The 226,302-nt window shown below is 66.0% G+C and carries 201 protein-coding genes, 2 tRNA genes and 5 pseudogenes (2 of these 208 cut by a window edge); 81 read left to right on the forward strand and 127 right to left on the reverse strand.

Going from position 1 to position 226,302, the window contains the following annotated elements; all coding sequences use genetic code 11:
* From RMR04_RS04505 to RMR04_RS04530, 6 genes and pseudogenes are all read right to left on the reverse strand, one after another.
* On the reverse strand, positions 1-12,692 hold the 5' portion of the coding sequence (locus RMR04_RS04505; protein ID WP_311913202.1) for a tandem-95 repeat protein. It extends 2,209 nt beyond the left edge of the window; 12,692 of the gene's 14,901 nt are visible here — the first part of the coding sequence; the start codon lies at positions 12,690-12,692; the stop codon falls past the left edge of the window.
* A 684-nt stretch (positions 12,693-13,376) separates the two neighbouring features.
* Positions 13,377-14,077, reverse strand: a pseudogene (locus RMR04_RS04510) (ABC transporter ATP-binding protein).
* Positions 14,064-14,852 (reverse strand): ABC transporter ATP-binding protein, encoded by a 789-nt coding sequence (locus RMR04_RS04515; RefSeq protein ID WP_311913203.1) that lies wholly within the window; start codon positions 14,850-14,852, stop codon positions 14,064-14,066. The pseudogene RMR04_RS04510 and the gene RMR04_RS04515 overlap by 14 nt, the downstream one beginning before the upstream one ends.
* Positions 14,849-15,796 (reverse strand): branched-chain amino acid ABC transporter permease, encoded by a 948-nt coding sequence (locus tag RMR04_RS04520; protein WP_311913204.1) that lies wholly within the window; start codon positions 15,794-15,796, stop codon positions 14,849-14,851. Before RMR04_RS04520 ends, RMR04_RS04515 begins: the two co-directional genes overlap by 4 nt.
* Positions 15,796-16,668 carry a branched-chain amino acid ABC transporter permease gene (locus RMR04_RS04525; RefSeq protein WP_311913205.1) on the reverse strand — a complete coding sequence of 291 codons (873 nt, stop codon included), beginning with the start codon at positions 16,666-16,668 and terminating at the stop codon, positions 15,796-15,798. Before RMR04_RS04525 ends, RMR04_RS04520 begins: the two co-directional genes overlap by 1 nt.
* 187 nt (positions 16,669-16,855) lie before the next feature.
* On the reverse strand, positions 16,856-18,031 hold the full coding sequence (locus RMR04_RS04530; RefSeq protein ID WP_311913207.1) for an ABC transporter substrate-binding protein: 1,176 nt from the start codon (positions 18,029-18,031) through the stop codon (positions 16,856-16,858).
* Positions 18,032-18,327: 296 nt separating this feature from the next.
* Here RMR04_RS04530 and RMR04_RS04535 point away from each other — a divergent pair, with 296 nt between their 5' ends.
* From RMR04_RS04535 to paaE, 7 genes are all read left to right on the forward strand, one after another.
* Complete coding sequence (locus RMR04_RS04535) at positions 18,328-18,987, forward strand: TetR/AcrR family transcriptional regulator (RefSeq protein WP_311913208.1); 660 nt, start codon at positions 18,328-18,330, stop codon at positions 18,985-18,987.
* A gap of 56 nt (positions 18,988-19,043) precedes the next feature.
* A complete protein-coding gene (gene paaX / locus RMR04_RS04540) occupies positions 19,044-19,913 on the forward strand; it encodes a phenylacetic acid degradation operon negative regulatory protein PaaX (RefSeq protein ID WP_311913209.1) in 870 nt (289 codons plus the stop codon).
* Positions 19,914-20,032: 119 nt separating this feature from the next.
* Entirely contained in the window at positions 20,033-21,022 is a 990-nt protein-coding gene (paaA, locus tag RMR04_RS04545; protein WP_311913210.1) for a 1,2-phenylacetyl-CoA epoxidase subunit PaaA, read from the forward strand.
* A gap of 77 nt (positions 21,023-21,099) precedes the next feature.
* Positions 21,100-21,387 (forward strand): 1,2-phenylacetyl-CoA epoxidase subunit PaaB, encoded by a 288-nt coding sequence (gene paaB, locus RMR04_RS04550; protein WP_311913212.1) that lies wholly within the window; start codon positions 21,100-21,102, stop codon positions 21,385-21,387.
* Positions 21,388-21,397: 10 nt separating this feature from the next.
* Entirely contained in the window at positions 21,398-22,174 is a 777-nt protein-coding gene (gene paaC, locus RMR04_RS04555; protein ID WP_311913214.1) for a 1,2-phenylacetyl-CoA epoxidase subunit PaaC, read from the forward strand.
* A gap of 29 nt (positions 22,175-22,203) precedes the next feature.
* Positions 22,204-22,707 carry a 1,2-phenylacetyl-CoA epoxidase subunit PaaD gene (gene paaD / locus RMR04_RS04560; RefSeq protein WP_311916050.1) on the forward strand — a complete coding sequence of 168 codons (504 nt, stop codon included), beginning with the start codon at positions 22,204-22,206 and terminating at the stop codon, positions 22,705-22,707.
* A 10-nt stretch (positions 22,708-22,717) separates the two neighbouring features.
* Entirely contained in the window at positions 22,718-23,803 is a 1,086-nt protein-coding gene (gene paaE, locus RMR04_RS04565) for a 1,2-phenylacetyl-CoA epoxidase subunit PaaE (RefSeq protein ID WP_311913216.1), read from the forward strand.
* Positions 23,804-24,005: 202 nt separating this feature from the next.
* Here the strand turns inward: paaE and paaK are convergent, their stop codons facing one another.
* From paaK to paaG, 3 genes are read right to left on the reverse strand one after another with little or no spacing between them, the layout of a single operon-like run.
* Entirely contained in the window at positions 24,006-25,334 is a 1,329-nt protein-coding gene (gene paaK / locus RMR04_RS04570; protein WP_311913218.1) for a phenylacetate--CoA ligase PaaK, read from the reverse strand.
* A 24-nt stretch (positions 25,335-25,358) separates the two neighbouring features.
* Positions 25,359-25,775, reverse strand: coding sequence for a hydroxyphenylacetyl-CoA thioesterase PaaI (gene paaI, locus RMR04_RS04575; RefSeq protein WP_311916051.1), 417 nt, complete (start codon positions 25,773-25,775; stop codon positions 25,359-25,361).
* Between the two features lie 56 nt (positions 25,776-25,831).
* A complete protein-coding gene (paaG, locus tag RMR04_RS04580) occupies positions 25,832-26,653 on the reverse strand; it encodes a 2-(1,2-epoxy-1,2-dihydrophenyl)acetyl-CoA isomerase PaaG (RefSeq protein WP_311913219.1) in 822 nt (273 codons plus the stop codon).
* Between the two features lie 131 nt (positions 26,654-26,784).
* Between paaG and paaZ the strand changes: the two genes are divergently transcribed.
* On the forward strand, positions 26,785-28,824 hold the full coding sequence (gene paaZ, locus RMR04_RS04585; RefSeq protein ID WP_311913221.1) for a phenylacetic acid degradation bifunctional protein PaaZ: 2,040 nt from the start codon (positions 26,785-26,787) through the stop codon (positions 28,822-28,824).
* Between the two features lie 222 nt (positions 28,825-29,046).
* Here the strand turns inward: paaZ and RMR04_RS04590 are convergent, their stop codons facing one another.
* Complete coding sequence (locus tag RMR04_RS04590; RefSeq protein ID WP_311913222.1) at positions 29,047-29,805, reverse strand: alpha/beta fold hydrolase; 759 nt, start codon at positions 29,803-29,805, stop codon at positions 29,047-29,049.
* A gap of 136 nt (positions 29,806-29,941) precedes the next feature.
* On the opposite strand from RMR04_RS04590, the gene RMR04_RS04595 reads away from it, so the two are divergent.
* From RMR04_RS04595 to RMR04_RS04605, 3 genes are all read left to right on the forward strand, one after another.
* Entirely contained in the window at positions 29,942-30,421 is a 480-nt protein-coding gene (locus RMR04_RS04595; protein ID WP_311913223.1) for a MarR family winged helix-turn-helix transcriptional regulator, read from the forward strand.
* 173 nt (positions 30,422-30,594) lie between these two features.
* The gene (locus tag RMR04_RS04600; protein ID WP_311913224.1) at positions 30,595-32,169 is read left to right on the forward strand and encodes an ABC transporter substrate-binding protein; all 1,575 of its coding nucleotides are present in this window, start codon (positions 30,595-30,597) and stop codon (positions 32,167-32,169) included.
* Between the two features lie 31 nt (positions 32,170-32,200).
* Positions 32,201-34,525, forward strand: a complete 2,325-nt coding sequence (locus tag RMR04_RS04605) for a penicillin acylase family protein (protein ID WP_311913225.1) — start codon at positions 32,201-32,203, stop codon at positions 34,523-34,525.
* Between the two features lie 9 nt (positions 34,526-34,534).
* On the opposite strand, the gene RMR04_RS04610 is transcribed toward RMR04_RS04605, so the two are convergent.
* Genes RMR04_RS04610 through otnK form a run of 3 tightly spaced genes read right to left on the reverse strand, consistent with a single transcriptional unit; the run spans position 34,535 to position 37,245 of the window.
* A complete protein-coding gene (locus RMR04_RS04610; protein ID WP_311913226.1) occupies positions 34,535-35,284 on the reverse strand; it encodes an SDR family NAD(P)-dependent oxidoreductase in 750 nt (249 codons plus the stop codon).
* A gap of 33 nt (positions 35,285-35,317) precedes the next feature.
* Positions 35,318-35,977, reverse strand: coding sequence for a class II aldolase/adducin family protein (locus RMR04_RS04615; protein WP_311913228.1), 660 nt, complete (start codon positions 35,975-35,977; stop codon positions 35,318-35,320).
* Positions 35,974-37,245, reverse strand: a complete 1,272-nt coding sequence (otnK, locus tag RMR04_RS04620) for a 3-oxo-tetronate kinase (protein WP_311913229.1) — start codon at positions 37,243-37,245, stop codon at positions 35,974-35,976. The genes RMR04_RS04615 and otnK overlap by 4 nt, the downstream gene beginning before the upstream one ends.
* A gap of 155 nt (positions 37,246-37,400) precedes the next feature.
* Here otnK and RMR04_RS04625 point away from each other — a divergent pair, with 155 nt between their 5' ends.
* Genes RMR04_RS04625 through RMR04_RS04635 form a run of 3 tightly spaced genes read left to right on the forward strand, consistent with a single transcriptional unit; the run spans position 37,401 to position 39,258 of the window.
* Positions 37,401-38,264, forward strand: coding sequence for a transketolase (locus RMR04_RS04625; RefSeq protein ID WP_311913230.1), 864 nt, complete (start codon positions 37,401-37,403; stop codon positions 38,262-38,264).
* Complete coding sequence (locus tag RMR04_RS04630) at positions 38,261-38,911, forward strand: transketolase family protein (RefSeq protein WP_311913232.1); 651 nt, start codon at positions 38,261-38,263, stop codon at positions 38,909-38,911. Before RMR04_RS04625 ends, RMR04_RS04630 begins: the two co-directional genes overlap by 4 nt.
* On the forward strand, positions 38,908-39,258 hold the full coding sequence (locus tag RMR04_RS04635; protein ID WP_311913233.1) for a transketolase C-terminal domain-containing protein: 351 nt from the start codon (positions 38,908-38,910) through the stop codon (positions 39,256-39,258). The genes RMR04_RS04630 and RMR04_RS04635 overlap by 4 nt, the downstream gene beginning before the upstream one ends.
* Here the strand turns inward: RMR04_RS04635 and RMR04_RS04640 are convergent.
* Entirely contained in the window at positions 39,225-39,983 is a 759-nt protein-coding gene (locus tag RMR04_RS04640; RefSeq protein ID WP_311913234.1) for a GntR family transcriptional regulator, read from the reverse strand. The genes RMR04_RS04635 and RMR04_RS04640 overlap by 34 nt on opposite strands.
* 178 nt (positions 39,984-40,161) lie before the next feature.
* On the opposite strand from RMR04_RS04640, the gene RMR04_RS04645 reads away from it, so the two are divergent.
* The 6 genes from RMR04_RS04645 to RMR04_RS04670 all read left to right on the forward strand — a co-directional run bounded on the left by RMR04_RS04645 (position 40,162) and on the right by RMR04_RS04670 (position 46,779).
* A complete protein-coding gene (locus RMR04_RS04645) occupies positions 40,162-41,268 on the forward strand; it encodes an ABC transporter ATP-binding protein (protein ID WP_410492198.1) in 1,107 nt (368 codons plus the stop codon).
* Complete coding sequence (locus RMR04_RS04650; RefSeq protein WP_311913236.1) at positions 41,265-42,134, forward strand: ABC transporter permease; 870 nt, start codon at positions 41,265-41,267, stop codon at positions 42,132-42,134. Before RMR04_RS04645 ends, RMR04_RS04650 begins: the two co-directional genes overlap by 4 nt.
* On the forward strand, positions 42,131-42,961 hold the full coding sequence (locus RMR04_RS04655) for an ABC transporter permease (protein WP_311913237.1): 831 nt from the start codon (positions 42,131-42,133) through the stop codon (positions 42,959-42,961). Before RMR04_RS04650 ends, RMR04_RS04655 begins: the two co-directional genes overlap by 4 nt.
* A 46-nt stretch (positions 42,962-43,007) precedes the next feature.
* Positions 43,008-44,114, forward strand: a complete 1,107-nt coding sequence (locus RMR04_RS04660) for an extracellular solute-binding protein (RefSeq protein ID WP_311913238.1) — start codon at positions 43,008-43,010, stop codon at positions 44,112-44,114.
* 70 nt (positions 44,115-44,184) lie between these two features.
* A complete protein-coding gene (locus RMR04_RS04665; RefSeq protein ID WP_311913239.1) occupies positions 44,185-44,511 on the forward strand; it encodes a N,N-dimethylformamidase alpha subunit family protein in 327 nt (108 codons plus the stop codon).
* 15 nt (positions 44,512-44,526) lie between these two features.
* Positions 44,527-46,779 carry a N,N-dimethylformamidase beta subunit family domain-containing protein gene (locus tag RMR04_RS04670; RefSeq protein ID WP_311913240.1) on the forward strand — a complete coding sequence of 751 codons (2,253 nt, stop codon included), beginning with the start codon at positions 44,527-44,529 and terminating at the stop codon, positions 46,777-46,779.
* A 50-nt stretch (positions 46,780-46,829) separates the two neighbouring features.
* Here RMR04_RS04670 and RMR04_RS04675 read toward each other — a convergent pair whose 3' ends face one another.
* Together RMR04_RS04675 and RMR04_RS04680 are read right to left on the reverse strand one after the other, a co-directional pair.
* Complete coding sequence (locus RMR04_RS04675; RefSeq protein WP_311913241.1) at positions 46,830-47,624, reverse strand: shikimate dehydrogenase family protein; 795 nt, start codon at positions 47,622-47,624, stop codon at positions 46,830-46,832.
* A 61-nt stretch (positions 47,625-47,685) separates the two neighbouring features.
* Positions 47,686-48,927 carry an aminotransferase class III-fold pyridoxal phosphate-dependent enzyme gene (locus RMR04_RS04680; RefSeq protein WP_311913242.1) on the reverse strand — a complete coding sequence of 414 codons (1,242 nt, stop codon included), beginning with the start codon at positions 48,925-48,927 and terminating at the stop codon, positions 47,686-47,688.
* 219 nt (positions 48,928-49,146) lie between these two features.
* On the opposite strand from RMR04_RS04680, the gene RMR04_RS04685 reads away from it, so the two are divergent.
* From RMR04_RS04685 to RMR04_RS04695, 3 genes are all read left to right on the forward strand, one after another.
* Positions 49,147-50,739 (forward strand): ABC transporter substrate-binding protein, encoded by a 1,593-nt coding sequence (locus RMR04_RS04685; protein WP_311913244.1) that lies wholly within the window; start codon positions 49,147-49,149, stop codon positions 50,737-50,739.
* 21 nt (positions 50,740-50,760) lie between these two features.
* Positions 50,761-51,777, forward strand: a complete 1,017-nt coding sequence (locus tag RMR04_RS04690; protein ID WP_311913245.1) for an ABC transporter permease — start codon at positions 50,761-50,763, stop codon at positions 51,775-51,777.
* A gap of 101 nt (positions 51,778-51,878) precedes the next feature.
* A complete protein-coding gene (locus RMR04_RS04695) occupies positions 51,879-52,658 on the forward strand; it encodes an ABC transporter permease (RefSeq protein ID WP_311916053.1) in 780 nt (259 codons plus the stop codon).
* Positions 52,659-52,910: 252 nt separating this feature from the next.
* Here RMR04_RS04695 and RMR04_RS04700 read toward each other — a convergent pair.
* The 14 genes and pseudogenes from RMR04_RS04700 to RMR04_RS04765 all read right to left on the reverse strand — a co-directional run.
* Positions 52,911-53,057: pseudogene (locus tag RMR04_RS04700) on the reverse strand (IS3 family transposase); the annotation flags it as partial.
* Positions 53,058-53,103: 46 nt separating this feature from the next.
* Positions 53,104-54,138, reverse strand: a complete 1,035-nt coding sequence (locus RMR04_RS04705; protein ID WP_311913247.1) for a Gfo/Idh/MocA family protein — start codon at positions 54,136-54,138, stop codon at positions 53,104-53,106.
* Positions 54,135-55,022: a sugar phosphate isomerase/epimerase family protein gene (locus tag RMR04_RS04710; protein ID WP_311913248.1), complete on the reverse strand. Its 888-nt coding sequence runs from the start codon at positions 55,020-55,022 to the stop codon at positions 54,135-54,137. Before RMR04_RS04710 ends, RMR04_RS04705 begins: the two co-directional genes overlap by 4 nt.
* Positions 55,019-55,855: a carbohydrate ABC transporter permease gene (locus tag RMR04_RS04715; protein WP_311913249.1), complete on the reverse strand. Its 837-nt coding sequence runs from the start codon at positions 55,853-55,855 to the stop codon at positions 55,019-55,021. Before RMR04_RS04715 ends, RMR04_RS04710 begins: the two co-directional genes overlap by 4 nt.
* Complete coding sequence (locus tag RMR04_RS04720) at positions 55,852-56,709, reverse strand: carbohydrate ABC transporter permease (RefSeq protein WP_311913250.1); 858 nt, start codon at positions 56,707-56,709, stop codon at positions 55,852-55,854. The genes RMR04_RS04715 and RMR04_RS04720 overlap by 4 nt, the downstream gene beginning before the upstream one ends.
* Before the next feature lie 118 nt (positions 56,710-56,827).
* On the reverse strand, positions 56,828-58,060 hold the full coding sequence (locus RMR04_RS04725; RefSeq protein WP_311913251.1) for an ABC transporter substrate-binding protein: 1,233 nt from the start codon (positions 58,058-58,060) through the stop codon (positions 56,828-56,830).
* Positions 58,033-59,019, reverse strand: a complete 987-nt coding sequence (locus RMR04_RS04730; RefSeq protein WP_311913252.1) for an alpha/beta hydrolase — start codon at positions 59,017-59,019, stop codon at positions 58,033-58,035. The genes RMR04_RS04725 and RMR04_RS04730 overlap by 28 nt, the downstream gene beginning before the upstream one ends.
* The gene (locus tag RMR04_RS04735) at positions 59,019-59,597 is read right to left on the reverse strand and encodes a GntR family transcriptional regulator (protein WP_311913253.1); all 579 of its coding nucleotides are present in this window, start codon (positions 59,595-59,597) and stop codon (positions 59,019-59,021) included. The genes RMR04_RS04730 and RMR04_RS04735 overlap by 1 nt, the downstream gene beginning before the upstream one ends.
* Positions 59,598-60,064: 467 nt before the next feature.
* A tRNA-Arg gene (locus RMR04_RS04740) sits at positions 60,065-60,141 on the reverse strand.
* Between the two features lie 194 nt (positions 60,142-60,335).
* Positions 60,336-61,268 carry a 3,5-dioxohexanoate:acetyl-CoA acetone transferase gene (locus RMR04_RS04745; protein WP_311913254.1) on the reverse strand — a complete coding sequence of 311 codons (933 nt, stop codon included), beginning with the start codon at positions 61,266-61,268 and terminating at the stop codon, positions 60,336-60,338.
* A gap of 177 nt (positions 61,269-61,445) precedes the next feature.
* A complete protein-coding gene (locus RMR04_RS04750; protein WP_311913255.1) occupies positions 61,446-62,387 on the reverse strand; it encodes a 3-hydroxyacyl-CoA dehydrogenase in 942 nt (313 codons plus the stop codon).
* Between the two features lie 175 nt (positions 62,388-62,562).
* Positions 62,563-65,088, reverse strand: a complete 2,526-nt coding sequence (locus RMR04_RS04755) for a branched-chain amino acid ABC transporter ATP-binding protein/permease (protein ID WP_311913256.1) — start codon at positions 65,086-65,088, stop codon at positions 62,563-62,565.
* Positions 65,089-65,096: 8 nt separating this feature from the next.
* Complete coding sequence (locus tag RMR04_RS04760) at positions 65,097-65,972, reverse strand: branched-chain amino acid ABC transporter permease (RefSeq protein WP_311913257.1); 876 nt, start codon at positions 65,970-65,972, stop codon at positions 65,097-65,099.
* Between the two features lie 179 nt (positions 65,973-66,151).
* Positions 66,152-67,417, reverse strand: coding sequence for an ABC transporter substrate-binding protein (locus RMR04_RS04765; protein ID WP_311913258.1), 1,266 nt, complete (start codon positions 67,415-67,417; stop codon positions 66,152-66,154).
* Between the two features lie 118 nt (positions 67,418-67,535).
* Here RMR04_RS04765 and RMR04_RS04770 point away from each other — a divergent pair, with 118 nt between their 5' ends.
* Together RMR04_RS04770 and RMR04_RS04775 are read left to right on the forward strand one after the other, a co-directional pair.
* Positions 67,536-68,315, forward strand: coding sequence for a GntR family transcriptional regulator (locus RMR04_RS04770; protein ID WP_311913259.1), 780 nt, complete (start codon positions 67,536-67,538; stop codon positions 68,313-68,315).
* A gap of 52 nt (positions 68,316-68,367) precedes the next feature.
* A complete protein-coding gene (locus RMR04_RS04775; RefSeq protein WP_311913260.1) occupies positions 68,368-69,144 on the forward strand; it encodes an SDR family oxidoreductase in 777 nt (258 codons plus the stop codon).
* Between the two features lie 193 nt (positions 69,145-69,337).
* On the opposite strand, the gene hisE is transcribed toward RMR04_RS04775, so the two are convergent.
* From hisE to proB, 10 genes are all read right to left on the reverse strand, one after another.
* Entirely contained in the window at positions 69,338-69,688 is a 351-nt protein-coding gene (hisE, locus tag RMR04_RS04780; RefSeq protein WP_311913261.1) for a phosphoribosyl-ATP diphosphatase, read from the reverse strand.
* Positions 69,689-69,916: 228 nt separating this feature from the next.
* Positions 69,917-70,426, reverse strand: coding sequence for an RNA pyrophosphohydrolase (locus RMR04_RS04785; RefSeq protein ID WP_311913263.1), 510 nt, complete (start codon positions 70,424-70,426; stop codon positions 69,917-69,919).
* Positions 70,423-71,637, reverse strand: a complete 1,215-nt coding sequence (locus tag RMR04_RS04790; RefSeq protein ID WP_311913264.1) for a divergent polysaccharide deacetylase family protein — start codon at positions 71,635-71,637, stop codon at positions 70,423-70,425. Before RMR04_RS04790 ends, RMR04_RS04785 begins: the two co-directional genes overlap by 4 nt.
* A 171-nt stretch (positions 71,638-71,808) precedes the next feature.
* Complete coding sequence (locus tag RMR04_RS04795) at positions 71,809-73,152, reverse strand: S41 family peptidase (RefSeq protein ID WP_311913265.1); 1,344 nt, start codon at positions 73,150-73,152, stop codon at positions 71,809-71,811.
* Entirely contained in the window at positions 73,152-74,516 is a 1,365-nt protein-coding gene (locus RMR04_RS04800) for a murein hydrolase activator EnvC family protein (RefSeq protein ID WP_311913266.1), read from the reverse strand. Before RMR04_RS04800 ends, RMR04_RS04795 begins: the two co-directional genes overlap by 1 nt.
* A gap of 59 nt (positions 74,517-74,575) precedes the next feature.
* Positions 74,576-75,055, reverse strand: coding sequence for a 23S rRNA (pseudouridine(1915)-N(3))-methyltransferase RlmH (rlmH, locus tag RMR04_RS04805; protein WP_311913267.1), 480 nt, complete (start codon positions 75,053-75,055; stop codon positions 74,576-74,578).
* Between the two features lie 19 nt (positions 75,056-75,074).
* Positions 75,075-75,374: a ribosome silencing factor gene (gene rsfS / locus RMR04_RS04810; RefSeq protein WP_069694060.1), complete on the reverse strand. Its 300-nt coding sequence runs from the start codon at positions 75,372-75,374 to the stop codon at positions 75,075-75,077.
* Positions 75,375-75,555: 181 nt separating this feature from the next.
* Entirely contained in the window at positions 75,556-76,185 is a 630-nt protein-coding gene (locus RMR04_RS04815) for a nicotinate-nucleotide adenylyltransferase (RefSeq protein ID WP_311913268.1), read from the reverse strand.
* The gene (locus tag RMR04_RS04820) at positions 76,182-77,423 is read right to left on the reverse strand and encodes a glutamate-5-semialdehyde dehydrogenase (RefSeq protein WP_410492314.1); all 1,242 of its coding nucleotides are present in this window, start codon (positions 77,421-77,423) and stop codon (positions 76,182-76,184) included. Before RMR04_RS04820 ends, RMR04_RS04815 begins: the two co-directional genes overlap by 4 nt.
* 100 nt (positions 77,424-77,523) lie before the next feature.
* On the reverse strand, positions 77,524-78,648 hold the full coding sequence (gene proB, locus RMR04_RS04825; protein ID WP_311913271.1) for a glutamate 5-kinase: 1,125 nt from the start codon (positions 78,646-78,648) through the stop codon (positions 77,524-77,526).
* Positions 78,649-78,973: 325 nt separating this feature from the next.
* Here proB and RMR04_RS04830 point away from each other — a divergent pair, with 325 nt between their 5' ends.
* The 5 genes from RMR04_RS04830 (at position 78,974) to RMR04_RS04850 (ending at position 81,694) form a co-directional block, all read left to right on the forward strand.
* The gene (locus tag RMR04_RS04830) at positions 78,974-79,183 is read left to right on the forward strand and encodes a cold-shock protein (RefSeq protein WP_068179468.1); all 210 of its coding nucleotides are present in this window, start codon (positions 78,974-78,976) and stop codon (positions 79,181-79,183) included.
* 156 nt (positions 79,184-79,339) lie between these two features.
* Entirely contained in the window at positions 79,340-79,603 is a 264-nt protein-coding gene (rpsU, locus tag RMR04_RS04835) for a 30S ribosomal protein S21 (RefSeq protein ID WP_069693190.1), read from the forward strand.
* 86 nt (positions 79,604-79,689) lie between these two features.
* Positions 79,690-80,067: a DUF6481 family protein gene (locus RMR04_RS04840; RefSeq protein WP_311913273.1), complete on the forward strand. Its 378-nt coding sequence runs from the start codon at positions 79,690-79,692 to the stop codon at positions 80,065-80,067.
* 460 nt (positions 80,068-80,527) lie between these two features.
* Positions 80,528-80,839 carry a hypothetical protein gene (locus RMR04_RS04845; RefSeq protein WP_311913274.1) on the forward strand — a complete coding sequence of 104 codons (312 nt, stop codon included), beginning with the start codon at positions 80,528-80,530 and terminating at the stop codon, positions 80,837-80,839.
* Between the two features lie 297 nt (positions 80,840-81,136).
* The gene (locus tag RMR04_RS04850; RefSeq protein ID WP_410492199.1) at positions 81,137-81,694 is read left to right on the forward strand and encodes a fasciclin domain-containing protein; all 558 of its coding nucleotides are present in this window, start codon (positions 81,137-81,139) and stop codon (positions 81,692-81,694) included.
* 158 nt (positions 81,695-81,852) lie between these two features.
* Here RMR04_RS04850 and RMR04_RS04855 read toward each other — a convergent pair whose 3' ends face one another.
* From RMR04_RS04855 to RMR04_RS04870, 4 genes and pseudogenes are all read right to left on the reverse strand, one after another.
* Positions 81,853-82,584, reverse strand: coding sequence for a DUF1028 domain-containing protein (locus RMR04_RS04855; RefSeq protein WP_311913275.1), 732 nt, complete (start codon positions 82,582-82,584; stop codon positions 81,853-81,855).
* A 200-nt stretch (positions 82,585-82,784) separates the two neighbouring features.
* Positions 82,785-83,195 (reverse strand): DUF1801 domain-containing protein, encoded by a 411-nt coding sequence (locus RMR04_RS04860; protein WP_311913276.1) that lies wholly within the window; start codon positions 83,193-83,195, stop codon positions 82,785-82,787.
* A 27-nt stretch (positions 83,196-83,222) separates the two neighbouring features.
* A pseudogene (gene hisC, locus RMR04_RS04865) lies at positions 83,223-84,297 on the reverse strand (histidinol-phosphate transaminase).
* A gap of 55 nt (positions 84,298-84,352) precedes the next feature.
* Positions 84,353-84,967, reverse strand: a complete 615-nt coding sequence (locus RMR04_RS04870) for a TetR/AcrR family transcriptional regulator (protein WP_311913277.1) — start codon at positions 84,965-84,967, stop codon at positions 84,353-84,355.
* Positions 84,968-85,072: 105 nt separating this feature from the next.
* On the opposite strand from RMR04_RS04870, the gene RMR04_RS04875 reads away from it, so the two are divergent.
* The 6 genes from RMR04_RS04875 (at position 85,073) to RMR04_RS04900 (ending at position 90,356) form a co-directional block, all read left to right on the forward strand.
* On the forward strand, positions 85,073-85,759 hold the full coding sequence (locus RMR04_RS04875) for a saccharopine dehydrogenase NADP-binding domain-containing protein (protein ID WP_311913278.1): 687 nt from the start codon (positions 85,073-85,075) through the stop codon (positions 85,757-85,759).
* Entirely contained in the window at positions 85,726-86,100 is a 375-nt protein-coding gene (locus RMR04_RS04880) for a saccharopine dehydrogenase family protein (protein ID WP_311913279.1), read from the forward strand. Before RMR04_RS04875 ends, RMR04_RS04880 begins: the two co-directional genes overlap by 34 nt.
* Positions 86,101-86,372: 272 nt before the next feature.
* Entirely contained in the window at positions 86,373-86,951 is a 579-nt protein-coding gene (locus RMR04_RS04885; protein ID WP_311913280.1) for a sigma-70 family RNA polymerase sigma factor, read from the forward strand.
* A 156-nt stretch (positions 86,952-87,107) separates the two neighbouring features.
* On the forward strand, positions 87,108-87,791 hold the full coding sequence (locus tag RMR04_RS04890; RefSeq protein ID WP_311913282.1) for a hypothetical protein: 684 nt from the start codon (positions 87,108-87,110) through the stop codon (positions 87,789-87,791).
* A gap of 65 nt (positions 87,792-87,856) precedes the next feature.
* Positions 87,857-89,761, forward strand: a complete 1,905-nt coding sequence (locus RMR04_RS04895) for a S8 family serine peptidase (protein WP_311913284.1) — start codon at positions 87,857-87,859, stop codon at positions 89,759-89,761.
* 301 nt (positions 89,762-90,062) lie between these two features.
* Complete coding sequence (locus tag RMR04_RS04900) at positions 90,063-90,356, forward strand: hypothetical protein (protein WP_311913285.1); 294 nt, start codon at positions 90,063-90,065, stop codon at positions 90,354-90,356.
* A gap of 82 nt (positions 90,357-90,438) precedes the next feature.
* Here RMR04_RS04900 and RMR04_RS04905 read toward each other — a convergent pair whose 3' ends face one another.
* The 3 genes from RMR04_RS04905 to RMR04_RS04915 form a co-directional block, all read right to left on the reverse strand.
* The gene (locus tag RMR04_RS04905) at positions 90,439-90,996 is read right to left on the reverse strand and encodes a chloramphenicol phosphotransferase CPT family protein (protein WP_311913286.1); all 558 of its coding nucleotides are present in this window, start codon (positions 90,994-90,996) and stop codon (positions 90,439-90,441) included.
* A gap of 39 nt (positions 90,997-91,035) precedes the next feature.
* Positions 91,036-91,656, reverse strand: a complete 621-nt coding sequence (locus RMR04_RS04910; protein ID WP_311913287.1) for a hypothetical protein — start codon at positions 91,654-91,656, stop codon at positions 91,036-91,038.
* A gap of 212 nt (positions 91,657-91,868) precedes the next feature.
* On the reverse strand, positions 91,869-92,534 hold the full coding sequence (locus tag RMR04_RS04915) for an aspartate/glutamate racemase family protein (protein WP_311913288.1): 666 nt from the start codon (positions 92,532-92,534) through the stop codon (positions 91,869-91,871).
* An 85-nt stretch (positions 92,535-92,619) separates the two neighbouring features.
* Between RMR04_RS04915 and RMR04_RS04920 the strand changes: the two genes are divergently transcribed.
* Positions 92,620-93,195: a GNAT family N-acetyltransferase gene (locus RMR04_RS04920; RefSeq protein WP_311913289.1), complete on the forward strand. Its 576-nt coding sequence runs from the start codon at positions 92,620-92,622 to the stop codon at positions 93,193-93,195.
* Between the two features lie 40 nt (positions 93,196-93,235).
* On the opposite strand, the gene RMR04_RS04925 is transcribed toward RMR04_RS04920, so the two are convergent.
* Positions 93,236-93,772, reverse strand: coding sequence for a P-loop NTPase family protein (locus RMR04_RS04925; protein ID WP_311913291.1), 537 nt, complete (start codon positions 93,770-93,772; stop codon positions 93,236-93,238).
* Positions 93,773-93,933: 161 nt separating this feature from the next.
* Between RMR04_RS04925 and RMR04_RS04930 the strand changes: the two genes are divergently transcribed.
* Both RMR04_RS04930 and RMR04_RS04935 read left to right on the forward strand, forming a co-directional pair.
* Positions 93,934-95,088 (forward strand): glycosyltransferase family 4 protein, encoded by a 1,155-nt coding sequence (locus RMR04_RS04930; RefSeq protein ID WP_311913292.1) that lies wholly within the window; start codon positions 93,934-93,936, stop codon positions 95,086-95,088.
* Positions 95,085-95,747, forward strand: a complete 663-nt coding sequence (locus RMR04_RS04935) for a class I SAM-dependent methyltransferase (RefSeq protein ID WP_311913293.1) — start codon at positions 95,085-95,087, stop codon at positions 95,745-95,747. Before RMR04_RS04930 ends, RMR04_RS04935 begins: the two co-directional genes overlap by 4 nt.
* Positions 95,748-95,936: 189 nt before the next feature.
* On the opposite strand, the gene RMR04_RS04940 is transcribed toward RMR04_RS04935, so the two are convergent.
* Entirely contained in the window at positions 95,937-96,557 is a 621-nt protein-coding gene (locus RMR04_RS04940; protein ID WP_311916056.1) for a transferase hexapeptide repeat family protein, read from the reverse strand.
* Between RMR04_RS04940 and phnN the strand changes: the two genes are divergently transcribed.
* Entirely contained in the window at positions 96,556-97,179 is a 624-nt protein-coding gene (gene phnN / locus RMR04_RS04945) for a phosphonate metabolism protein/1,5-bisphosphokinase (PRPP-forming) PhnN (RefSeq protein ID WP_311913294.1), read from the forward strand. The genes RMR04_RS04940 and phnN overlap by 2 nt on opposite strands.
* Positions 97,180-97,349: 170 nt before the next feature.
* Here the strand turns inward: phnN and RMR04_RS04950 are convergent, their stop codons facing one another.
* Genes RMR04_RS04950 through phnG form a run of 8 tightly spaced genes read right to left on the reverse strand, consistent with a single transcriptional unit; the run spans position 97,350 to position 104,005 of the window.
* Positions 97,350-98,045: a DUF1045 domain-containing protein gene (locus tag RMR04_RS04950; protein ID WP_311913296.1), complete on the reverse strand. Its 696-nt coding sequence runs from the start codon at positions 98,043-98,045 to the stop codon at positions 97,350-97,352.
* On the reverse strand, positions 98,042-99,181 hold the full coding sequence (locus RMR04_RS04955) for an alpha-D-ribose 1-methylphosphonate 5-triphosphate diphosphatase (protein ID WP_311913297.1): 1,140 nt from the start codon (positions 99,179-99,181) through the stop codon (positions 98,042-98,044). Before RMR04_RS04955 ends, RMR04_RS04950 begins: the two co-directional genes overlap by 4 nt.
* The gene (phnL, locus tag RMR04_RS04960; protein ID WP_311913298.1) at positions 99,181-99,879 is read right to left on the reverse strand and encodes a phosphonate C-P lyase system protein PhnL; all 699 of its coding nucleotides are present in this window, start codon (positions 99,877-99,879) and stop codon (positions 99,181-99,183) included. Before phnL ends, RMR04_RS04955 begins: the two co-directional genes overlap by 1 nt.
* Positions 99,880-99,929: 50 nt before the next feature.
* The gene (gene phnK, locus RMR04_RS04965; protein ID WP_311913299.1) at positions 99,930-100,736 is read right to left on the reverse strand and encodes a phosphonate C-P lyase system protein PhnK; all 807 of its coding nucleotides are present in this window, start codon (positions 100,734-100,736) and stop codon (positions 99,930-99,932) included.
* Positions 100,733-101,659, reverse strand: a complete 927-nt coding sequence (locus RMR04_RS04970; protein ID WP_311913300.1) for an alpha-D-ribose 1-methylphosphonate 5-phosphate C-P-lyase PhnJ — start codon at positions 101,657-101,659, stop codon at positions 100,733-100,735. The genes phnK and RMR04_RS04970 overlap by 4 nt, the downstream gene beginning before the upstream one ends.
* Complete coding sequence (locus RMR04_RS04975; protein WP_311913301.1) at positions 101,656-102,939, reverse strand: carbon-phosphorus lyase complex subunit; 1,284 nt, start codon at positions 102,937-102,939, stop codon at positions 101,656-101,658. Before RMR04_RS04975 ends, RMR04_RS04970 begins: the two co-directional genes overlap by 4 nt.
* Entirely contained in the window at positions 102,939-103,541 is a 603-nt protein-coding gene (phnH, locus tag RMR04_RS04980; RefSeq protein ID WP_311913302.1) for a phosphonate C-P lyase system protein PhnH, read from the reverse strand. The genes RMR04_RS04975 and phnH overlap by 1 nt, the downstream gene beginning before the upstream one ends.
* Complete coding sequence (gene phnG, locus RMR04_RS04985; protein WP_311913303.1) at positions 103,541-104,005, reverse strand: phosphonate C-P lyase system protein PhnG; 465 nt, start codon at positions 104,003-104,005, stop codon at positions 103,541-103,543. The genes phnH and phnG overlap by 1 nt, the downstream gene beginning before the upstream one ends.
* Before the next feature lie 88 nt (positions 104,006-104,093).
* Between phnG and phnF the strand changes: the two genes are divergently transcribed.
* A complete protein-coding gene (gene phnF / locus RMR04_RS04990) occupies positions 104,094-104,849 on the forward strand; it encodes a phosphonate metabolism transcriptional regulator PhnF (protein WP_311913304.1) in 756 nt (251 codons plus the stop codon).
* Between the two features lie 273 nt (positions 104,850-105,122).
* On the opposite strand, the gene phnE (RMR04_RS04995) is transcribed toward phnF, so the two are convergent.
* From phnE (RMR04_RS04995) to RMR04_RS05030, 8 genes are all read right to left on the reverse strand, one after another.
* Positions 105,123-105,977 (reverse strand): phosphonate ABC transporter, permease protein PhnE, encoded by an 855-nt coding sequence (phnE, locus tag RMR04_RS04995; protein ID WP_311913305.1) that lies wholly within the window; start codon positions 105,975-105,977, stop codon positions 105,123-105,125.
* Positions 105,974-106,855 (reverse strand): phosphonate ABC transporter, permease protein PhnE, encoded by an 882-nt coding sequence (gene phnE / locus RMR04_RS05000; protein ID WP_311913306.1) that lies wholly within the window; start codon positions 106,853-106,855, stop codon positions 105,974-105,976. The genes phnE (RMR04_RS04995) and phnE (RMR04_RS05000) overlap by 4 nt, the downstream gene beginning before the upstream one ends.
* A 110-nt stretch (positions 106,856-106,965) precedes the next feature.
* Complete coding sequence (phnD, locus tag RMR04_RS05005; protein WP_311913307.1) at positions 106,966-107,883, reverse strand: phosphonate ABC transporter substrate-binding protein; 918 nt, start codon at positions 107,881-107,883, stop codon at positions 106,966-106,968.
* 67 nt (positions 107,884-107,950) lie between these two features.
* Complete coding sequence (phnC, locus tag RMR04_RS05010; protein ID WP_311913308.1) at positions 107,951-108,769, reverse strand: phosphonate ABC transporter ATP-binding protein; 819 nt, start codon at positions 108,767-108,769, stop codon at positions 107,951-107,953.
* Positions 108,770-108,915: 146 nt separating this feature from the next.
* Positions 108,916-109,101: a type II toxin-antitoxin system RelE/ParE family toxin gene (locus RMR04_RS05015; protein ID WP_311913310.1), complete on the reverse strand. Its 186-nt coding sequence runs from the start codon at positions 109,099-109,101 to the stop codon at positions 108,916-108,918.
* A gap of 324 nt (positions 109,102-109,425) precedes the next feature.
* Positions 109,426-109,692: a type II toxin-antitoxin system ParD family antitoxin gene (locus RMR04_RS05020; protein WP_311913311.1), complete on the reverse strand. Its 267-nt coding sequence runs from the start codon at positions 109,690-109,692 to the stop codon at positions 109,426-109,428.
* A 75-nt stretch (positions 109,693-109,767) separates the two neighbouring features.
* Complete coding sequence (locus tag RMR04_RS05025) at positions 109,768-110,238, reverse strand: nuclear transport factor 2 family protein (protein ID WP_311913312.1); 471 nt, start codon at positions 110,236-110,238, stop codon at positions 109,768-109,770.
* A 76-nt stretch (positions 110,239-110,314) separates the two neighbouring features.
* A complete protein-coding gene (locus RMR04_RS05030; protein WP_311913314.1) occupies positions 110,315-110,938 on the reverse strand; it encodes a TetR/AcrR family transcriptional regulator in 624 nt (207 codons plus the stop codon).
* 135 nt (positions 110,939-111,073) lie between these two features.
* On the opposite strand from RMR04_RS05030, the gene RMR04_RS05035 reads away from it, so the two are divergent.
* Both RMR04_RS05035 and RMR04_RS05040 read left to right on the forward strand, forming a co-directional pair.
* Complete coding sequence (locus tag RMR04_RS05035) at positions 111,074-112,189, forward strand: efflux RND transporter periplasmic adaptor subunit (RefSeq protein WP_311913315.1); 1,116 nt, start codon at positions 111,074-111,076, stop codon at positions 112,187-112,189.
* Positions 112,186-115,263: an efflux RND transporter permease subunit gene (locus RMR04_RS05040; protein ID WP_311913317.1), complete on the forward strand. Its 3,078-nt coding sequence runs from the start codon at positions 112,186-112,188 to the stop codon at positions 115,261-115,263. The genes RMR04_RS05035 and RMR04_RS05040 overlap by 4 nt, the downstream gene beginning before the upstream one ends.
* 104 nt (positions 115,264-115,367) lie before the next feature.
* Here RMR04_RS05040 and pbpC read toward each other — a convergent pair whose 3' ends face one another.
* Entirely contained in the window at positions 115,368-117,707 is a 2,340-nt protein-coding gene (gene pbpC / locus RMR04_RS05045) for a penicillin-binding protein 1C (RefSeq protein ID WP_410492200.1), read from the reverse strand.
* A gap of 7 nt (positions 117,708-117,714) precedes the next feature.
* The gene (locus RMR04_RS05050) at positions 117,715-122,967 is read right to left on the reverse strand and encodes an alpha-2-macroglobulin (RefSeq protein WP_311913318.1); all 5,253 of its coding nucleotides are present in this window, start codon (positions 122,965-122,967) and stop codon (positions 117,715-117,717) included.
* A gap of 248 nt (positions 122,968-123,215) precedes the next feature.
* On the opposite strand from RMR04_RS05050, the gene RMR04_RS05055 reads away from it, so the two are divergent.
* On the forward strand, positions 123,216-124,655 hold the full coding sequence (locus tag RMR04_RS05055; protein ID WP_311913319.1) for a S1 family peptidase: 1,440 nt from the start codon (positions 123,216-123,218) through the stop codon (positions 124,653-124,655).
* A 126-nt stretch (positions 124,656-124,781) separates the two neighbouring features.
* On the opposite strand, the gene RMR04_RS05060 is transcribed toward RMR04_RS05055, so the two are convergent.
* The 10 genes from RMR04_RS05060 to RMR04_RS05105 all read right to left on the reverse strand — a co-directional run bounded on the left by RMR04_RS05060 (position 124,782) and on the right by RMR04_RS05105 (position 133,656).
* A complete protein-coding gene (locus RMR04_RS05060; protein WP_311913320.1) occupies positions 124,782-125,987 on the reverse strand; it encodes a CaiB/BaiF CoA transferase family protein in 1,206 nt (401 codons plus the stop codon).
* A 1-nt stretch (position 125,988) separates the two neighbouring features.
* Entirely contained in the window at positions 125,989-126,453 is a 465-nt protein-coding gene (locus RMR04_RS05065) for a GNAT family N-acetyltransferase (RefSeq protein WP_311913321.1), read from the reverse strand.
* Between the two features lie 56 nt (positions 126,454-126,509).
* Positions 126,510-127,340, reverse strand: coding sequence for an IclR family transcriptional regulator (locus RMR04_RS05070; protein ID WP_311913322.1), 831 nt, complete (start codon positions 127,338-127,340; stop codon positions 126,510-126,512).
* Between the two features lie 6 nt (positions 127,341-127,346).
* Positions 127,347-128,105 carry an enoyl-CoA hydratase-related protein gene (locus RMR04_RS05075; protein ID WP_311913323.1) on the reverse strand — a complete coding sequence of 253 codons (759 nt, stop codon included), beginning with the start codon at positions 128,103-128,105 and terminating at the stop codon, positions 127,347-127,349.
* 14 nt (positions 128,106-128,119) lie between these two features.
* Complete coding sequence (locus RMR04_RS05080) at positions 128,120-129,076, reverse strand: NAD(P)H-dependent flavin oxidoreductase (RefSeq protein WP_311913324.1); 957 nt, start codon at positions 129,074-129,076, stop codon at positions 128,120-128,122.
* A gap of 11 nt (positions 129,077-129,087) precedes the next feature.
* A complete protein-coding gene (locus tag RMR04_RS05085) occupies positions 129,088-129,804 on the reverse strand; it encodes an ABC transporter ATP-binding protein (protein ID WP_311913325.1) in 717 nt (238 codons plus the stop codon).
* Positions 129,797-130,510 (reverse strand): ABC transporter ATP-binding protein, encoded by a 714-nt coding sequence (locus RMR04_RS05090; protein ID WP_311913327.1) that lies wholly within the window; start codon positions 130,508-130,510, stop codon positions 129,797-129,799. The genes RMR04_RS05085 and RMR04_RS05090 overlap by 8 nt, the downstream gene beginning before the upstream one ends.
* Entirely contained in the window at positions 130,497-131,450 is a 954-nt protein-coding gene (locus RMR04_RS05095; protein WP_311913329.1) for a branched-chain amino acid ABC transporter permease, read from the reverse strand. Before RMR04_RS05095 ends, RMR04_RS05090 begins: the two co-directional genes overlap by 14 nt.
* A gap of 11 nt (positions 131,451-131,461) precedes the next feature.
* Complete coding sequence (locus tag RMR04_RS05100; RefSeq protein WP_311913330.1) at positions 131,462-132,334, reverse strand: branched-chain amino acid ABC transporter permease; 873 nt, start codon at positions 132,332-132,334, stop codon at positions 131,462-131,464.
* A 155-nt stretch (positions 132,335-132,489) separates the two neighbouring features.
* Positions 132,490-133,656 (reverse strand): ABC transporter substrate-binding protein, encoded by a 1,167-nt coding sequence (locus RMR04_RS05105; RefSeq protein ID WP_311913331.1) that lies wholly within the window; start codon positions 133,654-133,656, stop codon positions 132,490-132,492.
* Between the two features lie 263 nt (positions 133,657-133,919).
* Between RMR04_RS05105 and RMR04_RS05110 the strand changes: the two genes are divergently transcribed.
* From RMR04_RS05110 to RMR04_RS05140, 7 genes are all read left to right on the forward strand, one after another.
* A complete protein-coding gene (locus RMR04_RS05110) occupies positions 133,920-136,001 on the forward strand; it encodes a 3-hydroxyacyl-CoA dehydrogenase NAD-binding domain-containing protein (RefSeq protein ID WP_311913332.1) in 2,082 nt (693 codons plus the stop codon).
* A complete protein-coding gene (locus RMR04_RS05115; protein WP_311913334.1) occupies positions 135,998-137,695 on the forward strand; it encodes an AMP-binding protein in 1,698 nt (565 codons plus the stop codon). The genes RMR04_RS05110 and RMR04_RS05115 overlap by 4 nt, the downstream gene beginning before the upstream one ends.
* A gap of 14 nt (positions 137,696-137,709) precedes the next feature.
* Positions 137,710-138,894, forward strand: a complete 1,185-nt coding sequence (locus tag RMR04_RS05120; RefSeq protein WP_311913335.1) for an acetyl-CoA C-acyltransferase — start codon at positions 137,710-137,712, stop codon at positions 138,892-138,894.
* A 173-nt stretch (positions 138,895-139,067) separates the two neighbouring features.
* A complete protein-coding gene (gene pimC / locus RMR04_RS05125; RefSeq protein WP_311913336.1) occupies positions 139,068-140,267 on the forward strand; it encodes a pimeloyl-CoA dehydrogenase large subunit in 1,200 nt (399 codons plus the stop codon).
* A 170-nt stretch (positions 140,268-140,437) separates the two neighbouring features.
* Entirely contained in the window at positions 140,438-141,586 is a 1,149-nt protein-coding gene (locus tag RMR04_RS05130; protein ID WP_311913338.1) for an acyl-CoA dehydrogenase family protein, read from the forward strand.
* Positions 141,583-142,371 (forward strand): 2-keto-4-pentenoate hydratase, encoded by a 789-nt coding sequence (locus tag RMR04_RS05135; RefSeq protein ID WP_311913339.1) that lies wholly within the window; start codon positions 141,583-141,585, stop codon positions 142,369-142,371. The genes RMR04_RS05130 and RMR04_RS05135 overlap by 4 nt, the downstream gene beginning before the upstream one ends.
* A 98-nt stretch (positions 142,372-142,469) precedes the next feature.
* Entirely contained in the window at positions 142,470-143,453 is a 984-nt protein-coding gene (locus tag RMR04_RS05140; RefSeq protein WP_311913340.1) for a DUF808 domain-containing protein, read from the forward strand.
* Positions 143,454-143,471: 18 nt separating this feature from the next.
* Here the strand turns inward: RMR04_RS05140 and RMR04_RS05145 are convergent, their stop codons facing one another.
* Positions 143,472-144,155, reverse strand: coding sequence for a nitroreductase (locus RMR04_RS05145; RefSeq protein WP_311913341.1), 684 nt, complete (start codon positions 144,153-144,155; stop codon positions 143,472-143,474).
* 117 nt (positions 144,156-144,272) lie between these two features.
* A complete protein-coding gene (locus tag RMR04_RS05150; RefSeq protein WP_311913342.1) occupies positions 144,273-145,982 on the reverse strand; it encodes a lysine--tRNA ligase in 1,710 nt (569 codons plus the stop codon).
* Between the two features lie 167 nt (positions 145,983-146,149).
* On the opposite strand from RMR04_RS05150, the gene RMR04_RS05155 reads away from it, so the two are divergent.
* The gene (locus tag RMR04_RS05155) at positions 146,150-147,325 is read left to right on the forward strand and encodes an amidohydrolase (protein ID WP_311913344.1); all 1,176 of its coding nucleotides are present in this window, start codon (positions 146,150-146,152) and stop codon (positions 147,323-147,325) included.
* Here RMR04_RS05155 and RMR04_RS05160 read toward each other — a convergent pair.
* Positions 147,312-147,914, reverse strand: coding sequence for an NADPH-dependent F420 reductase (locus tag RMR04_RS05160; RefSeq protein ID WP_311913345.1), 603 nt, complete (start codon positions 147,912-147,914; stop codon positions 147,312-147,314). The two genes, RMR04_RS05155 and RMR04_RS05160, sit on opposite strands and share 14 nt — an antisense overlap.
* A 126-nt stretch (positions 147,915-148,040) precedes the next feature.
* On the opposite strand from RMR04_RS05160, the gene RMR04_RS05165 reads away from it, so the two are divergent.
* Positions 148,041-148,970 (forward strand): LysR family transcriptional regulator, encoded by a 930-nt coding sequence (locus RMR04_RS05165; protein ID WP_311913346.1) that lies wholly within the window; start codon positions 148,041-148,043, stop codon positions 148,968-148,970.
* A gap of 6 nt (positions 148,971-148,976) precedes the next feature.
* Here the strand turns inward: RMR04_RS05165 and RMR04_RS05170 are convergent, their stop codons facing one another.
* The 9 genes from RMR04_RS05170 to uxaC form a co-directional block, all read right to left on the reverse strand.
* Positions 148,977-149,810, reverse strand: a complete 834-nt coding sequence (locus RMR04_RS05170; RefSeq protein WP_311913347.1) for a transporter substrate-binding domain-containing protein — start codon at positions 149,808-149,810, stop codon at positions 148,977-148,979.
* A 203-nt stretch (positions 149,811-150,013) separates the two neighbouring features.
* A complete protein-coding gene (locus RMR04_RS05175; protein WP_311913348.1) occupies positions 150,014-151,486 on the reverse strand; it encodes a mannitol dehydrogenase family protein in 1,473 nt (490 codons plus the stop codon).
* A complete protein-coding gene (locus tag RMR04_RS05180; protein WP_311913350.1) occupies positions 151,483-152,763 on the reverse strand; it encodes a TRAP transporter large permease in 1,281 nt (426 codons plus the stop codon). The genes RMR04_RS05175 and RMR04_RS05180 overlap by 4 nt, the downstream gene beginning before the upstream one ends.
* Positions 152,764-152,766: 3 nt before the next feature.
* Positions 152,767-153,297 (reverse strand): TRAP transporter small permease, encoded by a 531-nt coding sequence (locus RMR04_RS05185; RefSeq protein WP_311913352.1) that lies wholly within the window; start codon positions 153,295-153,297, stop codon positions 152,767-152,769.
* A 182-nt stretch (positions 153,298-153,479) separates the two neighbouring features.
* Positions 153,480-154,463 (reverse strand): TRAP transporter substrate-binding protein, encoded by a 984-nt coding sequence (locus RMR04_RS05190; RefSeq protein WP_311913353.1) that lies wholly within the window; start codon positions 154,461-154,463, stop codon positions 153,480-153,482.
* A 94-nt stretch (positions 154,464-154,557) separates the two neighbouring features.
* Complete coding sequence (locus RMR04_RS05195) at positions 154,558-154,899, reverse strand: cupin domain-containing protein (protein ID WP_311913354.1); 342 nt, start codon at positions 154,897-154,899, stop codon at positions 154,558-154,560.
* Positions 154,896-155,660, reverse strand: coding sequence for a 2-dehydro-3-deoxy-D-gluconate 5-dehydrogenase KduD (gene kduD, locus RMR04_RS05200; RefSeq protein ID WP_311913356.1), 765 nt, complete (start codon positions 155,658-155,660; stop codon positions 154,896-154,898). Before kduD ends, RMR04_RS05195 begins: the two co-directional genes overlap by 4 nt.
* Entirely contained in the window at positions 155,660-156,511 is an 852-nt protein-coding gene (gene kduI / locus RMR04_RS05205; RefSeq protein WP_410492201.1) for a 5-dehydro-4-deoxy-D-glucuronate isomerase, read from the reverse strand. Before kduI ends, kduD begins: the two co-directional genes overlap by 1 nt.
* Positions 156,508-157,911, reverse strand: coding sequence for a glucuronate isomerase (gene uxaC / locus RMR04_RS05210; RefSeq protein WP_311913358.1), 1,404 nt, complete (start codon positions 157,909-157,911; stop codon positions 156,508-156,510). Before uxaC ends, kduI begins: the two co-directional genes overlap by 4 nt.
* 171 nt (positions 157,912-158,082) lie before the next feature.
* On the opposite strand from uxaC, the gene RMR04_RS05215 reads away from it, so the two are divergent.
* Both RMR04_RS05215 and RMR04_RS05220 read left to right on the forward strand, forming a co-directional pair.
* On the forward strand, positions 158,083-158,826 hold the full coding sequence (locus tag RMR04_RS05215) for a GntR family transcriptional regulator (protein ID WP_311913360.1): 744 nt from the start codon (positions 158,083-158,085) through the stop codon (positions 158,824-158,826).
* 218 nt (positions 158,827-159,044) lie between these two features.
* Positions 159,045-160,427, forward strand: a complete 1,383-nt coding sequence (locus tag RMR04_RS05220) for an amidase (RefSeq protein ID WP_311913361.1) — start codon at positions 159,045-159,047, stop codon at positions 160,425-160,427.
* 256 nt (positions 160,428-160,683) lie between these two features.
* Here the strand turns inward: RMR04_RS05220 and RMR04_RS05225 are convergent, their stop codons facing one another.
* The 12 genes from RMR04_RS05225 to RMR04_RS05280 all read right to left on the reverse strand — a co-directional run bounded on the left by RMR04_RS05225 (position 160,684) and on the right by RMR04_RS05280 (position 174,549).
* Positions 160,684-162,084, reverse strand: a complete 1,401-nt coding sequence (locus RMR04_RS05225; RefSeq protein WP_311913362.1) for an FAD-dependent oxidoreductase — start codon at positions 162,082-162,084, stop codon at positions 160,684-160,686.
* Positions 162,081-162,695 (reverse strand): cysteine hydrolase family protein, encoded by a 615-nt coding sequence (locus RMR04_RS05230; protein WP_311913363.1) that lies wholly within the window; start codon positions 162,693-162,695, stop codon positions 162,081-162,083. Before RMR04_RS05230 ends, RMR04_RS05225 begins: the two co-directional genes overlap by 4 nt.
* Before the next feature lie 3 nt (positions 162,696-162,698).
* Entirely contained in the window at positions 162,699-164,927 is a 2,229-nt protein-coding gene (locus RMR04_RS05235) for a hydantoinase/oxoprolinase family protein (protein ID WP_311913364.1), read from the reverse strand.
* Positions 164,924-166,618, reverse strand: coding sequence for a hydantoinase B/oxoprolinase family protein (locus RMR04_RS05240; RefSeq protein ID WP_311913365.1), 1,695 nt, complete (start codon positions 166,616-166,618; stop codon positions 164,924-164,926). The genes RMR04_RS05235 and RMR04_RS05240 overlap by 4 nt, the downstream gene beginning before the upstream one ends.
* Positions 166,615-167,517, reverse strand: coding sequence for an isocitrate lyase/PEP mutase family protein (locus RMR04_RS05245; RefSeq protein WP_311913366.1), 903 nt, complete (start codon positions 167,515-167,517; stop codon positions 166,615-166,617). The genes RMR04_RS05240 and RMR04_RS05245 overlap by 4 nt, the downstream gene beginning before the upstream one ends.
* Positions 167,514-168,956 carry an MmgE/PrpD family protein gene (locus RMR04_RS05250; RefSeq protein ID WP_311913368.1) on the reverse strand — a complete coding sequence of 481 codons (1,443 nt, stop codon included), beginning with the start codon at positions 168,954-168,956 and terminating at the stop codon, positions 167,514-167,516. Before RMR04_RS05250 ends, RMR04_RS05245 begins: the two co-directional genes overlap by 4 nt.
* Positions 168,957-168,963: 7 nt before the next feature.
* A complete protein-coding gene (locus tag RMR04_RS05255) occupies positions 168,964-169,665 on the reverse strand; it encodes an ABC transporter ATP-binding protein (RefSeq protein ID WP_311913370.1) in 702 nt (233 codons plus the stop codon).
* On the reverse strand, positions 169,658-170,413 hold the full coding sequence (locus RMR04_RS05260; protein WP_311913371.1) for an ABC transporter ATP-binding protein: 756 nt from the start codon (positions 170,411-170,413) through the stop codon (positions 169,658-169,660). The genes RMR04_RS05255 and RMR04_RS05260 overlap by 8 nt, the downstream gene beginning before the upstream one ends.
* Positions 170,413-171,438, reverse strand: a complete 1,026-nt coding sequence (locus RMR04_RS05265) for a branched-chain amino acid ABC transporter permease (RefSeq protein ID WP_311913374.1) — start codon at positions 171,436-171,438, stop codon at positions 170,413-170,415. The genes RMR04_RS05260 and RMR04_RS05265 overlap by 1 nt, the downstream gene beginning before the upstream one ends.
* On the reverse strand, positions 171,435-172,307 hold the full coding sequence (locus tag RMR04_RS05270; RefSeq protein ID WP_311913376.1) for a branched-chain amino acid ABC transporter permease: 873 nt from the start codon (positions 172,305-172,307) through the stop codon (positions 171,435-171,437). The genes RMR04_RS05265 and RMR04_RS05270 overlap by 4 nt, the downstream gene beginning before the upstream one ends.
* 179 nt (positions 172,308-172,486) lie before the next feature.
* Positions 172,487-173,707, reverse strand: coding sequence for an ABC transporter substrate-binding protein (locus RMR04_RS05275; RefSeq protein ID WP_311913378.1), 1,221 nt, complete (start codon positions 173,705-173,707; stop codon positions 172,487-172,489).
* 68 nt (positions 173,708-173,775) lie between these two features.
* Positions 173,776-174,549, reverse strand: a complete 774-nt coding sequence (locus RMR04_RS05280; RefSeq protein WP_311913380.1) for a GntR family transcriptional regulator — start codon at positions 174,547-174,549, stop codon at positions 173,776-173,778.
* A gap of 126 nt (positions 174,550-174,675) precedes the next feature.
* On the opposite strand from RMR04_RS05280, the gene leuC reads away from it, so the two are divergent.
* Positions 174,676-176,133, forward strand: coding sequence for a 3-isopropylmalate dehydratase large subunit (gene leuC / locus RMR04_RS05285; RefSeq protein ID WP_311913381.1), 1,458 nt, complete (start codon positions 174,676-174,678; stop codon positions 176,131-176,133).
* Positions 176,130-176,750, forward strand: coding sequence for a 3-isopropylmalate dehydratase small subunit (gene leuD / locus RMR04_RS05290; RefSeq protein WP_311913383.1), 621 nt, complete (start codon positions 176,130-176,132; stop codon positions 176,748-176,750). The genes leuC and leuD overlap by 4 nt, the downstream gene beginning before the upstream one ends.
* 28 nt (positions 176,751-176,778) lie before the next feature.
* Here the strand turns inward: leuD and RMR04_RS05295 are convergent, their stop codons facing one another.
* Positions 176,779-177,339 (reverse strand): DUF4337 domain-containing protein, encoded by a 561-nt coding sequence (locus tag RMR04_RS05295; protein WP_311913384.1) that lies wholly within the window; start codon positions 177,337-177,339, stop codon positions 176,779-176,781.
* A 224-nt stretch (positions 177,340-177,563) separates the two neighbouring features.
* A complete protein-coding gene (locus RMR04_RS05300) occupies positions 177,564-178,490 on the reverse strand; it encodes a tyrosine recombinase XerC (protein ID WP_311913385.1) in 927 nt (308 codons plus the stop codon).
* Between the two features lie 159 nt (positions 178,491-178,649).
* Between RMR04_RS05300 and RMR04_RS05305 the strand changes: the two genes are divergently transcribed.
* Positions 178,650-180,836: a primosomal protein N' gene (locus RMR04_RS05305; protein ID WP_311913386.1), complete on the forward strand. Its 2,187-nt coding sequence runs from the start codon at positions 178,650-178,652 to the stop codon at positions 180,834-180,836.
* A gap of 20 nt (positions 180,837-180,856) precedes the next feature.
* Here RMR04_RS05305 and RMR04_RS05310 read toward each other — a convergent pair whose 3' ends face one another.
* Both RMR04_RS05310 and RMR04_RS05315 read right to left on the reverse strand, forming a co-directional pair.
* Positions 180,857-181,192 (reverse strand): hypothetical protein, encoded by a 336-nt coding sequence (locus tag RMR04_RS05310; protein ID WP_311913387.1) that lies wholly within the window; start codon positions 181,190-181,192, stop codon positions 180,857-180,859.
* 115 nt (positions 181,193-181,307) lie between these two features.
* Entirely contained in the window at positions 181,308-181,748 is a 441-nt protein-coding gene (locus RMR04_RS05315; RefSeq protein WP_311913388.1) for a hypothetical protein, read from the reverse strand.
* Positions 181,749-182,167: 419 nt separating this feature from the next.
* Between RMR04_RS05315 and RMR04_RS05320 the strand changes: the two genes are divergently transcribed.
* From RMR04_RS05320 to RMR04_RS05340, 5 genes are all read left to right on the forward strand, one after another.
* Positions 182,168-182,740: a F0F1 ATP synthase subunit delta gene (locus RMR04_RS05320; protein WP_311913389.1), complete on the forward strand. Its 573-nt coding sequence runs from the start codon at positions 182,168-182,170 to the stop codon at positions 182,738-182,740.
* Entirely contained in the window at positions 182,740-184,269 is a 1,530-nt protein-coding gene (gene atpA, locus RMR04_RS05325; protein WP_092167804.1) for a F0F1 ATP synthase subunit alpha, read from the forward strand. The genes RMR04_RS05320 and atpA overlap by 1 nt, the downstream gene beginning before the upstream one ends.
* Positions 184,270-184,313: 44 nt before the next feature.
* Positions 184,314-185,183, forward strand: a complete 870-nt coding sequence (locus RMR04_RS05330; RefSeq protein ID WP_311913390.1) for a F0F1 ATP synthase subunit gamma — start codon at positions 184,314-184,316, stop codon at positions 185,181-185,183.
* 61 nt (positions 185,184-185,244) lie between these two features.
* Positions 185,245-186,711, forward strand: a complete 1,467-nt coding sequence (gene atpD / locus RMR04_RS05335) for a F0F1 ATP synthase subunit beta (RefSeq protein WP_311913391.1) — start codon at positions 185,245-185,247, stop codon at positions 186,709-186,711.
* A gap of 106 nt (positions 186,712-186,817) precedes the next feature.
* Positions 186,818-187,231, forward strand: a complete 414-nt coding sequence (locus tag RMR04_RS05340) for a F0F1 ATP synthase subunit epsilon (RefSeq protein ID WP_311913392.1) — start codon at positions 186,818-186,820, stop codon at positions 187,229-187,231.
* A gap of 52 nt (positions 187,232-187,283) precedes the next feature.
* On the opposite strand, the gene RMR04_RS05345 is transcribed toward RMR04_RS05340, so the two are convergent.
* From RMR04_RS05345 to RMR04_RS05355, 3 genes are all read right to left on the reverse strand, one after another.
* Positions 187,284-187,667 (reverse strand): VOC family protein, encoded by a 384-nt coding sequence (locus tag RMR04_RS05345; RefSeq protein ID WP_311913393.1) that lies wholly within the window; start codon positions 187,665-187,667, stop codon positions 187,284-187,286.
* 130 nt (positions 187,668-187,797) lie between these two features.
* Positions 187,798-188,310 carry an RNA pyrophosphohydrolase gene (locus tag RMR04_RS05350; protein WP_311913394.1) on the reverse strand — a complete coding sequence of 171 codons (513 nt, stop codon included), beginning with the start codon at positions 188,308-188,310 and terminating at the stop codon, positions 187,798-187,800.
* 51 nt (positions 188,311-188,361) lie between these two features.
* On the reverse strand, positions 188,362-188,667 hold the full coding sequence (locus RMR04_RS05355) for an ArsR/SmtB family transcription factor (RefSeq protein ID WP_311913395.1): 306 nt from the start codon (positions 188,665-188,667) through the stop codon (positions 188,362-188,364).
* Positions 188,668-188,760: 93 nt separating this feature from the next.
* Between RMR04_RS05355 and RMR04_RS05360 the strand changes: the two genes are divergently transcribed.
* Positions 188,761-189,861, forward strand: coding sequence for an NADH:flavin oxidoreductase/NADH oxidase (locus RMR04_RS05360; RefSeq protein ID WP_311913397.1), 1,101 nt, complete (start codon positions 188,761-188,763; stop codon positions 189,859-189,861).
* Between the two features lie 40 nt (positions 189,862-189,901).
* Here RMR04_RS05360 and putA read toward each other — a convergent pair whose 3' ends face one another.
* Entirely contained in the window at positions 189,902-193,021 is a 3,120-nt protein-coding gene (putA, locus tag RMR04_RS05365) for a bifunctional proline dehydrogenase/L-glutamate gamma-semialdehyde dehydrogenase PutA (RefSeq protein ID WP_311913399.1), read from the reverse strand.
* A 131-nt stretch (positions 193,022-193,152) separates the two neighbouring features.
* Between putA and RMR04_RS05370 the strand changes: the two genes are divergently transcribed.
* Positions 193,153-193,608, forward strand: a complete 456-nt coding sequence (locus RMR04_RS05370; protein WP_311913401.1) for an Lrp/AsnC ligand binding domain-containing protein — start codon at positions 193,153-193,155, stop codon at positions 193,606-193,608.
* A 58-nt stretch (positions 193,609-193,666) separates the two neighbouring features.
* Here the strand turns inward: RMR04_RS05370 and RMR04_RS05375 are convergent, their stop codons facing one another.
* A complete protein-coding gene (locus RMR04_RS05375; protein ID WP_311913403.1) occupies positions 193,667-193,879 on the reverse strand; it encodes a hypothetical protein in 213 nt (70 codons plus the stop codon).
* Between the two features lie 24 nt (positions 193,880-193,903).
* Between RMR04_RS05375 and RMR04_RS05380 the strand changes: the two genes are divergently transcribed.
* Together RMR04_RS05380 and RMR04_RS05385 are read left to right on the forward strand one after the other, a co-directional pair.
* Positions 193,904-194,968: an ABC transporter substrate-binding protein gene (locus RMR04_RS05380; protein ID WP_311913404.1), complete on the forward strand. Its 1,065-nt coding sequence runs from the start codon at positions 193,904-193,906 to the stop codon at positions 194,966-194,968.
* A 102-nt stretch (positions 194,969-195,070) separates the two neighbouring features.
* Positions 195,071-196,687, forward strand: a complete 1,617-nt coding sequence (locus RMR04_RS05385) for an acyl-CoA synthetase (RefSeq protein WP_311916059.1) — start codon at positions 195,071-195,073, stop codon at positions 196,685-196,687.
* On the opposite strand, the gene RMR04_RS05390 is transcribed toward RMR04_RS05385, so the two are convergent.
* The 4 genes from RMR04_RS05390 to RMR04_RS05405 all read right to left on the reverse strand — a co-directional run bounded on the left by RMR04_RS05390 (position 196,656) and on the right by RMR04_RS05405 (position 201,619).
* Positions 196,656-197,798, reverse strand: a complete 1,143-nt coding sequence (locus tag RMR04_RS05390; RefSeq protein ID WP_311913406.1) for a GNAT family N-acetyltransferase — start codon at positions 197,796-197,798, stop codon at positions 196,656-196,658. The two genes, RMR04_RS05385 and RMR04_RS05390, sit on opposite strands and share 32 nt — an antisense overlap.
* A 124-nt stretch (positions 197,799-197,922) precedes the next feature.
* Entirely contained in the window at positions 197,923-199,074 is a 1,152-nt protein-coding gene (locus RMR04_RS05395) for a CobW family GTP-binding protein (RefSeq protein WP_311913408.1), read from the reverse strand.
* 18 nt (positions 199,075-199,092) lie between these two features.
* Positions 199,093-199,995, reverse strand: coding sequence for a DMT family transporter (locus RMR04_RS05400; protein WP_311913410.1), 903 nt, complete (start codon positions 199,993-199,995; stop codon positions 199,093-199,095).
* A gap of 10 nt (positions 199,996-200,005) precedes the next feature.
* Positions 200,006-201,619 carry a serine hydrolase gene (locus RMR04_RS05405; RefSeq protein WP_311913412.1) on the reverse strand — a complete coding sequence of 538 codons (1,614 nt, stop codon included), beginning with the start codon at positions 201,617-201,619 and terminating at the stop codon, positions 200,006-200,008.
* Positions 201,620-201,806: 187 nt separating this feature from the next.
* On the opposite strand from RMR04_RS05405, the gene RMR04_RS05410 reads away from it, so the two are divergent.
* The 4 genes from RMR04_RS05410 (at position 201,807) to RMR04_RS05425 (ending at position 205,683) form a co-directional block, all read left to right on the forward strand.
* A complete protein-coding gene (locus RMR04_RS05410) occupies positions 201,807-202,712 on the forward strand; it encodes a DMT family transporter (protein WP_311913414.1) in 906 nt (301 codons plus the stop codon).
* 269 nt (positions 202,713-202,981) lie between these two features.
* A complete protein-coding gene (locus tag RMR04_RS05415; protein ID WP_311913416.1) occupies positions 202,982-204,151 on the forward strand; it encodes an acetyl-CoA acetyltransferase in 1,170 nt (389 codons plus the stop codon).
* A 25-nt stretch (positions 204,152-204,176) separates the two neighbouring features.
* Positions 204,177-205,370, forward strand: coding sequence for an MFS transporter (locus tag RMR04_RS05420; protein WP_311913418.1), 1,194 nt, complete (start codon positions 204,177-204,179; stop codon positions 205,368-205,370).
* A gap of 79 nt (positions 205,371-205,449) precedes the next feature.
* A complete protein-coding gene (locus RMR04_RS05425; RefSeq protein WP_311913420.1) occupies positions 205,450-205,683 on the forward strand; it encodes an AbrB/MazE/SpoVT family DNA-binding domain-containing protein in 234 nt (77 codons plus the stop codon).
* 89 nt (positions 205,684-205,772) lie between these two features.
* Here RMR04_RS05425 and RMR04_RS05430 read toward each other — a convergent pair whose 3' ends face one another.
* Positions 205,773-206,045 carry a BolA family protein gene (locus RMR04_RS05430; protein WP_410492202.1) on the reverse strand — a complete coding sequence of 91 codons (273 nt, stop codon included), beginning with the start codon at positions 206,043-206,045 and terminating at the stop codon, positions 205,773-205,775.
* 97 nt (positions 206,046-206,142) lie between these two features.
* On the opposite strand from RMR04_RS05430, the gene RMR04_RS05435 reads away from it, so the two are divergent.
* Positions 206,143-206,757, forward strand: a complete 615-nt coding sequence (locus RMR04_RS05435) for a J domain-containing protein (protein ID WP_311913422.1) — start codon at positions 206,143-206,145, stop codon at positions 206,755-206,757.
* 141 nt (positions 206,758-206,898) lie between these two features.
* On the opposite strand, the gene RMR04_RS05440 is transcribed toward RMR04_RS05435, so the two are convergent.
* The 5 genes and pseudogenes from RMR04_RS05440 to RMR04_RS05460 all read right to left on the reverse strand — a co-directional run bounded on the left by RMR04_RS05440 (position 206,899) and on the right by RMR04_RS05460 (position 212,149).
* On the reverse strand, positions 206,899-208,905 hold the full coding sequence (locus RMR04_RS05440; protein WP_311913423.1) for a methylmalonyl-CoA mutase family protein: 2,007 nt from the start codon (positions 208,903-208,905) through the stop codon (positions 206,899-206,901).
* A 535-nt stretch (positions 208,906-209,440) separates the two neighbouring features.
* Positions 209,441-209,792 (reverse strand): annotated as a pseudogene (locus RMR04_RS32065) (cell wall hydrolase); the annotation flags it as partial.
* 630 nt (positions 209,793-210,422) lie between these two features.
* Complete coding sequence (locus RMR04_RS05450; RefSeq protein ID WP_311913426.1) at positions 210,423-210,908, reverse strand: DUF1178 family protein; 486 nt, start codon at positions 210,906-210,908, stop codon at positions 210,423-210,425.
* 115 nt (positions 210,909-211,023) lie between these two features.
* Complete coding sequence (grxC, locus tag RMR04_RS05455; RefSeq protein ID WP_311913428.1) at positions 211,024-211,281, reverse strand: glutaredoxin 3; 258 nt, start codon at positions 211,279-211,281, stop codon at positions 211,024-211,026.
* Positions 211,282-211,387: 106 nt separating this feature from the next.
* A complete protein-coding gene (locus RMR04_RS05460) occupies positions 211,388-212,149 on the reverse strand; it encodes a ComF family protein (protein WP_311913430.1) in 762 nt (253 codons plus the stop codon).
* Positions 212,150-212,381: 232 nt separating this feature from the next.
* Between RMR04_RS05460 and RMR04_RS05465 the strand changes: the two genes are divergently transcribed.
* From RMR04_RS05465 to RMR04_RS05475, 4 genes and pseudogenes are all read left to right on the forward strand, one after another.
* Entirely contained in the window at positions 212,382-213,491 is a 1,110-nt protein-coding gene (locus RMR04_RS05465) for an alkene reductase (protein WP_311913431.1), read from the forward strand.
* A gap of 131 nt (positions 213,492-213,622) precedes the next feature.
* Positions 213,623-213,697, forward strand: a tRNA-Glu gene (locus tag RMR04_RS05470).
* A gap of 74 nt (positions 213,698-213,771) precedes the next feature.
* A pseudogene (locus RMR04_RS32070) lies at positions 213,772-213,927 on the forward strand (DUF6538 domain-containing protein); the annotation flags it as partial.
* A 180-nt stretch (positions 213,928-214,107) separates the two neighbouring features.
* Positions 214,108-215,025, forward strand: a complete 918-nt coding sequence (locus RMR04_RS05475) for a tyrosine-type recombinase/integrase (protein WP_311913433.1) — start codon at positions 214,108-214,110, stop codon at positions 215,023-215,025.
* A gap of 526 nt (positions 215,026-215,551) precedes the next feature.
* Here the strand turns inward: RMR04_RS05475 and RMR04_RS05480 are convergent.
* Positions 215,552-215,971, reverse strand: a complete 420-nt coding sequence (locus tag RMR04_RS05480) for a hypothetical protein (RefSeq protein WP_311913435.1) — start codon at positions 215,969-215,971, stop codon at positions 215,552-215,554.
* Positions 215,972-216,686: 715 nt separating this feature from the next.
* On the opposite strand from RMR04_RS05480, the gene RMR04_RS05485 reads away from it, so the two are divergent.
* The 5 genes from RMR04_RS05485 (at position 216,687) to RMR04_RS05505 (ending at position 219,821) form a co-directional block, all read left to right on the forward strand.
* A complete protein-coding gene (locus RMR04_RS05485; protein WP_311913436.1) occupies positions 216,687-217,448 on the forward strand; it encodes an HAD family hydrolase in 762 nt (253 codons plus the stop codon).
* Positions 217,449-217,759: 311 nt separating this feature from the next.
* Positions 217,760-218,020, forward strand: coding sequence for a hypothetical protein (locus RMR04_RS05490; protein ID WP_311913437.1), 261 nt, complete (start codon positions 217,760-217,762; stop codon positions 218,018-218,020).
* 27 nt (positions 218,021-218,047) lie between these two features.
* Positions 218,048-218,275, forward strand: a complete 228-nt coding sequence (locus tag RMR04_RS05495; protein ID WP_311913438.1) for a hypothetical protein — start codon at positions 218,048-218,050, stop codon at positions 218,273-218,275.
* 180 nt (positions 218,276-218,455) lie between these two features.
* Positions 218,456-218,608, forward strand: coding sequence for a DUF4113 domain-containing protein (locus RMR04_RS05500; RefSeq protein ID WP_311916061.1), 153 nt, complete (start codon positions 218,456-218,458; stop codon positions 218,606-218,608).
* A complete protein-coding gene (locus RMR04_RS05505; RefSeq protein ID WP_311913439.1) occupies positions 218,568-219,821 on the forward strand; it encodes a hypothetical protein in 1,254 nt (417 codons plus the stop codon). Before RMR04_RS05500 ends, RMR04_RS05505 begins: the two co-directional genes overlap by 41 nt.
* Positions 219,822-219,886: 65 nt before the next feature.
* On the opposite strand, the gene RMR04_RS05510 is transcribed toward RMR04_RS05505, so the two are convergent.
* The 6 genes from RMR04_RS05510 to RMR04_RS05535 form a co-directional block, all read right to left on the reverse strand.
* On the reverse strand, positions 219,887-223,480 hold the full coding sequence (locus tag RMR04_RS05510; protein ID WP_311913440.1) for a hypothetical protein: 3,594 nt from the start codon (positions 223,478-223,480) through the stop codon (positions 219,887-219,889).
* 10 nt (positions 223,481-223,490) lie between these two features.
* Positions 223,491-223,817, reverse strand: a complete 327-nt coding sequence (locus RMR04_RS05515) for a hypothetical protein (RefSeq protein WP_311913441.1) — start codon at positions 223,815-223,817, stop codon at positions 223,491-223,493.
* Between the two features lie 155 nt (positions 223,818-223,972).
* Positions 223,973-224,494, reverse strand: coding sequence for a hypothetical protein (locus RMR04_RS05520; protein WP_311913442.1), 522 nt, complete (start codon positions 224,492-224,494; stop codon positions 223,973-223,975).
* Between the two features lie 87 nt (positions 224,495-224,581).
* Positions 224,582-225,163: a hypothetical protein gene (locus tag RMR04_RS05525; protein ID WP_311913443.1), complete on the reverse strand. Its 582-nt coding sequence runs from the start codon at positions 225,161-225,163 to the stop codon at positions 224,582-224,584.
* 94 nt (positions 225,164-225,257) lie between these two features.
* A complete protein-coding gene (locus tag RMR04_RS05530; protein WP_311913444.1) occupies positions 225,258-225,761 on the reverse strand; it encodes a ribonuclease H family protein in 504 nt (167 codons plus the stop codon).
* On the reverse strand, positions 225,758-226,302 hold the 3' portion of the coding sequence (locus tag RMR04_RS05535; RefSeq protein WP_311913445.1) for a hypothetical protein. The gene runs 325 nt beyond the window's last position; the window shows 545 of its 870 coding nt (coding positions 326-870); its start codon lies off the right edge, out of view; its stop codon occupies positions 225,758-225,760. Before RMR04_RS05535 ends, RMR04_RS05530 begins: the two co-directional genes overlap by 4 nt.

Consider the following 226,302-nt stretch of genomic DNA (forward strand, 5'->3'; position numbering starts at 1 on the left):
AGCACGCCATGGGCCGGGCCGGTATCGAGCACTGCGGTCAGCGCGCCGCCATTGACGTCGCTGTCGTTGGCGAGCACGCCATTGGCGGCCGAGACGATCAGGATCGTGTCTTCATTGGTCACGGCCGTATCGCTGCCGGCGACCGGCGCTGCGTCCGTCACCGCAATGGTGAAGCTCTGCTGCGTGAACGATCCGCTCGGATCCGAAGCCTTGATCGTGATCGAGTAGCTGCCGCCGCTGCTCTCGAAATCGACCTTCGAGGCATCCGCGATCGTGACGACGCCGGTCGCCCCGTCGATCGCAAAGCGACCACCGGCATTGTCCGACAGGGAATAGGTGACCGTGCCGCCATTCACGTCGGTGGAGGCCGCGGTCACGCCGACAAGCGTTCCGCTCGCCGCGCCTTCCAGGACGGTGTTCGCCGTGGCGTTGCCGTCCACCGGCTGCGAGGGCGCGACGTCGGTCAGGTTGATCGTGAAGCTCTGCGTGGTGAAGGCTCCGCTGGGATCGGCTGCCTGCACGATGATCTGATGCGAGGTTGCCGTCTCGAAATCGAGCAATGCCCCGTTGGCGACCGTGACGACGCCGGTCGCGCCATCGATGGCGAAGCGGCCGCCGGCATTATCCGTCAGCGAATAGGTCACCGTGCCGCCGTTGATGTCGCTCGATGCGATCGACAATCCGGCAACGACCGTGCCGTTCGCCGCGCCTTCCGCCACCGTATTGGCCGTGGCGTCGCCATCGGCCGGCTGCGAGGGCGCGATATCGGTCACGCCGATGGTGAAGCTCTGCGTCGTGAAGGCTCCGCTTGGATCGGTCGCCTGCACGACGATCTTGTGCGAAATCGCCGTCTCGAAATCGAGCAGCGCCGCGTTCGCGACCGTGACGACACCCGTCGCGCCATCGATGGCGAAGCGGCCGCCGGCGTTATCCGTCAGCGAATAGGTCACCGTGCCGCCATTGACGTCGCTCGATGCGATCGACAATCCCGCAACCACGGTTCCGTTGGCGGCACCTTCCGCCACCGTATTGGCGGCGGCATTGCCGTCCGCCGGCTGCGAAGGCGCCGCATCGGTCACGGCGATCGTGAAGTTCTGCGTCGCGAATGCGCCGCTCGGATCGGCCGCCCGCACGGTGATCTGATGCGAGGTCGTGGTCTCGAAGTCCAGGAGAGCGCTGTTATTGACGGTGACGACGCCCGTCGCCGCGTCGATCGCAAAGCGTCCGCCAGCGTCATCCGTCAGCGAATAGGTCACCGTGCCGCCATTGATGTCGCTGGAGGCAGCGGTGATGCCGACCGGGGTTCCGTTCGCCGCACCCTCGACGACCGTATTCGCGCCGCCATTGCCGTCGACTGGCTGGGATGGCGCGACATCGGTCACGTTGACGATGAAATCGGAGGTGGTCGATCCGCCCTTGCCGTCGCTCGCCTGCACCGTGATCGCGGTGGTGTGGGTGGGGTTGCTTTCATAGTCGATCTTGGTGCCGTCCAGCACCGAGATCACACCGGTGACGGGATCGATCTGGTAGGCGACCGAGCCGCGGCCGACGATCGAATAGGTGATCGTGTCGCCACTATCGGCGTCGGTGGATTTTGCCGTCACACCGATCGTGGTCCCCGCCGCCGCTCCTTCCGCGACCGTGTTGATGGCTCCATTGGTGTCCGTCGGTGCGCTTGGCGGCGTGTTCCTGGTGATCGTGATGTGGGAGACCGCGCTGGATGCCGGGGTCGGGCCGGTATGCCCCTGGTCGTCGAGGATCACGGCCACATCGACGGCGCTGTTGGAGGGCGAGGTGAAAGTCAGGCCGCCGCTGGCGATGAACGCATTCAGGTCCGTGAGCGATCCGACCAGCTGGATCGTGCCGGTGGCCGAACCGGTAATCGTAACGCCTGAACCGGACGACGCCGCGAAGGTGCCGCTGGCGGAGCTGAAGGTCGCCTTTTCCTGACCGCCACTGGCGTCGGGATCGTTGAAGCTGACGCCGAAGATGGTGACAGGCACGCTGGGCAGGCCCGGCAGCGTCACTGGGGCCGTGATCGTCGGCGCGTCGTTGACGGCCGTGATATTGACGGTGGTCGCGGCCGCAGCGCTGTCGACAGTGGTGTCGTCGGTGACGACCCAGTTGATCGTCCGCGAAGCCTGCGTGCCGCCGACCGTCGGGTCGTCATTCCCCGTATTGGCGAAGGTTATCCGAGACAAGACGGTTTGGTAGTTTGTCTTTGTATCGAGGCCCGTCAGCACCAGCACGCCGTTGCCATAGCTGGCGATCGTGATCTGGGTGCCGGTGGTGTCGGTGTTCAGCACGTCGCCTGCGACGAAATTCGCGATGGTGACGGTCGCGCTGGTCAGGTTCAGGCTGTCGGCATCGGAGATGGTGACACCGCTATCCAGATAGATCGGCGCCGCCTGCTCGGTATAGCCCACCGTATTGCCGGCCGTGACGACCGGCGCGTCGTCCACCGGCGTGACATGAACGGTCTGGGTGGCGCTGTCCGTCAGCCCGCCGCCGCCGACATTGCCGCCATCGTTGAACGTCAGGGCAATGACGCGGTCAGTCGATCCGGGACTGTCAGACGCGCTCAGGAAGCCGAATGCGGCGGCAAGCCGGTTGATCTCGGCGGGCGTCGCGAACGCGGTCAGCCCCGTCACCGAGACCGTCGTCGTTCCAAGGCCGGTGATCACGCCGATGGTATTGCCGCCATCGCTTAGGACCGTGCCCGCGACGGTAAATCCGGAGCCGGCGAGCAGGACGATCTGGTCTCCGGCCGCGCTTCCCGAGGTAATGGCAAGCGTCAGGCCGCCGCCGGCGAAATTGGCCGGGCTGTCGGGATCGGTGATCGTCTCGCCGACGAATAGCGGCGTCGCCGCCGCGTTCTCGGTGTAGGAGACATCGCCCGGCGCGTGCGGCGACAAGACCGGCGCGTCGTTCACCGGCGTCACCGTGATGGTCACGGTCGCGACCGCCGGGACATTGCCACGATCATCGCTGACCCGGTAGGTGAAGCTGTCGGTGCCGTAGAAATCCGTGTCTGGCGTATAGGTGAAGGATCCGTCGGCGGCGAGAACCACCGCGCCATGAGCCGCGCTGCTGACCAGCGTCGCGCCGGTGATCTGGGCGAGGGGGTCGACATCGCTGTCATTGGCAAGCACGCCGGGCCCGGCGACGCTGAGAACCGTCTCTTCGGAGGTGGTGTAGGAATCATTGCCCGCCGATATCGGGCTGGTCGCGACGTTGATCGTGACGGTCGCGACATTGGACTGCAGCGCCCCGTCGCTTGCCCGGTAGGTGAAGTAATCGGCCCCGGAGAAGCCGAGATTCGGCGTATAGGTGAAGGTACCGTCCGGATTGAAGGTCAAGGCGCCATGGGCGGGGCCGCTGACGACGGCCGCTGTCAGCGCGGCATGGCTGGTATCGACATCGCTGTCGTTGCCCAGGACGCTTGCCCCGGTGACGACGGCGCCCTGGGTGCCGGAATAGGTGTCGCCGACCGCAACCGGCGCATCGTTGACCACTGTGATGTTGATCGTGGCGCTGGCCGTGCCGGATTTGGCGCCGCCCGATCCGGCATTGCCGCCGTCATTGACCGCGAGCGTCAGCGTCGTGCTGGCGCTCGGGGTGTCGCTCGCATTGGTATAGCTGAGCGTGCTGGTCGCATCGGTTCTGAGCAAGGCGTTGATCTGCGCCAGCGTGCCCTTGATCGTCACCGACGAGGTTCCGGTTCCGCTGACGCTGGCGCCGCTCGATCCGGCCGTCACAGCGAGCGTGCCCTCGCCGACAGACAGGGTCACGGTCTCGATCGCGCTGCCGCCATCGACGTCGCCAACTGTCAGGCCCTTGGTCTTGAGATTGAGCGTGGTCTGCTCGGTGGCGCTGAAGGGCGAGCCCGGAATCGTCGCGGTCGGGGCGTCGTTCACGGCGGCGATGAAGATCGTTGCCGTATCGATCGCCGTCAGGTTGCCGCTATCCTTCACCGAGAAGGTCAGCGTCGTGTGGCTGGCCGGCGTATCCAGATTGTCGATATAGCTGACCGTGCTGGAGGCGTCGGTGTTCAGCAGGGCATTGATCTGTGCCAGCGTGCCGGTGATGGTCACCGTCGCGGTGCCGCTATTGGTGACGGTCGCGCCGCTGCCGCCCGCGGTGATGGTGAGCACGCCTTCGCCGACCGAGAGCGTCGCCGTCTCGATCGTGTTGCCGCCATCGACATCGGCGGCGGACAGGCCGGTGTTCTTCAGCGACAGCGCCGTCTGCTCGGTCGCGTTATAGCTGGTGAGCGCGATCGCATCGGTCGGCGCCTGATTGCCGGATACGACGAACACCCCGGTCGGATAGTCGTAAGGCGAGGCCGCCGTGCCGAAATCCCCGCTCGGATCGCCGCCTGGCTGCAGCCCCAGCGCGATCGACGAAGCATAGGTCAGCGTCTTGCCGTCGGCGCTTACCGTATAGGCTTCGACCTTCTGGCTGACATAGTTCGTGAACAGGAACTGGTTCGTCGTGGTGCTGAACGTCATGCGGTCGAGGCTGGCGCTATTGGCTCCGCCGGAAATCGTAACGAGCGAAGGCGCCGCGCCGCCATTGGCGCTGAACTCATACATTTTCTGGCCGGTGGGGGAGCCGTTCACGACCGGGGACACAAACGTATAGATGTTGTTGTTATTCGGATCATAGGTGAGGTCGTAGGCGAAAGTGCCGGTATAGGTATGGTAGTCGAACACCGGCAGCCAGTTCGCTGGCGTCAGCGCCGTGACCGCATGCGTTGCAAGGTTCAGCGAATAATATTGGAACGTGCCGGTCCAGGTGGTGTAGGTCACCGCCTCGAAATAGAGCATGCCGTTGACCGGTTGCTGCGCCATGTATCCGGTCTGGGTGCCGGTCCTGGTATCGGTATAGGTCGGATCATAGGTGAGCACCGCGGTCTTGTTGCTGAGCGCGCCGGTCGTCGTGTTGTAGGTGAAGCTGAAGATGCCGTTATTCGCCGCCAGGCCCGTCGCCTCGTAATTGGCGTTCTGGGAGATGTAGAGCGTATGGGTGGCTGCATCGATCGCCACGTCCATAATGGCAGCGCCATTGCGCCAATCGCCGTCCGGGTTGGTGTAGACCAGCACCGGCGCGGCTGAACTGTTGAGATGCCCGACGAAAATGCTGCCGCTGTCGTTCGTGCCTGAGGCCGTGGCTTTGATGAAATAGAGGCCGCTTGCCACATCGACGACGATGTTCGACGGGTTCGTGATCGGCGATGGCAGCGCGTTGACGAGCCCGGTATCCTGGAAAATCGTTGCGAGGTTGGTACCGTCCAGATTGACGGATTTGATGCTCGTATCCGCGACGATGCGCTGCGCATTGGCGGCGTTGCCGGAGTTCGTGTTTCCGTTTCCGGTCGTCGAGACGTAGATCTGATCGGAGGATGGCGTTCCCGATACGATCGCCGTCACCGAGAGGGTGACGGTCGTGACCGAGGACTGGGCCGAGCCGTCGCTCGCCCTATAGGTGAAGGAATCGGTGCCAGTATAGCCGGTCGTCGGCGTGTAGACGAAGGAGCCGTTGGCGTTGAGCGTCAGCGAGCCATGCGCAACACTGGCGACGAGCGCCGCGGTCAGCGTGCTGCCCTCGGCGTCGCTATCGTTGGAGAGCACGCCGCCGGCTGCGGGGGCGGTCAGGGCCGTATTGAGGCTGGTGGTGTAGCTATCGGCGACCGCGACCGGCGCAGTGTTGACGCCGGTGATGCTGATCGTCGCATTGGCGCTTGCGATCAGAGCGCCGCCGCCGCTATTGCCGCCATCGTTGATCGACAGCGTCAGCACCGTATTCGCGCTCGGGTTCACCGTGTTGTCGATATAGGAGACCGTGCTCGTCGCGTCGGAGGCCAGCAGCGCGTTGATCTGCGCCAACGTGCCGGTGATGGTGACCGTCGAGGTGCCGCTATTGGTGACCGTCGCGCCGCTGCCGCCCGCGGTGACGGTCAGCACGCCTTCGCCGACCGACAAGGTCACGGTTTCGATGCCGCTATTGCCATCTATATCGCTGACCGCAAGCCCGCTATTCTTCAGGTTGAGGCTGGATCCCTCCGTTGCGCTGTAGCTCGGCAGGATGGTCGCGACCGGCGCGTCGTTGACCGGCGTGAGGGTTATCACCGCCGTATCGGTGGCGGTCCTGGCGCCGCCGGAACCGGTATTGCCGCCATCGTTGATCGCCAGGGTCAGCGTCGCGCTCGCCGCAGGGTTGCGGTTGGTGTCGATGTAGCTGACCGTGCTGCTGCCGTCCGAGGACAGCAGCGCGTTGATCTGCGCCAGCGTGCCGGTGATCGTCACGGAGGACGTGCCGCTATTGGTGACTGTCGCGCCGCTGCCGCCGGCAGTGACGGTGAGCGTTCCTTCCGTCACCGACAGGGTCACGGTTTCGATGCCAGTGCCGCCGTCGATGTCGCTGACCGAGAGGCCGGTGGTCTTCAGATTGAGCACGCTCCGCTCGGTGGCGGCATAGGTCGCGGGCGTGATCGTCGCGACCGGCGCGTCGTTGACCGCCGCGATGTCGATGGTCGATGTCGCGGATGCGGAGAGATCGCCGCCGCCGGTGCTGCCATTGTCGTGGACCGTCAGGGTCAGCGTCGTCGAGGCGCTCGGCGTGTCGGTGTTGTCGTTGTAGAGGACCGTGCCGGTGCTGGTGTTCAAGAGCGCGTTGATCTGCGCGATCGTGCCGGAGAAGCTGACCGAGCCGGTGCCGTTGCCGGAGATGCCGGTGACGCCGCTATTGCCGGCGGTGATCGTGATGATGCCTTCGCCGACCGACAGCGTCGCGGTCTCGATGCCGCTATTGCCGTCGACATCGCTGACGGAGAGGCCGGTATTGCGCAGGCTAAGATTGACCTGTTCGGTCGCGGCGTAATGCGCGCCCGGGCTGGTAGTGACAGGCGCGTCATTGGTCGGCGTGATGGTGATGGTCGCGGTATCGCTGCCCGTCAGCGCGCCGCCCGTGCCGGTATTGCCCTGATCGTTGACCAGCAAGGTCAGCGTCGTGCTGGCGGCCGGATTATCGGCGTTGTCGATATAGGACAGATCGCTGGTGCCACCGATGCCAAGCAAGGCGTTGAGCTGCGCCAGCGTGCCGTCGACGATGACCGAGGAGGAGCCATTGCCGGAGACGATGGTGACGCCGCTATCGCCGGCGGTGACGGTGAGCGTGCCTTCGCCGACCGTCAGCGTGATCCGCCCGACGCCGCCGGCGCCGTCGATATCGCTGACCGCAAGCCCGGTTCCCTTGAGCGTCAGGGGCAGCTGTTCGGTGGCTGCATAGGTCGTGGGCGTGATCGTCGCGACCGGCGCGTCGTTCACCGCCGCGATGTCGATGGTTGATGTCGCGGATGCGGAGAGATCGCCGCCTCCGGTGCTGCCATTGTCGTGGATCGTCAGGGTCAGCGTCGTCGAGGCGCTCGGCGTGTCGGTGTTGTCGTTGTAGAGGATCGTGCCGGTGCTGGTGTTCAAGAGCGCGTTGATTTGCGCGATCGTGCCGGAGAAGCTGACCGAGCCGGTGCCGTTGCCGGAGATGCCAGTGATGCCGCTATTGCCGGCGGTGATGGTGATGTTGCCTTCGCCGACCGACAGCGTCGCGGTCTCGACGCCATTATTGCCGTCGACATCGCTGACCGAGAGACCGGTGTTGCGCAGGCTGAGATTGACCTGCTCGGTCGCAGCGTAATGCGCGCCAGGGCTGGTAGCGACAGGCCCGTCATTGGTCGGCGTGAGATGAATCGTCGAGGTCGCGGCGATGCTGGCATGGTTCGCGGTCTGTCCGTCATCCACGACGACGGAGATGCTGCGGTCGGTGACGTTGGGGTTCGACGAGGTATCGGAATAGGCCACGGCCTGCAGCGCGGCCTGCCATTGCGCGAAGCTCGCGCCGGCGGCCGAAGTCAGGGTCAGCGCGCCTCCTGTGAAAGTGCCGGCGACGATGTCGCCGGTATTGGCATTGGCGGTGAAGGCGAGCAGGTCCTCGCCCGCCTGGACATTCGTGATCGTGATCGTGGCGGATTTCAGCAGCGTGGTGTCGGGATCGGTGATGGAGACATTGGCCCCCACGATCGCGACCGACGGGCTCTTTTCGGTGAAGCTCGCGCTGGTGCCGGTGCCGGCGGCCGTGCTGTCGAGATCGATCACGGGCGGAAGATTCTGGATCAGCCCGATATCGAGCGTGTTGTTGGTGTCGTTGCCGGTGCCCGCGGTCGGCTCGTTGTTATAGGAGAGCGTGATCGCCTTGGTGGTGACCGCGCCGCCCGTGATCGGCTGGCCGTCATTGTCGTTGTCGACATTGCCGTTGGGATCGGTGGCGACGCTGGACGATGCGGTGTTGTAAGTCGCAAGCGCGTGGCCGGCGGTGAAATTGCTGGCGTCGACCTGGACGATGTAATCGCCTGGTGCGAGACCGTTGAAGGCATAGAGCCCGCCGCCCGCGGTTGTCGTCGTCGCGATCGTGGTGTCGCCGGCGTCGAGGATGCCGTTATGATTGGTGTCGTCGAACAGGCTGAGCGTCACGCCGTTGATGCCACTGTCGCCCGCATCGAAGACGCCATTGTTGTTGGCGTCGGTGTAGACGAGATTGCCGAGCGAGAGCGAATCCAGCGTCGTCGTCACCGTGTTGGTGCCGACGTTCGAGAAGCCGGTCCCGGACACGGTGCCGGTGTTCACGGGATTGACGATGAGCCTGTCGCTCTGCGCATCGACCGTGGACTGGTAGGTGATGGTGACCGACTTGCCGCTCGGCAAGGCTCCGATGGCGATCGGGCCGAGCAGGAAATCCACCGAGGCGATCGCGCCTGGCGTGGCGCCATCGGCTTCGCCCGCTATCGGCGCACGGCGCTCGCCGGGAACCAGGTAGCCATACATCAGGCTGTCGCGACTGGCCGCGCCATAGCTGTCACTGAGGCCAAGTTCATGACCGAGCTCGTGCTCGACGGTGGTCAGGAGATCGATCTTGCCGGCCGGCGCGAGGTTCGGGTTGGTCTGCTCGCGTGTCGCGCTCAACAGATTGGGGAATTCGGCGCTGTCGCCCGGCGTCGTATCGACGAACCAGCCGACACCGGCGGCGTTGTCGTCGAGGGTGACATGGCCGTTGCTCGCCTGTCCTAGCGTGACGCCGCCGAGATCGGCGATGGAGAAGCTGACGCTGTGCAGATAGGCGATCTGTTCGGCTGTGAGGCCGGTGGCCTCCCATGCCGCGATGGCGGCGGCGACGGTGGAGTCGAGTTGGGCTTGAGTCAGCGGGCCGTCGGCTGCCGGTGTGGATGTCGCACCGGTATCGGCGGGCGCGGATGTGTCGGGCGTCGTCGTATCCGCAGGCGCAGCCTGCACCCCGCCCGGGGCGGCGAGCAGGGGCAATGGATTGGTTGTCGGTAGCGGCGCTGCGCCTTGACCGAACAGCACTGTGCCACTGATGCTGAATTTGGTCGGATCGGTGGAGTTGTTGGCGTTATCCAGCTCCGTCGCCGTATTGCCGGCTGTCGCTACGTTCTGAGTTAGCTTTACTGTACCAAACGACTCCTTGATTCGAACGAATTGTCCGTTACCGGCTTGTCCGGCTATATTAGAGAAGTGATTGTTGGAAATATTGGCAAAGATCGTCGGGAATGGCCCTGCCCCGGGCGGGTTGGCGATATCTGTTACTTGATTGTCCTGAATGGTGATGGCGCGGCTGCCATTAATATGCTGGATTGTGTTATTGGTGATGGTGATATCGGTTTCGCCGCCGCCGGTGGCCAGGCCACCGAGGCCGACATTGACGCTGATGCCCGGCGCGGTGGCGATCTGCGAGATCGTGTTGCCGTCGATCAGATACTTCCCGTTGATGGCGCCTTCATTCTGAATGCTGATACCATTACCAACCGTGGATCCAGAATTTGTAACGGCGTCATTGCCGATAATGTTGTTCTTGATGGTTCCGTTGACCGTCCGATTGAACGGAGCATTGCCATTGTCGAAGTGATTGATGGCGGTAGACCGCTGCCCGATGAATGTATTGTTCTCGATATCGAAGATCAGCGAAGTCGCTGCCGGATCAGTGGAGACATCGACGCCCGCATTGTTGTTGGTGAACGTGGCATTCGAGACGTTCACGGTCATGCTGGTGCCGCCGGAATTGGCGAAGATGCCCGTGCCGGTGATGACGTGCGTGGCGTCTGACACGGTATTGCCGGTGAAGCTGCCGCCGCTGACGGTCAGGCCCATCACCGACGTGCCGAGGCCGAGGAAGTTGACGAGATTGCCATGCGGAGAGGTGGCGTTGCCATTGATCGCGAGGCCGTTGGCGGAAATCGTATTGTTGATCAACTGCAGGTTGGTCAGCGTACCGCTACTGTTGCTGATCTGAATTTCGAACTCTTCGTTGTTGCTAATCGTCGAGTTGCTGATGGAGGTCGCGTGCGCGCCGTTTGAAGCGGTGCCTGTGAGCTGCGTGAGGTTGATGCCTGACTCGTCGGTCGCGGCGTTGTCGCCGTTGCCAGTAATCGTGAGATGATCGAGCACGAGGCCGTTGACGTTCGAGCCGCCGATGCCGTCGCCTAAATTGTTGGTGATGTTCATGTAGGCGAGATTGACGTCTTGGGTATTTGTCAGGTTCACGCCGTCGCCGGTCGACCCGTTGATGATGCCTCCGCTGCCGGTGGTTCCGGTTCCGGTTACCGCGAGATGGCCGCTTGTGCCGGTGGTATTGAGGATGATGCCGGCACCAGCGCCGGCGCCCGACGAAATGCTCTGGAACGTCAGGTCGGCGGCACCGATCGTGACATGATCGACGCTGAGCGCCGTGCCGCTCGTGCTCGACAGAAAATTCGTGCCCGTGGCCGTCACCGTGCCGCTGGTCGAGAGACCAAGCGCCGTGCCGGCGCCGGTGGTCACGCTGACGTCCTTGAGCGTCAGGGTGCCGACGGCGCTGCCGGTGATGCCGTTGCCGGAACCGGATTCGGTGATGTTGATGCCGCTGATGGTGTTGTTGGCGTTCAGCGTGACCGCCGTGCCCGACGATACCGAGAACGTCGCATTGCTGGTCGAAGCGCCGACTGCGTGGCCGTTGACGCTGGTGAGGCTTGAGCCGTCGCCCAGCAGTTGCTCGCCGCTGGCGAGCGTGATGCCGCTGGCCGCAGAATAGGTCGAACCGCTATTGGTGACGAAGATGGTGTCGTTGCTCGGGCTGAAGCCCGCCGCGGCCGTCACCGCCAAGCCCACCGTCTGGTAAGCGTGGCCGAAGCTGCCGTCGCCGCCGGCGGCGGCCGCACTGTCGACATACCAGACCGGGTCGGTCACCGTCAGCGTCACCGTACCGGTGACGTTGCTGTTGAGCCCTTGCGCGTCGTGGGCGGTGTACTGGAAGGTCGCGGTGCCGCTGTAACCCGTGGTCGGCGTATAAGTGAAGGAGCCGTCGGCATTCAGCGACACCGTGCCATGCGTGTTGGCGTTGGTGATGACGTTGATCGCGGTCAGGCCGGAATGTGCGCCATCGGGGTCGATATCGTTGGCGAGCACGCCCTGGGCCGCGCTGAAGCTGATCGGCGTGTTGCCGACGATGCCGCCATAGGCGTCGTCGAAGGCGATCGGGGTGATCGTGGTCGTGCCGGCGACGGGCGTCAGGCCGTTGGTGGTCTCGCTCAGCGAAACGCCGGTGGCGTCGGTGCCGTTATTGGTGATCGTGACCGTGGTCGTGACCGTATCGCCCGGGTCGATCTGGCCGTCGCCGTCCAGATCCGTCGACAGCACCGTGGTCTGGTTGGCGCTGATCGTCGGCAACAGATCGTGGTAGTTTTCCAACGCGGCAGCGGTGAAGGCAACTTGCGCCTGGATCGGGCCGGTGCTGGCGTCGAGCGTCCAGCTGCCGCCGAGCGCGGCGTCGCCGACATCATGCGTGGAGGCGGCGATATCGGCGCCGCCGGTATAGCGGGAGAGGTCGGCGATGAACTGCGCGCCGGCGCCCTGCGCCACGTCGCAGGCATAGAGCAGGATGTCGCCGCCGGGCGCGAGCGACGCGCCGATGCCGGCCAGAGCGCTCGCATGCGAGGCGAGGCTCGCTTCCGTCAGGTCGATCGAGCCCAGATGCAGGTCGCCGGAGCCGCCATGGCTGACGATCTGGATCGAGGACAGGTCATGGAAATTATTCGCCGCGATGATGTCGGCGATCTGCTGCACGCCGTCCTTCTCGGCATCGAGCACGAAGACCTTGTCGCCCGGCTTCACGCCGTCGATCAGCGTCTGGATATCGGGGACCTTGGAATCGATGAAGACGAGATCGTGGACCGCGCCGCCGGCGGGTGCGGCGGTGCTGCTGGCATCGAGCGAGGACGAGGTGGTCTTCGCCGTTTCCGAGACGGTCTGGGGAGGCGGGGAAGGCGTCTGCACGTTCGGCGGCGTCGCGGCCGGCTGATCCTGCGACGACGGCGCGGATGAGGATGATGCAGGCTCCGGATTGCCGGAATTGCTCACCGCATGATGCTGCTGATGGCGCTCTGCCGCCGTGATCGCAGCGTGGTCACTGCTGGCGTTAGGATCATGATGCGCGCCGGCTGCGCCGACGGTCGCGGCAGCGGCGGCGTCGTACATCATGCGCGGCTCCAGCGCCATGATGCCGATCGAGCGGCGACGTTTACGAGGAGGGCCGGAATCCGAAGGCGTTTGCACGCGTTTGCGTCCAAACCAGCCAGACTTGACGTCGGACATCCATGCCTCCTGTCCGACGGCGACAAGAGCCTTGGCGGCAGGGAGCTACCAGCAGGCTGCAGGACGAACTGAGCCATCGGACGCTCGCCTATCGTTAAGGTATCATTAAATTTTTGAGCGCACAATTTTTGGTTTACGCTTGGTTAATGCTCGCAGGGGCCAGTAATCGCCGGCTGCAACCTGTCTCGACCGCCAGGTCCGCGGCGCCTTAATCCTTTGCCGACTGATCATTCGGCGCCTGGCGTTTTCGGCCGTGCGAATACCGATGGGCGCTGGGCTTGGCCGGAGAGGCGGGATCGAGCTGCCCGGCGGACCACTCGTCCCGCGGCGTCAGGACATCGGAGTGCTCATGCGCAGGCATCCTGCAAACGGGAAACCTGCGTGCTTGCGGATGACGATGCGCTGCGGGCCAGCGAGGGAACTCAGCCGGGGCGATGGTCGCTGCCGAGCTCGGCAGTGGCACCGGCCCCTGCCGACCGGGGCGATGGAGACCCCTTGCACGGCCGCTATCCCCACGAGCTCGTGATGGAGCGCTTCTGGGCTGCGATGGTGGGCAGGAAGACGTCCTGGGCTCTCGCGCACTCCTCCGGGCAATCCGACGGTGTCCCGATATCACGTTCAAATCAGGCCATCGCACGGATCCGCCGAGGCTTCGACGGCAGCATTCCTGATAGGAAACTCCGGTCAAAGCCCGAGATACGCGGCCCGCATCTTGGGATCGGCCAGCAATGACTGGGCAGCGCCTTGATGAACCATTTTGCCGGTCTCCAGCACATAGCCGCGATCGGCGATGGCCAGGGCTGCCGAGGCATTCTGCTCGACCAGGAGGATCGTCATTCCCTGATCCCGCAGCGAGACGACGGCATTCAGGATCTGGTCGACCAGCAGCGGCGCGAGGCCCAGCGACGGCTCGTCGAGCAGAAGCAGCTTCGGCGCGGCCATCAGGGCGCGAGCGATCGCGAGCATCTGCTGCTGCCCCCCGACAGGCTCATCGCCGGTATGGCGCGCTTCTCCCTAAGGATCGGGAACATTGCATAGGCCTGGGCGAGCCGCTCAGTGAGGCCGGCATCCTGTCTGCGGAAGGCGCCCAGGCGCAGATTGTCCTCGACGCTGAGCGGGCCGAAGACCTGTCGCCCCTCGGGCGACTGCGCGATGCCGAGCCCGACACGGGTGTGGGCGGGCATGCGCTCGATCGGCCGCCCCTCGAACAGGATGCGCCCTCCCGTCAGCGGCTGCACGCCGGAGATCGTCCGCAGCAGCGTCGTCTTGCCGGCGCCGTTCGAGCCGACCAGCGCGACGATCTCGCCCTGCGCCACGGTCAGGCTGACCTCATGCAAAACCGCGATTCGGCCATAGGCCGAGGACAAGCCCTCAACCGTGAGCACGATCGGCCTCCCTGCTGCCGTGATCGCCGAGATAGGCCGCGATCACGGCCGGATCGTCGCGGATCGTGCGCGGCGTCCCTTCCGCGAGCGGGCGGCCCTGCGCCAGGACCAGGATCCGGTCGGAAATCTTCATCACCAGCTTCATGTCATGCTCGATCAGGACGACGGCCGTGCCTGACCGGGCGATCTCGACGATCAGCGCATCGATCGCCTCGGTCTCGATGGCGTTGCAGCCGGCCGCCGGCTCGTCGAGCAGGAGCACCTTCGGCTCGGCGGCGAGCGCACGCGCGATCTCCAGGCGCTTGAGCGCGCCATAGGGCAGCGAGCCGGCATTGGCGTCGGCGTGGGCGGCAAGGCCGACACGCTCCAGCAAGGCGAGGGCGGCGTCGCGGGTCAGGCGGTTCTGCCTGGTGACATTGGGCAGGCCGAGAAGGTCCGACAGGAACGACGAGCGCTCAGTGAGATGGCGGCCGACCATGACGTTCTCGATCGTCGTCATCCGGAAAAAGATCTGCAGGTTCTGGAAGGTTCGCGCCATGCCGCGTCGCACCAGGAGATGCGGGGACAGTCCGATCATCGATTGCCCATCGAGCCGCACATCGCCCCTTTGCGGGCGGTAGATTCCCGTGACGACGTTGAACAAGGTGGTCTTGCCGGCGCCATTGGGGCCGATGATGGAAAACACCTCGCCCGGCGAGACTGAAAAGCCGACGCCATCCACGGCGACGACGCCGCCGAAGCTGATGCCGAGGTCGGAGACGCTGAGCAGGCTCATGACAGTCGCTCCGCAAGCCAGTTGCGCAGCGACGGCACGATCCCGGTCGGCAGCACGATCATGAAGACCATGATCAGCAGGCCCAGTACGGCCTGCTCGTATTCCTGCAAGGAGGTCAGCACTTGGGGCAGAACGATCAGGAACGCCGCACCGACGACCGCGCCGAGAACGGAACCGAGACCGCCGATGATCACCATCGCGACGAACTCGACCGAATGCATGAAGCTCGCGGCATCGGGCGTGATCAGGCCGTTCATGCAGGCAAGCAATCCACCGGCGATGGCAGCATAGATGGCCGCAGTCACGAAGGCGGCGAGCTTCTTGGCCGCGACATCGACACCTGCGCCCGCTGCCGCGACCTCACTGTCGTGCACGGCGCGCAGCGCCCGGCCGGACGGGCTGTCGGCGATGTTGAGCGCAATCCAGGCTCCGACGAGCAGCACGCCGGCGCTGACCCAGTACCACTGCATGGCGCCAGCGATGCGCCAGCCGAACACCGTGAGACGCGCCACCGCCATGCCGTCAGGTCCGCCCGTGACCGCGCTCTCGCTCTGGAAGATCAGCGCCAGGATGAGGCCGAAGCCGAGCGTCGCGATGGCGAGGTAATAGCCCTTCAGCCGCAGGATCGGGCGTCCGACGACATAGGCGATGACGCCCGACAATGCCGCAGCCAGAACCAGCGACAGCAGCGGCGAGAGGCCGAGATGGGTCGGGCCGATCGCCACGCCATAGGCGCCGATGCCGAGAAAGCCGGCATGACCGAGGCTGACCTGCCCGGCATAGCCCATCAGGATCGTCAGCCCGAGCGCGGCCAGCGCGAAAATCCAGACCAGCGCCGCCACGCGCAGATAGAAGGCCGAGGGGGCGATCAGCGGCACGATCGCCATCACCAGCGCCAAGACAGCGAGCGTCGCCCAGCGCGACTGCAATGCGCTCTTGAGCATCAGACGCGCTCCACGCTGCCGCCGCCGAACAGGCCGCGCGGCATGAAGAACAGCACCAGAAGGATGGCGAGGAAGGCGACGCCATCCTTATAGGTCGAGCTGATATAGCCTGCTCCAAAGGCTTCCATCAGGCCGATCAGGACGCCGCCGACCACGGCGCCGAGCGGATGGCCCATGCCGCCCACCATCGCCGCCGCAAAGCCCTTCAAGGCGAACAAGGTGCCGATATCGTAGCGCGTCAGCGTGATCGGCGTGACGAGGACGCCGGCGATCGCGCCGATGGCGGCGGAGACGCCGAAGGCGAGCGCGAGGATGACCTTGACGTTGATCCCGACCAGACGCGCCGCCAGGCGGTTGGCGGCGGTGGCGAGCACTGCCTTGCCGAGCAGGGTCCGTTCCAGGAAGAGATAGAGGGCGACAAACAGCACGATCGCGCCACCGACGACCCAGAGGCTCTGCGGCAGGATGGTCGCGCCGCCCAAAGCGATCGGGTCCGAGCCGGTGAAGGCGGGCAGCGAATGGAACTGCTTGTCGAAGACGATCTGGGCGACGCCCTTGATGAAGATAGAGGCGCCGATCGTGATCATGATCAGCGCGACCGGCGAGGCGCCGCGCGCCGGCTCGATCGCCAGGCGGTGCAGCAGCAATCCGACTGCCACCGCCGCCAGGATCGCGATGAAGGCGGCGAGCGGAAGGGACAGGCCAACTGCGGCCAGAAACACCGTGCCCATGCCGCCGATCATGACGAAGTCGCCCTGGGCGAAATTGATCACGTCGGAGGCGTTGTAGATCAACGTGAAGCCGAGTGCGACGAGGGCGTAGACCGCGCCGACCGTCAGGCCTGAGAAGAGCAGTTGCAGGAACTCGGCCATGGCGTCTCGCACATGATCTGGAGCGTTTTCAAGCGAAGTGGAATCCGGTTCGCATGAAGAAAACGCGTTAAAACAATGCGCTAGAGCTATTGAGCGATCCAGTTGGATCGGAAATTGCCCTAGCGCTGGGGCTGAATGCCGGGGCTATGCCCCGGCCGGGGACAGGGTTGACCAGGTCGGCTGCGCCTCAGCGCGCGCCGACCTCGACCCAGCCGCCGTTCCTGACTTCCAGCATCCGGAAGGACTCGGTGCCCAGTCCGAGATGGTCGGTCGCCGACATCGTGTAGATTCCGGTGACGCCGACATAGCCCTTGGTGGCTTCCAGCGCGTCGCGGATCTTCTGCGGGTCGGTGCCTTTGGCCTTCTGGATCGCCTCGACCACGAGTTGAATCCCGTCGAAGGCATAGCCGCCGAAGGTGGAGACGGGCTGGCCGACGGCCTTCTCGTAGGATGTCTTGTAGGCGGTCACCACCGCCTTCTGCTTGTCGGCATCAGCGAGCTTGTCGGCGACGAGCAGGGCAGGCGCCGGCAGCCTTATGCCTTCAGCGGCGGGGCCGGCGAGATCGATGAAGCTCTTCGAGGCGACGCCATGGCTCTGGTAGAGCGGCAGCCCGATGCTGAGCTGGCCGTAATTGCGCGTCACGATCGCCGGGCCCTGGCCGAAGCCGGGATTGACCACTGCCTGGAGTCCGGCGGTGTTCTTGATCTTGTTGAGCTGCGGCGTCATGTCGGAATCGGTCGCGCCATAGCTCTCATCGGCCACGATCGTGATGCCGTAATCCTTCACGACCCGCAGGCACTGGGCGCGCATCGACTTGCCGAAGCCGTCGGTGCCCGAGATCATGCCGATCTTGGTCAGGCTGCGCGCCTTCATGTCCTCGAAGATCTTTTCGCAGGCGGTCTTGTCGGTATGCGGCGTCTTGAACACGAAGCTGCGCACGGGCTCGATGATCTCGATCGCGCCGGCGACGGAGACGAACGGCACCTTGGCATCCTCGAAGACCGGGATCATCGCCATGGTCGTACCCGTCGTGGAACCGCCGACCATGGCGACGACCTTGTCGTCCTCGATCAGCCGCGTCGCGAAGGTGCGCGCCTTGTTGGCGTCGCCGCCATCGTCATAGAGCACGAGCTCGACCTGCCTGCCGAGCACGCCGCCCTTCTTGTTCAGCTCCTCGACATAGATCTTGAGGGTCTTCGCCTCCGGGTCGCCAAGGAAGGCGGCGGGGCCGCTTGCGGAAAGGACGGCGCCGATCTTGATCGGATCGGCGGCAAGAGCCGGCAGCGACAGCAAGGTTGTGACAGCAAGGGCTTGCAGCGCGGACGCGCGCAAGGACTGCCGTCCGAAGGCGGATTTCGTCATGGGGCGTTCCTCCAAGAAGGCCTGAGCTGGATCAAGCGCGGCGGTTGGCCCGCCGTTTTATTCCCATCGACATCGTAGCTGATGCCGATACGGTAGCAAGCTAAAATTAACCGGCCGATTGGTCAATCTTAAAAGCGAGATTTGAGCGTATCATTGATCGACCAGTCGGACAGTCTTTGATATCCAGAGACGACGGGACCGATTATGCAAGCTGGAAAGCGCAAGGCGGGACCCTCGGTATTGAGTCCGGCGAACAGGGCTGCGCTGGAAGCGACGACACAGGAACACGACACGCAATGGCTCGCACCCGCGCACAAGACTACGACGCCAAGCGGCAAACGATCCTGCAGCGCGCGGCTGAGCTCTTCGCCCAGTACGGCTATTCGGGAACCTCGATCACGATGATCGCGGAAGCTTGCGGGGCCTCCAAGGCGCTGCTTTACCATTATTACCCCGACAAGGTCGCGGTGCTGTTCGACATCCTGTTCGACCATCTCAACGATCTGGTCGCCGTCGTCGAGGACGCGGCTCGTTCGGCGAAAGATCCCCAGGAGCGCCTCTACGCCCTGTCTGCCGCCCTGCTGGAAGCTTATCGCGACGCGGACGCCCAGCATCAGGTGCAGATCGCCAATCTCAAATTCCTGAGCGACGATCGGCAGGAGACGCTGCGCGCTCTTGAGCGCCAGCTCGTGGCGATCTTCGCCGACACGATTGCCGAGACGGTCCCGGAGGTGGGGCAGGGGCCTCTGCTCAAGCCGCTGACCATGTCCCTTTTCGGCATGCTGAACTGGCACTATCTCTGGTTCCGCGAGGGCAAGGGCCTGTCGCGCCAGCAATACGCGTTGATGGCCTCGCAGCTCGTCACCGCCGGAGCTGCGGTTGCGGCAGAGGCCGTGGCGCCCACCACCGCCAGACCGCTTCGGCGTCAAGCTGCATCCGCCAAGCGTGGGGCGTGATGCAGCTTATCTGTCCTGCCGCTTGCGGTTGCGGCGCCGGGCGCTACTGATCGCCGATGTCCCGCGCCACCCTCGACCCGATCCTCGACCATCTTCGCGGCGAGCCGTCGCGGACCTGGTCGATCATCATCACCATCTATGGCGATGCGATCGTGCCGCGTGGCGGCTCGGTTTGGCTCGGGACCTTGCTTGCGTTCTTCCGGGCGATGGGCTTGTCCGATGGGCTTGTCCGTACGGCGATGTCCCGGTTGGCGAGCGATGGCTGGCTGGAGCGCATCAAGGTCGGCCGCAACAGCTTCTACCGATTGGCCGATAAGGGGCGCGACACCTTCCGGCTCGCGTCGGAGCAGATCTACACGCTGCATTCGCTGCCTTGGCCGGGGCGTTTCGACATGGTGCTGCTCGATGGCGGCGCTGATCGCGAGGCCACGAAGGCGGCGATGGAGAGCGCAGGCTTCGGAACCGCCTCGCCCGGCCTGTGGCTTGCGCCAGCCGGCGCCGCGTTGCCGGAACTGGTAAACGGCGCGCTGCGCTTCGAAGGGAGCGGCGACCTCTCGACCAATCGAGCGCTTGCGGCGAGGAGTTGGCCTCTCGATACCATCGCCGAAGCCTATCGCCGTTTCCAGGCGGCGTTCGAGCCGCTTGCGGCCGGCCTCGAGGGCGGCGTTCGCCTGTCCGATCTCGATGCGCTCGTCGCCCGCATCCTGCTGATTCACGAATACCGCCGGGTCGTGTTGCGCGACCCCGTCCTGCCCGCCGATATCCTGCCGGAGGACTGGCCAGGCGCATCGGCACGCAGCCTGTGCGCCGCGATCTACCGCCAGGTGCTGCCTGGCTCGGAACGCTGGCTCGACCAGAACGCCAGCAATGAAAGCGGCGAGCCGCTGCCGCGCTCGAGCGAGATCGAGAGCCGATTCACGACTTAACCTCAGGCCCTCGCTGCGCGGTCGCAGGCCTCATCGTGCGATAATATGTTACAGAAAATTGTTGACGTGACTTTTTCTGTTACATATAAATTGGACCAACGAGAAAAGAGGAGGAGCGCATGTATACGCAGGCCCTCAACACCAATCCCGATTCCGGCGAACGCCAGCTCGAGGATGCCGGCCTCGCGGCCCGGTTCCAGGCCAGGGTCGATGCCGAGGAGCGGATCGAGGCGAACGACTGGATGCCGGCGGCCTATCGCCGGACCTTGACCCGCCAGATCTCGCAGCACGCCCATTCCGAGATCGTCGGCATGCTGCCGGAGGGCAATTGGCTGACGCGGGCGCCGTCGCTGCGCCGCAAGGCCGCCCTTCTGGCGAAAGTCCAGGACGAGTGCGGCCACGGCCTCTATCTCTATGCTGCCGCCGAGACGCTCGGCGCATCGCGCGAGGAACTCGTCGACCAGCTTCTGAGCGGCAAGGCCAAGTACTCGTCGATCTTCAACTATCCGACGCTGACCTGGGCCGATATCGGGGCGATCGGATGGCTCGTCGACGGCGCGGCGATCATGAACCAGATCCCGCTCTGCCGCTGCTCCTATGGCCCTTACGCACGCGCCATGATCCGGGTCTGCAAGGAGGAATCCTTCCACCAGCGCCAAGGCTACGAGATCATGCTGACGCTGTCGCGCGGTACGTCCGAGCAGAAGGACATGGCGCAGGACGCACTGAACCGCTGGTGGTGGCCCTGCCTGATGATGTTCGGGCCGCCCGATGCCGCCAGCCTGCACTCCGACACCTCGACGCTGTGGAAGATCAAGCGCTTTTCCAATGACGAGCTGCGCCAGAAATTCGTCGACGCCACCGTGCCCCAGGCGCGGATTCTCGGGCTTTCGCTGCCCGACCCCGAGCTTCGCTTGGATGAGGAGACCGGGCACTGGCGCTATGGCGAGATCGACTGGGACGAGTTCAAGCAGGTGATCGCCGGCAACGGCCCGTGCAATCGGGAACGGCTGGCGGCGCGACGCAAGGCCCATGACGAAGGCGAGTGGGTGCGCGAGGCGGCGCTCGCTTACGCGCAGAAGCAGCGCGGCAAGGCGCTCGCCGCCTGAGCGAGCGCCGCCGGTGGGCTGAGGCAAACACAACAGACAGCGCGCCGGCAAAGGCAGCGCGGCAAGGGAGATGACGCATGGCCGGGCCGATGATGCCGCTCTGGGAGGTCTTCATCCGCAGCCGTAACGGGCTCGCGCACAAGCATGTCGGCTCGCTTCATGCCGCAGACGCCAAGCTGGCGCTCCAGGCGGCGCGCGACGTCTATACGCGCCGCGGCGAAGGGCTTTCGATCTGGGTCGTGCCGTCGACCGCGATCATCGCCTCGGACCCGAGCGATTCCGGCATGATGTTCGAACCGGCGGAGACGAAGATCTACCGGCATCCGACCTTCTACGAAGTGCCCGACGATGTCGGGCATATGTGAGGACATCGCCATGCCCGTCGCATCGATCTCCGTCTCCGACACGCCGCTGCTGCGCTACACCCTGCGGCGCGCCGACGACGCCCTGATCCTGGGCCATCGCCTCTCGGAATGGTGCGGCCACGCGCCGATGATGGAAGAGGACATGGCGCTGGCCAATATGGGCCTCGACCTGATCGGCCAGGCCCGCTCGCTCTACGCCCATGCGGCCAAGGTCGAAGCCGCCGGCCGCGACGAGGATGCCTATGCCTATCTGCGCGACGTGCGCGGCTACGGCAATCTTCTCCTGGTCGAGCAGCCCAATGGCGATTTCGCCCAGACCATGCTGCGCCAGTTCCTCTACGCAGCCTTCATCGATCCGTGGTGGCGCGCCATGATGGCCAGCACTGATCCGACGCTGGCCGCGATCGCCGCCAAGGCCGAGAAGGAGACCGCCTACCATCTGCGGCACGCCTCGGAATGGGTGGTGCGGCTGGGCGACGGCACGCCCGAGAGCCATAGGCGGGCGCAGGCCGCGCTCGATGCGCTCTGGCCCTTCACCGGGGAGATGTTCGAGGTCGATCCGGTCGAGCGGGAGCTGATTGCCGAAGGCATCGCGGTCGATCCCGAGAGCCTGCGCGCCGGTTGGCGCGAGACCGTCGCCAGCGTGCTGGCCCAGGCGACGCTTGCCGTGCCGCAAAACGACTGGATGCAGAAGGGCGGGCGCAACGGCCATCATACCGAGCATCTCGGCCATCTCCTGAGCGAGCTGCAATATCTGCAGCGCGCCTTCCCCGGTGCCGTCTGGTGAACGCCGTCGCGCGCGATCGCGATGCGGCTATGCTCAACGAGAACCGGCTCGACGAGGCTCGGCTCGACGAGGTCCGGCGGATCGCCGGCGCCGTCGTCGATCCGGAAATTCCGGTGCTGTCGATTGCTGATCTCGGCGTACTGCGCGAGGTGCGCCTCAATGACGGCAGGGTCGAGGTCCTGATCACGCCGACCTATTCGGGTTGCCCGGCGATGACGATGATCGCGCTGGAGATCGAGCTCGCGCTGGAGCAAGCCGGCCTCGGGCCCGCCACGGTCACGACAGTGCTGTCGCCGGCCTGGACCACCGATTGGATGAGTGAGGACGGCAGGCGCAAACTATTGGAATATGGCGTCGCGCCTCCTGCCAGAAGCGCCGGACGACGGGCGCTTTTCGGTACGGAAGAGGTCGCCTGCCCGCAATGCGGCTCGCTCGATACATCCCGGCTCGCCGAATTCGGCTCGACCTCATGCAAGGCGCTCTGGCGCTGCAATGCCTGCCGAGAGCCTTTCGACTATTTCCGCTGCCATTAGTAGGGGCGCCATGTCCACCGCCACACCCCGCTTCCATCGCCTGGCCGTCCGCGACGTGAAGCGCGAGACGCAGGACGCCGTCTCGATTGCCTTCGCGGTGCCCGAGGATCTTGCCGCCGATTATCATTTCGCACCCGGCCAGTATCTGACCCTGCGCGCGACGATCGAAGGCGAGGACACGCGCCGCTCCTACTCGATCTGCTCGGGTCCGCAAGACGGCGAACTCAGGATCGCGGTCAAGCAGGTCGATAACGGCCTGTTCTCGACCTGGATCAACGGCAATATCGCGATCGGCGACGCGGTCGATGTGATGACGCCGACTGGCCGCTTCGGCCTCGAACGCGATCCGGGCGATGGGCGCATCCATGTCGGTTTCGCGGCGGGGTCGGGCATCACGCCGATCCTGTCGATCATCCGCGGCGTGCTCCAGCGCGAGCCGACGAGCCGTTTCTTCCTGTTCTACGGCAACCGCTCGACCGAGGACATTCTGTTCCGGGCGAGCCTGGAGGAGATGAAGGATCGCTTCCTTGGGCGGCTTGCGATCTTTCACGTGCTGTCGCGCGAGGAGCAGGATCTGCCGATCCTGAACGGACGCCTCGATGGCGAGAAGGCGCGGCTCCTGCTGCGCAGCATCGTCCCGGCGGCGGCGGTCGACCATGTCTTCATCTGTGGCCCGACCGCGATGAGCGAGGATCTGGAAGCGACCCTCCAGGAGATCGGCATTGCCGGGGACGCCATCCATGTCGAGCGCTTCGTCTCGGCGCTCGGCGGCCGGCCTCGGCCGAAACCCGTCATCGTCGAGGCGAGCGCTCCGCCCGCCCATCTCGGGGCGATGATCGTCGATGGCAAGCGCCGCGAAATCCCGATCGCCGCGGGCGAAGCCATCCTCGACGCGGCCTTGCGCGCCGGCATGGACCTGCCCTTCGCCTGCAAGGGCGGCATGTGCTCGACCTGCCGGGCCAAGCTCGTCGAGGGCGAGGCGCAGATGGCGGTGAACTACTCGCTGGAGCCATGGGAGCTCAAGGCCGGGTTCATCCTGACCTGCCAGGCTCATCCGACCAGCGCGCGGGTGGTGGTGGATTTCGATCAGGTTTGAAGTGCTGCGCTCGCAATGACGGGAACGGCTAGAGCCCAATGATCTTGCTCGGAAACGCGGCGTCATCCTGGACAAGCGGCGAAGCCGCGCAGATCCGGGATCCATCATAGGGATCGGCGCCGCTTTATGATGGATCCCGGGACGAAGCTCTGCTTCGCCCAGGATGACGCCGTGGTTCCGACCGAACTCATCAGACCCAGCTCTACCCCTTCGGGCGCTTGTCGATCACACGCTTGGCCTTGCCGGCGGAGCGCTCCAGCGTTCCGGGAGGCTGGATCACCACCCGTGTGGTGATGCCGATCGTGTCCTTGATCCGCGTCACCAGCCGCTCGGCCTGAACGCTCAGCCCGGCGCTATCCCACATCCCCTCACGAGCCTCGGCCAGCACCGTCATTTCGTCCATGCGGCCCTCGCGCGTCAGCTCGATCAGGAAATGGCCGGCGCACCAGTCGGTGGCGAGCAGCGCTTCCTCGATCTGGGTCGGGAAGACGTTGACGCCGCGCAGGATCATCATGTCGTCGCAGCGTCCGGTCACCTTCTCCATGCGCCGCATGCCGGGCCGGGCCGTGCCCGGCAGAAGCCGGGTCAGGTCGCGGGTGCGATAGCGGATGATCGGGAAGGCTTCCTTGCTGAGCGAGGTGAAGACCAGTTCGCCCGGTTCGCCGTCGGGCAGCACTGCGCCCGTCTCGGGATCGATCACCTCGGGCAGGAAGTGATCTTCCCAGATGTGCAGACCATCCTTGGTCTCGACGCATTCCTGGGCGACGCCGGGGCCGATCACCTCCGACAGGCCATAGATGTCGGTGGCGTCCATGGCGAAGGCCTGCTCGATCTCCTCGCGCATCGCATTGGTCCAGGGTTCGGCTCCGAAGACGCCGAAACGCATCGAACTCGCGCGCGGATCGAGCCCCGCCTTGGCGAAGCCGTCCAGGATGGCGAGCATGTAGCTCGGCGTCACCATGATCACCTCGGGCTTGAAATCCGTGATGAGCTGGACCTGGCGCTCGGTCATGCCGCCCGACATCGGTACGACGGTGCAGCCGAGCCGCTCGGCGCCGTAATGGGCCCCCAACCCGCCGGTGAACAGGCCGTAGCCATAAGCGACATGCACCATCATGCCCGGGCGCGCGCCGGCGGCGCGCAGCGAGCGCGCCATGACATTGGCCCACATGTCGATATCGGCCAGCGTGTAGCCGACCACGATCGGCCTGCCGGTGGTGCCAGACGAGCCGTGGATGCGGGCGAGTTTCTCGCGCGGCACCGCGAAAAGCCCGAAGGGATAATTGTCGCGCAGATCCTGCTTCACCGTGAAGGGAAACTTGGCGAGGTCCGAGAGCTGGCGGAAATCGGAGGGGTGGACGCCGGCCGCATCGAAGGACCGGCGATAATGCGGCACGTTCTCGTAGGCATGCCGCAGCGACCATGCCAGGCGCTCACGCTGGAGCGCCATGATCTCGTCGCGAGAGGCGCGCTCCGCCGTATCGAGCCCGTCCTTCACCGCACCGTCATACGCCATTGCATGAAGCGCCATGGTCGCCGTCTCCTTCCCTCAAGCTTATGATCGGATCGCGCTCTGCGGCGCGTTGGCGGCAGGCTCGATGAACGAGCCGCCGATGGTGCGGGAATGCCCGCGGAACTCGGCGATCGTCTCGCCGTCGCTGCTGACACGGACATCATAGATGCCGGAGCGACCGCTGCGCGAGACTTCACGGGCAGAGGCGACCAGACGGTTTCCGGCCTTGCCTGGCCGGACATAAGAGATGCTGCAATGGGCGGCGACGGTGGTCTCGCCATAGGAGTTGCAGGCGAAGGCAAAGGCACTGTCGGCGAGCGTGAAGATGAAGCCGCCATGGGCCGTGCCGTGGCCGTTGGTCATCTCGGGCGAGATCGACATCGCCAGCACGGCCTCGCCCGGTCCGGTCGAGACAATCTCCATCCCCAGCGCCTGGCTCGCCTTATCGCTGGCCCACATCACCTGGGCGGCGCGACGCGCGATCTCGTCGGGCGAGAGAGCGGCGAGAGGCGCGCTCACGAGTCGCGCCCGGAAAAACGCGGCGGCCGCTTCTCCATGAAGGCGCTCACCCCCTCGCGATAATCCGGCGTGCGGCCGGCCTTGCGCTGGAAATCACGCTCAAGGTCGAGCTGCTCGTCCAGGCTATTCTCTTGCGCGGCATCGAGCGCCTGCTTGATCAGGCTGAGCCCCTGCGTCGGCTGCGTCGCGAGATGCGCGGTCAACCGTTCGGCCTCTTCCTGCAGGGTCGCGTCCTCGACGGTTTTCCAGATCAGGCCCCAGGCTTCGGCGGTCTCGGCCGGGAGAGGTTCCGCCAGCATGGCAAGCCCGCGCGCCCGCGCCGGGCCGACCAGCCGAGGCAGGAAGAAGGTTCCGCCCGAATCCGGCACGAGGCCGACCTTGACGAAGGACTGGATGAATTTTGCCGAGCGGGCGGCCAGCACGATATCGCAGGCGAATGCGATATTGGCACCAGCGCCGGCGGCGACGCCGTTGACGGCGCAGACCACCGGCTTGCGCAAAGCGCGCAGCCGCCGCACCAGCGGGTTGTAGAAGGCTTCGATCGTCGCGCCGAGATCATGCGGTCCATCGCCGCCGAGACGGTCGCTCAGATCCTGCCCGGTGCAGAAGCCGCGACCGGTGCCGGTGAGCAGAACCGCGCGGCAGCGCTCGTCGGCGCCGGCCTCGTCGAGGGCCGCGGCCAAGGCCTGGTGCATGGCTTCGTTGAAGGAATTCAACCGCTCCGGGCGGTTCAACGTCAGCTTGGTCCAGCCGTCGCGCTGGTCGACGAGAAGCACGGGCTCCAAGTCTGTCGTCGGCAAGCCTGTCTTCGGCTGCATCTTTAATCCTCCCTGGGTCGGGCTCTTCAGAGCCTCTTGAATTAACCGGCCGATCGGTTAATCTTTCACGCAAGGAGCTCGCTTGTCAACCTGCGAACGCAAGGCTCCGCTGACCGGGAGGACACAAAGCCATGACCGCGATCCTGCAAAGCTATGCGCTCGACCAATGGTTCGAGGCATCCTCCGGTCTCATCGATATTCCCAGCGCAATCGATGGCCGGGTTGTCGCGCGCGCTTCCAGTGCCGGGCTCGATTTCGCCGCGGTGGTTGCGCATGCACGCGACGTCGGCGGACCGGCTCTGCGGGCGCTGAATTTTCATCAGCGAGCCGATCTGCTCAAGGCGCTGGCGACCTATCTCAACACGCATAAGGAGCCGCTTTACGCTCTGGCTGCCGAGACCGGCGCGACCAAGCGCGACAACCTGATCGATATCGACGGCGGTATCGGCACGCTGTTCGCCTATGCCTCGCGCGGGCGGCGGGATCTGCCGAGCGAGCGTTTCGTCGTGGAGGGTGCGAGCGAGGCGCTGTCCAAGGGCGGGAGCTTCGTCGGCCTTCATGTGCTGACCCCGCTCCAGGGCGTCGCCGTCCACGTCAACGCCTTCAACTTCCCGTGCTGGGGCATGCTGGAGAAGCTCGCGCCCGCCTTGATCGCCGGCGTTCCCGTCATCACCAAGCCTGCGACGGCGACAGCCTATGTCACCGAAGCCGTCATCCGGCTGATCGTCGAGTCCGGCATTCTGCCTGCGGGTGCGCTGCAGTTCATTTGTGGCGCGACCGGCGACCTGCTCGACCATCTCACGGGGCAGGATGTGCTCTCCTTCACCGGCTCGCTCGGCACCTCGGAGAAGCTGCGCAACCACCCGGCCGTCTCGCGCAATGCCGTACGCTTCATCGCCGAGCGCGATTCCCTCAACGCCGCGGTGCTCGGCCCGGACGCTGGTCCCGGCACGCCCGAATTCGATCTCTTCGTGAAGGAGGTCGTCCGTGAAATGACGGTGAAGGCAGGCCAGAAATGCACGGCGATCCGCCGCATCTTCGTTCCGCGCGAGCTGGAGACAGCCGTCGGCGAGGCGCTGACCGCCCAGCTCGCCGCGATCAAGCTCGGCGATCCGCGCCTCGATGAGGTCCGCATGGGGCCATTGGTGAGTCTGGCCCAGCGCGAAGACGTCCGCGCGAAAGTGGCTGAGATCGCAGGAGAGGCTGAGATCCTGTGCGGCGATCCGGCAGGCGGCGAGGTGATCGGCGGCGATATCGCGACGGGCGCCTTCATGCAGCCGGTGCTGCTGCGTTGCGCCAAACCGCGCGAAGCCCGCCATGCGCACACGACGGAAGCCTTCGGCCCGGTTGCGACCTTGATGGGCTATGACAGCCTGAATGAGGCCGTCGCGCTGGTGGCGATGGGCGAGGGCAGCCTGGTGGCATCGGTCTTCACCTATGACCAGGCGGTGGCTGAGGCGCTGATCTTCGGCATGGCCTCCTATCATGGCCGCCTGCTCGTGCTCGACCGCGACTGCGCCAAGGAATCGACCGGCCACGGTTCGCCGCTGCCATACCTGCTCCATGGCGGTCCCGGTCGCGCTGGCGGCGGCGAGGAGCTCGGCGGCCTGCGCGGCGTGTTCCACTATATGCAGCGCACGGCCTTGCAGGGCTCGCCCGGGCGCCTCTCGCTGCTGACGGGCAATTGGATCAAGGGCGCTCCGGCGCCCGTCGCGGCAACCCACCCCTTCAAGCTGGACTTCGATGCCCTTACCGTCGGCGATACGGTCGAGACCGGTGCGCGCGCGATCACGCTCGATGACATCGAGCATTTCGCCCATTTCAGCGGCGACACCTTCTATGCGCATATGGACGAAGAGGCGGCCAAGGCGAATCCGTTCTTCCCGGGCCGCGTCGCCCATGGCTATCTGATCCTCGCCTTTGCCGCAGGGCTTTTCGTCGATCCGGCGCCCGGACCGCTGCTGGCCAATTACGGCCTCGACAACCTGCGCTTCCTCAAGCCGGTCTCGCCGGGCGACACGATCCGCGTCCGCCTCACGGTCAAGCAGAAGCAGGCGGCGCGGAAGCCGGAATATGGCGAGGTGCGCTGGGACGCCGAGGTCTTCAACCAGGATGGCGAGACTGTCGCGCGTTACGAGCTGTTGACGATGAGCGCGCGCGCCGCGGCGTAGTCGAAGCCGTCACCGCCTGTGCCGTTGCAGGTTATGGCTGGCCGGTCGGATCGTTTGAGGCAGGGCTGAAGCGGCGCTTTCATTGCCGCTGAGCAGAGCGACGATGGACGCCGCGCCTCTCTCGAAATAGCCGCGTAGGCTGATGAGCAAAAGGGCGGGCCCTTTTGAGGCCCGCCCTGCATTGTCGATGACGACGAATTCGTTGGATCGTCTTGGCTCAGCTCACTTGGCGTTTGCGGCCTTTTCGATGATCTCGGCGACGACGCCGGGCTTCGAGACGTAGACGGCATGGCTCCCCTTGGTCTCGACCACGGTCGCTCCGGCGCGCTTGGCCATCTGGCGCTGGGCGGGCGGCGGGATCATGTGGTCGTCGGTGGCGACCAGGTAGAAGCTCGGCTTGACCTTCCAGGCCGGGTTGGTGACCGCGCCGGTCAGCGCGGCCACGGCCCAGGGCACCTGCGAGTCGGCCATGAAGGCGGCCGTCTTGGCATCGACATCCGCCGCGAAGGCGGCTGCGAACTTGGCCTTGTCGAGGGCCAGGAAGCCGTCGACCGGCGGCAGGATCGGCGGGACGGAAGCGCCCGGAGGCGGGTTGGCGATCAGCGAGGCGACGGACTCGCCCTGATCCGGCGCGAAGGCTGCGATATAGACCACCGCCTTGACCTTCTCGTCGGTACCGGCCTCGCTGACGACGACACCGCCATAGGAGTGGCCGACGAGCACGACCGGCCCGTCCTGCTGGGCGATCGCCCGCTTGGTGAAGGCGACGTCATCAGCGAGAGAGGTGGTCGGGTTCTGGACGATGGTGACGTTGTAGCCCTTTGTCTTCAGCTGGTTGTAGACGCCCTGCCAGCCGGAGCCGTCGACGAAGCCGCCATGGACGAGGACGACGTTCTTGACGGCAGGGGCGGCCTGGACGGTGGTGCCGGCGACGACGGCGGAGAGGGCAAGCGCGGCGGCGGAGATCAGGGTCTTGGTCATGACAGTGGTTCCTTTCCTGTATCTGCGATAATCATTATCGCGATAATCAGTCCCATACCGACCCGCTCCGAGCTTGTAAAGCGATTTCTTTATCGCGATATTCTTTTTCGCGAAGACGCCATTCCCGAGGACCCCGATGACCGACGCCCCGACCCTGCCGCTCGACGGCCAGCTCTGTTTTTCGATCTATTCCGCCTCGCTGGCGATCCAGCGCGTCTATAAGCCGATGCTGGACGGGCTCGGCGTGACCTACACCCAGTATCTCGTGCTGAGCGCGCTCTGGGAGAGGGACGGGCTGACGATCGGGGCGATCGGCGAGCGGCTGGCGCTGGAACCGAGCACGATCACGCCGGCGGTCAAGCGGCTCGAGGCGGCAGGCTTTCTTACGCGCCGGCGCAGCAGCATCGACGAGCGTCTGGTCGAGGTGCATCTCACTGAGAAGGGCGTGAGCCTGCATCCCAAGACGGGTTGCCTGACCGATGCGCTGCTGCGCCATTCCGGCTTCGACATCCCTGGGATGATCGCACTCAACAAGCTGGTCCAAACTCTGCGGCAGGGCATGCGTGAGGCGACCGCCGGGCAGTCGGAAGCGGCGAGGGGAGATGCTGCAGATTGAAGCGGGGCCGCTGATGCGTGGCGCTGTTCGAGCCTCTCATGCGCGCCTGCGGGGATAGCAGGAACGGCGTGCCACCTGGCACAGCCGCGCCGGCAAAGCTTGACACCGCGATCTCGATATATCGTATATTCGCATTGTACCTTTCACGCGGTCTCACAGCTAAAGGGGAAGCCATGTTGCGACAGGAACTGAGCAAGCGTGGTGTTCTCGTGGGCGGCGCGGCGGCGCTGGCGAGCCTCGTCGTTCCGACAGTCTCCCAGGCGGCACCGAAATCGATGATCGCCGTACTCGAATCCGAGGTCGTGATCCTCGATCCGCATGCCACGACGGCGGCGATCACACGCACCTTCGCCTATCATGTCTTCGACACGCTGTTCTCGATGGACATGGCGGGAACGATCCACCCCCAGATGGTGGACACGTTCGAGACCGCGCCTGACGGCCTGAGCTGGCGGTTCAAGCTGCGCGACGGCCTCTCCTGGCATGACGGCGCGCCTGTCAAGGCCTCGGACTGCGTCGCCTCGCTCAAGCGCTGGGCCCGCGGCGATGCGCTCGGCAAGATGCTCATGGCCGCTGTGACCGGGATCGAGGCGGTGGATGAGCGCAGCTTCAGGATCGTGCTGCGCGAGGCCTTCCCGCTGATGCTCGACGTGCTGGGCAAGCCCAATGCCCCCGTGCCGGCGATGATGCCCGAGCGCATCCTCCCGCCCGGGGACGAGCGTATCAAGGAGATCATCGGGTCGGGGCCCTTCAAGTTCAAGGCCAGCGCCTGGCGGCCGGGCGACCGCGCCGTTCTGGAGCGCTTCGAGCAGTACAAGCCGCGCGCCGAGAAGCCCGATTTCCTGGCCGGTGCGAAGGTGGTCAAAGTCGACGAGGTGGTCTTGCGCGTCATGCCCGACGACGCGACGGCGACGACCGCGCTGATCGCCGGCGAAATCGACTACATGCAGTATCTGCCCTTCGACTGGCTCGACAAGCTCGAGAAGGCGCCGAACGTGAACATCATGGCTCTGACCGGCCTCGACATGTTTCAGGGCAATTTCCGTCTCAATCACGCGACCGGTCCCTTCGCCGACCGGGCGGTCCGCGAGGTGCTCTGGAAGCTGGTCGACCAAGGCGAGGTCCTGCAGGCCATCGGCATCCCCGATCGCTATCTGGTCAAGAACTGCCCGTCCTTCTTCATGTGCGACGCGCCTCTCAGCAGCACCGAGGGCGCAGCCACCGCCAGGCTTGCGATCGAGGAGGCCCGCGCCGCCCTCAAGAAGACCGCCTACAAGGGCGAGCCGGTCGTCTTCCTGTCGGTTGCGGGCTCGATCTCGCAGACGGCCGGGACGGTGCTGGCCGACAACATGCGCAAGGCCGGCTTCACCGTCGATGAGCAGGTGATGGACTGGGGCACGGTTCTCGCACGCCGGGCCAAGAAGGAAGGCTGGGGCATCTTCCCGGTCTATGCCAATGGCATCGACATGATGTCGCCGCTGACGCATTTCTACATCGGCAACAACTGCGCGAACTATGCCGGCTGGAGCTGCGACGCGGTAATCAGCGAGAAGCTCGCAGCCTATGCCAGGGCGCCCGACCCCGCCATGCGCAAGCGCATCGCGGCCGAGATCCAGGTCGAGGCCTACAAGGACACGCCCTCGGTGATGTGGGGCCAGTTCAGCCGGCCGGCCGGCTACCGCTCGCGCGTCAAGTCGATCGTGCAGTCCAGCTTCCCGATGTTCTGGCAGCTCACGCTCGACGCCTGAACTGCCACAACGCGCCTGACGAGAGATCTCCATGACGACTGATGCCGATCGCGACGCCCTTGCGGCGGCCCTGCCGCCGCTGTCGGGTTCCTTGTCCCTGCCCGGCCTGGAGGCGCGTGTTTCCGTCCGGCGCGATGCCTGGGGCATCCCGCACATCAAGGCGGTGGGCGAGGCGGATGCCTATCGGGCGCTCGGCTTCGTCCATGCGCAGGACCGCCTCTTCCAGATGGAGCTGACGCGCCGCAAGGCGCTGGGGCGTGCCGCCGAATGGCTCGGAGCCGAGGCGGCCGAGGCCGACATCCTGGTGCGGCGGTTGGGTATGGAACAGGCTTGCCGGCGCGATTACGACGCGCTGGCCGGCGACGCGAAGGCGATGCTGCAGGCCTATGCGGCCGGTGTGAACGCGTTCCTGGAGTCCGGCGCGCCGGTCCCTTGCGAATACACGCTGCTGGGCGCAACGCCCGAGACCTGGGAGCCCTGGCACAGCATCGCAGTGATGCGGCGGCTCGGCCTGCTGATGGGCTCGATCTGGTTCAAGCTCTGGCGGATGCTGGCGCTGCCGATCGTGGGCGCGCAGAACGCGCTGAAGCTGCGCTATGACGATGGCGGGCGCGATTTGCTCTGCATTCCCCCCGGTGCCCAGGCCGACCGCTTCGAAGCCGATCTGGCGGCGCTGGCGCCGACAGTCGATCACCTGCTCAAGGCCATGGGCGGCGATGCCTCGGATGCGGCCGGAGGCGGCAGCAATAACTGGGCGGTCGGCCCGGAACGGACGGCGACGGGGCGGCCCATTCTCGCGGGCGATCCCCATCGCGTCTTCGAGATCCCCGGCATGTATGCGCAGCACCATCTCGCCTGCGACCGCTTCGACATGATCGGCCTCACCGTGCCGGGCGTGCCGGGCTTCCCGCATTTCGCCCATAATGGCAGCGTCGCCTATTGCGTCACCCATGCCTTCATGGACATCCACGACCTCTATCTCGAGCAGTTCACTGACGAGGGCAGAATGGTGCGCTTCGGCGAGGGCTTCGAGCCCGTCAGCCACCGGCGCGACCGCATCGCCGTCAGGGGCGGGGCCGACCGGGAGTTCGAGATATTCGAGACGCGCCATGGTCCCGTGATAGCGGGCGATCCGCGCGAGGGCGTCGGCTTGTCCCTGCGCTCCGTCCAGTTCGCCGAGACCGACCTCTCCTTCGACTGCCTGACGCGGATGCCTGCGGCCTCGACCGTCTCGGAACTCTACGAGGCGACGCGCGGCTGGGGGCTGATCGACCATAATCTCGTCGCCGGCGACACGGCCGGCGCGATCGGCCATCTGGTGCGCGCCCGCGTGCCGGTGCGCTCGCGCGATAATGGCTGGCTACCCGTGCCCGGCTGGACGGCTGAGCATGAATGGCAGGGCTGGATCGCGCATGAGGCGATGCCCTGCGTCATCGACCCGCCCGGTGGGCTGATCGTCACCGCTAACAACCGGGTCGTGGCGGATGACCATCCCGACTATCTCTGCACCGACTGCCACCCTCCCTATCGCGCCGAGCGCATCCTGCAGCGGCTCGATTCAGGGGTGCCTTTCGCCGTCGCTGACGCGGCGGCAATCCATGGCGACACGCAATCCCCGCATCTTGAGCTGTTCCGCACTCGCCTCGCGGCGCTGGGCCAGCGCGAACAGGCCGGCGCGGAGCGGCTGCGGCAGGATCTGCTGGCCTGGAACGGCCGCATGGACGCGGATTCGACCGCGGCCGCCGCCTATAACGCCTTCCGGCGAGCCCTGACGCGGATCGTCACCCTGCGCAGCAGGTTGGAACAGGCCACTGCGCATCGCTTCGCCGCGGTGGCGCCCGGCGTCTCGCCGCAGGGCCAGGTCTGGTGGGCGGTGCCGACACTATTGCGCAACGACGATGCCGGAATGCTCAACGGCTCGACCTGGGACGATTTGCTGTCGGAGGCGCTGTCGGAAGCGGCGGCGACCCTGACCGGCCGGAGTTGGGGCGAGGAGCATCGGCCGCGCTTTGCCCATCCGCTCTCGCCGCAGTTCCCCGACTGGGCGCAGCGGCTCGATCCGCCGTCTTTGCCGGTCGGCGGCGACGGCGACACCGTGCTCGCGATCGGGATCGTGCCATCGGCCGGCCCGGTGGCGACCTATGGTGCGCTGTCGCGCTATGTCTTCGATGTCGGCAACTGGGACAACAGCCGCTGGGTCGTCTTCCACGGCACCTCCGGACACCCGGCAAGCCCCCACTACGCCGACCAGAATACGCCCTGGAGCGCCTGCGAGATGGTGCCGATGCTCTATGACTGGGAGCGCATCGCGGCTGAGGCGAAAACGGTGCAGGAGCTGGTGCCGCCTCGCGCCTGAGGCGGCCGATCAGCTCGCGCCAAATCCTTCCGGCAGCCTCGGCGTGCGCAACCCGGCCGTCTCGCCGCCATCGACCGTCAATACGGCGCCGTTGACATAGCTCGCCTTGTCCGAGAGCAGCCATTCGACGACGTCGGCGACCTCGCCGGGGTCACCGAGGCGACCGGCGGGAATGCGCAATTCGAGCTGCCGCAGCCGCAGCGGGTCGGCCAGCACCTTGGACATCATCCGGGTCGCGATCTGTCCGGGGCAGATCGCGTTGAAGCGGACCTCCTCGCCGAATTCGAGCGCCAGCGCCTGCGTCATCGCGATCAAGGCGGCCTTGGAGGCGCAGTAGACAGCCAACCCCTCCTCGCCGAGCTTGCCCGCGACGGAGGCGACATTGACAACCGCACCCTTGCCCGCGCGCAGGCCCGCCAGCGCATGGCGCGTGAACAGGAAGGCGCTGCGGGCATTGGCGTTCATCACGGCGTCCCAATCCTCGAGGGTTGCCTCCGCGAAGACCATGCGCCGTCCGAGCCCAGCATTGTTGACCAAGCCGGCAAGGCGGCCGCCGCCATGGTCGAGGGCGGCATCGACGACGCGCCGGCAGTCCTGCTCGCTCGTCACATCACCGGGAACGAAATGCGCGCCGGGCACCTGCGCCGCCAGCTCTTCGCCCGCCGCGACGTCGCGGCCGGTGAAGACGACGCCGCGTGGCCCCAGACGCTCGACGCAGGCCCGGCCGATGCCATGGGTACCGCCCGTGACGATAATCATCTCATCCCTCCAGACATCGGTGAAACCTCGCGCTCAGTTGCTCGACAGGCGGCCGCGCCCGTAATCGGCATAGCGTCCGAGCACGGCGTCCATCTCGTCCCGGGTAAGATGGACGATCTCGCCGGCCTGGCGCGCGAGCAGCAACTGCCGCGCCAGCATTTCGAGCTTGACCGTGCGCGCGAAGGCCTGCGCCAGTGTGGAGCCGATGCAGACCATGCCGTGATTGGCCATCAGGCAGGCGCTGTGGCCCGCCAACGACGCCACGACGCCTTCGGCAAGCGCGGTCGTGCCGAACGGCGCATAGGGCGCGCAGGGGACCTCGTGCCCGCCGAAAGCCGCCACCATGTAGTGGAACGGCGGCATCGGGCGGCGCAGGCAGGACAGCGCGACGCAAGCATCGGGATGAGCGTGGATCACGGCCTGGGCGAGCCCGGCTGCGTAGATTCCGCCATGGATCGCCCATTCGCTGGACGGCGTGCCCTGCGATAGCGCTGTGCCGTCGAATCGCGACAGCACGAAATCATCCGGCGCCACTGTCGCGCCATCGGCGCCTGTCGGGCTGATCAGCATGACGTCGCCCAGGCGCAGGCTGATATTGCCGGCATTGCCGAGGCTCAGGCCCGATCCCTCGATCTTCCGGTAGATTTTGCATAGCTCGACGCGGGCATCGGCCTCCAAGATCGCGGCAGTCACGGCTGCTCTCCTTGTTCCATGCTCGCGAGCATCGGCAGCAACATGTCCTCGGGGCCGAGCTTGCCCGATTTGAGGCAGAAGGCGAGCGGCGTTTCCCCCTCCGACAGGGCCTGCGAGATGCCCGGGGCGCGGTAGGCGCCGGCGCGTAGTGAGCGGATCGCGAGGCGATCCAGTACGGCCCCCGAGGTCTCGCCGCCCGCGATCAGGAAGCGCCGCACGCCCTGTGCCCGCAGCGCCTGCGCCAATTTCGACAAGATCTCCTCGGCGAGCGAGGCGGCGCGACGCTGGCCAAGCCTGACTTGCACGGCCGCGACCGCGTCGGGTTCGGCGGACGTCGCGATCGCGACGGGGCCGTCGGCGAGGCGGGGCAGGGCCCAGGCGAGCGCCTCGGCCACTGTCGTATCGGCGTCACCGACGGCGGCGAGGTCGAGCCTCAGCACCGGGCGATCCTGGCCGAAGACTTCGAGCTGCCGCATGGTCTTCTCGGCGCAACTGCCGGCGAGCACGACGCCTGGCCCCGGGATGGGCGGCAGGCGTGGCACGTCGACAGCGGGATGGACGAGCCCGCGCTCACGCCACAGCGCCGGATAATACGCGGCAATCGAGGAGTTGCCGGTCATCAGCGGCCAGTCCACTGTCAGCGCCGCCAGCGCCGCGAGATCGTCGGGCACCGCGGTGTCGGCGAGCGCGAAGCCGATGCCATCGGCAATCAGCTGTTCGCAATGGCGGGTCATCGCCTCCAGCCCGGCGCGCACGATCTGCTGCGGAATCAATCCGACCGGTGTCGTCGTCTGCTGCTGCAGCACACGCACGAGGTTGGGATCGGTCATCGGCGTCAGTGGATCGTGCCGTTTCGGCGATTCCGAGATCAGCCTGTCGTCGGCGAAGAGATGGCCCTGGAAGACGCGCCGCCCGGCTTCCGGGAAGGACGGGCAGAACGCAGCAAGCCGGCTGCCGGTCAGTTGGCGCAGCGCATCGGCGCAATTGCCGATATTGCCATGGGGCGTGGAATCGAAGGTCGCGCAGTATTTGAAGAAGAGCTGCCGCGCCCCGCGCTCGATCAGCCAGGCACCGACGCGGCTGATATCGGCCACTGCCAAAGCGGGCTCGGCGACGCGCGTGCGCCTTGCCACGACGATGGCCGGATCGCTCACGGTGTCGGGCAGTTCGGTGACGAAAGCGCAGGGCACGCCGCCGGCCCGGATCATCGCGGCCAATTCGAGACCGCCGGTCAGGTCGTCGGCGACCGCACCAAACACGAGACTCATCGCCGTTCTCTCCCTAGACGGAATTCGAATATATCATATACTCGCTGCGGTCTATGGGCTGCACAAGCCCTGACTGGGCAAGTTCCTGACTGGGCAAGTCCTTGACTGAGCAAGTTCCTGACTGGGAGAGACGAGATGCGTCAGGCGAAGACACAATGAGCGGCGGTGCCGAGCGGCAGCCGGCGCTGCGCATCCGCGATCCCCAGGAACTCGCCGAGATCGCCTTGCAGCTGCGACGCAAGGTGATCGAGCTCGTCGCGCCGACCGGGCAGGGCTATGTCCAGCAGGGTCTCGGCGCGGCCGATCTGTTCGCGGTGCTCTATTTCGCCGAATTGCGGCTGGATCCCGCCGATCCCGACTGGCTGGCGCGCGACCGGCTCCTGCTCTCGACGGCGCACAACACGGCGATCTTCTATGCGACGCTGGCGCAGCGCGGGCTCGTGCCGGCCGCTGACATCGGTGCTTATTGCAAGGACGGCTCGCCCTTCGAGGTGAATGCGTCGGAGCGGGTCGGGACCGTCGTCGAGGCGACATGCGGCTCGCTGGGGCAGGGCCTGTCGGTGGCCATCGGCATGGCGCTGGCGGCCCGTCGGCGCGGCGATGCCAGCCGCGTCTATGTCATCCTGGGCGATGGCGAGCTTCAGGAAGGACAGGTCTGGGAGGCGGCCCTGCTCGCCGGCAGCCTCGGCCTCGACAATCTCTGCCTGCTCATCGACGACAACCGCATGCAGGTCGAAGGCCATGTCGACGGCGTGGTCAAGCTCGAACCGATCGCCGGCAAGTTTGCGAGCTTCGGCTGGGCGCAGGAGGTGGTGGACGGCCACGATATTCCTGCCCTGCTCGGGGCGCTCGACCGGGCCCGCGCGACGCCCGCCCGTCCGACCTGCCTCGTCGTGCGCACCCTGCCGGGCAAGGGCGTACCGATGCTCGAAGGCATTTTGGCGCATAATCTGAAGCTGCCCGCCGATGTCGCCACTGCTGCGATGGCGGCTTTGTCCAACTTAAGGGACGTGCCATGACATCCATGACCCCAGACACACTGACGGTCCAGGATTTCAACCAGCGCGGCGCGGCGGCCGCACCCAGCCGCAAGTTCTATGGCGAAACGCTGCTCGAGCTGGCGCGGCAGGACCCGAGAATCGTCTGCCTGACTGCCGACCTTACGCTGCCGACCGAGACGGATCTGTTCCGCGACGCGCTGCCGGAGCGCTTCCTGCAGGTCGGCATCGCCGAGGCCAACATGATCGGCATCGCCGGGGGCATGGCGCGCAGCGGCGAGATCCCCTTCGTGCATTCCTTCTGCGTCTTCGCCACGCGCCGCTGCTACGACCAGATCGCCATGCAGGTCGCCTATCCCAGGCTGAACGTAAAGATCGTTGGCGTCATCCCGGGGCTGACCACATTGCTGGGCGTCTCTCACCAGGCGATCGACGACATCGCGCTGATGCGGTCGCTGCCGAACATGACCGTGATCGAGCCGAGCAGCCCCGCCGCGGTTCCCGCCGCCGTCCGGGCCGCCGCTGCCCATGACGGCCCGGTCTATCTCCGGCTGAAGCGCGCGGACGGCACCGAGACTGCGCTTGGCCCCGACGAGTGGTCGCTTCCGATCGGCGTGGCCCGCATGCTGCGCCAGCCGGGGAGGGGCTGCTCCTCGCCTGCGGCATGATGGTCGAGCAGGCGCTGCGGGCGGCCGATCTCCTGGCCGCGGAGGGCATCGCGGTCGGCGTCGTCGACGTGCCGACCCTGAAGCCGCTCGACCCGCGCATCGCGACGATGGCCCAGGGCATGCGGGCGGTCGTGACCTGCGAGAACCATTCGATCATCGGCGGCCTGGGCAGCGCGGTTGCCGAGCAGCTCATGGAGGCGGGCGTCCGCACGGGCTTTGGCCGCATCGGCGTGCGCGACGTCTTCGCCGAGGGCGGCACGACGCCCTATCTGTTCGCGCGCTATGGGCTGGACGCCGAGGCGATCGCGCAGGCCTATCGCGAGGCGCGCGGGCGCGGCTCGGTCTGAGGGCCGGCCTCGCGGGCGAGATTGCGGGTATCGCCGCCCGATTCCAGCAGCTTGACCAGTTTCTCGCCGCCCTGGATCATGTCGGTCTGCACGGCGTCGCGCACGCCCGCTCCGTCGCGGTCGCGCAGGCGCTCGAGGATGCGTAAGTGCTCGTGCGGCCCCGGATAGGTCGGCCGCGCATGAGGATAATGATAGTTCAGCAGCGGGCCGTTGCGCATCCAGATGTCGTCGAGGAGCGCGAGCAGCTCCGGCATGTCGGCGGCTTCATAGAGCCGGTGATGGAAGCGCCAGTTCGCGCGCACGGCGTCCGACCAGCGTCCCTCGTTCTCGGCTGCCGCGAGTTCGGCGTGCAGGGCGGTCATCTGGGCGATGCCCTCGTCGTCGATCCGGGCGGTCGCGCGTTCGGCCGCCAGCCCCTCGAGGAACAGCCTGATCGTCCTCAGCTCCAGATACTGGGCGAGCGACATATGGGCGACGATGATCGAGCGACCGTCGATCAGTTCGAGCGCGCGCGCCCGCACCAACTGCATCAACGCCTCGCGGATCGGCGTCTCGGAGACGTGCATCGAGGCTGCGAGTTCGCGGATCTTGAAGCGGTGGCCCGGCCAGAACCGGCCCTCCATCAAAGCGAGGCGCAGATTGTTGTAGACGATGCGCGTCAGGCTATCGCGCGCGACCGGTCCTATCGCGCCACCCTGCAGGAAGTTGTCGTCGGCGCTCGCCACTTTTGTCCCGTCTCCCGTCGCTTTCGCCGATCCTTGCAGCCTTAGAGCAAATCGGCGCGGTTCGAAATGCGCAAAACGAGGCAGAGAAGGGCTTCATCGCCGACCCCGCCCTTGTGGTCTGAAACCTGCTTGCCAAGATGGATATATCAAATATTCTGTGTGGCGATAAGGGGAACGCATGGTGCAGCCGGTCGAGCTATCCAGCCGATCCGTGGGGATCGGGATCCGCGGAATCGTCAAGCGATTCGGAGCGGTGACGGCTGTCGATGGGGTCTCGCTTGCGGTCGAGCCGGGCGAATTCCTGGCGCTGCTGGGCCCGTCCGGCTCCGGCAAGACAACCATCCTGATGGCGATCGCCGGCTTCGAATATCCTGACGAGGGCCAGATCCTGGTCGGTGGCGAGGACGTGACCTGGACGCCGCCCTATCAGCGCAATCTCGGCATGGTCTTCCAGAAATACACCCTGTTTCCGCATATGAGCGTGCTGGAGAACATCGCCTTCCCGCTCAAGATGCGCGGCGTCGGCCGGGCCGAGCGCGAGGAGCGGGCGCGGACCGCGCTCGCCACCGTCCGGCTTGACGGCTTCGGCGAGCGCAAGCCGTCCCAGCTTTCGGGCGGCCAGCAGCAGCGCGTCGCGATCGCCCGCGCTATCGTCTACAAGCCGCGCGTGCTGCTGATGGACGAGCCGCTCTCGGCGCTCGACAAGAACCTCCGCGAGGAGATGCAGATCGAGACCAAGCAATTGCAGCGCGAGATCGGCGTCACCGTCGTCTTCGTGACGCATGACCAGACCGAGGCCCTGACCATGGCCGATCGCGTCGCGGTGCTCGATCATGGCCGATTGCAGCAGATCGGCACGCCCCACAATCTCTATGAGGCGCCAAAGAGCGCCTTCGTCGCCGGCTTCATCGGCGAGACCAATTTCTGGCAGGGCGTGGCGCGTGGTGCGGCAGCGGCGGGCGGCTCCGTGTCGGTCGAACTGACCGAGGGCGCCGTGGTCGAGGCGACAGCCGTCGATGCCGTAACTGAGCGGGCAAAACTCCGCGTTGCGATCCGGCCGGAACGCCTGAGCCTGACGGCACCCGAGCAGGGGCTGCTCACGGCGCGCGTGCAGCAGGAAATCTACGCCGGCAACGCGACGACGCTGCTCCTGAGCACGCCGAACGGGCAGAGCCTGAAGCTACGCCTGCCGGCCGGCAGCGCAATGCCGAGCCCGGCGATCGGCGACCTCGTCGGCCTGCGCTGGGCGCCGCAGGACGCGCGCGCTTTTGGGGCCGCCGCATGAGCGCGCGGCCGCATCGCTGGCTTCTCGGCGGGCGCCATTACAGCCGTGTCGCCAGCCTCGCGCTGGCGGCACCGTTCCTCGTTCTCGCCTTCGTGACCTTCCTGCTGCCGCTAGGCTCGCTGCTGCATGAGAGCCTGTTCCTGCCGACGCCGACGCTGGCGCATTACGAGCGCGCGCTCACGGCGCCGGTCTATCTGCGCGTCATGCTGCGCACCCTGCGCATCGCGGCGATCGTGACCGTGCTGGCGTTGCTGCTGGCCTGGCCGCTGGCCGTGGTGATGGCGCGCAGCACCGGGCTCAAGCTCGCGATCCTCGTCGCTTCGGTTCTGCTGCCGCTCTGGACCTCGGTGCTGGTGCGCACCTATGCCTGGATGGTGCTGCTGCAGAAGAACGGCGTCATCAACCAGATGCTGATGGCTTCGGGCCTGGTCGATGAGCCGCTCAAGCTGCTCTACACCGAGACGGCGGTGGTGATCGCGATGAGCCATGTCCTGCTGCCCTTCATGGTGCTGCCGATCTATTCCGCGCTGCGCGGCATCCCCGACGATTACAGCCGGGCGGCGCAGATGCTCGGCGCCTCGGAATGGGCGACGTTCAGGGAGGTGATCTTCCCGCTCTCCCTGCCGGGGGTGACCTCGGGCTGCCTGATGGTTTTCCTGCTGGCGCTTGGCTTCTTCGTCACCCCTGCGCTGATCGGCGGGCCGCAGCAGATGATGATCGCGACGCTGGTCTCCCAGCAGGTCCGCGAGATGCTCGACTGGTCCTTCGCCGGCGCGCTGGTCGGCGTGATGCTCGCCTTCGTGCTGCTGCTCGCGTTGATCTTCAAGCGCGCCGTGCGGCTCGACCGTTTCGTGGGGTCGGCATGAGCGCGCCCCGACGGACCGGCTCTCCGCGCCATGCAGGCCGCGCCATGCTCGGTGCGGCGGCCTATGCCGTCACGATCTTCCTGCTGCTGCCGACGCTCGTGATCGCACCGATGTCGGTGGGCCCCGAGCGCTATCTGCGCTTTCCGCCGAACGGTTTTTCGCTGCGCTGGTATGCCGAGTATTTCGCCGATCCCGACTGGGTGAACGCGACGCTGTTCAGCCTGGAAGCCGGCGTCATCGCGACGCTGGCAGCGACCGTGATCGGCACGATGCTGGCGCTGGCGCTCGTCCGCGGCCGCCTGCCCGGCAAGGGGCTGATCGAACTGCTGGTGATCGGGCCCGTCATCGTGCCGCATATCGCTCTGGCCGTGGCGATGTTCCTCGTCTTCGAGCAGCTGCGCCTGACCGGCACGCTGCTCGGTTTCGCCATGGCGCACACCATCCTGGCGCTGCCCTTCGTCGTCTTCACCGTGCTGGCGGCGCTTTACCGATTCGACGCCGATCTGGAGCGCGCTGCTGTGTCGTGCGGAGCAAGTCCGCTGCGCACCTTCCGCCATGTCACGCTGCCGTTGATCGCGCCGGGCGTCGTGTCGGCGGCACTGTTTGCCTTCATCATCTCCTTCGACGAGGCGGTGGTGTCGTTCTTCATTTCGAACCTCGACCGCAAGACGCTGCCGCGCAAGATGTTCGAGGACATCGACTACAACATCTCGCCGACGCTGGCGGCGGTCGCGACCATGCTGACGCTCCTGACCGTCGCCGCGCTGGTTGGCAGCCACTTCGTCAAAAGCCGCCTCGACCGGCGCACGCGATCGGCCGAGCCATGACAGCCGTCTCATTGGTCCAAACACAACAGAAGGGGAGCATCGCGCTATGAGCATCGACAGCAAGACTTCGACGACGACACGACGCCAAGCGACCAGACGCCAAGCAACTCGGCGCGACGTGCTCGCGGGAGCCCTGGCGGCGACGAGCTTCGCGATTGGCGGCCGCGCCCTGGCCCAGTCGAAGGAGGTCATCATCGCCACGACCGGCGGCCTGATGGAGCGCAGCCTGCAGGAGCATTTCTACAAGCGCTTCGAGGCCGAGACCGGCATCAAAGTGCGCTCGGTGCCGATCGAACTCCCCGACCAGTGGGCCCGGGCCCGCGCCGGGCAGCGCAGCGGCAACATTCCCTTCGACGTCGTCACGGCGACGCCGCCGGACCTGATCCAGCATGCCGATCTGATCGAGCCGATCGACTGCGCCGGCCTGCCGGGCATCGTGGCCCATGCGCTGCCCAATGGCTGTTTTCCGCGCGGCATCATCCGGACGGCCGGCGGCATGGCGCTGACCTGGAGCAAGAAGGCGTTCCCCAATGGCGGGCCGCAATCCTGGACCGATTTCTTCGACGTCGCGAAGTTCCCCGGGCCGCGCTCGCTGCCCGATACGGGCGACCGCGAATGGTGGGTGCCGCTGGCAGCATTGCTGGCCGACGAAGTTGCGCCCGACAAGGCGTTCCCCATGGATGTCGACCGCGCCTACAGGAAGCTCGACGCGCTCAAGCCCCATATCGCGGCCTGGTGGAAGAGCGGCGACAACGCGATGCAGATCATGCGCGGCGGCGATGCCGTGATGATGATGGTCTATTCGAGCCGCTCGGTCCCGCTCGCCAAGAGCGGCGAGTTCGACTTCACCTGGAACCAGGCCATCCGCGACGTCGGCAACTGGGCCGTGCTCAAGGGCAGCCCCAATGTCCAGAACGGCGTAAAATTCCTCGACTTCTTCGTGCAGGACGGCAAGGAGCATGTTGCTTTCAGCGAGAAGGTCTCGTTCGATTCCAACAACCGCGAGGCGCCTGGTCTCGTGCCGCCGGAGGAACGGCGGTTCCGGCCGTCATGGCCCGATAACTGGTCGAAACTCGTCATCGCCGATTACGACTGGATCGCCGCCAACCGCAACGCCCTGCGCGAGCGCTGGGTCACCTGGCTGACGAAGTAAGCCCGATCGCCATCCTGCCGGCGCCGCCCGAGCGGCGCCGGCTATCCCGTTCGGCAGGAATGAAGCCCGCATGCTCGTCAATTATCCCGAGGCCGCGCATTGGCAGGTCGATCCGTCCCGGCAGGATCTGGTCGACGAGATGCGCGCCCGCCCGCGCGGCCCCCACAGCCATGACCTGCAGCGGCTGCTGCACCGCATGCGCTGGACCGGCGTCGGCAAGCGCCACGTCCTGATCACGCTCGATCCCGGGCGGCGCTGGATGCTGGCCCGCCTGCCGGGGCAGCGTGGCGCTCCGGTCGAGACCTTCCCCAACCGCGTGTTCACGAGCCTCATCGAGGCCGAATGGGCCGTCTTCGCCATGCGCTGGGAAGCGCTGACGGGACAGAAGCTCGACTGAAGGACTGCCTGCATCATGAGAGATACCACCGCCGTCCTTGGCTATGCCTGGCCGCTCGTCGTTTCGCCGGGCGAGACCGTGACCTTTCACCTGTCCAGCCCGACGCTCGATGCGGCCCAGGCCCGCATCGTCCGGGTGCGCTGTGCCGATCCCGACCCGGACGGCCCGGGCCTGAAGCTGAGTGAGCCCGGCAGCGCCATCGACGGCCGGGTCGCGCTGCGCGACCAGCCGATCCATCCCGGCTCGGCCGCGATCATCGCCGACAGGCCCGCGCTGACCGCGGCAAGCCTGGCGGCCGGCTGCTTCATCTACCCGACGGCCCCGCTTGCCGGTGCCCAGACCGTGATGTCGCGCTGGCGCGCCGATCTCGGCCAGGGCTGGCGCCTGGGGCTCGACCAGGCTGGGCATCTCGTCTTCGAGGCCGCCAGCGCGGCCGGCACTGCGACCATCACCTCCGCCAGGCCGGTGCTCGAGCGCGAATGGGTTTTCGTCGGCGCGAGCTATGACGCCGCCAGCGGCGTGATCACGCTGATCCAGCGCAGCCTGGACTCAGCTGGCGGGCGCGACAGCAGCAGTGTCACGACCGGCCAGGCTCCGGTAGGCCTGGCCTGGCCCACTGAGACCGCGCTCGTCTTCGCTGCGCACGCTCTTGAGGGTGGCGCGGACCCGCTCACGGGCGGCCATTTCGACGGCAAGATCGATCGGCCGCGCCTGTTTCGCGAGCCCTTGTCCGAAGAGACCTTGCGGCGGGCCTGCGAGACGCTGGCGCCGTCGCCTGCCGATCCCACGCTGGTCGGCGCCTGGGATTTTTCGCAGGAGATGGCCAGCGACCGGGTGCGCGACCTTTCGACCAACCGGCTCGACGGCCAACTCCGGCACATGCCCATGCGCGCCATCGCCGGCGCCAACTGGGACGGCTCGGTGGTGCAATGGACGGAGCGGCCCGAGCTTTATGGCGCGATCCATTTCCACAGCGACGACATGGCCGATTGCGGCTGGCAGCCCGATCTGACGCTCGACGTTCCCTCAGACTGGCGCAGCGGTTTCTACGCGCTGAAGCTGACCGCCCGCGAAGACAGCGACGATCCCGTCGAAAGCTATGTCTCCTTCTTCGTGCGGGCTCCCCTCGGCCAGGCGAAGGCCAAGCTCGCTCTGGTGGCGACGACGGCGACCTTCCTCGCCTATGCCAACAGCGCGCTGCGGCTCGATCAGGTCCATGCCGAGGCCATGCTGGAGGGCGTCATCGCGCTCTCCCGCGACGACGTCTACATCCAGGAGCACCGCGAACTCGGTCTCTCGACCTACGACACCCATAGCGACGGCAGCGGCTGGTGCTACTCCACCGCCAAGCGCCCGATCCTCAACATGCGGCCGCTCGGCAACACCTTCAACTACGTCAACGACACGCACATCATCGACTGGCTGGAGGAGCTCGGCTTCGACCACGACGTGATCACCGATTGCGACATCGACCGGCATGGCGCGCAGCTGCTGGAGGCCTATGACTGCGTGATCACGCCGTCGCATCCCGAATACTACAGCCGCAACATGATCGACGCCTTCGACGCCTATCAGCGCGGCGGCGGCCGGCACATCTATCTCGGCGGCAACGGCTTCTACTGGCGCATCGCCTGGCATCCGACGGAGCCCTTCCAGATGGAGATCCGCCGCGGCATGAGTGGCTTGCGCACCTGGGAGGGCGAACCTGGCGAGAACGGCCTGTCCTTCACCGGCGAGCCCTCGGGCCTCTGGCGCACTCATGGGCGGCCGCCGCAGCGCCTCGTCGGTGTCGGCTTCGACGCCCAGGTCTTCACACGCTCCTACCCCTACGAATGGCTTGAGGATGCGCGTGACCCGCGCGTGGCCTGGCTGGTCGAAGGCGTCGATCTGGCAAAGCCGCTCGGCGATTTCGGACTACGCGGCGGCGGGGCGGCCGGGCTCGAGGTCGATCGTGTCGAGCCGACTTTGGGCTCGCCGCCGCATCTCCTGCGTCTGGCGACGGCCGATCGGCTCGACTATGGCGGTGTACCGACGCTGGAGGAGCTGCGGACGTTGCATCGCGGCACGATGGGCGATCAGAACGCGCTCGTGCGCGCCGATATCGCCTTCTTCCCGACCGCGGCCGGCGGCGCGGTGTTCGCGACCGGCTCGATCGCCTGGTGCTGCGCGCTGACCTGCAACGGCTATGACAACTCGGTCAGCCGCGTGACGGGAAATGTCCTGCGTCGTTTCCTGGACCCGGCGCCTTTCGAGGGCTTCGACGACTGAACCGGGGCGGCCGGGAAACCGGCCACTCGCTCCTGCGGGCGGTCGATGGCTCAGGCCAGGCTGACGAGATCGGACGCCGCACGCAACTGGGCCAGGAGCATCGCCTTGCCGGGAACCGTTCTGCAGCCGCGTGCGGCGGCGGTCGCGAGAAACGGCGTGACCTCCGGTGTCATGACGACTTCAGCCGCGATCGCGCCCGGAGGAAGGCGGGAGGCATCGAGCGGCAGCGCATCGCCATCTCTCATGCCGAGCGAGGTGGTGTTGATCGCGATGTCGCAGGCGGCGGCATCGGGCTCGCTGACAGCGATGCGGCAGGCGGGATAGGCACGATTGACCGCGGCAGCGAGTTCGCGCGCCTTGTCCGCAGACCGATTCACAATGGTCAATTCCCCGGCACCCGCCTCGGCCATAGCAAAGGCGATCGCGCGGCCTGCGCCGCCGGCCCCCGCCTGCAGCACCCGGGCTCCCCGGATCTCGACGCCGGCCGCGATCAACCCGCCGACGAAGCCGAGACCGTCGACATTGTCACCGTGCAGGCTGCCGTCAGGGTTGCGACGCACGAAATTGACCGCGCCCACCAGCCGCCCACGCTCGCCGACGGAATCGAGGAGGTCGAGGACGGCGATCTTGTGGGGGATCGTGACGCCGAACCCGGCGACGTTGCGCAGGATTCGTAGCGTCGCGAGAACCTTGGACAGGTCAGCCGGAGCGACGTGGAGAGGGGAGACAGCCGCATCGATGCCGCGCCCGGCGAAATGCTCGTTGAGCAGTGTCGAGCCGATGATATGGGCAACCGGGTCACCCAGAATGAACAGGATACGCGTCTTGCCGGAGATGCGGGTCATGCAAGGCTTTCAGGCAAGGACGGCTTTCAAGCAAGCGAGTCTTTCGGGCAAGCGGTCGGGCTCAGGCGGCGGCGCGGCTGCCCGCCGCGACCGCCGCCAGGGCCGTGTCGGCTACCGCCAGCGCCTCGTCGATCTCCGCCTCGCCATGGGCGGCGGACAGGAACATGTTATGGCGCGGGTGGAAATAGACCCCGCGCGCCAGTGCCGTCTGGCAGAACAGATTGCCCTTGGCGAAATCGGCGTCGTCCTCGAACAGGATCAAGGGCATCTGCACCGGGCCGCTCTGGCGCAGGGCGACTCCGTGGCGTGCGGCCGATGCGTCGATCCCGTCGCGCAGGCGCGTCCCCATCGCCTCCAGCCGCGCGACGATGTTGTCGCGGCGCAGCACGGTGAGCGTCGCCACGGCGGCTGCCATCGGCACCGCGGCGCACCAGAACGAGCCTGTCACGAAGACCTGCGAGGCCGCCTGGCGCAGCCAGTCCCGGCCGGTGACGGCGGCAAGCGCGTGGCCATTGGCGATGGACTTGCTCCAGGCCGCGAGATCGGGCCTGACACTGAGGCGCTCCCAGCTGCCAGCGAGATCGAGCCGGAAGCCGGCCCGGACCTCGTCGAGGATGAGCGCGGCGCCCGTCTCGTCGCAGACGGCGCGCGCGGCGGTGGCGAAACCCTGTGTCGGCAGTTCCTGGTCGCGCGCGAGGTCATGGCGATAGGCCGAGACGATGACGCCGGCCAGGTCGTCGCCGGCCTCGGTTGCGGCCGCGCGCAGGCTCTCGGCATCGTTGAAATCGTAGTAGAGGATATGGGCGCGATCCTCCGAGGTCACGCCGAGGACCGAGGGCGAGCACCACGGCACGGCGCCGTGATAGGCGCCGCGTGCCGCCAGCAGCTTGCGCCGCCCGGTGCCGGCGCGCGCGATGGTCGCGCAGCTCGTGGTGGCGTCGGTGCCGTTCTTCTGGAACTGCGTCCAGTCGGCATGCGCGACCGTATCGACAAGGAGTTCGGCGAGCTCGACCATTACCTCGGCGGGGCCGTTCATGCAGTCGCCCAGGCGGGCCTGGCGCTCGGCCGCAGCCTCGACCTCGGGATGATGGTGGCCGAGAAGATTGGGGCCCCAGCTGCACATGAAGTCCAGATATGAGCGCCCGTCCACGTCCCAGAGCCGGCAGCCCTCGGCGCGTGCAAAGAACTGGGGATAGCCTTCCGGCAGCCTGTTGGCGTGGAGATGTCCCCACATGCCGCCCGGAACCACACGCAGCGCCCGATCCCGCAGCGCCGCATCGACGGAATTCTTGATCTCGGACATGGCTATCCTCCGATGCGGATATATCATATAGTACGCTTGGCTTGGCAAGGGGTTTTGCGTATGCGGGACGGTCTCCGCAATGATGGCGAAAAAGGCCACGCTCCCGAGGCCAGTTCGACAGCGGCACGCCGGAGCGGCGTGGCAAACGACATGCCGAGGACGGGGCCCTGTGCGCAGCGCCGGAGTCCTGAGGAATCAACAAGGAGAGGGGATCACATCATGCGGGCAGGACAGATGAAGGCGGCCTTGGCGCTCGGTATTGCCGTATCGCTGGCGGGGCCGGTGTCGCCGATACGGGCCGCCGATACACGCCCGCTCGTCGTGGCCAGGAACATGGACATCACCTCGCTCGATCCGGCGCGATCATTCTGCGACACCTGTCAAATCTACCTGTCGGCGGTCTATCAGACATTGGTCACGCTGGCCGCCGACAACAGGACGCTTGCGCCCAACCTTGCCACCTCCTGGGAAGTCAGCCCCGACCAGACGCGCTTCGTTTTCAAGCTGGCGCCCAACGCCGTCTTCTCCGATGGCGCGCCGGTCACCTCGGCCGATGTCGCCTGGTCGCTGACACGGCTGAAGAACATGAAGTCGGATGCGTCGTTCCTGATGGAGGCCCTGACTGCGGTCGAGACGCCTGACGACAAGACTGTCGTGCTGCGCACGGCGCAGCCCAATTCCGAGTTCCTGAACATGCTGGCTTCGTCCTATGCCGGCATCATCAACCGTAAGGTCGCGGAGGCCAACGGCGCGGTGGGCGGGGAGAATGCCAGCACGGTCGACCAGGCCGACAACTGGTTCTTCGCCAATTCGGCCGGCAGCGGCCCCTACAAGCTCGCGCTCTATCGCAATGGCGACCAGCTGCGCCTGGTCTCGAACGACAAGTTCTGGGGCGCGGCGCCGAAGGTCGCCGAGGTCATCATCAAGCAGGTGCCCGACGCGGTGGCGCAACTGCAGATGCTGCAGACAGGCGGCGCCGATGTGGCGATGCAGATCGATCCCGATACGGCCGCCTCGGTCAAGGATCCAAACCTCGTGCTCGATACCGTGCCGAGCTATAACTTCATCTACCTGGCGCTGGGCGTCGGCGCCAAAGACAACACGGTTCCGCTGACCAGGCCTGTCCGCGAAGCGATCGCGGCGGCGATCGACTATCAGGGGCTGATCGACTTCACCGTCGGTGGCAAGGGCCGGCCGCAGCCGGTCGCGATCCCCAACGGCTTCCCCGGCACCACCGACCTGCCGATACCCAAGCAGGATCTCGCACTCGCCAAGGCCAAGCTGGCCGAGGTCGGGCAGCCCAACGGCTTCACGATGAAATCGGCCTATCCGGCGGTCAATTCCTACGGCGTCGATCTCTCGCTGATGATGCAGAAGCTGCAGCAGGATCTCGGCCGCGTCGGCATCAAGCTCGAGCTTGAGCCGATAACCTTCGCGGTCTGGCGCGAGCGCATCGCCAAGGACGGCATCCCGATCACCGCGTCCTATTATGCGCCCGACTATTTCGGCACGGTGCAATATGTCCAGTTCTTTTCGATGATGAGCACGAGCTCCTGGGTCAAACGCTCCCATGCCGACAAGGTGCAGGGCGTGGTCAACGAGAAGGAAGGCGAACTCCTCAAGCAGGCGCTGGCCGCCACACCGACTGAGGCCGAGCGGATCTATCGCGAGATCGCGCTCGAGATGATCGGCGACAAGGTCATCATCCCCGTCGTCAGCCCGGATCTGATCCTGGCCTCGCGCAAGGGCGTGACCGGTGTGCGCTACAGCGCCTGCTGCAATCTCGCGCTCAGTCAGGTCGGGCGGCAATAGCGCGCCTGGCCGGCAGAGCCGATGCTCAAAGTTGCGCTGCAACGACTGGCGATGATGCCGTTCCTCCTGCTCGGCATCGTCACAGTCGCCTTTTTCCTCTCGCAGTTCACCAAGGGCGACCCGCTGGTCGCCCTGATCGGCGAACGGCAGATGAACAATCCCGTCATCGTCGCCGCCGCCAAGGAGCGCTGGGGCCTCGATCGGCCCCTAGTCGAGCGCTACGTCGTCTATGTCCGCAACCTGCTGCATGGCGACATGGGCACCTCGTTCCGCACGCGCCAGCCCGTGGCAAGCGATCTGGCCCAGCGGCTGCCGGCGACGCTGGAACTCGTCGTCGCCGCGGTGCTGCTCGGCGGCAGCGTCGGCGTCGTCCTCGGCATCCTGGCGGCGAAATTCCGCGATGGGCCCGGCGACACGGCCATCCGCATTTTTGCACTCGTTGGCTCGTCGGTACCGATGTTCTGGCTCGGGCTGATCGCTCTCTTCATCTTCTTCGCCACGCTGGGCTGGTCGCCAGGGCCCGGCCGGCTCGACACGCGCTCCCTGCCGCCGCCCTTCGTGACCGGCTTCTTCACGATCGACGCAGGCCTCGCCGGGCAAGGGCGCACGCTGCGCGAGGCGCTCGCCCATCTCGTGCTGCCGGCCCTGATGCTGGGCTGGACGGTGGTGGGCATCGTCGCCCGTCTAGTGCGCGCGAGCATGATCGAGGTGCTGTCGCAGGATTACATTCTGGTCGCGCGCGCCAAGGGGGCGGGCGAGGGCCGTGTCCTGCTGACGCACGCACTGCGCAACGCGCTGATGCCGACCTTGACGATCCTGGGCTTCACCTTCGCCTATCTGATCACCGGGGCCGTCCTGACCGAGACGATCTTCTCATGGCCCGGCATCGGCTCCTACGCGGTCGAGGCCGCGCGCCAGCTCGATTATCCCGCCATCATCGGCGTCACGATCATCGGTGGCGCCGCCTTCCTGCTGACCAACCTGGTGACCGACATCGCCTATGCCTTCGTCGATCCGCGCCTGAGGGATCGCCGGTGAGCGCAGCCCTTCCCGAAGCGGCGGCGGTTGCGCGCCGAGGCCGCCTGCGCCGGCTCGCTGCGCTGCTCGATCCGCGCGCCGGTCCCGCGCGCTGGCCGGTCCTGATCGCGCTCGTGACGATCCTCGCATGGGTCGTCGTCGGCGCGACCATCGATCTGTGGACGCCTTACGATCCGGTCGCCCTGGCCGGCCGCCGCCTGCAGCCGCCGAGCGCCGGCCACTGGCTCGGCACCGACGCGCTGGGACGCGACGTGCTGGTGCGCACGCTCTACGGCGTGCGCTTCTCCTTGCCGGTGGCGGTTGGCGTCCTGGTCACGGCGGTCGCGATCGGATGCTTTCTGGGCGCTCTTGCGGGCTATTTCGGCGGCGTCCTGGACGGCGCGCTGATGCGGCTTGCCGATGTGACGCTGTCCTTCCCGCCCATGCTTCTGGCCATGGCGATCGCCGCCTCGCTCGGGCCTGGACTGTTCAATGCCGGCCTGGCGATGGTCATTGTCTGGTGGCCGATCTATGCCCGGCTGATGCGGGCGCAGGTGCTCTCGGTCCGCTCGCTCGAGCATGTCGACGCGGCCGTGGCGATGGGCGCCTCATCCCCGCGCATCCTCATCCGGCACGTGCTGCCGCTGTGCTGGACGCCGATCCTGGTCAACGCCACGGTCGATATCAGCCAGGTCATACTGCTCGTCGCGGGCCTGAGCTTCATCGGCCTCGGCGCCCGCCCGCCGACCCCGGAATGGGGCCAGATGATCGCCGAGGGCGCCACGAACTTCTACAACTGGTGGATCGCCGCAGGGCCGGGCCTTGCGATCCTCTCACTCTCGCTCGCCTTCAGTTTCATCGGCGATGGCCTGCGCGACCTGCTCGACCCGCGCTCACGGTGATCGGGGGCGTCCAGCGTGGGGGTCATGCGCTTGCGGGGCGACGGCGTCTGTTGCATCGCCGTCGACAGGTCCGAGGTGTCTTGAAGCTACCAGGGAGGAGTTCGAGAACGCTCCGGCAATGGATTTTGCCAACCGCGAACAATCCGAAGCCGCAAAACAGGGCCACGCCTCATTTCCGAATTTGCATCCAATGGAGCCCGCTTCATGGCTGCGGTCCAATCCACATGATGAGGGCCGGCATTGGCCGATTGTGTTGCAGGACCTCTCGATAAAGTCGAACGCATCCGCCTCGGCGGCGTCCCGGGTCCGGTAGAGCTTGCTTCTGATCCGCTCCGTTTTCAGGAGTGAAAAGAAGCTCTCCATGGTGGCGTTGTCCCATTGCGGACCTGATCGGGCCAGCTCGGGCCGAACGCGAATGCCCTCGCTTCCAGAACTGACGTTGCGCCTATTCAGAAGCCGCGATGGTCCGTTCGAGCAGGGCCATGGCTGCGGCGCCATCCGCTGCGTTCGGTGCCGCGGTGGTTTCGCCCCGCGCGGCCCGGACGAAGTCGCCGAGCAGGGCGTGATAGCCCTTGTGATCTTCATTGGCCGCGGCCGTGAAATTTGGCTCCCAGACCAGCGTATCCTGCCCGTCGATCAGGCTCGCCTCGGGTTTCGAGACCTTGAAGGGCGGATTGCGGAAATAACGGACCTCGTGGAGGTTGCGCACCTCGACGCGGGCATGATCACCCATGACCTGCCACCATTCCATCGGCGTGCCACGCGATTGGTGCGTACCCATAACGAGCGTGCCGATGCCGCCATTGGCGAAGCGGAAATCGACATGGAGCAGCAGCTTGCCCGGCGCCAATTCGTGCCGCCTTGCGCCGACCGAGGCGACCTGCCCCATCAAATGCGGCACCAGATCGAAATAATGCACGCAATGATGCAGATAAAAGCCGGAATAGTCCGGATCCTTGGCGAAATAGCTTGGCGCGGTCATGTACTGCCCGAGGAAGCTCGCCGTTTCCCCGAACTCCGTCGAGCCGATGACATTCGCCGCGATGCGATTGGCCGTCGAGTAGCGCTTCATGAAGCCAAGCACGACCGGTACCTTGCGTCGCGCCGCGGCTTCAGCCAGCTCGGCGGCCTGCTTGGCCGTCGGCGCCGGCGGTTTCTCGATGAAAAGCGGCAGGCCGCGCACGATCGCGGCGAGCCCGATCTCGTGATGCAGGCCGGGGCCGACGGCAAGCCCGACGGCGTCGAGATCATCGCGCGCGAGCAGGTCGCGCCAGTCGCGCAGACGGCTGGCCTCGGAGACGCCATAGCGCCGGCCGGTTGCGTTCAGCCGCGCTTCATCCGTGTCGCAGAGCGCGACGACTTCCACATCATGCCGCGTCAATTGCGGCAGCAGCATCTCGTTGGCATGGGTGCCGCAGCCGACCCAACCGATACGCAATGCGCCTGTCTTGGGAAATGCGCCTGTCTTGGAACCTGTCATGCCGTCCTCCCGGCGAAGGCGAGCGCGGCCTTGAGGAAGGCGATGCTGGCGGCCAGCGGCTCGTCCTCGTTTTCTGTCGGCGCGCGCCATTGGGCGAGCGGCGTGCCGGCCCGCTCATCGCTGCGCCGGAAGGGTTCGAGCACGATCGGCCCGCGATAGGCGACGTCGCGCAGGGCTCGTGTGATCGCGGGCCAGTCGATATGGCCGGAGCCGACGAAGCCGCGGTTGTTCTCGTTGGCCTGGAAATGCACGAGCTTCGATCCGGCTCTGCGAATGGCATCAGTGAGATCGAATTCCTCCATGTTCATATGGAAGGTGTCGAGCATTACGCCGACAGCGGAGCTGCCGACGCGCTCGACGATTTCGAGCGCGTGGCGGGTCGTGTTGCAGATATCGGTCTCGAAGCGGTTGAGCGGTTCGACGCCGAGCTGGATGCCGGAATCGGCGGCGCGCCGGCCGGCTTGCGCGAGCCCCGCGACGATGGCGTCGATGCGGCGTTTGCGTTCGCTCGCATCGACGGGGGCGGGCGCCCGACCAGCGAAGACCAGCGGAGCGCCATAGAGTGGGCCGCCGACGATGGTCGCGCCCAAGGCGGCGGCGATATCGACGCAAGCGTCCAGATAGGCGATGCCGGCCTTGTGAGCGCCGATCTCGGCGCTGGCGAGGTCGCGGGTGAGATTGACCCGGGCGGCCAGCACGCAGGACAGGCCGGCGTCCCTGATTGCCGCGCGGGTCTCGGCGAGGTCGAGCTCACCCGGCTCGGGAACCAGGAGCTCGACGACATCGGCTCCGGCCCGTTTGATCCGCTGGAAGCAGTCGAAATGCTCGCGCGCGAAGGGCCGCGCATAGAACATCGAGATGACCCCGATGGAATTCGTCATCATGATTTCACCGCTCCGGCCGTGAGTCCGCCCACGAGCCGCCTTTGCACGAGGAGAAAGAGGAAGGTCACCGGCAGCGCGATCAACGTGCCGCCGGCCGTGAGAAGGCCCCACTGGATGGTGAATTCACCGATGAAGAGCTGCAGCGCGACCGTGACGGTGCGCACTGCCTGGCCCGAGAGCATCATGGCGAAGAGATATTCGTTCCAGGAGGTGATGAAGATGTAGATGCCGGCCGTCGCGACGCCGGGCATCACCAGGGGCAGGATGATCAGTCGGATGGTCTGTAAGCGGCTGGCGCCGTCGATCGTCGCGGCCTCGTCGAGATCCTTGGGGATCGCGTTGAAATAGCTCGTCAGCATCCAGATCGCGAAGGGGATCGCGAAGGTCGAATGGCCCAGGATAACGCCGAGGAAACTGTCGATCAGACCGAGCCGCCGCATCATCAGGAAGAGCGGGATGATCAGCAGCACGACCGGGAACATGTTGATGACCAGGAAGCCGGTGAGCAGCATCTGCCGACCGCGAAAGCGGAAGCGCGAGAAGGCATAGGCCGCCGGAATGCTGACGCCGAGGCCGAGCAGGCTGGCGCCGATCGCGATGATCAGGCTGTTGCCCAGGCTGCTGGCAAAACTCGTGCGCGCGATTAGGTCGTTGTAATGCTGCAGCGTTGCCTGGCGCGGCCAGTAGTTCAGCGGCCAGGCCGAGAGTTCGACTTGGGGCTTCAGCGAGGTCAGGATCATCCAGGCGTAAGGGCCAAGCGCAAACAGGACGATCAGCAGGACGGGAAGCTCGACCTCCAGCACGCGCCGGGCATAAGAGCGGCGTTCGATCATGTCTCGATGCCCCGCGCCGCGCGCCTGACATAAAGCACGACGACCGCCAGCAGCATCGCGGTCAGGATCAGCGCCAGCGCCGCGCCATAGCCGAATTCCATGCTGCTCGAAGCGCGCAGGAAGGCGTAGAGCGGCAAGGTATGCGTGGCATAGCCCGGCCCGCCGCCGGTCATCACCAGGATGACGTCGAGCGAATTCGCCACCCAGATCGTGCGCAGCAGCAGCGCGGTCGCGATCACGTCGGCGATGGCGGGCAGGGTCACGTAGAACAATTGCTGGCGCGCCGTGGCGCCGTCGATCTCGGCCGCCTCGTAGAGTTCAGCCGGCACGGTCTGCAGTCCCGCGAGGATCGTTACAGCGAAGAACGGAAAGCCCTGCCAGATCAGCGCCAGCATGATGGCGTAGAGCGCGGTATCGGGCCGCGCCAGCCAGGCGATCGGCGCCGCAATCAGGCCAAGACGCAAGGCGATGTCGTTGATGATGCCGAGGTTGAAGTCGTACATCCAGGTCCACATCAGCCCGATGATGACGCTCGGCAGCGCCCAGGGGATGATGACGAGCGACCGCGCCAAGCCGCGCCACCAGAAGCTCTGATTGAGCAGCAGGGCCGCGACGAGCCCAAGCAGGAACTGCAGCCCGACGACGCCGGTGATCCAGACGAAGGATTGACTGAGGGAGATCCAGAAGACCTCGTCGCGGGCGATCCTGGCGAAGTTGCCGAGCCCGACGAAGCGGGCATTGTCAGGGTCGTAGAGCAGGTAGTCCTGCAGGCTGAGCCAGGCCGTCTGCGCGACGGGGACGAGCACGACGCCTGCCGTGATCAGAATGGCTGGGAGCAGGAACCAGAATGGCATCGAGCCGCGCCCAAGGGGCGGCCTGCCTCTGTCCGTGGTGGTAAGCGAAGCCACGATGCGAACCTGTCGAAACGAGGGCAAGGGGCGGGGGCCGGCCGTCCGGTCGCCGCCAGTCGCGTCAGCCATGGAAATGCTGCTCGATCGCACGCATCATTTCGTCGGGCTGGATCTGGCCGAGCAGCGCCCTTTGCATGTTGGCCGGCCAGATCCGGGCGATGAAGTCCGGCGTCTTCGGCGAATCCGGCAATGACGCTGCAAAGGGCAGCGAGGCGGCGCTGGCGTCGACGAAGCGCTTGGGATGCAGCGTCCAGTCCTTTGCCGCCGAGGACGCGATCGGCAATTGTCCGGTGAATTTGTTGAGCACCACGTTGTTCTCCGCGGTGGAGAGGAAGGCGCACCATTTGAAGGCGGCCTCGCGCGCCTTGCTGACGGCGAAGACGGCGTTGGATTCGTCGCCGAAATAGGTCCAGCCCTTGCCGTCCGGGCCACGTGGCACCGGCACGGCCGAGACCTTGTCGGCGAGCACGCCGACGATTTCGTTCGCCGAGCCGACATGGTGGATGGTCATGGCGGTGCGGCCCGCCTTGAAGCTGTCGACGATCTGCCGGAAGCTGTCGGTCGGGGCTGAGGCTGGCACGACCTTGTCCTTGAGCGTGAGATCGACGAACCAGCGATTGGCAGCGAGCGCTTTTTCGCTGAGCATGCCGCCCTTGTCGAAGCTGGCGCCGCCGCCGAGCACGAACGGCCCCCAATGGTCGAAGCCGCCGCTGCCGCCGCGCAGGCCGAAGCCCGAGACGTCGGCCTTGGTCAATGCCTTGGCCGCGCTACGGAAATCCTCGAAGGTCGCGGGCGGTTTCAGGCCCGCCTGCTCGAACAGATCCTGCCGGTAGTAGAGATAGAGCACGACATATTGCAGCGGCAGGTAATATTGCTTGCCGTCGGCGCCCTTGTTGAGCTTCCAAATGTTGTCGGCGATGTCGCTGCGCCCGGCCCAGCCGGCGATCAGGTCGTCGATCGGTGCAAGCGCCTTCATCTGCTGGAAGCGCGCGGCCCAGGACAGGCGGACCATGGCGCAATCGGGACCGTTGCCTGCGACGAGCGCAGCGAAGAGGCGGGTCTGGTAGTCGTTGCCGCCACCCCAGGGAATGCTCTCGGCCTGAACCTTGATACCGGGATTCTCGGCTTCGAACTTGGCGACGAGTTCAGCTGGCGAATGCTGCGGATTGTCGAAATGATACCACCAGCGCACGGTCGTTGCGCCCTGAGCGATGGCGGGGCGGGCGAGAGGGGCGGTAAGCGGGATGGACAGTGCGCTTGCGCCCGCTAACTTGATGAAAGTCCTGCGTTCCATGGTTGGTTTCCTCCGGTTTTTTTATCGTTGAGGTGGTCGGCAAGGTAGCGACCGCCGGCCGTGAGCATGGCGGCGGCCGCAGTGAGTTCCCGGCTCATGCGCAGGCAGCCATGCACGACGCCGGGAACGTGGTCGAAACGGAAGGGCACCCCGGCTTCGCTGAGGCGCCGCGCTAGCTCGATCGTGTCGTCGCGCAGCGGATCGAGCCCCGCGGCGGAGAGATAGAGCGGTGGCAGGTCCGTGAGATTCGACCGGACGGGAGCGGCTAGGCTCAGCGTTCCATCGGGCTCGCCGCCGAGAAAATTGTTCCAATACCAGCGCATGTTCGCGCTGGTGAGCAGGTAGTCACCGCCGCCGAAGGCCGCATGGCTCGGTGTCGAGAAATCGGGCTCGTAGCAGCCATAGAACAGCGCTGCGGCCGAGAGGGACGGCAGGCCTTCGTCGCGCCGGCGCAACAGCGCCGCAAGCGCCAGATTGGCGCCGGCGGAATCGCCTGCCACGGCGATTCCGCCGGCGGGAATGGCTTTGCCCAGGCCGCCCTGCTCCACGAAGGCGATGGCGGCTATGAGATCGTCGAGCGGCGCGGGGAAGGGGTGTTCGGGCGCGAGCCTGTAATCGACGCCGAGGACAGCGCAGCCCGCTGCGACCGCGAGATGGCGCATGGTGCCGTCGTGGGTCTCGACCGAGCCGAAGGTCCAGCCACCGCCATGGGCATAGACGATGACGGCGGACACCGGTGCGGCTTCGGGTTGATAAAGCCTCGCGCGCATGGCGGTGCCCGCGGTGGGAATGGCAAGATCGCGCGCCGGGATGGCTGGAGCGCCTTCGTTCCAGGGTCGTGCCGCGGCATCGACGGTCGCGCGCGCCGCGGCGATCGGCGCCGTGCGGAAATCGAAGGCCGGACCGGTGCGCATGCGCTCCAGAATCGCCTCCATCTGTGGATCGATCCAGGGCTGCATCAGGCTTCTCCGTCGCGCAGGACGATGGTGTCGATGTGCTCTGCGATCGCCCGCGACAAGCCGCCACCGTCACGGGCCTCGAGCAATGCAAACAGCGCCCGATGGCGAGCGGCTGTCTCGACCAGCGGGCGGCGATGCCCCGGCGCCCAGAGCTTCGAGCGATGCGAATGCAGCGTGCAGCGGGTCAGGATCTGTTCGAGCGCGTCCAGCCCGGAGAGCCGGAAGATGGTCAGGTGGAAAGCCATGTCCAGCGCGATCAGGGCATATTCGTCGCCGGCGGCGGCGGCCGCGTCCATATCGGTCTGGATGGCGTGCAGACGCTCCAAATTGCCGCTATCGACATGCTGCACCGCCCGCAATGCGCCGCGGAGTTCGATGCGGCGACGCAAGGCCAGAATTTCCTCCGCCTCCTCGGGGTCGAGCCGGGTGACCATGGTGCCGCGATGGCCGGAGCGGGTGACGAGCCCGTCCTCCTGCAGGCGGAAGAGGGCTTCACGGATCGTGCCCTGGCTGCAGCCATGCTCGCGCGCCATGCCGAGTTCGGTCAAAGCGCTCTCGGGGCGCAGATCATTGATCATGATCTGTCGCTTCAGCGACTCGTAGACCACGTCGCGTGGCCTTGGGATCTGGCTGGGAAGGGATGCATTCATCAATATCGATAATGATAATTGTATCTTCGATGTCAAGCGGCTTGCAAGCTGCAGTCAGCGGGGAGGGGCCTGCCGCGCAGGGCGGGAAACGGGCTTCAGCCGGCGAAGGCGGGAGCGTCGGGTTCCGGGCAGCAAGCCTAAGGGCGAGAGCGGTCTTGGCCCTCTGCGGCCCCCCACATAGTTCCCTTCCCGACAGACGATCTTGGGTGCGCGAGATCGAGTTTGCCGATCCTTCGCAGAGCTTCGAGTGGGCGAACAATCTTGTTCACAGCCGCATTGCGACGTTGCTCAAGTCGAACCGGCGCAGAAGCCTTGCAAGTTGGACAGCATGTGGACAGCGAGGTTTAACGCCGTCGCTGCATATCCCAGGACCAATGCTAAGTCCTTGGGAAGAATGGCGCGCCCGAAAGGATTCGAACCTCTGACCCTCAGATTCGTAGTCTGATGCTCTATCCAGCTGAGCTACGGGCGCGTACCGGAGCAAGCAGCGCGAGGCGTGCCGACCCGATGGCGCGGAGATAGCCGCTCTCGTTCGTCTTGGCAACCCTGAAATGACGCCGGCTCTCTGCCATGTGGACAAGCCTGCCAGCCAGGGCCGGGCGCCTCGCTTGCGAAGGCGTCCCGGCAGGGCAATGCGGCCTGCCGGGGCAAGGGGCGGAGCGCGCTCTAGAAATTGACCTTGTCGGCGCCCTTGAGCTGCAACTCCTCGCGGGCATCCTCGGGCGTCGCGACCTCGAGGCCGAGGCCTTCGATGATCATGCGGGCGGCGCGGACCTGGTCGGCGTTGGATTTCGCCAGCTGTCCCGGCCCGAGCCAGAGCGAATCCTCCAGGCCGACGCGCAGGTTTCCACCCATCGAGACCGCCATCGCCGCGATTGGCAATTGGTGGCGGCCGGCGCCGAGCACCGACCAGTGATACTGGTCGCCGAAGAGCCGGTCGGCGGTGCGCTTCATATGGATGACATCCTCGGGATGCGGGCCGATGCCGCCGAGGATGCCGAAGACCGACTGGACGAAGAAGGGCGGCTTGACCAAGCCTTTGTCGACGAAATGCGCCAGCGTGTAGAGATGGCCAATATCGTAGCACTCGATCTCGAAACGCGTGCCGTTCTCCGCACAGGTGGTCAGGATGTTCTCGATGTCCTGGAAGGTGTTCTTGAAGATGCGGTCCTTCGAGCCTTCGAGATAGGGCCGCTCCCAATCATGCTTGAAGTCCTTGAAGCGGTTCAGCATCGGGTAGAGGCCGAAATTCATCGAGCCCATATTGAGCGAGGCGACCTCGGGCTTGAAATGGGCGCAAGGGCCGAGCCGCTCCTCGATGCCCATGGTCGGTGCACCGCCGGTCGTGATGTTGATGACGGCGTTGGAGCGCTGCTTGATGACCTTCAGGAAGGGCTCGAAGGCTGCCGGCGACTGGTCGGGTTGGCCGGTTACCGGGTTGCGGGCATGGAGATGGACCAGCGCCGCACCGGCCTCGGCCGCGCCGACCGCCGCCTCGATGATCTCGTCGGCCGTCACCGGCAGATAGGGCGACATGGAGGGGGTGTGGATCGCGCCGGTGACCGCGCAGGTGATGATGACTTTGCGGTTCTTCGCCATGGTCTGGCTCCTGTCGATTGAAGTGATCCGGGTTTCTTGAAACTCAGCCCTCATCCTGAGGAGCAGCCGGAGGCTGCGTCTCGAAGGATGCTCCAGTGGTTCCCGGCGCCTCCTGGACCATCCTTCGAGACGCCGCTGTGCGGCTCCTCAGGATGAGGGCTGTGGGATGTATCGCGTTCATGTCGGCTTGCGGCTCGCCGTACGCTTATGCGCCTGCAGGGCTGCAAGTCGGGTGTCGCGCCAGTCGCTCAGGCGCTTGACGCGCTCGGGAGATTGCGTACCGGGCCATTCGCGCATGACCTCGGCGACGGTGTCTTCCCCGAACGGGTTGCCGAGGCCCTCGGACGATTTGACCATGCGGTTCAGAGACTCGGCATAGCGGGCGCAATAATCGGGAATGCCGCCGGGCGCATTGAGTTCGATCGTCTCGAACGGCCCCATGAAGGACCAGCGCAGGCCGAGCCCGTCGCGGATCGTCTTGTCGACATCCTCGGCGCTCGCCACCCCTTCGCCGACGAGGCGGAAGGCTTCCGCCAGCAGCACGGCCTGGAGGCGGTTGAGCACGAAGCCGGGTTTCTCCTTACGCAGCGTGATCGGCACCTGGCCGGCCTGCTCATAGAGCGTCTTGGCGCGGGCGACGATCGCAGGATCGGTCCAGGGCGCGGGCGCGAGCTCGACGATCGGCACGAGATGGGGCGGGTTGACCGGATGGGCGACGAGGCAGCGGGCGCGACCTGCGAGGTTCTCGCTGAAGACGGAGGCCATGATGAAGGAGGTGGAGGAGGCGAGGATGGTCGAGGGCGCCGCGAGCCCGTCCATCTCGGCGAAGAGCGCCTGCTTGGCCTCAATCGTCTCCGGTCCGTTCTCCTGGACGAGTTCGGCGCCGGCCAGCGCGTCCGTGAGACCGGTGGCGACGCGAATGCGGGCAGCCGAGCCCTTGGGATCGTCGACGAGGCCGTGGCTGGCGAGCTCATCGAGATTGGTCGCGATATGGGCGCGGGCCGCCTCGGCCGCGCCCGGCGCGACGTCATGCAGCGCGACCTCGAAACCGTGGCTGGCGAAAACGGTGGCCCAGGCGCGTCCGATCAGGCCGGAGCCGACGATGGCGATCTTTGTCATGCGGGGAGATCCTTCGGAATACGCTTGAAATCCTCAGCCCTCATCCTGAGGAGCGTTCCGCAGGAACGCGTCTCGAAGGATGCTTCAGCAGTCTCCGGAACCTCCTGGAGCATCCTTCGAGACGCCGCTTCGCGGCTCCTCAGGATGAGGGCTGCTGGTGGCAAAAGGTGCAGCATCACAGCCACAGCACCTGCCGGCGCAGCGCCAGATCCTGGCTGAGGGCGCGCGAGGGGCCGGTGTGGACGACCGCGCCGCGCTCCAGCACGACGGTGCGGTCAGACAATGCCAAAGCGAGATCGAGATGATGGTCGACGATCACGATCGCGATCTCCTGTCTCAGCTTGTCGAAGGCCTCGAACAATTCCTCGACGACGGCCGGCGCCAGGCCCTCGAAGGGCTCGTCCAGCAGCAGCACGCGGGTGTCGCCCGAAAGCGCGCGCGCGACCGCCACCATCTGCTGTTCGCCGCCCGAGAGGTAATCGGCCGGGGAATGCCAGCGCTGCTTGATGCGCGGGAAGAAGGCGAAGATCTTGTCGTCGTCCCAATGCGAACCATTGCCGGTCAGGCGCTTGAGCCGGCCGAGTTCCATATTGTCCTTGACGCTCATGCCGGCAAAAAGCCCGCGTCCTTGCGGCACATAGGCGATGCCGGCGCGCGCGATCACGGCTGGCGGCTGCCTGGCGATATCGGAGCCTGCGAGCGTGATCGTGCCGGCCGCCGGCGGGGCGATGCCGGTGATGGTCTTGAGCAGGGTCGATTTGCCGGCGCCGTTGCGGCCAAGCAAGGCGACGATCTCGTTCTCATGCACGTCGAGGGCGACCTGCCGCAGGATATGGCTCTTGCCGTAATAGGTGTCGACGCCGTCGAGCCCGAGCAGCACGGCCTCGCGCGCCGCGCTCTCGCGCGGCTTTTCGGCGAGTGCATGCGCGCCCGAGCCGATATAGACCTCCTGCACGCGCGGCGATGAACGCGCATCCTCGACGGTGCCGTCGACCAGCACCGAGCCCTCGTTCATGACGGTGACGTGGTCGGCGATGGCGAAGACGCGGTCGATATCGTGCTCGACCAGCAGCACGGGCAAATCGATCGAGATCGACTTGATCAGATTGCCGACGCGTTCCCGTTCGGCGGCGGCCAGGCCGGCCAGGGGCTCGTCGAGCAGCAGCACGCGCGGCTTGGTCGCAAGTGCCAGCGACATGTCGAGCAGGCGCTGGCCGCCATAGCTGAGCGAGCCCGCTTCCGCACCCTCGATTCCGCGCAGGCCCATGGTGTCGATGACCTGGCTGGTCTCGTCATTGACCTGCGCCAGCGAGGAGGCGGCGCGCCAAGGCGCGAAGCGCGCGCCTGAGCGTGCCTGCACGGCAAGCCGGACATTCTCCGCGACCGTGAGCGTCGGGAACAGGTTGGTGATCTGGAAGGCGCGCCCGATGCCGGCCTGGGTGATCGCCTCGGGCGAGAGCCCGGCGATCTGGCGCTCGCGCAGCCGGACCTCTCCGCGATCGGGCTTGAACAGGCCTGAGATCAGGTTGAAGGCCGTGGTCTTGCCGGCGCCGTTGGGGCCGATCAGCGCATGCAGGCGGCGGTCCTGCATCGTGATGTCGACGCCCTCGACAGCCTTGATGCCGCCAAAGCTCTTGGCGAGGCCGGTTGCGCGCAGGATCGGCCCATCGACGCTGTCTGCGGGTTTCATGAAGGCCGGCAGCGTCACCGCGCCGGCCTGGCGGGCCGACATCGCCGCATCGCCATCAAGCTGCTTGCGGAAGGGGCGCAGCATACGCTCTCCAACGCCGACGAGACCGGTCGGGGAGAAGACGATAAAGGCGACGAAGAGCAGACCGAACCAGAACAGCCAGTTTTCGGTCGCGCTCGAGAGATAGTCGCGGAAGATGACGAAGAAGAGCGCGCCCAGCGCCGGCCCGAGGAAGGAGCGCATGCCGCCGATGACGACCATGGCCAGCAATTCGCCGGAGAAGGCGACCGAGATCGGGTCGGCCGAGGTCATGCGGTTGTTGAACAGCAGGAGCGAGCCGGCAAGCCCGGTCAGCCCGGCCGAGAGCGTAAAGGCGGCGAGCTTGTAGCGGTCGGTCGCATAGCCGAGGAAACGGGCGCGTTGTTCGTTCTCGCGGATCGCGACCAGAACGGTGCCGACCGGCGAGCGCTGGAAGCGCCAGAGCGCGAAGACCACCACCATGCCGATGGTGGCGACGAGCATGTAGAAGGGCAGGGCCGCCTCGAAATCGATGCCGAGGAAGAGCGGGCGCTTGATGCCGCCCAAGCCATCCTCGCCGCCGGTCACTGCTGTCCAGCGAAAGGCGACGGAATAGGTCATCGCGGCGAGCGCCAGCGTCAGCAGCGAGAAATACACGCCCTTGCGACGCAGGATCAGCGCCCCGAAGGCGAAGGCGATGAGCGCCACAAAGGCGATCGCGAGCAGGATCGGCAAGGCGAACTGGCCGGGGAACCAGTTGCGCTGCACCAGCCCTGCGGCATAGGCGGCAAGCCCGAACCAGGCGCCATGGCCGAAGGAGACGAGCCCGGTCGTGCCGACCAGGATGTTCAGCGCCATGCAGGCGATGGCGAAGACGACGATTTCGGTCGCCGAGGTGGTGCCGAGCCCGATCGCATGCATCAGGGAGGGCAAGGCGAGGAGGCCCGCTGCCGCGATCAGGAGCGGCGCATAGTCGCGCTGGGAGGGTGTCATGGCGTCCCTCACTCGAAGCGCTGGATGCGTTCGCCGAACAGGCCACGGGGCCTGAACAGCAGAACGAGCAGCATCATCAGATAGATCACGGCGGTCGACCATTGCGTAAGCCCAAGCCCGATGGTGATGCCCTTGACCAGGCCGACCATCAGCGCGGCCACCACGACGCCCCAGAAGGAGCCCAAGCCGCCGATGACGACGACGACGAAGGCCGGCGTGATGATCTCCTGGCCCATGGCGGGATGGATCGAATAGATCGGCGCCAGCAGGACACCGGCGAGCCCCGCAAGCCCGATGCCGAGGCCGGCGACCGCGACCATATAGGGCTGCAGCGAGATGCCGAGCGCGCCGACCATGTCGGGGTTCTGCACGCCGGCGCGCACGACGCGGCCAAAGGCGGTGCGCTGGAGCAGGAACCAGAGGCCGAGCACACAAGTCGCTGCGATCAGCAAGAGCAAGGCGCGGTAGCGCGAATAGATGAACTCGCCGAGAAAGATCTGGCCGCGCAATGCGGCGGGAATCGAGAAGGAGAGCGGTGGCGCGCCGAAAATCATGCGCAGCGACTGCTCCGCCACCATGGCGAGGCCGAAGGTCAGGAGCAGAGAGAGGATCGGGTCAGAGCGGTAGAAGCGCTGGAACAGGCCGCGCTCGACGACGATGCCGATCAGCGCCACCAGCAGCGGCGAGGCGATGATCGCGCCGCCGAAGCCGATATGGGGCGCGAGCACGATCGTGAGATAGGCGCCGATGGCGTAGAAGGCGCCATGGGCCAGGTTGACGATGCCGCCGAGCGAGAAGATCAGGGACAGGCCAAGCGCGATCAGGAGATAATAGACCCCGTCGAGCAGCCCGTTCAGTACCTGCTGGATGAAGAGGGTGAGCAAGGGTTGGCTTTCGTTCAGCGGTTAAGGCGAAACGGGATGACGCAAGGAGCCACCCCGTCATCCTGGGCGCCCGGAGGGCGTCCCGGGATCCATCGAAGGGCGGTGGCGCTCTAGGATGGATCCCGGAGCTGCGCGGCTGCGCCGCTTGTCCAGGATGACGGTGAGGTTGTTGATCGATCTCAACTCATCCTGCAGACGGCCTCGTCGCCCTGGGTGGCGATGACTTCGAGATCCTCGCTCGGGCCAGGCACCGGCGGCGATGAGGTGAAGAGGTCCCACTGGTTCTTCACCTGCGCCGCCGGCAGGGCGGTGATCGTGTACATCTCGCTCATGAGCTGGTGGTCGGAGGCGCGGAAATAGCCGGGTCGCGTCTTCATCACGTCGAACTTCGCGCCCTTCTCCCAATATTCGAGGATTTTTGCGGTGTCCGTGCTCTTCAGCTCGTTCATCGACTGGGCCATGATCTTCACGGCCATGTAGTCGCCCCAGGCTTGGTTCTCCGGCGGCTTGCCGTATTTCTTGGTGAAGGCCGCGACGAACTTCTTGGTCTCGGGCGTGTCGATCAGGTGATGCCAGACGCAGGGCCAGACGCCGCCGAAATTGTCCTTGCCCGCGGCCCAGGCGAGCGCCGTGTCGAAGCCGAAGCCGGCGACCGGGAAGCTCAGTCCGAACTCGGAATACTGCTTCAGGAAATTGGTGATCTGGTTGCCGGCGAGGTTGGAGATCACCAAATCGGGCTTTGCGGCGCGGATCTCGATCAGCAGCGCCGAGAAGTCGGTCGCGTCGGTCGGCACCAGCTTGTTGGCGGCGAACTGGCCGCCATTGGCCTCCATGAAGCGCTTGGCGACCTTGAGCAGGTCATGGCCGAAGGCGTAGTCGGCGGTCAGCGAGAACCACTTCTTGCCCTTGACCAGCCCCTGCGCCATCAGCGAGCGGCCGCAGCTCTTCACATACATCGAGTTCTGGTGCTCGACATGGAACATGTAGCGGTTGCAGCTTTCGCCGCGCAGCGCGTCGGAATTGCCGCCGGTATTGACGAAGAGCGTCTTGTTGCGGGCCGCGACCTGCGAGATCGTCAGGCAGGAGGCGGAGGAAATCTCGCCGAGGATACAGGCGACCTTGTCGCGCTCGATCATGCGCTCGGCCTTGGTCGAGGCGGTCTGCGGATTGACCGAATCCTCCTTCAACACCTCGAGCTTGCGGCCATTGACGCCGCCGGCCGCGTTGATCTCCTCGACTGCGAGATCGACCGCCATCACGCCGTACTCTCCGAGCGGGCCGAGGAAGCCGGTGCGCGGCGTCAGATGCCCGTAGCGGATGGCGTCGGGCGTCTGCGCCAGGATCAGCGAGGGGCTGGCGATCAGCCCGGTCGCTGCGCCCGCACTGAGGCCGACCAGCGCTTGACGGCGCGAGACGCGGAATTTCGATGGCTGTCGATCTGTCATAGGCGTTCCTCCCAGAACGGTTCCGCGCTTTGCGCTGGATTGTCGAGCCGTGGTCTTTTTGAAGTCGCGGTCTTGGAGCCGCTTGTCGTGATCTGTGATCACAGTTAGGTTGGCAGACATGATTGGCCATGTCCAGCCCTCGCCCGTTCCTGCCGCTGCCGTGGCCGATGATGCGCCCAATGCGGCGGAGATACCGCGCGATCCCTGGGCACTGGAGGAGGTTGGCACGCTGGCGCGCGAGACCCTGGGCGAGCGGGTCACCACCGAATTGCGTGCGCTCCTGGTCGCAGGCCGTCTCGCGCCGGGCGAGAAATTGTCGCTGCGCCGTGTCGCCGAGGCGCTCGGCGTCTCGATGATGCCGGTGCGCGAGGCGGTCAGCCGGCTCGCTGCCGACGGGGCGCTCGAGGTTCTGCCGGGGCGGGCGGTGCGCGTGCCGGTGCTGACGCTGGCACAGTTCCGGGAGCTGACGCGATTGCGGCTGGTCGTCGAGGGCTTCGCCGCCGAGGAGGCGGCGCGCAAGGTGACGCTGGACCAGCTCGCCCGGATCGCGGCGCATGAGGCCGCCTTCCGGCAGGCCGCAAGCGCCGAGGCGCCGGACCCGGCCGGCGCGGTCGCCGCCAATCGCGACCTGCATTTCGCCCTCTACGAGGCGGCGGGCATGCCGAGCCTGGTCGAGATGATCGAGCGGCTCTGGCTCAAGGCTGGGCCGATCCTCAATCTCGACATGCGTCACGAGCCGCGCCGGCTCAAGGGCGGCCGCGCCATGCAGGAGCATGAGAAGCTGCTCGCGGCCCTGCGGCGCGGCGACGCGGCGGCAGCGCGGGCGGCGCTGGAAGCCGACATCGGCGCGGCAGCGGCACATATCGAACAGACAGGGCAGCTCAAGGAATCGGAATGATTCCACCAGCTTGATTCCACCAGCGAGCCCGCAGCACAGGGAAGGAAGCGTCATGGATTTGCAGATCGAGGGCTTGCGCGTGCTCGTCACCGCCGGCGCGGGCGGCATCGGGCGCGCCACGGCGCGCGCCTTCGCAGCCGAGGGAGCGAAGGTGCATATCTGCGACGTCGATCGTGATGGGCTGGCCGCGATGGCGCAAAGCGACCCGGCGATCACGCAATCGGTCTGCGACGTCTCCGACCGCAAGGCCGTGGGCGGGATGTTCGGGGAGGCGCTGGCGGCGTTGGGCGGGCTCGACTGCCTGGTCAACAATGCCGGCATCGCCGGGCCGACAGGCCGCGTCGATGAGATCGATCCGGCGGACTGGGACGCTTGCGTCGCCATCGACCTGACCGGCCAGTTCAACTGCACGCGGCTTGCGGTGGAGCATCTCAAGCAGTCCGCCAACGCCAGCATCGTCAACCTGTCGAGCCAGGCGGGGAAGCACGGCTTTCCCTTGCGCTCGCCTTATGCGGCGGCGAAATGGGGCGTGATCGGCTTCACCAAGGCGCTGGCCGCCGAACTCGGCGAGTTCGGCATCAGGGCGAACGCGATCTGCCCGGGGCTGGTCGACGGCGCGCGCATCCAGAGCGTCATCGCCAACAAGGCGCGCAGCATGAATATCTCGCATGACGAGATGGCGGCGCGGCTCTTTGCCGGCGTCTCGATCAAGCGCTTCGTCGATCCAAACGACATCGCCAAGCAGATCGTTTTCCTGGCCTCGCCCTTCGGCAAGACGATCTCGGGCCAGGAGGTCTCGGTCTGCGGCGATACGCGGATGCTGAGCTGATCTATCCGGAAAGGGCGAACGAACCTCGTCGTCATCCTGGACAAGCCGCGTAAGCGGCGCAGCTCCGGGATCCATCGGAGGGCTCCGGAGCTCTACGATGGATCCCGGGACTTCGCGGAGTTTATCCTTGGGCCGATCGAAGATCGGACCCGAGGGCGAAGCCCAGGATGACGGCGAGAGGTGGGACCGGCCGTCAGCCCACGTCGATCTGCTGGGCGAGCTTGATCGGGCGGCCCTTAGGCAGCTTCTCGGCGATGCCGTAGAGCTGCTCGCGGCGGTCGATCTCGCGCCAGACATCGTCGGGCGCGATGCCGATCTCGCTCCAGAGCACCACCAGATTATAGATCAGGTCGGCGCTTTCGAGGATGGTGCGGCGGCGGTCGCCCTGCACGGCTTCGAGCCCGACCTCGACGGCCTCCTCGGCGACCTTCTTGGCCATTTTCGGCATGCCTTCGCCGAGCAGCTTGGCGGTGCGCGAAAAGGCGGGATCGCGCGAACGTGCTGCGAGGACGGCGGCGTGCAATCTGCTGACCGAATCAACCATTCCTAGAGCGTCACCCCGCTGCATGTGGGTTTCATGACAGCCGCGTCGGGGCAGGCCCGGCGGGCGAATCATTCGTCGGCTCAATTTAACGCGGATGTGCCCAAGGGGAAGGAGAATTGGGGGATTGAGCTGGAGGCGCAACCGTTACAGTATCGGTCCGACGCTGTAACTCTTTGAGTTTGCATCGACTTCTTCCGAAAACCGGACTCTGCTTTTCGGAGCGATGCTCTAAGGTTTGGCGAAGGGCGCAAACAATGTCGCGACCTCAAGATAGACCTCGCGCTTGAAGGGGATGATCAAGGCAGGCGTCCGCTCCAGCTTCTCCCAGCGCCAGGCGTCGAACTCGGCCTTGTGGCCGCCGGCGGGGGTAAGCGTATTGATCTCGTCATCAGGGCCGTCGAGGCGGAAGGCGAACCATTTCTGTGCCTGGCCGCGCCAGCGCCCCCTCCAGGCCTCCTTGCCGATATCGACAGGCAGGTCGTAGCTGAGCCAGCCGGGCGCCTCAGCGAGCAGGGTCGCGGAGGTGACGTTGGTCTCCTCCTGCAACTCGCGCCTCGCCGCCTGGAGCGGCGTCTCGCCCGCATCGATGCCGCCCTGCGGCATCTGCCATTCATGGCCTTCCGCGACATGCTCGCGCAGGCTGCGATTGGCGCGCCGTCCCATGAAGACGAGGCCCTGCCTATTGAACAGCGCGAGGCCGACGCAAGGTCGATAGCCCTTGGGTGGGGAAGCGATCATCGCAGAGAGCCTGTCGAGGACGGGTTTCGGAAGCCGCGCGCCGCGCTGACCGGCACGACGAGGATGCCCTTGGCCTCGAGCGACTGGGCCCAGCGCGCGATCCGCTCGATCGAGACGGGCAGGGCGCTCGCCGAGGCGATGACGATGCCCTGCTCGCGCGCCAGCGCTTCCAGCATGGCGAGTTCCTTGTCGATCGCGTCGGCCCGGGCGACCGTGTCGATGACGCGATCGACCTTCATCGCCGGGATCTGGGCGCGCGTGGCCGAGGTCGCGAGCAGGCTGCGCGAGGAGGAGCCGTCATCGACGACGATGAGCCCGCGTCCGGAGATCTCGCGCAGGATCGGCGAGAGCGCGGCGTCGTCCGCGGTCAGGCGCCCGCCGAGGAAATTGACGATGCCGACATAGCCGGTGAAGCGCCCGAGCACCCATTGCAGCCGGTCGATATTCTCAGCCGCCTTCGGGCCGGTCAGCAGGGTTTGCGGGCCAGGGTCGTTGTCGGGATAGTCGAACGGCTCCATCGGCACCTGGAGGAAGATCTCGTGGCCCTCGCCGCGCGCACGCTGGACCGTGCGCTCCAGCTCCGGACCATAGGGCGCGAAGGCCAGCGACACCGCGCCCGGCAATTTGGCGATGGCGTCGGCAGTGCCGCTCTGGCTGATGCCGAGGCCGCCGACGAGGAGGGCTATCCGCCCTGCCGGCTTGGTCGTGGGCTGCGGCCCGAGCGGGCGGGCATAGATCTGGGCGGGCGTCGCGCCGTCGGGGCCGGTCTTCGGCAGCAGGCCGTAGCGCGTGCGCTCGACCAGCCGGCTGTCGGGGGAGGGGGCGAGCTTTATCGTCGCAGGGCTGTCGGGAATGGTGATGACGATCGAGCCAGGCGCTTCCGCGCCTGCGCCCGGGCGCACCACGGTCACGCCGGCTTCGGTTTCTAGCTGACTGGCGCTGGCCTGGGTCCGGAGTTCCGGAGTGGAAGTCGTCGGAGCGGACGATGAGGCTTGCGATTGGGGGCTACGCTTTTCGATCAGCGCCGTCGCCATCGGCTCGCCGCCATCGGGATCGCGGCGCGTCGCGATGAGGAGCAGGAGAGCGATGACCGCAAGGCCCACAGCGCCGCTTGCCCCCATGGCAAGCCAAAGGCCCCATGGTTTGCCATGAGGCGCGGGGCGATTCTGGCCGAGCGGCCGATTGAGCTCGGTGAGCGGCGTTCCGGCCAAGGGCAGCCGTCCTCAGCTAAGAGAGCAAAGACTTTAAGCAAGCATGCCGGTCCCCGAGAGCGAGTCCGGTTCCCGGCAGCATGATCGCGCGGCCCGAATCAACGGCCCGCGCGCCTAGTCTTGTCGTGTGGCGAGCCGCGCGTCGAGTGCCGGGCGGCGCGTCTCCCGTGCTCAGTTCGGCTTCGGCGCCTCGGGGGCCGGCGTCGGCGCGGGTGCGGCGGCGTCCTTCTTGACGCCGCGCAGCAGGTCGAGTGCCGCGATCAGCTGCGTATCCTTCAACGGATCGTTGGGCACGTAGGAGGCCGAGCCGGACTGCTCTTCCTTGCCGTCGACCGTCTTGAGATGGCCCTTGAGGGAGGCCTCGCCCTTGCTTTCGCCGAGCTTGTCCTTGAGCTCGGCTGGGATCTCCTGCGCGACCTCGACATCGGGCGTGATGCCCTTGGCCTGGATCGAGTTGCCCGACGGCGTGTAGTAGCGCGCCGTGGTCAGGCGCAGGCCGCCATTGGCGCCGAGCGGGATCACGGTCTGGACCGAGCCCTTGCCGAAGGAACGCGTGCCCATGATGGTCGCGCGCTTATGGTCCTGCAGCGCGCCGGCGACGATTTCGGCCGCCGAGGCGGAGGAGCCGTTGATCAGCACGACGACGGGCTTGCCCTTGGTCAGGTCGCCGCCCGGCTTGGCGTTGAAGACCTGGGTCTCCTCGGCGTTGCGGCCGCGCGTCGAGACGATCTTGCCACGCTCGAGGAAGGCGTTGGAGACCAGCACGGACTGGTCGAGACGGCCGCCGCGATTGTTGCGAAGGTCGATGACGTAGCCCTTGATCTTGTCCTTGCCGATCTCGCTGTTGACCTTCTCGATGCCCTTGCGCAGGCCGTCATAGGTCTGCTCGCTGAAGGTGCCGATGCGGATATAGCCGACGTCGTTTTCGACGCGTTCCTCGACAGCCGGCACCACGATGGTGGTGCGGGTCAGGGTGAATTCGAGCGGATCGGTCTTGCCCGGGCGCTCGATCTTGAGCTTGACCTGGGTGTTGATGATACCGCGCATCTTCTCGACCGCCTGGGTCAGGCTCAGGCCCTTGACCTCGTCGCCGTCGATCTGGCGGATGATGTCGTTGGAGAGGATGCCGGCCTTGGAGGCGGGCGTGTCGCGGATCGGCTTGGCGACCTTGAGGACGCCGTCCTCCATCGTCACTTCGATGCCGAGCCCGCCGAACTGACCGCGCATGTCGGTGTCCATGTCGCGGAAGCTCTTGGCGTCGAGATAGCCCGAATGCGGATCGAGCGAGGAGACCATGCCGTTGATGGCGGCTTCGATCAGCTTCTGTTCATCCGGCTTCTCGACATAATCGGTGCGGATCTTCTCGAAGATGTCACCGAACAGGTTGAGACTGCGATAAACCTCGGCGGAGGCCGCGACCGCGCTGGTCGAGGTGAACAGCTTTGTCTGGGTGACCAGACCGGTCAGGCCGGCGCCCATGACCGCACCGGCGAAAACGAGGGAAACCTTGCGCATCATCCGCGAACCTTTTCGCCTTGCGGTTTCGTCCACCACGGCGTCGGATCGACCGAAACGCCGTCTTTTCTGAACTCTATATAAAGAACCGGTTGCCCGGTTCCAGAACCTACGATCGTCGCGGCAGCTTCCGACGTTTCGCCCATCACCGCAACCGGTTCTCCCGCGAGGACGAACTGATTCAGCGATACGTCGATGCGCTGCATTCCGGCCAGCAGCAGATAGTACCCCCCGCCGGCATTCAGGATCAAGAGTTGCCCGAAGGAGCGGAAGGGACCCGCATAAACCACCCAAGCGTCCGAAGGCGCCGAAACTAGGGCGTTGGGGCGCGTACTCACAGATATTCCACGCGTCGTGCCGCCTGCGCCGTCACTTTCGCCGAAACCACGCAATTGTGATCCCGCCGCCGGCAGGGGAAGCAAGCCCCGTGCCTCGGCGAAGGCGATCTTGGGCGCGAGCCGTGCGGGGTCCTTGAAGGCGAGTGCGGCCATGCGCTGGCGCTGCTCGCGGGTTTCCGATTCGAGGGCCTGGCGCGCGGTCTCGGCGGCGCGATTGGCCGTCGAGATCTCTTTTTCCATGCGTTCGACGAAATCGCGCAGGGAGCGCGCCTGCGCCGCGAGCTCGCCACTGACGCTGCGCTGCTCCTCGACGTCGCGTGCGGCGCCCGCCTCGCGCTCGCGCCTGGCTTCGATCAGCGAGGCCAGGCGCTGGCGTTCCGTCGCCAGCCCTTCCAATTCGGTGCTGATCGCCTTGCGGTCGCCGGTGATGTTCTCGCGCAGGCGCACCAGTTCGCCGAGATCGGAACCCAGGATCTCGATCTCCTGGCGCAGATCGGGCACGACCGCGCCCAGCAGCATCGAGGCCCGCACCGCCTCCAGAATATCCTCCGGGCTCACCAGCACCGCCGGCGGCGGACGCCGGCCGATGCGCTGCAGCGCCGCCAGCACTTCGGAGATCAAGCCGCGCCGGCCTTCGAGCGAACGCCGGATCGCCGCTTCGCTGGATTGCAGCAGGCCCAGCCTGTCCTCGATCGCGCCGATGCGCCGCTCGACGGCCTGGGTGCGCTGCGTCGCCTCGAGCAGGGCCTTGTTGAGGGCGGCGCGGTCGGCGCGGATGCCGGCGATCTCCGCCTCCAGCCTGCCGCGCGCCTCGACATTGCCGGCCAGGCGCTCCTCGATGGCCTTGAGCTCGGCCTCGCGGGCCTGTTTCTCGACCTGCTTGGCCTGTGCCTCGCGGGTCAATTGCTCGGGGTCGGGGGATTGAGCGGCGGCTGGGAGAGAGGCGATGAACAGGGCCAGTGACAGGCCAGCAAAGGCTTTGCGGGCCAGCCTGCAGGATGCGCGGAAGCCTTTATCCGATGGCATGCCTCGATGCCACGAGCGGGCCGGGCTGCGACATCCGCGAATCAGGGGCCGGAATAGTCTCATGCGCGATGATAGGGGTGTCCGGCGATGATCGTCATGGCTCTGTAGAGCTGTTCGAGCGCCAGCGCGCGCACGATCTGGTGCGGGATGGTCAAGGCCCCGAAGGCGATCGTCAGATCGGCCCGGTCGCGGATCTCGTCGCTGAGCCCGTCCGCGCCGCCGATGACGAGGTTGGCCGCCGCCGTGCCGGCATCGCGCGCAGTGGCGATCCTGGCCGCGAAGGCGTCGCTGCTCAGGCTGCGGCCGCGCTCGTCGAGCGCGATCAGCAGCCCGGGCGCGAGTTTGGCGGTGATGGCCTGGGCCTCGTCGCGCTTGCGCTCATCGGGCCGGCGGCCGCGGCTCTCGGCGAGCTCGACGATCTCGGGGCCGGACAAGCCCAGCCCGCGCCCGAGCGCCAGCGCGCGCTCGCGGTAGCGCTCGCACAACTCACGTTCCGGCCCGTCCTTGAGCCGGCCTATGGCGATGATGGCGAGGCGCAACGGCGCGCGTCTCGCTGCCTTAACTGACGAGGCGCTCGTTGGGCCTGTCGGCGCCCCACATCTTCTCGAGATTGTAGAACTGGCGCACTTCCGGGCGGAAGACGTGGACGATGATGTCGCCGGTGTCGATCAGCACCCAGTCGCAGGCCGGCATGCCCTCGACCTTGGGCGTGGGCAGGCCCGACGCCTTGAGGGCTTCGACCAGGCTGTCGGCGATGGAGGCGACATGACGGTTCACCCGGCCCGACGCGATGATCATCGCGTCAGCCAGTGAGGTCTTGCCGACGAGGTCGATGACGGTGACGTCTTCGGCCTTCATCTCTTCGAGAACATGCAATGCGAGGGCTACGCTGTCGGCGGATGGGTTTTCCGACACAGCGGCCTGGGGAAGCGGCTTGGGCTCGGCTTCACCAAGGGTTGAACGGTTCAGTTCCGTATCCTCTCGATCACGACGCGCTCACAGCGCGACGTGGTCAAATTACGCTCAGCGAGGCTAAAATTCAATCGGTTTCGGCCTGTTCGCGTAATTGCGTGGAGGAGAGCCCGGAGCGGCGGCCGTGCAGGAAGATCCAGGCCGGCGGCTTCGCACCGGCGAGCGCGGCGCCCTGGCTTTCCGAAATCCGCCAGCGTGAGAGCCAGTTGGCGGCGGGCGAGGCGACGGAGCTATGGGTCGAGCCCGGCCGGTCGATGATCGCGATCGGCATCATCCGGGCGATCGCGCGCCACTCGTTCCAGTGATGGAAGCTGGCGAGATTGTCCGAGCCCATCAGCCAGACGAAGTGGACGCCGGGGCAGCGCAGCTTCAGCGCGCGCAGCGTGTCGGCGGTGTAGCGGGTGCGCAGCCGCGCCTCGATTCCGGTGACATGGATGCGGGCATGGTCGGCGATCTCGCGCCCGAAGGCGACGCGCTCAGCCAAAGGCGGCAGGGCGGCGTTGTCCTTGAGCGGGTTGCCGGGCGTCACCAGCCACCAGACGCGGTCGAGCTGGAGCCGGCGCAGCGCGGTCAGGCTCGCCATGCGGTGGCCGTCATGGGCCGGGTTGAAGCTGCCGCCGAACAGGCCGATGCGCAGGCCTGGCGCATGGGGCGGCAGCCGCAGATGGTCGCTGCTCACGGCGAGATTCTGCGTCACGAACGAATCTGGCCGTCGCCATGGACACGGTATTTGAACGAGCAGAGCTGTTCGACGCCGACCGGCCCGCGCGCATGCATGCGGCCGGTCGCGATGCCGATCTCGGCGCCGAAGCCGAATTCGCCGCCATCGGCGAACTGGGTCGAGGCATTGTGCAGTACGATTGCCGAATCGACCTCGGCGAGGAAGCGCCGGGCGGCCTGCGCATCGTTGGCGACGATCGCCTCGGTATGATGCGAGCCGTAGCGCTCGATATGCTCGATCGCGGCGTCGAGCCCGGCGACGAGCTTCACCGCGATGATGCGGTCGAGGAACTCCGTCGCCCAATCCTGCTCGGTCGCGGGGCTGACGCGGGCGTCGAGCTCTTGCGTCGCGGCGTCGCCGCGCACGGCGCAGCCGGCGTCGAGCAGGGCGCTCACCAGCGGTTTCAGATGCGTCGCCGCGCAGGCCTCGTCGACCAGCAGGGTCTCGGCCGCGCCGCAGACGCCGGTGCGGCGCAGCTTGGCGTTGAGGGTGATGTCGCGGGCCATGGCGAGACCGGCGCTGGCATGGACATAGACATGGCAGTTGCCGTCAAGATGGGCGAAGACCGGCACGCGAGCGTCGCTCTGGACGCGGGCGACGAGGCTTTTTCCGCCGCGCGGCACGACGACGTCGACATGGCCGTCGAGCCCCTTGAGGATTTCGCCGACCGCTGCGCGGTCGCGGGTCGGCACGAGCTGGATCGCGTCGGCAGGCAAACCCGCCGCCTCCAGCCCCTGGCGCAGGGCAGCAGCGATCGCAGACGAGGTGCGGAAACTGTCGGAGCCGGCGCGCAGGATCGCGGCGTTGCCGCTCTTCAGGCAGAGCGCGCCGGCATCGGCTGTGACATTGGGGCGGCTTTCGAAGATCACCGCGATGACGCCGAGCGGCGTTGCGACACGCTCGAACCGCAAGCCGTTGGGCTGCGTCCAGTTCGCCAGCACACGGCCGACCGGATCAGGCAGGGCGGCCACGGAAGCGACGGCCTCGGCCACGCCGTCGAGGCGGGGCCGGTCGAGCAGCAGCCGGTCGATGAAGGCGGGGTTCTGGCCATTGGCCTTGGCGTCGGCGATATCGAGCGCGTTCGCTGCGAGGATATCCGCCGCGCTTGCGCGCAGGACGTCTGCCATCGCAATGAGCGCGGCGTCGCGTTTTGCCGCCGAGGCGAGCGCGACCAGGCGGGCGGCGGCGCGCGCGCGCCCGCCGAGATCGCCCATCAGCGCCGCGACATCGCCGCGCTCCTTGTCGGAAGAGACCACGCGCAGGGCGCTCTCGCTCGTCATGACCGGCCTATCCAAACCTTTATGCCTTCAGACCTTAGCCGACGCCCAGCGCCATGTCGTCCCGATGGATCATCTCGGCGCGGCCGGGATAGCCCAGTACCGCCTCGATGTCGCGCGAGGCCTTGCCCAGCACCAGCGCCGCCTCGTTTGCATCATAGGCGACGAGCCCACGTCCCAGCACCGCACCTTGCGGATCGCGGATCAGGACGGCGTCGCCGCGCGCGAAATCGCCCTCGATCCGGCTGACGCCGACCGGCAGCAGGCTCGCCCCGCCGCGCAGGGCCCGCGCCGCACCCTCGTCGACATGGAGCGCTCCGCGTGGCTCGAGCGAGCCGGCGATCCAGGTTTTCCGAGCGGTCGCGGGGGTGGAGGCGGTCAGGAACCAGGTGCAGCGCGCGCCATCGGCGATAGCACTGAGCGGGTTCTTGCCCCGTCCGTCGGCGATCAGCATATGCGTGCCGCCGGCGGCTGCGATCTTGCCGGCCTCGATCTTGGTGCGCATGCCGCCGCGCGAGAGTTCGGAGGCGGCGCCACCCGCCATGGCGTCGATCTGCGGCGTAATGCGCTCGACCAGCGGGATATGGCGTGCGCCGGGATCGCTGAGGGGCGGGGCGGTATAGAGACCGTCGATATCGGAGAACAGCACCAGCAGGTCGGCGCCGGCCATGGTCGCGACGCGGGCGGCGAGCCGGTCATTGTCGCCGTAGCGGATCTCGGCGGTGGCGACGGTGTCGTTCTCGTTGATCACGGGGATCGCACGCAGATCGAGCAGGCGGCCCAGCGTCGCGCGTGCATTGAGATAGCGCCGGCGCTCCTCGGTATCGGCGAGCGTCAGCAGGATCTGGCCGGCGGTGAGGCCGTGATGACTGAGCGCCTCGGCCCAGGTCCGGGCGAGCGCGATCTGGCCGACGGCCGCCGCCGCCTGGCTTTCTTCCAGCCGCAATGGGCCCGCGGGCAGGCCGAGCACGGTCCGCCCGAGCGCGATCGCGCCCGAGGAGACGACGAGCACATCGGCGCCGCGCTGGTGGAGTTCGGCGAGGTCCTCGGCGAGCGCGGCGAGCCAGGCCTGGCGCAAGCGGCCGCGCGCCCGGTCGACGAGCAGGCTGGAGCCGACCTTGACGACGATACGGCGGAACTGGTTCAGTGACGGCGTCTTCACGGCTGCGACCGGTTTGAACTTTCAGGACTTGTCGAACTTTCAAGCCTCGTTGAACTTTCAAGACTTGCAGCTTTGGCTGTTGGCGAAAACCGCGCGCTTGTAAAGCGCCGCCGATGGCGGCGTGGCCATGCCGAAAGCGGTTTCATCTGCTGGTTGCATTGACAAGGGCGATTCAAGCGCTCATATGGAGCCTGTCGATATTTAGGCCGAACGACGTGGCCCCGCGCATGAGAGTGCGCCTGCTGACGACCTTCACCGCTCAAAAAATCGAAAATTGGCGTGTGAGTGATCACGCGCTTCCACATACTTAGCGAAAGGTTTCGTTATGGCCGCTGGCACAGTTAAATGGTTCAATTCCACCAAGGGTTTCGGCTTCATTCAGCCGGATGATGGCGGGCAGGACGTGTTCGTCCACATCAGCGCCGTCGAGCGCGCTGGCATGCGCGATCTCCGGGAAGGTCAGAAGATCTCCTACGAGATGGTTCAGGACAAGCGCTCGGGCAAGATGTCTGCCGACCAGCTCCGCGCCGAGTGAGCCGCTAAGCCGCATCGGTCGGCATCGGAATTTGGGTTCGGCGACCACGGATGTACTGGCGCCTGAACCTTCCGGTTCAACGATGATGCGGTTCGATGAGGGGTCGGGGTTCATAGCCCGGCCCTTTTTCCGTCACTATAAATGCAGGAGACAGGCATGCAGGTTCTCGTCCGCGACAATAATGTCGACCAGGCCCTCCGGGTCCTGAAGAAGAAGATGCAGCGCGAAGGCGTCTTCCGCGAAATGAAGCGCCGTTCGGCTTATGAGAAGCCGTCCGAGAAGCGCGTCCGCGAAAAGGCCGACGCCATCCGCCGCGCCCGCAAGGTTGCGCGCAAGCAGATGCAGCGCGAAGGCTTGATCGCCGCGCCGAAGCCCAAGCCGAAGCCGGTCCGCGCTGGAGGCGCAGCGCCTGCGCGTTGATTTGGATACCAATTCGGCGCGATCTGGATTATTGGCCCCTCGCGGGGCACAGATCGCGCCCGTGACAACACGAGAGAAGGCTAGCCTTGAAGAACCCGAACGACCGCAGCTTCACTGATCGCAAGGCCAATTCCTCGGCCGCCAAGCAGGCGCTCCTTGAGCGTTTCAAGGCGAGGCCGGGTCCCGATGACCCGATCATGCAGCAGCGCCGCGCGGAGCGCCAGGCCATTGCCGATGCGCGCGCGGTTCGCGATGCAGAAAAGGCCGCCGCCCGGGTCGAAGCCGAGCGCCTGGCCGCCATCGAGGCCGCCCGCCTCGCCGAGGAAGAGCGCCTGGCCGAGATCGCCCGTGAAGTCGCCCGCAAGGCCGAGCAGGCCCGCCGCGACGCCGAGCGTCCGCGCAAGGTGCTGCTGGAAGCCGTGCAGTACGCCCAGCTCCGCGCCGCCGGCAAGGGCCGCCGCTGATATCAGACGATTGCCAGGGCGATGTCCGGTCCGTTTGGATCGTACGCTTGCCCTGGATTCTTACTTTTAGCGCATTATCTTGAAGTGAAGCGGTCAGATCCGCCTCGCTTGACGATGCTCTAGAGCAGTTTTCGATCCAAGTGGATCGTTCAACCGCTCTGGCTTCTTTGTATTAGAGCGTTTTCTTCACGCGAACGGGTATCCACTTCGCTCGAAAACGCTCTAGCTGACGGGGTTCTCGCTCGCGGCCGATCGGCGGCAGGAGGCTCGGCAGTCGACGATTCCGGCTTTGGCCTTTGCGCCTCGGCCGGCGTGACACGCCTCCTCTCAGAGAGACGGGTCGTTTCGGGCCGCACGGTCCAAAACGCGAATTCGCCTCTCGGCTCATAGCGCAGCATCGGAGCGAGCCGCCATGGCGACGCGAGGACTCTCCGCCGACGAAATCAAGCGGCGCGCGCAAATGGCCTTCGACAAGGCCGATGCACGCAAACAGGAAGCATCGCGCGCGATGGAGGCCGAGCAGGCCGAACGCGACGCTGTGATGCAGAAGACGGCTCGCCTGCGTGCGCAGCGCCTGGCCAAGGAAGCGGTGGAAGCCGAAACCGCGGCGATCGTCGCCGCTGAGCAGGCGCAAGCCAAGGCTGAGCAGATCGAAGCCAAGGCCGCGGCGAAAGCCGCCAAGACCAAGGCGAGCACCGACAAGATCGCCAAGGCGGCGGAAAAGCTCGCCAAGGCCGCCGAGAAGGCAAAGAAAGTCGCCGCGCGCGCCTAAAGCGTTTTCGAGCGAAGTGGCCGCCGGTTCGCGTGAAGAAAACGCATTAAAATAAAAAACGAGAGCAATTGAGCGATCCGACTGGGTCGGAAATTGCTCTGGCCGTCTGAGGCGCCGCCGTCGAGCCGCCCCGCAGGGCAGGCTCGCTTCACGAGAGCGTGACAACGGCTGTGCGCCGGCGCCGACATGCATCTGCGCAGCGCATCCCGGGTTAACCGGTTCGACCACCCTCCGCGACGGGTCGTCGAACCGAAAAGGTCTCACCCCAGAGATCTCAACCCGACAGGAGCAAGCGCCATGCGCTTCGTCACACGTCTCATGCTCGCCGCCACGTTTGCCCTTGGAGCTGCTACTCCGGGCCTTGCCCAGAACGTCAAATATGTCGGCGGCGCGGCAATGTATCCGCAGAAAAACATCGTCGAGAACGCGGTCAATTCGAAGGACCACACCACCCTGGTCGCAGCGGTCAAGGCGGCTGGTCTCGTTGATACGTTGATGACGCCGGGGCCGTTCACGGTGTTCGCACCGACCAACGCCGCCTTCAACAAACTCCCGCCTGGGACGGTCGCGACGCTGGTCAAGCCCGAGAACAAGGCGATGCTCACCTCGATCCTGACCTATCACGTTGTTTCCGGCCTCTATACCTCGGCCGATCTGATGAAGCTGATCAAGCAGGGCGGCGGCGAGGCCAAGCTGAAGACCGTCAACGGAGAGACGCTTTCGGTACTGCCTGGCCGCAGCGGCAAGAGCTTGTTCATCGCCGATGCCAAGGGCCACACCTCGCGCATCACCATCGCCAATGTGATGCAGTCCAACGGCGTGATCCATGTCGTGAACACGGTCGTGACGCCCTGAACGGTGCTGTTTAGAGCAATTTCCGATCAGATTTGATCCTTCAATTGCCCTGGGCCCTTGTCTAAACGCGTTTTCTTCACGTGAACCGGTGTCCACTTCGCTCGAAAACGCTCCAAGCAATATGGAAGCCCGCCCGGCCTGTGCCCGGCGGGCTTTTGCTATTGCGGCTCGGGATGCCTGGCATTCCAGGCCTGGGCATAATCATCGCACATCCGGTAGACGGTCTCGCGATCTGTGCAGCCGGATGGCTGTGAGCGGGACGCCAAGGCCTTCTGGAAGGGTGCATATCCCTGATGCGCCAGCCGCCACAGGCGGCGAAGCTCACTGAGCGGGTCGGTGTGGTCGTCAATGCGGAGATCGAAGCTCGCAACCGGCCCTTCCGACCAGATGCGCATGGCGCAGGATTGCCGGCCGCGCTTGTCGCCGCCCGCCTGTTCGCCCGCCTCCATCGCCACGAGCAGGCGCTCGTCGAAGTCGAGGCCGGGATTGGCCAGATAAGCCCGCAGCGTTGCTTCGACGACCTCCGGCCCGGTCAGCATATTCCCGGCGACTGAAACATGTGGGCCCGCCACCGCGCCGCTCCAGCCAATGCAATCGGTGCCCGTATAGGATGCGGCATTGCCGTTCCGATCCACGACATGGAGCTGCCGATGGGAGCGCCCCTGGTCGGCGAGCGTCAGGGACGCGACGATGTCATGCGAGGAACACCCCTCCTGCAGCATCCTCAACCCATCCACCCCATAGAACGGGTTGGCGAAGGCTTGCGTGGCGAGAACCCCTGTTCGCCCCGCGCCGTAGGGAACGACCGCACCGACTGCGAGTGCGCGCGAGGCGCAAGCCACACCAAAGGCGCCGGTTCTTTCGTCCTTCGCGACGATGGACCATGTCATGAAATCCCCCCGGGTATCAGTTCCGGCCCTTGTCACCCTGATAACGCCGGGCTGCAAGCCGGGTCCGAAACGGGTTGGAGGGGATTGTCCAGCCAAGTCTCCGCCAGCCAAGTCTCCGCCAGGCAGGTCCCCGCCAGGCAGGTCCCCGCCAGGCAGGTCCCCGCCAGGCAGGTCCCCGCCAGGCAGGTCTCCGCATTGGACTACGGAGCTGAAGGTCCGTTCAGGGCCACAGCAGCACGGATGAGCGCCTTGAAGGCATCTGGGTCGATGTCATCGCCCTCATGGAGATCGATGGCGCGTCTGGTGTTGCCTTCGAGGCTGGAGTTGAACAGGGCTGACGGATCATCGAGCGAGGCGCCCTTGGCGAAGGTCAGCTTGACCAAGCTTTTATAGGTCTCGCCGGTGCAGATGATGCCGGCGTGTGACCACACCGGCACGCCCCGCCATTTCCACTCCTCGACCACGTCCGGGTCCGCCTGCCTGATGAGCGCACGGATATGGGAGAGCGTCTTGCCTCTCCAGTCGCCCAATTCCGCGATTTTCGCATCGATCAATCGCGCAGGGGATTCGCTCGAAGGGGATTCGCCCGTGGTTGGTGCACTCTCTTTCATATCGGCGCTCCTCCTCGGCTGCTTCTTCTATGCGTTCGATGGCGTCGCAAGACACTCTGCCAGCGCCTCCGTCAGACGGTCGAGCTCCGGCTTTGACCCGATGGTGATTCGGATGAAGCCGGATAGGCGCGGACCGGAGAAATGTCTCGACGAGCACGGCGCGCTCGCGCAGCGCCGCAGACAGAGCCTGGCCGGTGTGGCCGGGGTGGCGGGCGAAGACGAAGTTGGCGCTGGACGGCAGCACATCGAAGCCAAGCCGGATCAGAGACGCGGTCAGGCTCTCCCGATTGGCGATGATGGCCGATCGCGTCTCTTGGAAATAGGCCTCGTCCTGGATGGCGGCGATGGCGCCGGCCTGGGCCGGGCGCCCGAGCGGGTAGGAGTTGAAGCTGTCCTTCACCCGCGTCAGGGCTTCGATCAGAGCCTGGTCGCCAATCGCGTAACCGACGCGAAGGCCGGCGAGCGCGCGCGATTTCGACAGGGTCTGAACCACCAGCAGATTGGGATGGTCGCGGATCAGGGGAATGGCGCTGTCCGCACCGAAATCGACATAGGCCTCGTCGATCACCACAGGTGCGTCGGCCCGCGCGCTCACGAGCTGTTCGATCTCCGCCCGCGGCAGCGCGATCCCCGTCGGCGCGTTCGGGTTGGGAATGATGATGGCGCCGCCCCGGTCGAGATAATCGGCGATGCGGAGGCGCATCGCGTCGTCGAGCGGGACCGTCTCATGGGCGATGCCGAACAGTCGGCAGTAGACGGGGTAGAAGCTGTAGGTGACGTCGGGAAACAGCAGCGGCCCGGGCTGCTTCAGCAGCGCCGCGAAGCTGTGAGCGAGCACCTCGTCCGAGCCGTTGCCGACAAAAACCTGTTCGGGCGCGACGCCGTGATGTTCGGCCAGCACCTCCCGCAGGCGCGTGGATTGTGGGTCCGGATAGAGGCGCAGCGTGTCGGTGGCGGCGGACCGAATGGCTTCGAGCACCATCGGGGATGGCCCAAACGGGCTCTCATTGGTGTTCAGCTTCACCAACCCTGGAATCCGCGGCTGTTCTCCCGGCACATAGGGCGACAGACCCCGCGCAAGCTCCGACCAATAGCGGCTCATGCAAGCCTCTCCCGCTGCCATCTCCACCGCGTGATGAGGGTTCGGATTTCTGCGGTCAAGTTCGCGGCCCCCTGGCTGCGGCGATCAGGGCATGCGCCATTTGAAGGAGGATCGCCGTCGCGTCGTCCTCGGCCAGAATCTGGGAGCTGACAAAGGCCCCGTTGATGACCACCGCCAACTGGGCGGCAAGCTCGTCGGGCCGGTCGAGCCGCAGGCGCTCGGCGATGCCGCGCAGACGGCGACGCAGTTCCTGCTTATGCGTTCGGGCAACGATCCGGGCCGGGTGATCCTCGTCGGGGAACTCGGCGGCGACGTTGAGTTGGGGACAGCCGCGATAATGGGGGCGGCCAACCCGCTCCCCGATCCAGGCCATGTGCGCCGCGAGCTCGGCTTCGCCGTCCTGTCCATGGCGCGTCGCCACGCGATCCCAGCACGCCCAGAAATCCTCATCCTCCCGCTGCAGGAACGCGGCGATGAGATCGTCCTTCGTGCGAAAGTGACGATAGAGGCTCGTCTTTGCGATGCCTGCCACCTCGACGACCAGATCGACGCCGACAGCGCGCACGCCCCGGCGGTAGAACAGGTCGGAGGCGATCGCGAGGATCCGCTCGCGCATGTCGGCCTGGCCGGTTTCCGTGCTGGGCCGGCCGCCCTCCTGCTCAGTCCTCATCTGGCGTTCTCCTTATGCCGGCAGAGATAGCAGCTTTGCGCTTGACGCGCTACAAACCTGTCTGTACCTAAAAGCAACAGACAGGTCTGTAGCGCGGAGGAAAACATGACTGACCAGCTTTTGAGAGCAGAGGGCGCCCGGCCGGCGGTTGCGGTCTACGGTGCCTCCGGACATACCGGCCGCTTCGTGGTCCGAGAGCTGTCGCGACGCGGCTTCACCGCCATCGCGATAGGGCGCGACGCAGCCAAGCTTGCGGTGGCCGACTTCCCCGGGGGCGTCAGACAGGTCGTCGCCACCCTCGAGGATCCCGCCTCGCTCGCCCGCGCCCTTGACGGGGCCGCCGCGGTCATCAACTGCGCTGGACCGTTCCTCGACACGGCCGAGCCCCTGGTCGCGGCGGCATTGCAGGCGCGCATCCATTATCTCGACGTGACGGCCGAGCAAGGCAGCGCCCAGGCGACCTTCGCGCGCTACGCCTCGGCCGCCGAAGCGGCCGGCGTCGTCGTCATCCCCGCCATGGGCTTCTATGGCGGCCTGAGCGACCTCCTGGCAACAGCCGCCATGGGCGACTGGACCCATGCCGATGAGGCGCGCATCGGGATCGCGCTGGATAGTTGGGAGCCGACCGAAGGGACGCGCGTCACAGGGCAGCGCAACACAGCCCGCCGCGTGACGATCTCCGGGGGGTGCTGCAGCCGCTGGCCGACCCGGCGCCGAATGCCGTCTGGTCGTTTGCGGAGCCCTTCGGCGCGCAGGAGATGGTCGAACTGCCCTTCACCGAGGCGGTCCTGATCGGGCGCCATCTTCAGCTCTCCGAACTCCACACCTATCTGAACACGGCGCCGCTGCGCGATCTTCGAGACGCTGCCACCCCTGCGCCGGTCGCCGCCGATGCGTCGGGACGCTCGGCGCAAACCTTCCTCGTGGAAGTCGAAATCCGGCAAGGAGGCACGGTGCGCCGGGCGGCGGCCCGCGGACGGGACATCTATGCGATCACCGCGCCTCTGGTCGTCGAGGCCGTCGAGCGAATCCTGGGCACCGAGACGGCACAAGGCGGCGTCTTCGCTCCGGGCGCGCTGTTCGACGCCTCGAGCTTCCTGGCAGCGCTCGCTCCCGACCTCGTCTTGTCCTGATCAGGGGCTGGGATGGCGCCCGCCATCAAGCGTCGCGCCTGCCCTGCAACAGACGGAAACACGAGAGACGGATTCAGATTTCAGCAGGGCTCACGAAGTGATCCCTGCTGAAATCTGAATCCGTCTCTCATCTAAGAGTTAGAGCAGGATCTATGCGAAAAACCGGTTCCCACTTTTTCGCATCCTGCTCTGGTGCAATGCGTGGGGCTGACTAATCTCGTTTCCGATTGAACCTTCCACGCGCTCGCTGCGACCAACTCTTGCGAGCCGGAATGCCGGGCCTTGAGGCGATGCATACGGAATCGGACGACGACCTCGTCAAGCGGATCGCCTCGGGCGACCGGCTCGCAATGCAGGTGCTGTTCTCACGGCACCAAATTCGGGTCTACCGTTTCGTGCTGCGGCTCGTCCGCGACGAGACGATGGCGGAGGATGTGATCAGTGACGTCTTCATGGATCTCTGGCGACAGGCTGATCGTTTCGAGGCACGCGCCTCGGTCGCGACCTGGCTGCTCGCGATTGCCCGCAACAAGGCCTATTCGCTGCTGCGCAAGCGGCGCGAGGCCGGTCTCGACGACGACTTCGCCGAAAGCATCGAGGACGAGGCCGACGACCCCGAGATCGTGCTGCAGAAGCAGGACAAGGGCTTGGCGATCCGCGCCTGCCTCGGCAAGCTCAGCCTCGAGCATCGCGAGGTCATCGACCTGGTCTATTATCACGAGACTTCGGTCGAGGAGGTCGCCCGCATCGTCGGCATCCCGGAGAACACGGTCAAGACACGCCTTTTCCACGCCCGCAAGAAGCTGGGTGAACTGCTCAAAGTGGCGGGCATCGACCGGGGCTGGCCATGACAGACCGCTCGACCATTCCTCCATCGCGGCCGTCTGGCGCGATTGTCTGCGCTTCCGGTGCTCACGGACGGATGTCCGCTCCGCTCCGGTTCTCGAAAACCACGCCAGCCGACTCACGCTGGCGAATGCTCGAACGATCTGTTGGGGAGGCACGCTATGACCGATAATCTCGCGACCGACCCGAAGCGCGTCGAACTCGAGCAGCTGCTGCCCTTCTATGCCAATGGCCGGATCTCGGCGGCCGACAAGCTGCGCGTCGAGACGGCGCTCGCGGCTGATCCCGAATTGCGCCTGCGGCTCGACATCGTCCGTGACGACATGGCCGAGACCATCCTGTTCAACGAGCAGCTCGGCGCGCCGTCACCTCGGGCACTCGATCGTTTGATGGCCGGCATCGAAGCTGAGCCGAAGCAGGCGCCGCTATTGTCTCGCGCCAGGAGCGGCCTCCTGGGCTGGTTCGGGCAATGGCTCGCGGCCCAGCCGCCGCGTCGGCTTGCTTATGCCAGTGCCGCAGCGCTCGTGCTGATCGCGCTCCAGGGCGTGGCGATCACTGGTCTTGCCGTACGGGGCGGTGGCGGCGGTTTCGAGACCGCTTCAGTGCCGGGCGTGCAATCCTCTGACCGCTATGTGCTCCTGAGCTTCGCGCCCGAAGCCAAGGCCGGCGACATCGCCGCCTTCTTCAAGCGCTACGATGCTTCGGTGGTCGATGGGCCGCGCGCCAATGGCTTCTTCAAGGTCCGCATCGGCGACGCGAAGCTGACGCCGGCGCAAGTCGACGCCATCGCGGCGCGGATGAAGGCGGAGAGTGCCGTCGTCAGCTTCGTTGCGCCCGCACCCTGACAGCGCATCATTCGCCGCCGAAACGGCGTTTATGCTATTATGAACCGGGAAGAGGGACGAAGGTGATGTCACGCTTTGTCGATCGCTTCGTCATGATCCGCGCTGGTCTGCACCTTCGGCATGGCGTGGCACTGGTGCTCCTGCTCGGCCTGCTCGCGCCTATCAGTGAGCTCCGCGCCCAGACCTATGGCGGGCGCGATTTCGATTATCCGGCGACGCGGCAGGGCGTTACGCGCAGCCAGCTGGTGCCGCGCGCCCAAACCGCGGTCCCAACCTCTCGTGAGAGCGCGGTGCCTGGCCGCGCTTTGCCCGGCCGCGCCTATCCCGGCAGGGTCGGGCGCGTCGAAACCGGGCGGCCCGGCCGCCCGCCGCGCTATCCGGGCCGGGGCGGCGGCTGGGGGCCTGCCGCGGCCGGCATCGGCGCGGGGATCATCGGCGGCATCATCCTCGACCAGGCGGCACGGCGGCCGGTCTACGACCCTTATGAGCCCGAGCCGGCTTTGCCGCGCCGGCCGAGGCGGCCGATCATCCTCGATGGTGACGATCTCGACGAGCCGCTGCTGCGGCATCCGCGTCGGCCAACTCCGGTGCGCGCCGCCGCGCCAGCGCGCCAGGCTCCGCCGCCTGCGCAGACCGCGCGCCCCGCCCCGGGCCAGCCGCGCATCATCGTCCCGGCCGCGAGCGAGCGCCGTTTCGTGGCCGACGAAATCCTGGTCGAACTGGCGCCCAACGCGCAGGCCGACGCGGTCCTGCGCCGTCATCGCGCCACCCTGATGTCGAGCCGCCGCTTCGATCTGGCGGGCGTCACCATCATCCGGGCGCGTTTGAACGACGGCCGCAGCGCCCGCGTTGTGCTGTCGCAGATGGCGGGCGACGCCCGCATCGCCAGCGCGCAGCCGAATTATCTCTATACGCTCCAGCAGGACGTGCCGAAGCCGGACGCCCCCAAGGAAGAAGCCGCCAAAGCCGCGCCGGAATCCGCGAGTGCCGCCAACGAGCCAGCAGCCTCGCCGCCGGCAAAGGTTGAGGATACGGGGCCGGTTCTGGCCGCGCCGCCCATCATCGCACCGCCCGATCTGCCGCCGGTCGCGCCACTGGCCTCTGTCGCTCCCAAGCGCGAACTGCAGCCGCAATATGTCGTCGAGACCTTGCATTTCGACGCTATCCACAAGCTGGCGCGTGGCGACAAGATCCGTGTCGCGGTGATCGATTCCGGGGCGGATCTGACCCATCCCGAATTGCAGGGCGTGCTCGCCGGCAGTTTCGATGCGGTTGGCGGCGATACCGCGCCCCATGCCCATGGCACCGCGATGGCGGGCGCGATTATGGCGCAGGCGCAATTGCAAGGCGTCGCCCCGGCGGCGCGCCTGCTCGCCGCGCGCGCCTTTTCCGGCAACAGCGCGCCGGCCTCGGCCAACGGCACGACCTACCACATCCTCTCGGCGCTCGACTGGGCGGCGGGGGAGGGGGCGCGGGTGGTCAATCTGAGCTTTGCCGGCCCGCAGGACCGCTTGCTGTCGCGTTCGCTTGCCGGGGCCAAGAGCAAGGGCATCGTCGCGGTCGCGGCTGCCGGCAATGGCGGCGCGAATGCCGCCCCGCTCTATCCCGGCGCTGACCCCAACGTTATCGCCGTCACCGCGACCGACGCTCAGGACAAGCCTTTCGCGCAGGCCAATCGTGGCAGCTATATCGCGGTCGCGGCGCCGGGCGTCGACGTGCTCGCGGCCGAGCCGGAGGGGCGCTACGCCTTCTCCTCGGGCACCTCGATCGCAGCCGCCCATGTCTCGGGGCTGGTGGCGCTGCTCCTGGAGAAGCGCCCGGACCTCGACCTGGAAGGCGTGCGCAAGCTCCTGATGGACAGCGCCATCGATCTTGGCGGCAAGGGCCGCAACCCGATCTTCGGCGCCGGCCGCGTCGACGCACCGGCCGCCCTGGCGCGGGCGCTGCCGGTCTCGGCGGCGCGGCCTTGAGGTATTCAGTTGACTTCATCCACGGCAGTCATTCCGGGGCTTCGCGTAGCGAAGAGCCCGGAACCCATAACCGCTGTCACTGCCGAACGAGGCGGTTCGGTCGAGCACGCGGTCTTTTCCACCTGCGGTTATGGGTTCCGGGCTCGACCCTGTGGGCCGCCCCGGAATGACGGCGAGGATGTGCTTTCGGGAAGCCCACGAAAAATCTTCGTCCCCCTTTGAACCTTCCACGCTCCCGCTGCGACCAATGCTCATGGAGGGCGAATGGTTCGCCCCCGACTGGACCTCGGGAGATACCATCATGACCAGCTTCAAGAAGACCGCTGCTGCTGCGCTTGCCGCCCTCACCCTCTCCACCGCCATCATCGCCGGCGCGGGCAGCGCCGAGGCCTATCCGCGCCATCGCGGCTGGGGCGTCGGCGCCGGCATCGTCGGAGCGCTCGCCGTCGGCGGCCTGCTCGCGGCTTCCGCCAACCGCGCCTATGCCGAGCCCGTCTATGACGAGGACGCCCCTGTGCGTCGCTGCGAGATGGTCGAGCGCGTCAACCGCTTCGGCGAGGTCATCGGCTACCGCAAGGTCTGCAGCATCGACTGAGCCCGCGCTTCACGATGGATCGTCCGATCGGCTCCCTTGGCTAAACGCCGAGGGAGCCGTCGGCGCTTTGCGGGGGAGGGAGCTAAGCCCCGCCCTCCGCGAACTGCTCCAAGGCCGAAGGGCGCGAGCGTGTCTGCCAGAGTGCGATCAAGTGCTCGGCGTTCTCGTCAGGCGGCCGGGCGCTGTCGAATTCGGCGTCGTAGGCGCAGTAGGCGTGTATGGCGTGGTAGTCCCGGCGGGCATCGCCGATCGGCCGATCGGCTCTCGCGATCTCGCGGCGTTCCAACTCCTCCAATGAGCAATGGATGCCGACGAAGAACACGTCATATCCTTTCAGGAGCCGGGCGGTTCGCTGCAGCCACTCGCGATTCTCCATGATGTATTCGACGATGAGATTGTTGCCGCAGTCGAGATAGGCGGTCAGCGATCGTTCGAAGCCAGCAAAGAAGCCACCCCGGACCTCGGCCCATTTGAATTCGCCGCTCTTGATGCGGGCGGATGGCAGGACGCCGGCATCGCGCAGATGGTCGACCGAGATATGCCAGAAGAGCTCACCGATCCTGGCCTGGACGGTGCGGGCGAGGGTGGATTTCCCGCTGCTGGAGGCGCCGTTGATGAGAATGACCTTTCCGGCTGTCACGGTGCTGCGTTCCGATCTTTTGCGGCTGGGCGGTTGGTCTCAAAGCGTATCCGTCGTCGCTTCATCCATCCTCGCCGCAATCTCCAGGTCATGATCAGCCATTGCTGTTGCGGGATGGATAGGCGTCAGCCCATGACTTGCGTAGAGCGCCGCCAGCCCATCCCAGTCAGCAAGCACGATCCGGTACAAGCCGCTGTAGACAAAATTCCTGGCAGCGATTTCGACGGCCTTCTCGCGGCCTAGAAACCCTGCCGTGGCTTCAATCTCCAACCAGTTGACGATCAGGTGCAGATAAGACGACTGAGCGCTGTGAGCTCCTTCGGGAAACGCGACAGGCACGTTTGGATAGCGATGCAGCAATTCCGCCCAGATCGTTTTCCAGCCATCATGGTGAGCGTGCGAGTACCATGTGACATACCAATGCATCTGCTCGTGCAGATACAAGGACAGCAGCGCGGATTCCTCACGAACCATCGTGTTCAATGTCAGAACCGGATGGCTATGCGAGATTTCTCCTGGCGCGATCCGCACCGGATGCGTGTATTCGTATTGTGCCAGGTCGTGGTCCGCGCGCAGCTTCAACAGCATGCTGCGAATGCGCTCGGAAACCTTCCGTGTTTCCGACAGGTCGATTGCGACAGTATCGGTCGAGATGAGCATGAGCTGCACTCGCATTTGGGACAGGCTGTCACAAGGGGCACAAGGGCCTGTGCCAAATCAAATGTCGTATTGTGGCTGACGGGTCGGCGGCCTGTTCGTAGTCTTTCTAATCGCGCCTATGACGAGCCGGCCCATGACGAGGATGCGCGAGTTCGCCGCTGCGATATGGCTAAGCGCATCAGCTGCGGCATCTTTGCGGTCGCCTCAATACATCAGGCCCTCTGCCGCACTCTTTCCATTGCCGCGGCCAAGCCGGCGGTTGGGCTGCTCAGCGGCTCGGGGCCCTTCTTCACCAGCCCGGCTGCGCCTGCCATCGACGCCTGGGCCAGGGCGACGATCGATGCGCCGTCATCATAGGCCGTGTCGGCCGCGTTCGCGACGGCCGCGAGATATCCGTCCTGGTCTCCGGCCTTGAACAAGGCCCATGCGCCGGCGACGAGGCGGACATCAACAGAGGCTCCCGATCGCCTGGCCGCTTCGGCAAAGAGCACCGTCGTCGGCCCCATGGTCGTTTCGACGGCGCAGAGAGCGATGACCTTTCCGCCGACACGCGCCGCCCTCTCAGCCAAGGCGCCGTCCACTCTCAGGACGGGCACACCGGCAGCTTCCTCAACGGTGGCAACAGCAGGCCCCAGCGTCGAGCAGGTCAGGATGACAGCGTCGGCGCCATGACAAAGCTCCAGCAGCACCGCACCCGTCGTCTTGACGATTTCCGGGGTGAGCCCGCCTGCGGCTTCCGCTGCCGCGAGAAGCTCCGCCCGCACCTGATGACGAAGAACCCCTTTGGCGATTCCAAGCGACTGGGCGGCGGCGTCGAAAACGGTGACATTGCTTTCGGCGGTATGCAGGCAGGTTATTCTCATAACGTTGTCTTTCAAGACGTGGCGTATTGCGAGCAAGACCCGACCGGACGGCGGCCGACTATTTGATTTTTGTGATACGCCGGATCAGGAATCGCGCTGTATGGCTGCTCCCATCCTCATCACTGCACGGCTCCAGCTTCGCGACTGGCGGGATGCCGATCTGGAACCGTTCGCGGTGCTCAACGCCGATCCGCGCGTCATGGAGCACTACCCACAGACACTGGATCGCGGTCAGAGCAACGTCTTTGCCAATCGTATTCGCGCCAACCTTGCCGAGCGCAGCTTCGGTCTGTGGGCCGTCGAAGCTCCAGGCGTGGCGCCGTTCCTAGGCTATGTTGGACTGTCGGAGCCGAATTTTCAGGCGCTGTTCACACCCTGTATCGAGATCGGCTGGCGGTTAGCCCGTGAACACTGGGGGCATGGCTACGCTTCGGAGGCAGCATCGGCCGTGCTGGACTACGCATTCGGCCCGCTCGCACTATCGCAAATCGTCTCGTTCACTGCGACTGGCAACCAGCGCTCGCGCCGCGTTATGGAGCGCCTGGGGATGCGGCATCTCGCAAGCGAGGATTTCGATCATCCAAACCTTCCTGGAGGGCACCCTCTTCGGCGGCACGTCCTCTATCGTCTGAATAGATCGGACTGGGCGCTCTCCCACTCCGCGCACAAATCCTGATTTTTGCGTCTTCGTCGCAACGGATGGCTGCTTCTTCGTCTCACTGAACAGCCGATTGCACCGCAGCCGCCAGATGTCTCACTGGGTTGGATGAATCGAGCCGAAGAATTGGTGCGGTTTGCGAGGCGAGCCACGCCTCATGCGCAATACGGCTACGCTGCTCCACGCCGGCGGTATCGTAGGCGGCTGCCCAACTGAGAAATTCCGCGCTCGTCGCGGCCATGTCTCCACTCGGAGCGATGCGCTCTCCGTAGCGCGCCAGTTCACGCTTTCGCAGTCGCTCCATGCGTAGCACGGGGTCGAGCCGCAGATAAACGATCAGCTCGTATAGCGGCTCCAGGGGCTTAGCCCATTTGATCGCTGAGCCGGACAAGATCCAGCTCGCGCCCGGCTTTAATTGGTCGAGAAGCAGGGCCTGCCGCTCTAGGAGCGGCCGAGGCGCCTGGAACGGAGGGTCGGTCGGGAGCCAATAGAACGCGTCAGAATCCCTGTGCGGCACATCGAGAAGAGTTCCGAGCGCTTCGCCGAGCGTCGTCGTTCCCGAACCGGATGCGCCGAGAATGTGTATGCGAGGCATGGAGCCCTCCGCCAAGGACACAACTCCGAAGCCATTAGGGGTTAGCCGCCGGGTTTTCTAGGGGCCATCATGGGGGGAGCCGCAGCGCAAACCGTCTTCTCCCGATCCCCGTGCTCTCCACGCGCTTGACCTTCCGCGCCGCTTGCGCCTGATGTCGCGCCATGCGCCGCCCCAAACTCCTTTTCGTCGCCACGGAAGACTGGTTCTTCGCCTCGCATTTCCTGCCGATGGCCCGCGCCGCGCGCGAGCTCGATTTTGACGTCGTCGTCATCGCCCGCGAGCGGCAGCATCGCCGCGCCATCGAGGCAGCGGGCGCAAGGCTGATCGCGCTGGAGGCCGAGCGCCGCAGCCTCGATCCGCGCGCGCTTTACCGCCAGATCGCGGCGCTGAAGCGCCTGATCGAGGCCGAGCGGCCCGACCTCCTGCACTGCATCGCCTTGAAGCCGATCGCGCTCGCCGGCCTCGCCGGCAAGCTCGCGGGCGTCGAGCGCCGCGTCTATGCGCTGACGGGTCTTGGCTTCCTCGGCGCCAAGCAGGGCCTGGTCGCGGGCGCGGCGCGGCTGGCCGTCCGGTTCTGGCTGCGCGCGGCGATCGACGGGCCGCAAACCCGCTTTCTGTTCGAGAACCCCGACGATCCCGTCTCGTTGGGCTTCGATCCGCAGGACGCGAGCAAGGTCGCGATCGTCGGCGGCGCGGGCGTTGATCCCCTGATCCTGATGCCGGAGCCGATGCCGGCGACTCCGCCGCTCAAGGTGGCGCTGGTTGCGCGCATGCTCTGGTCGAAGGGCGTCGACCTTGCGGTCGAGGCGGTGCGATTGGCGCGGGCGGAGGGCGCGCGCGTCGAGCTTACGGTCCATGGCGCGCCCGACCCGTCCAATCCCAAGGCGATTCCCGAGGCGACGCTGAAGCAATGGGCGGCCCGGCCGGGCATCAGCTGGGCCGGCCCGACACGCGATATCGAGGGCGTCTGGCGCCAGCACCATCTCTGCATCCTGCCCTCGCGCGGCGGCGAGGGGTTACCACGCACGATCCTGGAGGCGGCGGCCTGCGGTCGCGCGATCCTGACCACGGATGTGCCGGGCTGCCGCAGTTTTGTCCGCGACGGGCGCGACGGGATGGTGGTGCCCGCCGACGATGCAGCCGCGCTCGCCAAGGCGCTGATCACCTTCGCCGGCGCGCCGGCTCTGGCCGAGCGCATGGGCACGAGCGCGCGCGCAAGGTTGATCGACGGCTATACCGAGCGCGATGTGATGAACGCGGTCAAGGCGCTCTATCGCGGCCTGCTGAACCAGCCGACGGCCGAGGTCGCGGCGTGAGCGCCGTAGCCATAGGGCTCGACCGGCGCGGCTTCATCCTGGCGCAGACGCGGTTGCTGCCGGTGCCGCATGCGCCGGAGATTTCACTCCATGTCGCCGAGGAGGCGACGGAGCTCTGGCAGAAGACCGAGGATGAGCTCGCCACCATCGGCCTGCCGCCGCCCTTCTGGGCTTTTGCCTGGGCCGGTGGACAGGCATTGGCGCGCTATCTCATCGACCAGCCGGGAAACGTGGCCGGCAAGCGCGTGCTCGATTTCGCCAGCGGCTCGGGGCTCGTGGCGATTGCCGCTGCCAAAGCCGGTGCAGCGCGGGTCGAGGCCTGCGACATCGACGCTTTTGCGGGCGAGGCGATCGGCCTCAACGCGCAGGCCAATGGCGTTCACATCGAGGTCCTGCTCGACGATCTGATCGGCCGCGACGAGGGCTGGGACGTCATCTGCGCCGGTGACGTCTGCTATGAGCGCGCGATGGCGGAGAGCATCATTGACTGGCTCTCGCAATTGCAGGCGCGCGGCGCGACCGTGCTGATCGGCGATCCCGGCCGGAGCTATCTGCCTCGGGACAGGCTGGAGGTGCTGGCGACCTATCAGGTCCCGGTGACGCGCTCGCTGGAGGACGCGGAGATCAAGCAGAGCTCGGTCTGGCGGTTGAAGGGCTGACGGACACACCGTGTCATTCCGGGGCGTCGCCCTCGGGTCCGACCTTTGGTCGGCCCAAGGATAAACTCCGCGGTGAACCCGGAACCCGCGACCGGGTGATACATCCTTGCTGTTGCAAGGTCTCCACCCAGTCGTGGGTTCCGGGCCCAGGCCTGCGGCCCGCCCCGGAATGACGGGCGGATTCCTTCCTTATCCGCCATGCTTCTCCAGAAACGCCTCGACCGACAGGCCGCGGAAATCCGCCAGCGCTCCCCGCAGGCGCGCATGCTCCCAATCCCACCAGCCCAGCGCCAGCAAGCGCTCGGCGATCGGCTCCGGGAAGCGCCGGCGGATCGGCCTGGCCGGATTGCCGCCGACGATGGTGTAGGGCGCGACATCCTTGGTGACGATCGCGCCGCCCGCGACCACCGCGCCGGTGCCGATTGTGCGGCCGGGCAGGATGATCGCGCCATGGCCGATCCAGACATCGTGGCCGATGGTCACCGGCGTCGAGCGCCGCCAGGCGAAGAACGCGGCATCGTCCTCCGCATCGTCGAAATAGGCCGAAGCGCGATAGGTGAAATGCGACTGGCTCGCCCGCTGCATCGGGTGGTTGCCAGGGTTGATCCGGGTCATCGCCGCGATCGAGCAGAATTTCCCGATCGTCGTGTAGATGACATTGGAATCGTTCACGACATAGGAGTAGTCGTCCATCGACGACTCGACGAAGGACGTGCGCGCGCCGATTTCGGTGTAGCGTCCAAGCGTCGCCTGCCGCACCTGCGCGGTCGGGTCGATCAGAGGTTCCAGTCCCAGTTTCTTGGCCACGATGTCGCTTCCTTCTCAGATCGCTTCAGGATTGCCGGCCGTAGCGCCGGGAGCTCTCGTCCTCATCGTCGGCCCATCGGGAGCCGGCAAGGACACATTGATGGATGCCGCTCGCGCGGCGCTCGCCGGCGATGCCCGGTTCCACTTTGCCCGCCGCCTGATCACGCGGCCGGCGATGGCGGGCGCCGAGGATCACGACAGCTGCTCGCAGACCGATTTCGAGGCGGCCGTCGCGCGCGGCGAGATGGCGCTGAACTGGGGCGCGCATGGCTTGACCTACGGCATTCCCGCCGCCGAACTGTCGGGCATCGCGCGCGGCCAGGTCGTGATCGTCAACATCTCGCGCGGCGTCATTCCGGTTGCCGAGCGGCTGGCCGGACGGGCCACCGTCGTCAACATAACCGCTCCGAACGCCGTGCTGGCGAAGCGACTCGCCGCGCGCGGGCGCGAGAGCGAGATCGATATCGCAGCCAGGCTCGCTCGCGAGGCGCCCTTGCGGACGCAGAGCGCTGAACTGGTGACGATCCAGAACGACCGTACGGTGGCGGAGGCGGCGGCAGAGTTCGTCGCGGTGCTGCGGCGGTTGGCTGACAAGGCCGCCGAAGGTGAACTGAGCCGGTTTTGATCCGCTACCGTCATCCTGGGCGACCGAAGGTCGTCCCGGGATCCATCGTAGAGCCAGACTTGTCAAAGGATTGGGCCTCCGATGGATCCCGGCGCTCCGCTTCGCTTCGGCCAGGATGACGGCGCGTTTCCCAGCAAATCCGTGATCCCCTCAAGCGATGGAGCGCGCTACTAGCCCAGCACGAAAGAATCGAGCAGGCGGAAGCGGCTCTCGCGCGTGTCCTGCTTGAAGAGCGCGATCCGGTCGATCGCGACCGGGGCCGGCGGGACATGTTCGGCATAGGCCTGCGTCAGCGCCTGCTTGACGGCCAAGATTTGTTCTGCCGGCAGCGAGCCGGTCAGCGTCATGTGGAAGCGGAAGGCGTCGCCGACATAAGGATAGCCATAGGCCTCGAGATAGGCCCGATGCGCCGGCGTCAGCGGGCTCTTGAGGCGGCGCGCCAGATCGGCCGGGCTCAACGGGGCTCGGAAGGGCTCGAAGGCCTGGACGACGGAGAAAGCCAGATCCTGCAGGGGGCGGCTCTCGGCTGAAGGCGTCAGTGCGATGAAGGAGCCGAGCGCGGTGACGCCGAGCCCCTTGAGCGGAACCGCATTCAGCCCCGAGGCGAAATTATGGGTGAACGCGCGCAATTGGCCTTCCTGGCGGCCGAGCGCCAGTTCGAACGGAGCTTTCAGCGTCGCGTGGAAGCCATAGCGCCGGGGTTCGGCGGTGAGAGCCGGCCAGCTTTCCGCGCCGCAACCGGCTGGGACCGAGAACGGCGCATCGGCGGCCGTGATCGCGTCATAGCCAAGCGTTGCGCTGCCGAAGCGCCAGAGCGCGCTGTCGGCGGTGGGGGCGTAGTAGAGGGCGTAGCGCGGCGCGGTCAAAATGCCCGCTCGCCCTTCGACCAGACGGCGGCGAGCACCGGCGTCGCGCCCAGCACCTTGAAGCGCACGAGGTCGGCGCGCAGGCCGGGCTTGAGATGGCCGCGATCCTTGAGGCCCAGGATGTCGGCGACTTTCCAGGTCACCATGCCCATGGCTTGCGGCAAGGCGATGCCATGGCTGGCATGGAGCTTCAGCACAGCCTGGAGCAGGCTCGCCGGGACATAGTCGGAGGAGAGCCCGTCAAGCAGGCCCTTCTCGGCCAGTTCCGCGACCGAGACGCCGCCGGAATGCGAGCCGCCGCGCACGACATTGGGCGCGCCCGCGACAGTGGCCAGACCGCGCTGCTTGGCGGCTTCCGCGGCTTCGATCGTGGTCGGGAATTCCGAGATCACGGCGCCCGACGCGATGCCGGCCTCGACATGCTCCAGCGTGGTGTCGTCATGGGTCGCGATCGGGATCCCGCGCGAGCCGAACATCTCGACGACGGCGCTCCAGTTGCGCGAGACATTGGCAGCGCCCTCCGACTGGCGGACGACGACATCGGCCTCGAACTCGGCCTCGGTCTTGCCGTTGCCGAGCGCATAGGTGCGCAGATGGTCGATATTGCGCCATTGCCGCTGGCCGGGCGTGTGGTCCATCAACGAGACGAGCTGGACGAGCTCGTCGTCCTGATAGGGCTCGATGTCTTTGAGCAGGTCCGGGCTCGTCAGTTCGCAGCGCATATGGATGCGGTGGTCGATGCGGAAGACGTTTTCGCGGCGGCCCTCGGCCAAGGCCTTCATCACATCGGCGAAGATGTCCTTGCGGTAGTCCTTGGCCGAGAAGGGCGTGCCGGCGCAGATCGCGTCATAGACGGTGGTGACGCCGGCCGCCGCCATCTGCGCGTCATGGACAAGCGCTGCCGCAAGCCCGTTCGGCCAGAACACCTTCGGCCGTGGCATGAAGTGCTTCTCGACATTGTCGGTGTGCATCTCGACGAGACCCGGCGCGACATAATCGCCGTTCACGTCGATGGCGCCCGGCAGGGATGACTTGCCCTGGTCGACCGATATGATGCCGGCTTCGTCGAAGGCGATCGTGCCGGAGACGACGTCGTTCTCGAGGATCAGTCTGGCGTTGGTGAGAACGGTTTGCATCAGGCGGCCTTTCTGAAATCGGTGATGTCGAGATAGCGCGTGGCGACGGCCTCGCGCACCGCCTCATCATGGAAGATGCCGACGATGGCGCAGCCTTTAGCACGGGCTTCGGCGATCAGCGCGACCACGACGTCGCGGTTGGCGGCGTCGAGCGAGGCGGTCGGCTCGTCGATCAGCATGATCGGCGAGGGATCGACGAAGGAGCGGGCGATATTGACGCGCTGCTGCTCGCCGCCGGAGAAGGTCGCCGGCGCGAGCCCCCAGAGCCGCTCGGGCAGGTTGAGCCGCGCCAGCATGGCCTTGGCCCGCTCGCTCGCTTCCACGGCGTCGACGCCGCGGGCGAGCAGCGGGTCGCGCACGATGTCGAGCGCCGAGACGCGCGGGATCACGCGCAGGAATTGCGAGACGAAGCCGAGCGTGCGGCGGCGGATGTCGAGCACGGTGCGCGGCACGGCCGAGACGATGTCGATCTGGCGGCCGGCATGGGTGATGGTGATCGTGCCCGCGCTCGGCAGGTAATTGCCGTAGAGGATGCGCAGCAGGCTGGATTTGCCCGCGCCCGAAGCGCCCGCCAGCACCAGAGCCTCGCCGGCGGCGACGCTGAAATTAACGTTGTCGAACACCGGCAAGCGGACGCCGCCCTGATTGTGCAGGGTGAAATGCTTGGCGACGTTCTCGACGTGAATCATCGTGGTCATGATGTCAGTGCCTTGTGCGGGCGGAGTGACGAGGGTGTGACGGGCGGGCTTCACACACTCAGCACCGCCGAAGTCAGAAGCTGCGTATAGGCGTGGTGCGGATCGTCCAGAACCTGGTCGGTCAGGCCCTGCTCGACGACGCGGCCGTCCTTCATCACCATCAATCGGTCGGTGAGCAGCCGCGCGACCGCCAGGTCGTGGGTGACGATGATGGCGGCGAGGCGGAGATCGCGCACCAGGACGCGAAGCAAGTCGAGCAGGCGGGCCTGCACGGAAACGTCGAGGCCGCCCGTCGGCTCGTCCATGAAGACGAGGCGGGGTTCGGAGACCAGCACGCGGGCGATCTGCAAGCGCTGTTGCATGCCGCCCGAGAACTGGCGCGGCCGGTCGTCGATGCGGTTCTCGGCGATCTCGACGCGCTGGAGCCAGTCGAGCGCGCGCTCGCGGATCTTGCCGTAATGCCGGTCGCCGCGATCCATCAGGCGCTCGCCGACATTGCCGCCGGCCGAGACATCCATGCGCAATCCGTCGCGCGGGTTCTGGTGGACGATGCCCCAGGCGGTGCGCATCAGGCGGCGGCGCTCCTGCTCGGCCACCGAATAGATGTCGAGCGGTTGGCCCGAGCCGCGAAACAGCACCTCGCCCTCGTCGGGCCGGTCGATGCCGGCGAGGCAGCGCAGCAAGGTCGACTTGCCCGAGCCGGATTCGCCGACGATGCCGAGCACTTCGCCCGGCCAGAGGTCGAAGGAGATGTCTTGGCAGCCGATCCGCTCGCCATAGAAGCGGCTGATGCCGGCGACGGAGAGCAGCGGCTCGGGATCGAGGTTCGCCTCGGGGGGAGAAACGTGGACGGTCATGGCTTTATCTCCTCGACCAGATGCAGCGCCGAGGCGTCGGCCAGCATCGTGCCGCGATGGCCGGCCTCCCGCCGCGTCTCGCAATGGTGGCTGTCGGAGCAGACGAACATGCGCCCGCCCTTGTCGTCGGTGACGACCTCGTCGAGATAGCTGTCGGTCGCGCCGCAAAGCCCGCAGGGCTCGTTCCAGCTCTGGATACGGAAGGGGTGATCCTCGAAATCGAGGCTCTTCACGCTGGTATGCGGCGGCAGGGCGTAGATGCGCTTCTCGCGACCGGCGCCAAAGAGCTGCAGGGCCGGCGACATGTGCATCTTGGGATTGTCGAATTTCGGGATCGGCGAGGGCGCCATGACATAGCGGCCATTGACCATGACCGGGTAGTCATAGGTCGTGGTTACCTCGCCGAAGCGGGCGATGTTCTCGTAGAGCTTGACCTGCATCAGCCCGTATTCGGCCCAGGCGTGCATCTTGCGCGTCTCGGCCTCGCGCGGCTCGAGCCGGCGCAAGGGCTCGGGCGTGGGCACCTGATAGACCATGATCTGGCCTGCCTTGAGCGGTGCTTCCGGGATGCGGTGGCGGGTCTGGATGATCGTGGCATCCTCCGTCGCCTCGGTGGTGCGGGCATCGGCCGTGCGCTCGAAGAAGCGCCGGATCGAGACGGCGTTGGTGGTGTCGTCGGCGCCCTGGTCGATCACCTTGAGCGTGTCGTCGGGGCCGATGATCGCGGCCGTGACCTGGATGCCGCCAGTGCCCCAGCCGCGCGCCAATGGCATCTCGCGCGAGCCGAACGGCACCTGGTAGCCCGGCACCGCGACGGCTTTGAGCAAGGCGCGACGGATCATCCGCTTGGTCTGCTCGTCGAGATAAGCGTAATTATAAGCCGGCTTTGCATCGTCGGCTGGGAGCGTCTGATGGGCGTTCATTCGGCGGCCTCCGGCAGGGTGTCTTGTTCGCGCGCCAGCCGTTGCTCGCGCTCGCGGGTGATGCGGCGGATCAGTTCGAGCTCGCCCTGGAAATCGACGTAATGCGGCAGCTTGAGATGCTCGACGAAGCCGGCTGCCTCGACATTGTCGGAGTGGTAGAGCACGAACTCGTCTTGCTGGGCCGGATAGTTGGCGGCCTCGCCGAATTCGCGGCATTTCAGTGCCCGGTCGACCAGCGACATCGACATTGCCTTGCGCTCGGAATGGCCGAAGCTCAGCCCATAGCCCCTGGTGAATTGCGGGGCGACATCCTTCGAGCCCTGGAACTGGTTGACCATCTGGCATTCGGTCAGGGTGATCTCGCCGAGATCGATGGCGAAGCCGAGCTCCTCGGGCACGAATTCGACAGAGACCTCGCCGACCCTGATCTCGCCGACGAAGGGGTGGTTGCCGCCATAGCCGCGCTGCACGGAGTAGCCGAGCCCGAGCAGGAAGCCCTCATCGCCGCGCGCCATCGCCTGCAGGCGGACATCGCGATCGGCCGGGAAGGAGACAGGCTCGCGGGTGAGGTCGAAGGGGCGCGGATCGCCTTCGGGCGGCGCCTCCGCCTCCATCAGCCCCTCCGCGCCGAGAATATCGGGGACGCGTGGCATGTGGGTGTCGAGGGGGGCGGTTTCCTTCTCCCCTCGGGGGAGAAGGTGGCCCGAAGGGCCGGATGAGGGAAGGATTGCAGTCGGCGCCAGACCTTCGCCGTTTTGACTTCCCTCACCCCTACCCTCTCCCCCACCAAAGTCGGCTGTTGCCGACTTTGGCAAAGGTGGGTGCCCAACTCGGGCAGGCCCGAGTTGGGTGGGAGAGGGGGTAGGTCGAGGCTCATCCATCAACCCAAAATCGAACAGCCGGTGCGTGTAGTCATAGGTCGGGCCCAGCACCTGCCCGCCCGGCAGGTCCTTATAGGTCGCCGAAATCCGCCTCCGGATCGCCATCCGCGCGGTATCAACCGGCTCGGAGGAGCCGAAGCGCGGCAGCGTCGTGCGATAGGCACGCATCAGGAAGGCGGCCTCGATCGCGTCGCCCTGCGCCTGTTTCAGCGCCAGCGCCGCAAGGTCGAGGTCGTAGAGGGAGCCCTCGTTCATGACGCGGGCGCAAGCGAGGCCCTGTTGCTCGCGGATCTGCGCGACCGTGAGTTCCGGCACGGCCTCATCGCCGCGCCGCGCTTCCGCGACCAGATCATGCGTGGCGAGGATCGCGGCCTCGCCGCCTTTGACCGCGACATACATTAAGCCGCCTCCTCGATGCGGGTGGTGCGCGGCAGGCCGAGCAGGGCGTTGCCGCAGGTGAGGATGAGATCGACGCCGAGCGGGTAGAGCTCGGCATTGGCCGCGACCTCGGCCCAGAAGCCGGGACGCAAGCCCTGCGGGGCGATGCTGCGGCTGCCGGCAATGCCGGGGCCGCTCAGGGTCACGCTCTCGCCGCCGGTGAGCGCGGCGCATTGCACGAGCACCGTCGCGGAACGATCGGGGAACTGGTCGTGGCCGGGGTCGAAGGCGGCGAGCGGCGGGGCCGTGCTCGCGCCGTCGATGACCGCGAAGGCCGCCCCGGCGGGAGCGTCGAGGATCGCCGCGCCGCAATGGAAGCGCAGCCAGGCGCCGGCGGGGCCGTCGCGCAGCTGTTGCGGCAGGAAGATGGGCGTTTCGTAATCGGCCAATGTCAGCAAGGCGGTCGCGGTTGCGGCGCAAAGCCCGTCCGGTGGCAGGATTGCTCCGGACACTCTCTGCTCCGTGCCGGGCTCGGACAGGGCCGCGAGCACGGCGCGAAAGGCGGCTTGCGACTGGAAGACCGGATCGGTGAAGCCGGCGGCGATGAGGTTTTCGGTCTGCATCATGCGCCCCTGACCAGAGTGAAGAAATCGACCTTGGTGGCGGCGGCCTTGCGCGAGGCGAGGTCGCGCGCCGTAGCTTGTGCAGCGGCGAGCTGCGCCACCCCGACGAGAAGCGCGCCATCGGCATCCTCGCTCTGCAATCTGGCGTCGAGGATCGCCGCGAGGCGCGCCTTGCGGCCGTCGCGGCCGAGCGCATAGGAGAAACCCATTGCGCCGTTCTCAAGCCTGACGACGCAGCGCGTCACCGTCGCTTCGCCGAGGTTGAAGCGCCGTCCGGCGCCGCCGGCGCGGCCTTCGACCATCACCGTGCCGGTCTCGGGCGCCTTGAGGATTTCATGGGCCGGCAGCGCGGCGCCAACCAGCGTCTCGATCTCACTGCGCGAAGCGCGGGCGAGGATCGCCATCCAGCGTTGCCGCGCCGTCGTTTCGCGCGCCGCCGTCTTGCCCGGATCTGTCTCGGTCATCATCATGCGCCGTCTGGTCACTCTTTAATGTCTAGACTATAATAGGCTCGTCGCCGGGAAAGGTCTATACATTTTGGATGAAATTTTGATGACGAGCGCTGCGCCGGATGTGAGCGAGGCCGCCGAGGAGCACGGCACGGCATGGCGCCGCATCGCGGGTGAGCTTGAAACCGCGATCGGTCGCGGCGATTACGCCATCGGGGATACGTTGCCGGCCTCGGTCGTGCTGGCTGAGCGTTATGGCGTGCATCGCCACACCGTGCGCCAGGCCTTCCGCCATCTGGCCGAGCAGGGGTTGGTCACGGTCGCGCGCGGCCGCGGCACCCAGGTCAGCGCGCGGCGCGTGCCCTATCCGATCGGCCGGCGTGTCAGCATGCGCAGCAATTTCGGCAAGCTCGGCATCGTCGGCTCGAGCGAGACGCTATCGACGGCGATGGTGACGGGCGATGCGGAGACCTGCGCGCAACTCGGCCTGGAGGCGGGCGCGCCGCTATGGCGGATCGAAGGCCTGAGCCGTGCCGATGGTACGCCGATGGGAACAGGCACGCATTGGCTCTCGGTCGAGCGCTTCCCGGATTTCGACCGCGTCTTCCGCGAGGCGAGCGCCTCGATGACGGCGGCGTTCAAGGCTGTCGGTATCGACGATTATGTCCGCCTCTCCACGCGCTTGACCGCGCGGCTCGCCAGCGAGCGCGAGGCGCTCCTGCTCGAGATCGCGCCCGGCGCCGCCGTGATGGTCTCGGCCGCGATCGACGCCTTGCCGGACCTGACGCCGATCCATCTGGTCAACAGCGTTTTCGCCGGCGAACGCATGGAAATGGTGGTCGAGCCGTTCAAGGAGTGAGGGCTGCGGCTGCCGTTATGGTTTCGGCCATAACGCATCCGACCATAACGGAAAGGGCGCGGGGAACCCCTCTCCTGTAAGGAGAGGGGCAGGGGTGAGGTGTAGGCTCCTGGACCAGTTGCGTGATGTCCTCACAGCGAAGCCGCGGTGAGGTTACGGCCAAAGCGTCAAACGGCCGACACCTCACCCAACCCTCTCCTTACAGGAGAGGGCTCCCGTGCTTGCTGGTTTTCGGATGGAGCTACCTTCTCTCGCGAGCGAAGGAAAAAGCCCTCACACCGCCCGTTGCCCAATGATCGCGAAGCGCAGTTTGCTGGAGAGGAAGTCGATTGCGGTCACGGCCGCCAGGATCAGCAGGATCAGGAACGAGACCTGCTGCCATTCCAGCGTGCGGATGGTCTCGGCCAGGTAAAGCCCGATGCCGCCGGCGCCGACAATGCCGATGATGGTGGACGAGCGGGTATTGGATTCGATGTAATAGAGCACCTGGCTCGCGATCACCGGCAGCACCTGCGGAATAAGCCCGAAGCGGATCTCGTGGAGCTTGCTGCCGCCCAGCGAGGTCACGCCCTCGACCGGCTTGCGGTCGGCCGATTCGATCGCTTCGGAGTAGAGCTTGCCGAAGGCGCCGAGATCGCTGGTCATGATCGCGAGCATGCCGGCGAAAGGTCCAAGGCCCACGACATTGACCCAGATCAAGGCCCAGATCAGCGCATCAACCCCGCGGACCGTGTCGAGCGAGCGCCGCGCCAGGAAATGCACGACGCGGTTGGCGACGACGTTCTTGGCGGCGATGAAGCCGAGCGGGAAGGCCAGGATCGCCGCCAGGATGGTGCCGAGGAAGGCAATCGCGATCGTCTCGAACAAAGCCTTGACGAAGAGCAGCGCCCGCCCGAACGAGCCCGGATCGGGCGGCAGCATCAAGGCAACGAAGGTGCCGAGATTGCCGAGCCCATGCAGGATCTTCCAGAGCGAGACCTCGAGCGTCGTCAATCCGTAGAGGAACAGGCCGGTGAGACCGGCGACGATCGCGATCGTGATCAGGCGCGTCTTCAGCGAACCGTCGATCGCCGCTTTGTGGCGAGTGATGAGGGCAGCGCGGTCGGTTGTGGACAAGACGAGGCTCATCGGCCGTGCTCCAGGCTCAGCAGCGCATGGCGCAGGCGCTCGGTGCCGTAGTCGATCAGCATCACGGTGACGATGATCAGCAGCAGGATGGCGCTGATGTCGGTGAAGTAGAATTTGCGGATGGCCTCGATCAGGTCCTGGCCGATGCCGCCGGCACCGACGAAGCCCATGATCGAGGCGCCGCGGACATTGATCTCGAAGCGCAGCAGCGAATAGCTCGCGAAATTGGAGAGGACTTGCGGCACCACGGCAAAGCGGATGATCTGCCACCAGCCGGCGCCTGTCGCGGTCATGCCGTCGACTGGCTTCATGTCGATGTTCTCGACCACTTCGGAGAACAGCTTGCCCATGGCGCCCATGGTGTGGATCGCGATGGCGAGCATGCCGGGCAGCGGTCCAAGACCGAAGGCGATGACGAAGATCAGCGCGAAGACGATCTCGGGGACGGTGCGGGAGAATTCGAGGAAACGGCGGGTTGCGAAGCGCAGCCAGCTCGATCTGCCGAGATTGGCGGCGGCGGCGAAGCAGAGCAGGAAGCCGCCGAGCGTACCCAGGATCGTGCCGGTATAAGCGATCAGGATGGTCTGCCAGAGCAGCTTGAGCCAGCCTTTGATGCCCCAGAACCATTCGGCCATGTCGGAGCCGAGCGTCGCCCAGCGCAAGGTCGGCATGGTCTCAAGAATGTATTTCGGGAAGCGCCAGGCGTTCTCGACGAACTTGCCGGGGTCGACCTCGGAGCCGAGCGCCGCGAGCCAGACGCAGACGAGGAAGATCACAGCGCCGATCAGCGTCTGCCGGCGCTTCGCCGACATGGCGCGGCGATAGCTCTCGACATGGCCGCTGATCACGGGGTCGTTGCGGTCGATCGCGAGGGTCATGAACGCGGTCCGTCAGGGGAGGAGGCGTCATTCTCGGGCCGCGCTTTGCGCGGACCCGAGAACCTCGTTGAAGAGATGCCCGGGTCAGGCCCGAGCATGACGTGCTGCGCTTAAGAGGACTTCTTCTTGCGGAGCGCGTCGACGAACTTGTTCAGCTCGATGATCGGGTCGTAGGCCTTGTTGTCGACGGCGACGAGCGGGCCCTGCTTGCCTTCATAGATCTTGTCGAAGGCGACCTTGTCCTTGGTGGCGAGGTTCAGCACCGCGTCGCGGATCGAGGCCTTGAGCGGCTCCGGCAGCTCCGAGAGATAGGCCATCGGCGAGTTCACGATCTGCGCCGACTTGTAGATGATCCGGAAATCCTCGGCCTTGACCATGTTCTTGCGGGCCATACGCAGGAGATTCGATTCCTGCTCGTCGTTCCACCAGTTGGCGGCGACGTCGACAGTGCCCTGGCCGAGCGCGATCACGGCGTTCTCATGGCTGCCGGTGTAGACGACCTTGGAGAAATAGGTCTCGGGCTCGATCTTCATGCCGTCGAGCGCGAAGCGCGGCACGTTGTTACCGGAGGTCGAGTTGGGGTCGACCAGGCCGAGATTCTTGCCCTTGAGGTCGGCGATCGTCTGATAGGGCGAATCCTTCTTCACGTAGAAGACCGAGTAGTAGCCCTTGGTGCCGTCGAGATTGGTCTCGATCGCGAAGGCGTCGATCTTGGCGCCGGTCATCAGCGCGCGGGCGAAGGAGGAGGGGCCGTACATGCCGATATGGATATTGCCGGCGCGCTGGCCTTCGATCAGGGCGGCATAGTCGCTGGCGATGCGCAGCGTGACCTTGGTGCCGAGCTCCTTGGCGAGATAGTTGACGAAGGGGGTGTAGCGTTCGACGACGCCCGACGCGTTCTCGGCCGGGATGATGGCGAAGATGATCTCGGGATATTTCGCCTTCCAATCCTGGGCGAAGGCGGGGGCGGCGAGCGAGGCGGCGAAGGCCGCGGTCGCGAGGGTGAGCGTATGACGACGGGTCAGCATGGTGAGCTCCTGTTGCTGTCGGTTTGATGCGTTTTCTGGGCGGGCGTTCCCGACTGGGCTGGCCCGGTCAGGCGACGTTCTGCTTGGCGCGCTGGGCCTCGGACACCGCGATGGCGTCGAGCGCATCGAGCGCTTCGGCGCCGGCATCCTTGGCCTCGATGCCGTAGAGCTCGGCCGCGATCTCGGTGGTCAGCGCATGGGGCGGGCCGTCGAAGACGACCTTGCCGGCGGCCATGCCGATCAGGCGGTCGCAATATTTCGAGGCGATGTCGAGATGGTGCAGATTGCAGACGACGGTGATGCCGTCCTCGCGATTGATGCGGAACAGCGCATCCATCACGACCTGGGTGTTGCGCGGATCGAGCGAGGCGATCGGCTCGTCGGCGAGGATGACCTTGGGCTCCTGTACGAGGGCACGCGCGATGGCGACGCGCTGCTGCTGTCCGCCCGACAGCGTCTCGGCGCGCTGGGCGAGCAGATGGCCCATATCGAGCCGCTCCAGCGCGGCGATGGCGCGGATCTTGTCGTCCTGCGAGAAGCTCTTGACCAGGGTCAGGGCCACTGAGCGATGGTTCAGCCGGCCGAGCAGGACATTGGTCAGCACGTCGAGACGGCCGACGAGATTGAACTGCTGGAAGATCATCGCCGTGTCGCGGCGCCAGGCGCGAAGGCTCGCGCCCTTGAGCGCGGTCACGTCGCGCTCCTCGCAGACGATGCTGCCGCTGGTCGCGTCGGCGAGGCGGTTGAGCATGCGCAGCAGCGTCGACTTGCCGGCGCCGGAGCGCCCGATGACGCCGACCATCTCGCCCTTGGGGATGGACAGCGTGACGTTGTCGACGGCGTTCTTGTCGCCGAAGCGTTTGGTCAGGCCTTCGATCCGAAGCATGCCGAATTCCGTTCGTCGGCCAAGCGCGACATCGCCCGGAGCGGCCGAGGGCCGTCCGGGGTCGCGCTTTCGAACGGGATGATCAGCTAGCCAGCGCAGATGACAGGGCGGTGACAGGAGGGGAGGGCTATGCACAGAGCTCTGTTTCAGAGCCAGGTGCCAGGTTCCCGCACGCCGTCGGCTTGAGGTTCGTAGATCGCGACATAGCGTCCTTCGATCAGGATGCGTGCGGTCTGACTGAGCTCCGGCCGCGGCGCGCCGATACCGGGTTGCTCGGCTGCCAGCGCAATCTTCGCGACGATACGGCGGATGACACCGTCGGCCGCGGTCACGTTGTCGGCCGCGATCGCGAACCAGATATCTTCTAGAGGCTGTTATGGACTCTGGGGGTGATTTGACGCTGGCGATTTTGCGCGAATGCCAGGAGTTCGAGGACGCAAGCCTTCCGGCTTGCTACGAAGAACGACGCCGCAGTCGCGCAAAAGCGCCGCGCCTTTCGGGTGAGGTGAAAACGGCGGAGCTGCAGCGTCGCATCGCTTGCCGATACGGACGTATCGGCGGCGCAATGCTCCTCCCATCTCCGCCGTTTTGACCTCATCAAGTCGCCCCCAGAGTCCATAACAGCCTCTGGGTCTTGCTCTGCGCGAGGGGAGTACTCAGCCTCGGCCACGTCCGGCCGCCTTGGCCTTGAAGCCTGTGAGCAAAGCTTCGACATCGAGCTTGCGGCCTGGCCCGCTCGCCAAGCCTTCCTCATAGGCCTGTTTCAATCTGGCGATGTCGAGCGAGCGTAGCTCTTCCTGCCGCTCCCAGAGCCGCAAGGCTTCCCGAATGACCTCGCTGTTGGACGCGTAGTTCCCGGATTCGACCGCGCCCTGAACGCGCTCGACCTGTTGCGGAGACAGCGAAATGGTCAAAGTTCGCATGGTCTGATGTTTCATTCGGTAACGATAATACTAAGCGAAACTAACAACAACGCTTAGGAGAAAGGCGAAGAGGTCTTACAATCCCAAGCCCGTCAGCCCTGGATGATCCGTCGGCCTGATCCGCCCCTCCCAGAGGAACTTGCGGTCGCTTTCCTCGATCTGCACATCGTTGATGCTGGCCTCACGCCGGCGCATCAAGCCGTTCTCATCGAACTCCCATTGCTCGTTGCCATGCGAACGGAACCAGTTTCCGGCATCGTCATGGTGCTCATAGGCGAAGCGCACGGCAATGCGGTCGTTGTGGAAAGCCCAGACCTCCTTGATCAGGCGGTACGCGATCTCCTTGGCCCATTTGCGTTGGAGGAAGGCGACGATCGCCTCGCGGCCCGAGAAGAACTCGGCCCGGTTTCGCCAGCGACTGTCCTGGGTATAGGCGAGGGAGACGCGCTGCGGGTCGAGCGAGTTCCAGGCGTCTTCGGCCATGCGGGCCTTCTGGGCGGCCGTCTCGGCCGTGAAGGGTGGCAAGGGCGGGCGTTGCTGCGACATCTCGGCTCCTCCGGTGAAGAGCCGATCAGAGGTGGAAACCGCAGCCCGCGCAATCTCCTTGAAAAGCGGGCTCCGCTCAGGCCGGCGCGACACCGCGCAGGAGCATCTCGACGCAGGAGCGGACATAGGCCTTGCGCTCGCTGGCGGGGATGGCGGGCATGCCGAGCAGCCCGCGAACCTGGTGGAAGCCGCGCAACATGCCGATGAACTGCTCGGCCATGCGCCTTGCCTGCGCATTGGAGATGGGATGCGTCAATCCGTCACGCAGTTGTGATCGCTGCACCAGCAGGGCCGCGAGGTCGCTGATCATGCGCTCGACGCCGGCCTCATAGGCGGTCCGTCCGAGGTCTGGAAAGCGCGCGGCCGCGCTCAGCACCAGCCGGTGCAGATCGAGCGCCGCGGGGTGCAGCATCGTCGCCAGCGTATCCTCGCCGAGACGGGTCAGGATGCTCGCCAGATCAGCGCCGGCCTTGCGCGGCTTACGCAGCGGAATCGTCAGCTTTTCAGTGAGTTCGGCACAGATCGCACGGAACAGCGCCTGCTTGTCGGTGAAGTGGCTGTAGATGGTCTGCTTGGAGACGCCGGCGCGATGGGCGATCTGGTCGAGGCTGGCGCGCTCGAAGCCTTCGGCCAGGAACATCTCGGCTGCGGCCTTGGTGATGGCGCTGTGCTTGTCGGGCCGCGACAGCTCGGCAGGCATGCGCACATAATCCTGCGCATCCGTCGGCGTGGACCGGAGAGAGTTGGCCTCAGACATGCTTCCGCCCATAAAGGCCCTTATCAGACTGGACCGTCCAGTCTAGGTTAGTGCCGCGATCCCGGAGCGTCCAGTGTCATGAAGCGGTTTGTCCTACTCATCCTGATCGCCGGTCTGGCGGGTGGCGGCTATTATGGCTACCGCAGCTATCAGGCCAGCCTGCAGCCGTCGCAGGCGCGTGCGGCCGCCCCGCCGCCGGCCGGCGTGCCGGTCGAGATCGGTAAGATCGAGGTTACGACCGTCTATGAGGAGGTCGAGGCCCTGGGCACGCTCGCCGCCGACGAATCGGTGGTGATCGCGCCCGAGATCGCCGGCCGCGTCATCGCGCTCGGCTTCAAGGAAGGCGAGCGCGTCCAGAAGGGCCAAGAGCTGGTCAAGCTCGACACGGCCATCCTCGATGCCGAACTCAAGCAATTGCAGGCGGATCTGAGCCTGGCGCGCGACACCTTCCAGCGTAACCAGTCACTGGTCCAGCGTGGCGCCGGCACGCAGGTCGCGCTCGAACAGGCGACCGCCCAACTCGCCTCCAACGAGGCCCGCGTCCAGCTCTCCCAGGCCAAGCTGGCGCAGTCGACCCTGACCGCGCCGTTCCATGGCGTCGTCGGCCTGCGCTCGGTCAGCGTCGGCGACTATGTTTCTGTCGGCAAGCAATTGATCACCCTGACCAATATCGACCCGATCAAGGTCGATTTCCGCGTGCCCGAGATTTTCCTCGCCCGGGTCAAGGTCGGCCAAACCATTCAGGTGAAGCTCGACGCCGTGCCGGGACGAGACTTTGCCGGCAAGATCTTCGCGATCGATCCGGTGGTCGACGTCAATGGCCGTGCCATCCGCCTGCGCGCCACGATCCCCAATGCCGATCTCTTGCTGAAGCCGGGCCTCTTTGCCCGCATCGTCATCGTCATCGACCAGCGCGAGAACGCCCTGATCATCCCCGAGACCGCCGTGGTGCCCGACGGCGTCGGCAAGATCGTCTACATCGTCGAGAACGGCAAGGCCAAGCGCGTCTCGGTCGAGCTCGGCAAGAGACTGCCGGGCAAGGTCGAGATCGTGAAGGGGCTGACCCCCCAGATGCAGCTCGTCAGCGCCGGGCAGATGCGCCTGCGTGACGGCGCGACGGTGGCGATCAAGAACGCCCAACCGGCGTTACAGACCAGTGCGGCCGAAACCGCCCCAGTGAGCGCGCTGCGATGAGCCTGTTCGAGCTCTTCGTCCGCCGGCCCGTCCTCTCGACGGTCCTGAGCCTGCTCGTCATCCTGATCGGCGTCGTCTCCTATACGCGCCTGACGGTGCGCGAATATCCCAATATCGACGAGCCGATCGTCTCGGTGCGCACGACCTATACCGGCGCCTCGGCCGAGATCATCGAGACGCAGGTCACGCAGATCCTGGAGAACTCGATCGCCGGCATCGAGGGCATCGAAATCATCTCCTCGACCAGCCGGCAGGAGAGCAGCAACATCTCGGTGCGCTTCCGCCCGGATGTCGATCCCGATGTCGCCGCCTCCGATGTGCGCGACCGCGTCAGCCGCGTGCGCGGCCGCATGCCCACCGAGATCGACGAGCCGATCATCGCCAAGGTCGAGGCCGACGCCCAGCCGATCATGTATCTCTCGCTGATCAGCTCGCGCCACAACCCGCTCGAACTGACCGATTTCGCCGACCGCTTCATCACCGACCGCGTCCAGAATATCACCGGCGTCGCCGAGGTCCGCATCCAGGGCGAGCGCCGCTACGCCATGCGAATCTGGCTCGATCGCGCCCGAATGGCGGCCTACGCCATCACCGTGCAGGAAATCGAGGCGGCGCTGCGGGCGCAGAATGTTGAGATCCCGTCCGGCCGCATCGAGAGCAACCATCGCGAATTCACGGTGCTCTCGCAGACCAGCCTGACGACGCCCGAGCAGTTCGAGCAGATCGTCGTCAAGGACGCCAACGGCTTCCCGGTCAAGCTGCGCGATGTCGCCAAGGTCGAGCTCGGCGCGCTGGCCGAGCGCAACGCCGCCTGGTTCTCCGGCAAGGCCTCGGTCACGATCGGCATCGTCAAGCAGGCGACGGCGAACCCGCTCGACGTTTCGGCCGGCATCCGCGCCGCTCTGCCCGAGATCATCGACGATCTGCCCGACGGCATGGGGATCGAGACCTCCTACGACACCTCGATCTTCATCGACCGCTCGATCGAGGCGGTCTATCGGACGGTCGGCGAGGCGGTTCTCCTCGTCGTGCTGATCATCTTCCTGTTCCTGCGCTCGGCGCGCGCGACGCTGATCCCACTGGTCACGATTCCGGTTTCGCTGATCGGCTCCTTTGCGCTGATGTATGCCTTCGGCTTCACCGTGAACACGCTGACGCTGCTCTCGATGGTGCTCGCCATCGGCCTCGTCGTCGACGACGCCATCGTCGTGCTGGAGAATGTCCACCGTCATATCGAGGACGGCATGGAGGCCAACAAGGCGGCGGTGCGCGGCATCAACGAGATCGCCTTCGCCGTTATCGCGATGACGCTGACGCTGGTCGCGGTCTATGCGCCGATGGCGTTCTCGACCGGGCGCACCGGCAAGCTCTTCGTCGAATTCGCCTTGACGCTGGCTGGCGCCGTTCTGGTCTCGGGCTTTGTCGCGCTGACGCTGACGCCGATGATGTGCGCCAAGCTGCTCAAGCATGAAAGCTCGCATGGGCGGCTCTACAACCTGCTCGAAGCCGGGTTCGAGGCGATGTCGCGCGGCTATCGCCGCTCGCTGCGGGCGGCGCTCGCGATACGCCCCGTCATCGTCCTGCTGGCGCTCTGCGTGGCCGGCGGTAGCTACTACTTCTTCACGCATCTGCGCTCGGAGCTCGCGCCGGTGGAAGATCGCGGCTCGATCACCGCGATCGGCGTGGCGCCCGAAGGCGCGACGCTGGCCTTCACCGCCGATTACGCGCGCCGCGTCGAAGAGTTCTTCTCCAAGTTGCCGGAGGTGCAGAACTACCTCGTCATTGTCGGGTTTCCCGATGTGACGCGCGCCATCGCCTTTGCCCGGCTGAAGCCCTGGGAGGAGCGCACGCGCAAGCAGCAGGATATCGTCACCGAAATCAACAAGGGGCTCTCGCAGATCCCCGGCATCCGGCTCTTTGCGACGAACCCGCCCTCGCTCGGCCAGGGCGGCGCCAACAGCAAGCCGGTCGAGTTCGTGCTGCGCTCGTCGGAGCCTTACGAGCAGATCAAGGGCTATGTCGACCAGGTTCTGGCGGAGGTCGCGGGTTCGCCGGTGCTGACCAACATCGAATCCAACCTGATCCTCGACAAGCCGCAGCTCAGGGTCTCGATCGATCGTCAGCGCGCCGCCGATCTCGGGGTCGGCGTCGATGTGATCGGGCGCACCATGGAGACGCTGCTGGGCGGCCGGCAAGTGACGCGCTTCAACATGAATGGCGAGCAATACGACGTCGTCGTCCAGGTCGCGGGTCAGGACCGCAATACGCCCCAGGCGATGCAGTCGATTTATCTGATGGGCCGCAACGGCGTGACGGTGCAGTTGTCGAGCCTGGTTTCGATCGAGGAGAACGTCGCTCCCAAGGAACTGATCCGCTTCAACCAGCTCCGCTCCGCTACCATCACGGCGGTGCCGGGGGCGGGCTATTCGCTGGGCGATGCGCTCAGCGTGCTGGAGCAGGCCTCGGCCAAGGTGCTGCCTAAGACGGTGCAGATCGACTATTCCGGCCAGAGTCGCGAGTTCAAGCAGTCGGGCTCCTCGATCGCGATCGTCTTCCTGCTGGCGCTGGGTTTCATCTATCTGGTGTTGGCGGCGCAGTTCGAGAGCTTCGTTGATCCGGTGGTGATCATGGTCTCGGTGCCGCTCTCGCTGACGGGCGCGCTCGCAGCCTTGTACTTCACCGGCGGCACCATGAACGTCTACAGCCAGATCGGCCTGATCACGCTGGTCGGCCTCATCACCAAGCACGGCATCCTGATCCTCGAATTCACCAACCAATTGCGTGAAGAGGGCAAGGAGACGGTCGATGCTTTGGTCGAGGCGGCGGAGCTGCGTCTGCGGCCGATCCTGATGACGACGGGCGCGATGGTGCTCGGCGCGCTGCCGCTCGCCTTGGCGCATGGTGCGGGCGCGGAAAGCCGCTCGCAGATCGGCTGGGTCATCGTTGGCGGCATGAGTTTCGGCACGCTCTTGACGCTCTATGTGGTGCCGGTGGCCTATACGTACCTGGCGCGGGCGAAGCGCTCGGTGCACGGGCATGCCGTACACGAGCCGCATCCGGCGCCGGCGGAATAGTCGGCGCTTCCCCGTCATTGCGAGCGCAGCGAAGCAATCCAGAAGGGCTCACTGGATCCCCTTGGATTGCTTCGTCGCTGCGCTCCTCGCAATGACGAAAAGCGCTACTGCAGCCGCACCGACACACTCTCGCTCGCGCCGGTGCCGTCGATCACCGAGATCCGGACGAAGCCCTTTCCGGACGGTTGCCAGGCGGCTTCGCGGCGGCGGGTCGGCTCCAGCACGGGCGCGCCGTCGACAAGCCAGGTATAGGGCGGCGCACCGCCTGCGACCTTGAGGTTGAGCTGGCCGCGGCCGTCGAGCGCGGAAGCGGCGAGGTCGATCCGCGCGCCTTCCGGCGGGAAGGCTAGTTTCAGCACCGGCGTTGTCATCGCGGCGATCGTCTTGGGTACATCCTGGCGCAGATGGCGCAAGGGCGGCGGCAGATGCGCCGCGGTCGCGATGATCGCATTGGGCGGCTGCGGGAAGGGGCGGGGATCGATGCCGGCCCGGGCGAAGGCGTCGAACAGGATTGGCGCCGCGACCACGCGCCCGACGAGTCCGGGCACCGCGCCGTTGTCGGCCCGCCCGACCCAGACGCCGATGGTGTGCTTGCGGTCGAAGCCGACCGCCCAGGCATCGCGATAGCCATAGGATGTGCCGGTCTTGTAAGCGATGCGGCCGGGCAGGGCGTTGAGTGGGGCAGGCGCGCCAAGCAAGGTATCGGTGACATACCAGGCCGCGACGGGGTCGACGAGGCGAGGCAAGGGTTCACTCGCTTGGCTCTCGGCTTTCAGCCGAAGCGGCGTCATTTCGCCGCCGCGCGCGAGCCCGACATAAAGCCGCGTCAAATCCTGCAGCGTGATCCCCAGGCCACCGAGGCCGACAGCCAAGCCCGGCGCGCCGCCCTCCTTCGGCATGGCGATGGCCGCGCCGGCGTCGCGCAGCCGCGACAGGAAACGCTGCGGCCCGAGCGCGGATAACAGCTCGACAGCGGGGACGTTGAGCGAGAGCTGCAAGGCTTTTCGCGCGCTCACCATGCCCTGGAAGCTCAGGTCGAAATTCTCAGGCACATAGATGCCGTAGCGCGCCGGTCGGTCCTCCAGCATCGTCTCGGGATGGGCGATGCCGTTGTCGAAGGCGAGCGCATAGATGAAGGGCTTCAGCGCCGAGCCGGGCGAACGCAGGGCCCGCGTCAGGTCGAGCGAACCGGCACGCTCGGCGGCGAAATAATCGACGCCGCCGACCGAGGCGCGGATCTCGCCGGTCTCATTATCGGCGACGAGAATGGCGATCGAGACCTGGGCTGCGAGCCCTGTACTGCGCTCGCGGGCGAGGCTCTCCAGATTGGCCTGGAGCCGGCCGTCGATGGTGAGCCTGTGGGCATGGGCGCCTGGGGCTTCCGCCACGACCTGCTCGGCGACATGAGGGGCGAGATTCGGGAACGGTTTGCGCGTCGCAGGGATCGCTTCAGTACGCGCGGCCGCGACCTCGGAAGCTGTTGCGAGCCCCGCCGCCTCGACACGCGCCAGCACCCGTTCGCGGGCCTTGCGGGCGGCCTCGTTGAGGCGGTCGGGCCGGCGCGTCTCGGGCGATTGCGGCAGGGCGACGAGCAGCGCCGCTTCCGCTGTGGAAAGGCGCTTCGGCTCCTTGCCGAAATAGGCGAAGCTCGCGGCGCGCACACCTTCGAGATTGCCGCCGAAGGGGGCGAGCGTCAGGTAAAGGTCGAGAATTCCTCGCTTGTCGAAGCGGCGCTCGAGCTCGATCGCGCGGATGAGCTGGCGCAGCTTGGCGGATAGCGAGCGCTCCTCGCGCGGCTCCAGCAGACGCGCGACCTGCATGGTCAGGGTCGAGCCGCCGGAGACCACGCGCCCGCTCATCAACATCTGGCCGGCGGCGCGGGCGAGCCCGAGCGGGTCGATGCCCCAATGCGTGTCGAAGCGCTTGTCCTCATAGGCCTTGAGCATGGCGAGGTAGCGCGGATCGACATCCTCAGTGGTGACGGGGAGCTTCCAGCGCCCGTCATCGGTCAGGAAGGGCCGCAGCAGCTTGCCCTCGCGGTCGAGCACGACGGTCGAGCGGTCGGAGGCGGCGGCGAGGTCTAGCGGCGGCAGGGAGGCGGCGTAGGCGAGGAGGGCGGCTGTGGCGGCTGTCGCGACGAGGCCAAGAGCGGCTGCGGTGATCTTCAGTTTACGAAAGCGGCGGGTGCCTCTCCCTTCTCCCCTTGCGGGAGAAGGTGGCTCGGCGAAGCCGAGACGGATGAGGGGGCTCGCGACCTTTCCGATAAGCGTGTGAAGCGAGAGACGCCAATGATGAAGGGCACGGCGCCCCCTCACCCCAACCCTCTCCCGCACCAAAGTCGGGTGTTCCCTACTTTGGCATCCATCTCTGCCCATCTCGGGCAAGCCCGAGATGGGTGGGAGAGGGAGCTCTGTCGCGGCCCGTCTTTCGTCCCGCGCTTCCATGGCCAGATTACCGCGCCGACGAAATATCCACCGTTCCGAACGCGGTCCGCCCGAAACGATCCGGCCTGTACATGTCCTCGATCACGCCCGCCGGCGCGACATAGCGGCCGGGCGAGACGGCCCGGGCGATATAGGCGACGGTAAAGGCGAGCTTCTGGCTGTTCGACCCGTCACGGTCGAAGGCCGCGACATAGCGGTCGTCGCGGGCCTCTGTGTATACCGGGGTCACCTCCTGCTTCAGCCAGTCGAGCCCCGCGACGGAGGCGCCCTCGGTCAGGTTGGCGTTCTCGATCTCGAGCCCGGCCGGCACGGGATCGACCAGCAGCACCCGGCCATAGCGTGGGGCGGGTTCAGTGACGTTCAGGGCCACGACATAGCGCTCGTTCTGGCGCAATCGCGCCGGATCGGCCTTCTCGCCGTTCATGGTGTAGATCACCCGCTCCAGGCCAAAGCCCTGGTTCAGCGCCGGCTCCGCGCCGGTCGGAATGCCCGAGACGGTGATCACGGCCTGTGCAGCGGCGGCGCCCGGATTGGCGACGGTCAACGGCTTGGCCTCCAGCGCCTCGGTGGAGATGGTGCGGTAGAGCGGTCCCTTGCGCTCGGCGCCATCGACTGTGAGCGTCATGCCCTCGGCGTCCTTCGCCAGCGCCTGGGCGGCGACGACCATCCACATCTGCTCCTGCGTCGAGGTGTAGCGTGCACCGCCGCGCGCCGTGTCGACGATCGCGGCGGCGCGGGTGATGTCGGCGCGCTCGCCATTGGCTTCGGCGATCAAGGCGAGCACGCCCGCCCCGTCGCGCAGGCGCGTGCCGTAATCGGGGCGCGAAAGACCATCGTCGCGCGCGTCCTGCAGCAGGCCGAGCGCGCTGGTGAAGGCGGCGCGGCCGCGGCCACGATCGCCCAGCGCCGAGAGCGCGGCGCCGATCTGCCCGCGCGCCAATGGCGTCGCGAAATCGGAGAGCTTGTTGTCGGCGAGATAGCGCAGATCGCCCATCACCGGTCGGCCGTTGCGGGCAAGCACATAGAGCGCGTAGGCGATGCCGGCGGCCTCCTCCTTGTTGATCTCGCTGGTGTTGACGACCTGATTGCGCAGGCGGTCGAGAGCGAGATTGAAGGCGATCTGCGGCACCTGGAACTGGCGCTCACGGGCCCGCGTCAGGAAATCCGCGACGAAGGCGTCGAGCCAGAGATCCTCGCCGCCGACACTCCACAGCCCGAAGGAGCCGTTGGCGCCCTGGCGGGCGAGCACGCGCTCGATCGCGCCATTGACCCGCTCATCGGCATTGGCGTCGAGCGCGAGGTTTTCCAGCGTGGCGAGCTTGTTGACCGAGAGCAGCGGCAAGGCGCGGCTCACCGTCTGCTCGGTGCAGCCATAGGGGTAGCGGTCGAGCGCCTTCAACAGCGCCGGCACGTCAAGCGAGGCGAGCGGCGAGACCGAGACGGAGACCTGCCCGGAATTGGGCACGAGATCGGCCATCAGGTCGGAGGAGACCGTGATCGAGCCGCCATTGCCGGGGATCGGCCGGACGATGCGCCGCGCGATCGTATTGGCAGAGGGTTGCACGCGCACGGCGAGGTTCTGCACCGTCCCGATGCCGCCAGGCCCGGTGATGCGGACATCGAATTCGGCGCGGCCGAGACCCGCTGCCGTGACCGGTATGGTGAGCTCGCTCTTGGCGCCGGCCGCGAGCTGGAGGGTTTTGCGCGTCGCTTCGGCGGCAACCAGCACGGGGCCCCTCACATCGAGATCGACGACATAGGGGCCGGCCGGTCCCTCGACATTGTTGATCGCGAGATGGAAGCGCGACTGGTCGCCGATGGCGAGGAAACGCGGTAGCGTCGCCTGCGCGACGACCTGGTCGCGGATGATGACGTCAGCGCTGGCCTGCCCGGTGCGTCCAGCCGACCATGCGACCGCCATGACACGGACCGAGCCGTTGAAGGCCGGCAGGTCGAAATCGATCTTGGCCATGCCGTTGGCGCCGACCTTGACCACGCCGGAATAACGGGCGAGCGGTTCCTGCGTCGGCTTCTCGCCGCCAAGCGCAGGCGCGCCGTCGCCGCCGGTCCGGATCGCGCCGCGCACGCCCTGCATGCCGTCGATCAGATAGCCATAGAGATCGCGCAGTTCGTGACCGATCTGGCGCTGGCCGAAGAAGAACTTGCTCGGATCGGGCGATTCGAAGCGGGTCAGGTTGAGGATGCCGATATCGACGGCGGCGACCGTGACGAAGGTGTCCTCGCCGGCCCTTGCGCCGGTGACCTTGACCGGCAGTGAGAGCGTTGTCAGCGGGCGCACCAGATTGGGCGCGCCGAGATCGATGGCGAGCGTGCGGTTCTCCTTGCCAATCGCGAACCAGGACAGGCCGATGGCGCGGCCGGGCAGGCGCTGGGCGGCGGTGTCCATCGGGCGGTGCGCCAGCACGACGAGATAGGCGCTCCCGCCCCACTCGGCCTTGACGGGGATCGAGGTCGTCGAGCCGCCAGCGGCGACATCGATGGTACGGATCTCGTTGACGCGGTCGCTGATCACGGCGAGCGTCGCCTTGCCGGCGAAGCGTGGCGCCAGACGCACCTGCATGGTCTCGCCGTCGGCATAGGCGTTCTTGTCGAGCGCGACGTCGAGGACATCGGGCGTATCGGCGGTCTTGTCGGCCTCGTAGCCGACGGTGAAGGACAGCGAGCTTTCGGTGGAATCAGGGCCGTCAGCGGCGACGTCGAGGCGATAATTGCCCCATTGCACCGGGGCCGAGATCGAGGCGGCGGCGTTCGCGCTGACCGCGACCTCGCCATCGGCGACGCGGCGGGTCTGCTTCACGCCCTCAAAATTCCAGCGCCCGTCCTGGAAGAACCACTGATAGTTGCGGGTGACCTTGGACAAGGTCCATTTCACGCCGGGCCGCGCGAGGCGGCGGCCATCGCCATTGGCCATGATGACCTCGAAGCCGGCGGTCTGGCCGTTGCCGAGTTCGCCATCCTTGAACAGCGCCTTGATGCCGAGCGCCGCGCCCTTGGGCACAATCGGCAGCGTCACGGAGCGGGCGATGGCGCGCCCGCCGGGCTCGCCGACACGGATGGTGAATTCGGCCTCGAGCGGGCGGTTGGTCTCGGGCTGGGCGACGGGGTTGGAGACCGTGACCTTGCCGGAGGCGTCGGTCGTGGTGCTTTCCTCGAAATCGGTCTGGACCGGCTGGAACTCCTCATCGGTGAGGCCGACCTGATAGCCGGCGAAGCCGGGGATCGCGCTTTGGGCAGCGGCGCGGATCGTCATCGAGCCGTTGACGTCGAGCTCGGAGCCCGGAGCGCCATAGAGATAGCGCGCATTGACGTCGATCTCGGCCGGCTCTCCCGCCTGCAGCACCGGGGCCTTGGGCGAGAGCGTCAGTTCCAGGCGCTCGGGGACATAGTCCTCGACCAGGAAGGAGGCCTCGCCGATCGCGGGGCCCTTCGGGTCGGCATAGGCCTGGACACGCCAGGTTCCGGTCTGCGCGCCCGACAGCAGCGGGATCGAATGGGCCCGGCCGCCGGCGCCCTGGTCCTCGACCTGGCGGCGGCGATATTCGACGCCGTCGGGCCGCTTGACCACGATGGTCAATGGCAGGCCGGTGACGGCCGCGCCCTTGGCGTCGCGCAGGAGGCTGGTCAGATAAACCGTCTCGCCGGAGCGGTAGACGCCGCGCTCGGTGTAGAGATAGGCGTCGAGGCCTGACGGCGCGACGCGGCCCTTGACGCCGCGATCGGAGAGATCGAACGCGGTCTGCTTCAGATCGAGGAAGCCGTAATCCTCGCCCAGCAGCGCCGTGACGAGACCCGGCGCATTGCCGCCCTGGCCCTTGCCCAGGCCGGCATCGAAGCGGGCATAGCCATTGGCGTCGGAGCGCACCGTCCCCAGCACCTCGTTGTTGCGGGCGAGCAGCCTCAGTTCGGCATTGGCGACGGGCGAGGCGTCGGCGAGCGAGCGCACCAGCACATGCACGCCATCGGGTCCGGAGAAGGAGGTCAGGCCGAGATCGGAGACGACGAACCATTGCGTCGCGCGCGTCGTGCCGTCGTCATAGTCGCTGTCGGAATCGGTCTGCGGCGCGGTCGCGTTGCCGCCGGCGGGCTTGGCGAACATCACATAGACGCCGGGCTGCAGGCGCCCGACTGCCTCGATCACCGGGAAGGCCGTGATCACGTCCTTGTTCAATTCTGACTTCACCTCCATCGAGCCGGTCCAGACGCTCTGGCCCTTGTCGCTGGCGATCTGCTTTGAGGCGTAGGAACCGAGCTGGCCGAGGAAATCGTCGGAATGGACCGAGTTGATCAGGTTGCGGTCGCCGATCCGCATGACTTCGAGATCGAGCCGGTTGGCATTGACGGAGACGACGGGGATGCCCTGCTGGCCAGTTCGCGGCAGGACATAGTTCTTGCCGGTGAACCGCACCGAAGGCGTGCGGTCGCGGACATAGATCTCGTAATCGGCCGATTTCTGCAGCTTCTCGTCGGGGATCGCCGAAGGCACGCCCTGGCGGATGACGAAAGCATAGCGCTCGCCATGGCGCAGGCCGTCGACGCAGATCTGGCGCTCCTCGGCGCTGACGGCGAAATCGCCCTTGCCGCCGGAAATCGCGACATAAGGCGCGAAATCGACGCGGCCGCGCGCCAGCGGCTCGGAGAACTCGAAACAGGCGCGGGGCGAAGCGGCGTCGGCATCGACCTTGTTGGAGAGGATGCGGAAGCCGCGCTTGTCGCGCAGGCTCTCATAGGCGGTGCGCAGGCCGGCATTGTCGGCGAGGTCGAGGCTCAGCCGATAGGTCGTCAGCGCTGGCCGCCAGAGCTCGTTCTTCTCGAAGGTGCGGGCGAGCACGCCCAGCGATGCGGCTTCCTCGGGGCGCGAGCTGGCGCGCTGATAGGCGAGATAGGCGGCCGAGATCGCGCGCTCGCGCAACTCCCAGCGCTCGCGATAATCGCGCGGCTCGATCGCGTTGGCTGCATTCGCCATCAGGCGCCATGCGGCAGCATTGTTGGGCTCGGCGACGACGGCGGCATTGGCCTGGGGCAAGGCGGAGCGGGCATCGCCTCGGGCGAGCGCCGAGGCGCCGATCCGCAGGGCCTCAGTTGCCTGCCTGCCGCTGACCGAGACCTCGCGCTTCAAGCGCTCCTCCAGCCGCTGCCCGTCGGCGGCGAGGTCGTTGCGAACATAGGCCTTCTGGGCCAAAGCGGGCTGCGCGGCGAGCGCCAGACCGAAAAGCAGCGCGAGACGGGCGAGCAGGGTCATGGTCGTGTCCTCTTCGGTCGAGCTTGGGCGTCAATCTCGGCGTGATCCGCGTCCGCCCGATGACAGCTCTGAGCCCGCGGGCAAGCTAGCACCGGCGCTTGCCGACGCAATGCGAAAGGTGCGGATTGCCGGATGAGGCGGGCTCTTACTTGATCTTGCACTTGATCTTGTTCCGCTTCGTCATCGCAGTTGCGGGCGGACGCGATCTGACGCTCAATGCGGCCTCCTTGCTGGGCCGGAGGCATGCGATGGCGAATGCGATCAGAACCCGTTTCGGGCGGGCCGTAGGGTTGGGGCTGGCTCTGGCCGCTCCTGCTTTTGCGCTCCTGCCGTCGATGGCGCTGGCGCAGGCTCCCGCGCCAGCGCCCAATCCCCAGCTTGCCGCGGCGCAGGCGAGCTTCGACGCGCTGCCCGAGGCCGAGCGCAAGGCGATCCAGACCGATCTGATCTGGGCCGGCCTGTTCAGCGCGGCGGTGAGCGGCTCCTATGGCCCGCTGACCTTCCGCGCCATCAATGCGCTGAAGGCTGGGCGCGGCGAGCCCAATGGCGTGCTCTCGCCGGCCGAGCGCACGGCGCTTGCCCAAACGGCCCGCAGCGCGCGCGAAGCGGCGGGGTTTCGCCTGATCGACGACGAGCGCACTGGCATGCGGATCGGCATTCCTGAAAAGGTGCTGCCCAAGCGCGAGGCGACGCCGACCGGAGGCAGCCGTTGGCAGAGCGCCGACGGCAAGATCACGCTCGACGCGACCACGAACCCGCCGGGAGAGACGCTGGACTCGATCTTCGAGAAGGCGACCCTGGTCAACCCCAACAATCCCGGCCGCAAGATCACCTACAAGCTGCTGCGCCCGGATTTCTTCGTGGTCACCGGCGAGACCGCCACGGGCAAGTTCTACCGCCGGCTGGCGTCGGGGCCGCAAGGCCTGCGCGGCTTCTCGATCGGCTATGACAAAACGCTCTCGGCCAGTGTCGACAAGCTGGTGATCGCCATCGCCGGGAGTTTCGAGCCCTTCCCGACCGGGCCTGCGCCGGCGAGCCCGGCGAGTGCGATCGCCAGCGTTGCGGGAGCGTCGTCTCCGATTGTGCGCCCGGCCGCGCCGCCGACCGAGCGCTATGGCGTCGGCCTCGTCATATCCGACAAGGTCGTCGCCACGGCGGCTTCCGCGATCGATAGCTGCCGCTCGCTGCGGGTCGGCGGACGTCCGGCGCGGTTGCGCGCCAAGGATGATGCGAGCGGGCTTGCCTTGCTCGATCTCGATGGCGGGCCGGCACTGACCGCGCTCGGTTCCCGCTCCGAGGCGCTGGGCGAGCGCGAAAACCTCGTCCTGGTGGCGTTCGGCGATGATGCCGGCAAGCGCGCCGCCCTCGCCTTGCCGGGGCAGGCTGTGCGAATCGGGGCGAATGCGGCCGTGTTCGCACCGCTCCAGCCGGGCCAGGCCGGCAGCCCGGTCTTCGACCGGCAGGGCCGCCTGGCAGGGCTGGTCACGGCAAACCCTTCCGACAAGATCCTGATCGCCGGGGTCGCGCCGCAACGGGCCTATGCGGTGGCGGATGCGGCCGCCTTGCAGGCCGTGATCACGAAGGCGGGGCTCTCGCTTCCCGCAGCGGCTGCCGGCGGCGAGCTCAGCACCGGCAGGATCGTCGAGAAGGTCGGCAAGTCGGTACTGCCGGTGGTGTGCGGCCTTTGATGCGCCTAGAGCAATTTCAGATCCAATTGGATCGTTCAATTGCTCTAGGTCTTTGTTTTGGCGAGTTTCCTTCACGCGAACCGGTGTCCACTTCGCTCGAAAACGCGCTAGTCCAGTGGCCTTGAATTACCCGATCACGCCGCTGCCTTTGAGCGTGGCGATCTTGTCTGTGCTCAGGCCGAGATCGGCCAGCACTGTGTCCGTGTCCTGCCCCAATCCAGGTGGGCGGTGGCGCAGGGGCGCGCGCTCGCCGTCGAGACGATAGGGCGGGGCGAGCACAGCGGGCGTGTCGGCATTACCGGCGTCGTCGCTGACCATGCCGGCCTGCGTTGCGCGTTCCGAGCGCAGAGCCTGGTTCAGGCCCAGCACCTCGCCGCAGGGAATGCCGTTGGCGGCAAGGCGTTGCAGCAACAGCGCGCGCGGCCTCACCCGCAGCTCCGCCTCGATCATCGGCAGCAGCTCCGGGCGGTTCTGGGTGCGGAGCAGGTTGGTGGCGAAGCGCGCATCCTCCGCCAGGTCCGGCCGCTCGATCACGGTCCGGCAGAAGCGCTCATACTGGGCGTTGTTGCCGACGGTGATGACGAGCGGGCCGTCGGCGGCGTCGAAGACGCCATAGGGCACGATCGAGGGATGGGCGTTGCCGTAGCGTGGCGGATTCTCGCCCAGTGCCAGTGCTTCCAGACCGTAATAGGAGGTGACCGAGAGGCCGCAATCGAACAGCGCCATCTCGATATGCCGGCCCTTGCCGGTGCGTCCGCGCTGGATCAGCGCAGCCAGCACGGCCTGGGCCGAATATTGCCCGGTGAAGAGGTCGACGATGGCGACACCGAACTTCAGCGGCGGCTGGTCGTCATTGCCATTCATCCCCATCAGCCCGGACTCGCCCTGGATGACGAGGTCGTAGCCGGGGCGCGAGGCTTCCGGCCCATCCGAGCCGTAGCCGGCGATCGAACAGTAGACCAGGCCGGGGTTGAGCGCGCTCAGCGCCTCGTAGCCGAGCCCGAGCTTGTCGGCGCCGCCGGTCTTGAAGTTCTGGATCAGCACGTCGCTCCTGGCGGCGAGGTCGCGCACGATCGCCAGCCCCTCGGGCTTGCCGACATCGACGCCGATCGAGCGCTTGTTGCGGTTGACGCTGTTGAAATAGCAGGTGTTGCGCTCGCCCAGCCGAAAGCCCCAGTCGCGCGTGTCGTCGCCGCGCAGGGGGTGCTCGACCTTGATCACCTCCGCACCGAGATCGGCGAGCACCTGGCCGCACCAGGGCCCGGCGAGGATGCGTGAGAGATCGAGTACGCGGATGCCGGAGAGAGGGAGGTCGAGAGGGGTCATCGGCATGTCACGCTGCTCGTTGGGGCTGCTCAGGCACGAGATAAGCCATCAGATCGCGGTCTTCATACCCGTCCTCGGCCATGATCGCGTTTCGCTGGCACCCTTCATGTGCGAAGCCCAGTTGCGCATAGAGGGCTATGGCGCGCTGGTTGGAGCTGCGAACGGTCAATTCTATGCGCTTAAGCCCGGATGCGGCAGCGCCTGCCATCGCCTGTTGCATCAGCAAGCGACCGAGCCCCAAACCGCGATATTGCGCGAGGATGCCGATGCCGAGCGTGCCGCAGTGGCGTCGGGTCGGTCTGCTGACGTCGCGGACGATGTCGCACCAGCCGACGATGATATCGTCGACGAGCCCGACAAGATGTGTGTTTCCAGTCGCAATATTGGCTTCGACATAGACGACGATGCGCTCGATCGGCGGAGCCTCTTCGAAGGCCAGGTAGCGCCGCTCACGAGCAACCTCGTCGAGCACCTCTCGGAAACGCGACGCGTCAGCGGCAGCGATAGGACGGACAGTCACAACCGGCCTCACGAACCCATCACTCCCTCCAGGCTCGCGGCCAGTGCGATCAGCCGCGGCCGGACCTCGTCCATCAGGAAATCCTGGTCGAGGATCACGGTCGGCGCGCCGCAATTGATCGACATTGGCGGCAGGCCGCCGCCAGGGTGGAAGGCGACCGCGATGGCGCTCACTGTCGGCTGCCATTCGCCGAAGGAGCGGGCGCAGCCCCAGGTCGCGTAGTCTTCCAGCGCCCGGTCGATGCCCTCGCGCAGGCGCGGCCAGGCCGCATCGTCGACCGAATGGATATCCTCCATGATCGCGCGCCTTTCGGCTTCGCTGCAGACGGCGAGATAGGCGCGGCCCATGGCGCTGCGCGCGAGTGAGAGCCTGGAGCCGGTATCCATGTTGAGCGCGATCGCGGCCTCGCCGCGGCAGCATTCGATATAGCGCATGCTGAGCCGCTCACGGACGCCGAGCCCCACCGTAGCGTTGGCGAAGCTCGCGAGGTCGCGCATGCCGACCCGCGCGAGGCGACGGACATCAAGCCCGGCAAGCGCATTGGCCCCGAGCGCGATCAGCGCCGTGCCGAGCCGGTAGCTGCCGGATTCCGGGACATGGTGGAGATAGCCGAGCTTGGTCAGCGTATGGGTCAGGCGCGAGACGGTCGAGCGGGCAAGGCCGCAGCGCGCGGCGATTTCGGAATTGGCGAGCGCCGCCTCGCCGCGCCTGAAGCAGGCCAGCACCTCGAGACCACGCGCCAGCGCCGTGACGAAATGGCGGTCCTCCTTGGGACCGGCGAGATCGTCGGTGTGCGCGTCTGCGTCGGAGTGAGAGCTTGCTTGCAGGGCGGCCTCCATAAGACTCTACCGCTTCAGGAAAGCGGCGAAGGCGGCCTTGGCCTCGGCCGAAAGCAGCCGCTCGCCGAAGAGCCGGCCTTCGGTGGCGATCGTCTCGGCGACATGGGCCGCGTTGCCGCGCTTCAACAGCGATTTCGTCAGCGCGACCGACTCCGGCGGCAGGGCGGCGAGCGCTCTGGCCTTCTCCAGCGCCATGGCAAGCGCGCCGCCCTCCGCGGTCACGGCATTGACGAGGCCGGCCTCGGCTGCGGCTTCAGGTCCGAAGGCCTCGCCCAGCATCAGCAGTTCGGCGGCGCGCTTGCTGCCGGCGATCAACGGCAGGAGATAGCTCGATGCGCCTTCGGGGCTCAGGCCCAGCGCGACGAAAGGCAGGCGGAAGCTCGCGCCCTTGGCCGCGTAGGCGAGGTCGCAATGCAGCAGCATGGTGGTGCCGATGCCGACGGCAAAACCCTCGACCGCCGCGACGACCGGCTTCTTCGCGGTCGAGATCGCGTTGAGGAAATCCATGGCGACGCGCGGGCCGCTGTCGCTGACCGCGGCGAAATCCTTGATATCGTTGCCGCTGGTGAAGCAGCCGCCAGCCCCGGTCAGCACGATTGCGCGGATCTGCGGATCGGCTTCCGCCGCCGCGATCGCGTCGATCAACCCCTGATAGCTGGCACGGTCGAGCGCGTTCTTGCGCTCGGGCCGGTTCATCGTGACCTGAATGAGGCCGGGCAAGACGGTTTGACTTAAGACGGTTTGGCTCAGGATGGTTTCGGTCATGGTCTCATCCTCGGTCAGCGGCTGCAGAGGGCGGCTTTCGCCTGCTCATATTCGGTCTTGAGGCGTTCGATCACGGTGGCGGCGGAGGGCGCGTCGTCGATCAGCCCGACACCCTGGCCCGAGCCCCAGATGTCGCGCCAGGCCTTGGCGGTTCCCGAGCCGAAGCTCATCTTGCTCTTGTCGGCACGAGGCAAATCGTCGGGATCGAGCCCCTGGGCCGCGATCGAGGGCTTGAGGTAGTTGCCGGGCACGCCGGTGAAGAAGGGCGTGTAGACGATGTCGGCGGCGGCGGCCTCGACGATCATCTCCTTATAGCCCTGCGCCGCATTGCCCTCCTCGGTGGCGATGAAGCGGGTGCCGATATAGGCGAGATCAGCGCCCATCGCCTGGGTGGCGAGAATCGCCTGCCCGGTCGCGATCGCGCCCGAGAGGATGATCGGCCCGTCGAAGAAGCGCCTGACCTCGCCGACCAGCGCAAAGGGGCTCAAGGTGCCGGCATGGCCGCCCGCGCCGGCGCAGACCAGGATCAAGCCGTCGACACCGGCTTCGAGCGCCTTCTGGGCGTGGCGGATGGTGGTGACGTCGTGGAAGACGAGCCCGCCATAGGAATGGGCCGCCTCGACGACCTCATTGGGCGCGCGCAGCGAGGTGATGATGATCGGCACTTCATGGCGGACACAGACCTCCATGTCATGCATCAGCCGGTCGTTCGAGGCGTGGACGATCTGGTTGACCGCGAAGGGCGCGATCTTTCGCGCCGGGTCGGCAGCCTTGGCGGCGGCGAGCTCCGTCTTGATCCGGGTGATCCAGACATCGAGCTGCTCGGCCGGGCGGGCGTTCAGCGCTGGAAAGGAGCCGACGACGCCGTTCAGGCATTGCGCGATGACGAGCTCCGGCCCCGAGACGATGAACATCGGCGAGCCGATGACCGGGAGGCTGAGCGTGTCGGCGAGTGAGGCGGGCAGGGCCATTCTGGTCTCCGTTAGAAGCTCGCGGCGCCGGTTTCGCGGGCGAGGTAAAGATCGTGCAGGCGTTCCAGATCGACCTTGTCCGCCTTCTGGCTCATGAGCAGCTTGCCCGAGCGCATGAGATGGACATGGTCGGCGACCGAGAGCGCGATATGCGTGTTCTGCTCGATCAGCGCGATGGTGACGCCCTCGCTCTTGAGCCGGCGGATGATCGAGAAGACCTCCTTGACGATGACGGGAGCGAGGCCCAGCGACGGCTCGTCGATCAGCAGGATGCGGGGCTCGCTCATCATGCCGCGCCCCATCGCCACCATCTGCGCCTCGCCGCCCGAGAGCGAGCCGGCGAGCTGGCGGTGGCGCTCCTTCAGGCGGGGGAAGAGATCGTAGACGCGTTCGAGATTGCGGGCGCGGGCATTGCGGCAGCGGCGCGGATAGGCGCCCAGCGACAGGTTTTCCTCGACGCTCATATCCTTGAAGACCATGCGGCCCTCGGGAACCATGACGAGGCCGGCCTCCAGCAGATCCCAGGTCCTGGCCTTGAGCGCGCGCCCGTCGAGCCTGATCTCACCCTGATGCGGGATCAGCCCCATCAGGGCACGAAACAGTGTCGTCTTGCCGGCGCCGTTGGGGCCGACGATCGCTGTCAGCTCGCCCTGGGGAAAGCCGAGCGATACGTCCCAGAGCACGTTGATGGCGCCGTAGCCGGCGCGCAATTGCCTGACCTCAAGCATCGGCGGCTCCCGTATAGCTCTCGACCACGGCAGGGTTGCGGAAGACCTCGGCTGGCGTGCCGTCGGCGATCATCTGGCCGAAATTCAGCACGACGGCGCGCGAGCACAATGTCGAGATCGTTTCGATGTCGTGCTCGACGATGACGATGGCGAGCTTGTAGCGCTCATGCAGTTCGCGCAGCTTGTCGACAAAGCGGCGCTTGGCCTTGCTTTCCAGCCCCGCCAGAACCTCGTCGAGCAGCAGGAGTTTCGGGTTGGTGGCGAGCGCCTTGGCGATTTCGAGCCGCTTCAATTCCTGCAGCGCCAGCTCGGTCGCGGCGTTGCGCTCGGCATGCTGGCCCAGCTCCATGACCTCGAGGATCTCGTCGACGCGGGCGGCGTCGGCTTTGCCGGCGCCAAAGACCTGCGCGACGGTGAGGTTCTCGCGCACGGTCAGGTGATGCATCGGCTGCGGGATCTGGAAGGTACGCCCGAGGCCGAGCCGGGCGCGGGCATGCAGCGGCAGCCGGCTGATCTCGCGCTCTGCGAACAGGATGCGCCCGGTCTTCGGCCGGACCAGTCCGGAGATGGTGTTGAACAGCGTGGTCTTGCCGGCGCCATTGGGGCCGACGAGGCCGAGGATCTCGCCGGCACCCATGGCGAAGGAGACATCCTTCAGCGCGGTCAACCCGCCGAAGCGGACAGTGACGTCCTCAAGCCGCAACATGGGCGGCTCCCTTGGCTGTCTTCCTCTGGAACATGCCGAAGAGCCCGTTGGGCGCGATCAGGATCATGCCGGCGAGCAGGACGCCGAGCAGGATCTCGTGGCCGACCGGCAGCAGTTCCTTGGCGATGATCTGGTCGAACAGATAGATCAGCACTGCGCCTGCGACCGGCCCCAGGATGGTGCGGTAGCCGCCAAAAATCGCGGCAATGATCGGCAGGATGCTCCAGCTCGCCGAGAAGGCGTAATCCGGCTCGAGGAAGTTGATGATATGGGCGTTCATCGCGCCAAACAGCCCGGTGATGAAGGCCGAGAGCAGCAGCATCCAGGCTTTCAGCAAGGTTGCGTTGACGCCGACGACGCGGGTTGCATCCTCGCTCTCGGCCATGGCGCGCAAGGCCGTGCCGACATGGCTGCGCTTCACCGCGAGATAGATCGCAGCGCAAAGCGCCACCAGGACCACGAGCAGGCAGTAGCTGCCGACGCGGCTCGACAGGTCGAAGCCTAGGATCGTCGGCAGGGGTGGAAAGCGCTGGAAGCCGGCCGAGCCGCCGGTGATCGAGGTCGCCTCCGTCGCCAGGATCTTGAAGATATGGGCGTAGGCCAGGATGGCGAGCGCGAAATACGGACCCGACAGCCTGAGCGCCGGCAGCATCGCGACCGAGCAGAGCGCGGCCCCGCAGGCACCCGCCAGCAGCGCGAGCGGTACGGGCAGGCCGAGCTTCGCCGAGAGGATCGCCGAGGTGTAGGCACCGACGCCGAAGAAGGCGGCGTGGCCGAAGGAGACCATGCCGCCGAGATTGCCGAGCAGCGCCCAGGCGAGCGCGACGCCAGCCACGATGAGGGCGGAGACCATCAGGCCCATGACGTAGGAATTGCCGCTGAAGGCGATGGGCACGGCGATCGCGATGGCGAGGATCAGGAGAGCGGGAAGGCTGCGCATCATCGGGCTCCTCAACCGCGCCTAGTGCGTGCGCCGAACAGGCCGTTCGGCATGAAGAAGAGTACGAGCAGGAAGAGCACCATGCCGACGAGCTCCTGCAGCGCCGAGCTTGCCAAGGTCACTGTCATCGCCTCGGTGACGCCCAGCAGCAGCGCTGCGCAGAAGACGCCGGGAATCGAACCGACGCCGGCCAGCACCGTGACGATGAAGGCCTTGATGGTGAGCCCGGGCCCGAGCGCCGGCTGTACGACGCTCATCGTATAGAGCGCCACGCCGGCCACGCTGGCGAGGATGCCTGCGACGATGAAGGCCGCGAGCTCGACGCGGCGCGGATCGATGCCCATCAGCATGGAGGCGTCGCGGTTGGAGGAGACGGCGCGCACGGCGCGGCCATACCAGCTGTGCTTCAGCCACCACCACAGGCCCGCCATCACGGCAAGGCTGATGACGAAGGCGGTGATCTCGCCCTTCATGGCGTAGACCGAGCCGAAGGAGATGGCGTCCTGCAGGAAGGGCGAGCCGGTCGAGCGCACATCGCTGGCGAAGACCAGCAGGATCGCGTTGGTCAGGATGATGCCGATGGCGAAGGTCAGGATCAGCGAGTTCAATTCGCGGTGTTCGCGGATGCGCTCGATCAGCAGATAGATCACGACGCTGACGATGCCGGTGACGGCGAAGGCGAGCGGGATCGCGGCGTAAGGGTTCCAGCCCGTCCGGCTCTCGATGACATAGGCCATGTAGGCTGCGAGCAGCACGAGTTCGCCATGGGCGAGGTTGATGATCTTCATCGCGCCGAAGGTCAGCGCGATGCCGAGCGCCACCAGCGCATAGACCGAGCCGACGAGCAGGCCGGAGAAGAGGGATTGCTGGAGAAGTTCGAGCATGAGCGGGGAGGAGAGCCTGGTTTGTTCATTCCGCCGTCATCCCGGGCGACCGAAGGGAGACCCGGGATCCATGCCGGAACAGTTCAGGCATGGATCCCGGGTCTGCGCTTCGCTGCGCCCGGGATGACGGCGCGGGCGTTACTGGATGTATGCGATCACCACGGCACGGCGGGGTAGGCGAGTTTGCCGGTGGCGAATTCGGCCGGTGAGACCAGCGGGATCTTGCCGTCGCGGTGCTGGCCCATGCTGAGCGCGAAATTCGGGTTGTCGCCGGCCTCGTTGAAGGTGATGCGGCCGAGCGGCGAGGGGCGGTTGGTCGTCTTCATCTCGGCGAGCAGGCCTGCGCTCTTCAGCGTGCCAGCATCGGCGGAGCGGGCGAGCGCCTCGCTCAGCACCATCGTCTCGACGAAGGCGAGGGTCGAGGCGTACTCGATCTCCTTGCCGAACATCTCCTTGTAGACGGCGGCGAATTTCCGGCCCTCCTCGTCCTTCACCTCGACGGGGAAGGGCAGGAAGGTGGTGCCGATGACGTTCTGCATCAGGTCGGGGAAATCGGAATACATCTTCGGCGTCGCCAGCGACCAGGCACCGACGATGGCCTTCACCGGGGGCTTGAGGACCTTGGCGGCGCGGATGATGCCGACATAGTCGTTCTCATAGGCCGACATGAAGATGATCTCGGACTTGTCCTGCAGCTTCACCTTGTTGATGATCGGCTTGAAGTCGGTGATGGCGGGGTCGAAGGGATGCAGCGTGACCTTGTAGCCCTTCTTGGCGAGGCTCTCCTCGAGCCCCTTGGCCAGCAGCATCGGTGCTTCCTTGGTCGAGGCGATGATCGAGACGCCCGTGGGCTTCACCTCCTCGATCAAGCCCTCGATGCCGCGCTGGTAGCCGGCATTGTTGTTGATCCGGAAGAAGTTCTTGTTGCCGCGCTGGACCAGCTCGTCGGAGACCGCGCCGCCGGTGATGTAGACCTTGCCCAGGCGATTGGAGGTGTCGGAGGCGGGGCCGACGATGTTGGAGCCATAGCCGCCGATAATCGCGGCCGCACCGTCGGAGGAGAGCTTCTCGACGGCGGTGACGGCCTTCGCCGGCTGGCTCTCGTCATCGATGACCGTGACCTTGATCCTGTGCTTGCTCTGGCTCTCGTTGAAGACCTTGAGCGCGACCTGCATGCCCTCGTTGAAGGCCTGGCCGGAACGGGCGAGCGAACCGGTCAGCGGCATATGCGCGCCGATCGTGATGTCCTCGGCACGGGCGCCGGCGGCAAACGCGATGGTCGCGGCGAGGCAGGCCGTTGCAAGACAATTCCTGCGGATCATGAATTCCTCCGAAGTGCTTCTTCACCGGGCCGTTTCGCGGCATGATGTGGCGTTGCCAATGGCATGGCACGGGGTTTTGGGAGCGGTCAAGCGGCGGACATCAATTCCGCAGTGCAGCATGATGTGAGGCGCGAACCGGCTCGGCTCCATTAAGTCTCGGGGCTGCATCTTGACAAAGCGCTGGTGAGCCACTTCCTAGGGACCATAAATGCAGACGGTCGTTCTGCAATGCAGAACATAAAATCGACAAGAGGAAGACGCTCATGGAGTTCGTCCAGCTTGCCCTTCGCGGCAGGGTCGCGGTCGCGACGATCGCCAATCCGCCGGTCAATGCGCTGAGCGCAGGTGTCCGCGCCGGGCTCACTGACGCCGTCGCGAAGGCCGGCTCCGATCCCGCAGTGGACGCGATCGTGATCGCGGCCGCCGGCAAGGCCTTCATTGCCGGCGCTGACATCAGCGAGTTCGGCAAGCCGCCGGCGGCGCCGATCCTGCCCGATGTGCTCGAGGCGATCGAGACTTGCGCCAAGCCGGTGGTGGCAGCGATCCAGGGCGTGGCATTGGGCGGCGGCCTGGAGGTGGCTTTGGCCTGCCATGCCCGCGTGGCCTCGCCTGCGGCCAGGCTCGGCCTGCCCGAGATCAAGCTCGGCATCATCCCGGGCGCCGGCGGCACGCAGCGCCTGCCGCGCCTGATCGGTGCGGCGAGGGCGTTTCCGATGATGCTGAGCGGCGAGCCGATCTCGGCCGACAAGGCGGCTGCATGCGGGCTCGTCGACATGGTCGCGCTCGGAGATGTCGTCGAGGCGGCAGCAGCCCTGGCGCTGGATCTTGCGAGCAAGGGCGCGCCGCCCCGGACCGCCGACCGCGCGGAGGCGTTGACCGCGGCCGATCGCGAGGCTTTTGAGGCGCTCGCAGCCGACGCGACCAAGAAATCCGGCGACATGCCCAATGCGATGGCGCTGATCGAGGCCGTGCGCGGCGTGTTCACGTTGCCCTTCGCGGAGGGCATGGCGGCCGAGCGGACGCTGTTTCGCACGCTCGTCGCCGATGAGCGCTCCAAGGCGCTGCGCTATGCCTTCTTCGCCGAGCGCGAGGCGGCCAAGGTGCCGGGCATTGAGGCGAGCGTGAAGCCGCGCCCGATCGCGAAGGCGGCCGTGATCGGCGCCGGCACGATGGGCGGCGGCATCGCCATGTGCTTCGCCAATGCCGGCATTCCCGTGACCCTGATCGAGACCGAGCAGGGGCAGATCGACAACGGCATGAACCGGGTTGCGGCGATCTATGAGATGTCGGTGACGCGCGGCTCGCTGACGCCGGAGAAGCGCGACGAGCGTATGGCGCTGATCACCGGGGCGGTCGGCCTCGCGGCAGCTCATGACGCCGATATCGTCATTGAGGCGGCCTTCGAGGAAATGGGCGTCAAGAAGCAGATTTTCGGCGCGCTCGACGGCATCGCCAAGCCGGGTGCGATCCTCGCCAGCAACACCTCCTATCTCGACATTCCGACCATCGCGGCCGCGACCAAGCGGCCCCAGGATGTGATCGGGATGCATTTCTTCAGCCCGGCCAATGTCATGAAGCTCCTGGAGGTGGTGCGGCCAGCCGGCGTCGCCGATGATGTCGTCGCGACCGCGGTGGCGCTCGGGCGCACGCTCGGCAAGGTGCCGGTCGTGGTCGGCAATTGCTTCGGTTTCGTCGGCAACCGCATGCTGGCGCAGCGCACCCGGGCGGCCGAGCGCTTGCTGATCGCCGGCGCGCTGCCCCATGAGGTCGATGCGGCCGTGACCGCTTTCGGCTTCAAGATGGGGCCCTTCGCGATGTCGGATCTCGCCGGCAACGATATCGGCTGGCGCACGCGCAAATCATTGGGGAAGAAGGCTGCGGTCGCCGATGCGCTCTGCGAGGCCGGGCGCTTCGGCCAGAAGACCGGCAAGGGCTATTATCTCTACCCGGCCGGTGCGCGTGCCGGCCAGCGCGACCCCGAGGTCGAGGCGCTGATCGCGCGCATCTCGGCTGAGAAGGGTGTGACGCGGCGGTCCTTCACGGCCGATGAGATCGTGGCGCGCTTGATGGATCCGATGGTCAATGAGGGCGCGCGCATCCTCGAAGAGGGCATCGCGGCGCGGCCGGGCGACATCGATATCATCTGGCTCAACGGTTATAACTGGCCGGCCTGGCGCGGCGGGCCGATGCATTGGGCCGATACGGTCGGGCTCGACGTGATCGTCAAGCGGCTGGAGGCGCAAGCGGCCGAGAGCGGCGATGCGACGCTCGAACCGTCGCCGCTGCTGCGCAGGCTTGCCGCCGAGGGCAAGGGGTTCTCGGAGCTGAAGGCGCAGGCCGCATGAGCGCGGCCGGGAATTCCGGTCTGAGGCCGGTCTGGCAGCAGCGCTTCCCCAAAGCCTGCGACTGGGAGGCGCGCGTCGAGACCGGCATCGTGCCGGATCTGCTGGCGGCTGCCGTGGCGGCGCGCCCGGATGCGCCCGCGATCGAATTCCGCGAGCGCCGGACGAGCTATGCCGAACTCGACGCCATGGTCGCGCAGCTGGCGGCCGGATTGATCGCCGACGGCGTCAAGCCTGGCGACCGCGTCGCCCTGCTCCTGCCCAACACGCTCTGGCATCCGGTCGCCTTCTTCGCCATCGCGCGCTGCGGGGCGAGCGTGGTGCATCTCTCGGCGCTGGATGCGCCGCGCGAGCTGGAGCACAAGCTCAAGGCGACGAAGCCGGGTCGGTTGATCACAACCAATCTGCCAGGCTTTCTGCCGAATGCGCTGAAGCTGCTGGAGGCGGGCGGCGTCCCGCGCCTGCTCGTCGGCGAGGATGGCCGCTGGGGGCCGGGCGAGGCCGCGCCATCGGCGATCCCGAACCAGGCGAACGTCGCCCGGCTCGACGACCTCATGGACGCAGCTCCACCGGCGTCATGGCCTGTCGTCTCGCCCGACGACGTCATGCTGCTGCAGTTCACCGGCGGCACCACCGGCCTGCCCAAGGCGGCGATGCTGAGCCATGGTAACCTCGTCTCCGCCGTGAACATCTATCGGCTCTGGACCGATGGTGAGCCGCTGGAGCCCGGCGCGCAGAAGACGATCTGCGTGTTGCCGCTGTTCCATATCTACGCGCTGACGACGCTGCTGCTGCGCCATATCCGCGATGGCAACGAGATCCTGCTGCGCCAGCGTTTCGATGTGGAGACGCTGATCGCCGATATCGCGGTCAAGCGCGCGACGCTGTTCTCCGGCGTGCCGACGATGTGGTTCGCGCTGTTGAACCGTGAAGGCGTCGAGGCTGTCGACTTCTGCTCGCTGCGCTCCTGTGTCTCCGGCGGCGCGCCATTGCCCTTCGAGGTGCAGACGAAGCTCGAAGGCATTCTCGGCGTCCGGCTCAACAATGGCTGGGGCATGACCGAGACCGCGCCGGCGGGCTCGCGCGTGCCCGGCGACGCCAAACCGCGGCCGGGGCTGATCGGCGTGCCCTTGCCGGGCATCACCATGAAGATCGTCTCGCTCGAGCCCGAGCGCGACGAGTTTCCGCCCGGCGAGATCGGCGAGATCGCGATCAAGGGTCCCAATGTCTTCAAGGGCTATCTCGACGACGCGGCCGCGACGCAGGAGGCCTTCCATGAGGGCTGGTTCCTGACCGGCGATCTCGGCCGGATGGATGAGGACGGGCTGTTCGAGATCGTCGACCGCCGCAAGAACATGATCATTTCAAGCGGCTACAACGTCTATCCCGTCGCGATCGAGAGCGCGATCTACGAGCATCCGGCGGTGCAGGAGGTCGTCGTGATCGGCGTCGATGACGCCTATCGCGGCCAGGCTGCCAAGGCCTTCGTCAAGCTGAAGGCCGGCCATGTGCCGTTTTCGCTGGAAGAGCTCTCCGCCTTCCTGAAGGACCGGCTCGGCCGGCACGAAATGCCGCGCGCGCTGGAATTCCGCGAGAGCCTGCCGCGCAGCGCCGCCGGCAAGCTGCTGGCCAAAGTGCTGGTGGCCGAGGAAAAACAGAAACAGGCGGCTTCGACCGCTACCGATTCCGCCGCATAGGACAAAGCTCAGCCATGACCGAAGCCGTCATCGTCTCCACTGCCCGCACGCCGATCGGCAAGGCCCATCGCGGCGCCTTCAACCAGCTCCGCGGCGCCGATATGGCCGCCCATGCGATCCGTCACGCGCTTGCCCGCGCCAAGGTCGAGCCCGAGGCCATCGAGGAGGTGGTGCTGGGCTGCGGCTATCCGGAGGCCGCGACCGGCGGCAATGTCGCGCGCCATGCGGCGCTCGTCGCGGGCATTCCGGTGCAGTCGGCCGGCGTCACCGTCAGCCGCTTCTGCGCTTCAGGTCTGGAGGCGATCGCCCATGCGGCGCGGCGCGTGATCCTGGACGGCGTGCCGGTCGCGGTCGGTGGCGGCGTCGAGTCGATCTCGCTCGTGCAGCCAGTGGTCAGGCGCGAGCTGACCCAGAACGACTGGCTGATGGCCAACAAGCCGACGATCTACACTTCGATGATCGAAACTGCCGACAATGTCGCGCAGCGCTACGGCATCTCGCGGGAGCGCCAGGACGAATTCTCGCTGGAGAGCCAGCGCCGCACGGCCTCGGCCCAGCAGCGCCAGCTCTTCGATGACGAGATCGTGCCGATGAGCGCGGTCATGGCGGTGACAGACAAGGCGAGCGGCGAGGTGCGCCAGGAAGAGGTGACGCTGTCCAAGGACGAGGGCAACCGGCCCGATACGACGCTGGAGGGCTTGCTCAAGCTCAAGCCCGTGCGCGGTGAGGACCACTTCGTCACCGCCGGCAATGCCAGCCAGCTCTCGGACGGCGCCTCGGCCAGCGTGGTGATGTCGGCGCAGGAGGCGGCGCGGCGTGGGTTGTCGCCGCTCGGCACCTTCCGCGGCTTCGCCTCGGCCGGTTGCGAGCCCGACGAGATGGGCATTGGCCCGGTCTTCGCCGTGCCGCGCCTGCTGGAGCGCAACGGCCTGACCGTCGCCGACATCGATCTCTGGGAGCTGAACGAGGCCTTCGCCTCGCAGTCGCTCTATTGCCGCGATGTGCTCGGCATCGATCCCGAGAAGGTCAACGTCAATGGCGGCGCGATCGCGATCGGCCATCCCTTCGGCATGAGCGGGGCGCGCCTCGTCGGCCATGCGCTGCTGGAGGGCCGTCGCCGCAAGGCGCGCTATGCCGTCGTCACGATGTGCGTCGCAGGCGGCATGGGCTGCGCCGGCCTGTTCGAAATCAACAATTGAGGTTGCGATGAACCGCCTCGTCATTCCGGGGCTCGCGGAGCGAGAACCCGGAACCCACGACTGGGTGAGCAGTGGCGACTTGGCCGTCGTACCCCGTCGTGGGTTCCGGGTTCCCGGCTGTGCCGGGCCCCGGAATGACAGGACGGTTTGGCACATATGAGGAAAGCATAGTCATGGACCTTCGCTTCACGCCTGAGGAGATCGCGTTCCGCGACGAGGTGCGGCAGTTCTTCCGTACCGAAGTCCCGGCCGATATCCGCAAGAAGGTCTCTGAAGGCCGCGGCATGACGCGCGAGGATTACATCACCTCGCAGCGCGTGCTGAACGCCAAGGGCTGGGCCGTGCCACATTGGCCCAGGGAATGGGGCGGGCAGGACTGGACGCCGATCCAGCGCTACATCTTCACCGAGGAGATGCTGCTGGCGGCCGTGCCGCTGCCGCTGCAGTTCAACTGCTACATGGTCGGGCCGGTGATCGCCGCTTTCGGCAACCAGGCGCAGAAGGAAAAGCATCTCGCCAAGATCGCCAATCTCGACGAGTGGTGGTGCCAGGGCTTCTCCGAACCGGGTGCGGGTTCCGACCTCGCCTCGCTCAAGACCAAGGCGGTGCGCGAAGGCGACCACTACATCGTCAACGGCCAGAAGACCTGGACGACGCTTGGCCAATATGCCGACTGGATCTTCTGCCTGGTGCGCACCGATCCCGCCGCCAAGAAGCAGGCGGGCATCTCCTTCATCCTGATCGACATGAAGACGCCGGGTATCACGGTTAGGCCCATCATCACGCTCGAGGGGCGCCACGAGGTCAACGAGGTCTTCTTCGACAACGTCAAGGTGCCGGTCGAGAACCTGGTCGGCGAGGAGAACAAAGGCTGGGACTACGCAAAATTCCTGCTGGCGAACGAGCGCACCGGCATCGCCCGCATCGGCCTCTCCAAGGAGCGGCTGGCGCGGATCAAGCGCCTGGCCAGGGAGATGCCGGCCGGCGAGGGCACGCTCTGGGACGACCGCGATTTCCGCGAGCGGGTGGCCGAGGTCGAGATCGAATTGAAGGCGCTGGAGATCACGCAGATGCGGGTCGTCGCCGCGCAAGGCAAGCGCGACCCCAACAAGCCCGATCCAGCCTCCTCGATCCTGAAGATCAAGGGCTCGCAGCTCCAGCAGGCGACGACGGAGCTTTTGCTGGAGGTGGCCGGGCCCTTCGCATTGGCTGCTCCGGTGCGCTCGGGCGACCTGACCAATGACTGGCCCTTCGACTATGACTGGGCCGATGCGGCGGCGGCGAGCTACTTCAACAACCGCAAGGTCTCGATCTATGGCGGCTCGAACGAGATCCAGAAGAATATCATCGCGAAAGCGGTGCTCGGATTGTGAGATTCATCTCGACCTGTCCCCACGCTCCGCCGTCATCCCGGGCTTGACCCGGGATCCATCCTAGAGCGCTTGCGCCCTTCGATGGATCCCGGATCGGCGCCGCTTACGCGGCTTGTCCGGGATGACGCGGCGGGTGGAATGGCTGCATTGCGAACCTGAAGAGACGCATCATGGATTTCGACCTTTCTTCCGAACAGACGCAGCTCAAGGATGGCGTCGAGCGGCTTGTGGCTGCGACCTATGGCTCGCTCGAACAGCGCAAGGCGCAAGGCGCCGGCCCGCTCGGCTTCAGCGAGAAGAGCTGGGCGCAATTCGCCGAGATGGGACTGCTCGGCATTCCCTTCACGGAGGAGGAGGGCGGCTTCGGCGGCGGCCCGGTCGAGACGCTGGTGGTGATGGAGGCGCTGGGCAAGGGGCTGGCGCTGGAGCCCTATCTCGCGACTGTCGTGCTCGGCGGCGGCGCGGTCAGGCTGGGCGGATCGAATGAGCTCAAGCAGCGCATCATTCCCGGCATCGTCGAGGGCAGCACGAGGCTGGCGCTGGCCTTCACCGAGAAGCAGTCGCGCTACGATCTCAACGATGTTGCGACCACGGCGCGCCAAGCGGGCGACGGCTTCGTGCTGGAAGGCGCCAAAAGCGTTGTCATCCATGGCGACAGCGCCCAGCATCTCGTCATCAGCGCTCGCACCTCCGGCAACCGGCGCGACAAGGCCGGTATCAGCCTGTTCCTCGTTGCGGCCGATGCGCCCGGCGTGAAGATCCATGGCTACGCGACGCAGGATGGCGGGCGTGCGGCCGAGGTCGCGCTGTCAGGCGTTCGGGTCGGGGCGGCCGAATTGATCGGGCCATTGGACCAGGGCCTGCCGATCCTGGAGCGCGTCTGCGAATTCGCCATCGCCGCGCTCGCGGCCGAGGCCGTCGGCATCATGGAAGCACTGCATGGGCTGACGGTGGAGTATCTCAAGACGCGCCAGCAATTCGGTGCTCCGATCGGCAATTTCCAGGTGCTGCAGCATCGCGCGGTCGACATGCTGATCGCGCTGGAGCAGGCGCGCTCGATGGCGGCCTATGCGGCGATGATGGTGGAACACGACAATGCGGTAGAGCGCGCGGCAGCGCTTTCGGCGGTCAAGGTCCAGATCAACCGCTCCTGCCGCATCGTCGGCCAGGAGGCGGTGCAGCTCCATGGCGGCATCGGCATGACGATGGAGTATCTCGGCGCGCATTACTTCAAGCGCCTGACCATGATCGAGAGCCTGTTCGGCGATACAGCGCATCATCTGCGCCGGGTCGATGCAGCGGGAGGGCTGGCGGCATGAGTCCGGACGACAAGCTGCCGGCGGCGACGGCTTTCCTGCTCGCGCATTGGCGCGGGGGCACGAAATGCGCGGAGATGCCGGAGGTTCTGCGCCCGGCGGATCTGCGCGAAGCCTATGGCATGCAGGCGCTGTTCGAACAGAGCAGCGCGTCGCCGCTGTTCGGCTGGAAGATCGCCGCCACCAGCAAGGCGGGACAGGCGCATATCGGAGTCGCGGGACCGCTCGCCGGACGGATTCTTGCCGAGCGCGTGCTGGCGGATGGCGCGACGACTTCGCTCAGCGGCAACGCCATGCGCGTGGCCGAACTCGAATTCGCTTTCCGGATGGGTCGCGATCTGCCGCCGCGCGAGACGGTCTATTCGCAGGACGAGGTTTTGGCGGCGGTCGAAAGCCTTCACCCTGCGATCGAGCTGCCGGATTCACGCTTCGTGGATTTCGCCGCGGCAAGAGGCGTCCAGCTCGTTGCCGATAATGGCTGCGCCCATGAGTTCGTGCTTGGCGACAGCACAGGAGCGGCGTGGCGCGGCCTTGATCTCGCGGCGTTCCGGCCGGTTGCGCGGATGCCGGGCCGGCAGGACCAGGAAGGACTCGGCGCCAATGTGCTGGGTGATCCACGCATCGCGCTGACCTGGCTGGTCAACGAACTCTCCGCCCTTTGCGTGGTGCTGAAAGCAGGCGAGGTGGTGACGACGGGGACCTGCCTCGTGCCGATCGCGATCTCGCCCGGAGACAGGCTCGACGCTGATTTCGGCGTGCTTGGGCGGGTTGCGGTGGCTTTCTCCTAACAACCCTGCTCCCAACGAACCTTGCTCCGGCGCTGTCATATCAGGGCCATTCATGCTTGTTTCGCTGCATTGCGGCAGAAGCGGCATGGGAGGCCTCCGTGAGTTCAGGACTGTTTGCCCTGCTCGACGATATCGCTGGATTGGCGAATGTCGCGGCGGCCTCGCTCGACGATGCCGCTTCCCAAGCTGCCAAGGCCTCGGCCAAGGCCGCCGGCATCGTCATCGACGATGCTGCGGTGACACCGCGCTATGCGGTCGGTTTCGCGGCGGATCGCGAATTGCCGATCATCTGGCGGATCGCGCTCGGTTCGCTGAAGAACAAGCTCCTGATCCTGCTGCCCGCGGCGCTGGTGCTGACGCTGGTCGCGCCCTGGGCGATCACGCCCCTATTGATGATCGGCGGCGTCTATCTCTGCTATGAGGGCGCGGAAAAGCTGATCGAGCGCTTCCTGCCGCATGCCGGGCATGGCGAAGCGGCGGCTGAGGCTGAACCGCTCGACCCCAAGGCGCTCGAGAACCAGAAGATCAGCGGCGCGATCAAGACCGATCTGATCCTGTCCGCCGAGATCATGGCGATCACGCTCGCCAGCGTCTCGGACTCGTCGTTCTGGACGCAGGCATTGGTCCTGGCCGTGGTCGGCCTTGGCATGACCGCATTCGTCTATGGCATCGTCGCGCTGATCGTGAAGGCGGACGATGCCGGTGTGGCGCTGGCGAAGCGACGCTTTGCGCCTGTGCGCCTGCTGGGGCGGGGCCTCGTCGTCGGCATGCCGTATTTTCTCACCGGGCTTGGCGCGGTCGGCACGATCGCCATGCTCTGGGTCGGCGGCGGCATCATCATTCACGGCTTTGCCGGCTATGGGCTGGCCGGGCTCGAACACGTCATCCACGATCTCGCGACGGCGGGTGGCCGCGTCGTGGCTATGCTCGCGTCGGCGGTCGAATGGCTGGTGACGGCGGGGCTCTCGGCGGTGTTGGGATTGCTGATTGGCGCGGTCGCGGTCCTCGCCATGCATTTTGGCGTCGTGCCACTCCTGAAGAGTATCAGGAAGAGCGCGCCGAAGGCCTCGCTCGGCGCCTGAACCTGATCGGCACCTGCTCTAGGCGAGCCAGGTGGTGAAGGCCTCGACCGGTTCGCGCTCCGGCACGAGGGCGTTGGCGGGCGCGTCGGGATCGGCCTTGCCGATGGCGATGCCGCAGACCACGACTTCGTTCTCGGGAATGGCGAGTTCGCGCCGCACCACCGGATGGAAGCGGGCGAAGATCGCCTGCGGGCAGGAGTTCAGCCCATGCCCCTGCGCCGCGATCAGGATGTTCTGCACGAACATGCCGAGATCGAGCCAGGAGCCGATTTCGAGGTCGCGGTCGATCGTCACCATCAGCGCGACCGGCGCGTCGAAGAAACGCAAATTCGCCGCGGTCTGGCGCCTCATGCCCGCGGTATCGCCCTTCTTGACGCCGAGCAGGCCGTAGAGATCCCAACCGACCTTGCGGCGGCGCGAGAGATAGGGCTCGCGGAAGCTCTCGGGATAGTAGCGGTATTCCTCCGCCGCCGGCAGGTCCGGCGAATCCAGCGCTGCGAGCAGGCCGGCCTCCAGCCGGGCGCGGCTGTCGGGGCCGATCACCCGGACCTTCCAGGGCTGCATGTTGGTGCCGCTCGGCGCCTGCGCCGCGACCGCCAGGATACGGTGCAGGAGCTCGGGCTCGACAGGATCGGGCAGGAAGGCGCGGATGGCGCGACGGGAGGCGATGGCGCTTTCGACGGCTTCGGCGGCGTCGGTCATTCAAGGTCCTCCCGCTGTACTGCTTTCACCATTTGCGAGGAGCGTCAGCGACGAAGCAATCCAGGGGCTGCGCGAACCTTCCTGGATTGCTTCGGCTCACGCTCGCAATGACGAATGTCACCCCGCCTTGCGTGCCTCGACGAAGGCCGCGTGCTCGCTCACCAATTCGCCGGCAAGCGCCTTGGCGATCAGCGCGCGGGTCTCGGGGATGCCGTAGATCGCCACAAAAGAGCCGAAGCGCGGGCCCTGATCCTCGCCGAACAGCACCTGGTAGATCGCCTTCCACCAGTCGCCGCTGACGCCGGGCCGCTCGGGCGTCGCGCCCTTGGCGGTGAGGTTCTGGTAGCGCGGAACCACACGGGCGACATCGAGCGCCGTGTCCTGGATCATTTCGGCGGTGGCGTCCGGCGGCAGGGCTGCGAGCGCGGCGTCGAGCGCGAGGAAGGCCGCGCGTTCGGTCTCGTCGGCGGCGCGATAGGTCTTCGCCGGCTTCACGAAATCGCGGAAATAGACGATCGCGTAGCCGACCAGCGCGTCGAGGCGCGGATGGGTGGCAGGCGAGATCGCAGGCGAATAGCGCTGCAGGAAGCCCCAGAGCACGCCCTTGTCCTCGGAATTCGCCACAGCGACGAGGTTCATCAGCAGGCCGAAGGTGATCTGCGCCCTGGTCGCGTTCTCGCCTTCGCCGGTGGCGATGATTTCCGGCTGTGGCAACTCGCCATTGTGGATGTGCCAGGCCGGGTTGCCGAGGCGGTTCTTCCAGTCCTGCCGCTCATAGCCGCCAAGGAACTGCAGATAGTCGTCGACCGCGCGCGGAATGACGTCGAAATGCAGCTTCTTGGCCTCGCGCGGACGCGAATACATGAACAGCGACAGGCTCTCGGGGCTGGCATAGGTCAGCCATTCGTCGATGGCCAGGCCATTGCCCTTCGACTTCGAGATCTTCTGGCCCTGCTCGTCGAGGAAGAGCTCGAAGACATAATGCTGCGGGGCCTTGCCGCCGAGGATCTCGCAGATGCGGTCGTAAATCGGTGCGTTGGCCTGGTGGTCCTTGCCGAACATTTCGAAATCGACGTCGAGCGCGGCCCAGCGGGCGCCGAAATCCGGCTTCCACTGAAACTTCACATGCCCGCCGGTGACAGGAACCGTCTTGTCCTGGCCATCCTCGTCCGTGAAGGTGACGGTCCCGGCGTTTGCGTCGACTGCCTTGAGCGGGACGTAGAGCACACGGCCGCTGACAGGCGAAATCGGCAGAAAGGGGCTGTAGGTTGCCCGGCGCTCTTCGCCGAGGGTCGGCAGCATGACCTTCATGATGTCGTCATAGCGCGCCGCGGCGCGCAGCAGCACGGCGTCGAGCTTCCCGGACTTATAATAGTCGGTCGCGCTGGCGAACTCGTAGTCGAAGCCGAAGCTGTCGAGGAAGCGGCGCAGCATCGCGTTATTGTGGTGGGCGAAGCTCGGATAGTCGCCGCTGAACGGGTTCGGCACTGCGGTCAGGGGCATCTGAAGATAGGGCTTGAGCGCCTCCGGATCAGGCACATTCTCCGGAATCTTGCGCATGCCGTCCATGTCGTCGGAAAAGCACAGCAGCCGGGTGGGGATCGCGTCCTGCGTCAGCACGCGGAAGGCATGGCGCACCATCGAGGTGCGCGCGACCTCGCCGAAGGTGCCGATATGCGGCAGGCCCGACGGTCCGTAGCCGGTTTCGAACAGCACCTCTTTCTTGCCCGATTTCTCGATCCGCGCGACGAGCTTGCGTGCTTCCTCGAACGGCCAGGCGGCCGAACGCTGGGCGGCGTCAACAAGGGCGGGGTCGAAGGCGGGCATGATCGGGGCGGTCCTCTCCAGGAATTTGAAAAATGAGCCTCGGGCTTTGGCAGATCGCCAAGGGGGGCGTCAATGCGTGTTGCTGGGACGAGGCATCCGCTGCGGCGGCTTGTCGATGCCCTGCGCCAGTATAGGCTGACGCTTGCTTCGCCTGAAAGGATACCGCCTTGGATCGTGATCTCCTCGACAAACTGACCGCATGGCGGCGCCATCTGCATGCCCATCCCGAGCTCGGCCGGTACGAGAAGGCGACGAGCGCCTTTGTGCAGGAAAAGCTGACCGAGCTCGGCGTGCCCTTCGTCACGGGTGTCGGGGGCTATGGTGTCGTGGCGACGCTGAGGCGAGGTACGTCCGATCGTTCGGTGGGGCTTCGCGCCGATATGGACGCGCTGCCGATCCAGGAGGCGAGCGATCTGCCTTACAAATCGCGCACTGCGAACGTCATGCATGCCTGTGGGCACGACGGACATACGGTCTCGCTGCTGGGCGCGGCTGCGCTCCTCGCCCGCGACGAGAGCTGGAGTGGCACGGTCCAGCTGGTCTTCCAGCCGGCGGAAGAAGGGGCGGGCGGCGCCCAGGCGATGGTCGCGGACGGCTTGTTCGAGCGTTTCCCGATGGAGCGAATCTTCGGGCTGCACAACTGGCCGGGGCTGGAAGCCGGCGCCGTTGCCGTGCACCATGGCCCGGTGATGTCGGAGCCCGGCCGTTTCCAGGTCACACTCAAGGGCACGGCAGGCCATGCGGCGAAGCCCGACCTGACGCGCGATCCGATCATCGCGATGGGGCATCTTCTCGTCGCGCTGCAGACTATCGTGGCACGCAATGTCGATCCGATGGATTCAGCGGTCGTCTCCGTCGGCCAGATCCATGGCGGGCTTGCGCCGAACCAGATCCCCACCAGCGTCTGGATCGACGGAACCTACCGGACCTTCAAGCCCACTGTACGTGAGCGTGTGATGGCGCGCATCCGCGGCATCTCCGAGAACATCGCTGCCACCTTCGAGATGGAGGCCGTGGTCGAATTCTCGACCGGCGGTCTCGCTACCATCAATACGCCTCTGGAGGAAGAAATGGCGGCAAGCGCTGCCAAGTCCGCCGGGTTGACCTTGCGCCGCGACATACCGGCGAGCACCACCGGCGAGGATTTCTCCTGGATGCTCAAGGAGCGGCCCGGCGCCTATGTCTGGGTCGGCAACGGCCCGGCCAGGGATGGCGGCGAATTGCACAATGATCGCTATGACTTCAACGACGCCATCCTGCCGGCGACGGCAGGATGGCTGGCGGCAGTAGCGCGCCAGGCGCTGGAGGGCGAGCTCTCCAACGCGCCGGTCAGTCGAATTTGACCAGATTGTGGATCGGTAGCGGGCCGCCGGGGAACTGGGCGAGGTGCGCGCCGAGCGCGAGCGGGCCGAGATCGATGCCGAAGAAGCCGAGGCTGTCGATCAGGGCGGCGACCTCTGCCTTGGCCTTGGCGTCGTCGCCGGAATAGAACAGCACGCGCCGGCCGCCCTCGGCCTTGGGATCTGCTTCCAGCTGTTTCGCTATGAGATGGTTGAAGGCTTTGACCAACCGCGCGCCCGGGACGAGATCGGCGACGATCTCGCTGGAGAGGCGTCCGTTCAGCTCAGCCGGCTTGAACAACGGCGCCTCGATCGGGTTATTGGCGTCGATCACGATGCGGTTGTTCCAGTCCGGTAGGCCGGCGAGCGCGCCAGGCAGCTTCGACCAATTGACCGCGATGAGGACGATATCGGCCTGCGCGGCTTCCTCGCGCGTGCCGGCTTTGATGTTGGGCCCGAGTTCCGCGACGAGCCCTGCGAGAGAGGCCGGGCCGCGGCTGTTGGCGATGGTGGCCTTGAGGCCGTTCCGGGCGAGGGTCCTGGCGAAGGCCTGGCCGATATGGCCTGCGCCGATGATGCCGATGGTGGTCATGGGAAAAGCTCCGTTCTGTTGGTGGAGCCGATATCGCCTGTTTCATTCTCCTGGATTAGCCGGGAATGGCTGGAATTATTTTCAAGCATATGTTGAAAATTGGCGCCAGATGGTGAAAAAGACCAGATGGAGACGCTCGCCAATCTCGAATCCTTCGTCCGCAGCGCGGAGACGCTGAGCTTCTCGGAGGCTGCGCGGCGATTGTCGCTGACGCCGGCTGCGGTGAGCCGCAATGTCGCGATGCTGGAGCGTAATCTCGGTGTCAGGCTGTTCCAGCGCTCGACGCGCAAGCTGACGCTGACCGAGGCCGGCGAGAGCTTCCTGCTGGGGATCGGCGACAATCTCGAGGCGCTCCAGGCGGCGATCTCCGGCGTGGTGCAGGCAGGCGGGGAGCCGGCGGGCGTGCTCAAGGTCAGCCTCAGCCCAACCTTCGGGATAGACCATATCCTGCCGCTGCTGCCGGCTTTCCTGGCGCGTTATCCCCGCATCCGGCTGGACTGGCGTTTCGAGAACCGGCCGGTCGATCTGATCGCGGAAGGATTTGATGCGGCGATCGGCGCTGCGTTCGCGTTGTCTCCCGGCGTGGTCGCGCGGGCGCTGGCTCCGGCCCATATCATCGCGGTGGCGTCACCTGCCTATCTCGCTGGGCGGGCCTGGCCCACGGACCCCTCCGATCTCGCCGGGCTGGACGGGATCGTGATGCGCTCGGCTCGCACGGGCCGCCCGCGGCACTGGACGATGCGCAACGCAGCCGGGGTCGAGATGGCGACCGCGCAGCCGGAGACGATCGTGCTGAACGATCCCACCGCGATGTGCCGCGCGGCGCAGTTCGGCCTCGGCGTAACATTGGTCGCGGTGCCGGATGTGCTGGCGGCCCTGGAGAGTGGCGCGCTGGTCCGGCTCGTGCCGCACTGGTATGCCGATGCCGGTTCGATCTCGCTCTACTATGCCAGTCGCACGCTGCTGCCGGCGAAGACCCGCGCCTTCGTCGATTTCGTCACCGAGGCGTTCAGGCGCGAGCGGCTGGCGGAGCGGTTCGCGGGGAGCTTGGGGTAGAGCCTTTCAAAACGGGCTCACCGGGAAGAACCGGAGATAGAGCCTTGCATAGGTGCCGTCGTCCCAGAGCGATTGCAGCGCGTAGTCGAGGCCGCGTTTCAGGGCGAGGTCGTCCTTGCGGGTGAGGAAGCCGACGCCCTCGCCGAAATAGCGGCTTTCCAGAAAAGGGCTGCCGGTGAAGGCGAGCTCGCTGCCGCCAGTCCCGGCCAGCAACAGCGAGAGTGCGACGCCGTCGGCGAAGACGAACTCGGCGTCGCCGTTGCGCAGCGCTGCGATCGCGCCCGCAAGCGTCCCGGTTTCGCGGCGCTGCACGAAGGGCAGGAGCCGCTCGAGGAAGGCTTGATGCGCGGTGCCGCCGACGACTGCGACGCGCTTGCCCTGAAGCGTGCGCGGATCGAGATCGGCCCGGGCGTTGCCGCGCGTGGTGACGAGGCGGGCGGTGCTGCGGAAATAGAGATGGCTGGCGGCGAAGCGGCTGCGCAGCTGCGGGGTGAGGTTGAGTGCCGCCGCCAGCACGTCGCCGCGTCCCTCAGTCAGTGAATCGAGCAGGGTGTCGAAGCGGCGTGCCTGCACCGTGCAGGTCCAGCCGAGCTTTTCGCAGGCGGCGCGTGCGAGTTCGACCGAGAAGCCAGTCAGCGTGCCATCGGCCGCGGAAAAATGCAGCGGCGGATAGTCGTCGTCGGTGAGGAAGCGGACGATGCGGGGCGGGCCGGGCTCGGGCCGGTCGAGCCTGATGCGCTGATCCCAGAAATTGGGCACGACGACGCGCGACTGTGCCACCGCCTGGCCTGCGGCCAGTGTCGAGACGGCAAGAGCGAGGAGTGCGAACAGGCGCATCATCGCCACATCTGGCGCGAGCTTGGCGGCGCGAGCAAGGGGCCTGTGATCGCCTACTACATTCTGACCCAACCGCGCCGTCATTCCGGACAAGCCGCGCGAGCGGCGCAGATCCGGAAACCATCGTAGAGTTCAGCGCCCTCCGATGGATTCCAGGACGACCTTCGGTCGCCCGGAATGACGGTGGGGTTCCTCCAGCGAACTGGTTATGAAGCGAGTGCCGCCGCTGTCGCCCTGGCGCCATGCTCGAACAGTTTCGCGAGCTGAGCCTCGACCGCTTGGGTGAAAGCGGCTTCGCGTGGCAGGTCCGTGCCGAAGATGCTCTCGATCCCGAGCAGCGCCGAACTGAGTGCCTTCGCGTCGCGGCCGGCCGAAGCGGCGCGCTTGGCGAATTCGGCGGAGAGCGGGTCACGCACGTCGATCGCGCCGCCCTTTTCGTCGCTGCCCGTGACGTAGCGCATCCAGGCTGCGACGCCCAGTGCGAGATGGTCGATCGGCGCTCCGGCCTTCAACCGGTCGCGGATCGTGCCGAGCAGGCGTTGCGGCAGCTTCTGGGAGCCGTCCATGGCGATCTGCCAGGTGCGGTGGCGGATCGCCGGATTCTGGAAGCGGGCGAGCAGGGCCGAGGCGTAATCGGCGAGCACGACGCCTTGCGGCGCGGGCACGGTCGGGGTGACCTCGCTCCAGAGACCTTGCAGGAAGCGGGCGAGGACTGCATCGCCGCTGGCCTGCGCCACCGTCTCATGCCCGGCGAGATAGCCGAGATAGGCCAGGCTCGAATGCGCGCCGTTGAGCATGCGCAGTTTCATGAACTCGAAGGGCGCGACCTCTGAGACGAGCTGCGCGCCGACCTCGCCCCAGGCCGGGCGGCCGATAGTGAAGACATCTTCGATCGCCCATTGCCGGAAGGGCTCGCCGATGACGGGGGCGGCGTCGTGCAATCCGAGCAGGCTCTCGACCTCGGCGATGTCGGTGTCCGTCGTCGCGGGCACGATGCGGTCGACCATCGTCGAGGGGAAGGCACTGTGGGCCTCGATCCATTGGGCGAGCGTGTCGTCGCGCAAGGCGGCGAAGTCACGAATGAGGCCACGCAGCACCTTGCCGTTATGGGGAAGGTTGTCGCAGCTCATCGCGGTGAAGGGTGCAAGGCCTTCCGCCTTGCGGATCGCAAGCGCGGCGGTGATCAGGCCGATGGCCGAGCGCGGCGCTTGGGGGTTTTCGAGATCATGCAGGATGTCGGGATGGTCTTCCCGGAGCCGGCCGGTCGCGGGATCGTGGCAATAGCCCTTCTCGGTGATCGTCAGCGAGACGATGCGCGTCTCGGCCGCGGCCATGCGGGAGATAAGGGTGGCAGGATTCTCGGGCGCGACGAGCACGTCGAGGACGGAGCCGATGACGCGCAGCTCCGGACCGGCCGGCGCGCGCTTCAGGAAGGTGTAGAGCCCGTCCTGCGGTTTCAGCCGGTCGCGCTGGTCGGGCCGCTGCAGGCTCGCTCCGATGATGCCCCAGGCACCGAAATCCCGCTCAAGCGCGTCTTCGGTATAGTCGGCGAGATGGGCGCGGGCGAAAGCGCCAAGGCCGAGATGGACGATGCCGGGCTTGAGTTGCGAGCGCTCATATGCCGGGCGGCGAATGCTCGCGGACAGGCCGGCGAGGCTTGTGGTCTTCAGTCTCGTCAACGGAATACACTCGGCAGCCAGAGGGACACGCTGGGCACATAAGTGACCAGCATCAGCACGGCAATGCTTGCGCCGTAGAAGGGCCAGATCGTTTTCATCGACTGCCCGATCGAGATGCGCCCGATGGCGCAGGCGACGAACTGCACCGAGCCGACAGGCGGGGTGTTCAGGCCGATGCCGGCATTGAGGATCAGGATCACGCCGAAATGAACGGGGTCGACACCGAAGGCCTTGACCACCGGCAGGAAGATGGGCGTGCAGATGATGATCATCGGCGCCATGTCCATGAAGGTGCCGAGCACCAGCAGGATGAGGTTGATCATCAGCAGGACGACGATGGGATTATCGGAGACCGCCTTCATCGCGCCGATCGTCGCCTGCGGCACCTGCAGGAAGGCCATCAGCCAGCCGAAGGAGCCGGCGGTGCCGATTACGAGCAGCACCATTGCGGTGGTACGCACGGCGCCCAGCGTCGCCTCGACGAAGCCGTTCCATGAGAGTTGCCGGTAGACCAACACGGTGACGAGGAGGGCGTAGACCACGGCCACGCAAGAGGACTCCGTCGCGGTGAAGACGCCCGAGCGCACGCCGCCGAAGATGATGCCGATCAGCAGGATGCCGGGCAGCGCCAGCACGACATAGCGGCCGACCGCCCTGAAGCCTGGAAAGGCCTCGGCGGGATAGCCGCGCCGGACCGCCACCGCCCAGGCCGTCACCATCAGCGCCAGGCACAGCATCAGGCCCGGAATGACGCCGGCGGTGAAAAGGTCGGCGATCGAGAGATTGCCGCCTGCCGAGAGCGCGTAGATGATCATGTTGTGCGAGGGCGGGATCAGAAGCGCAATGATTGCGGCGTTGGCCGTGACGTTCACCGCATAGTCGGCGTCATAGCCGCGCTTGACCATTTGCGGGATCATCAGCCCGCCGATGGCGGAGGCATCAGCCACCGCCGAGCCCGAAATGCCCCCGAAAAGCGTGCAGGTGACGACGTTGACCTGGCCGAGGCCGCCGCGCAGATGACCGACCATGCTGGAGGCCATCTGGACGAGCTTCTCGGCGATGCCGCCGCGGATCATCAGATCGCCCGCGAAGATGAAGAACGGGATCGCCATCATGGCGAAGGCACCCATCCCCGAGCTCATCTGCTGGAACACCACCACCGGCGGCAGGCCCATATAGACGACGGTGGCGAGCGAGGCGATGCCGAGACTGAAGGCAACCGGCGTGCCGACGAGGAGGAAGAGGCTGAAGACGCCGAACAGGATCCAGAGTTCCACGGGTCACTCCTGCGCGGCGGCGAAATGGGAAAAGCCGATCGAAGCGCGACGCTCGCCGGTCAGGAACAGCATCAGTTTCTCAAAGGAGAAGAGCGCGATCAGCGCCCCGCCGGCCGCGATCGGGACATAGTCCCAGCCGCGCGAGATGCCGATGATCGGCATGCGGTCGCTCCAGGTGCCGGCGGCGAGCTGCCAGCCATAGCCGAGCATGGCCAGCCCGAAGAGCAGCACGGTGACCTCGGTCAGGATGACCAGCGCCTTGCGCAACAGCGGCGGCGACATGGCGAGGCCGACCTCAAAACCGAGATGGTCGCTCTCGCGCACGCCGACGGCCGAGCCGAGCAGGATGAACCAGGCCATCAGGAACAGAGAGCCAGCCTCGACCCAGATCGGCGTGTCGTTCAGCACGTACCGGCCGAAGACGCCCCAGGCGACCATGACGGTCATCAGGACGAGCCCGACGCCAGCGATCAGGAGGGCTGCGATGCAGACCTTGGCTCCCAGGCGTGTCAGGATTTGTGTGAAGGCGTGCATGAGGGCTCCGGGGCGCGCGGGCTCGGCTGGTGCAGCGTGCTCCAGCGTCATCCCGGACGACTGCAGGGAGACCCGGGATCCATCGAAGGGCTCAAGAGCTCTATGATGGATCCCGGCTCTGCTCTGCGCTTCGCTTGGCCGGGATGACGGCGGAGGTCGTCATCAAGGAGTGCGGCGAAAGCTCACTGCGTCGCCTGGATCGCGACGACCATGTCCTTCAGCTTCGCGTCGGTGACGAACTTGTCGTAGACCGGCTTCATCGCGTCGATGAAGGGCTGCTTCTCCACCGCGTTCACCTGGGCGCCGCCAGCTTTCACCTTGGCTTCCGATTCCTTCTCGCGCGCATCCCAGAGCTCGCGCATCTTGAGGACAGAGTCCTTGGCGGCGACACGGATCAGCTTCTGGTCCTCGGGCGAGAACTTGGCGAAGCTGCGCTTCGACATCACCAGAACCTCGGGCGAGAGCGAGTGTTCGGTGATCGAATAGAATTTCGAGACCTCGAAATGCCGCGTCGATTCATAAGACGGCCAGTTGTTCTCGGCCCCGTCGATGACGCCGGTCTGGAGTGCCGAATAGACTTCGCCGAAGGGCATCGGCGTGGCGTTGGCGCCGAGCGCCGAGACCAGGGCGACGAACATGTCCGACTGCTGGACGCGGATCTTCATGCCCTTCATGTCGGCGGGCGTCTTGATGGGGCGCTTGCCGTTGTAGAAGGAGCGCGAGCCGGAATCGTAGAAGGCGAGCCCGATCAGGTCGTGCTTGTCGAATTCGGAGAGCAGATTGTCGCCGATCGACCCGTCCATGACCTTCCGCATGTGGTCGACAGAGCGGAAGATGAAGGGCAGCGATGGTACATTGGTCGCCGGGATCAGATTGTTGAACGGCGCCATGTTGATGCGGTTCAGGTCGATGACGCCGAAGCGGGTCTGGTCGATCGTGTCCTTCTCTTGGCCGAGCTGGGCGGAGTGGAAGACGTTGATCTTGATGCGGCCATTGCTGCGCTGATCGAGCAACTGGCCCATATATTTGACCGCTTCGATTGTCGGATAGCCGTCCGGGTGGATGTCGGTCGAGCGCAGGGTGACGTTCTGAGCGCTTGCTGCGCCGGTGACGGCGGCGAACATGGCCGCGCCGGCCAAGGCCGCGAAGGTGCGTTTGGTCAACATTGTCGGTTTCCTCTCCCGTGGTCTTGCGCCGGTTTTTCCCGGTCGTTCTTGCCCGTGATGGGCGGCCTGCCGACCCCTGCCGGTCAGGCGAAGATCAAAGAAACTCCTCCCGCATCGGCGTGAAGGAATCGACGAGCTGCCCGGCCTCGACCGCGACGACGCCATGGATGAGATCGGCCGGCACGAAGAAGGTGTCGCCGGCGATCAGGCGCTCGGTCCGGCCGTCGATGGTGACGTCGAAGACGCCGCTCTCGACATAGGATGCCTGCCGGTGCGGATGGCTGTGCGCCTTGCCGACAGCGCCGGCGTCAAAAGCGACGCATACGACCATCAGATCGGGGCCATAGGCCATGATCTTGCGCTTCACGCCGGGTTCGGTCGGCTCCCAGGCGAGGGCGGCTTCGTGCTGGAAGAAGGAATTGAGACGGTTCGTCATCGCGCCAGCCAACCTCCGTCGACGGGAAGGATCGCGCCGTGCATGTAGGCCGCCGCATCGCTCGCCAGGAACACCGCCGCACCGCCGATGTCCGAGGGTTTGCCCCAGCGCGCGGCGGGAATGCGGGCGAGGATCGCGGTGCTGCGTTCTGGATCAGCGCGCAGGGCTTGGGTGTTGTTGGTTTCGATATAGCCGGGGGCGATCGCGTTGACGTTGATGCCTTTGGCCGCCCATTCGCAGGCGAGCAGTTTGGTCAGCCCGGCAAGCCCGCTCTTGCTTGCGGTGTAGGAGGCGACGCGGATGCCGCCCTGGAAGGAGAGCAGCGAGGCGATGTTGACGATGCGGGCGCTGCGGCCGGCGGCAAGAGCCGCCTTGGCGAAGGCCTGGCTGAGGAAGAACGCCGCCTTGAGATTGAGGTTCATCACCTCATCCCAGTCGGCCTCGCTGAAATCGAGCGCGTCCGAGCGGCGGATGATGCCGGCATTGTTGACCAGGATGTCGAGCGGGCCGGCTGTGGCCACCGCGCTTGTGATCGCCTTGGCCGCGCTGCCGGGTTGCTGCAGATCGAGTTGAAGCGGTACGGCGCTTGCGCCCGCCGCCTTGATCAGCCCCAGCGTCTCGCTCATATCCGAGCGCCCTGCCGCGACGATCGTCGCCCCGGCCTCAGCCAGCGCCAGCGCGATGCCCTGGCCGATGCCGGTATTGGCGCCTGTGACCAGCGCGGTCCGGCCTTCGAGCGAGAAGGGCGAGCGGCGGGTCATCAGCGCAGCGTCTCCACCGGGGCGGGATCCATGTCGGTGAACTCGACATTGTCGCCGGCCATGGCCCAGACGAAGGCGTAGTTCGAGGTGCCGCAACCGCAATGGACCGACCAGTTCGGAGCGATTACGGCCTGCTCGTTGGCGACCAGGAGGTGGCGGGTCTCGGTCGGCTCGCCCATGAAATGGAAGACGCGGTGGGCGGGGTCGAGGTTGAAGTAGAGATAGGCCTCCATGCGCCTCGTATGGGTGTGGCAAGGCATCGAGTTCCAGACCGAGCCCGGCTCCAGCGCCGTCATGCCCATCACCAGCTGGTTGGTGCCAGTGGTGTTGGGCATGATGTATTGCCGGATGGTGCGCTTGTTCGATGTCTCGGCCGAGCCGAGATGGATGGTGTTGGCGTCACTCTTGCGGATGAGCTGGTGCGGCGCCTCGCGATGCGCCGGGGCGCTGGTCAGGTAGAATTTCGCCGGGTTGGCGGCGTCCGCGCTGGTGAAGGAGACCTCCTTCACGCCGAGCCCGACATAGAGCGCGTCGAGATTGGGGATGTCGAAGCGCTGGCCGTCGACGGTGACGCTGCCTGCGCCGCCGAGATTGATCACGCCGAGTTCGCGCCGCGCCAGGAAGAAGGGTGTGCCCGTTGGTGCAAAGGGCTCAAGCGTCAGCGGCTTTGCCGCAGGCGTCGCGCCACCGACGATCATGCGGTCGTAATGGCTATAGGTCAGGGTGACCTCGCCGGACGCGAAGATGCGCTCGATCAGGAAGTCGTCGCGCAGGGTTTGCGTCTCATAACGCTTCACATCGCGCGGATGGGCCGCCTGGCGTTCGTCGATCGTCTTCGTCGCGGAGGTCACAGCTTGTAGGCCTCCTTGGCCAGGCGGTAAGCGAGGTCATGGGCGACTTCGGCCGCCTCGTCCTCGTCGAGCCGGTGTTCGGCGACGAGCTTGGCGAGGTAGGTGCAGTCGCAGCGGCGGGCGACGTCGTGACGCGCCGGGATCGAGAGATAGGCGCGTGTGTCGTCGTTGAAGCCGACGGTGTTGTAGAAGCCGGCGGTCTCGGTGGTCAGCTCGCGGAAGCGCAGCATGGCCTCGGGCGCATCGAGGAACCACCAGCCAGGTCCGAGCTTCAGCGCCGGGTAATGCCCGGCCAGCGGCGCGAGCTCGCGCGAATAGCTGGTCTCGTCGAGGGTGAAGGCGATGACGGTGAGGTTGGGCTCGTTGCCGACCGCGTCGAGCAGCGGCTTCAGCGCCGTGACATAGTCGGTCTGGCGCGGAATGTCGGCGCCCATGTCGCGGCCGAACTCCTCGAACAGGCTGGCGTTGTGGTTGCGGAAGGAGCCGGGATGGATCTGCAGGACGAGCCCGTCATCGAGGCTCATCTTGGCCATCTCGGTCAGCATCTGGCCGCGGAAGAGGTCGGCATCCTCAGTCGAGGCCTTGCCCTTGGCGACCTTGGCAAAGAGCTTCTCGGCTTCGGCCTGCGAGAGGTTGGCGGTGCGCGCCGTGGCATGGCCGTGGTCGGAGGAGGTCGCGCCGCGCTCCTTGAAATAGGCCCGGCGCTTGCGATGGGCCTCGAGATAGCCGGTCCAGGCGAAGACGTCCTCGCCGGTCAATTCGCCGAGGCTGGCGAGGTTCTCGGCAAAGCCCTCGAATTCGGGATCGACGACGCTGTCTGGCCTGTAGGCGGTGACGACCTTGCCGCCCCAGCCGGAGGCGCGGATCATGTCGTGCCATTTCAGATCGTCGAGCGCGCCTTCGGTGGTCGAGATCGCCTCGATGTTGAAGCGCTCGAACAGGGCCCGCGGCCTGAACTCCGGCTGGTCGAGCTTTTCGGCGATGATGTCGTAGATCGCGTCGGCATTGACGGGGGTGAGCCGCTCGTTGACGCCGAAGATGCTGGAGACGGCATGCTCGAACCACAAACGCGTCGGCGTGCCGCGGAACAGATGCCAGTGGCTGGCGAAGAGCTTCCAGATGGCGCGCGGGTCGCTCTTGGCCGGCTTGCCGCCCTTGCGGGCGATGCCGAGCTGCTCCAGCCGGACGCCTTGCGAATAGAGCATGCGGAAGATGTAATGGTCCGGCTTGACGAAGAGAGTCGCGGGATCGGGAAAGGCCTTGTTCTCGGCGAACCAGCGCGGATCGGTGTGGCCATGCGGCGAGATGATCGGCAGATCGCGAATGCCCGCATAGAGCCGCCGCGCAATGCCGCGCGTCACTGGATCGGCGGGGAAGAGGCGATCATCGTGCAACAACATCAAGCAAGACTCCAGCACGCACCGGCCAGGACAAGCCGAGCAGCGTCGGATAGATATACTAATATACTAGCGTGTCAAACCACGTCGTGCTATCGCGGTTGAGTACCGCGGCACGGTTGCTGCGGCTTTGTGCAAAGGGGAGTTTCATCGGGAGTGGATGAGACGAGGGCGATGTCGGAGATAGCGAGTGCGCGGGCGGCGGCGGTCGAGGCCACGCGCCGCGAGCGCCGGCCGATGCGCGGCGCCGGGACATCCTCCGGTCGCTCGACGGCGGCCTCGCTGGTGCAAGATGAGATGCGGCGCGCTATTCTCGCCATGCAGATTGTGCCGGGCGCGGCTCTCGTCGAAAAGGAGCTGACGGCGCGTTTCGGCATCAGCCGCACGCCGGTGCGCGAGGCGCTGATCAAGCTGAAGGAGGAGGGGCTGGTCGAGGTCTTTCCGCAGGCCGGCACCTTCGTGGCACGGATCCCGATCGAGGCGATTCCGGAAGCCGTGTTCATCCGGCAGGCGCTGGAATGCGCCACCATTGATCTCGTCGCCGGCATCGCGACGCCGGAGATCGTGGCGCGGCTCGATGCGGTGATCGCTCGCCAACATGAGGCTTTCGACGAGGGCGACCAGGAGCGCTTCCACCTGTTCGACGAGGCTTTCCACGAGACGATCGCGATCTGCGCGGGCTACCCCGGTATTTGGAAGCTGGCGCATGCCGCCAAGAGCCAGATCGATCGCTGCCGGCGCATGACGCTGCCGGTGCCGGGCCGGATGGAGATGGTGATCCGCGAGCATCTCACGATCGTCGATGCGGTGCGGCGCAAGGACGGCCCGGCGGCGCAGGCGGCCATGCGCAAGCATCTCGGAACATTGCTGCCGGACCTTGTCCATCTGCGTGCAACGCATCCCGACTATTTCGCCTGACAGCCCTGCGCGGCGCGGAGCTTGCTAGAGGCAGGGATGACGCGCGACGCTAGAGCAGGATGCGAAAAAGTGGGAACCGGTTTTTCGCATTGATCCTGCTCTCACTTTTAGATGAGAGACGAATTCAGATTTCAGACGGGGTCACTTTGTGACTCCGTCTGAAATCATCCGGCTCTAGCGTCGCCTGTCGCAGCCGAATCCAGGACGAGGACCCCCCGATGACCAATCCCGCCGATCTGAGCGCGGCCGATCTGCTCGATGCCTATCGCGCCAAGACGCTCTCTCCCGTCGAAGTGACGGAGGCCGTGATCGCCCGGATCGACGCCTATGAGCCCAAACTTCGGGCGCTCTATGCCTATGATCCGGCCGCCGCGCTTGCCGCCGCCAGGGCGTCCGAGGCGCGCTGGTTCAAGGGCGAGGCGTTAGCGCTCGACGGCGTGCCGGGCACGATCAAGGAGAACATCGCGACCAAGGGCGTGCCGATGCCGATCGGCACGGCGGCGCGCGATCTCGTCCCGGCGACAGAGGACGCACCGGTCGCGGCCCGGTTGAACGAGGCGGGCTTCATCACGCTCGCCAAGACGACGATGCCCGATTACGGCATGCTCTCCTCCGGGCTTTCCAGCTTTCACGAACTCGCCCGCAATCCCTGGAACCTGGCGATGAATCCCGGCGGCTCCTCGGCCGGTGCTGGAGCAGCGGGCGCCGCCGGTTACGGCCCCTTGCATGTCGGCACCGATATCGGCGGCTCGGTCAGGCTGCCGGCCGGCTGGTGCGGGCTCGTCGGCCTGAAGCCGAGTTTTGGGCGGGTGCCGATCGATCCGAGCTACTATGGTCGTGTCGCCGGCCCGATGACGCGCACCGTGACCGACACGGCGCTGATGATGCGCGAATTGTCCAAACCCGATGCGCGCGACGGCATGAGCCTGCCGCCGCAGGAGATCGACTGGCTGTCGCTCGACATCGATCTGAAGGGCCTGCGGATCGGCCTGCAGCTCGACCCCGGCATCGGCATCGAAGTCGAGCCCGAGACGAAGGCCGCGATCGAGGCGGCGGGCAAGGCTTTTGAGGCCGCAGGCGCGATCGTGACCTCTGCTCCCGCTTTCATGACGCGCGCCATGCTCGACGGGCTCGACGATTTCTGGAGCCAGCGCGCCTGGGCCGATATCGGCGCGCTGCCGCCGGAGAAGCAGGCCAAGGTACTGCCCTATATCTTCCAATGGGCGGAACGCGGAAAGACGCTCTCAGGCGAACGGGTCTATCGCGGCATGAGCCAGATGCTGGCGATCAAGGATGCGGCGCTGAAGCAAAGCGCGCCGTTTGATTTCGTGTTGTCGCCGGTCTCGCCGGTGCCGAGCTATCCGGCCGAACTCGCCTCGCCGATCCATGATCCGGATCGTCCCTTCGAGCATATCTGCTTCACGCTTCCCGCCAATATGTCAGACCAGCCCTCGATCTCGGTGCATGCCGCGATGACCAGGGGCGGCTTGCCGATCGGCTTGCAGATCACCGGGCGACGCTTTGATGATCTCGGTGTGCTGCGGATGGCGAAGGCCTGGGAGGAGATGCGCGCGCCGATGCCGGCCTGGCCGTCGCTGTAATCCGGTTTTCCCCGCGAAAACACACCGTCATCCTGGGCGACCGCAGGTCGACCCGGAATCCATCGGAGGGCGTCATTCTCGGGCTTGACCCGAGAATCTCATGACCAGAGCGCTCTGGTTTACGAGATGGTCGGGTCAATCCCGACCATGACGCGTTTGGGATCACGGCGCTCCGCGGAGTTTATCCTTGGGCCGATCAAAGATCGGCCCCGAGGGCTACGGCCAGGATGACAGGGGAGGTTCTCGAACTCGATCGTCAGGCTGAGGAAGAGGCCGCCGCCGCCCTGCCTGCGATCTCGCCCAGCGCAACGGCGGTCAGCAGGCCGTTGCCGGAGAGGTAGCCCGAGGCCTGCGCACCGGAGATGCCGACCGCCGCGCCGCCGCAGGCGTGGAGATTGGGGAAGGCGCGGCCGCCCCTGTCCAGGACGCGGGCGGCGTCATCGACGCGCAGCCCGCCCTGGGTATGGAATAGTGCGCCGGTGACGCGAACCGCATGGAATGGCGCTGCCAGGGGCGGCACATTCGAGAAGTCGCGGCCGAAGCGATCGCGTCCCTCACCATGCTTCAGCGCCGCGACCTCGGCTGCGGTGGCCGCCAGCGCGGCTTTCGGCAGGCCGGTCTTTGCGGCCAGATCTTCGATCGAATCTGCACTGACGATTGCGCCTTGCGCTTCGGCGTTCTGGAAATCCTCGAACTGGCGCGCGATGCCGGCGATGCGGGCATCGAAGATCGTCCAGGCCTTGCCCTCGGGCTGGCGCAGCACGGTGGCGGCCTGTTCGGAATAGCCATGACTCTCGTCGGAAAAGCGCTCGCCCAGGGCGTTGACCTGAAAACCGCCCTCCATGATCGTCGCCCAGCTGATCAGGATGCCATGCGGCTGGGCGACCGAGCCATGGCCCTGATGGCCAGACATATCGACGAGCTCCGCGCCGAGCTGCTCGCCCCAGAGCACGGCGTCGCCCTCATTGCCGGAATGGCCGAACCAGAGCGCCTCCGCCATTTGCGGGATGTGGCGCGCCACCAGAGCGCGGTTGCCGCCATAGCCGTTGCAGGCAAGCACGAGCGCCTTGCAGCCAATTCTCTCCTCGCTGCCATCGGGACGGGTGCCGGCGACGCCGGCGATCACGCCGTCCGGCCTTCGGAACAGCGTGGTGGCGCGAAACCCGGTGACGATCGGGATGTCCTGGGCCTCCACGGCCGCGCGCAAACGGTCGATCAGCTCCGAGCCGGTGCGCTTGGGCAGGCCGTGCATGCGCCGGGCGGAATGGCCGGGATAGGAGAAGTTGGTGATGACGTCGAAGGGCAGGCCATGACGGTCGGCGAGCCATTCAAGCACCGGGCCGATGTGCTCAGCCAATTGCCCGACCATGGCTGCGTCGGGTTCGTGATGCGCCTTTTCGAGGATGTCCCGGGCGAACAGGGCCGGGCTGTCCTCGATGCCGGCCTGTCGCTGGAAGCGCGTGCCGGCGGCGGGGATCAGTCCGGCCGAAAGCGCGGTCGAGCCCGAGGGCACGACATCACGCTCGACGATGACGACCTCGGCTCCGGCCTCCTTCGCGGCGAGCGCGGCCGCAAGTCCCGCCGCGCCCGCGCCGATGATCAGGACATCGGCCTCCACCTCGAAGGCGATGTCGTCGACGGGGCGGACAGCGTTCATGACGCGGCTATCTCGGTCATGGCATTCGCGATTGTTGTGATGCGGGCGACGGGCCTGAGCGCGGCGATGGCTTCTGCATGCATCGCCTCGGTCGGGGCGGCGCAGCCATCTTCCAGCACGGTCACGTCGATGTCGCGGACATGGGCGTCGCGTACCGTCGAGGCGACGCCGCCATTGGTGACGATGCCGCAGACGATCAGCTGTTCGATGGCGAGTTTGCGCAACAGCCATTCCAGCCTGGTCTGGTAGAAGGCGGAATAGGCGATCTTCTCGACCGCGATATCGATGGGCTGCAGGGTGTCCACCACCTGGTGGCCCCAGCCGCCGGGTAGGAAATCGCCCTTGCGCAGGAAGGGCCGCATCTGCAGCAGATGCGGCGAGATCAGCGGCTCGCCGCCGCGCCCCGGCACCAGGGTGAACTGGGTCGCGGCGACGAGCCCGCCCTTGGCGCGGATGAGGTCGGCCAGCGGTTTGAGCTTGACCGGCAGCGCCTGTGCCTGCGGGGAGGCGGCGTTGCCGCGGGCATAGGCGCCGTCGGGGTGGATGAAGTCGTTCTGCAGATCGACGATCAGCAAGGCGGTGTGGGCGAGGGAGGTGATGGAAGCCGCCATGGCTCAGCTCCTGAGAATCACGAGGTTGCCCAGCGCATCGACCTCTGCCGTCAGGCCGGAATCGAGCAGGATCGTGGCGTCGGATTGCTCAAGCATCGCCGGTCCCTCGATCTTGGCGCCGACCGGCAGATCGAGCCGCGACCAGATCGCCGTCTCGCGCCACTCGCCGTCGAGATAGACTTGGCGGCTGCCGCGCCGCGCTGCGTCCAATGTTGCACCAGTGGCCGGCGCCAGCGCCGTCAGGTCGAAGGCTGGGCGGCGGCCGATCGCGGCCGTGCGCAGCGTGACGATGCGAACGGGGATGCCGGGCAAGAGGCGGCTGAAGGCAGCGCCATAGGCCTTGTCGAAGGCCTCGCGGATGATGGCGCTGGTCACGCCGGTGGTGAAAGAGGGCGCGGGAGCCCCTCCCCCTGGTGGGGAGGGGTTGGAGTGGGGGGCGGGCGACTGGGTGGGCGGTTTTGAATCGCTGGCCGCGGCCGGAGCGCTGTTCGCGGCAAGGATGAGCCCGGGCTTTTCGCCACCCACCCCCGGCCCCTCCCCACCAGGGGGAGGGGAGTCGCGAAGCATCACCGGCAGGGGCACTGCGACCGTGTGGGTCTGCCCGAGATAATGCATGTCGAGTTCGTAGAGCACGTCGATGCGCTCGACGCTCAAACCGGCATCGCTGACGATCGCATGGGCTTCTGCGCCTGCCTCGACCATGCGAGCGTCGAGGGCGGCAGCATCGAGACCGTCGAGCATCAAATTCACCGTCTGCACGCCGTCATGGCGGATATCGGCGATGACGCAGCCGAGCGCCGAGGTGACGCCCGGAAAGCGTGGCACCAGCGCGCCGCGCAGGCCGACCTCCTTGATCAGCGCGCCGGCATGGAGTGCACCGCCGCCGCCGAAGGGCATGGCCAGGAATTTTGCCGGATCATGGCCGCGCTCGATCGAGACCAGCCGGATCGCGCCGGCCATGCGGGCATTCGCGATCTTCACGATCGCTTCCGCCGCCGTCATCACGTCGAGGCCGAGCGGCTCGGCGATCTTGAGGCGGATCGCCTCGCGCGCGGCCTCGACATCCAGGCTCTGCAAGGTGCCGAGCGGCTTCGAGCCGTCGATGCGGCCGAGCACGAGATTGGCGTCGGTCAGGGTCGGGCGGTCATTGCCCCCGCCATAGCAGACCGGGCCGGGCCGGGAGCCGGCACTTTCCGGCCCCACTTCGAGCAGGCCGCCGGCATCGACGCGAGCGATCGAGCCGCCGCCGGCGCCGATGGTGGTGATCTCGATCATCGGCGTGCGGATCACCATGCCGAAATCGATCGTGCTCTGGGCGGCGAGCGCCGCCTCCCCGCCCGCGATGAGCGAGACGTCGAAAGAGGTGCCGCCGAGATCACCGGTAATAACATCGGGAAAGCCGGCGGCGCGGGCGATCGCAGCGGCGGCGATGACACCCGCCGCCGGCCCCGACAGCGCGGTACGGACGGGGAGCTTGCGGGCGGTGGCTGTCGACATCACGCCGCCATTGCTCTGGACGATGTGAAAGCGACCGGTGAAACCATCCTGCGCCAGCGCATCCTCCAGCCGGCCGAGATAGGAGCCGACCAAAGGCTGCAAGGTGGCGTTGAGCGCGGTCGTCGAGGCGCGTTCGAATTCGCGGATCTCGGGCAGGATCGCGCTGGAGCAGGCGAGGTGCTCGTTCGGCCAGACCGAGCGTGCGGCCTCCAGCGCGGCGCGTTCATTGGCGGGATTGGCGTAGGCGTTGATGAAGATGATCGCCAGCGCCTCGCAGCCTTGGCTCGCGAGTGTCTGGGCAGCCTCGCGCACCGCGTCGAGATTGACAGCCGTGCGGATCGTGCCGTCGGCAAGCGTCCGCTCGGGCACCTCCAGCCGGTTCTCGCGGCTGGCGGCGGGCGTGAAATCGCCCCACAGTCCCCAGGTCTGGCGGCGGTCACGCCGGCGCATTTCGAGTGCATCGCGGAAGCCCGGCGTGGTGATGACGCCGACCTTGGCGCCCTTGCGCTCGAGCAGGGCATTGGTGCCGACGGTGGTGCCGTGGACGATCGAGGCGAGGCCGGAGACGGGGCCGAAGGTCGTCAGGCCGGCGATGAAGCCCTTGGCCTCGTCGCCACGCTGCGACGGAACTTTCGCGACGCGGAAGCGCTTTTCCGCCTCGTCGAACCAGAACAGATCGGTGAAGGTGCCGCCGACATCGACGCCGACGACGGCTTTGGGCGAGGGGGAGATCATCGGGTGGCCTCCAAATCCACGCCATACTGGGCTTGCGCGGCTTCGGCACTCACATATCCGTTCGCCACATCGCGCCGCACTGCGGCTGCATCGCGCTCCCTTGGCTCGCCATAGCCGCCACCACCTGGGCTTTCGAGCCGGACGCGCTGGCCTTTGGCTATATGGATGTCGGTGATCTTGGTGATGAGCGGCGGCGATGTCGGGCCGTCCGGGCCGTCATAGACGAAGCGGTTCATCGCGGCGGGCCCGCCGCCGGCGACGCCGAAGGGCGGGAACTTGCCGCGCTCGCCGAGCAGGAAGACGTCCGCGCCCGATTGCGCCAGCGCCTCGATCTCGTAGATCGCGCCACAGCCGCCGCGATGACGGCCGGCTCCGCCGGAATCGGGCCTGAGCGCCCATTGCGTGAACATCACGGGATAGGCGGCCTCGAGGATTTCGGCCGGCGGGATCGTCGCGGTCGAGATCGGATTGTTGCCATGGTTGAGGCCGTCGCCTTCGGGATTGCCGCCCAAGCCCCCGCCGAAGAAGGAGAACATCACGAAGCGCGAGCCGTCGTCGCGATGTCCTGCCAGCGAGAGCGCGTTGATCGTGGCATAGGGCGAGCCGTTGGCGCGCTCGGGCGCGATCTGGGCGAAGACGCCGAAGACGGTGTCGATGACGCGCAGGATCGTCTCGGTATAGCCGCCGACGGGCTTGGGCGCCTTGACGCCGAGCAGGGTACTGGCGGGGATGATGAAGCTGATCGGCTTCAGCACGCCGGCATTGGCCGGGACATGCGGGAAGATATGCTTCAGCGCGACATAGCAGCAGGCGACCGCCGTGGAATAGGCGATGTTGAGCGGGCCCTGGCAGGGTGGGGCCGAGCGCGAGAAATCGAGCGTCATCAGGTCGCCCGCGATCGTCAGGTCGAGCGCGATCCTGAGCGGGGTGTCGGTGATGCCGTCATTATCGAGGAAATCGTCGAAGGAATAGCGGCCGTCCGGGAGGCTTGCGATCTCGGCGCGCATCAGCGCCTCGGCGCGGGCGCTGAAGGCATCGAGCGCGGCGTCGACGGTGGCCACGCCATAGTCCGCCAAGAGCGCGTCGAGCCGCTGCTCGCCGAGATCGAGTGCGTTCAACTGGCCGTTGAGATCGCCCCAGTTCGATTGCGGCAGGCGTGAATTGGCGTTCAGGATCTCGACGATGTCGTGCTGGAACTCGCCCTTGCGCACGAGCTTCACCGGCGGGATGCGGAAGCCCTCCTGAAAGCTTTCCGTCGCCTTGGCGTTGAAATTGCCCGGCACATTGCCGCCGACATCGAGCCAGTGGCCGACCGAGGCCAGCCAGCAGAACAGTTTGCCGTCGCGGAAGATCGGCCGCACCAGGCGCATGTCGTTGAGATGCGTGCCGCCCTCATAGGGGTCGTTGAAGAGCCAGGTGTCGCCGGGGTCGTTGACGGCACCGGCTTCGACGCGGTCGATCACGGCCTTCACCGCGAAGGCCATGGCGCCGACGAAGATCGGCAGGCCGGACGTACCCTGCACCAGGGTCGCGCCGGTCGTGGCGTGGTAGAGGCCGTGGCAGGCATCGTGCGCCTCGGCGATGATCGGGTTGAAGGCGGAGCGGTAGAGCGTCGCGTCCATCTCGTTGGCGATCTGCTCCAGCCGGCCCTTCAGCACGGCGAGCGTGACGGGATCAAGCGTCATGGTCATGCCTGCTTGCTCTTTTCGGCCGCCGCGATGATCTGCTCGGCTTCATAGCTCCGGCCGGCCGCGATCATCTGCGGCGTGCCGATCACGGCGTTGAGCTGGTCGAAATCGAACATCTGGTCGCGGAAGGCATCGGTCGAGCCGTCGCGCTTCAGCGTGCCGTAGAAATCCTGGGCAGCGCGGGCGAGCGCCCGCACGATGCCGCCGGGGAAGATGACGAGCGAGAAGCCAAGCGCCTCCAACTCCTTTGCCGATTTGATCGGCGTGCGCCCGCCCTCGACCATATTGGCCATCAGCGGAGCCAGGCCCTTCAGCTCGGCGGTGACGCGGCCAAGCTCGTTGGCGGAGCCTGGCGCCTCGACGAAGAGCATGTCCGCGCCAGCCTGGGCGTAGAGATGGGCGCGTTCGAGGGCGGCTTCGAAGCCCTCCACCGCGATGGCGTCGGTGCGGGCGATGACGAGCGTCTCCTGCGAGGCGCGGGCATCGACGGCGGCCTTGATCTTGCCGACCATCTCGGCAGCCGGGATCACGCTCTTGTCGGCGAGGTGGCCGCAGCGCTTGGGAAAGCTCTGGTCCTCGATCTGCAGGGCATTGGCGCCGGCGCGCTCGAACAGGCGCATGGTGCGCTGCATGTTGAGCGCATTGCCATAGCCGGTATCGGCATCGACGATCAGCGGCGTCGCGATGCGGTCGCGGATCATGGTGATGGTATCAGTGACCTCTGCCATCGAGACCAGGCCGATATCGGGTCGACCGAGGCGGGTATAGGCGATCGAGGCGCCCGAAACATAAAGCGCCTCGAAGCCGGCTGCCTCAGCCAGCGAGGCGGTCAGTGCGTCGTAGACGCCCGGCGCCAGCACGATCTTCGCCTGAGCGAAGCGCGCCTTGAGGGAGAGGGTCATGATTGGGGTCCGTTTGGGGTAGCGGGCGTGGCTGCGAGCAGGGCGTTCAGCGCGTCGAGTGTCGCGGCCTGCGGCAGGGCGTCGATTTGGGCGAGGATCGCTGCGGCATGAGCCTCTCCCCAGACCGGGCCGGCGAGATCGAAGAATTTCTCGCGGATCTCGGCTTCGCTATAGGGATCCTCAGTGTCGCCGCGGTTGGTCAGCGCTTCCGCTTCCAGCACACGGCCATCGGTCAGGGTGATCGTGACCTTGGCCGGGCGCAGCGCCGGCAGCCTGGCGGTTGCGGCCTCGTCCTCGCGGACGAAGACGCGGCGGGCGAGGTCGCGGGTGACGGGTTCGAGCCGCGCCGGTTCGCGGAAGGCCTCGACGGTCGCTGCGCCGTGGACGATCGTGGTCGCGATCGAGAAGGGCAGCGAGAATTTCGCCGCCAGCATGTTGTGCGGCTCCTGGCCGGCGAGCTGCGCCGCCCAGATATAGGTGCCGACATCGATGCGGGCGATCTGCTCCGGGGCGATGCGGCCGCCCTCGCCGGCCACGATCCGGCTGAGCGCATCGAGCGCGCCGTGATTATAGCGGCAGCAGGCGTGGCGCTTGAAATAGTTGCGCGCGATCTCCCAGCGCTGCCCCAGCGCCTCGACCATCACGTCAGGCTGCCAATGATCGGCGATGACCGAACCATAGACGGTGCCCAACCCATCGGCCTCGCCGGTGAAGCCCGAGGCGACGAGACCATCGACCATCAGGCCGATCTGGTTGGAGAAGCCCGCGAATGTATTGCGGACCGTGCCGCCCTCCAGCATCGTCCGGCGGCTGGTGGTGAGGCCGAGCGAGGAGGCGACGTTGATCGTCTCGATCATCGCGGCGGTGTCGCGCTTGTGCAGCCAGGCGATGGCGACGGCAGCACCGACCGTGCCCCAGGTGCCGTGCGGATGCATGGTGATGCGCAGTTTTGAGGCGATGCCGATTCGGGCGCCGATCTCGTAGCCGAGCGCGATGGCGGTGATCACATCCTTGCCGCTCGCCTTGGCTTGCATGGCCGCTGCGAGCACGGCGGGCACGACATGGATGCCGGGATGGCCGCGGGCGAACTGGTTGCCCTCGTCGAGCTCCAGCATCGTGCCGGCCGTGCCGTTGAGAAAAGCGGCGAGGCTCGGCGTCGCCTTGCGGCCGCTGCCGATGATGGCCGCGCCCGAGACGTCGTCGGCGGGCGCGAGGCGGCCGGAGAGCGCGATCGTCTCCGGCTCCTGCGCACCGGCGGCGATGGCGGCGACCGAGTCGGCAATGACCTGAACGGTGCGCGAAACGACCTCGGGTGGCAGCTGCTCGAAGCGCAGATTGGCGCAGAAGGTGGCGAGCTCGCTAAGCCAGCCCGGCGTGGCGGGGCGCTGCATCACGGGTTCGGCGCGGGGCTGGGCGCTGACGGCGGCGTTTGCGTTCATGACGGCCTCACAATCCGAGATAGGCGTGTTTCAGGGCCGGGTCGGCGGCGATCCGGCTTGAGGGACCTTCGACGACGATGCGGCCGTTTTCGAGCACATAGGCGCGGGCGGCGAGTCCGAGCGACTGCACGACATTCTGCTCGACGAGCAGCACGGCGAGACCTTCGCCGGCGATGCGGGCGATCAGTGCAAACATCTCCTCGACCAGGAGCGGCGAGAGGCCGAGCGACGGTTCGTCGAGGATCAGGAGCTTCGGCTCGCCCATCAGCCCGCGCCCGATGGCGAGCATCTGCTGCTCGCCGCCCGATAGCGTGCCGGCGGCCTGGCCCATGCGTTCGCGCAGACGCGGGAAGAGCTGGAACATGCGCTCCAGATTGGCCTCGCGCGCCGGCTTGCCGCGCCGGTAGCTGCCGAGCACGAGATTGTCGCGCACGCTCATATTGGGGAAGATCCGCCGGCCTTCCGGCACATGGATCAGCCCGGCGGCGACGATGGCCGAGGCCTTGAGGCCGGCGATCTCCTGACCCAGGAAGCGGATCGTGCCGGAGCGCGGCTTGATCAGGCCGGACAAGGCGCGGTTCAGCGTCGTCTTGCCGACGCCGTTGGCGCCGAGCACCGCGACGATCTCGCCGGGCTTTACCTCCAGGCCGATGCCGCGCAGCACGTCCGCGCCGCCATAGCCGGCGACCAGGTTCTCGACCTCAAGCATGGTTGGCTCCCATGCCCGCCGACCCCTGCAGCCGCTTCGCCGCGCCCTGGCCGAGATAGGCCTCGATCACGGCCGGATCGCCAGCGATCTCTTTGGGCGTTCCTTGCGCGATGATGCGGCCCTGGGCCAGCACATGGATGTCTTCGCACAGGCTCATCACGGCCTGCATGACGTGCTCGACCATCAGGATGGTGACGCCCTGGTCGCGGATCTGGCGGATGACCGGGATCATGTCGCGGATTTCCGACGGGTTGAGCCCGGCCAGCACCTCGTCGAGCAGCAGAAGCTTGGGCTCCGTCGCCAGGGCGCGGGCCAGTTCGAGCCGCTTGCGGCCGGAAACCGTGAGTGAGGAGGCCGGCTGGTCCAGCATCGCGCTGAGACCAACGAGGCTTGCGACCTCGCGCGCCCGGCCTTGCGCCTCGGCGCGCGCCGGATGGCGCAGATAGGCGCCGACAGCGATGTTCTCGACGACGCTGAGGCCGGCGAAGGGCTGGACGATCTGGAAGGTGCGGGCGATGCCGGCCTGGGCCCGCAGATGGGCGGGCTCGGCGGTGATGTCCTGACCGGCGAAGAGGATGCGGCCTTCGCTGGCCCGCTCGAACCCGGCGATGACGGCAAACAGGGTGGTCTTGCCGGCGCCGTTGGGGCCGATCAGCCCGGTGATCGAGCCGGCAGTGACCTTCAGGCTTGCGGCATTGACCGCGACGAGCCCGCCGAAGCGCTTGGTGATAGTCTCGACGGCGAGCATCAGGCGGCTCCTTCCGTCTTGGCGGCGGTCGTTTTGGGAGCAGTCGTTTTGGGCGTGGACGTCTCGGGCGTGACCTGGCCGCGGCCCACCCGCTTCAACAGCCCCATCATGCCGTCGGGTGCGAAGGCGATCGCGGCAACGAGCAGCGCGCCGTAGATCACGAGATCGATGCCGGGGATGCCACCGGCGAAGCGTTTTGTCAGCTCGCCCAGGCCATGCAGTGTTACCGCGCCGACGATAGGCCCCAATGGCGTGCCGATGCCGCCGATGATCGGGGCGATCAGCGCCTCGATCGAGATCCAGGAGCCATAGGCGATGTTGGCGTCGAGATAGAGGTAATATTGCACATAAAGCGCGCCGGCCGCGCCGGTGATGCCGGCCGAGAGCGTGATCGCCTTGAGCTTCACGGCAAGCGTGTCGACGCCGAGTGCGCGCGCCGCGTCCTCGTTTTCGCGCACGGCGGCAAACCAGGCGCCCAGGCGCGAGCGGGCGATCGCCGTCGTCAGCAGCAAGGTGAAGCCGACGAGCGCGAGCGCGATCCAGACGAAGGCGGCGCGGCTGGCGAACTGGAAGTTCTCGGGCCGGATATCGAGCTTGATCAGCGTGCCGGCCGCCCCGCCGGTAAAGGCCGAGGCATTGGCAAGGATGCGGAAGACCTCGGCGAAGGCGAGCGTCACCAGGGCGAAATAGGAGCCGCGCAGCCCCGACCGGAAGCTGAGATAGCCGATGATCCAGCCGACCAGCGCCGCGAATCCGATGGCCGCAGCGAAGGCTGCCCAGGCATTGACGCCATAGCGCGCCTGCAGCAGTGCGGCCGCATAGGCGCCGCTGCCGAAGAAGGCGGCGTGGCCGAAGGAGAACTGGCCGCAGAGCCCGCCGAGCAGATTCCAGCCCTGGGCCGCCAGCGCGATGATCAGGGTGAAGACGATGAAGTTCAGCACCGTGTTGGCGGTGACGAAGACCGGGATCAGCGCCGCCAGCAGGATGAGGACGAGCGCGGGAGCGAAGGCGCGCGAGGTGCTCATGCGCGCGCTCCGAACAGGCCGGTGGGCCGCACCAGCAGCACCAGGATGAAGATCAGGAAGATGCCGATCTGGCCCAGGCTCTCGCCGAAGAACAAACCGCACAGGCTCTCGACCACGCCGATGAAGAGGGCGCCCAGGAGCGCTCCGGGGATCGAGCCCATGCCGCCGAGCACGACGATGGTGAAGGCGACCAGCACGAAGGCGTTGCCGGCGCGGGGCGTGACATAAAAGGTCGGCATCAAGAGGCAGGCGGCGATCGCCACGCAAGCCGCGCCCAGGCCGAAGGTGACGGCGTAGATATGGGCGACGTCGATGCCGGCCAGCGCCGCCCCGGTCTTCTCGCGGGCAACCGCGCGGATCGCCTTGCCGGTGTCGGTGCGGGTGAGCAGCAGGCCGAGCAGCAGCGCGACCAGCAACGCCACGCCGAAGGCGAGCACGCGTGGCAGCGCCAGGAAGGTGAAGCCGAGATCGATCGAGGAGAAGGCGTAAGCCACGTCGATCGAGCGCGTATCGGAGCGGAAGATCGCGAGCATGGCGTTCTCGATCAGGATCGAGAGACCCAGCGTCACCAGCAGGATGTTGCGGTCTTCGCCATGGCTTGCCGGGCCGATGATGAAGCGCTGCACGCCGTAGCCCAGCCCGAAGAACAGCGGCGTGACGATGAAGAGCGCGATGTAGGGATCGAGCTTGAAGACGGTGTGCGCGACATAGACGGCGAACATCGCCGCCGTCAGCGTTGCGCCATGGGCGAAATTGATGATGTGCAGCACGCCATAGACCAGCGTCAGGCCCAGTGCGATCAGCGCATAGACCGAGCCGGTCATCAGGCCGTTCAGCACGGCTGCGAGGATGATGTCTGGTGCGAACATTCGGTTTTCGTTGGGTGACTTCGGCCGGAGCCTCTCGCGTCATGCTCGGCCTTGTGCCGAGCATCCACGTCTTGGACGCCGCCTTCGACGAAGGAAGACGTGGATGGTCGGGGCAAGCCCGACCATGACGGGTAGGGTGGGCTATCCTCCCCCGGAGAGGGGGAGGATAGCCGCGCGCTTCACGCCGGCACGGGGAAGATCGGCTTGGCGTCGGCGAAATCGGTCGGGAAGATCACCTTGATGTCGGCACCCTGGACCTGGGTGTTCACCGGCGCGCCGCCCTCGTTCTGGCCGTTGACGAACTTGGTCGGGCCATAGGGCATGATGTGGCCGGCGAAGGTCGAGGCCGTGAGCGCCTCGGTCAGCTTGGCCTTATCGCCGGAGCCTGCGGTCTCCAGCGCGTCGGCGAGAAGCTGGACGCAGGAGTAATTGAGCGGGATGTTGTAGGTCCAGAACTTGCCCGAAGCCTCGACCTGCTTGCGCAGCGCCTCGGCGACAGGCTTGCGCGGATCGTGCCAATGGTTGCAGTCCATCACGAACTGGGCGGCGTCCTGGAATTCCTTGACGAAGCGGAAATTCGAGGCCGCGCCGTTGAGCACGGCGTAGATGCCCTTCGGCTTGATGCGCTGCTGCTGCATGGTGCGGGCGAGCAGGGCGAATTCGCCGTAATAGCTCGAGGGAATGACGAGGTCGGGGTTCTTGGCGCGGATCTGGAGCGCGACGTTCGACATGTCGCGCGACGGCGTCGGATGGGCGATCGTGTCCAGCACCTCGAAGCCGCGCTTGGGCAGTTCGGCCTGCATCAGCTTGGCCATGCCCGAGCCGAAGAGCCCGTCCTCATGCACCAGTACGACGGTCTTCGCCGGCTTGCCGGCGGCGTCGTTGAGCTTGGAAAGGTTGTCGAGCGCGGTCTTGGTCACCGTGCCGAAGCCGGGGCCGAAGCGGAAGGTGTTCTTCAGGCCCCGCGTGACGATCGAATCGGCGACGCCGACATCGACGATATAGGGCAGGTCGTAGCGCGCGGCGGCCTGGGAAGCGGCAAGGCAGATCGGCGAGGCGAAACCGCCGACGATTGCGACCACGCCCTCGGCCTGCATGCGTTCGACCTCCGCCGTACCGCCTTCGGGCGTCGAGCGGGCATCGCCGAAGACCATCTGGAGTTTCGCGCCGCCCATCGACTTGATGCCGCCGGCCTCGTTGATCGCCTTGATCGCGGCCTCCGCGCCGATCTGGCCCTGCTGGCCGTCATAGGCGAGCGCGCCGGTGACGGGCTGCAGGATGCCGACCTTGATGGCGGGGGCTTGTGCGCGCAGCAGGCCGGGCATGGCGATGGTCGCCGCTCCGCCGATCGCCGCCGTCGTCAAAAGCGTGCGGCGGGAAAGCTCGGTGGTCCTGGTCATCTCACATTCTCCTCTGTTCTGTTTGCGGTGCGTCGGGCCCGGTCTCGCGCCGGGCTTGTCTCGAGCGATCAGCCGGCCTGGGCCGGCACGGGCGACCAGCGCCTCTCGCCGGCCTCGCCGTCGCGGTGGAGTTCCATCTGGAAGGAGTAGCGGTCGGGCCGATAGAGCGCGTGCAGATGCTCGACGCCGCTGCCGTCAGGCCCGAGGACGACGCGCGTCAGGGACAGGAGCGGCGAGCCGATCTCGAGGCCGAGCGCCTCGGCGACATCAGGGCCGGCCAGGGTCGCGCTGATCGCCTGGCTCGCGCGCTCGACCAACGCGCCCGAGCGTTCGAGCAGCGTCAGCAACGGCACGGTCGCGAGATCGGCTTCCGAATAGGTCAGGCCGATGCGCTCGGGCACATGCGTCGTCAGATAGGAGAAGGGCTGGCCGTCGATCAGGCGCACGCGGACCGAGCGCTGGGTGCGTTCGCCCGGGCCAAGTGCGAGCGCCTGGGCCACCGCCTCGGGCGGCTGGACATAGGAGAAGGCGAGCAGACGCACGCCGGTGCGGCGGCCCATCTCGACCAGATGGGTCAGCATATTCGAGAAATCCGCGACGATCGGCCGAGGCGCTTCGGGCTCGCGCACGAAGGTGCCGGCGCCGACGCGACGGTCGATCAGGCCGTCCGTCGCGAGGCTGTCGAGCGCGCGACGGATGGTGACGCGCGAGACGCCGTGCTGCAGCGCCAGGGCCGGTTCACTCGACAGGCGCGTGCCGGGTGAAATCTCGCCACTGGCGATGCGCTCGCGCAGCAGCAGATAGATGCGTCGCGCCTTGAGGGGTTCGAGCGAAGCGTCCACGCAGGGCCTTTCAATGGCAAATGATCTGACTGTCTATCAGAACAGTTATCTGTCTAGCGTATAGGACAACTTGCTTGCGTCAAGCGTCGTGTGGTCGCTATGCTCGGCGTGGAAAGGGTAGGCCCGATGACAGCCGCAACCATGATCGCGGGAACGCCTGGGAGCGCAAGCAAGTCCGGGGCCGGACCACGCACGCTGTTCGACAAGCTCTGGGACGCACATGTCGTCGTCGAGCGACCGTCAGGCGATGCGCTGATCTGGATCGACCGGCATTTCGTGCATGAGGGTTCGTTTCACGCCTTTGCGCAAGTCGCAGGGCGCGACGGGGTCGTCGTCGAACCCGGCCTGACCTTCGGTATCGCCGACCATTATGTGCCGACGCGCGGCCGCGACCACATCGCCAATCCCGAGATCGCCCGAATGATCGACGATCTGGAGGCGAACACGGCGCGCCATGGTGTTGAACTCTTCGGGGTGAACGATCCGCGCCAGGGCATCGTCCATGTCGTCGGGCCCGAGCAGGGGCTGACGCTGCCGGGGCTAACCATGGTCTGCGGCGACAGCCATACCTCGACCCATGGCGCCTTCGGGGCTTATGCCTTCGGCATCGGCGCCTCGGAAGTCGCGCATGTATTGATGACGCAGACGCTCTGGCAGAAGAAGCCCAGGCGCATGCGCATCACCATAGACGGCACGCCCGCTCCCGGCGTTGGGGCGAAGGATTTCATCCTCAGCATCATCGCGAAGATCGGCGCGGACGGGGCGCGCGGCTATGCTGTCGAATATGCGGGCGAGGCGGTGCGGGCGCTGTCGATGGCGGGCCGCATGACCATGTGCAACATGTCGATCGAGGCAGGCGCACGCTGCGGGCTGATCGCGCCCGACGAGACGACCTTCCGCTGGATCGCTGGCAAGCCCTACGCGCCCAAGGGAGCGGCGCTGGAGGCAGCCATCGCCGCGTGGCGGAATTTGCCAAGCGATACGGACGCCTGCTTCGACCGCGAGATCGCGCTCGAAGCTGCCGCGATCGCCCCCATCGTCACCTGGGGGACCAGCCCGGAGGATGCGCTGCCGATCGGCGCCAGCGTGCCCGATCCTGCCGCGCTCAACGATGACGGCCGCGCTGCCGCCATGCGCGATGCGCTCGCCTATATGGGGTTGCGACCGGGGCAGAAGCTGAGCGAGATCGTGGTTGACCGCGTCTTCATCGGCTCCTGCACCAATGCCCGCATCGAGGATCTGCGCGCGGCGGCAAGCGTGCTTGCGGGCCGCAAGGCGCGCGTGCCGGGGCTGGTCTCGCCGGGTTCGAGCCAGGTGAAGCGGCAGGCCGAGGAGGAGGGGCTCGACCGCATCTTCATCGCGGCCGGGCTCGAATGGGTCGAATCCGGCTGCTCGATGTGCGTCGGCATGAACGGCGACAGCGTGCCCTCCGGCGAGCGCTGCGCCTCGACGACGAACCGCAATTTCCGCGGCCGGCAAGGGCCGGGCGCCCGCACCCATCTGATGTCGCCGGCCATGGTCGCCGCTGCGGCCGTGACCGGGCATCTTACCGATGTCCGGCCGATGCTGGAGGGCCGGTCGTGAAGCCCTTGACGGGGGTCAGCGGCCCGGCTTGCCCGCTTGGCCTCGCCGGCGTCGATACCGACCAATTGATCCCGGCCCGTTTCATGAAACGGCCGCGCTCGGAGGGCTATGGCGGCTTCCTGCTGCATGATCTGCGCCGCGACGATGCCGGGATCGAGAAGCCCGACTTTCCGCTGAACCGCCCGGTCTGGCGCGGAGCCGAGATCATGGTGGCGCGGCGCAATTTCGGCTCGGGCTCGTCGCGGGAGGCAGCGGTCTATGCGCTGGCCGACCATGGCGTCCGCGTCGTGCTGGCGCCGACCTTCGGCGACATCTTTGCGTCCAACGCGGTCAAGAACGGGCTTTTGCCGGCGGTGCTCGACGAGGCCGACATCGAGGACCTGCTGGCAGCCCTGACCGCGACGCCGGATCTGCCGGTCAGCGTCGATCTGGCGGAGCAGACGGTTGCCTGGGGCAATCGCGCGGTCATTTTCGCGATCGATCCGGTCTGGCGCGAGCAACTGCTCAATGGCTGGGACGATATCGACGTGACGCGGTCTTTTGCTGACGAAATCGCGCGTTTTCGCGACGCCGACGGCGCCAGGCGGCCATGGGCGCGACCGTCAGCGAAAGCCTGAACCTAGCGCGCTTTGCGGCGAGGGGGCCTCAGAACAGCAGATGCGGGGCGAACATCGCCAGGCCCATGAAGCCAAGGGCCAGGGCGCCGAGGCCGCCGCCGACGAAGGCGAGCATGACGACGCCGGTGATGATCGAGGCTGAGGCGACGACGATGCCGATCTGCAGCAGGCCCGAGGCGATTTCGAAATTCTCGTTGCGCGCCTTCAGATTGTCGCGCTCGTGCTCGCCAGCCTTGGCGCGCGCCATCAGCTCCTTGCGGCCTTCATTGGTCGAGGGCTCGCTGTCATAACGCGCGACCGTCTTCTTCCAGTCGTCGATGCGCTTTTGCATGCGCTCGCGCATGGCCGGATCGGTCGCGGCGGTAAGGTCGATCTCCATCGCGTCGGCAGCTGTGCTCAAGGTGGTGCTGCGAATGGTCTTGGCCTGGAAGAAGGCCCACAGATTCGAGGCTTCGATGTTCTTGGCGACAGCCTCGTTCTCTGCCTGCTTGCCGCCGATCTCGGCCAGCGCCAGCATGAGCGCGAGAACCGCGATCAGCAGCGCGATCTTCTTGTTGCCGCCTTCCGGCGCCTCGAAATGCTCAGACATGCATCATCCCCCGTCCCGCGATTCGCGGTTGAACGCCATGTCCTTCCTCCAAGGCGACAGGTGAATGTCGGCTGAACGGGTTTCGCGCCGCTTCCGCGTCAGAGCCAGATGATTTCAGACGGGGTCAGTTCGTGATCCCGTCTGAAATCTGAATCCGTCTCTCACCAAAGAGTGAGAGCAGGATCGATTGCGAAAAACCGGTTCCTACTTTTTCGCATCCTGCTCTAGCGCCCGGCGCGAGGATGGGCGGCGTCATAGGCCGCCATCAGTCGTGTCGAGTCGATGCGGGTGTAGATCTGCGTCGTCGAGAGCGAGGCGTGGCCGAGCAGCTCCTGGATGGCGCGCAGATCGCCGCCGCGACCCAGCAGATGGGTCGCGAAGGAGTGTCGCAGGGAATGCGGCGTTGCGGAGGAGGGCAGGCCGAGTGCGCCGCGCAAGCCCTCGACCGCGAGCTGGATGATGCGCGGCGAGAGCGGGCCGCCTTTGACGCCGAGGAAGAGCGGACCATCCGGCGGCAAGCGCCAGGGACAAAGCGCGATGTATTCGGCGATCGCCGTCACAACGGCTGGCAGCACAGGGACCATGCGGGTCTTCTGACCCTTGCCGATGACCGTCAGGGCATCACCGGCACTCGTCGGCGCCTGGGCGCGGGTCAGCGACAGCGCCTCCGAGATGCGCAGGCCGCAGCCATAGAGCAGCGCCAGCACGGCGGCGTCGCGCGCCAGCACCCAGGCCTCGCGCTCTTCGCCGGCGCGAATCTCGACCTGCGTCACGGCCTTGGCGGCACGGGCGTCGAGCGGGCGCGGCAGCGATTTGCCGATGCGCGGTCCGCGTGTCGCGGCAAAGGCTGCAGCCTTGAGCTTGCCGGTGCGCTCGCCGAAACGGGCGAAGGAGCGCAAGCTCGCGAGCTGGCGCATCAATGTACGGTTGCCGACATTCTCGCGCCGGCGCTGGCCGAGGAAGGCGCGCAGGTCGAAGGGCTTCAGCGCCGCGATGTCGGCCAGCGAGGCCGGGCCGCCGAGATGGCCCTCCAGAAAGGCGGAGAACTGGCCGAGATCGCGGCCATAGGCTTCGAGCGTCTTGGGCGAGAGCCGGCGCTCATTCGCCAGATGGGCGAGCCAGTCGCGGCGCAGAGTGTCGAAGTCGGTCAAGGCTCGAGGCTCCCGTCATGGGCGGGCGTGGCCCGACCATCTCGTCCCGCGTCTGGCTCTGCAAGAGATGGCCGGAGCAAGCCCGGCCATGACGCGGTTGTTGCCTGAACATGACGCTCCTGCCTTAACAGGCCCCGAATCGATGCTAGACACGGCGCCATGAGTGACGAGCCGGCAGAGATGGGAGAAGGCGGTACGGTCGACGTGCTGATCCCGCTCGGGCTCGACCAGGCCTATAGCTATGCAGTGCCGAACGGGCTCGTGCTCAAGCCCGGCGATGTCGTGCAGGTTCCACTGGGCCCGCGCGAGACCGTGGGCGTGGTCTGGAGCCTGGGCTCCGGCCGCGGCGGCAATCTCAAGCGGGTGACGGGCCGGGTCGACATGCCGCCGCTCGATCTCGCCCTGATGAAGCTGGTCGACTGGGTCGCCTGGTACACGCTCGCCCCAAAAGGCTCGGTGCTGGCGCTGGTCCTGCGCCGGCAGCCCGACGATACGCCGGAGCGGCCCAAGCTCGGTGTCAGGCTCGTCGGCGCGCCGCCTCCCCGCATGACGCCGGCCCGCGCCCGCGCCATCGCCGCGGCCGAGGGCGGCCTGCTGACGGGTAAGGCGGCGCTGGCGGAGGCGGCCTCGGTCAGCATGGCGGTGATCGACTCTCTGGTCGATGCCGGCACCTTCAGCGTCGAGGCGCTGCCGCGCGACGCCATCGCGGCAATGCCCGATCCCGATCACGCGCAGCCGGTTTTGTCCGAGGGGCAGGCAGCGGCGGCCAAGGAGCTCGTGGCTTCGGTTCAAGCCGCGGTGTTCGGCGTGACCCTGCTCGAGGGTGTCACCGGCTCGGGCAAGACCGAGGTCTATTTCGAGGCGGTGGCGCAGGCGATCCGGCAGGGCCGCCAGAGCCTGATCCTGATGCCGGAGATCGCGCTGACGGCGCAGTTCATCGACCGTTTTGAGGCGCGCTTCGGGGTCAGGCCGGGCCTGTGGCATTCGGCCGTGACGGGCCGCAAGCGCGAACGGTTGCAAGCGGCGATCGCGAGCGGCGAGGCCAGGGTGGTGGCGGGTGCGCGCTCGGCCCTCTTCCTGCCCTATCGCGATCTTGGCCTGATCGTCGTCGATGAGGAGCATGAGGCCGCCTATAAGCAAGAAGACGGCGTCAGCTATCATGCCCGTGACATGGCCGTGGTGCGTGGGCGCATCGAGAACGCGCCAGTCATCCTGACCTCGGCGACGCCTTCGCTCGAGACGCGGGTCAATGCCGAGCGCGGGCGCTACACGCATCTCAAGCTGCCCGAGCGCTTCGGCGGGCGCGAATTGCCGACGCTGGGGCTGGTCGATCTGCGCCAGGACAAGCCCGAGCGCGGACGCTGGATCTCGGGGGCGCTGATCAAGGCGATCGGGGACAACCTGGAGGCCAAGGAGCAGTCACTGCTCTTCCTCAACCGGCGCGGCTATGCGCCGCTGACGCTGTGCCGCGATTGCGGGCACCGTTTTCAGTGCCCGAACTGCTCGGCCTGGCTGGTCGATCATCGTTTCCGGCGGGCGCTGGTCTGCCATCATTGCGGCCATGTCGAGCGCCGGCCGCATGAATGCCCGGCCTGCCATGCGACTGAGAGCCTCTCGGCCTGCGGGCCGGGTGTCGAGCGCCTGGCCGAGGAGGTCGCGACGCTGTTCCCGCAGGCGCGGGGCATCGTGCTGTCCAGCGATTTTCCGGGTGGCACCGAGCGCCTGAAGCAGGAGCTGATTGCGGTCGCTGCAGGCGAGTTCGACATTGTCATCGGCACGCAGCTCGTCGCCAAGGGCCATAATTTTCCGGGCATGACCCTGGTCGGCGTGGTCGATGCCGATCTCGGACTGACCTCGGGCGATCCGCGCGCGGCGGAACGGACATTCCAGGTGCTGCGGCAGGTGACCGGCCGGGCCGGGCGCGGCGAACGGCCCGGGCGCGCCCTCCTGCAGACGCATGATCCCGGGCACCCCGTGCTGAAGGCGCTGATCTCGGGCGATCCAGAGCGGTTCTACGCCGCCGAGACCGCTTCACGCGAGGCGGCCGGCCTGCCGCCTTTCGGGCGGCTCGCTGGGCTGATCGTGTCGGCGAACACGGCGGCGGAGGCGGAGGGGCATGCGCGCGCGCTGGCGCGCTGTGCCGATGCGCCCGAGGGCGTGTCGGTGCTGGGGCCGGCTGAGGCGCCGCTTGCGGTGCTGCGCGGGCGCCACCGCGTGCGATTGATCGTCAAGACGACGCGCGAGTTCAATCTGCAGGATTATCTGCGGGCCTGGCTCAAGCGCGGGCCGAAGCCGAAAGGCTCGGTCAGGGTCGCGGTCGATGTCGATCCGCAGAGCTTTTTGTGAGGAAGGGCCGTGAACTCGGGCTACCGAACGTTCAAATGCACCCGGCTTTGCGCATTGCCGCCCCAATAGAGATAGGCCTCGTCCGTGCCTCGGTAGCCGGGGTGCGGGATATAATCGACGACAACGGCTCTTTGCGTCAGATTTCCGCAGCGGTATTGCGTCACCTCGCGAGTCCGGATCGAACCATGCGAGGCTGTGCCGGATACCGCCTGGATGACATCGGTCTGACAGTTGAAGAAACTGTAGATTACCGTCGCTTTGCCAGCATCGACGTTACGGCGCGATTGCACGAATTGTGCCTGCACAAGCTGCGTTCCTGCCAAAAGCAGCATGAGCGCGCAGATAGCCTTGATCATAATTGTCTCCCCAACCCAAGGCCGCGAGGGGACGCTACCGTTACCTTGGGTTGAGTCAAGTTTCCGGCGCAGGCGTTCCTGAATCGGGAAGGCCGCGGACAAGTCGATGCTGCCCTCACCGCAACGGCGCGATATTGAGGACGAGATCGCCGTAGTTGGGCTGGCCGCCGGTCACCGTGCGCAGATAGAGCTTGTCGCCGATCTTGAAGAAGACCGAGGCGCGCGAGGAGGCGTCCTCCATCGTCACATAAAGGGTGTTGCCGTAGCGGACCTCCCATTTACCCCGCGTCGGCTTCTTGCCGCCCGATTCGTAGAAGCCGACATGGAGCGGGCCGGAGATGGTGTAGTCGTGGTTCCTGTAGAGCGAGATCACGGTCTTGTCGCGGAAGCTGAGCTGCCTGCCGCCGACCGTCTCGTCATTCAATTGCATGTAGCGGATGTCCGCTCCGTCCTGGGCGAAGGCCGGTGGAGGCGCGAGCGGCCAGGCTGCGGCAAATGCGCCGACCAGGATATGAAGGCCCGTGACGAGCCCAAGATCGATCCCGTTCCTCGCCATGTCGATCTCCGTATCCCAGCTTGTGCCGATGCTTCGGCCGGCCGCGGGCGGGCGGATCGATCCCGCCCGTGTCAGGGTCCGATGTCTTCGATCGTCACAGCGAAGTTAGTGCACGACGCCGAAAAGTGGAAACCGGTTCTCTGTGGGCGGCGGGCTCCAATTCGGCAGTGGGAGCCGATGGATGGTTGATCGCGGGGAGGCGAAAGCCTGCCCGGCGCCATCCCCAGATTGAGACCGAACTGTGGCGTTCTTCGGGTTGCGCACCCCCGGATCGCATGCTAGTGCACCGCCGCATTCTCGGTGTTAAGTGCGCTTGCCAGCGCGCATTTCGCCTGATCGATACATCGCAGCGCTAGGACGATGCACTCCGCCCTCGCAGGGGGTCGCCGGTGTGGTCCTTTGAACGAGAGACGTGACGCGTGGCTGAAGGCGGATCGCAGGATCGAGTACTGGTTTCGGGCGTCGCCGAGCGCTACGCCACGGCGCTCTTCGAGCTGGCGAGCGAGGCCAATGCCATCGACGCCGTTTCCGCCGACCTTTCCAGCTTCAGCGCGATGCTGGCCGAGAGCGCCGATCTGCGCCGACTGGTCGAGAGCCCGGCCTTCTCGGCCGAGGATCAGGTCGCCGCTATCAAGGCGATCCTCGCCAAGGCAGGCATCTCCGGCATCGCCGGGAACTTCATCGGGCTGGTCGCGAGCAAGCGCCGCCTGTTCACGCTGCCGGGCATGATCCAGGGCTATCGCAACCTCGTTGCCGAGGCCAAGGGCATCGTCAGCGCCGAGGTCACGCTCGCCGAACAGCCCACGGCCAAGCGCGTCGAGGAAATCCGGTCCGCCCTCAAGGGTGTCGCCGGCAAGGATGTCGATGTCGCTATCAAGATCGATCCGGCGCTGATCGGCGGGCTCATCGTCAAGATGGGGTCCCGTATGGTCGACGCCTCGCTGAAAACCAAACTCAATTCAATTCGTCTTGCCATGAAAGAGGTCGGCTGATGGAAATCCGCCCCGCTGAAATCTCCGCGATCCTGAAGGCCCAGATTTCTAACTTTGGGTCCGAAGCCTCCGTCACCGAGGTCGGCCAGGTTCTCTCCGTCGGCGACGGCATCGCCCGCGTCTACGGCCTCGACAAGGTCCAGGCCGGTGAGATGGTCGAGTTCGAGAGCGGCGTGCGCGGCATGGCGCTCAACCTCGAGAGCGACAATGTCGGCGTCGTGATCTTCGGCTCCGACCGCGAGATCAAGGAAGGCCAGACGGTCAAGCGCACCGGCGCGATCGTGGACGTGCCGGTCGGCAAGGAGCTGCTCGGCCGTGTCGTCGATGCGCTCGGCAACCCGATCGACGGCAAGGGCCCGATCAAGGCCAAGGCCCGCGCCCGCGTCGACGTCAAGGCGCCCGGCATCATTCCGCGCAAGTCGGTGCATGAGCCGATGGCGACCGGCCTCAAGGCGATCGACGCCCTGATCCCGATCGGCCGTGGCCAGCGCGAGCTGATCATCGGCGACCGCCAGACCGGCAAGACCGCCGTGGCGCTCGACACGATCCTCAACCAGAAGGCCAACAACGAAGGCACGGATGAGAGCCAGAAGCTCTATTGCGTCTATGTCGCCATCGGCCAGAAGCGCTCCACCGTCGCCCAGTTCGTGAAGGTGCTCGAAGAGCGCGGCGCGCTGGAATATTCGATCGTCGTCGCCGCGACCGCGTCCGACGCTGCCCCGATGCAGTTCCTGGCGCCCTTCGCCGGCTGCGCCATGGGCGAGTATTTCCGCGACAACGGCATGCATGCCGTCATCATCTATGACGATCTGTCGAAGCAGGCCGTCGCCTACCGCCAGATGTCGCTCTTGCTGCGCCGCCCGCCGGGCCGCGAAGCCTATCCCGGCGACGTGTTCTATCTCCACTCCCGCCTGCTCGAGCGCGCCGCCAAGATGGGCGACGCTGCCGGCAACGGTTCGCTGACGGCGCTGCCGGTCATCGAGACCCAGGCCAACGACGTCTCGGCCTATATCCCGACCAACGTGATCTCGATCACCGACGGCCAGATCTTCCTCGAGACCGACCTGTTCTACCAGGGCATCCGCCCGGCTGTGAACGTCGGCCTTTCGGTGTCGCGCGTCGGTTCGGCCGCGCAGACCAAGGCGACCAAGAAGGTTGCCGGCAAGATCAAGGGCGAGCTCGCGCAGTATCGCGAGATGGCGGCCTTCGCGCAGTTCGGTTCCGACCTCGACGCGGTCACCCAGCGCCTGCTCAACCGCGGCGCGCGCCTGACCGAGCTCCTGAAGCAGGCGCAGTTCTCGCCGCTGAAGATGGAAGAGCAGACGGTCGTGATCTATGCCGGCGTCAACGGCTATCTCGACCCGCTGCCGGTCAACAAGGTCCGCGCCTTCGAGGACGGGCTGCTGGCGCTGGTGCGCGGCAAGCATATCGATCTGCTCAACGCAATCCGCGACAGCAAGGATCTTTCGGACGCGAATGCCGCGAAGCTGAAGGATCTCGTCACGGACTACGCCAAGTCGTTCGCCTGAGGCCGCGCGGGGCGCTCAGCGCTCTGCCAATATGAGGATCGTCGATGCCTTCCTTGAAGGATCTACGAAACCGCATCGCCTCCGTGAAGGCGACGCAGAAGATCACCAAGGCCATGCAGATGGTCGCGGCTGCGAAGCTGCGCCGGGCGCAGGCTGCGGCCGAAGCGGCGCGTCCCTATGCCGAGCGCATGGAGACGGTGCTGGCCAATCTGGCCTCCGGCGTCTCGGGTTCGAGCGCGCCGAAGCTGATCGCCGGCACGGGCGCCGACAAGGTGCATCTGCTGGTGGTCTGCACGGCCGAGCGTGGGCTTTGCGGCGCGTTCAACTCCTCGATCGCGCGTCTGGCGCGCGACAAGGCGAATGCGCTCAAGGCCGAAGGCAAGACGGTCAAGATCATCTGCGTCGGCAAGAAGGGCCATGACGTCCTGAAGCGCCAGTTCGAGAAGGACATCATCGAGCTGATCGATCTGCGCGCCTTCAAGCAGGTCGGCTTCGCCAATGCCGAGACGATCGCCCAGAACATCCTGGCGCGTTTCGCCGAGGGTGAGTTCGACGTCGCGACGCTGTTCTTCTCGAAGTTCAAGTCGGTGATCTCGCAGATCCCGACGGCGCAACGCATCATTCCCGCCGAGATCCCGGCTGGCACGAAAACGACCGAGGCCGTCTACGACTACGAGCCCGACGAAAGCGAGATCCTGGAGACGCTGCTGCCGCGCAACCTCACGGTGCAGGTGCTGCGCGCGATCCTGGAGAACGCGGCCTCCGAGCAGGGCGCGCGCATGTCGGCGATGGATTCCGCCACGCGCAATGCCGGCGAAATGATCAAGAAGCAGACGCAGCTCTATAACCGCTCGCGTCAGGCGATGATCACCAAGGAACTGATCGAAATCATCTCCGGCGCGGAAGCGCTCTAAACGCCTAGCAATTGGGCCGGCATGCCGGCCACCTGACACGCTGTACCCGAGGTTCGAAACCATGGCCAAAGCCGCTACCAAGAAGACCGTCGTCGCAGAGAAGCCTGCCAACACCGGCACCGGCCGCATCGTGCAGGTCATTGGCGCCGTCGTCGACGTGCAGTTCGACGGTGAGTTGCCCGAGATCCTGAACGCGCTCGAGACCGACAATCTCGGCAACCGCCTTGTGCTCGAAGTCGCCCAGCATCTCGGCGAGAACACGGTCCGCACCATCGCGATGGACTCCTCCGAAGGCCTGGTTCGCGGCCAGTCGGTCACGGATACCGGCTCCCCGATCATGGTGCCGGTCGGCGACGAGTGCCTCGGCCGCATCATGAACGTCATCGGCGAGCCGGTCGACGAGGCCGGCCCGATCAAGACCAGCAGCCGGCGCGGCATCCACCAGCCGGCTCCGTCCTATGCCGAGCAGGCGACGGACGCGCAGATCCTCGTCACCGGCATCAAGGTCGTCGACCTGCTGGCGCCTTACGCCAAGGGCGGCAAGATCGGCCTGTTCGGCGGCGCCGGCGTCGGCAAGACCGTCCTGATCATGGAGCTGATCAACAACGTCGCGAAGGCCCATGGCGGCTATTCGGTGTTCGCTGGCGTCGGCGAGCGCACCCGCGAGGGCAACGACCTCTATCACGAGATGATCGAGTCGGGCGTGAACAAGAAGGGTGGCGGCGAAGGCTCCAAATGCGCCCTCGTCTACGGCCAGATGAATGAGCCCCCGGGCGCGCGCATGCGCGTCGCCCTGTCCGGTCTGACTGTTGCGGAAGACTTCCGCGACAAGGGCCAGGACGTGCTGTTCTTCGTCGACAACATCTTCCGCTTCACGCAGGCAGGCTCGGAAGTGTCGGCGCTGCTCGGCCGCATTCCCTCGGCGGTGGGTTACCAGCCGACGCTGGCGACCGACATGGGCAACCTGCAGGAGCGCATCACCACCACCAATAAGGGCTCGATCACCTCGGTGCAGGCGATCTACGTCCCGGCCGACGATTTGACCGACCCGGCGCCTGCGGCCTCGTTCGCTCACTTGGACGCCACGACCGTGCTGTCGCGTTCGATCGCGGAGAAGGGCATCTATCCGGCGGTCGACCCGCTCGACTCGACCTCGCGCATGCTCTCGGCGGCGATCGTCGGCGAGGAGCATTACGCCATCGCCCGCCAGGTCCAGCAGATCCTCCAGCGCTACAAGGCGCTGCAGGACATCATCGCGATCCTGGGCATGGACGAGCTCTCGGAAGAGGACAAGATCTCGGTCGCCCGCGCCCGCAAGATCGAGCGCTTCCTGTCGCAGCCCTTCTTCGTCGCCGAAATCTTCACCGGCTCGCCGGGCAAGCTGGTTCCGCTCGAGGACACGATCAAGGGCTTCAAGGGCCTGGTCGAGGGCAAGTACGACCACCTGCCGGAAGCCGCCTTCTACATGGTCGGCTCGATCGACGAAGCGATCGAGAAGGCGCAGCGCCTGGCCGCCGAAGCGGCGTAAGGGGCGTCATTCTCGGGCTCGCCCCGAGAAACTCTGGACGAGTGCACACTGGTTTTCGAGATGGTCGGGTCAAGCCCGGCCATGACGAGCCCGGAAGAGAGTAGCAATGGCAACCTTCAAGTTCGAACTCGTCTCGCCTGAGCGCATCCTGTTCTCGGGCGATGTCGTCAGCGTCATCATCCCGTCCGTCGAGGGCGAGATCACCGTGCTCGCCGGCCATGCGCCGCTGGTCGCGACATTGAAGGCGGGCATCGTCTTCGCCCAGACCGATGGCAACAACGGCAAGGAATTCTTCGTCAATGGCGGCCTCGTCGAGGTCAACCAGGCTGCGACGACGATCCTGGCCGAGCAGGCAAACTTTATCGAGGACGTCGATACTGCCGTTCTCGATAAGGAGATCCTGACCGCCGAGATGAAGCTCTCCGGCACGCATGACGAGGACGAGCGCAAGCGCCTGCACGACGTTCTGGTGCAGCTGCGCGAGTTCAAGCACGTCTTCGAGGGCCGCAAGGCGGCTTAAGGCGTCAGCCTTTACCTCAGAGACTGTCAAAAGGCCGCGCGAGCGGCCTTTTTCATGCGGAGTAGCTGATGAACTCCAGCAGCGAGCCGTCGGGATCGCGGAAATAGATGCTGGTTCCCGGGCCGCCACGGCCGAAGCGCGGAACCGGGCCGAGTTCGATCGCGACCTTGCGCGTCTCCAGATGCGCGATGGCGTCCGTGATCGGCCCGGCCCAGGTGAAGCAGAGATCGCTCCCGCCGGGCGGCACCGGCAGGCGCGCGACCGGGATTGGGTTCAGGCCCGGCCCATGGCAGTTCAACTGCGCTGCCCCGATGCGATAGACGAAGCCTGCGCCGTTGGGGAGGATCTCGGCTCCGATCACGTCGCGGTAGAAGGCATTCGAGCGCTCCCAGTCCGAGACGTGAATGACACAATGGTCGAAGCTGATCGGGCTCATCGCAGTCTCCTAGAGCAGGATGCGAAAAAGTGGGAACCGGTTTTTCGCATTGATCCTGCTCTAACTCTTGGATGATATCAGATGGAATCACATTGTGACCCCATCTGATATCATCCGGCTCTCGGACGGGTCAGGGTGATATAGAAACAATGGGCGCGGCGAAGCGCGAGAAGGCCTGCACGACCCGCTCATAGACCGGGCGCTTGAACGGCACGATGCGGGCCGGCATCTGCACGAGGGGTAGCCAGGCCCACTCGCTGAACTCGGCCGGCTCGTCGCCATTGGGCCGAGTGATGTCGATCTCGCTGTCTTGCCCCTCAAAGCGGAAGGCGACCCAGCGCTGCCGCTGGCCCTTGAAGGCGCAGAGCTTATGCGCCGGGCCGTCATAGGGTGGGAAGTCGTAAGTCCACCAATCCTCTTTCAGCGCGATGAACGTGGCGCTCGTCACGCCTGTTTCTTCAGTGAGCTCGCGACGCGCCGCCGCGACGATGTCCTCATCGGGATCGATGCCGCCTTGCGGCATCTGCCAGTCGAAACCGGGCTGCACGATTTCGGGGCCGGCGCTGTGCGAGCGGCCGGCGAAAACCAGGCCACCGGCATTGAACAGGGCGATGCCGACATTGGGGCGATAAGGCAGGTCCATCCGGTGAGCATAAGACACCGTGTCGGCGAGCGAAACGGGCGGGCGAGAACCTCAGTCGTTGCGGGCCGAGAGAACACAGGACAGCAGCCCCGGGAAACGGCGCTCGATATCCTCCCGACGCAATGCGTTCATCCGTGTCGCGCCTTCATTGCGTGTCCGGATCAGCCCGGCTTCGCGCAGGACGCGGAAATGATGGGAGACGCTGGATTTCGGACGGTCGCCTTCGAGCGCCTGGCAGCTCGCTTCGCCTTCGGCTGCCAGCCTGCGGACGATCTCCAGCCGAAACGGATCGCTCAATGCGTGAAAAACGTCCTCGAGCGCGATCTCTTCCGAAGCAGGCAGGCGGGCATGTCGCATGGTGACGAGTCTATCACAGGGATTTGATATTGCCAAAGTTCGAAAAATATCGAACTATCGAATAATGGAATCCCTTTAGCGCGGAGCCGCTCAATGCCCGGTCTTTTCGACCCCTTCAGCCTGAAAAACGTCACCCTTCGCAACCGCATCGTGACCTCGCCGATGTGCCAGTATTCGGCGCAGGACGGCGTCGCCAATGAATGGCACCGCGCCCATCTCGCCGGGCTGGCGCGGGGCGGTGCCGGCCTCGTCGTCATCGAAGCCACTGGCGTCTCGCCGGAGGGGCGGATCACGCCTGCCTGTCTCGGACTGTGGAACGATGCGCAAGCCGAAGCGCTGGCGCCGATCGTTGGCGAAATGCGCAAGGCCGGTGCGGTCGCCGGCATCCAGATCGGCCATGCCGGCCGCAAGGCCAGCGCCAACCTTCCCTGGGAAGGCGACGACCATATCGCGGTCGGGGATCCTCGCGGGTGGGAGACGATCGCGCCGTCCGCCGTCGCTCAGGGCGGTGGCCTCGGGCGTGTGCCGCGGGCGATGACGCTGGCCGATATCGAGCGCGTGCGCGGCGATTTCGTCGCGGCGGCGGAGCGGGCCCGCGATATCGGCATCCAGTGGCTGAAGCTGCATTTCGCCCACGGCTATCTGGCGCAGAGTTTCCTGTCGCGCCACGCCAACAAGCGCGACGACGCCTATGGCGGCAGCTTCGAGAACCGCGCCCGCTTCCTGATCGAGACGCTCGTGGCCGTCCGCAAGGTCTGGCCGCAGGATCGCCCGCTCTCGGCCCGGCTTGGCGTCATCGAATATGACGGGCAGGACGAGGAGACGCTGGTCGAGGCCATTGAACTGGTGAAGCGCCTCAAGGCCGAGGGGCTCGACTTCATCGATGTCAGCGTCGGCTTCTCGACCAACGAGGCCAAGATTCCGTGGGGGCCAGCCTTCCTGGCGCCGGTTGCCGAGCGTGTGCGGCGCGAGAGCGGCCTCCCGGCGTCGACAAGCTGGTACATCAGCCAGCCCGAGCAGGCCGATGCGCTGGTGCGCGAAGGCAAGGTCGATCTCGTCACGCTCGGTCGGCCGCTGCTGGCCGACCCGCACTGGCCTTATGCGGCGGCAAAGGCACTGGGCATCGAGGACGCGGCCTGGAAGACTCTGCCGGCGCCCTACGCCCACTGGCTGTCGCGCTACCGCGCGGCGTGATGCAAGGGCGTCATGCAAGAGGGGCCTGTGGCCCCTCCCATCACTCCCCCATGGCGATCAAGCTGGCATTGCCGCCGGCGGCTGCCGTGTTCACCGTCACGGTCTGCTCGGTGGCAAAGCGCATCAGGTAGTTCGGCCCGCCGGCCTTGGGTCCGGTGCCCGAGAGGCCATGGCCGCCGAAGGGCTGTACGCCGACGACCGCGCCGATGATGTTGCGGTTGACGTAGATATTGCCGGTCGAGAGGCGGCTGACGACCTCCTCGACGGTGGTTTCGATGCGCGAATGCACGCCCAGCGTCAGGCCGTAGCCGGTCGCCTCGATCGCCTCGATGACCTTGTCGAGCTGACCCGACTTCCAGCGCACGACATGCAGGATCGGGCCGAAATGCTCGCGATCGAGTTCCGCGATGCTGTTCAGCGAGACGACATGGGGGGCGACGAAGGTGCCGCCCAGCGCGGGCGTTTCGCCGGCCCAGATGATGCGGCCGAGCTTGCGCATCGCCTCGACATGGCTGTCGAGCCTCTGCTTGGCGGCGGCGTCGATGACCGGGCCGATATGGGTCTCGATCCAGCGCGGATCGCCGAGCTTCAACTCGCCGCCGGCACCGGTGATCATCTCGACCATCTTGTCGGCGACGTCCTCCTGCACCACGAGCAGGCGCAGGGCCGAGCAGCGCTGGCCGGCAGAGCGGAAGGCCGACATCACGACGTCGTCGGCAACCTGCTCGGCCAGCGCCGTCGCATCGACGATCATGGCGTTGAGGCCACCGGTCTCGGCGATGAGCGGGACGATCGGCCCGTCCTTGGCGGCGAGAGCGCGGTTGATGGCGCGGGCGGTGGCGGTCGAGCCGGTGAAGGCGACGCCGGCGACAGCGGGATGCGCGACCAGCGCCGCGCCGAGCGCGCCGTCTCCAGGGGTCAGGTGCAGGGCCGAGACGGGCACGCCAGCCTCGTGCAGCAGGCGCACGGTCACAGTGGCGATCAGGGGCGTCTGCGGGGCGGGCTTGGCGACGACACTGTTGCCGGCGACGAGCGCGGCCGCGATTTGCCCGGCGAAGATGGCGAGCGGGAAGTTCCATGGCGCGATGCACAGAAACGGGCCGCGCCCGCGCAGGATGAGGCGGTTGTCCTCGCCGGTCGGGCCGGGGAGGGCGGTCGGCGTTGCGAATTTAGCCTCCGCCTCGGCTGCGTAATAGCGGCAGAAATCGACGGCCTCGCGGACCTCGGAGATGGCGTCGTCGAGCGTCTTGCCGGCCTCGGCCTGGAGCAGGGCGAGCAGCAGGCCGCGCTTTGCCTCCATCAGGTCGGCGGCCTTGCGCAAAGCTGCGGCGCGCGTGCGGGCAGGCGTGCGGTTCCAGTCGTCGAAGCCGGCCTTGGCGGCGAGCATGGCGCGGCCGGCCAAGGCAGCGTCGGCTTCCGCGACGGTGCCGATCGCCTTGCCGTCGATCGGCGAGAGCACCGGGCGGGGTGTGCCGCCCGCTGCCTTGCCGTCGATGATCGCGCCGGCGTCCGGGAATGGCTTGGCGGAGGCTGCAGCGATCTCGGCCAGCAGGGCGTCCAGGCTCTCGGCATGGCCGAGCTCGACGCCGGCCGAATTCTTCCGCGACGGGCCGTAGAGGTCCGCCGGCAATGGGATGCGGCGATGCCGGGCGGCGCCCGCATTGCCGATCAGGTCGGCGGGCGGCACCAGCAATTGCGCGACAGGCACGTCAGGATCGCCGGAGACGCTGACGAAGGAGGAGTTGGCGCCGTTCTCGAGCAGGCGGCGCACGAGATAAGCCAGCAGATCCTGGTGGCCGCCGACCGGGGCGTAGGTGCGGCAGGCATAGCCCGCCTTGTCCGCCAGCAGCTTCTCATAAAGCGCCTCGCCCATGCCGTGCAGGCGCTGGAACTCGAAATTCTCGGCGTCGCCTGCCATCTCGGCGACGCTTGCGACCGTCAGCGCGTTATGCGTCGCGAATTGCGGGATGATGCGCGGCCGCAGACGCAGCAATTGCGCGGCGCAAGCTTCGTAATTCAGGTCGGTCATCGCCTTGCGGGTGAAGACGGGATAGTCGGCGAGGCCGCGCTCCTGGGCGCGCTTCAACTCGGTGTCCCAATAGGCGCCCTTGACGAGGCGCACCATCATGCGACGGCCATGGGCCTCGGCCAGCGCCGCGATATGGTCGATCACGGCTGAGGCACGCTTCTGATAGGCCTGGATGGCGAGGCCGAAGCCGTCCCAGCCGGCGAGCGAGGCATCGGCGACCACCGCGTCGATGACGTCGAGCGAGAGTTCGAGCCGGTCGGCCTCCTCGGCGTCGATGGTGAAGTTGAGATCGTAGGATTTGGCCTGCTGCGCGAGCTTGATGACCTTGGGTGTCAGTTCGGCCAGCACGCGCTCGTGATTGGTCGCGTCATAGCGCGGATGCAGGGCCGAGAGCTTGACCGAGATGCCCGGCCGGTTCGGCAGCGGCTCATTGCCGGCGGAGCGGCCGATGGCGTCGATCGCGGCGCTGTAGGAGGCGAGGTAGCGGTCGGCGTCGGCTTGCGTGCGCGCGCCTTCGCCCAGCATGTCGAAGGAATAGCGATAGAGCTTGCCAGTCTTTGAGCCGGCGCGCTTCAGCGCCTCCTCGATGGTCTGGCCGAGCACGAAATGGTTGCCCATCACGCGCATGGCCTGGCGCGTCGCGGTGCGCACCGTCGGCACGCCGAGGCGCTTGGCGAGGCTGCCGATGATGCCCGTCGGCGTTTCGCCGGGCTGGATGACGCGTGCGGTGATACCGAGCGCCCAGGCCGAAGCCGAGACCAGGAAAGCGTCTGATTTCGACTCGTGATTGGCGAAGTCGCCTTGGCCGAGCTTGTCCTCGATCAGCCGGTCGGCGGTCGCCGCGTCGGGCACGCGCAGCAGCGCCTCGGCCAGCACCATCAGGGCCAGCCCCTCCTTGGTCGAAAGCGAATATTCGCGGAGCAACTCCTCGATGCCGCCCAATCCGACCTTGCGGGTGCGGATCGCCTCGATCAGTTCGGTGGCGCGGGCGTCGATGCGCGCCTTGGCGGCGGGCTCGCGCCGGGCCCCGGCCAGCAGCGTCGCGGCGATCGCGCCATCGTCTTCCGCATAGGGAACGCGGAAAGCGGAAAGGGCTGGCGCTTCGACGAAACGCGGGGCGGCGGTGGCCATGAAACGGCTCCAGATGAGCGAGGCGGGATGATCTGAAGGATCGGGCCTCTTGGGCCGCATATCAATTGGCTATTTTCCGATATTATCCGTATTAATATTGGCTGTTGGCTTTCGTTATAGAGAATAATCCCGTGCTCGATCGCACCGACCGCCGTATCCTCTCTCTCCTGCAATCGGATGGCCGCATTGCCGGCGTCGAGCTTGCCGAAAAGGTCGGCCTCTCCCCGACGGCGGTGGGCGAACGGCTCAAGCGCCTGACGCGCGAGGGCTACATCACCGGCTATCGCGCGACGCTCGATCCGCTGAAGCTCGGGCTCAACCTGCTGGTCTTCGTCGAGGTCTATCTCGACAAGACGACGCCCGATGCTTTCGAGCGCTTCGCGGCGGCCGTGAAGCGTGCGCCCGAGGTGCTGGAGTGCCACATGGTCGCCGGCGGCTTCGACTATCTGGTCAAGACGCGCGTCGCCGACATGAATGCCTATCGCCGCTTCCTCGGCGAGGTTCTGCTGGCCTTGCCGGCGGTGCGCGAGACGCGCACTTATGCCGTGATGGAGGAGGTCAAGACCGACGGGGCGCTGCCGCTTTGACCCTGTCAGAGCATTGCGCGAAAAAGTGGGTACCGGTTTTTTCGTGGGAGCAATGCTCTCAATTTTTAGAAGCGATCAGGCTTTTCGTATTCGGACGGTGCCGTCCGAATACGAAAAGCCTGATCGAGCGGAACGCCGCTTTTTTCTTCGCGTTCTGCTTGCGCAAAGGGCGCTTTGTACTTGACCTGTCGTGTGGCTCGGCCAGTTTGGAGGCATGATCGTTCGGCCCGCCGGTCGCCGGTTCGATCTCTACGTTGAGCCAGGTCCGCACCCGTCCGTTCCTCCGGAGTTCGAGATGCCTAAGCCTTTGCATGCCCCGGCCGTGGCGTTGTCCCGACGTGGCATCGCCCGCCTCGGCGCAGCCTTCCTGCTCGCGGTGACCGCGCCCATGGTGATGATCCAGCCAGCCCAGGCGCAGACGGCCGTGCGCTTCATGCTCGACTGGCGGTTCGAGGGGCCGGCTGCTCTGTTCCTGATGGGGCTCGAGAAGGGGTATTTCAAAGCCGAGGGGCTCGATGTTGTGATCGAGACCGGAAACGGCTCGCGCGAGGCGGTCCCGAAGGTGGCGTCGGGCGCCTATGATGTCGGCTTCGGCGACGTGAACTCGCTGATCCGCTATCGCGACGAGAACCCCGGCGTCGATCTCAAGGCCGTGATGATGGTCTATGACAAGCCACCCTTCGCGATCGTCGGGCGCAAGAGCCGCGGCGTGAGCGCCGATGTGAAGAGCCTGGAAGGCCGCAAGTTCGGCGCGCCCGCCGCCGACGCGGCTTTCGCGCAATGGCCGATCTTCAAGACGATCAACAAGCTCGACGACAGCAAGATGCGGCTGGAGAATGTCGGCTTCCCCGTGCGCGAGCCGATGCTGGCCTCGGGTGAGGTCGACGCCGTGTTCGGCTACGCCAACTCTTCCTATATCAACCTGAAGTCGCGCGGCGTCCCGGTCGACGACATCGTCGTCATGCTGATGGCCGATTATGGCGTCGAGCTCTACGGCAACGCCATCATGGTCTCGCCCAAATTCCTGGCGGAGAAGCCCGAGGCGCTGCGTGGCCTGCTGCGGGCGCTCGCCAGGAGCTTCAAGGACACGGTCGCCGATCCCGATCTCGGCGCGCAACTGGTGATCAAGCGCAACGATGTCGCCAGGGTCGAGGTCGAGCTGGAGCGCCTGAAGATGACGCTCGAGCAGAATGTGGTGACGCCTTTCGCCAAGGCGAACGGGTTCGGCGGCATCGACAAGGCGCGCTGGGAGCGCGCGCTTGACCAGATCAGCCTGACCTACAGCTTCAAGGACAAGGCAAGAGCGGGCGATGCGTTCACGGACGCGTTCCTGCCGCCGGTCGCGGAGCGGCAATTCTGAGCGGTCTTCCCTTGCTGCGACCGACCTGACCCAGCGCCAGGGTGACAGGGCAAGGCGCTCTGCCTATCGTGCCGCGCCTTTTCGCCGGACCCCATTGCTTTGATACTGCCCGATCTGCGCGACTATGACGGCTTGCGTGCGGCCTTCCGCTGGCGCATCCCGGCTCGCTACAACATCGCTGTCGACATCTGCGACCGCTGGGCGGCGGCCGAGCCGCAGCGTACCGCGATCATCGAGGTCTCACAGGACTGGCGCGTGAGCCCGGTCAGCTTCGGGCATCTGCGCGAGCAGTCGAACCGGCTTGCCAATGCGTTGCGGGCGCGCGGCGTCGAACGGGGCGACCGGATTGCGATCCTGCTGCCGCAGGGGCGCAGCGTTCTGACCGCCCATCTCGCCGCCTACAAGCTCGGCGCCATCGCTGTGCCCTTGGCGGCGCTGTTCGGGGTCGATGCGCTGGCCTATCGGCTGGGCGACGCCGCCGCCAGGGTTCTGATCACGGATGCGGCCGGGCTCATCAAGGTCGGGCAGATCGCCGAGCCGCTGCCCGAACTCGGTTTGGTGATCTCGACCGATGGCGCGCAGGGCGCGGCGCAGGATTGGGGAAGCCTGCTGGCGCAGGCGAGCCCGGATTTCACCGCCGTCGACACCGGTCCCGACGACCCGGCTCTGATGATCTACACCTCCGGCACCACCGGCAATCCCAAGGGCGCGCTGCATGGCCACCGGGTCCTGCCGGGCCATCTGCCGGGCGTGCAGATGCCGCATGAATTCCTGCCGCAACCGGGCGATCTCGCCTGGACCCCGGCCGATTGGGCCTGGGCCGGCGGCTTGCTCAACATGCTGTTGCCCAGCTTGCATTTCGGCGTCGCCGTCGTGGCGCGGCCGGTAACGCGCTTCGAGCCGGAGGAGGCCTATCGCCTGATCGCCGATCTCGGCATCCGCAACGCCTTCGTGCCGCCGACTGCGCTCAGGATGCTGCGCAGCGTCGACAGGCCGCGCGAGCGCTTCGCGCTCAGGCTGCGCACGATCGCTTCGGCCGGGGAGGCATTGGGCGCCGAGACCCTGGCCTGGGGACGCGAAGCATTGGGGCTCACCGTCAACGAGGCCTATGGCCAGACCGAGTGCAATCTCGTGCTCGCCTCCTGCGCTGCGATCGGCGTCAGCCGGCCGGGCAGCATCGGCAAGGCGGTGCCGGGTCATGACGTTGCGATCATCCGCCCCGACGGCTCCGTCTGCGCGGCCGATGAGGAGGGCCAGATCGCGGTCAGGCGGCCCGACCCGGTGATGTTCCTGGGTTATTGGCGCAAGCCCGAGGCGACGGCAGAAAAATTCATCGGCGACTGGATGACGACCGGCGATCAGGGCGTGCAGGATGCGGAAGGCTATGTCCGCTTCATCGGTCGCGACGACGACGTCATCACCTCGTCGGGCTATCGCATCGGGCCGGGCGAGATCGAGGATTGCCTGCTGAAGCATGAGGCGGTGTCGCTTGCGGCTGTCGTCGGCAAGCCCGATGCGCTCAGGACCGAGATCGTCAAGGCCTTCGTCGTGTTGAAAGCCGGCCGCGAGCCGTCCGAGGCGCTCGCCGCCGAGCTTCAGGCCTTCGTGCGCAAGCGGCTTTCCGCGCATGAATATCCGCGCGAGATCGCGTTTCGCGACGAGTTGCCGCTCACCACCACCGGCAAGATCATCCGGCGGCTCTTGCGGGCGGAAGCCTGAGGCCGCGCCGCAGCGCCGCGCGCGCCCGGCCGGCGAGATCGCGTGGCTTGCCTGTGGTCCGAGGCGAAAGCCGCACTTCGCCGAAACTAACGGCGTCCGCTCCGCTGGTTGGCGGCTTCGGCTGCAGGATCGTCCGGTCCGGCGCCGCTTGCCGCATCAGTGCGAACAGGACTTGCCCGGGAAAGAAGGGCGCTTCGCTCTCGTCGCGCGCGGCCATGTAGAGCCAACCGTCCTTCGCCCGCCCGATGACCAGCGCACCGGCGATCGGCCGTCCGTCCAGCGTCAGCAAGGCGACGCGGCACTGCCTGGAGCGGGCAAGCGCCCGCGTCATCGCGCGCAGGAAGCCGACCTCGCGGGTGTCTTGCAAAACCGCCTTGCCGGCGCGGCCTTTCGGGCCGGAAGCCTCCATTGCCAGCAGGATCTCGACCGCGTCGCGCAGTTCTATGCGCGATGTGGCTTCGACCAGTTCGAGTTTGCCGCGCCGCGCCAAAGCGTGCTGCATCGCCTCGATATCATTGGGCGTCGGTACGCCATGTCGCCGCGGAATCGGCAGGTTCGCAGGGCTCAAGGTCGTGCTCAACCTGAGCGTTTCGGCCGCGCGCCGGATCGGTGCGATCAGGGGGCCTGCCATGTCGATCTGGCGCAGAACGAGCCCGCGCCCCTCCAGCACCCAGCCCTGGCGCAGGCTCAGCACGGCTGCGAGGACCGCTTGCGCCTGTGCGGCGTCGAGCAATGGCGCGCCATTGAAGATGCGCGGATCGGAGAAGCCGATCAATTCGTCGGGCACGAAGAGCCGGTTGCGTGGAAAGCAGGGGATCAGGCCGAGAAGGCGTCGCTGCGAGGAACCAGTTGGTGCCTGCCAGGCGAGCAGCACCGCGACGTCGCGGAAGGCGATGAGGTGTTGGGCTGCCGCGAGCGCGAAATCCGGCTCGAAGAACAGATTGGGCTCGAGCGCCCGCGCGGCGAGCTCCGTCCAGGCCTGCCTGATCTCGCCGCAGGCGGAGAGCAGGCGGATCTCGGTCGTGATGGCCGCGTCCGGGGTCCGGCCCGGTGCGGCATAGGCTGTGGAGCTGTCCGGGGAGACGCCCTTCAAAGCGATGATCTGGTTCATCCGATCCTGCCCGCCGCTGTGCTGGATCGTTCCGGCGCGGGCTTGTACCGGAACGGCACGGCGCGACGTCGGGAGCGATCCCTGGCGGTGAGGATTTCAAGAACGGGGCCGTAAGGCTCCCGTCTCAGGCCGTGACGTTGCGGCCGGGGGTGGAAGCCCTGGTGTGACTTGTCTGCCCGAGAAAGGCGGCCCAGAGCCGCTCCACCACGCTTGGGTCGATATCTTTGACAATGAGCACGAGCCGGGAGCGATGGTCGGCATCCGGCCAGGCCTCGAGCATGAGCGGCGGGTGCAGGATCTGCTGGACGGCATGGACCAGCATGGGCTGCCCGGGATGCTCGGCGAGGTTCACCAGCCCCTTCAAGCGCAGCAGCTTTGGGCCATGCGTCGAGCGCAGCAGGGTCCAGAACAGATCGAAGGTCGCCTGCGCGATCGGCGCATCGGCTGTGAGCGCGAAGGCGCGGATGCTGGCGTCATGCCGGTTCACATCGTGATGGTCATGCCCGTGATGATGGTGATGGCCGTGTCCGTGATGGTCGTCATGAGCATGGCCGACATGAGCATGGTCCTGGCCATGATGGTGATCGGCCTCGCCCAGGGCCTCATCGGCAAGCCATTGCCGTAGCATCTGCGGGCGCTCGGCGAGATCGTAGAGGCCGGAGCCGACGAGCGCCTTCGCCGCTGCATCCGGCTTCAGCAGGGTGATGCCCGGGTTGAGTGCGGCCAGCCTGTCGCGCAGAGGCGCGAGTTCGGCCTCGTCGGGGGCGAGGTCGGCCTTGGTCAGGATGAGGCGGTCGGCCGCGACGACCTGCTTCACCGCTTCCTCATGGGCGTCGAGCGTCGCCATGCCGTTGACGGCGTCGACCAGCGTCACCACGCCGTCGAGCTTGAAGCGCATGGCGAGATAGGGGTGGTTGATCAGCACGTTCAGGATCGGCGCGGGGTCGGCGAGGCCTGTCGTCTCGATCACCACGCGCTGGAACGGCGCGATCCGGCCATTGTCCCGGCGGCGCAGCAGATCCTCCAGCGTGCCGATGAGATCGTCGCGGATCGTGCAGCAGAGGCAGCCGGAGGCGAGCAGGATCATGTTCTCCTCGACGCCCTCGATCATCAGGTGGTCGAGGCCGACCTCGCCGAATTCATTGACGATGACGACGGTCTCGGAGAGCGCCTCGTCCTTGAGCAGGCGGTTCAGCAGCGTCGTCTTGCCCGCCCCGAGGAAGCCGGTCAGCAGGGTCAGCGCGATTGGCGTGGGTCTGGTGTCGGGGCCGGTCATGCGTCTGGGCTTCTGGCTTCAGGCAGGCGCCAAGGGGCGTCGCTTTTGTTCTAGTATTACATTAGCCATGATCGCGGCCACGACAAGGGTGCCGCCGGCATATTGCAGGGTGCCGAGACGCTCGCCGAGCATGAGGGCAGCGACCGCGACTGCGAAGACTGGCTCGGCGCAAAAGGCGAGGCCGGCATTTCCGGGAGCGACGCGCATCAGCGCCAGGACCTGGAGCAGGAAGCCGATCAGGTAGCCGCCGATCGTCACCGCGACCGCGGCGGGCGCGAGCGCCAGCGCGCCGGGCGAAAGGAAGCCGCCCGTGATGGTGAGGATGCCAGCGGCGATCGGCAGAATCATCAGATGTGACCAGAACAGCCTGGGTAGCAGCGGGGTGGCGGGGCTGGCGTTGGCAGCGAAGAACTGTGTCGCGGCGAGCACGCTTGCCGCCAGAGCCAGGGCGAGCCCGCGCGGGTCGAGGCCGTGCAGGTCCGGCCCGACCACCAGCGCGACCCCGGCAAAGGCGAGCAAGGCCACCGCCAGCCGGTCCGGGCTGAAGCGGGCCGAGGTGAGCAGGGGCTCGGCCAGGATGATCAGGATCGGGAAAGTGTAGAAAACGACGGCAGCGACGCTGACCGGGACGAAGGCGACCGACGAGAGATAGGCGCAGCCGACCCCGGCGCTGGCGAAGCCGAACAGGGCCAGCGCCCGGCGCTCGCCGCGCGGCACGGCGAGCGAGGCGCGCCAGAGCAGGGCGGCCAGGCTGGCGAGCGCCAACATCAGGAAGACGCGGTAGAACACCAGCAGCGGCCCGCTCAGGCCGGCTTGCCCGGCGATCTGGGCGCTGACGATATTGGTACCGTATGCGGCCGCCGAGCCGAGGGCGAAGAGGAACCCGTGCTGCCTGGCGGCGCGGTCGCGATCGGCGGTCAAGACATCCTGCTCAGGCGTCGTCGTTCGGCTTGGGCTTGGGTGCAGGCGTAGCCTTGGTCTTCGCCGGCGGCTTGGCGGGCTGGAGTTTGGCTGCGGTTGGGCCGGGCTTGGCCTTTTCCGCCTCGCTCTTGGGGTCGGTCTTGCTGTCGCTTTTGGGTTTGGCGAGCAGGGGCTTGGCCGGCGGGCGGCCCGCCGCCCTGATGCCGGCAGCTGCACCGGGGCGCAGGCTCGAGGCCGTCGCCTTGCCCGGCTGCACGGCGCCCTGGAGCTTGAGAGGTCCGGCCTGGAAGGCGTCGGCCGGCGGTTGTGCTGCGCCACCCGTCGGCGCGAAGGCGGTGGTCGCTCCCGGGATGCCGCCATTGCTGGAGGCCGTGCGGGGCCGCGTGTCGCTGAACAGGCCCGGCGTGCCGCCGCCGAACAGGCTGGCTGCGACAGGCTTGTCGGGCGCGATCACGGGTGCCGCGCCGCGCGCGAACTGGCTGTCGGGCCGGCCCGTGGCATTGGCTGCGAGCGGGGCGGAGGCAGAACCCGCCGTGCGGCCGAAGGCGACGGGAACGGGCGTGGTCTCGGCGCGCGGGCCCAGTACGATGCGGCCTGACGGTGCCCGCGACGCCATGGCGCCGGTTGCGCGCGGCTGCGGGCTCATGGCCAGGAAGCGGTCGCCGGCGCCATCGGCGTTGCCGCCGACCCCGCCTGCCGTCGTCAGGGCGGAGATCGGCCCGGAAACGTCGACATCATCGGCCAGAGCCGCTCCGCCGCCCTTGCGGCGGACATCGTCGCAGATATTGGGCGCGCGGGTTCCGCTGGCGGGAAGGGAGGCGACGTCGTAGCCGAGCCCGCCCCATTTGCCGAAGCCTTCATCCAGCAGCTGCGCGGCCTTCACGGTGCGCTCGGCGCCCGAGAGCGCGCCCAGCACAACCGCGATCAAGGTGCGGCCGCCGCGCGTCGCGGTTGCGACCACATTGAAGCCCGAGGCGCAGACGAAGCCGGTCTTCATGCCGTTGATGCCGGAATAGCGGCCGACGAGCCCGTTGGTGTTGTTCAGCACCTGCTTGCCGAGCTGGACCGAGGCGGTGTTCCAGTAGTCGGCGTAATCCGGGAATTCGCGCATCAGCGCCATGGCGAGGATGGCGAGATCGCGCGCGCTGACCTGCTGGTCGGGGCTGTGCCAGCCATTGGGATTGACGAAATGGGTGTCGCGCATGCCCAGCCGCGCAGCTTCCGCATTCATCATGCCGACAAAGGTCTCGACATTGCCGCCGACGCCCTCGGCGACGACATAAGCGATGTCGTTGGCCGATTTGACCAGCATGATGCGCAAGGCGTTGTCGAGCGTGATCTCCTGCCCGGCCTTGATATAGACTTTGACGCGCGGCTGGCTGGCCGCAAGCTTCGAGACCGGGATCGCGGTCTCCAGGCCGAGCCGCCGATCACGCACGGCCTTCAGGGCGAGATAGGTCGTCATCATCTTAGTCGTCGAAGCCGGGTGCCAGGCCTGGCTCGGATTCTCGGCGGAGAGAACCGCGCCGCTCGATGCGTCGATCACGAGGCTGGTGCCAGCCGCTGCGGGGCCAGTGAGAACAAGGCCAAAGGCGAGGACGGCGGCAAGGCGGGATGAGATCATCGTGCGGTCTTGAACCTGTGGGGACGCGGAGACGGAGACTGGCGGGTTCAACGCGACGCGTGCGGCATTTTCGAGACGGCGGAGTTTTTTGTCCGCCCGCAGACGCATACCTACCCGGAGCGGAGCGATTTGCCTAGTCGCGGCCAGGGGTCCAAAAGGCCTCTGCCCTTGTGATGGATTAAGCCGCGTGAGCCTCGCCCTTCTCTGGATTCCCGCGACGATCGCGGCCTCTCTCCTGCAGACCGCGCGCAACCTGACGCAGCGCTCGCTGACCGACATCATCGGCGTCGTCGGCGCAACGCAGGTGCGCTTCCTGTTCGGCCTGCCCTTCGCGCTGCTGTTCCTGGTTTTGGTCTGCCTCGTCACGGCCCGGCTGCCGCCGGCGATCGACGGCAAGGTGCTTGCCTTCGCGCTCGGCGGCGCGCTGGCGCAGATCGCCGCGACCGCGCTGATGCTGGCAGCGATGCGCACGCATTCCTTCGCCGTAACCACCGCCTACACCAAGACCGAGCCGGTGCAGGTGGCGATCTTCGGGGCGCTGCTGCTGGGCGATCCGCTTGGCTGGGGGAAGTTCTCAGCGATCATCGTCGCGACGATCGGCGTCATCGTCGTGTCCTGGAAGCCCGGCCAGAAACTGACGGCTGCCGGCATGCGCCCGGCTGTGCTCGGCATCGGCTCGGGAGCCTTCTTCGCGCTGTCGGCGATCGGCTTTCGTGGCGCGATCCAGGCCTTGCCGGAGGGCGGCTTCTTCATCCGCGCCACGACGATCCTGGCGCTTGGCCTGACGCTCCAGACCGTGCTGCTGACGCTCTACATGCTGGTCGCGAACCGCCCGGCCCTGGTCATGAGCCTGCGCAACTGGCGCCGTTCGCTCTCGGCGGGCTTTCTGGGCGCTGCCGCCTCGCAATGCTGGTTCCTCGGCTTCTCGCTGACCAGCGCCGCGAATGTTCGCACGCTTGCGCTGATCGAAGTGCCGCTGGCGCAGATCGCCTCGCGCCGCATCTTCGCGGAAGGCACGAGCCGCCGCGAGCTCATGGGAATGGCGCTGATCGTTCTCGGCGTCGGGGCGCTGTTGTTGCTGGCGATTTCCTAAGGGCTTCGTTCCGATTTTAATCGGCAATGAGACGATAAAACCCGTTTCTGGAGCGGTTTCCGATCCAATTGGATCGTTCAACAGCTCCAGCTCTTTGTTTTGACGTGTTTTCTTCACGCGAACCGGTGTCCACTTCGCTCGAAAACCCGTCTCGAGGTCCGCATCGTGGCCCCTCTTTCCGTGCACGGTAGAAATGCGCTTCTGCCGGCTTGCAGGGTGCGCTTGCGAAGCGCAATTAGACTGAAAAGCTGGTTTTTAGGGAGAATGTCATGAGCGCTGCGATCGTCGGCTGGGCCCATACGCCGTTCGGCAAGCAGGATGCCGAGACCATTGAAAGCCTGATCGTGCGGGTCGCCATTGATGCGCTGGTCGATGCCGGGATCACGGCCGACCAGGTCGATGAGATCGTGCTCGGGCACTACAATGCCGGCTTCTCCGCGCAGGATTTCACCGCTTCGCTCGTGCTGCAGGCCGATCCGGCGCTGCGCTTCAAGCCGACCACCCGCGTCGAGAACGCCTGCGCCACCGGTTCCGCCGCCGTGCATCAGGGCGCCCGCGCGATCAGGGCCGGCGACGCCAAGATCGTGCTCGTCGTCGGTGTCGAGCAGATGACCAAGACGCCCTCCGCCGATATCGGCAAGTTTCTGTTGAAGGCCTCCTATCTCAAGGAGGAGGGCGAGACGACCGGCGGCTTCGCCGGCGTCTTCGGCCAGATCGCGGCCGCCTATTTCCAGCGCCATGGCGACCAGTCGGACGCGCTGGCGATGATCGCCGCCAAGAACCACAAGAACGGCGTCGAGAACCCCTATGCGCAGATGCGCAAGGATTTGGGCTACGCTTTCTGTCGCGAGGAGAGCGAGAAGAACCCTTACGTCGCCGGTCCGTTGAAGCGCACGGATTGCTCGCTGGTCTCTGACGGCGCGGCAGCCATCGTGCTGGCCGATACGGAGACCGCGATGGGCATGCGCCGCGCCGTCGGTTTCCGCGGCATGGCCCATGTCCAGGACTTCCTGCCGCTGTCGCGGCGCGACATCCTGAAGTTCGAAGGCTGCACCGTGGCCTGGAAGCAGGCGCTGGCGCAGGCTGGCGTCACGCTCGACGATCTCTCCTTCGTCGAGACGCATGACTGCTTCACCATCGCCGAACTCATCGAATATGAGGCGATGGGCCTGACCCGGGAAGGCGACGGCGCGCGCGCCATCAAGGAAGGCTGGACCCAGAAGGACGGCAAGCTGCCGGTCAATGTCTCCGGCGGTCTCAAGGCCAAGGGCCATCCGATCGGCGCGACCGGCGTCTCGATGCATGTGCTGAGCGCGATGCAGCTCGTCGGCGAGGCGCCGGAGGGCATGCAGGTGCATGACGCCAAGCTAGGCGGCATCTTCAACATGGGCGGTGCGGCGGTCGCCAACTACGTCTCGGTGCTCGAGCGGATCAAGTGAGGCAGCCGATGCGTCGGTTCGTCCCGTGACCGTCTTCTTCGCGCTGCTGCCGGCCTATTTCCTCTCGATCTTCTACCGGTCGTTCCTGAGCGTCATCGCCAATCCGGTGATGGCGGACTTAGGGATAGGGCCGCGTGAACTCGGCTTTCTCGGTGCGGCCTGGTTCATCGCCTTCGCGGTCTCGCAATTTCCGATCGGCTGGGCGCTCGACCGGCTTGGGCCGCGGCGAACCGTCTCGGTCGCGATGGCGGTCGGCTCGGTCGGCGCCTTTCTCTTCGCCATGGCGAGCAATGCCCTGGCGGGGACGTTCGCCATGGCGCTGATCGGCATCGGTTGCGCGCCGATCTTCATGGCTTCGCTGTTCCTGTTCGCACGAACGGCGGAGCCGGCGCGCTTCGCCTTCCTGACTTCGGTGCTGATCGGCCTCGGCTCGCTCGGCAATATCCTCGCGGCGGGGCCGCTGGCGGTCGCTTCGGCGCATTATGGCTGGCGGACGGCGATGCTGGCGGTGGCGGCCTGCTTCCTGATAGCGACGCTGCTGGCCGCTATGCTGCTGCGCGATCCGCCACGGGCCGAAAGCGCGTCCGGCAAGGCTGAGGGCCTGGTCGAGGGGCTTGCCAGTATCCTGCGATTGCGGCCGCTCTGGTTGCTCGCACCGATCACCCTGATCGGCTACGCCATCGTGGCGACGGCACGGGGCTTGTGGATCGCTCCCTTCATGGGCGACGTCCATGGTTTCGACGCCATCACCGCCGGCAATGCCGCGACCGCGATGGCGCTTGCGATGGTCGGCGGCGCCTTCCTCTATGGCGGGCTCGAAAAGGCGGTCGGGCGGGTCAAGCCGCTGGTGCTCTGGGGCACGGTCGCGACGGCGGTCGCCTTCGCCTTGCTGGCGCTGATAGGAGCCTCCTCGGCTGCGCTGGCCGTCGTGCTGTTCTCGGCGATCGGGGCTGTCGGCTTCACCTATGCGGTCCTGATGGCGCATGCGCGCATCTTTTTGCCTGCCCATCTGCTCGGGCGCGGCATGACGGCGGTGAACTTCCTGTTCATCTCGGGCGCGGCTCTGCTCCAGTCCGGCTCGGGCTGGTTCATCGCGACGCAGCGCGCCTCAGGCTTTGACGCGGCCACGACCTTCGCCAACCTGCATTGGGGGTTTGCAGCGCTGCTGCTCGGGGCTGCCGTGGTCTACGCGTTCACCCCGGAGCGGGCGGAGAGCTGAGAGCTTCCAAGCGGGCGTGGGTTTGTGTGGGAGATGGTGAGGTATTACCTTCCTGATGGTTGGTAATACAGAGGCTGCCATGGCAACGACTGTCACAAGCAAGGGCCAGGTCACGATCCCGAAGCCGGTGCGCGATCGGCTCGGCATCGTTCCGGGCAGCGCTGTCGATTTCCGGATGGAGGCCGATGGCAGGGTCGTGCTGCTCAAGGTGGCGCACGCGGCGAGCGAGAGCCTGATCGACAAATGGCGCGGCAGCGCCGGACCGGGCCTGAGCACGGACGAAATCATGGCCATGACGCGCGGCGAGTTGTGACGGCAACACTTGTCGAGCTAAAGCGTTATCGAAGTTATTTTCCATCGGTCAGGCTGATCACGCCCTGAAAGCGCGGCCAGAGGGCGGTGTCACGCCTCGCCGGGACCGCGCGCCACGATCGCCAACGCATGCACGCCATCCGCCAATTCCTGCGCCAATGCGGCGTTGACCATGCGGTGACGCTCCAATCGGCTCTTGCCGGAAAAGGCTTCTGATACGATATCAACCCTGAAATGCGTCTCGCCACCTTCGCGCCAACCACCATGGCCCTGATGCTGGTGCGATTCATCGATCACCTTCAAGCGCTGCGGCGACAAGGCGCTTTCCAGCTTCTTGGTAATCCGTTCAGCCATTGCGGTCATGATCGCGACATTCTTCCGGTCGTCATAGGGGGGATTGGCTGGTGCATGTTGCGCCGCACTTGCCGGTTCCGATTGCGCGTCTCATAACCGTTCGAGCATGAACTTCAACTCACGCCTTTTCGACCGTATCAGGATTGGCCCTTCCGAGGCGGAAGCGGTCGAGGAATCCGATGCGCACCGCTGCGACCATGCCGGCTGTTCCCGGGTGGGCGAATTCCGCGCGCCCCAGGGGCGTGGCCGCGAGGGTAAGTTCTTCCTGTTCTGCATGGAGCATGTGAAGGCCTACAACGCGACCTATAATTATTTCGCCGGCATGGATGACGAGGCGCTGGCCGCCTACGCCAAGCAGGAGGAGATCGGCCATCGGCCGACATGGAAGCTCGGCGTCAACTCCAAGGCGGCGCGGATGGCGCAGCGCGGGCGCGTGGCGGGTGGCGGTGAGGCCGATGTGCAGGACGGCTTCAACATCTTCGGCTCCCGGCGCGCCCAGGAGGCGGCCAATCCGGAACCGCGCGTCGGCGTCGTTGCCAGGAAGGCGCTCGAGGCTCTCAACCTTGACATCACGGCCGATTCCGCCGCGATCAAGGCGCGCTACAAGGAACTGGTGAAGCGCTTCCACCCCGACGCCAATGGCGGCGACCGCTCGCGGGAAGGCACGCTTCAGGAGATCCTGAAGGCCTATCAGCAATTGAAGACGGTAGGGATGGTTTAGGGTGTCATCCCGTGCGCGCTGCGGCACGAAGTGACGCGGCGCAGACACGGGACCGCGCGACGAGAAGGCGCCCTGTCCTGAAAACGGTCCCGCATCTGCGCAGCAGCATTGCATGCTGCAGCGCGTGCGAGATGACAGGAGCTACCGCCCCTTCGCCGCCAGCCCCGCGACATCGGCAATAATGCCGTCGAGCGCGAAATCCTTCGGCGTGTAGACCGCGGCCACCCCCATATTGCGCAGGGCGTTCTCGTCATCGGGCGGGATGATGCCGCCGACCACGACGGGGGTGGTCATGCCCGCGACGCGCAGGCGCGCCGTGACGTCACGCACCAGCGGCAGATGCGAGCCCGAGAGGATCGACAGGCCGATGATGTCGGCGTCGGTCTCCTGGGCCTGCGCCACGATCTCCTCGGGCGTCTGGCGGATGCCGCCATAGCTCACCGCCATGCCGGCGTCGCGGGCGCGCACGGAGATCTGCTCGGCACCGTTGGAATGGCCGTCGAGCCCCGGCTTGCCGACAAGGAAGCGCGGCGGGCGGCCGAGCTTTTCGGTGGCGCGGGCGACCGCTGCCTTGACCGTGGCGAGGCCTGCATCGTCGCCGAGCTTGGTCGTGTCCACGCCTGTCGGGGCGCGGTACTCGCCAAAGATCTCGCGCAGGGTCTGGGCCCATTCGCCGGTGGTGACGCCGGCCTTGGCGCAGGCGATCGAGGCCGGCATGACATTGCGCGTTTCCTTCGCCGCGGAGGCCAGTTCCGCCAGCGCGGCTTCCGCAGCCTTGGCGTCGCGGGCCGAGCGCCAGGCCTTGAGCCGGCCGACCGCCTCCAACTCGACCGAATCCGGCACGGTCACGACATTGCCTTCGCCGGCCGAGAGCGGGGAGGGCTCGCTATTGGTGAATTTGTTGACGCCGATGACGATCTGCTCGCCGCGCTCGATCGCCTCGATCCGGCGGGCGCCGTTCTCGACCAGCGCTTGCTTCATATAGCCGGTTTCGATCGCCGCCAGCGCGCCGCCCATGTCGTCGATCTTCGCCAGCTCCTCGAGCGCTGCCGCCTTGAGATCGGCGACCTTGGCGTCGATCACGGTTGAGCCGTCGAAGATGTCGCCGAATTCGAGCAGGTCGGTCTCATAAGCCAGCACCTGCTGCATGCGCAGCGACCATTGCTGGTCGAAGGGGCGCGGCAATCCCAGCGCCTCGTTCCAGGCCGGGAGCTGAACGGCCCGGGCGCGCGCCTTCTTGGAAAGCGTCACGGCCAGCATCTCGATCAGGATGCGGTAGACGTTGTTTTCGGGCTGGGGCTCGGTCAGGCCCAGCGAATTGACCTGCACGCCATAGCGGAAGCGGCGCATCGCCTCATCCGCGACGCCATAGCGGCCAAGCGTGATCTCGTCCCAGAGCTCGACGAAAGCCCGCATCTTGCAGAGCTCGGTGACGAAGCGCATGCCGGCATTGACGAAGAACGAGATGCGCCCGACGACCTCGGGGAACTCCTCGGCCGAGACCTCCGGCCGGGCGCGGATCGAATCCAGCAGCGCGATCGCGGTCGCCAGCGCGAAGGAGAGTTCCTGCACCGGCGAGGCGCCGGCCTCCTGCAGATGGTAGGAGCAGACATTGGTCGGGTTCCATTTCGGCAATTCTCGGGCCGTGAACACGACGATGTCGGTGGTGAGCGCCATCGAGGGGCGCGGCGGGAAGACATAGGTGCCGCGCGAGAGGTATTCCTTGACGAGATCGTTCTGGGTCGTGCCCTGCAAGGCGTTACGGGCCGCGCCCTGCTCATCGGCCACCGCGATATAGAGCGAGAGCAGCCAGGCCGCCGTCGCGTTGATCGTCATCGAGGTGTTCATCTGCGCGAGCGGGATATCGGCGAACAACGCCCGCATATCGCCGAGATGGCTGATCGGCACGCCGACCTTGCCGACCTCGCCGCGCGCCAGCACATGGTCGGGATCGTAGCCGGTCTGCGTCGGCAGGTCGAAGGCGACGGAGAGGCCGGTCTGCCCCTTGGCGAGGTTGTTGCGGTAGAGCCTGTTGGATTCCGAGGCGTCGGAATGGCCCGCATAGGTGCGGAAGATCCAAGGTTTGTCGCGTGGCGTGGGCTTGTCGCGCTGCGCCGTCTGCTGGCCGTCGGGCTTCGTCGCGGTCATGGCGTTTCCCCGTATTGCAGAGCAATCTGAATGTTGCACTGCGGCGAAGATAGCGCCAGAGCCGCGGCGATGTCCCCCTCGACGTTAGGCGGACGAAAATTTGGCGCGGGCGCGTCCGGTTTTCATGGAAACGCGCTGCCTCCCGGTGTCCTGCCCAAAATCCGCGCCGGCCAGAGGCCGAGCGCTTATCGCGGCGAAAGACTGCTTTTGATCTCGGAGGATGACGGCAGAAGCGCCGCCAGGCGCCGGTCGACCTTGGGAGGAGCGACGAAAGCGCGCTTGAGCTTGGGCAGATCGAGATCGAGCGGCCGGTCCGGCGGCAGCCGCACATTCTTGACCAGCATCACCGCGGGGGTATCGAGCGCGAGCGTCTTGGGCGCGGGCGCCTCGAACGCAGGCGTCTTGGGTGCGAAGGCCAGCGGCGCGGATGCGAAGGAGGTGGAAGCGACGGGCGTGGCCGTTGCAACAGGCGCCGGCGCGGAGGCTTCCGCCACCTGGAATGCCGGCTCCTCGATGCGCCGCCGCTCGGGCCGCTCGCCCTTCACGTAGAAGGCGTTGCCGCCGGCGACCGTCATGTAGTGCATGTTGGTGTAGCCGAAGCGCAGCCCGGCTGTGTGGAAATGCTTGGCCGATCCGATCGTCTCGTTGCGGCGGCCGTTGAGGATGTCCTCGGCGATGGCCTCGATCTTCGGCAGGGTCTTCTCCGTCATCGGGCGCGTCAGGACGCCGGAGGCGAACTGGCGCGGAGCCCCGACCACGCCGCAGATCGTCTCAGGGTATCGCGGCGATTCGATCCGGTTCATCACGACCGTGCCGACGCCGAGCAGGCCCGATTCGCTCGACCGGTTCGATTCGAAATACATGGCCCGGACCAGGCAGTCCTTTTCGCGAGGATCGGCCTTCGCCAGGGCGACGGCGCGCTTGCGCGCGGCAGCCGGCTCCTTCGTCGCCGGCGCGGTGACCGCAGCCGTCTCGACGGGCGAGAGGCTGCAGGCGCCCAGAGCCGGAGCCAGCAGCGAAATCAGAAGCGGGATCGATCTACTGCCGCGGCGGGCAACTCCGTGGGAGCGGAGACCATGTGCAGCAATTGCGATCCGCTTCATGCGGTAACTCCTGGGTTCGGGATCCTGAATTGCCGTATGCGGCGCAGCGGGATCGCGGGCAAGGAAACCCATAACCCTTAACAGAAAGTTAATCCGGAAAGGAAGGGCAGAGGCAGGAAAGGGAGTTCCGGCGGCGCTTTCTTCCGACGATAATTTCGCTAAGATATTATTATCAAACGAAAATACTGAAGCTCGGAGCGGCGGGATTTCGTCCGCTCTGCCGTGTATGCCGCGTTGGAAAGGCGAGACATTCCTGCCAGTGAGAAGCGCCGAGCCGGCTGCCATGGCTGCCGCTTCACCGGAAACCGATCGCGGGCCGAGTTCTGGATAACGGCGTGGCCCCCCTGACAACCGACCGGCCTCCGGAGCGCTTTTTGACCAAAGCCGATCGCCGTTGTGGGCTTGTCGCGCGCTTCAATTCCCCGCGCGGGGCAGGCGAGGCAGGGGCATGAACTCGACGCCCTCTTCATGCAGCATCCTGGCGTCGTCGGGTGTCGCCTCGCCATAGATGGCGCGGCCGTCGCTCTCGCCGTGATGGATCTTGATCGCCTCCTCGGCGAAGCGCTTGCCGACATTCTCGGCGTTCTCGGCGACATGCTTGTGCAGGGCCACAAGCATCTCCCGGAAGGCGATCTCCTTCTCGCCCATCAGGGCGACCGGAGCCGGCGCGGCGGGGGGCTCCGTCGTGGCGGCTGCAACGTCGGTTCCATCCGCGCGAATCTGCGACGCACGATCGGTCCGCGCGACATTTGGCGCCATGATCGCGCGCTCGACCTTCGGGCTGTCGCAGACCGGGCAGGACACAAGCCCGCGCTGCGCCTGGTCCTCGAAGCTCGCCGAGGTCGAGAACCAGCTTTCGAAGTCGTGGGCGTTGTCGCAGATGAGGGCGTAACGGATCATGTCAGTGCGAGGGACCGGTGCTGAATTCCATCCCCAGCACGTAAGCCCTTACGAGCCCTTTGCAAGCGGCCTCTCTTGGCAAGTGGCTTTCCCGCCAAGTGGCCCAGCTTGCGCCTCACGCCGCGAGCAGCTTGTCGAGCTCTCCGCGCGAGTCGAGCGCGTGCAGATCGTCGGAACCGCCGACATGGGTGGTGCCGATGAAGATCTGCGGCACCGAGGTGCGCCCGCGCGCCTTGGCCGTCATCGCCTGGCGCAGCTCCGGCTTGCCGTCGACATCGATTTCCTCGAAGGCGACGCCCTTCTTGCTCAGCAGCGCCTTTGCCGACTGGCAATAGGGGCACCAGGAGGTGGTGTAGATCGTGACGGGCGGCATGGAGTGACCTTCGTGGATAATGCGCTGCGCTTTATTTAGTGCATCGGCCCGAAAAGGGGAGTCCGGTTCTTCGGAAGAAGCCGATGCGAAATCAAAGAGCTACAGCTCACGCATCCGTCACCACCCGGGCGAAGGTCAGCACGTCGACCTGGGCCGCGCCCGCGCGCAGCAGCGCACGTGCCGAGGCGTTGACGGTCGAGCCCGTGGTCAGCACATCGTCGATCAGCAGGATGCGCCGCCCCGCGATCCGCGGCCGCGCGGCGAGAGGAACCTTGAACGCGCCCTGCAGATTATCTGTGCGCTGCGCCCGCGTCAGCCCGACCTGCTGTCGCGTGCGCTTGACCCGCGCCAGCAGGCTCGGCGCGAGCGGGACGCGGCTCTGCCTGGCGACGACATCGGCCAGCGCTGCCGCCTGGTTGAAGCGCCGGCTCCAGAGCCGGGTGCGATGCAGCGGCACCGGCACGATCATCTCGGCCTCCCCAAGCAATTCGCGCCCGGCCTGCGTCATCATCCGGCCCAGTGTCAGCGCCAGTTCGAGCCGGTCGTCATATTTCAGCCTGTGCACCAGTTCGCGCGCGGCACCGTCGAAACGGCAGACCGCGCGTGCCTTGCGGAAGGCTGGCGGGTCGGCGATCGCAGCCGGCGAGAGCAGGCCTGCGCCGAGATCGACCGCGAAAGGCGTGCCGAGCCGCTCGCAGAAGGGGCGCTCGATGAAGCCGATGCCGGCCCAGCAGGTGGGGCAGAGGGCCTGCGCCTCCCCGGTCGCGGCATGGCAGGCGATGCAGCTCGGCGGATAGACGATGCCGAGCGCGGCATTGAGCCCGGCGCGCAGCGCATGGCGGCCTCCAGCGAGAAGGCGGGCGCGCAATCCCGGTCTCCCGGGCAGAGGCTCGGCGGTGTCGATGGTCTCCAAACAGGCCTCCGGGGAGGAAATCCTTCCGGCGATGGCAGGGGCGCACCTCGCGCCCCTGCCATTCCACTCTGTCATGCCTATCTGAGCCTTGTCGAATGCCGATGCCGCCGGGCGCGGGCGCGTTTTCTGGGCGTTCGGTCGCTAGTCAAACCATGCGGCGTCAGCCGCGATCCGAAGGATCACTCCGATGAGCCAATCCAGCTCTGCCAGGCCTGCCTTGTTCACGCCGCTTCGCCTCGGCGACATCGAAATCAGGAACCGCGTCGTCATGGCGCCGTTGACGCGCAATCGCGCGACGCGTGGCAATGACGCCCCCAATGATCTGAATGTCGAATATTACCGCCAGCGCGCCGGCGCCGGGCTGATCATCACCGAGGGCACGCAGGTTTCGCAGCAGGGGCAGGGCTATGTCTGGACGCCGGGCCTGTACAGCCAGGCGCAGATCGCCGGCTGGAAAGCCGTGACCGACGCCGTCCATGCGCAAGGTGGCAAGATCATCGCCCAGCTCTGGCATGTCGGCCGCGTCAGCCATGTCTCGCTGCAGCCGGGCGGCCAGGCTCCGGTCAGCCCGTCGCCGATCACCGCCAAGACCAAGACCTATATCGAAAGCGGTTTCGCCGAGGTCTCGCCCCCGCGCGAGCTGGCGCTGGCGGAAATTCCCGCGATCATCGGCGAGTTCGTCACAGCCGCCGAAAACGCCAAGGCCGCCGGCTTCGACGGCGTCGAACTGCACGGCGCCCATGGCTATCTGATCGACCAGTTCCTGCGCGACGATTCCAACAAGCGCAGCGATGCCTATGGCGGCTCGATCGAGAACCGCGTGCGCTTCGCGCTCGAGGCTGTCGCTGCGGTGTCGAAGGTGTTCGGCAAGGGCCGCGTCGGCATCCGCATCTCGCCGGTCAGTCCGGCCAATGATGCGCGCGATTCCGACCCGCAGGCGCTGTTCACCTATCTGGTGACGAAGCTCAGCGAACAGGGCATCGCCTTCATCCATGTCGTCGAGGGCGCGACGCGCGAGGCGCGCGACTATCTGCCCTTCGACTATGGCGCGCTGCGGCGGGCCTTCAAGGGCGGCTATATCGCCAATAACGGCTTCAACCGCGAGCTCGCCATCGAGACGGTCGAAAAGGGCGAGGCCGACGCCATCGCCTTCGGCCGGCTCTTCATCGCCAATCCCGATTTGGCCGCGCGATTGGAGCGCAACGCCCCGCTGAACGAGCCGGATGTCGCGACCTTCTACGGTGGCGATGCCAAGGGCTATACCGACTATCCCGCCTTGGCCGACAAGGCGGCCTGACCAGCCGGGCGCGGCCTCAACTGGCTCCGCGGCGACGGTCATGAGCCGTCGCCGCGAATTCCTTGCGGGCCATGCGCAAAAACAGTTGCAGAGCGGCCGCAGCCCGATTACACAGCAGCCCTTGCCGCGCTGCTCCCATCGTCTAGCGGTTAGGACGTCGCCCTCTCACGGCGAAAACTGGGGTTCGATTCCCCATGGGAGCGCCACCACTTAGGCTCTATAGGCACTTAGCTTGCCTACAGGTCTTGCCTACAGGCGATCGTCGCAGCTAGTTTGCGGCATGCCGGCAAAGTCAAAATCCATCGTAGACACGCTCTATCTCCAGCGGATCGGAAACCGTTGGTACTGTCGCGTGCCCGTCCCAAATCGCCTGCGGGGCGAACTCGGGCCATACCTTCGCAAGGCGCTTGACACGTCCGACCTCAATGAGGCTCGCAAGCGTCGGTGGGATTTCCTTCCGATAGCGAAGGCTCAGATCGGTGCGACCGAGCGTCGCCTAGGTTTGGGCGATGCCCACCCTGCCGAAGGAACCCGAGAGCGTTCCTATGCGGCCTTCCGGGCGCGTCTAGCGGAGGTGGGTCCTGCGGTCGTGGTCAATGTCGCAGACGGAAACGAGATGTATAACCCGAGCCTCGACGCGCTCGTGGACAAGGCCGAGCAGTCTGGTGACGCTGACGAGCCGGATTTCCTCAAGGCTTTCAAAGACCACGTGAAGGGCCGTCAGGTCGCCTCCGAGACGCTCAAGGACTACCTTGACAAGAACCCCAAGCGGTCAGCGACGACGGAGGCAAACTACGCCACGACAGTAAGGCTCTGGATTGAGCATCAGGGTGATAGGCCGCTCCATGATGTCACCCGAAGTAAGGCTCTCGATTGGCTGAATGCGGTTTCGGTAGGCAAGGCGCGGGACACGATCAAGCGATATGCCACCGTCATGTCGCATCTCTGGTTATGGGTCTACAGAGCCGCTGATGAGCGCCCGAGGAACCCCTTTGAGGACCTGACGCAGGCTGCAGATGAGCGCGGCAGGGCTACGGAAAGCTATGATTTCTTCAGCGACGTTGAGCTTGTCCGGGCATACGAAGCCATCAAAGACGATGACGAGCTTCGGCCACTGTTCCTGATTTCGATCTACACCGGCTTCCGACTTAACGAATGTCTAGTGGCAGAGCGTACGGAGCTTGGCGGAGTCGAATGCTTCCTATTGGTTACGGGTAAGTCGAAGAACGCGGCAAGGGCGCTCCCCGTCCATGCGAAGCTAAAGGACATCAAGGCACCTACGGGTATGAAGGCCAGCGCCCTCTCGGTGCGTTTCGGTCGCACGATGCGGAAGGCCGAGATTCCCGAGGGTAAGACGTTTCACTCTCTCCGCAAGAGCTTCACAACGGCGCTGGAGCGTTCGGGGTGCCCCGAGGCTTTGGCTGCGCGGCTCTTGGGGCACGCGCCGTTGAGCATCACGTACGGCATCTATTCCAAGGGCCGGGATGTTGCCGAGTTGAGGGAGTGGGTGGATCGGGTGTCTCACCCCGTCTAGGCAGCGGCTACCGTCGACTTTGCCTGTAGTTCGCTATCATCGCCGGGGTGATGTCGTCCACAAGTCTGCTGGGGATGCGTTCTTCGCCTTCCGGTCGTGGGCCTCTTGATCCACCTGGATCATGGCTTCGCGCATTGCAATGTCGAGGAAGTAGGAGAGGGTGCTGTAGCCTCGGGCGGAGGCTTCGGCTCTCACGTCCGCGATACGACGGATGAAGTCCTCTGCGGATCGGCGCCGTAGCACCGAAATGAGCGGGACAGACGAACGCGGCCGATCCATGTTTTTCCTCCGCCAGCGGCCGGGGAGCTTTGGGAGTGCCCAGGGTAGCTTGAAGTTGGGAAAGGGTCTGTAGTGCTGAAGCCCGTAGCGGCAATGACACGTTCGATGCCGGAGGTAGCCGGTTACTCTTCGACTTCCGCAATGGGTAGGAAGCAGAAGCTCGACCCATCATCCTTTATCAGGCCCGCATCGGCATGTCGGAGCGGGCCTGATCGCCGACAGTTGATCTTCTCAGCGCCCGTAATGCCTAGTCTTGCTGCATTCCTTCTACGTCAAGCCAAACAGAATCGATCGATTTGAATTGGTTTTCGATCAAATTGAACGATTTAGATTGAAGCGTTGCTTCTTGAGGATCAGGATGGGTCATCAACCATCGCCCCACATCGATTGCTGAAACTGCATTGGGCCCTGCCTTAAGCGTTACCACGTAGTGGTCGTGCAGGATATTGTCTCCGGTAGAATATCTTCCCGTTGTGCCGCCCTTAATATAAAGAGTCGCCGAAGCGGTCGCTGGGTCAATTAATTTCAAAGTGAAAATAAGAACTTTGAAATCGTACCCCGTAAACGGGAAAGAGGGAGGAAATGTAAAAACCTTTGTCTTTGCCGCTTGATCGTAAGATGTTAGAGCTGCCGCCACACCAATTCTATAGTGCTTGTCTTTGCCCATTGTTGATGCGCCCATTTTAATTTTTACCCCTCCAGCGGGAAGCAAACAACAAAGCAAACTGATAATTAAATTGTCAATGGACTTGTGACTCTGGCGGCTTCGGCACCATGAGCCTGACTGACCATCCGACACCGCCAACGTGGGCGGTCGTTACGCCGCACCCGCAGCAAGGGCTCGGGCAAGTTCTGCGATGGGCCGATAGCGGAAGCTCGACCGCGCGCTTGCAGCAAGGGTGAGGCTCACAGCGGATGTTCGACATTAGCGGTCGCAATGGACGTGGACGCACCCTCTAGGCTGTGCAACTTTGAGCTGCGGCTTGGGGAATTGACATGCATCTTGTGGCTCTAAAAGTCGGCGGTGCGGCGCTGATCCTTCTTGGCTCGTGGGGTTCTGCCTCGGCGCAGAGCGGCGGTATCCTACCCGAATGTCGCGGCATGAAAGATCAACGCTCTTGCACGTGCGCGCTCGGCAATGGGGGACGGATCGTTGACGATCCACATCGCCCCGGCCGTAAAGTCTGGAGGTCCGCGCGCGTCGGCACGGCCGCACACATGGCATTTATGAACTGCAGCAACGGCTCCGAGCGATAGCCGCGCAGCAACGCAGAGCGCCGATCCTCCCACTTGCAGCAAGGGGGGCGGAGCCACGGCGAATGGCTGCAAAGGGTCGAAAGCGGACCTGACATTTGGACTTCGATCAGGCTAGGATTGGGTCAATGGCCCCCGCGAATTTGACATCAGCCGACCAAAATCCCGATGCGATCACGCTACCGCGTGCAATCCTATTCGATCTCGACGACACGATCTTGGCCTGCGGCCAGAGGCCGGAGGTGCTCCGCCATATTGCTCGCGCGTTCGAGTCTGAGTTGGCACCATTGCAGCCTTACGACGTGGCCGAACGGCTGGACGCTGCGTTCGCAGAATTCTGGTCGGATCCTGCGCGTCACAAGATAGCCCGCTTCGGAGTATCCCAAGCTCGCCGGCAGGTGATCGCCGACACGTTTATCGCCACCGGTTTGGAGCACATGACCGAGGAGCTGGCAGAGCGCATTGCAGCCAGCTACACGGCCTATCGTGACCAATTGACTGACTTCTTTCCAGGCGCGCGGGAAACGATCGAGATATTGAAGGCACGCGGCGTGCTGCTGGCGCTTGTCACGAATGGCGGAGCCGAAGGTCAACGCGCCAAGATCGAGCGGTTTTCGATCGCTCCACTGTTCAATCATATTCAGATCGAAGGTGAGCACGCGTTCGGCAAACCCGATGAGCGCGCTTATCTCCATGCGATGAACGCTTTAGGCGTGGAGCCTCACGAAACTTGGATGGTGGGCGACAATCTGGAGTGGGAAGTGGCCGCTCCGCAGAGGCTTGGCATCTTCTCCATCTGGCATGATGGCTTCGGGAAGGGCTTGCCCGAAGGCAGTTGCGTGCGGCCTGACAGGATCATTCGGGCGATATCCGAGCTACTTCAATCTTAGATGTCGATCCTCCGCGCGAGCAGGCCTTCCAAGCGTCTGCAACGGGTCGTTAGCCGAACTTCCTCACGCCCCATAACTTCCCCCGAACGTACCGCTTGGACACCTTCAGATTGCTGTCCCCAGCAAGCACCTTCAGGTCATGCAGCAGGGCGTATCGCCTCCCTCGGGTTCCCTTGGAACTCGTGCAGGACCGCGTCGATCTCAGCTTCCGTTGTCACCTCCACTGCCGACGCCGGCCTCTCATCCGCCATCTCTTGACTCCCGCTGCCGACCTGATGTTCTACGTATGTTCTCATACTGGAGGGACGGCAATGGGAAGCGTGACCTACTTCGTGGCTTTGCCGTTCGGCCGGGACGACGACGGCAATCTCTGTGCGGGCGAGGCTTTGGAGGCTCCGTCTGAACTCATCGCCAGGAGCCGCGCGGCTCGACTGGCGACGGGCAATGAGGGCGCAGCGGCATTCTCGCGGACTGGCGATCCGGACATTGGCGAGTTCGCGGAGGCTGTTGTGCTGGTCCGCTATGGGAACGTGCCGTCCGATGTCGAGGCCCTGATAAGCGCGGGGCGCTAGGCCGTGGTGCAGCGGTCGAAACGCTCGATGTCACCCGCCAAGGCGCAGGAGATGCAAGCCGTGGTGAGGGCCTTCCACCAGAACGTGCGAATGTGGTGTGCTGAGATACCTCTCAACACCCATCTATATGTCGCGCTAGACGTGTTGCACTTTGCGCTTCACCTGACCAACGGCCAGCTCAATCGGACCATTGACGACAAGCGCCCCGACGAGTTCGGACGCCTTTATCGAGGCGATATCGATGACGGCCAGTAGGAGGACGACATGTGTGGTCAGTTCACGCAACTGCGGATTTCTGAGGTGCCTTAGTCGCGCGCGCAGCGGCCGGCTAGGGGCCGCGCTGAATGCCTGCAATCCGCAGCATGGTCGTGGCTCAGTGTTTCCCGCTGCCGTTGGGGTTGAGCGACAGCGCAAGGTTGGGTGACGAAGTTCGACATGAACTCCCCGCGATACACCACGCGCATGCGGGAGCTTCCGGTAATTCGCAGCGCGGTCTACGGTCAAGTAGTGTGCAGTCGGTTCATCCACCACAAGGAAGGCGGCATCGATGACGGTTGTTTTGGACATTACGGACGCCCGCCCATTTGACGTACTTTTGACATCGGGAGACGCAAAGAGTTCTCGGCTAAATCGCATTGCGCAGTCGATAACACGAGGGGGAGCGTTAGCTCCCTATTCTCATGCATCGATGTTTCTGTCGCCATTTTTGATTGTTGAGTCTCTCGACCAGCCGGGCATCGTGCTTACAAGCCTGTTCAAGCCGAGCTTAAACCCCCACGGCAGTGCGGTCGGCGATGCGACATTAGATCATCATGTCTTCGCGCGCATCAAGGAAGGTCTGACTCGTATATTCGTCGCGCTGCCGGGCGTCGATGCGGCCGAAGTAAGGAGATATAATAAAATCAGATACGCGACAAATGATAATATTATTGTCGCGCTTGAGAAGATAATCCAAACAATTATAGAGGTGTATCTAGCGCAGTATCCTGCGTATGCAAGACTTATTCGTACGGCAAAATTGTTATCGCCTCAAATTGCCGAAAGGATCGAATTCGTTGGGAGGAGATGGGAGGACAAGATTATAACCGGACCATTTTGTTCTGAATTGGTCGCTATATTGCTCAATTCGATAGAGACCGAATTTGGGGCCTATAATACCGATCCGGCTTCAATTTCACCCTCGGATTTTTACAACGATGTCACTAATTTTTCTACAGTTTCACAAAGCGTCGATTGGGTTAGTGAGGACAAGCTGCCGGGCCTCGATGCGCCCGGAATAATATCTACGATTGAAGATAACTTATCGTTGAATTCGCTTAAGTCGCAGGAATTTAACATCAGTCTTATTAAATTGACGGCAAGCCTTTCACGGTCTTTATCAGATATGCACGGCAATGCTCGCGCCGATGCGTCAAAAATTGAAGAATTCTATCTAAACGTCAGAGAGAAAATTCGGAGTAACGCACTATCTGAGGTTGTTGATTTAGTATGCGATGCATTATTGTTTATGGATTGGGTCCAGTCGAGCAATGATTGCATGGCTTCTTGCCCGAACAAGCGACCACCGCGCGCGCGCGAAGCGACTCCGGAAAGCTCTAAGCTCGGACTAACCCGTCCTCGCTTGGTTCGGGCATGGGAACATGCGGGGTCAGACGCGGAGCCTTGCAAGGAGGGGCGCTACTGCGAGACTGCTCATCCGCGCTGGACAAGCGTAAAGCATCAACTGGAAAGTAACGCCGAGGCAAGATTTAAACGCGATTTTGATCGTACACATGAAATCGTGCAGCATGGCGGGCTGTAGAGAGTTGGACCGTCACAAAAAGCCCCGGAAGGATGATCCTCCGGGGCTTCTGTCATGGTCTCACTTCACTTTTGCCGGGGAGCCATCAGGGCTCTCGCAGCATTCGTCCGTTCCCTCCGGACAGCAACACGCAACTCCGGGATTTCCTTTTGGAGCGCCTCGAAGGCCATTAGGCGGTAGCCGCCGATAATCTCCTTCACGAGCCCAATACGGGAGCCGTCGTATTCTTCGTCACCATCCGTCAGCCGGGACTTGTAGGTCGGGCTGCGGATGATGTGCTCCAGCTCTTGAGCCAACGTCCTGCCACCCATGGTCACCTCTCCGGTAAGCTGGACGTAGCGGTCATAGGCCGTCTTCTCTGTGATCGGGCTTCGGTGCTCCAACAGGTCAACATTGTGCTGCACCTGGGCGGCTGGAGTGAAACCCTTGTCCCCGACTAGCGACAGCCGGGCGAGTTCGTCCTTCACGTCGTCGTTTGGGGTCGCCTTCCATGCTGCCGTAGTTGGCTGTAAGCCGCCCTTGTGCGTGTCGCTGGCGATTGGCGAAAGCCATGACGGACCCAATGTGGGGACGGGAGTGACGGGCTCCCCAAGGATATTCCTGATGGGGTCGAGGTCCTCGGAATACCCCGGCAGCCGCTTCTTCACTGCGTCCATGACCGACCGAGCTTCGCGCTGGTAGGGGTCACCGGACATTTTGGTCAGCACCGAGGGAACGAAGGAGCCTGCAAGCGATTTTGCAAGCTTCTCTGCCTTCCATTCCGGATTGGACAGGGCGTCGAGGAAGTCAGTGAGGCCCTGCAAATAGGACTTGCTTGAGAGCTGCTTCACCGTGGTGACGAGACCCTTGCCGGCCATGTCCCACATGTCGGTGTCGCTCATCTGCCCGCTCAGCTCGTGATAGTCCCCGACCATGCCGAGGAACATCGCGAACGGGTCGAACCGAGCGAAGCTGTCGTACTGGACTGAGCCGTCCGCATTGGTGCTGCGAAGCGAGTAGGGCTTCCATCCTGTCGCCAGAAGGGCCGCCCTCTGTTCCGGCTTCGTCGGTCCTGATCCGGTGATCCGGCCTTCGACCGCATAGCCGACTGCCGAGCCCCATAGCAGGCCACCCATCGCCATCTTGGCCCCGGCATCCGCCTGAGCCTGAGCACCCCGAGCGCCCGTAAGCTGGTCGTAGAACTCCTTCCGGGCAATGTTCAGACCCGGTGTGCGGTCCCAAGCGAACCTGAGGAGGTTCGTCGGTGTCCTGATGAACGGCATGACGATGCGAAGGGCAGGGTGGTTTCCTGCCGCCACCTGAAGGGTTTCACCCATAGTGGGCTTCCCGAAGTGAGTTGCCGCCTTCAGGTCCTTCGTGAAGGTGGACTCGCGGGCGTACTCCAGCGCATTGCTGTTGAGCGCCCGGCCCATATCGTCGGTGCTCTCGTCCAGACGGCGCGACACCAACTCTCCGAACGATTTGAAGTCCCCGGAACGCCACGCGCCTTCGTGATACGCCTCGCGATATGCCTGCGCCCGCACCTCACCGAGGTAGGACACCTGCTTCACGAACTCGTCCATGGACATCATCATCCGGCCGGGCAGGTTCACGACACCGCCGACCGCGTCCGCGATCTGAGCGACCACGGGGTTTTTGATGTCGAAGGTCATCGACGGAAGCCGCGATGGCTGCACCTCAATGCGAGCCCTGCCAGGATCCAGGATCGGCTCACCAAGTCGGAAGGCTTTCGCCGCCGAAGAGATGCCGTCCTTCACCGAAGCGATCATGGTCCCATATTGGATTGCGGCTTCGCCCATCTGAGCGCGACCTTCAGCCGTGCCGAAGCGCAAGGAGCCCGCGATCATCTTCTCCGCAGGCCGAAGCGCCGCCGCCATGGTCGAGCTGGCGAAGTTCACGGACTGCGTGGTGAGCCCCGACAGCATGCCATTGACCCGGAAGGAGATGAGCGCATTGACCGCGTTCTCCGCGAAGCCGCCCCGGATGGACTTGGAGACGGCCTTCATGTTTATGCCACCGCCCGGCTCGTAGGCTCCACCGATGATGTCGCCGGCCATGGCACGGAGACGGTCTTCGCCCTGCCCGCGCATGTTCTCCAAGTCGAGGTCCGCAAGAGCGCCGACCCGCTCCTTAGCGGTGATCTTCATCGCCGACATGGTCCGGGCAATCTGCGTCTGCTGGCCCCGGTACATGCCTTGGATGTTGGCAGCGATCTCGTAGTTCTTGATGAACGCCGCAGTCACCTCCGCACGGTTCGCGAACGGCCCAACGCCACCCAAAGGATCATGATAAATCTTCGCGACATCCAGGAGCTTGCTGTACGCAGTCGTCAGGACATCCCGATACATGAGCATGGTGGACGGCAGGTCCTCTAGGGTTCCCGCAGTCTTCCCGATGCGCTCGATCAGCGCCGATGAGTTTGTTCCGACGATGTCCGAAAGCTCGTCAGCCTGACGCCTGATCTCGGCATGGGTGAGGACGCCGTCTGCGTTGCCCCCGACCATCTTCCCGATCTCTTCCTTGTAGACCCGCTGGGTGGCCGACATGATCGCAAGGAGGTCTTCGCCGTTCTCGATCAGGTCCGTCCGGATGCCCGAAAGGTTCCGGCCCTGCCCGAAGGCTTGCTCCGTGATCGCGGTGTTGACGCTCTCCCGCAGCTTGGCTTCGTCCACCTTGATCGGTGGGGCCTCGCGGACGGTGTTGTCGTTCACCGGACCCTTCACAGTCGGGTCGGGCTCGGACAGCTTCGCCGCACCCTCTGCGGAGTCCTTGGGAGGCGCTACAGCGGGGCTGTCAGGAGTGGCATTAGGTCCCTGCTTGTTGTCATTAAGGGGCTGTACGGCCTCCTCAGGACGCTCAGGGGCCTTGTCCTTGAGAAGGTCAACCTCAGGCTCGTGGCCCTTGATCTCCATCTCGTCAGCGACCTTCAGAGCTTCCGCCCTGTCACCCGCTCGGACGGCCTTGGTGAGCCGCAAACTGAGAAGCAGGCCTTCCGCCACCATGCCGAGGCCGAGGCCTTCAGCGGCATTCTTCAGCCTGCCGGCTGCCTCGCTGTCCTCCGGCCGTGCCGCGAGGTACTGCGTGATGGGATCGCGAAGGCTTGTATGCTGCTCGATGAAATTCGACAGGCGCTCCTCATGGGGATCGAAGGAGAACATGTCGGTGAGAGCGCCCTTGCCCGCACCTTGGGCGACGGTGCCGCCAACCGTGGGGGCCGCCACCATGCCGGCCGTCTTCATGAACCGCCCGGCAAGGAAGTAGCCGGTGGCGAACTGAGAGACTTCCTTGACGAGGCCGCCAGTGACGGACTCGGGCTTGGGGGTTACGGCGGTGTCCAGGGGAATGGAGAGGGGATTTGCCTCTCCCGAAACGATGCCTGGGGCAACACCGGTCATGTCCACGACGTTCTCGTGAAGCCACCTAACGGCCGGCTGGGTGACCATGGAATACATGGCTCCCGTGGTTTCGTTCACGGCCGAGGCAACGCCCCGGTTCACCGCGCCAGGGATTTCCGTGATGCCCTTGCCGATGTCCTTGGCGACCTTGCCGGCCGTGGACATGGCTCCTTCGCTCTCAACCGAAATAAGGGGGCCATTGATCGCTTCGTGCTCGTCAAGCTGATCCCACAGTTCGTCTGAGGACGTGGGCTCGCGGGACATGTCGATCCCTTTAATTGCCATTTGGGTTCTCTCTGTTGGATTTCAGAAGGGCCAGCCGCTCGCCATCGTAGGGAACGACACGGGGGCCATGGGCTGCGTTTTCCTGCACCGTGAGCTTCGCTGCCCTGCCGAGCGGAGCCCGCAGGGACCAGTTCGGGCTTGCGTCGGTGTGCATGTAGAGGACCGCAAGCGGGTCATGGCCCTGCTTCAGGAGCGCACGGGCGGCTGAGTAGAAGGGTGTCTTGGAGGTGCAGACGTGAGCCCCGTCGAAGTCCGTCACGATGTAGCTGGTGGTGTGGTAGCCGGGCTTGGTCGGAGGGCTCTTGGCGCTCGACACCCGTAGTGGCGCGGGGTGGTCTAGGCTCGCACTAGGGCAAGCGGGGGTGGTCATTGGGAGGGTGATCGTTTCCGGAATGAGAAAACCCGCCAAGCTGGAGAGCCGGGCGGGCGGGGAGGGGTTGGGGGTGGAGTGGTAGGCGAGAGGGCTGCGCCTCAGTCGAATGACGCCATCGCGAGATACCGGGCGCTGAGCTTCCGCTTCCGGCTGGACCGCTTGAACGTCTTGACGACGGCCCAGCCTTCCCGACCGAGAGCAAGGGCTGCATCACGCGCTCTCGACCTCTTGCCGATGGCCTCCAGCTCCGCCGCTGCCGCATCATCGACCGCGACGAGTTTGCCCTGAGTGTGAAGGGCAAAGACCTCTGCAATGACTATGGCGAGATTGGCGGCTTCGGGGGTCCTGGCCTTGCTGATGATGAATGCGGCCTGAGCGCGGTTGAGGCTGTATTCCTTGGCCTCGCGGCGGGCTCCGCTGCCGATTTCGACCATGACGCCAGCGTGGCGTAATGCTCCCATGGCCTCCAGCGAGGCGGTATGTCGGCGGATGAGTTTGCGAATGTCGGCTGGCTTAGAATAGCCGAGGCGGGCTGAGAGGACGCTATCGCGGACGGCTTCCGCCATCATCGCAGGGCTGCTGTCTATGTGGATGCGCGGGATCGGGAGAGCATTTTCCATAGGGCTTCCTAGGGCATGAGAAAGCCCGCCAAGCTGGGGAGCCGGGCGGGCGGGGATGAAGCTCCAGCTTCGTGATACGAACGGAAACTACTGGAGCATTTCGGAGCGCTGAGGCAGTGCCGCGATCCTGCGCGTGCTGGCGGCTTGCTGACGACGGATAGGCGGTTGGGGCATCATGGCCTGTATCTCGGCAGCCGAGAGCGGAATACGAACTTTCTCATAGACATCGTTTGCTTGCTCAGATGCAGCATCCAGCCTGTCTGCGACGTCTGAGGCGGCTCCAAGGTCGATCACTTCCCGCCTCTCGACCATCAACGCTTCGATCATCAGCTGCCGCATGATCGAAAGTTCTGGCGAGTCGATGTTTTCACGAAAATGCCATTCATTGATTTCGGCGGCCTCTATTATCGCAGTCTTGAGCCGCGTTACTGTTGTTTCCGGGATGCGTGGCAGTTCAGGCAAATCTCCCTGCATGGTTCCAAGCGTACCCTTTCGTTCCATCGATTTTCTAACCGTCCGGACGCCGTGTTGGCTGTTGCCGGTAAGGATGGCGATGTAGCGGTTACTTTTCGAAGCCATATCCGAATAAGAAAGAACAACGGTCGTGATGAGTTTCGCAATGCGGCTTCGGTCTGCGTCAGTGACGATCTTAAATTCTTCGGATTTCATTGGTGAGTTCCTTATGTTGCGGCGATTGAGTTAAAACTATCCGATATTGGATCGCATTCAAGAAGTATATTGATCGCATAAAGGTGAAGGTTCACTACATTATTGGCTTCATCTTAGATTTAGACTTATCCGCCTCAGATTTGGCGACCCGGTCAGCCTCGTCATTCAAGGCACAACCAGCATGACCTTGCTGCCAACGCCATTCCAGCTTGGCCGGCCGCAGGCAGGCTTCCTCCAGCTCAAGCCAAAGCTCGATGTTCTTCGCCAAGGTGCCGGCCGAGGTGCGCCAGCCCTTCGCCTTCCAAGACTGCATTCGGCCGGTGATGCCCTTGATGACGTATTCTGAGTCCCCGACCATCGTGACGAAGGCTCCCGGCTGGATGGCCTGAAGGGCTCTGATCGCGGCCAACAGTTCCATTTGGTTGTTCGTGGTCTCCCCCTTGGCGTGGCCCTTCACGATCTTACGGTTGCCCGTCAGGGTGTTGGTGAGGATCGCGGCGTACCCACCGGGTCCGGGATTGCCGAGACAGGAGCCGTCGAAGTGGACGGTGATTTCCCGATGGGGCGGGGGTTCTGTTGCTACCAGCGATGGCGTCATGGCCGGTTGCTCCCAGCTTCGACCACCGCATCAACGTCTTGATCGGGCTTATGAACTTGCCAGACGCGGACGTGGCGCTGAGTCGGAGACATGCGGTAAAGGGTGGGCGCGTAGCGAAGAAGATCGACTACTGAGAAGCCCGGCTTGTTGGGCTTCTGGTACGGCTGGTCATTTTCGGGGGTGTAAAGTCCTTCAGTTATATATCCATCGTTGGGGCGTTCGCCTGGAGACATGCAGGTCGTCTCATAGGGCGCGTTACCGCCGAGACCACTCATCAGTATCTTGTCCTTGATCTCCCGGCTCATCCACCTCACCGGCTTGTCCCGCCGCCATCTGAGGGCGTCACGCTTCGCGCTCCGCTGCTTCACATACCGGCTGACAAGTGCCGGGGAGACCTCCAGAGCCGTTGCTAGAGTTTGGTGCTGAAGGTTTGGAAAGTGGTCGAGAACCCAATAGGTTTCCTGCCGGGTATCCAGAGGAGTCAGTCGGGTTTCCTTAAAGAGGGCCAGGGCGTCCCGGATCATTTGGACGTGCTCGACCC

Origin of the sequence: Bosea sp. 685 (assembly GCF_031884435.1) — a bacterium.
Taxonomy (GTDB): domain Bacteria; phylum Pseudomonadota; class Alphaproteobacteria; order Rhizobiales; family Beijerinckiaceae; genus Allobosea.

What these genes read in the sequence shown, in the direction of transcription:
- RMR04_RS05120 (WP_311913335.1), top strand. Translation starts at nt 137,710, where the DNA reads ATGACCGAAGCCGTCATCGTCTCCACTGCCCGCACGCCGATCGGCAAG.
- RMR04_RS04655 (WP_311913237.1), top strand. Translation starts at nt 42,131, where the DNA reads ATGAGCGCGCCCCGACGGACCGGCTCTCCGCGCCATGCAGGCCGCGCC.
- RMR04_RS05525 (WP_311913443.1), bottom strand. Translation starts at nt 225,163, where the DNA reads ATGAAATCCGAAGAATTTAAGATCGTCACTGACGCAGACCGAAGCCGC.
- RMR04_RS04735 (WP_311913253.1), bottom strand. Translation starts at nt 59,597, where the DNA reads ATGATCAATGATCTGCGCCCCGAGAGCGCTTTGACCGAACTCGGCATG.
- RMR04_RS05215 (WP_311913360.1), top strand. Translation starts at nt 158,083, where the DNA reads ATGTCGGAGATAGCGAGTGCGCGGGCGGCGGCGGTCGAGGCCACGCGC.
- RMR04_RS04895 (WP_311913284.1), top strand. Translation starts at nt 87,857, where the DNA reads ATGTCACGCTTTGTCGATCGCTTCGTCATGATCCGCGCTGGTCTGCAC.
- RMR04_RS04955 (WP_311913297.1), bottom strand. Translation starts at nt 99,181, where the DNA reads ATGCAAACCGTTCTCACCAACGCCAGACTGATCCTCGAGAACGACGTC.
- RMR04_RS04710 (WP_311913248.1), bottom strand. Translation starts at nt 55,022, where the DNA reads ATGATGACGAATTCCATCGGGGTCATCTCGATGTTCTATGCGCGGCCC.
- RMR04_RS05190 (WP_311913353.1), bottom strand. Translation starts at nt 154,463, where the DNA reads ATGTTGACCAAACGCACCTTCGCGGCCTTGGCCGGCGCGGCCATGTTC.
- RMR04_RS04690 (WP_311913245.1), top strand. Translation starts at nt 50,761, where the DNA reads ATGCTCAAAGTTGCGCTGCAACGACTGGCGATGATGCCGTTCCTCCTG.
- RMR04_RS05415 (WP_311913416.1), top strand. Translation starts at nt 202,982, where the DNA reads ATGAGCGCTGCGATCGTCGGCTGGGCCCATACGCCGTTCGGCAAGCAG.
- paaD (WP_311916050.1), top strand. Translation starts at nt 22,204, where the DNA reads ATGCTCAACGAGAACCGGCTCGACGAGGCTCGGCTCGACGAGGTCCGG.
- RMR04_RS05310 (WP_311913387.1), bottom strand. Translation starts at nt 181,192, where the DNA reads ATGATCAAGGCTATCTGCGCGCTCATGCTGCTTTTGGCAGGAACGCAG.
- RMR04_RS04750 (WP_311913255.1), bottom strand. Translation starts at nt 62,387, where the DNA reads ATGACAAAGATCGCCATCGTCGGCTCCGGCCTGATCGGACGCGCCTGG.
- RMR04_RS04680 (WP_311913242.1), bottom strand. Translation starts at nt 48,927, where the DNA reads ATGTCCGAGATCAAGAATTCCGTCGATGCGGCGCTGCGGGATCGGGCG.
- leuC (WP_311913381.1), top strand. Translation starts at nt 174,676, where the DNA reads ATGACAGCCGCAACCATGATCGCGGGAACGCCTGGGAGCGCAAGCAAG.
- paaA (WP_311913210.1), top strand. Translation starts at nt 20,033, where the DNA reads ATGTATACGCAGGCCCTCAACACCAATCCCGATTCCGGCGAACGCCAG.
- RMR04_RS05395 (WP_311913408.1), bottom strand. Translation starts at nt 199,074, where the DNA reads ATGACCGGCCCCGACACCAGACCCACGCCAATCGCGCTGACCCTGCTG.
- RMR04_RS05295 (WP_311913384.1), bottom strand. Translation starts at nt 177,339, where the DNA reads ATGTCTGAGCATTTCGAGGCGCCGGAAGGCGGCAACAAGAAGATCGCG.
- RMR04_RS04535 (WP_311913208.1), top strand. Translation starts at nt 18,328, where the DNA reads ATGGCTCGCACCCGCGCACAAGACTACGACGCCAAGCGGCAAACGATC.
- RMR04_RS04795 (WP_311913265.1), bottom strand. Translation starts at nt 73,152, where the DNA reads ATGCGCAAGGTTTCCCTCGTTTTCGCCGGTGCGGTCATGGGCGCCGGC.
- otnK (WP_311913229.1), bottom strand. Translation starts at nt 37,245, where the DNA reads ATGAGTCTCGTGTTTGGTGCGGTCGCCGACGACCTGACCGGCGGTCTC.
- RMR04_RS05095 (WP_311913329.1), bottom strand. Translation starts at nt 131,450, where the DNA reads ATGCGCAGCCTTCCCGCTCTCCTGATCCTCGCCATCGCGATCGCCGTG.
- RMR04_RS04855 (WP_311913275.1), bottom strand. Translation starts at nt 82,584, where the DNA reads ATGACATGGTCCATCGTCGCGAAGGACGAAAGAACCGGCGCCTTTGGT.
- RMR04_RS05220 (WP_311913361.1), top strand. Translation starts at nt 159,045, where the DNA reads ATGACCAATCCCGCCGATCTGAGCGCGGCCGATCTGCTCGATGCCTAT.
- RMR04_RS04770 (WP_311913259.1), top strand. Translation starts at nt 67,536, where the DNA reads ATGATTGGCCATGTCCAGCCCTCGCCCGTTCCTGCCGCTGCCGTGGCC.
- RMR04_RS05330 (WP_311913390.1), top strand. Translation starts at nt 184,314, where the DNA reads ATGCCTTCCTTGAAGGATCTACGAAACCGCATCGCCTCCGTGAAGGCG.
- atpA (WP_092167804.1), top strand. Translation starts at nt 182,740, where the DNA reads ATGGAAATCCGCCCCGCTGAAATCTCCGCGATCCTGAAGGCCCAGATT.
- paaE (WP_311913216.1), top strand. Translation starts at nt 22,718, where the DNA reads ATGTCCACCGCCACACCCCGCTTCCATCGCCTGGCCGTCCGCGACGTG.
- RMR04_RS05485 (WP_311913436.1), top strand. Translation starts at nt 216,687, where the DNA reads ATGGCCCCCGCGAATTTGACATCAGCCGACCAAAATCCCGATGCGATC.
- RMR04_RS04635 (WP_311913233.1), top strand. Translation starts at nt 38,908, where the DNA reads ATGATGGTCGAGCAGGCGCTGCGGGCGGCCGATCTCCTGGCCGCGGAG.
- RMR04_RS05185 (WP_311913352.1), bottom strand. Translation starts at nt 153,297, where the DNA reads ATGCACGCCTTCACACAAATCCTGACACGCCTGGGAGCCAAGGTCTGC.
- RMR04_RS05465 (WP_311913431.1), top strand. Translation starts at nt 212,382, where the DNA reads ATGAGCCAATCCAGCTCTGCCAGGCCTGCCTTGTTCACGCCGCTTCGC.
- RMR04_RS05425 (WP_311913420.1), top strand. Translation starts at nt 205,450, where the DNA reads ATGGCAACGACTGTCACAAGCAAGGGCCAGGTCACGATCCCGAAGCCG.
- RMR04_RS05160 (WP_311913345.1), bottom strand. Translation starts at nt 147,914, where the DNA reads ATGACCACCATCGGCATCATCGGCGCAGGCCATATCGGCCAGGCCTTC.
- RMR04_RS05305 (WP_311913386.1), top strand. Translation starts at nt 178,650, where the DNA reads ATGAGTGACGAGCCGGCAGAGATGGGAGAAGGCGGTACGGTCGACGTG.
- RMR04_RS04720 (WP_311913250.1), bottom strand. Translation starts at nt 56,709, where the DNA reads ATGCCATTCTGGTTCCTGCTCCCAGCCATTCTGATCACGGCAGGCGTC.
- RMR04_RS04850 (WP_410492199.1), top strand. Translation starts at nt 81,137, where the DNA reads ATGCGCTTCGTCACACGTCTCATGCTCGCCGCCACGTTTGCCCTTGGA.
- RMR04_RS05440 (WP_311913423.1), bottom strand. Translation starts at nt 208,905, where the DNA reads ATGACCGCGACGAAGCCCGACGGCCAGCAGACGGCGCAGCGCGACAAG.
- RMR04_RS04885 (WP_311913280.1), top strand. Translation starts at nt 86,373, where the DNA reads ATGCCGGGCCTTGAGGCGATGCATACGGAATCGGACGACGACCTCGTC.
- RMR04_RS05085 (WP_311913325.1), bottom strand. Translation starts at nt 129,804, where the DNA reads ATGCTTGAGGTCAGGCAATTGCGCGCCGGCTACGGCGCCATCAACGTG.
- paaK (WP_311913218.1), bottom strand. Translation starts at nt 25,334, where the DNA reads ATGGCGCTTCATGCAATGGCGTATGACGGTGCGGTGAAGGACGGGCTC.
- RMR04_RS05500 (WP_311916061.1), top strand. Translation starts at nt 218,456, where the DNA reads ATGAACTCCCCGCGATACACCACGCGCATGCGGGAGCTTCCGGTAATT.
- RMR04_RS05430 (WP_410492202.1), bottom strand. Translation starts at nt 206,045, where the DNA reads ATGACCGCAATGGCTGAACGGATTACCAAGAAGCTGGAAAGCGCCTTG.
- RMR04_RS05135 (WP_311913339.1), top strand. Translation starts at nt 141,583, where the DNA reads ATGAGTCCGGACGACAAGCTGCCGGCGGCGACGGCTTTCCTGCTCGCG.
- RMR04_RS05510 (WP_311913440.1), bottom strand. Translation starts at nt 223,480, where the DNA reads ATGTCCCGCGAGCCCACGTCCTCAGACGAACTGTGGGATCAGCTTGAC.
- RMR04_RS04520 (WP_311913204.1), bottom strand. Translation starts at nt 15,796, where the DNA reads ATGCTCAAGAGCGCATTGCAGTCGCGCTGGGCGACGCTCGCTGTCTTG.
- RMR04_RS04870 (WP_311913277.1), bottom strand. Translation starts at nt 84,967, where the DNA reads ATGAGGACTGAGCAGGAGGGCGGCCGGCCCAGCACGGAAACCGGCCAG.
- RMR04_RS04875 (WP_311913278.1), top strand. Translation starts at nt 85,073, where the DNA reads ATGACTGACCAGCTTTTGAGAGCAGAGGGCGCCCGGCCGGCGGTTGCG.
- RMR04_RS05260 (WP_311913371.1), bottom strand. Translation starts at nt 170,413, where the DNA reads ATGCTCGCCGTCGAGACTATCACCAAGCGCTTCGGCGGGCTCGTCGCG.
- phnE (WP_311913305.1), bottom strand. Translation starts at nt 105,977, where the DNA reads ATGAGCCTCGTCTTGTCCACAACCGACCGCGCTGCCCTCATCACTCGC.
- RMR04_RS05230 (WP_311913363.1), bottom strand. Translation starts at nt 162,695, where the DNA reads ATGGCGGCTTCCATCACCTCCCTCGCCCACACCGCCTTGCTGATCGTC.
- RMR04_RS04515 (WP_311913203.1), bottom strand. Translation starts at nt 14,852, where the DNA reads ATGAGCCTGCTCAGCGTCTCCGACCTCGGCATCAGCTTCGGCGGCGTC.
- RMR04_RS04650 (WP_311913236.1), top strand. Translation starts at nt 41,265, where the DNA reads ATGAGCGCGCGGCCGCATCGCTGGCTTCTCGGCGGGCGCCATTACAGC.
- RMR04_RS05225 (WP_311913362.1), bottom strand. Translation starts at nt 162,084, where the DNA reads ATGAACGCTGTCCGCCCCGTCGACGACATCGCCTTCGAGGTGGAGGCC.
- RMR04_RS04845 (WP_311913274.1), top strand. Translation starts at nt 80,528, where the DNA reads ATGGCCTTCGACAAGGCCGATGCACGCAAACAGGAAGCATCGCGCGCG.
- RMR04_RS05450 (WP_311913426.1), bottom strand. Translation starts at nt 210,908, where the DNA reads ATGATCCGTTACGCCCTCATCTGCGACAACGCCCACGACTTCGAAAGC.
- kduD (WP_311913356.1), bottom strand. Translation starts at nt 155,660, where the DNA reads ATGACCCGCCGCTCGCCCTTCTCGCTCGAAGGCCGGACCGCGCTGGTC.
- RMR04_RS04705 (WP_311913247.1), bottom strand. Translation starts at nt 54,138, where the DNA reads ATGACAGGTTCCAAGACAGGCGCATTTCCCAAGACAGGCGCATTGCGT.
- RMR04_RS04900 (WP_311913285.1), top strand. Translation starts at nt 90,063, where the DNA reads ATGACCAGCTTCAAGAAGACCGCTGCTGCTGCGCTTGCCGCCCTCACC.
- RMR04_RS05145 (WP_311913341.1), bottom strand. Translation starts at nt 144,155, where the DNA reads ATGACCGACGCCGCCGAAGCCGTCGAAAGCGCCATCGCCTCCCGTCGC.
- RMR04_RS04670 (WP_311913240.1), top strand. Translation starts at nt 44,527, where the DNA reads ATGAGAGATACCACCGCCGTCCTTGGCTATGCCTGGCCGCTCGTCGTT.
- RMR04_RS05115 (WP_311913334.1), top strand. Translation starts at nt 135,998, where the DNA reads ATGAGCGCGGCCGGGAATTCCGGTCTGAGGCCGGTCTGGCAGCAGCGC.
- RMR04_RS04595 (WP_311913223.1), top strand. Translation starts at nt 29,942, where the DNA reads ATGACCGACGCCCCGACCCTGCCGCTCGACGGCCAGCTCTGTTTTTCG.
- RMR04_RS05315 (WP_311913388.1), bottom strand. Translation starts at nt 181,748, where the DNA reads ATGGCGAGGAACGGGATCGATCTTGGGCTCGTCACGGGCCTTCATATC.
- RMR04_RS05130 (WP_311913338.1), top strand. Translation starts at nt 140,438, where the DNA reads ATGGATTTCGACCTTTCTTCCGAACAGACGCAGCTCAAGGATGGCGTC.
- RMR04_RS05110 (WP_311913332.1), top strand. Translation starts at nt 133,920, where the DNA reads ATGGAGTTCGTCCAGCTTGCCCTTCGCGGCAGGGTCGCGGTCGCGACG.
- RMR04_RS04600 (WP_311913224.1), top strand. Translation starts at nt 30,595, where the DNA reads ATGTTGCGACAGGAACTGAGCAAGCGTGGTGTTCTCGTGGGCGGCGCG.
- RMR04_RS05340 (WP_311913392.1), top strand. Translation starts at nt 186,818, where the DNA reads ATGGCAACCTTCAAGTTCGAACTCGTCTCGCCTGAGCGCATCCTGTTC.
- RMR04_RS04605 (WP_311913225.1), top strand. Translation starts at nt 32,201, where the DNA reads ATGACGACTGATGCCGATCGCGACGCCCTTGCGGCGGCCCTGCCGCCG.
- RMR04_RS04860 (WP_311913276.1), bottom strand. Translation starts at nt 83,195, where the DNA reads ATGAAAGAGAGTGCACCAACCACGGGCGAATCCCCTTCGAGCGAATCC.
- RMR04_RS04920 (WP_311913289.1), top strand. Translation starts at nt 92,620, where the DNA reads ATGGCTGCTCCCATCCTCATCACTGCACGGCTCCAGCTTCGCGACTGG.
- phnK (WP_311913299.1), bottom strand. Translation starts at nt 100,736, where the DNA reads ATGACCGTCCACGTTTCTCCCCCCGAGGCGAACCTCGATCCCGAGCCG.
- RMR04_RS05040 (WP_311913317.1), top strand. Translation starts at nt 112,186, where the DNA reads ATGAGCCTGTTCGAGCTCTTCGTCCGCCGGCCCGTCCTCTCGACGGTC.
- RMR04_RS05170 (WP_311913347.1), bottom strand. Translation starts at nt 149,810, where the DNA reads ATGATGCGCCTGTTCGCACTCCTCGCTCTTGCCGTCTCGACACTGGCC.
- RMR04_RS05480 (WP_311913435.1), bottom strand. Translation starts at nt 215,971, where the DNA reads ATGGGCAAAGACAAGCACTATAGAATTGGTGTGGCGGCAGCTCTAACA.
- RMR04_RS05390 (WP_311913406.1), bottom strand. Translation starts at nt 197,798, where the DNA reads ATGAACCAGATCATCGCTTTGAAGGGCGTCTCCCCGGACAGCTCCACA.
- paaZ (WP_311913221.1), top strand. Translation starts at nt 26,785, where the DNA reads ATGACCGCGATCCTGCAAAGCTATGCGCTCGACCAATGGTTCGAGGCA.
- RMR04_RS04755 (WP_311913256.1), bottom strand. Translation starts at nt 65,088, where the DNA reads ATGACACCCTCCCAGCGCGACTATGCGCCGCTCCTGATCGCGGCAGCG.
- RMR04_RS05055 (WP_311913319.1), top strand. Translation starts at nt 123,216, where the DNA reads ATGGCGAATGCGATCAGAACCCGTTTCGGGCGGGCCGTAGGGTTGGGG.
- RMR04_RS04880 (WP_311913279.1), top strand. Translation starts at nt 85,726, where the DNA reads ATGGTCGAACTGCCCTTCACCGAGGCGGTCCTGATCGGGCGCCATCTT.
- RMR04_RS04715 (WP_311913249.1), bottom strand. Translation starts at nt 55,855, where the DNA reads ATGATCGAACGCCGCTCTTATGCCCGGCGCGTGCTGGAGGTCGAGCTT.
- RMR04_RS04820 (WP_410492314.1), bottom strand. Translation starts at nt 77,423, where the DNA reads ATGGGCGATCTCGGCGGGCGCGCGCGCGCCGCCGCCCGCCTGGTCGCG.
- RMR04_RS05355 (WP_311913395.1), bottom strand. Translation starts at nt 188,667, where the DNA reads ATGCGACATGCCCGCCTGCCTGCTTCGGAAGAGATCGCGCTCGAGGAC.
- RMR04_RS04925 (WP_311913291.1), bottom strand. Translation starts at nt 93,772, where the DNA reads ATGCCTCGCATACACATTCTCGGCGCATCCGGTTCGGGAACGACGACG.
- RMR04_RS05070 (WP_311913322.1), bottom strand. Translation starts at nt 127,340, where the DNA reads ATGGAGGCCGCCCTGCAAGCAAGCTCTCACTCCGACGCAGACGCGCAC.
- RMR04_RS04665 (WP_311913239.1), top strand. Translation starts at nt 44,185, where the DNA reads ATGCTCGTCAATTATCCCGAGGCCGCGCATTGGCAGGTCGATCCGTCC.
- RMR04_RS05105 (WP_311913331.1), bottom strand. Translation starts at nt 133,656, where the DNA reads ATGATCCGCAGGAATTGTCTTGCAACGGCCTGCCTCGCCGCGACCATC.
- RMR04_RS05275 (WP_311913378.1), bottom strand. Translation starts at nt 173,707, where the DNA reads ATGACCAGGACCACCGAGCTTTCCCGCCGCACGCTTTTGACGACGGCG.
- RMR04_RS04660 (WP_311913238.1), top strand. Translation starts at nt 43,008, where the DNA reads ATGAGCATCGACAGCAAGACTTCGACGACGACACGACGCCAAGCGACC.
- RMR04_RS05150 (WP_311913342.1), bottom strand. Translation starts at nt 145,982, where the DNA reads ATGCCCGCCTTCGACCCCGCCCTTGTTGACGCCGCCCAGCGTTCGGCC.
- RMR04_RS05380 (WP_311913404.1), top strand. Translation starts at nt 193,904, where the DNA reads ATGCCTAAGCCTTTGCATGCCCCGGCCGTGGCGTTGTCCCGACGTGGC.
- paaB (WP_311913212.1), top strand. Translation starts at nt 21,100, where the DNA reads ATGGCCGGGCCGATGATGCCGCTCTGGGAGGTCTTCATCCGCAGCCGT.
- RMR04_RS04975 (WP_311913301.1), bottom strand. Translation starts at nt 102,939, where the DNA reads ATGTATGTCGCGGTCAAAGGCGGCGAGGCCGCGATCCTCGCCACGCAT.
- hisE (WP_311913261.1), bottom strand. Translation starts at nt 69,688, where the DNA reads ATGGTTGATTCGGTCAGCAGATTGCACGCCGCCGTCCTCGCAGCACGT.
- RMR04_RS05250 (WP_311913368.1), bottom strand. Translation starts at nt 168,956, where the DNA reads ATGAACGCAAACGCCGCCGTCAGCGCCCAGCCCCGCGCCGAACCCGTG.
- RMR04_RS05240 (WP_311913365.1), bottom strand. Translation starts at nt 166,618, where the DNA reads ATGACCATGACGCTTGATCCCGTCACGCTCGCCGTGCTGAAGGGCCGG.
- phnL (WP_311913298.1), bottom strand. Translation starts at nt 99,879, where the DNA reads ATGACCACGATGATTCACGTCGAGAACGTCGCCAAGCATTTCACCCTG.
- RMR04_RS04630 (WP_311913232.1), top strand. Translation starts at nt 38,261, where the DNA reads ATGACATCCATGACCCCAGACACACTGACGGTCCAGGATTTCAACCAG.
- RMR04_RS05100 (WP_311913330.1), bottom strand. Translation starts at nt 132,334, where the DNA reads ATGCTCGAACTTCTCCAGCAATCCCTCTTCTCCGGCCTGCTCGTCGGC.
- RMR04_RS04910 (WP_311913287.1), bottom strand. Translation starts at nt 91,656, where the DNA reads ATGCTCATCTCGACCGATACTGTCGCAATCGACCTGTCGGAAACACGG.
- paaC (WP_311913214.1), top strand. Translation starts at nt 21,398, where the DNA reads ATGCCCGTCGCATCGATCTCCGTCTCCGACACGCCGCTGCTGCGCTAC.
- pbpC (WP_410492200.1), bottom strand. Translation starts at nt 117,707, where the DNA reads ATGGAAGCGCGGGACGAAAGACGGGCCGCGACAGAGCTCCCTCTCCCA.
- RMR04_RS04800 (WP_311913266.1), bottom strand. Translation starts at nt 74,516, where the DNA reads ATGCCATCGGATAAAGGCTTCCGCGCATCCTGCAGGCTGGCCCGCAAA.
- RMR04_RS04930 (WP_311913292.1), top strand. Translation starts at nt 93,934, where the DNA reads ATGCGCCGCCCCAAACTCCTTTTCGTCGCCACGGAAGACTGGTTCTTC.
- RMR04_RS05165 (WP_311913346.1), top strand. Translation starts at nt 148,041, where the DNA reads ATGGAGACGCTCGCCAATCTCGAATCCTTCGTCCGCAGCGCGGAGACG.
- RMR04_RS04675 (WP_311913241.1), bottom strand. Translation starts at nt 47,624, where the DNA reads ATGACCCGCATCTCCGGCAAGACGCGTATCCTGTTCATTCTGGGTGAC.
- phnC (WP_311913308.1), bottom strand. Translation starts at nt 108,769, where the DNA reads ATGCTTCGGATCGAAGGCCTGACCAAACGCTTCGGCGACAAGAACGCC.
- phnN (WP_311913294.1), top strand. Translation starts at nt 96,556, where the DNA reads ATGTCGCTTCCTTCTCAGATCGCTTCAGGATTGCCGGCCGTAGCGCCG.
- RMR04_RS05060 (WP_311913320.1), bottom strand. Translation starts at nt 125,987, where the DNA reads ATGCCGATGACCCCTCTCGACCTCCCTCTCTCCGGCATCCGCGTACTC.
- RMR04_RS04765 (WP_311913258.1), bottom strand. Translation starts at nt 67,417, where the DNA reads ATGACAGATCGACAGCCATCGAAATTCCGCGTCTCGCGCCGTCAAGCG.
- rpsU (WP_069693190.1), top strand. Translation starts at nt 79,340, where the DNA reads ATGCAGGTTCTCGTCCGCGACAATAATGTCGACCAGGCCCTCCGGGTC.
- RMR04_RS04775 (WP_311913260.1), top strand. Translation starts at nt 68,368, where the DNA reads ATGGATTTGCAGATCGAGGGCTTGCGCGTGCTCGTCACCGCCGGCGCG.
- RMR04_RS04625 (WP_311913230.1), top strand. Translation starts at nt 37,401, where the DNA reads ATGAGCGGCGGTGCCGAGCGGCAGCCGGCGCTGCGCATCCGCGATCCC.
- RMR04_RS04970 (WP_311913300.1), bottom strand. Translation starts at nt 101,659, where the DNA reads ATGAACGCCCATCAGACGCTCCCAGCCGACGATGCAAAGCCGGCTTAT.
- RMR04_RS04785 (WP_311913263.1), bottom strand. Translation starts at nt 70,426, where the DNA reads ATGATCGCTTCCCCACCCAAGGGCTATCGACCTTGCGTCGGCCTCGCG.
- phnD (WP_311913307.1), bottom strand. Translation starts at nt 107,883, where the DNA reads ATGCTGACCCGTCGTCATACGCTCACCCTCGCGACCGCGGCCTTCGCC.
- RMR04_RS05495 (WP_311913438.1), top strand. Translation starts at nt 218,048, where the DNA reads ATGTCACCCGCCAAGGCGCAGGAGATGCAAGCCGTGGTGAGGGCCTTC.
- phnH (WP_311913302.1), bottom strand. Translation starts at nt 103,541, where the DNA reads ATGCAGACCGAAAACCTCATCGCCGCCGGCTTCACCGATCCGGTCTTC.
- pimC (WP_311913336.1), top strand. Translation starts at nt 139,068, where the DNA reads ATGGACCTTCGCTTCACGCCTGAGGAGATCGCGTTCCGCGACGAGGTG.
- paaG (WP_311913219.1), bottom strand. Translation starts at nt 26,653, where the DNA reads ATGCAGCCGAAGACAGGCTTGCCGACGACAGACTTGGAGCCCGTGCTT.
- RMR04_RS04590 (WP_311913222.1), bottom strand. Translation starts at nt 29,805, where the DNA reads ATGACCAAGACCCTGATCTCCGCCGCCGCGCTTGCCCTCTCCGCCGTC.
- RMR04_RS05505 (WP_311913439.1), top strand. Translation starts at nt 218,568, where the DNA reads ATGACGGTTGTTTTGGACATTACGGACGCCCGCCCATTTGACGTACTT.
- RMR04_RS05195 (WP_311913354.1), bottom strand. Translation starts at nt 154,899, where the DNA reads ATGACGAACCGTCTCAATTCCTTCTTCCAGCACGAAGCCGCCCTCGCC.
- RMR04_RS05255 (WP_311913370.1), bottom strand. Translation starts at nt 169,665, where the DNA reads ATGCTTGAGGTCGAGAACCTGGTCGCCGGCTATGGCGGCGCGGACGTG.
- RMR04_RS05020 (WP_311913311.1), bottom strand. Translation starts at nt 109,692, where the DNA reads ATGCGAACTTTGACCATTTCGCTGTCTCCGCAACAGGTCGAGCGCGTT.
- RMR04_RS05490 (WP_311913437.1), top strand. Translation starts at nt 217,760, where the DNA reads ATGGGAAGCGTGACCTACTTCGTGGCTTTGCCGTTCGGCCGGGACGAC.
- RMR04_RS05520 (WP_311913442.1), bottom strand. Translation starts at nt 224,494, where the DNA reads ATGGAAAATGCTCTCCCGATCCCGCGCATCCACATAGACAGCAGCCCT.
- putA (WP_311913399.1), bottom strand. Translation starts at nt 193,021, where the DNA reads ATGGCCACCGCCGCCCCGCGTTTCGTCGAAGCGCCAGCCCTTTCCGCT.
- RMR04_RS05265 (WP_311913374.1), bottom strand. Translation starts at nt 171,438, where the DNA reads ATGAGCACCTCGCGCGCCTTCGCTCCCGCGCTCGTCCTCATCCTGCTG.
- RMR04_RS05475 (WP_311913433.1), top strand. Translation starts at nt 214,108, where the DNA reads ATGTATAACCCGAGCCTCGACGCGCTCGTGGACAAGGCCGAGCAGTCT.
- RMR04_RS05090 (WP_311913327.1), bottom strand. Translation starts at nt 130,510, where the DNA reads ATGTTGCGGCTTGAGGACGTCACTGTCCGCTTCGGCGGGTTGACCGCG.
- RMR04_RS04830 (WP_068179468.1), top strand. Translation starts at nt 78,974, where the DNA reads ATGGCCGCTGGCACAGTTAAATGGTTCAATTCCACCAAGGGTTTCGGC.
- RMR04_RS05080 (WP_311913324.1), bottom strand. Translation starts at nt 129,076, where the DNA reads ATGGCCCTGCCCGCCTCACTCGCCGACACGCTCAGCCTCCCGGTCATC.
- RMR04_RS05350 (WP_311913394.1), bottom strand. Translation starts at nt 188,310, where the DNA reads ATGGACCTGCCTTATCGCCCCAATGTCGGCATCGCCCTGTTCAATGCC.
- RMR04_RS05245 (WP_311913366.1), bottom strand. Translation starts at nt 167,517, where the DNA reads ATGACCCTCTCCCTCAAGGCGCGCTTCGCTCAGGCGAAGATCGTGCTG.
- RMR04_RS05030 (WP_311913314.1), bottom strand. Translation starts at nt 110,938, where the DNA reads ATGCCTGCCGAGCTGTCGCGGCCCGACAAGCACAGCGCCATCACCAAG.
- atpD (WP_311913391.1), top strand. Translation starts at nt 185,245, where the DNA reads ATGGCCAAAGCCGCTACCAAGAAGACCGTCGTCGCAGAGAAGCCTGCC.
- RMR04_RS05405 (WP_311913412.1), bottom strand. Translation starts at nt 201,619, where the DNA reads ATGATCTCATCCCGCCTTGCCGCCGTCCTCGCCTTTGGCCTTGTTCTC.
- paaX (WP_311913209.1), top strand. Translation starts at nt 19,044, where the DNA reads ATGTCCCGCGCCACCCTCGACCCGATCCTCGACCATCTTCGCGGCGAG.
- phnE (WP_311913306.1), bottom strand. Translation starts at nt 106,855, where the DNA reads ATGACCCTCGCGATCGACCGCAACGACCCCGTGATCAGCGGCCATGTC.
- RMR04_RS05025 (WP_311913312.1), bottom strand. Translation starts at nt 110,238, where the DNA reads ATGTCGCAGCAACGCCCGCCCTTGCCACCCTTCACGGCCGAGACGGCC.
- RMR04_RS05035 (WP_311913315.1), top strand. Translation starts at nt 111,074, where the DNA reads ATGAAGCGGTTTGTCCTACTCATCCTGATCGCCGGTCTGGCGGGTGGC.
- RMR04_RS05360 (WP_311913397.1), top strand. Translation starts at nt 188,761, where the DNA reads ATGCCCGGTCTTTTCGACCCCTTCAGCCTGAAAAACGTCACCCTTCGC.
- RMR04_RS04890 (WP_311913282.1), top strand. Translation starts at nt 87,108, where the DNA reads ATGACCGATAATCTCGCGACCGACCCGAAGCGCGTCGAACTCGAGCAG.
- phnF (WP_311913304.1), top strand. Translation starts at nt 104,094, where the DNA reads ATGACGAGCGCTGCGCCGGATGTGAGCGAGGCCGCCGAGGAGCACGGC.
- RMR04_RS04745 (WP_311913254.1), bottom strand. Translation starts at nt 61,268, where the DNA reads ATGGCGAAGAACCGCAAAGTCATCATCACCTGCGCGGTCACCGGCGCG.
- grxC (WP_311913428.1), bottom strand. Translation starts at nt 211,281, where the DNA reads ATGCCGCCCGTCACGATCTACACCACCTCCTGGTGCCCCTATTGCCAG.
- RMR04_RS05345 (WP_311913393.1), bottom strand. Translation starts at nt 187,667, where the DNA reads ATGAGCCCGATCAGCTTCGACCATTGTGTCATTCACGTCTCGGACTGG.
- RMR04_RS05075 (WP_311913323.1), bottom strand. Translation starts at nt 128,105, where the DNA reads ATGACCGAAACCATCCTGAGCCAAACCGTCTTAAGTCAAACCGTCTTG.
- RMR04_RS05270 (WP_311913376.1), bottom strand. Translation starts at nt 172,307, where the DNA reads ATGTTCGCACCAGACATCATCCTCGCAGCCGTGCTGAACGGCCTGATG.
- RMR04_RS04645 (WP_410492198.1), top strand. Translation starts at nt 40,162, where the DNA reads ATGGTGCAGCCGGTCGAGCTATCCAGCCGATCCGTGGGGATCGGGATC.
- RMR04_RS04530 (WP_311913207.1), bottom strand. Translation starts at nt 18,031, where the DNA reads ATGACGAAATCCGCCTTCGGACGGCAGTCCTTGCGCGCGTCCGCGCTG.
- paaI (WP_311916051.1), bottom strand. Translation starts at nt 25,775, where the DNA reads ATGTGGGCCAGCGATAAGGCGAGCCAGGCGCTGGGGATGGAGATTGTC.
- RMR04_RS05050 (WP_311913318.1), bottom strand. Translation starts at nt 122,967, where the DNA reads ATGACCCTGCTCGCCCGTCTCGCGCTGCTTTTCGGTCTGGCGCTCGCC.
- RMR04_RS04525 (WP_311913205.1), bottom strand. Translation starts at nt 16,668, where the DNA reads ATGGCCGAGTTCCTGCAACTGCTCTTCTCAGGCCTGACGGTCGGCGCG.
- RMR04_RS04725 (WP_311913251.1), bottom strand. Translation starts at nt 58,060, where the DNA reads ATGGAACGCAGGACTTTCATCAAGTTAGCGGGCGCAAGCGCACTGTCC.
- uxaC (WP_311913358.1), bottom strand. Translation starts at nt 157,911, where the DNA reads ATGTTGTTGCACGATGATCGCCTCTTCCCCGCCGATCCAGTGACGCGC.
- RMR04_RS05235 (WP_311913364.1), bottom strand. Translation starts at nt 164,927, where the DNA reads ATGATCTCCCCCTCGCCCAAAGCCGTCGTCGGCGTCGATGTCGGCGGC.
- phnG (WP_311913303.1), bottom strand. Translation starts at nt 104,005, where the DNA reads ATGACCGAGACAGATCCGGGCAAGACGGCGGCGCGCGAAACGACGGCG.
- RMR04_RS04685 (WP_311913244.1), top strand. Translation starts at nt 49,147, where the DNA reads ATGCGGGCAGGACAGATGAAGGCGGCCTTGGCGCTCGGTATTGCCGTA.
- rsfS (WP_069694060.1), bottom strand. Translation starts at nt 75,374, where the DNA reads ATGAAGGCCGAAGACGTCACCGTCATCGACCTCGTCGGCAAGACCTCA.
- RMR04_RS05435 (WP_311913422.1), top strand. Translation starts at nt 206,143, where the DNA reads ATGAACTTCAACTCACGCCTTTTCGACCGTATCAGGATTGGCCCTTCC.
- RMR04_RS04610 (WP_311913226.1), bottom strand. Translation starts at nt 35,284, where the DNA reads ATGATTATCGTCACGGGCGGTACCCATGGCATCGGCCGGGCCTGCGTC.
- RMR04_RS04730 (WP_311913252.1), bottom strand. Translation starts at nt 59,019, where the DNA reads ATGCAGCCCTGGATCGATCCACAGATGGAGGCGATTCTGGAGCGCATG.
- RMR04_RS05530 (WP_311913444.1), bottom strand. Translation starts at nt 225,761, where the DNA reads ATGACGCCATCGCTGGTAGCAACAGAACCCCCGCCCCATCGGGAAATC.